Origin of the sequence: Saccharospirillum impatiens DSM 12546 (assembly GCF_000423605.1) — a bacterium.
In the GTDB taxonomy this organism is placed as follows: Bacteria; Pseudomonadota; Gammaproteobacteria; order Pseudomonadales; family Natronospirillaceae; genus Saccharospirillum; species Saccharospirillum impatiens.
This window is the reverse complement of sequence record NZ_AUIH01000007.1, coordinates 1-179,493: the sequence shown is the minus strand read 5'-3', so window position 1 is coordinate 179,493 and position 179,493 is coordinate 1. Positions and strand designations below refer to the sequence as shown.

At 56.3% G+C, this 179,493-nt stretch carries 163 protein-coding genes, 1 tRNA gene and 1 riboswitch; of the genes, 86 read left to right on the top strand and 78 right to left on the bottom strand.

Annotated elements, in window-relative coordinates; genetic code table 11:
- Nucleotides 1–254, top strand: a 254-nt coding sequence (locus tag G565_RS0107385) for an integrase core domain-containing protein (protein WP_028670356.1), incomplete at its 5' end; no start/stop codon positions are given.
- Between the two features lie 590 nt (nucleotides 255–844).
- Here G565_RS0107385 and G565_RS0107380 read toward each other — a convergent pair.
- Nucleotides 845–921 (bottom strand) — tRNA-Pro (locus tag G565_RS0107380).
- A 190-nt stretch (nucleotides 922–1,111) separates the two neighbouring features.
- Here G565_RS0107380 and G565_RS0107375 point away from each other — a divergent pair.
- The 4 genes from G565_RS0107375 to G565_RS0107360 all read left to right on the top strand — a co-directional run bounded on the left by G565_RS0107375 (nucleotide 1,112) and on the right by G565_RS0107360 (nucleotide 3,639).
- A complete protein-coding gene (locus tag G565_RS0107375) occupies nucleotides 1,112–1,642 on the top strand; it encodes a winged helix-turn-helix transcriptional regulator (protein WP_051207541.1) in 531 nt (176 codons plus the stop codon).
- 83 nt (nucleotides 1,643–1,725) lie between these two features.
- Nucleotides 1,726–2,400, top strand: a complete 675-nt coding sequence (locus tag G565_RS0107370) for a YiaD family glycine zipper/OmpA-like lipoprotein (RefSeq protein ID WP_051207539.1) — start codon at nucleotides 1,726–1,728, stop codon at nucleotides 2,398–2,400.
- Nucleotides 2,401–2,537: 137 nt separating this feature from the next.
- The gene (locus tag G565_RS0107365; RefSeq protein WP_037338097.1) at nucleotides 2,538–3,272 is read left to right on the top strand and encodes a glutamine amidotransferase-related protein; all 735 of its coding nucleotides are present in this window, start codon (nucleotides 2,538–2,540) and stop codon (nucleotides 3,270–3,272) included.
- 16 nt (nucleotides 3,273–3,288) lie between these two features.
- Nucleotides 3,289–3,639 carry a hypothetical protein gene (locus tag G565_RS0107360; protein WP_028670352.1) on the top strand — a complete coding sequence of 117 codons (351 nt, stop codon included), beginning with the start codon at nucleotides 3,289–3,291 and terminating at the stop codon, nucleotides 3,637–3,639.
- 10 nt (nucleotides 3,640–3,649) lie between these two features.
- On the opposite strand, the gene G565_RS25915 is transcribed toward G565_RS0107360, so the two are convergent.
- The 3 genes from G565_RS25915 to pip all read right to left on the bottom strand — a co-directional run bounded on the left by G565_RS25915 (nucleotide 3,650) and on the right by pip (nucleotide 7,452).
- Nucleotides 3,650–5,800, bottom strand: coding sequence for a diguanylate cyclase domain-containing protein (locus G565_RS25915; RefSeq protein ID WP_157600021.1), 2,151 nt, complete (start codon nucleotides 5,798–5,800; stop codon nucleotides 3,650–3,652).
- Nucleotides 5,801–5,955: 155 nt separating this feature from the next.
- The gene (gene dtd / locus G565_RS0107350; protein ID WP_028670350.1) at nucleotides 5,956–6,393 is read right to left on the bottom strand and encodes a D-aminoacyl-tRNA deacylase; all 438 of its coding nucleotides are present in this window, start codon (nucleotides 6,391–6,393) and stop codon (nucleotides 5,956–5,958) included.
- A gap of 87 nt (nucleotides 6,394–6,480) precedes the next feature.
- A complete protein-coding gene (pip, locus tag G565_RS0107345; RefSeq protein WP_028670349.1) occupies nucleotides 6,481–7,452 on the bottom strand; it encodes a prolyl aminopeptidase in 972 nt (323 codons plus the stop codon).
- A 162-nt stretch (nucleotides 7,453–7,614) separates the two neighbouring features.
- A riboswitch (cobalamin riboswitch) is annotated at nucleotides 7,615–7,795 on the top strand.
- A gap of 80 nt (nucleotides 7,796–7,875) precedes the next feature.
- Here pip and G565_RS0107340 point away from each other — a divergent pair.
- Complete coding sequence (locus G565_RS0107340) at nucleotides 7,876–8,739, top strand: cobalamin-binding protein (RefSeq protein ID WP_028670348.1); 864 nt, start codon at nucleotides 7,876–7,878, stop codon at nucleotides 8,737–8,739.
- Here the strand turns inward: G565_RS0107340 and G565_RS25910 are convergent.
- The 5 genes from G565_RS25910 to G565_RS0107315 form a co-directional block, all read right to left on the bottom strand.
- Nucleotides 8,736–9,395, bottom strand: coding sequence for an SCO family protein (locus G565_RS25910; RefSeq protein WP_051207537.1), 660 nt, complete (start codon nucleotides 9,393–9,395; stop codon nucleotides 8,736–8,738). The two genes, G565_RS0107340 and G565_RS25910, sit on opposite strands and share 4 nt — an antisense overlap.
- Nucleotides 9,392–10,294 (bottom strand): heme o synthase, encoded by a 903-nt coding sequence (gene cyoE / locus G565_RS0107330; RefSeq protein WP_028670347.1) that lies wholly within the window; start codon nucleotides 10,292–10,294, stop codon nucleotides 9,392–9,394. The genes G565_RS25910 and cyoE overlap by 4 nt, the downstream gene beginning before the upstream one ends.
- Nucleotides 10,287–11,303: a COX15/CtaA family protein gene (locus G565_RS0107325; RefSeq protein WP_028670346.1), complete on the bottom strand. Its 1,017-nt coding sequence runs from the start codon at nucleotides 11,301–11,303 to the stop codon at nucleotides 10,287–10,289. The genes cyoE and G565_RS0107325 overlap by 8 nt, the downstream gene beginning before the upstream one ends.
- 74 nt (nucleotides 11,304–11,377) lie before the next feature.
- The gene (locus G565_RS0107320; RefSeq protein WP_028670345.1) at nucleotides 11,378–11,956 is read right to left on the bottom strand and encodes a hypothetical protein; all 579 of its coding nucleotides are present in this window, start codon (nucleotides 11,954–11,956) and stop codon (nucleotides 11,378–11,380) included.
- A gap of 52 nt (nucleotides 11,957–12,008) precedes the next feature.
- Entirely contained in the window at nucleotides 12,009–12,707 is a 699-nt protein-coding gene (locus tag G565_RS0107315) for an SURF1 family protein (protein WP_028670344.1), read from the bottom strand.
- A gap of 54 nt (nucleotides 12,708–12,761) precedes the next feature.
- Between G565_RS0107315 and G565_RS0107310 the strand changes: the two genes are divergently transcribed.
- The gene (locus G565_RS0107310; RefSeq protein ID WP_051207535.1) at nucleotides 12,762–12,980 is read left to right on the top strand and encodes a DUF2909 domain-containing protein; all 219 of its coding nucleotides are present in this window, start codon (nucleotides 12,762–12,764) and stop codon (nucleotides 12,978–12,980) included.
- Nucleotides 12,981–13,035: 55 nt separating this feature from the next.
- Here G565_RS0107310 and G565_RS0107305 read toward each other — a convergent pair whose 3' ends face one another.
- From G565_RS0107305 to coxB, 4 genes are all read right to left on the bottom strand, one after another.
- Nucleotides 13,036–13,947 carry a cytochrome c oxidase subunit 3 gene (locus G565_RS0107305; protein WP_028670342.1) on the bottom strand — a complete coding sequence of 304 codons (912 nt, stop codon included), beginning with the start codon at nucleotides 13,945–13,947 and terminating at the stop codon, nucleotides 13,036–13,038.
- A 90-nt stretch (nucleotides 13,948–14,037) separates the two neighbouring features.
- The gene (locus tag G565_RS0107300) at nucleotides 14,038–14,604 is read right to left on the bottom strand and encodes a cytochrome c oxidase assembly protein (protein WP_028670341.1); all 567 of its coding nucleotides are present in this window, start codon (nucleotides 14,602–14,604) and stop codon (nucleotides 14,038–14,040) included.
- A 27-nt stretch (nucleotides 14,605–14,631) separates the two neighbouring features.
- Nucleotides 14,632–16,218 (bottom strand): cytochrome c oxidase subunit I, encoded by a 1,587-nt coding sequence (gene ctaD / locus G565_RS0107295; RefSeq protein WP_028670340.1) that lies wholly within the window; start codon nucleotides 16,216–16,218, stop codon nucleotides 14,632–14,634.
- Nucleotides 16,219–16,229: 11 nt separating this feature from the next.
- On the bottom strand, nucleotides 16,230–17,360 hold the full coding sequence (gene coxB / locus G565_RS0107290; protein ID WP_342662975.1) for a cytochrome c oxidase subunit II: 1,131 nt from the start codon (nucleotides 17,358–17,360) through the stop codon (nucleotides 16,230–16,232).
- A 340-nt stretch (nucleotides 17,361–17,700) separates the two neighbouring features.
- On the opposite strand from coxB, the gene G565_RS23345 reads away from it, so the two are divergent.
- The gene (locus tag G565_RS23345) at nucleotides 17,701–19,035 is read left to right on the top strand and encodes an MATE family efflux transporter (protein WP_051207533.1); all 1,335 of its coding nucleotides are present in this window, start codon (nucleotides 17,701–17,703) and stop codon (nucleotides 19,033–19,035) included.
- Between the two features lie 216 nt (nucleotides 19,036–19,251).
- Nucleotides 19,252–19,860, top strand: coding sequence for a hypothetical protein (locus G565_RS25905; RefSeq protein ID WP_028670338.1), 609 nt, complete (start codon nucleotides 19,252–19,254; stop codon nucleotides 19,858–19,860).
- A 3-nt stretch (nucleotides 19,861–19,863) separates the two neighbouring features.
- On the opposite strand, the gene G565_RS0107275 is transcribed toward G565_RS25905, so the two are convergent.
- From G565_RS0107275 to G565_RS0107265, 3 genes are read right to left on the bottom strand one after another with little or no spacing between them, the layout of a single operon-like run.
- Nucleotides 19,864–20,955, bottom strand: coding sequence for a 5-(carboxyamino)imidazole ribonucleotide synthase (locus tag G565_RS0107275; protein WP_028670337.1), 1,092 nt, complete (start codon nucleotides 20,953–20,955; stop codon nucleotides 19,864–19,866).
- A gap of 3 nt (nucleotides 20,956–20,958) precedes the next feature.
- Complete coding sequence (gene purE / locus G565_RS0107270; RefSeq protein ID WP_037338170.1) at nucleotides 20,959–21,423, bottom strand: 5-(carboxyamino)imidazole ribonucleotide mutase; 465 nt, start codon at nucleotides 21,421–21,423, stop codon at nucleotides 20,959–20,961.
- A 35-nt stretch (nucleotides 21,424–21,458) separates the two neighbouring features.
- Entirely contained in the window at nucleotides 21,459–21,722 is a 264-nt protein-coding gene (locus G565_RS0107265; protein WP_037338092.1) for a YheV family putative zinc ribbon protein, read from the bottom strand.
- Between the two features lie 217 nt (nucleotides 21,723–21,939).
- Between G565_RS0107265 and G565_RS0107260 the strand changes: the two genes are divergently transcribed.
- Nucleotides 21,940–22,851: a MaoC/PaaZ C-terminal domain-containing protein gene (locus tag G565_RS0107260; RefSeq protein ID WP_028670334.1), complete on the top strand. Its 912-nt coding sequence runs from the start codon at nucleotides 21,940–21,942 to the stop codon at nucleotides 22,849–22,851.
- An 84-nt stretch (nucleotides 22,852–22,935) separates the two neighbouring features.
- Here the strand turns inward: G565_RS0107260 and yihA are convergent, their stop codons facing one another.
- On the bottom strand, nucleotides 22,936–23,601 hold the full coding sequence (gene yihA / locus G565_RS0107255; protein ID WP_028670333.1) for a ribosome biogenesis GTP-binding protein YihA/YsxC: 666 nt from the start codon (nucleotides 23,599–23,601) through the stop codon (nucleotides 22,936–22,938).
- A gap of 229 nt (nucleotides 23,602–23,830) precedes the next feature.
- On the opposite strand from yihA, the gene G565_RS0107250 reads away from it, so the two are divergent.
- The 4 genes from G565_RS0107250 to G565_RS25900 all read left to right on the top strand — a co-directional run bounded on the left by G565_RS0107250 (nucleotide 23,831) and on the right by G565_RS25900 (nucleotide 27,711).
- Nucleotides 23,831–24,463, top strand: coding sequence for a c-type cytochrome (locus tag G565_RS0107250; protein WP_028670332.1), 633 nt, complete (start codon nucleotides 23,831–23,833; stop codon nucleotides 24,461–24,463).
- A 160-nt stretch (nucleotides 24,464–24,623) separates the two neighbouring features.
- On the top strand, nucleotides 24,624–25,256 hold the full coding sequence (locus G565_RS0107245; RefSeq protein WP_028670331.1) for a thiol:disulfide interchange protein DsbA/DsbL: 633 nt from the start codon (nucleotides 24,624–24,626) through the stop codon (nucleotides 25,254–25,256).
- A gap of 105 nt (nucleotides 25,257–25,361) precedes the next feature.
- On the top strand, nucleotides 25,362–26,177 hold the full coding sequence (locus G565_RS0107240; protein ID WP_028670330.1) for an endonuclease/exonuclease/phosphatase family protein: 816 nt from the start codon (nucleotides 25,362–25,364) through the stop codon (nucleotides 26,175–26,177).
- A 97-nt stretch (nucleotides 26,178–26,274) separates the two neighbouring features.
- Nucleotides 26,275–27,711: a GGDEF domain-containing protein gene (locus G565_RS25900; RefSeq protein ID WP_028670329.1), complete on the top strand. Its 1,437-nt coding sequence runs from the start codon at nucleotides 26,275–26,277 to the stop codon at nucleotides 27,709–27,711.
- A gap of 13 nt (nucleotides 27,712–27,724) precedes the next feature.
- Here G565_RS25900 and G565_RS0107230 read toward each other — a convergent pair whose 3' ends face one another.
- Both G565_RS0107230 and G565_RS0107225 read right to left on the bottom strand, forming a co-directional pair.
- On the bottom strand, nucleotides 27,725–30,049 hold the full coding sequence (locus G565_RS0107230; RefSeq protein WP_028670328.1) for a hybrid sensor histidine kinase/response regulator: 2,325 nt from the start codon (nucleotides 30,047–30,049) through the stop codon (nucleotides 27,725–27,727).
- Between the two features lie 154 nt (nucleotides 30,050–30,203).
- Complete coding sequence (locus G565_RS0107225) at nucleotides 30,204–30,734, bottom strand: GNAT family N-acetyltransferase (RefSeq protein ID WP_051207531.1); 531 nt, start codon at nucleotides 30,732–30,734, stop codon at nucleotides 30,204–30,206.
- Between the two features lie 217 nt (nucleotides 30,735–30,951).
- Here G565_RS0107225 and G565_RS0107220 point away from each other — a divergent pair, with 217 nt between their 5' ends.
- Together G565_RS0107220 and G565_RS26325 are read left to right on the top strand one after the other, a co-directional pair.
- Nucleotides 30,952–31,443, top strand: a complete 492-nt coding sequence (locus G565_RS0107220) for a peroxiredoxin (protein WP_028670326.1) — start codon at nucleotides 30,952–30,954, stop codon at nucleotides 31,441–31,443.
- A gap of 574 nt (nucleotides 31,444–32,017) precedes the next feature.
- Complete coding sequence (locus G565_RS26325; RefSeq protein WP_084649267.1) at nucleotides 32,018–32,356, top strand: MGMT family protein; 339 nt, start codon at nucleotides 32,018–32,020, stop codon at nucleotides 32,354–32,356.
- A gap of 620 nt (nucleotides 32,357–32,976) precedes the next feature.
- On the opposite strand, the gene gyrB is transcribed toward G565_RS26325, so the two are convergent.
- The 4 genes from gyrB to dnaA are packed head-to-tail and all read right to left on the bottom strand — an operon-like array spanning nucleotide 32,977 to nucleotide 39,164.
- A complete protein-coding gene (gene gyrB / locus G565_RS0107215) occupies nucleotides 32,977–35,388 on the bottom strand; it encodes a DNA topoisomerase (ATP-hydrolyzing) subunit B (protein WP_028670325.1) in 2,412 nt (803 codons plus the stop codon).
- Nucleotides 35,381–36,481, bottom strand: a complete 1,101-nt coding sequence (recF, locus tag G565_RS0107210) for a DNA replication/repair protein RecF (RefSeq protein WP_028670324.1) — start codon at nucleotides 36,479–36,481, stop codon at nucleotides 35,381–35,383. Before recF ends, gyrB begins: the two co-directional genes overlap by 8 nt.
- A 25-nt stretch (nucleotides 36,482–36,506) precedes the next feature.
- Nucleotides 36,507–37,613 (bottom strand): DNA polymerase III subunit beta, encoded by a 1,107-nt coding sequence (gene dnaN, locus G565_RS0107205; protein ID WP_028670323.1) that lies wholly within the window; start codon nucleotides 37,611–37,613, stop codon nucleotides 36,507–36,509.
- A 24-nt stretch (nucleotides 37,614–37,637) separates the two neighbouring features.
- The gene (gene dnaA, locus G565_RS0107200; RefSeq protein ID WP_051207529.1) at nucleotides 37,638–39,164 is read right to left on the bottom strand and encodes a chromosomal replication initiator protein DnaA; all 1,527 of its coding nucleotides are present in this window, start codon (nucleotides 39,162–39,164) and stop codon (nucleotides 37,638–37,640) included.
- A 632-nt stretch (nucleotides 39,165–39,796) separates the two neighbouring features.
- Here dnaA and rpmH point away from each other — a divergent pair.
- From rpmH to mnmE, 4 genes are all read left to right on the top strand, one after another.
- The gene (gene rpmH / locus G565_RS0107195; protein WP_028670321.1) at nucleotides 39,797–39,931 is read left to right on the top strand and encodes a 50S ribosomal protein L34; all 135 of its coding nucleotides are present in this window, start codon (nucleotides 39,797–39,799) and stop codon (nucleotides 39,929–39,931) included.
- Nucleotides 39,932–39,942: 11 nt separating this feature from the next.
- Nucleotides 39,943–40,353, top strand: coding sequence for a ribonuclease P protein component (gene rnpA, locus G565_RS0107190; protein ID WP_245584148.1), 411 nt, complete (start codon nucleotides 39,943–39,945; stop codon nucleotides 40,351–40,353).
- Nucleotides 40,354–40,597: 244 nt separating this feature from the next.
- Nucleotides 40,598–42,283 (top strand): membrane protein insertase YidC, encoded by a 1,686-nt coding sequence (yidC, locus tag G565_RS0107185; RefSeq protein ID WP_028670319.1) that lies wholly within the window; start codon nucleotides 40,598–40,600, stop codon nucleotides 42,281–42,283.
- Nucleotides 42,283–43,644, top strand: coding sequence for a tRNA uridine-5-carboxymethylaminomethyl(34) synthesis GTPase MnmE (gene mnmE / locus G565_RS0107180; protein WP_028670318.1), 1,362 nt, complete (start codon nucleotides 42,283–42,285; stop codon nucleotides 43,642–43,644). The genes yidC and mnmE overlap by 1 nt, the downstream gene beginning before the upstream one ends.
- A gap of 40 nt (nucleotides 43,645–43,684) precedes the next feature.
- Here mnmE and G565_RS0107175 read toward each other — a convergent pair whose 3' ends face one another.
- From G565_RS0107175 to ribA, 3 genes are all read right to left on the bottom strand, one after another.
- On the bottom strand, nucleotides 43,685–44,587 hold the full coding sequence (locus G565_RS0107175) for an alpha/beta fold hydrolase (RefSeq protein ID WP_028670317.1): 903 nt from the start codon (nucleotides 44,585–44,587) through the stop codon (nucleotides 43,685–43,687).
- Nucleotides 44,588–44,660: 73 nt separating this feature from the next.
- A complete protein-coding gene (locus G565_RS26320; RefSeq protein WP_084649266.1) occupies nucleotides 44,661–44,822 on the bottom strand; it encodes a DUF2256 domain-containing protein in 162 nt (53 codons plus the stop codon).
- Between the two features lie 235 nt (nucleotides 44,823–45,057).
- A complete protein-coding gene (gene ribA / locus G565_RS0107170; protein WP_028670316.1) occupies nucleotides 45,058–45,684 on the bottom strand; it encodes a GTP cyclohydrolase II in 627 nt (208 codons plus the stop codon).
- Nucleotides 45,685–46,052: 368 nt separating this feature from the next.
- On the opposite strand from ribA, the gene G565_RS0107165 reads away from it, so the two are divergent.
- The 6 genes from G565_RS0107165 to G565_RS0107140 all read left to right on the top strand — a co-directional run bounded on the left by G565_RS0107165 (nucleotide 46,053) and on the right by G565_RS0107140 (nucleotide 50,649).
- Nucleotides 46,053–47,039 carry an NAD(P)/FAD-dependent oxidoreductase gene (locus G565_RS0107165; protein WP_028670315.1) on the top strand — a complete coding sequence of 329 codons (987 nt, stop codon included), beginning with the start codon at nucleotides 46,053–46,055 and terminating at the stop codon, nucleotides 47,037–47,039.
- Between the two features lie 59 nt (nucleotides 47,040–47,098).
- On the top strand, nucleotides 47,099–47,755 hold the full coding sequence (locus tag G565_RS0107160) for a DsbA family oxidoreductase (protein WP_028670314.1): 657 nt from the start codon (nucleotides 47,099–47,101) through the stop codon (nucleotides 47,753–47,755).
- Between the two features lie 86 nt (nucleotides 47,756–47,841).
- Nucleotides 47,842–48,210, top strand: coding sequence for a translation initiation factor Sui1 (locus G565_RS0107155; protein ID WP_028670313.1), 369 nt, complete (start codon nucleotides 47,842–47,844; stop codon nucleotides 48,208–48,210).
- A gap of 35 nt (nucleotides 48,211–48,245) precedes the next feature.
- On the top strand, nucleotides 48,246–48,542 hold the full coding sequence (locus G565_RS0107150; protein ID WP_028670312.1) for a DUF1244 domain-containing protein: 297 nt from the start codon (nucleotides 48,246–48,248) through the stop codon (nucleotides 48,540–48,542).
- Nucleotides 48,535–49,236, top strand: coding sequence for an SEC-C metal-binding domain-containing protein (locus G565_RS0107145; protein WP_028670311.1), 702 nt, complete (start codon nucleotides 48,535–48,537; stop codon nucleotides 49,234–49,236). Before G565_RS0107150 ends, G565_RS0107145 begins: the two co-directional genes overlap by 8 nt.
- Nucleotides 49,237–49,302: 66 nt before the next feature.
- On the top strand, nucleotides 49,303–50,649 hold the full coding sequence (locus G565_RS0107140; protein WP_028670310.1) for an MATE family efflux transporter: 1,347 nt from the start codon (nucleotides 49,303–49,305) through the stop codon (nucleotides 50,647–50,649).
- An 18-nt stretch (nucleotides 50,650–50,667) separates the two neighbouring features.
- Here G565_RS0107140 and G565_RS0107135 read toward each other — a convergent pair whose 3' ends face one another.
- Both G565_RS0107135 and G565_RS0107130 read right to left on the bottom strand, forming a co-directional pair.
- Nucleotides 50,668–51,294 (bottom strand): hypothetical protein, encoded by a 627-nt coding sequence (locus tag G565_RS0107135; RefSeq protein WP_028670309.1) that lies wholly within the window; start codon nucleotides 51,292–51,294, stop codon nucleotides 50,668–50,670.
- 87 nt (nucleotides 51,295–51,381) lie between these two features.
- The gene (locus tag G565_RS0107130; protein WP_028670308.1) at nucleotides 51,382–52,275 is read right to left on the bottom strand and encodes a LysR family transcriptional regulator; all 894 of its coding nucleotides are present in this window, start codon (nucleotides 52,273–52,275) and stop codon (nucleotides 51,382–51,384) included.
- Between the two features lie 313 nt (nucleotides 52,276–52,588).
- Between G565_RS0107130 and G565_RS0107125 the strand changes: the two genes are divergently transcribed.
- The 5 genes from G565_RS0107125 to G565_RS0107105 all read left to right on the top strand — a co-directional run bounded on the left by G565_RS0107125 (nucleotide 52,589) and on the right by G565_RS0107105 (nucleotide 57,916).
- A complete protein-coding gene (locus G565_RS0107125) occupies nucleotides 52,589–53,584 on the top strand; it encodes an aldo/keto reductase (RefSeq protein ID WP_028670307.1) in 996 nt (331 codons plus the stop codon).
- Nucleotides 53,584–54,525 (top strand): aldo/keto reductase, encoded by a 942-nt coding sequence (locus G565_RS0107120; protein ID WP_028670306.1) that lies wholly within the window; start codon nucleotides 53,584–53,586, stop codon nucleotides 54,523–54,525. Before G565_RS0107125 ends, G565_RS0107120 begins: the two co-directional genes overlap by 1 nt.
- A gap of 261 nt (nucleotides 54,526–54,786) precedes the next feature.
- On the top strand, nucleotides 54,787–55,782 hold the full coding sequence (locus tag G565_RS0107115) for a potassium channel beta subunit family protein (RefSeq protein ID WP_028670305.1): 996 nt from the start codon (nucleotides 54,787–54,789) through the stop codon (nucleotides 55,780–55,782).
- Nucleotides 55,783–56,150: 368 nt separating this feature from the next.
- On the top strand, nucleotides 56,151–57,293 hold the full coding sequence (locus G565_RS0107110) for a sugar efflux transporter (protein WP_028670304.1): 1,143 nt from the start codon (nucleotides 56,151–56,153) through the stop codon (nucleotides 57,291–57,293).
- Complete coding sequence (locus G565_RS0107105; protein WP_028670303.1) at nucleotides 57,290–57,916, top strand: LysE family translocator; 627 nt, start codon at nucleotides 57,290–57,292, stop codon at nucleotides 57,914–57,916. The genes G565_RS0107110 and G565_RS0107105 overlap by 4 nt, the downstream gene beginning before the upstream one ends.
- A 30-nt stretch (nucleotides 57,917–57,946) precedes the next feature.
- On the opposite strand, the gene G565_RS0107100 is transcribed toward G565_RS0107105, so the two are convergent.
- From G565_RS0107100 to G565_RS0107090, 3 genes are all read right to left on the bottom strand, one after another.
- Nucleotides 57,947–60,571 carry a putative bifunctional diguanylate cyclase/phosphodiesterase gene (locus G565_RS0107100; protein ID WP_028670302.1) on the bottom strand — a complete coding sequence of 875 codons (2,625 nt, stop codon included), beginning with the start codon at nucleotides 60,569–60,571 and terminating at the stop codon, nucleotides 57,947–57,949.
- A 52-nt stretch (nucleotides 60,572–60,623) separates the two neighbouring features.
- Nucleotides 60,624–62,642, bottom strand: a complete 2,019-nt coding sequence (gene rep, locus G565_RS0107095; protein WP_028670301.1) for a DNA helicase Rep — start codon at nucleotides 62,640–62,642, stop codon at nucleotides 60,624–60,626.
- 193 nt (nucleotides 62,643–62,835) lie between these two features.
- Complete coding sequence (locus G565_RS0107090) at nucleotides 62,836–63,414, bottom strand: BLUF domain-containing protein (protein ID WP_028670300.1); 579 nt, start codon at nucleotides 63,412–63,414, stop codon at nucleotides 62,836–62,838.
- A 226-nt stretch (nucleotides 63,415–63,640) separates the two neighbouring features.
- Here G565_RS0107090 and G565_RS26735 point away from each other — a divergent pair, with 226 nt between their 5' ends.
- From G565_RS26735 to G565_RS0107060, 6 genes are all read left to right on the top strand, one after another.
- Nucleotides 63,641–63,811, top strand: a complete 171-nt coding sequence (locus G565_RS26735; protein WP_157600020.1) for a hypothetical protein — start codon at nucleotides 63,641–63,643, stop codon at nucleotides 63,809–63,811.
- 201 nt (nucleotides 63,812–64,012) lie between these two features.
- Complete coding sequence (gene aroE, locus G565_RS0107080; RefSeq protein ID WP_028670299.1) at nucleotides 64,013–64,822, top strand: shikimate dehydrogenase; 810 nt, start codon at nucleotides 64,013–64,015, stop codon at nucleotides 64,820–64,822.
- Nucleotides 64,822–65,964 (top strand): SPOR domain-containing protein, encoded by a 1,143-nt coding sequence (locus G565_RS26730; protein ID WP_028670298.1) that lies wholly within the window; start codon nucleotides 64,822–64,824, stop codon nucleotides 65,962–65,964. Before aroE ends, G565_RS26730 begins: the two co-directional genes overlap by 1 nt.
- A gap of 91 nt (nucleotides 65,965–66,055) precedes the next feature.
- The gene (locus G565_RS0107070; RefSeq protein WP_028670297.1) at nucleotides 66,056–67,294 is read left to right on the top strand and encodes an efflux RND transporter periplasmic adaptor subunit; all 1,239 of its coding nucleotides are present in this window, start codon (nucleotides 66,056–66,058) and stop codon (nucleotides 67,292–67,294) included.
- Nucleotides 67,291–70,380 carry an efflux RND transporter permease subunit gene (locus tag G565_RS23330; RefSeq protein WP_051207527.1) on the top strand — a complete coding sequence of 1,030 codons (3,090 nt, stop codon included), beginning with the start codon at nucleotides 67,291–67,293 and terminating at the stop codon, nucleotides 70,378–70,380. The genes G565_RS0107070 and G565_RS23330 overlap by 4 nt, the downstream gene beginning before the upstream one ends.
- Nucleotides 70,381–70,456: 76 nt before the next feature.
- On the top strand, nucleotides 70,457–70,825 hold the full coding sequence (locus G565_RS0107060; RefSeq protein ID WP_028670296.1) for a HopJ type III effector protein: 369 nt from the start codon (nucleotides 70,457–70,459) through the stop codon (nucleotides 70,823–70,825).
- A gap of 88 nt (nucleotides 70,826–70,913) precedes the next feature.
- Here G565_RS0107060 and G565_RS0107055 read toward each other — a convergent pair whose 3' ends face one another.
- Nucleotides 70,914–72,953 carry a M3 family metallopeptidase gene (locus G565_RS0107055; protein WP_028670295.1) on the bottom strand — a complete coding sequence of 680 codons (2,040 nt, stop codon included), beginning with the start codon at nucleotides 72,951–72,953 and terminating at the stop codon, nucleotides 70,914–70,916.
- Between the two features lie 116 nt (nucleotides 72,954–73,069).
- On the opposite strand from G565_RS0107055, the gene G565_RS0107050 reads away from it, so the two are divergent.
- The 4 genes from G565_RS0107050 to G565_RS0107035 all read left to right on the top strand — a co-directional run bounded on the left by G565_RS0107050 (nucleotide 73,070) and on the right by G565_RS0107035 (nucleotide 77,058).
- The gene (locus G565_RS0107050) at nucleotides 73,070–74,548 is read left to right on the top strand and encodes a hypothetical protein (RefSeq protein ID WP_028670294.1); all 1,479 of its coding nucleotides are present in this window, start codon (nucleotides 73,070–73,072) and stop codon (nucleotides 74,546–74,548) included.
- 72 nt (nucleotides 74,549–74,620) lie between these two features.
- On the top strand, nucleotides 74,621–75,343 hold the full coding sequence (gene rph, locus G565_RS0107045) for a ribonuclease PH (protein WP_028670293.1): 723 nt from the start codon (nucleotides 74,621–74,623) through the stop codon (nucleotides 75,341–75,343).
- Between the two features lie 3 nt (nucleotides 75,344–75,346).
- Nucleotides 75,347–76,210: a YicC/YloC family endoribonuclease gene (locus G565_RS0107040; RefSeq protein ID WP_028670292.1), complete on the top strand. Its 864-nt coding sequence runs from the start codon at nucleotides 75,347–75,349 to the stop codon at nucleotides 76,208–76,210.
- A gap of 56 nt (nucleotides 76,211–76,266) precedes the next feature.
- Nucleotides 76,267–77,058 (top strand): substrate-binding periplasmic protein, encoded by a 792-nt coding sequence (locus G565_RS0107035; RefSeq protein ID WP_157600018.1) that lies wholly within the window; start codon nucleotides 76,267–76,269, stop codon nucleotides 77,056–77,058.
- A 9-nt stretch (nucleotides 77,059–77,067) separates the two neighbouring features.
- On the opposite strand, the gene G565_RS0107030 is transcribed toward G565_RS0107035, so the two are convergent.
- A complete protein-coding gene (locus tag G565_RS0107030; RefSeq protein ID WP_028670290.1) occupies nucleotides 77,068–77,658 on the bottom strand; it encodes a uracil-DNA glycosylase family protein in 591 nt (196 codons plus the stop codon).
- Between the two features lie 108 nt (nucleotides 77,659–77,766).
- On the opposite strand from G565_RS0107030, the gene G565_RS0107025 reads away from it, so the two are divergent.
- The 7 genes from G565_RS0107025 (at nucleotide 77,767) to G565_RS0106995 (ending at nucleotide 85,594) form a co-directional block, all read left to right on the top strand.
- Complete coding sequence (locus G565_RS0107025; protein ID WP_028670289.1) at nucleotides 77,767–79,062, top strand: hypothetical protein; 1,296 nt, start codon at nucleotides 77,767–77,769, stop codon at nucleotides 79,060–79,062.
- Nucleotides 79,046–79,621, top strand: coding sequence for a condensin complex protein MksE (locus G565_RS0107020; protein WP_028670288.1), 576 nt, complete (start codon nucleotides 79,046–79,048; stop codon nucleotides 79,619–79,621). Before G565_RS0107025 ends, G565_RS0107020 begins: the two co-directional genes overlap by 17 nt.
- Entirely contained in the window at nucleotides 79,618–82,389 is a 2,772-nt protein-coding gene (locus tag G565_RS0107015) for a hypothetical protein (RefSeq protein ID WP_211227140.1), read from the top strand. Before G565_RS0107020 ends, G565_RS0107015 begins: the two co-directional genes overlap by 4 nt.
- A complete protein-coding gene (locus tag G565_RS0107010) occupies nucleotides 82,386–83,261 on the top strand; it encodes a DUF7281 domain-containing protein (RefSeq protein WP_028670286.1) in 876 nt (291 codons plus the stop codon). Before G565_RS0107015 ends, G565_RS0107010 begins: the two co-directional genes overlap by 4 nt.
- Nucleotides 83,262–83,336: 75 nt before the next feature.
- A complete protein-coding gene (locus G565_RS0107005; protein ID WP_028670285.1) occupies nucleotides 83,337–83,870 on the top strand; it encodes a lipocalin family protein in 534 nt (177 codons plus the stop codon).
- A gap of 289 nt (nucleotides 83,871–84,159) precedes the next feature.
- Nucleotides 84,160–84,513 carry a type II toxin-antitoxin system RelE/ParE family toxin gene (locus tag G565_RS0107000; protein ID WP_211227139.1) on the top strand — a complete coding sequence of 118 codons (354 nt, stop codon included), beginning with the start codon at nucleotides 84,160–84,162 and terminating at the stop codon, nucleotides 84,511–84,513.
- Nucleotides 84,422–85,594: a HigA family addiction module antitoxin gene (locus G565_RS0106995; protein ID WP_342662974.1), complete on the top strand. Its 1,173-nt coding sequence runs from the start codon at nucleotides 84,422–84,424 to the stop codon at nucleotides 85,592–85,594. Before G565_RS0107000 ends, G565_RS0106995 begins: the two co-directional genes overlap by 92 nt.
- Before the next feature lie 1,088 nt (nucleotides 85,595–86,682).
- Here the strand turns inward: G565_RS0106995 and G565_RS26725 are convergent.
- The 8 genes from G565_RS26725 to hsdR all read right to left on the bottom strand — a co-directional run bounded on the left by G565_RS26725 (nucleotide 86,683) and on the right by hsdR (nucleotide 97,107).
- On the bottom strand, nucleotides 86,683–86,856 hold the full coding sequence (locus G565_RS26725) for a YhfG family protein (protein ID WP_157600017.1): 174 nt from the start codon (nucleotides 86,854–86,856) through the stop codon (nucleotides 86,683–86,685).
- A 315-nt stretch (nucleotides 86,857–87,171) separates the two neighbouring features.
- A complete protein-coding gene (locus G565_RS0106970; protein ID WP_028670280.1) occupies nucleotides 87,172–87,576 on the bottom strand; it encodes a PIN-like domain-containing protein in 405 nt (134 codons plus the stop codon).
- Complete coding sequence (locus G565_RS0106965) at nucleotides 87,573–88,220, bottom strand: DUF433 domain-containing protein (protein WP_211227138.1); 648 nt, start codon at nucleotides 88,218–88,220, stop codon at nucleotides 87,573–87,575. Before G565_RS0106965 ends, G565_RS0106970 begins: the two co-directional genes overlap by 4 nt.
- 196 nt (nucleotides 88,221–88,416) lie before the next feature.
- Complete coding sequence (dinD, locus tag G565_RS0106960; RefSeq protein ID WP_028670278.1) at nucleotides 88,417–89,280, bottom strand: DNA damage-inducible protein D; 864 nt, start codon at nucleotides 89,278–89,280, stop codon at nucleotides 88,417–88,419.
- A gap of 31 nt (nucleotides 89,281–89,311) precedes the next feature.
- Complete coding sequence (locus tag G565_RS0106955; RefSeq protein ID WP_028670277.1) at nucleotides 89,312–90,682, bottom strand: restriction endonuclease subunit S; 1,371 nt, start codon at nucleotides 90,680–90,682, stop codon at nucleotides 89,312–89,314.
- Nucleotides 90,679–92,340 carry a class I SAM-dependent DNA methyltransferase gene (locus G565_RS0106950; RefSeq protein WP_028670276.1) on the bottom strand — a complete coding sequence of 554 codons (1,662 nt, stop codon included), beginning with the start codon at nucleotides 92,338–92,340 and terminating at the stop codon, nucleotides 90,679–90,681. The genes G565_RS0106955 and G565_RS0106950 overlap by 4 nt, the downstream gene beginning before the upstream one ends.
- Nucleotides 92,341–92,359: 19 nt before the next feature.
- Nucleotides 92,360–93,352 carry an Abi family protein gene (locus G565_RS0106945; protein WP_028670275.1) on the bottom strand — a complete coding sequence of 331 codons (993 nt, stop codon included), beginning with the start codon at nucleotides 93,350–93,352 and terminating at the stop codon, nucleotides 92,360–92,362.
- Nucleotides 93,353–93,582: 230 nt separating this feature from the next.
- The gene (hsdR, locus tag G565_RS0106935) at nucleotides 93,583–97,107 is read right to left on the bottom strand and encodes a type I restriction-modification system endonuclease (RefSeq protein WP_028670273.1); all 3,525 of its coding nucleotides are present in this window, start codon (nucleotides 97,105–97,107) and stop codon (nucleotides 93,583–93,585) included.
- 208 nt (nucleotides 97,108–97,315) lie between these two features.
- Here hsdR and gmk point away from each other — a divergent pair, with 208 nt between their 5' ends.
- The 8 genes from gmk (at nucleotide 97,316) to G565_RS0106895 (ending at nucleotide 104,975) form a co-directional block, all read left to right on the top strand.
- Complete coding sequence (gene gmk, locus G565_RS0106930) at nucleotides 97,316–97,987, top strand: guanylate kinase (RefSeq protein ID WP_084649263.1); 672 nt, start codon at nucleotides 97,316–97,318, stop codon at nucleotides 97,985–97,987.
- 97 nt (nucleotides 97,988–98,084) lie between these two features.
- Entirely contained in the window at nucleotides 98,085–98,294 is a 210-nt protein-coding gene (gene rpoZ, locus G565_RS0106925; protein ID WP_028670271.1) for a DNA-directed RNA polymerase subunit omega, read from the top strand.
- A gap of 164 nt (nucleotides 98,295–98,458) precedes the next feature.
- Nucleotides 98,459–100,573: a bifunctional GTP diphosphokinase/guanosine-3',5'-bis pyrophosphate 3'-pyrophosphohydrolase gene (gene spoT, locus G565_RS0106920; RefSeq protein WP_028670270.1), complete on the top strand. Its 2,115-nt coding sequence runs from the start codon at nucleotides 98,459–98,461 to the stop codon at nucleotides 100,571–100,573.
- A 300-nt stretch (nucleotides 100,574–100,873) separates the two neighbouring features.
- Nucleotides 100,874–101,737, top strand: coding sequence for a polyamine aminopropyltransferase (gene speE / locus G565_RS0106915; protein ID WP_211227137.1), 864 nt, complete (start codon nucleotides 100,874–100,876; stop codon nucleotides 101,735–101,737).
- A gap of 55 nt (nucleotides 101,738–101,792) precedes the next feature.
- Entirely contained in the window at nucleotides 101,793–102,641 is an 849-nt protein-coding gene (locus G565_RS23325; protein WP_169579621.1) for an endonuclease/exonuclease/phosphatase family protein, read from the top strand.
- A 94-nt stretch (nucleotides 102,642–102,735) separates the two neighbouring features.
- Nucleotides 102,736–103,245, top strand: coding sequence for a disulfide bond formation protein B (locus G565_RS0106905; RefSeq protein ID WP_028670268.1), 510 nt, complete (start codon nucleotides 102,736–102,738; stop codon nucleotides 103,243–103,245).
- A 202-nt stretch (nucleotides 103,246–103,447) separates the two neighbouring features.
- Nucleotides 103,448–104,116: a flagellar brake protein gene (locus G565_RS25895; RefSeq protein ID WP_051207525.1), complete on the top strand. Its 669-nt coding sequence runs from the start codon at nucleotides 103,448–103,450 to the stop codon at nucleotides 104,114–104,116.
- Complete coding sequence (locus G565_RS0106895) at nucleotides 104,100–104,975, top strand: pirin family protein (protein ID WP_028670267.1); 876 nt, start codon at nucleotides 104,100–104,102, stop codon at nucleotides 104,973–104,975. Before G565_RS25895 ends, G565_RS0106895 begins: the two co-directional genes overlap by 17 nt.
- 34 nt (nucleotides 104,976–105,009) lie before the next feature.
- On the opposite strand, the gene G565_RS25890 is transcribed toward G565_RS0106895, so the two are convergent.
- Nucleotides 105,010–106,134 (bottom strand): GGDEF domain-containing protein, encoded by a 1,125-nt coding sequence (locus tag G565_RS25890; RefSeq protein ID WP_051207521.1) that lies wholly within the window; start codon nucleotides 106,132–106,134, stop codon nucleotides 105,010–105,012.
- Between the two features lie 216 nt (nucleotides 106,135–106,350).
- Between G565_RS25890 and G565_RS0106885 the strand changes: the two genes are divergently transcribed.
- Together G565_RS0106885 and G565_RS23310 are read left to right on the top strand one after the other, a co-directional pair.
- Nucleotides 106,351–107,589, top strand: coding sequence for a hypothetical protein (locus tag G565_RS0106885; protein ID WP_028670266.1), 1,239 nt, complete (start codon nucleotides 106,351–106,353; stop codon nucleotides 107,587–107,589).
- Nucleotides 107,590–107,893: 304 nt separating this feature from the next.
- Entirely contained in the window at nucleotides 107,894–108,451 is a 558-nt protein-coding gene (locus tag G565_RS23310) for a GNAT family N-acetyltransferase (RefSeq protein WP_051207519.1), read from the top strand.
- A gap of 28 nt (nucleotides 108,452–108,479) precedes the next feature.
- Here G565_RS23310 and G565_RS0106875 read toward each other — a convergent pair whose 3' ends face one another.
- On the bottom strand, nucleotides 108,480–109,031 hold the full coding sequence (locus tag G565_RS0106875; RefSeq protein WP_245584146.1) for a MarR family winged helix-turn-helix transcriptional regulator: 552 nt from the start codon (nucleotides 109,029–109,031) through the stop codon (nucleotides 108,480–108,482).
- Between the two features lie 239 nt (nucleotides 109,032–109,270).
- Here G565_RS0106875 and ectA point away from each other — a divergent pair, with 239 nt between their 5' ends.
- The 4 genes from ectA to G565_RS0106855 all read left to right on the top strand — a co-directional run bounded on the left by ectA (nucleotide 109,271) and on the right by G565_RS0106855 (nucleotide 113,791).
- Nucleotides 109,271–109,756: a diaminobutyrate acetyltransferase gene (ectA, locus tag G565_RS0106870; RefSeq protein WP_037338077.1), complete on the top strand. Its 486-nt coding sequence runs from the start codon at nucleotides 109,271–109,273 to the stop codon at nucleotides 109,754–109,756.
- Nucleotides 109,757–109,842: 86 nt separating this feature from the next.
- On the top strand, nucleotides 109,843–111,120 hold the full coding sequence (ectB, locus tag G565_RS0106865; protein ID WP_028670263.1) for a diaminobutyrate--2-oxoglutarate transaminase: 1,278 nt from the start codon (nucleotides 109,843–109,845) through the stop codon (nucleotides 111,118–111,120).
- 338 nt (nucleotides 111,121–111,458) lie between these two features.
- The gene (locus tag G565_RS0106860) at nucleotides 111,459–112,895 is read left to right on the top strand and encodes an aspartate kinase (RefSeq protein ID WP_028670262.1); all 1,437 of its coding nucleotides are present in this window, start codon (nucleotides 111,459–111,461) and stop codon (nucleotides 112,893–112,895) included.
- Nucleotides 112,883–113,791 carry a tetratricopeptide repeat protein gene (locus G565_RS0106855; protein WP_037338066.1) on the top strand — a complete coding sequence of 303 codons (909 nt, stop codon included), beginning with the start codon at nucleotides 112,883–112,885 and terminating at the stop codon, nucleotides 113,789–113,791. The genes G565_RS0106860 and G565_RS0106855 overlap by 13 nt, the downstream gene beginning before the upstream one ends.
- A gap of 35 nt (nucleotides 113,792–113,826) precedes the next feature.
- Here the strand turns inward: G565_RS0106855 and G565_RS25885 are convergent, their stop codons facing one another.
- A complete protein-coding gene (locus G565_RS25885) occupies nucleotides 113,827–114,783 on the bottom strand; it encodes a sensor domain-containing diguanylate cyclase (RefSeq protein WP_051207517.1) in 957 nt (318 codons plus the stop codon).
- A 134-nt stretch (nucleotides 114,784–114,917) separates the two neighbouring features.
- Here G565_RS25885 and G565_RS0106845 point away from each other — a divergent pair, with 134 nt between their 5' ends.
- A complete protein-coding gene (locus G565_RS0106845; protein WP_028670260.1) occupies nucleotides 114,918–115,889 on the top strand; it encodes a porin family protein in 972 nt (323 codons plus the stop codon).
- Between the two features lie 100 nt (nucleotides 115,890–115,989).
- On the opposite strand, the gene slmA is transcribed toward G565_RS0106845, so the two are convergent.
- The 5 genes from slmA to coaBC form a co-directional block, all read right to left on the bottom strand.
- Nucleotides 115,990–116,589 carry a nucleoid occlusion factor SlmA gene (gene slmA, locus G565_RS0106840; protein ID WP_028670259.1) on the bottom strand — a complete coding sequence of 200 codons (600 nt, stop codon included), beginning with the start codon at nucleotides 116,587–116,589 and terminating at the stop codon, nucleotides 115,990–115,992.
- Complete coding sequence (gene argB / locus G565_RS0106835) at nucleotides 116,586–117,518, bottom strand: acetylglutamate kinase (protein ID WP_028670258.1); 933 nt, start codon at nucleotides 117,516–117,518, stop codon at nucleotides 116,586–116,588. The genes slmA and argB overlap by 4 nt, the downstream gene beginning before the upstream one ends.
- A 156-nt stretch (nucleotides 117,519–117,674) precedes the next feature.
- Nucleotides 117,675–120,254 (bottom strand): phosphomannomutase/phosphoglucomutase, encoded by a 2,580-nt coding sequence (locus G565_RS27585; protein WP_051207515.1) that lies wholly within the window; start codon nucleotides 120,252–120,254, stop codon nucleotides 117,675–117,677.
- A gap of 150 nt (nucleotides 120,255–120,404) precedes the next feature.
- Nucleotides 120,405–120,863, bottom strand: a complete 459-nt coding sequence (gene dut, locus G565_RS0106825) for a dUTP diphosphatase (RefSeq protein ID WP_028670257.1) — start codon at nucleotides 120,861–120,863, stop codon at nucleotides 120,405–120,407.
- Between the two features lie 28 nt (nucleotides 120,864–120,891).
- Nucleotides 120,892–122,103, bottom strand: coding sequence for a bifunctional phosphopantothenoylcysteine decarboxylase/phosphopantothenate--cysteine ligase CoaBC (gene coaBC, locus G565_RS0106820; RefSeq protein WP_028670256.1), 1,212 nt, complete (start codon nucleotides 122,101–122,103; stop codon nucleotides 120,892–120,894).
- 156 nt (nucleotides 122,104–122,259) lie between these two features.
- On the opposite strand from coaBC, the gene radC reads away from it, so the two are divergent.
- From radC to rpmG, 3 genes are all read left to right on the top strand, one after another.
- Nucleotides 122,260–122,934 carry a RadC family protein gene (gene radC / locus G565_RS0106815; RefSeq protein WP_028670255.1) on the top strand — a complete coding sequence of 225 codons (675 nt, stop codon included), beginning with the start codon at nucleotides 122,260–122,262 and terminating at the stop codon, nucleotides 122,932–122,934.
- Between the two features lie 394 nt (nucleotides 122,935–123,328).
- Nucleotides 123,329–123,565 carry a 50S ribosomal protein L28 gene (gene rpmB, locus G565_RS0106810; protein ID WP_028670254.1) on the top strand — a complete coding sequence of 79 codons (237 nt, stop codon included), beginning with the start codon at nucleotides 123,329–123,331 and terminating at the stop codon, nucleotides 123,563–123,565.
- An 11-nt stretch (nucleotides 123,566–123,576) separates the two neighbouring features.
- Nucleotides 123,577–123,732 carry a 50S ribosomal protein L33 gene (gene rpmG, locus G565_RS0106805; RefSeq protein WP_028670253.1) on the top strand — a complete coding sequence of 52 codons (156 nt, stop codon included), beginning with the start codon at nucleotides 123,577–123,579 and terminating at the stop codon, nucleotides 123,730–123,732.
- Nucleotides 123,733–123,832: 100 nt separating this feature from the next.
- Here rpmG and G565_RS0106800 read toward each other — a convergent pair whose 3' ends face one another.
- Nucleotides 123,833–124,399 (bottom strand): ATP-dependent Clp protease proteolytic subunit, encoded by a 567-nt coding sequence (locus G565_RS0106800; protein ID WP_028670252.1) that lies wholly within the window; start codon nucleotides 124,397–124,399, stop codon nucleotides 123,833–123,835.
- Nucleotides 124,400–124,679: 280 nt separating this feature from the next.
- The gene (locus G565_RS0106795; protein ID WP_028670251.1) at nucleotides 124,680–126,581 is read right to left on the bottom strand and encodes an ABC-F family ATP-binding cassette domain-containing protein; all 1,902 of its coding nucleotides are present in this window, start codon (nucleotides 126,579–126,581) and stop codon (nucleotides 124,680–124,682) included.
- A gap of 69 nt (nucleotides 126,582–126,650) precedes the next feature.
- Between G565_RS0106795 and G565_RS0106790 the strand changes: the two genes are divergently transcribed.
- The gene (locus tag G565_RS0106790) at nucleotides 126,651–127,133 is read left to right on the top strand and encodes a DUF2390 domain-containing protein (protein ID WP_169579620.1); all 483 of its coding nucleotides are present in this window, start codon (nucleotides 126,651–126,653) and stop codon (nucleotides 127,131–127,133) included.
- A 269-nt stretch (nucleotides 127,134–127,402) separates the two neighbouring features.
- Here the strand turns inward: G565_RS0106790 and G565_RS27185 are convergent, their stop codons facing one another.
- The 4 genes from G565_RS27185 to G565_RS0106765 form a co-directional block, all read right to left on the bottom strand.
- Entirely contained in the window at nucleotides 127,403–128,509 is a 1,107-nt protein-coding gene (locus G565_RS27185; protein ID WP_051207514.1) for a hypothetical protein, read from the bottom strand.
- A 344-nt stretch (nucleotides 128,510–128,853) separates the two neighbouring features.
- The gene (locus G565_RS0106775; RefSeq protein ID WP_051207512.1) at nucleotides 128,854–129,561 is read right to left on the bottom strand and encodes a ParA family protein; all 708 of its coding nucleotides are present in this window, start codon (nucleotides 129,559–129,561) and stop codon (nucleotides 128,854–128,856) included.
- A gap of 168 nt (nucleotides 129,562–129,729) precedes the next feature.
- The gene (locus tag G565_RS25875) at nucleotides 129,730–130,731 is read right to left on the bottom strand and encodes a WD40 repeat domain-containing protein (RefSeq protein WP_051207510.1); all 1,002 of its coding nucleotides are present in this window, start codon (nucleotides 130,729–130,731) and stop codon (nucleotides 129,730–129,732) included.
- Nucleotides 130,732–130,775: 44 nt separating this feature from the next.
- The gene (locus G565_RS0106765) at nucleotides 130,776–131,240 is read right to left on the bottom strand and encodes an Rsd/AlgQ family anti-sigma factor (RefSeq protein WP_028670248.1); all 465 of its coding nucleotides are present in this window, start codon (nucleotides 131,238–131,240) and stop codon (nucleotides 130,776–130,778) included.
- A gap of 422 nt (nucleotides 131,241–131,662) precedes the next feature.
- Here G565_RS0106765 and G565_RS27580 point away from each other — a divergent pair, with 422 nt between their 5' ends.
- Complete coding sequence (locus G565_RS27580; protein WP_051207508.1) at nucleotides 131,663–132,052, top strand: flagellar basal body-associated FliL family protein; 390 nt, start codon at nucleotides 131,663–131,665, stop codon at nucleotides 132,050–132,052.
- Between the two features lie 164 nt (nucleotides 132,053–132,216).
- Here G565_RS27580 and rmf read toward each other — a convergent pair whose 3' ends face one another.
- The 3 genes from rmf to G565_RS0106745 form a co-directional block, all read right to left on the bottom strand.
- The gene (rmf, locus tag G565_RS23280; RefSeq protein ID WP_051207506.1) at nucleotides 132,217–132,423 is read right to left on the bottom strand and encodes a ribosome modulation factor; all 207 of its coding nucleotides are present in this window, start codon (nucleotides 132,421–132,423) and stop codon (nucleotides 132,217–132,219) included.
- A 156-nt stretch (nucleotides 132,424–132,579) separates the two neighbouring features.
- The gene (gene gshA, locus G565_RS0106750; protein WP_245584144.1) at nucleotides 132,580–134,265 is read right to left on the bottom strand and encodes a glutamate--cysteine ligase; all 1,686 of its coding nucleotides are present in this window, start codon (nucleotides 134,263–134,265) and stop codon (nucleotides 132,580–132,582) included.
- A 305-nt stretch (nucleotides 134,266–134,570) separates the two neighbouring features.
- On the bottom strand, nucleotides 134,571–136,895 hold the full coding sequence (locus tag G565_RS0106745) for a Tex family protein (RefSeq protein WP_028670246.1): 2,325 nt from the start codon (nucleotides 136,893–136,895) through the stop codon (nucleotides 134,571–134,573).
- 608 nt (nucleotides 136,896–137,503) lie between these two features.
- Here G565_RS0106745 and mnmH point away from each other — a divergent pair.
- Together mnmH and selD are read left to right on the top strand one after the other, a co-directional pair.
- Entirely contained in the window at nucleotides 137,504–138,610 is a 1,107-nt protein-coding gene (mnmH, locus tag G565_RS0106735) for a tRNA 2-selenouridine(34) synthase MnmH (protein WP_245584143.1), read from the top strand.
- Nucleotides 138,603–140,768 (top strand): selenide, water dikinase SelD, encoded by a 2,166-nt coding sequence (gene selD, locus G565_RS0106730; RefSeq protein WP_028670244.1) that lies wholly within the window; start codon nucleotides 138,603–138,605, stop codon nucleotides 140,766–140,768. The genes mnmH and selD overlap by 8 nt, the downstream gene beginning before the upstream one ends.
- 235 nt (nucleotides 140,769–141,003) lie before the next feature.
- On the opposite strand, the gene pbpC is transcribed toward selD, so the two are convergent.
- The 3 genes from pbpC to G565_RS0106710 all read right to left on the bottom strand — a co-directional run bounded on the left by pbpC (nucleotide 141,004) and on the right by G565_RS0106710 (nucleotide 149,799).
- Nucleotides 141,004–143,325, bottom strand: a complete 2,322-nt coding sequence (gene pbpC / locus G565_RS23275; protein WP_037338061.1) for a penicillin-binding protein 1C — start codon at nucleotides 143,323–143,325, stop codon at nucleotides 141,004–141,006.
- Nucleotides 143,325–148,196 carry an alpha-2-macroglobulin family protein gene (locus G565_RS0106720; RefSeq protein ID WP_028670243.1) on the bottom strand — a complete coding sequence of 1,624 codons (4,872 nt, stop codon included), beginning with the start codon at nucleotides 148,194–148,196 and terminating at the stop codon, nucleotides 143,325–143,327. The genes pbpC and G565_RS0106720 overlap by 1 nt, the downstream gene beginning before the upstream one ends.
- A gap of 424 nt (nucleotides 148,197–148,620) precedes the next feature.
- Nucleotides 148,621–149,799: a GGDEF domain-containing protein gene (locus G565_RS0106710; protein WP_028670241.1), complete on the bottom strand. Its 1,179-nt coding sequence runs from the start codon at nucleotides 149,797–149,799 to the stop codon at nucleotides 148,621–148,623.
- 239 nt (nucleotides 149,800–150,038) lie between these two features.
- Between G565_RS0106710 and G565_RS23265 the strand changes: the two genes are divergently transcribed.
- On the top strand, nucleotides 150,039–150,458 hold the full coding sequence (locus tag G565_RS23265) for a DUF1294 domain-containing protein (RefSeq protein ID WP_051207504.1): 420 nt from the start codon (nucleotides 150,039–150,041) through the stop codon (nucleotides 150,456–150,458).
- A 27-nt stretch (nucleotides 150,459–150,485) separates the two neighbouring features.
- Here G565_RS23265 and G565_RS0106695 read toward each other — a convergent pair whose 3' ends face one another.
- From G565_RS0106695 to hemB, 6 genes are all read right to left on the bottom strand, one after another.
- Nucleotides 150,486–151,277 carry a tryptophan 2,3-dioxygenase gene (locus tag G565_RS0106695; RefSeq protein WP_037338059.1) on the bottom strand — a complete coding sequence of 264 codons (792 nt, stop codon included), beginning with the start codon at nucleotides 151,275–151,277 and terminating at the stop codon, nucleotides 150,486–150,488.
- Nucleotides 151,278–151,587: 310 nt separating this feature from the next.
- A complete protein-coding gene (gene pdxH / locus G565_RS0106690) occupies nucleotides 151,588–152,226 on the bottom strand; it encodes a pyridoxamine 5'-phosphate oxidase (RefSeq protein WP_028670239.1) in 639 nt (212 codons plus the stop codon).
- Between the two features lie 35 nt (nucleotides 152,227–152,261).
- The gene (mutM, locus tag G565_RS0106685) at nucleotides 152,262–153,080 is read right to left on the bottom strand and encodes a bifunctional DNA-formamidopyrimidine glycosylase/DNA-(apurinic or apyrimidinic site) lyase (RefSeq protein ID WP_028670238.1); all 819 of its coding nucleotides are present in this window, start codon (nucleotides 153,078–153,080) and stop codon (nucleotides 152,262–152,264) included.
- Nucleotides 153,081–153,405: 325 nt separating this feature from the next.
- The gene (gene rho / locus G565_RS0106680) at nucleotides 153,406–154,662 is read right to left on the bottom strand and encodes a transcription termination factor Rho (protein ID WP_028670237.1); all 1,257 of its coding nucleotides are present in this window, start codon (nucleotides 154,660–154,662) and stop codon (nucleotides 153,406–153,408) included.
- A 177-nt stretch (nucleotides 154,663–154,839) separates the two neighbouring features.
- Complete coding sequence (gene trxA, locus G565_RS0106675) at nucleotides 154,840–155,166, bottom strand: thioredoxin TrxA (protein WP_028670236.1); 327 nt, start codon at nucleotides 155,164–155,166, stop codon at nucleotides 154,840–154,842.
- A 201-nt stretch (nucleotides 155,167–155,367) separates the two neighbouring features.
- The gene (hemB, locus tag G565_RS0106670) at nucleotides 155,368–156,369 is read right to left on the bottom strand and encodes a porphobilinogen synthase (protein ID WP_028670235.1); all 1,002 of its coding nucleotides are present in this window, start codon (nucleotides 156,367–156,369) and stop codon (nucleotides 155,368–155,370) included.
- Nucleotides 156,370–156,755: 386 nt separating this feature from the next.
- Here hemB and ubiE point away from each other — a divergent pair, with 386 nt between their 5' ends.
- The 7 genes from ubiE (at nucleotide 156,756) to tatC (ending at nucleotide 162,031) form a co-directional block, all read left to right on the top strand.
- Complete coding sequence (gene ubiE / locus G565_RS0106665) at nucleotides 156,756–157,538, top strand: bifunctional demethylmenaquinone methyltransferase/2-methoxy-6-polyprenyl-1,4-benzoquinol methylase UbiE (RefSeq protein ID WP_028670234.1); 783 nt, start codon at nucleotides 156,756–156,758, stop codon at nucleotides 157,536–157,538.
- Nucleotides 157,535–158,182, top strand: a complete 648-nt coding sequence (locus G565_RS25865) for a ubiquinone biosynthesis accessory factor UbiJ (RefSeq protein ID WP_051207502.1) — start codon at nucleotides 157,535–157,537, stop codon at nucleotides 158,180–158,182. The genes ubiE and G565_RS25865 overlap by 4 nt, the downstream gene beginning before the upstream one ends.
- A complete protein-coding gene (gene ubiB / locus G565_RS0106655) occupies nucleotides 158,179–159,804 on the top strand; it encodes a ubiquinone biosynthesis regulatory protein kinase UbiB (protein WP_028670233.1) in 1,626 nt (541 codons plus the stop codon). The genes G565_RS25865 and ubiB overlap by 4 nt, the downstream gene beginning before the upstream one ends.
- Before the next feature lie 222 nt (nucleotides 159,805–160,026).
- A complete protein-coding gene (locus G565_RS0106650) occupies nucleotides 160,027–160,362 on the top strand; it encodes a phosphoribosyl-ATP diphosphatase (protein WP_028670232.1) in 336 nt (111 codons plus the stop codon).
- Between the two features lie 108 nt (nucleotides 160,363–160,470).
- Nucleotides 160,471–160,743, top strand: coding sequence for a twin-arginine translocase TatA/TatE family subunit (gene tatA / locus G565_RS0106645; protein ID WP_028670231.1), 273 nt, complete (start codon nucleotides 160,471–160,473; stop codon nucleotides 160,741–160,743).
- A 69-nt stretch (nucleotides 160,744–160,812) separates the two neighbouring features.
- On the top strand, nucleotides 160,813–161,292 hold the full coding sequence (gene tatB / locus G565_RS25860) for a Sec-independent protein translocase protein TatB (RefSeq protein WP_051207501.1): 480 nt from the start codon (nucleotides 160,813–160,815) through the stop codon (nucleotides 161,290–161,292).
- Nucleotides 161,273–162,031: a twin-arginine translocase subunit TatC gene (gene tatC, locus G565_RS0106635; protein ID WP_028670230.1), complete on the top strand. Its 759-nt coding sequence runs from the start codon at nucleotides 161,273–161,275 to the stop codon at nucleotides 162,029–162,031. The genes tatB and tatC overlap by 20 nt, the downstream gene beginning before the upstream one ends.
- On the opposite strand, the gene G565_RS0106630 is transcribed toward tatC, so the two are convergent.
- Nucleotides 162,032–162,343, bottom strand: coding sequence for a hypothetical protein (locus tag G565_RS0106630; protein WP_028670229.1), 312 nt, complete (start codon nucleotides 162,341–162,343; stop codon nucleotides 162,032–162,034).
- A 240-nt stretch (nucleotides 162,344–162,583) separates the two neighbouring features.
- On the opposite strand from G565_RS0106630, the gene G565_RS0106625 reads away from it, so the two are divergent.
- A complete protein-coding gene (locus G565_RS0106625; protein ID WP_028670228.1) occupies nucleotides 162,584–163,582 on the top strand; it encodes a Gfo/Idh/MocA family protein in 999 nt (332 codons plus the stop codon).
- A gap of 203 nt (nucleotides 163,583–163,785) precedes the next feature.
- Here the strand turns inward: G565_RS0106625 and G565_RS0106620 are convergent, their stop codons facing one another.
- The gene (locus G565_RS0106620) at nucleotides 163,786–164,667 is read right to left on the bottom strand and encodes an AEC family transporter (protein WP_028670227.1); all 882 of its coding nucleotides are present in this window, start codon (nucleotides 164,665–164,667) and stop codon (nucleotides 163,786–163,788) included.
- A gap of 152 nt (nucleotides 164,668–164,819) precedes the next feature.
- Between G565_RS0106620 and G565_RS23250 the strand changes: the two genes are divergently transcribed.
- The 5 genes from G565_RS23250 (at nucleotide 164,820) to G565_RS0106595 (ending at nucleotide 169,593) form a co-directional block, all read left to right on the top strand.
- The gene (locus G565_RS23250; protein ID WP_051207500.1) at nucleotides 164,820–165,506 is read left to right on the top strand and encodes a DUF2796 domain-containing protein; all 687 of its coding nucleotides are present in this window, start codon (nucleotides 164,820–164,822) and stop codon (nucleotides 165,504–165,506) included.
- 85 nt (nucleotides 165,507–165,591) lie between these two features.
- A complete protein-coding gene (locus tag G565_RS0106610) occupies nucleotides 165,592–166,299 on the top strand; it encodes an ABC transporter ATP-binding protein (RefSeq protein ID WP_028670226.1) in 708 nt (235 codons plus the stop codon).
- On the top strand, nucleotides 166,296–167,555 hold the full coding sequence (locus tag G565_RS0106605; RefSeq protein ID WP_028670225.1) for an ABC transporter permease: 1,260 nt from the start codon (nucleotides 166,296–166,298) through the stop codon (nucleotides 167,553–167,555). Before G565_RS0106610 ends, G565_RS0106605 begins: the two co-directional genes overlap by 4 nt.
- Nucleotides 167,556–167,578: 23 nt before the next feature.
- Complete coding sequence (locus G565_RS0106600; RefSeq protein WP_028670224.1) at nucleotides 167,579–168,130, top strand: DUF3299 domain-containing protein; 552 nt, start codon at nucleotides 167,579–167,581, stop codon at nucleotides 168,128–168,130.
- Nucleotides 168,131–168,324: 194 nt separating this feature from the next.
- Nucleotides 168,325–169,593, top strand: coding sequence for a hypothetical protein (locus tag G565_RS0106595; RefSeq protein ID WP_157600016.1), 1,269 nt, complete (start codon nucleotides 168,325–168,327; stop codon nucleotides 169,591–169,593).
- Nucleotides 169,594–169,617: 24 nt separating this feature from the next.
- Here G565_RS0106595 and G565_RS0106590 read toward each other — a convergent pair whose 3' ends face one another.
- The 5 genes from G565_RS0106590 to G565_RS0106570 all read right to left on the bottom strand — a co-directional run bounded on the left by G565_RS0106590 (nucleotide 169,618) and on the right by G565_RS0106570 (nucleotide 173,543).
- Nucleotides 169,618–169,845, bottom strand: coding sequence for a DUF2798 domain-containing protein (locus G565_RS0106590; RefSeq protein WP_028670222.1), 228 nt, complete (start codon nucleotides 169,843–169,845; stop codon nucleotides 169,618–169,620).
- 58 nt (nucleotides 169,846–169,903) lie between these two features.
- Nucleotides 169,904–171,295 (bottom strand): ATP-dependent RNA helicase DbpA, encoded by a 1,392-nt coding sequence (dbpA, locus tag G565_RS0106585; RefSeq protein ID WP_028670221.1) that lies wholly within the window; start codon nucleotides 171,293–171,295, stop codon nucleotides 169,904–169,906.
- 289 nt (nucleotides 171,296–171,584) lie between these two features.
- On the bottom strand, nucleotides 171,585–172,130 hold the full coding sequence (locus G565_RS0106580) for a YaeQ family protein (protein WP_028670220.1): 546 nt from the start codon (nucleotides 172,128–172,130) through the stop codon (nucleotides 171,585–171,587).
- 168 nt (nucleotides 172,131–172,298) lie between these two features.
- Nucleotides 172,299–172,559, bottom strand: a complete 261-nt coding sequence (locus tag G565_RS0106575) for a hypothetical protein (protein WP_028670219.1) — start codon at nucleotides 172,557–172,559, stop codon at nucleotides 172,299–172,301.
- 432 nt (nucleotides 172,560–172,991) lie between these two features.
- Nucleotides 172,992–173,543: a gamma carbonic anhydrase family protein gene (locus G565_RS0106570; RefSeq protein ID WP_028670218.1), complete on the bottom strand. Its 552-nt coding sequence runs from the start codon at nucleotides 173,541–173,543 to the stop codon at nucleotides 172,992–172,994.
- Between the two features lie 66 nt (nucleotides 173,544–173,609).
- Here G565_RS0106570 and G565_RS0106565 point away from each other — a divergent pair, with 66 nt between their 5' ends.
- Entirely contained in the window at nucleotides 173,610–175,139 is a 1,530-nt protein-coding gene (locus G565_RS0106565; RefSeq protein ID WP_028670217.1) for a Ppx/GppA phosphatase family protein, read from the top strand.
- Between the two features lie 66 nt (nucleotides 175,140–175,205).
- Here the strand turns inward: G565_RS0106565 and G565_RS0106560 are convergent, their stop codons facing one another.
- From G565_RS0106560 to G565_RS0106550, 3 genes are all read right to left on the bottom strand, one after another.
- A complete protein-coding gene (locus tag G565_RS0106560; RefSeq protein WP_028670216.1) occupies nucleotides 175,206–175,784 on the bottom strand; it encodes a PhnA domain-containing protein in 579 nt (192 codons plus the stop codon).
- Nucleotides 175,785–175,879: 95 nt separating this feature from the next.
- Nucleotides 175,880–176,275 (bottom strand): MAPEG family protein, encoded by a 396-nt coding sequence (locus G565_RS0106555; RefSeq protein ID WP_028670215.1) that lies wholly within the window; start codon nucleotides 176,273–176,275, stop codon nucleotides 175,880–175,882.
- Between the two features lie 140 nt (nucleotides 176,276–176,415).
- Nucleotides 176,416–177,348 carry a DUF3179 domain-containing protein gene (locus G565_RS0106550; protein WP_028670214.1) on the bottom strand — a complete coding sequence of 311 codons (933 nt, stop codon included), beginning with the start codon at nucleotides 177,346–177,348 and terminating at the stop codon, nucleotides 176,416–176,418.
- Nucleotides 177,349–177,772: 424 nt separating this feature from the next.
- Between G565_RS0106550 and G565_RS0106545 the strand changes: the two genes are divergently transcribed.
- Nucleotides 177,773–178,771 carry a hypothetical protein gene (locus tag G565_RS0106545; RefSeq protein ID WP_157600015.1) on the top strand — a complete coding sequence of 333 codons (999 nt, stop codon included), beginning with the start codon at nucleotides 177,773–177,775 and terminating at the stop codon, nucleotides 178,769–178,771.
- Nucleotides 178,772–179,160: 389 nt separating this feature from the next.
- Here the strand turns inward: G565_RS0106545 and G565_RS23245 are convergent.
- Nucleotides 179,161–179,493, bottom strand: a 333-nt coding sequence (locus G565_RS23245) for an IS66 family transposase (protein ID WP_037338051.1), incomplete at its 5' end; no start/stop codon positions are given.

Sequence of the window (179,493 nt, the reverse complement as noted above, 5' to 3'; positions counted from 1 at the left end):
TCAAGGCTAACGAAATAAAGATCAGCATGGATGGCAAGGGCCGGGCACTGGACAATATATTTGTCGAGCGGCTCTGGCGTTCCGTCAAGTACGAGGAAGTGTATCTAAAGCAATATCAGACGATGCAGGAAGCACGGGACGGCTTGAGTGCCTACTTCCGGTTTTACAACCATGAGCGGCCGCATCAATCGCTCAACAACAGGACACCGGCAGAAGTACATGGCACTGCTGTGCAATGGCTGCAAGCCGCGTAAGAATACAATTTAACCCATAGGGCATTTTACCTTAATTTAATGCATTAGTGGTCTTGACAGTGGGGTCCACAATACTTCAAGCGATCTTGCACGCTCAATATCCATATGTCGCTATGATAGAGTTTGTCATGTTGTAACTGCTTCCACTGCAGTTCATCTAACTTTTGACGTAAGCTCATAGCTTCCTCTAACTAATGACATGATTTTGATAGAATCCTCTATCCTTTCGCATGTATCTATACAAGTTGTAGCATGGTTTTGCAATCAAAACGGCGCGAAAGGATACCCTTTTGAGCGTAAATTGCAATATACGAGGTTTTCTGGGCAAATTTTCTGCTTCAACTTTATTGTGGTGCTCATGACCCGTCAAAAATAGTGCCAGAATGTTCATAATTGAACATAGCTAAAAAGGTGGAAGTTTTGAGTTATTCAGCTAAATATCGAACGCTGCATGTAGCCTGCTAACAAATTGTGACACCAAAGTTCCTAATTGACCCCAGAGACAGGAATAGAACGGGCAGGCCATCCTGCTGCGACCCACGGGTCGCCAATCTCGTGCCTGGGGGTTGGATGCTGCCTGAGGTGGTGATTGGTCGGAGAGACAGGATTCGAACCTGCGACCCCTACGTCCCGAACGTAGTGCTCTACCAAGCTGAGCTACTCTCCGATAAGGTCGGCGTTGCAAACCGTTGATTTCACTGGGCATTTACGGGAATGACCAGTGTGGCTATGCGAGCTGCGCAATAGTACGAAGTCGCCGGGTTGGCGTCAACTCCACCCGCGTCAGTCGTGGGGTATGCGGATTGCCTCGGCGCCAGGCGCTCAGGTATGCTGGACACACTTTCCGGGGAATATCGATGTCTGACACCACCCACCCTACCTCTGTTGATTCCGGCAAGAGCCGTAAGTTGGATCGAATCGATCTGAAGATCCTTCGCACGCTGCAGGATAACGCCCGAATCTCTTATGTCGACCTGGCGCAGGCGGTGGGGTTGTCGACGACGCCCTGTATGGATCGGGTAAAACGCCTGGAACAGTCAGGTCTGATTCAGGGTTATCAGGCGATACTGTCACCCGAGGCGCTGGGTCTTGGCCTGCTGGTGTTTATCGAGATCACCCTGTCGAATCAGTCGGCCGAGGCCTTTGATGCGTTTCGCAAGGCGGTCGATGGCCTCAGTTATGTGCAGGAGTGCCATCTGGTGTCGGGTCAGTCGGATTACCTGGTGAAAATTCGGCTCACCGATCTGACCAGCTACCGCAAGTACCTGGGTGATTTGTTGCTGGCGCTGCCGCATGTGCGGGAGTCGAAAAGTTACATTGTGATGGAAGAGGCAAAACAGACGTCAGCGTTGCCACTGGATCTGATCAGTCATCGCTTTAAGCGCTGATCCGTATTAGCCTTAAACCCTGTATTTATCGGTAGACCTCAGACAGGTTGACCGGTCCTGTCGTACGAAACGGAGAATCAATAATGAATACCTGGCATAAACTGGCTCTACCCCTGGCACTGTCTGGTGCGGTGTTAACCGGCTGCACCACCCTCGATGCCTACACCGGCGAATCGCAGGTCAGCGGTGCATCCAAGGGCGCCATCGCCGGCGGCCTGATCGGTGCAGTATTGGGCGCCGCCACCGCGCCGAAAGAAGACCGTGCTCGTCGGGCACTCATCGGTGCAGGCATCGGTGGCGTTGCCGGTGGCGGCGTGGGCTTGTATATGGACCGCCAGGAAGCTGAGCTGCGCGAAGAGCTGGTCAACAGCGGTGTTCAGGTAGAGCGCACCGAAGAAGGTCAAATCAACCTGATCATGCCTGGCAACATCACCTTCGCTACCGACAGTTCCGAGCTGCGGTCCGACTTCATGGACACCTTGAATTCAGTCGCCCGGGTGGTACAGGAGTACGAAGATACCCTGGTCACCATTGAAGGCCATACCGACAGCACCGGTGCTGAAAGCTATAACCAATTGTTGTCGGAACGCCGTGCGGCCAGTGTGGCTGAAGTGTTGCTGAGCCAGGGCATCGCCTTTGAGCGCGTGGCTGCTGTTGGCTATGGTGAGATGCGCCCCATTTCTGACAATGGTACCGCGTCTGGCCGGGCGTCCAATCGTCGGGTCGAAATCAGTCTGGAAGCGATCGTCGCCGACTGAACCTGCCTGAAGGCGGCTCCGCCCGGAGCCGCTTGAAATCCGCCTCGCGATAACCATAATGGCTCCACGACGGGTTTGGCCCTTCAGTGCCAACTGTACCCTGCCTTGCGACTCCAATTGCGGAATTCCCGATCTCTATGACAGCACCCCTGAAACTGGCCATCCTGGAAACCGATGTGCTGCGACCCACTCTGAAGCCGACTTACCACAGCTACGGCCGCATGTTTACGGCGTTGCTGGATAGCGTCGGGTTCGACGGAGACATTCAGGTTTTTCCGGTCATCGCCGGTGACTACCCCGAAAACATCGACGATTTCGATGCCTACCTGATCACCGGCAGCCAGCACGATGCCTTTGCCGACGATGACTGGATCGTTCGGTTGCGCGCGTTTTGCAAAGACCTTTATCTGGCTGAAAAGCCAATGATCGGTATTTGTTTTGGCCACCAGTTACTGGCTCATGCCCTGGGCGGGCAAGCCGGGCGGGCCGATCGTGGCTGGGGGTTGGGGGTCATGACCTATGAGTTTGATAAAACTGCCCTGGACGCCCTGCCCGACTTTGTCGACCAGGCGGAGCCGGTGTCGTTACTGATCAGCCATCGCGATCAGGTCCTGGCCCTGCCGCCGGGTGCCCAGACGCTGCTCAGCAACGATTTTTGTCACTATGCAGCCTTTCACATTCCCGGCCGGGTCCTCTGCTTCCAGGGCCACCCGGAGTTCACCAAGGACTATCAGCGGTCTCTGCTGGCTTACCGCGAAGGCGATATTACGGCTGAACAAATGCAGTCGGTCGTCGACAGCCTGGCCGACGAGCATCAGGGTGAACGCATCGGCCGCTGGATGCGTGACTTTCTGGACAGCCAGCACCGATAACAGGCAGGATGGCGCGATGAAACTGATGACCCTACAACACGCGACGCTGGTTCGGCTGCACCCGTTGCGACGGCTGGCCTGGCCTTTAATGGCCCTGGGCACCCTGGTTTTCCCGGCCATGATCGGGTGGGCAGTCGCACACCCGGAGCTCAGTGGTGATGAACTCTTTACCGGCTTTGTCGCCGGTCTTGGCCTGGTATTGCTGGGCGCGCTGCTGGCACTCACCCGCCCGGAGAAAGACCCACCCAAAGGCCTGCGTCAGCATGCCCGACATATTTGGGAAACACTGGTGTTCTGGAGTTGGCTGGTCAGCCTGGTGGTGTTTGCCAGCCTGGCCATTAAAATACTGAGTTTCTCAGGCGGCTGAGCCGGGCGCCTCAGAACAGCGTTCGCGGGTGCTGCTCTGCGTAGGCAATGCCTCCCTTTCCGGAACGCTTGATGCCATACATAGCCTGGTCGGCATGGTGCATCAGTGTGTCCAGGTCTCGGCCATGTGAGCCATAGCGGGCGACGCCAATGCTGGCCGACACGGCTATCTGTTCGTTGTAGATTATCAATGGCTTTTCGATCACGGAAAGCATCCGGGTGATGAAGGCGTGAATCGCCGGCTCATTGTCGAAATCATCAACAATGATGACAAACTCATCACCCCCGACGCGGGCGGCAAAGTCGGTTTTTCGCAACGCATCCGACAGCCGGCCGGCAAGCGCGGTTAGCACGGTATCACCAACGCGGTGACCATGACGGTCATTCACCGGTTTGAAACCGTCCAGATCGATATAGACCAGATAAAAAGCACGCCCGGTTTCACCGGCTAACGCGATCCGGTCATCGACAAAATCGACCAGCAGTCGCCGGTTTGGCAATCGCGTCAGGGTGTCATGGTTTGCCATGTATTCGATGCGTTGTTGGGCCGCTTCTATCTGGGTTTTCTCATGCGACAGCGCTGAATTCACTTCATAAAGCTGCTGATGGCTCAGCGCATTGCTGAGCGTAATAGCAATAAAAGGCGCCAGCGAGCTCAACAACTCCAGTTCATCGGGGCCAAAACGTTCAGCCACCGAGCTTTGCAGTGAGACCATGCCAATAACAGCCCGATTGTGAATGAGTGGCACAAACAGCTGAGACAGCGGCACCTTGCGGTAATCACCCACCCGCATCGACCCGGCCTGGAGTCTCTCGCCGCTGGCCAGTAACGGCTCGCCCGAGCGGATGGCCTGAACAGCGCGGCTTTGATCGAACGAATAGGGAATGGAAAACCCGGGAATGCGCTCTCCGTCGTCAATGATCATGACGTACTCAACGGCTTCGACATCCGGGCGATTGAGCGCCAGTGACACGAAATGCACATCGAGGCGCTCCCGTACAATGTCATAGAGCTTCTGACCGATGTCGTCCATTTGCAGTGATGAGGCAAGCTGACGCGCCAGTTCGTTGATCAGTTGCAGCCGTGACTGGGCCGTCTTGAGTTGGCGGTTTTCATGCTGAGCAATCTGTCGGGCGACGCGCTCATCTTCCATCTTGGCTTCATACTGGCGCAACTCGATCTGACGATGCACATCGCGCTGTTGAAGCTTACGTTCAAGATCCAGAGTCAGGCGCAGAACGATGTGCGCGGCGCGGTACTTTCGGGCGCGCTCCAGGCAGACCGCCAGGGTTTCCAGGGCTCTTTGTTGAATCAGGCTGAACTCAGGCAGGCCTTCTCGGCGCAAGCCCTGGCGCAAGGCGTGCACCGCCCGGGAGAAGTGACCGGTTGAGGCCAGAACCTTGGCCAGTTCGATGTAGGCGTAGAGGCCCGTCACCCCTTCTTTATCGAATTCGGGATGGTCAATGGTGACCAGCAGGGTCGTTTCAGCCTCGACCAGACGGTTTTGCAAACGCTGGCAACGAGCAACCGCAATCAGGGCCTGAATCTCAAGATGACCAAAATTCAGCTGCCGCGCATATTCCAGAGCAGACCGACAACCCAGCAACGCTTCCTGAAACCGGCTGTGTCGACCGTGCAGGTGCGCCTGCAACAGAGCCGCTTCGCCCAGGTTTTCAGACGTCACTTCTGTTGTATCGAGCCCCAGCATCTGGTTGAGCAGATCTTCAACGCTGACCAGGTCATCGATTTCATAATGCAGTAACGCCAGATTCAACTGAGAGGCAAAGAGGCCATTCATGTTGGCAACTGACCGGGAAATGTCCAATGACTGGCGGTAATGGTGCAGCGCTTCACCGTACTGCCCCATGCCCTGGTATGCCATGCCCATGCCATTGTGAATGCGCCAGATCTCTTCCGGATCTTTGCTATGGTCGGCCAGGGTCATGGCCTCGGAAAACCGCTTAAGCGCCTGAAGGTGATCACCCAGGAAGTTGAATGCCCAGCCTTCGTGGAAGCAAAGCTGGCAGTCTCTCTGTGCGCTGGGTTCTTTTAGCAGCCGCGCCTGATCAAGCAGACTGAAGGCGGATTCTGCATCCGACAGCATGACCCGCCACGCCTGTTCCAGATAGGCATCGAATGCGCCAGTTTGCTCTGCTGTCACGGTGCAATCACTGTCATAAAGGCTGTCTTTTAATTATTCGGAGGACATCCATTGTAAAGGCCTCTCAGTCAACAAGCGATTGCAGAGGTGTCGTTTGCGCCCCCCCCCTCGGTGTCCGTAATAAGAGGATGCCGCACCGGTCTGCCAGAGCGTCGTCAGTGGTCGAGCAGAAAGGTCACCGGTCCGTCATTGGTCAGACTCACCTGCATATTGGCACCGAACTGCCCGGTTTCGACCGGCGAGTATCGTTGCTGCAACACCTCAATCAGGGCAGTAAATACTTGTTGTCCCTGTTCCGGCGAAGCGGCTGATTTGAAGCTTGGGCGCAGGCCTTTGCGGGTGTGAGCGGACAACGTGAATTGCGGTACCAGCAATACGCCGCCTTCAACCTGCTGAACGTTCAGGTTCATACGTCCTTCGGTATCGGCAAACACCCGATAGTTAAGCAAGCGGTGGGCCATTTTGTCGATGTCAGACGCAGCATCATCAGGATCGATGCCCACAAGCACTAACAGCCCCTGATTAATCGCCCCGATCGTGACGTTATCGACCGTGACCCGTGCCTGGGTAACGCGTTGAATCAGGGCTTTCATGGCAAATCGTCCAGTACGGGGGGAACATTCACTGCCGGGGCAGCGGCAAAACGGGCGCTGTTTGTCAAAAAGACGACGTAGCGTCGCCTATTCTGCCCTTCCGGGATCATGGCGCAAATATCGACTCCATTTTTCCGTCGCCCGCACCAGTGCATCAACATTGGCCGGATCAAAGGCTGAATGGCCCCCCTCGCGAATAAAATCGAGTTCGGCATCCGGCCAGTGCTTAGACAGCGCCCAGGCTTGCTCGGGCGGGCAGATCATGTCGTACCGGCCATGCACAATGGTGCCGGGGATACCGGCCAATGCAGAGGCACCGGCCAGAAGTTGATTTTCAGACAGAAAACACCGTTCGCGGAAGAAATGCGCTGATATGCGCGCCAGGCTGAGTGCCACGTGCGTTTGGGTAAAGTAATCGAGTGACTGAGTACTGGGTCGCAGTGAGGCATTCACCGCCTCCCACCGCGCCCAGGCTTTGGCAGCGCCTACCCGGGCAAGGTCGTTACTGCCATGCAGCAACTGATAATAGTCTTCGACCAGTTCCAAGCCGGTTACACCTTCAACCGGCTCCAGAAAGCGTTCCCACTCCTCCGGAAAATAGCGCCCGGCGCCGCTGCGATAGAGCCAGTCAAGATCCTGCTGGCGGCCGAGAAAGATGCCGCGCAGTATCATCGCAGAGACATTCGCGGGGTAGGCTTGTGCGTATAGCAGCGCCAGTGTGCTGCCCCAGCTGCCGCCAAACAGCACCCAGCGGTCAACACTCAGGTGCCGACGCAGGTGTTCAAGATCATCGACCAGGTTAGCAGCGGTATTGTTGTTGGTCTCAGCATGGGGTTCGGAGCGCCCGGCGCCACGCTGATCATACAGTATGATGCGATAGTGTTCGGGATCAAAAAATCGCCGCATTTGCTCGGAACAACCGGCACCCGGACCACCGTGTATGACCACTACCGGCAGCCCTTCGGGCGTTCCCGACTCTTCATAGTAAAGTGTATGACCACCGTCTACCGCCAGATGGCTATCGTTATAGGGTCGAATCTCGGGATAGAGCGGCAGCATCCAGAATCCTCTTCGCGGGCTTATTGTCATAATGCTCACTGGCCTGACCGTGTCCGCAGGCTCGGTGACAGACCAGGGGCCAATAATGACACAGGCACCTCTGACTGCACAGCACCCGGTTAACCGCCATTGTGATGCGCTTGCGCATCACCTACTATCGCTGCACCTGGGCGTTACCCAGTCTGGCCCGAGGCGGGCAAAACAGACTCAGTAACGCGCAACACGGGGGAATCCGGTGACAATCCGGAGCTGTCGCGCAACGGTAAGATGGTCCAACACCAGGCAACGCCTGACCGGTTGGCATCGTCAAAGCCCGAATGCCCGTCCAGGACACGCCACAAACGTCTGCAAGGTTGCCGGAACGTCACTGTTTCGCACGCAGACGGCAGTGGTCATTATCCTCGCGTCAGGGAGAACTCCTTAATGAAACCGCTATTAACCGGCTTTTTGGCGTTGATGTGTGCCCCCGGGTTGTGGGCCGATATCCGTCTTATCGATGACGTCGGCGACACCCTGGAACTCGACCGGCCCGCACAACGCATCGTCAGCCTGGTCCCCCACGCTACCGAGCTCTTGTTCAACATCGGTGCCGGTGACCTCATACTGGCGACAGTCGCCTATGCCGATTACCCCGAAGCTGCTCAGGCATTACCCAGGGTAGGCGACTATAACGCCCTGAATACGGAAGCGATTCTGGCGCTGGATCCAGACTTACTCATCACCTTTACCAGCGGGGCCAACCAGAGCCAGATCAGCCGGCTAGCGGCGCTGGGCTACCCCGTGTTCAGGTCAGACCCGCAAACCTTTGCCGATATCGATCGCACCCTGCGCCAGTTTGGCGAAATTACCGGCCGTAAGACTCGCGCTGGGCAGGTTGCCGATGCTTTTACTGCTGACATCGAACGGTTAACACAACGCTATAGTGGGAATCGTCCCTTGCAGGTGTTTTATCAAGTCTGGAACGACCCCCTGATTACCCTCAACGGCGATACCTTCATCAGCCAGGTCATTGAGATGTGTGGCGGGGTCAATGTGTTTGCCGATCTGCCAATGCCATCGCCCCAGGTCAGTCTGGAGGCAGTGATCGACAAGAATCCGGATGTCATTGTGACCGGGCCTTCCGATTCGGGAGACACCTCAAGCTGGCATCAGTGGCCACAGTTGCAGGCCGTTGCCAGCGGTGCTTTGCTAGAAACGGATCCCGATACTCTGCACCGGCCAACACCCAGCCTTATCAGCGGGGCGACGGCGCTTTGCAGCGCCATGGACAAGGTTCGCCAGAACTAGTCGTATTCAACCAGTAAAGCCATGACATCGGCAATTTGGCGGGGGGTATGCGGGGGTCTTAGCAGGGCACGGTACTCACCCTGGGGGTTGATAATGGCAATGTTGTCACTGTGTGCAACGGTGTAAACCTCGCCCTCACCTTCGGGGTAGAACAGGGTATTCAGCTGTTGAGCCAGACTTTGCAAATCGGCTACATCGCCGGTAAGACCGGTGAATTCGGGATGGAAAAAAGGCACATAGTTGGCCAGTACGTCCGGTGTATCACGCGCCGGGTCGACCGTCACCATCCACATCCGAACCTGGTCCGAGTACCCTTGCTCGGTGAGCGTACGGTAGGCTTGCGCCATGTCGGTCATATTGGTTGGGCAGATATCCGGGCAAAACGTATAGCCAAAATTGATGACATGCCACTGACCAACAAAAGCCCCGGTTGAAAACGACTCGCCCTGATGCGAGATCAGTTCTACAACAGGGACTTCGCGCGCGCTGTCAAAATAGAGGGTGTCGCGTTGCTCAAGCTCGGCTTTCAAATCCGGTGATGCGTTGAGGGTACGGTAGATCGAACCGGCAAAGACCGTGATAACCAGCCCAAACAACGCCAAAGACGTCCATACAATTCGGCGATTGGGCGAAGTCGGCAAGGTCTCGGTGGTCATAGAAAGGTCCTGAGTGAATGATCCAGTAACAGAGCCACAAATAATAACAGCAAATAGGTGATCGAGAACTTGAACGATCCCCAGGCTGCATCAACTTTACGATCCATCAACAACCACCAGTTCCACTGCAAATAGCGCAACCCCAACGCCAGGGCACATACGGCATAGACCGGGCCCATGTTGAGAGTGGCGAAGGGCAGCAAACTGATCGCCAGCAACAACCAGCTGTATAGCCAGACGTGAATCTTGGTGTACTGAATGCCGTGCGTCACCGGCATCATTGGGATGTCGGCATTTTGATAGTCCTTGATGCGATGAATCGCCAGAGCCCAGAAGTGCGGCGGTGTCCAGGCGAAAATGATCAGCACCAACAGCAGCGGTAAAGCACCAATGCTGCCTGAAATAGCCGTCCAGCCAAGCAGTGGCGGCATGGCACCAGCCAGCCCGCCAATCACAATATTCTGGGGCGTGGCCCGCTTCAGAAACCCGGTATAGATAACGGCATAACCTACCATCGAAGCCAGCGTCAGCCAGGCGGTCAGAGCGTTGACAAAAACCATCAACACCGCAAAACCGGTCAGCGTTAGCCCGAAGGCGAAGACCAGTCCATTGCGCTGGCTTACCCGGCCCGTCGCAACCGGTCGCCGGTGTGTTCGCGCCATCAACTGATCGATTTTGTGATCGACCAGGTGGTTAAAGGCAGCCCCTGCAGCGGCCAGTGCAGCGATTCCCAGGGTACCGAACACCCAGTTGGTCAGGCCGGCAATTCCCTGCTGAGGAGCCAGTGCCATGCCAACCCAGGCGGTGATCAGCATTAACAAGACCACCTTGGGTTTGGTCATTTCATAATAGTCTTGCCAGGCACGGTGGCTGACAGGGGCCGTTATTGTTTTAGACATGCTTGGCCTCTCGGTACAATGTGAAATTGACGGTCGCGACGGTCGCCAGTAACAGCGCACCGCCCAAATTGTGTAACACCGCAACAGTCAGCGGCAAACCAAAATAAATGTTGCTCAGGCCCAGTGTGACCTGCGCCACCAGAATCAGCAAGAGGGCACTGGCCAGGCCTGCAAAGCGAATGCTTACCAGTCGCCAGATCAGCCACAAACTCATCACAGTGGTCACGATAGCGCCAATCCGGTGAGCCATATGGATGGCGGTGCGGGCAGGCACTTCCAGATGCCCCCCGAGGTAATTGGGACCAATCGGGTGAGCAAGATCGAAGCCGCCGATATAATCGGCTTCCGGCCACCATTGGGTCTGGCAGGTAAACAGGTCAGGGCAGGCGAGGGCAGCGTAGTTGGAGGTCGTCCATCCTCCCAGAAATACCTGGCCAATAACCACGGCCAGCGTTACCGCTGCCAACACCCGCGGCAATTGGCGCGGAGCACTTGAAAAGCGCAACCCTGAGGGGGAACCCCGCAATCTGAGGGTCAGCAACCAAAGCAGCGTAAACGTCGCAAACCCACCCATCAAATGAGCAGTGACGACCTGGGGCCAGAGTTTCAGCGTTACCGTCCAGGCGCCAAAGGCACCTTGCAAAATAACCAGCCCGAGCAGCAGCAAAGGCAGTTTGAACGGTTGCTCCGGCCGATGACGATAGCGAAACGACACCGCGGCAAGTATCAGGATCAGAAAACCGAGTAAGGAGGCGAGGTAACGGTGAACCATTTCCGGCCAGGTCTTTTCCAGATCGACCGGAATGTCCGGAAACGCTTCATTGGCTCGATTGATCTGTTCATCGGTTTGCGGTGCCCAGATATGACCATAGCATGTGGGCCAGTCGGGGCAGCCAAGACCGGCATCCACCAACCGGGTAAAGGACCCCAATACCACCACGGAGATGGCAAACAGAGTGGCGAAGGCTGCCAGCTTGAAGCCGGGTTTTACACCGTAACTAGACACCATTAATTCCTCATTCTTCTTGTTCGATCGGATCGGGGGAGCTGCCGTTCCGCTGCTTCGCTGGTTTTACCGGCTGATCAACCGATCGTCGACAATTTCAACAGCTTTTTCAAATCATCCAGCTGATCATTAAAGGTGTTCGAGGGTGTGAAATACAGGGGGATATTCCCCAGCGGGTCCACAATAAATACAAAGTGTTGCTGACTGAACTGGCCTGGTATTTGTTCGCGAAAGGCATCAGACACGGCGTTCAGCGAGTGAATCTCCAAACCCGGATATTGCTCCGTCAACGGTGCCAACCCGCTTGAATTGGACATCAGCAACCGCTTCATGCGCGGCTCGTTTTTACCCAGCGCCACATGCGTCTGACGCTGCAGATACACCTGCTGTTCGCAGTCGGCTGTGCACGTCGCTGACGTTTGCACCATCAACCACTGACGGTCCGGATTCACCGCGTTCAGATCCAGACCAAGGTCATCAATATGCAGAACCGGGGTGACCAGAATGCCCTTGTTGACCCGCTCATCCGGTGTCAGCCAGCCGGAAAAATACAGCAGGGTTGACGACGCCATCACCAGCAGCGGAGTGAGCAGTATTACCAGCATCTGCAGTTTGTTAAAGCCGTTGCTGCGTGGCATCTGAGTGGATTGCGTCATTACATTCTCCGCGCGGCGATCCTGAACGGCAGGAAGCCGGTGTTACAAAAGGTTAGAGTTCCGATTTGCGTCGCTTGCCAAAATGAACGCCGGCAAAGCCATACATCCCGGCCAGCGCAACAGCCATTGCAAACCATTGCAGGGCATATCCGGTGTGCATCTGCGCGGACATGACCGAAGGTGTCCAGATCACCTGACCAACACCGGGTTGGCCGGTCGTTAATTGTAATAAACCTGACGGCGGCTGACGTTGCATCTTTTCAGCCATCGCACCCGGCGCGATCGCCTGTATAACCTGAGGCCACTGATCTGTCAGTGGCGTATCAGCCAGGACGATGCTGTCACTCAATGGCCGCCATTGCCCAACCCAGTCCCGACTGCCCGGGGGCAGCCTCAATGCCGGCAGTTGGCTGCGATCCATTGAGCCGGGTACCCAACCAAGTGACGCCAGATACCAGCGTTGCCCGACATCCAGTGGCACCCAGACTTCGTATCCTACCTGTCCTTTCCAGGTTCGGTTATCCAGCAACCAGGGCGTGTTAACGTCCAACTCACCGGTTAACCGGTAGTGCTGGTAGTCGACAGGGCGGGTTCCGTCTGTGAGTGGTTCGATCACAGTGCGCGCCTGTAACTGCTCTTCCAACTGGGTTTTCTGTTCAGCTCTGTTAAGCTGCCACAAGCCAAGCACAGTAAACAGCGGCAAAAAGACCGCAACAAAAAGAGTGAGTGCCGTGCCAGGCTTGAATGTCATAACGTGCCATCAGTTCGGTATCCGAACCCAGCCGATTTACCAGGAGCCAGAAATATGTTGTTAAAAGTCATCATGGTGGTACTGATCATTGCCATGTTGCTGTCACTGAGTGGTGCCCTGGTGGCTCTGTTCAAAGACGAGCCGGATTCTAAGCGCATGGTCAAGTTGCTGACCATCAGGGTGAGCCTTGCCGTTCTGATTGTGATCGTGCTGGTGTATGGCTACATGACTGGCGAGCTGTCTCAGGGTGCACCCTGGAGCGGACGCTACTGAGACAGTGAATCAAGGGAGCCAGGAACGGGCTCCCTCTGCAAACCCAGATCTGCCGTTAAATCCAGTATACGAGTACGAAGAGACACAACCAGACCACATCAACAAAGTGCCAGTACCAGGCTGAAGCCTCAAACCCGAAGTGATCTTCCGCTTTAAAGTGACCGCGTATCGAACGCACCAGTTGCACCGCGAGCATAAAGGTACCAATGGTCACGTGGGCCCCGTGGAAACCGGTCAGCATAAAGAAGGTCGACCCATAGATACCGCTTTCAAGCGTGAGCCCCAGGTGCTGGTAAGCTTCAATGTATTCTTCCGCCTGAAAGAACAAAAAGATAACCCCCAGAGCGACTGTAATACCCAGCCAAATGTTCAGTTGCTTACGATGTCCGGCACGCAAGGCGTGATGGGCAACCGTCAGCGTGATGCTTGACGCAATGAGGATGATGGTATTGATCAGAGGCAAACCAAAGGCGTGAATCACCGCTTCCGGTGCTTGAAACAAAGCGTTGTCCGGATTGCTGAGCATTGGCCAGGTGAATTCAAACCCCGGGTACAAGTAGTTGGTTACGCCTTTGTCCCCCTCGCCGCCGAGCCATGGCCCAACGTAATTGCGAACATAAAACAGCGCACCGAAAAAGGCGGCGAAAAACATCACTTCCGAGAAAATGAACCAGCCCATGCCCCAGACATAGGACTTTTTCAATTGGGCACTGTTCAGGCCTGCATGGTTTTCTCGGATCACCTTGCTGAACCAGTTGTACAACACCACAGCGAACACCAGCGCACCGGCGAAAAACCACCAGTGTGAGCTGGAGTCCTGAGCGCCGGATGACATGTCGTTCATCATGTTTCCGGCACCGAATACGGTAAGGAACATGCCAAAGGCCATCCACACCGGTAAACGACTTTGTGCGGGCACATAGTAGTGCTCATGGGTTGTACTGCTTGTCGCGGCATTGCTGGACATCGCACTCTCCATCCTGTTCTTGTTCTTGTGGGGTTGGCCAGCCCTGCCACTGCAGGGGCCGACACTCCCGGTTATTTGGTGGGCTAACCGTTACTCCAGGGTAACGGCTGCCGATTGCTGCTCGCTACTGACATCGTACAGTGTGTAACTCAGGCTGATCGTCTGCACCCAGGCAGGCAGGTCCGGATCAATTTGGAATACCAGGGCCATTTCCACATCTTCACCGGCCGTCAGCGGCTGTTGGTTGAAACAGAAGCACTCGGTCTTGTGAAAATAAGGCGTCACTTCAAAAGGTGACAAACTCGGGATTGCCTGTGCTGTCATGTCGCGGCGTGTTGCGTTTTTGGCGAAGTAGCTGACTTCAACCACTTCACCGGGTTTTGCCGTGAGGGTCTTCACCATGGGCCTGAACTCCCACGGCATATCCGCGTTGTTGTTGGCCAGGAACTGCACCTTGATACTGCGGTTCTCATCGACGAGGTAATCTTGCACCAAAGACGCCTCATTGGTGCGACCGGTAATGCCGGTCCACTCGCATATGAGGTTGTACATGGGCACCAGGCCGACGAAAACAAACGCCAGCATGCCAAACACCACAGACACCATTTTCACGATAATCCGCGTATGGCTGGGTCGTGCGTTTTCAGCGTCGCTCATACTGGCTCTCTCCTGGTTCAACCTGCGTCAATCGATCCTGGGCGGTGTTGAAAAGGTATGGTAAGGAGCCGGTGAGTCGACCGTCCATTCCAGACCTTCAGCGCCTTCCCAGGGTTTGGCCGGGGCTGGTTTGCCCGCCACAATGGTGTGAACCACGATGTAGAGGAACAGCAACTGGCTGGCACCAAACAGGAAACCGCCGATGCTCGATACCATGTTGAAGTCGGCAAACTGCAGAGCGTAATCCGGAATACGGCGCGGCATACCGGCCAGGCCCAGGAAATGCTGCGGGAAGAACAGGACGTTAACCCCGACAAAACTCAGCCAGAAATGCACCTTGCCCAGAGTTTCGTTGTACATCTTGCCACTCCACTTGGGTAACCAGTAATAGACCCCCGCCATGATCGAGAACACGGCGCCCGGTACCAGCACATAGTGGAAGTGAGCCACAACAAAATAGGTGTCGTGGTACTGGAAGTCCGCAGGGGCAACCGCGAGCATCAGACCGGAGAAGCCACCAATGGTAAACAGCACCACAAAGCAGATGGCAAACAGCATTGGGGTCTCGAACGTCATCGATCCCCGGAACATGGTGGTCACCCAGTTGAATACTTTCACCCCGGTCGGCACCGCGATCAGCATGGTGGCCCACATGAAGAAGGCTTCGCCCAGGAAGGGGATGCCTACCGTGAACATATGGTGCGCCCAGACAATAAAGCTCAGAAAGGCAATGGAGGCGGTTGCGTACACCATGGAGCTGTAACCGAACAGCCGCTTGCGGGCAAAGGCCGGGATGATCGCCGAGACGATACCAAAGGCCGGCAGAATCATGATGTAAACTTCAGGGTGCCCGAAGAACCAGAAAATATGCTGGAACAGAACGGGCGAACCACCCCCGGCTGCGTTAAAAAACGCCGTGCCGAAGTGAATGTCCATCAGCATCATGGTGACCACACCGGCCAGTACCGGCATCACCGCAATCAGCAAATACGCGGTGATCAGCCATGTCCAGACGAACAGTGGCATCTTCATCAGGGTCATGCCCGGTGCACGCATGTTCAGAATGGTGGCAACAATGTTGATCGCGCCCATGATCGAACTGGCACCCATAATGTGGACCGCAAAAATAAAGAAAGTCACACTCGGCGGTGCATACGTCGTCGACAGCGGCGCATAGAACGTCCAGCCGAAGTTTGGCCCGCCACCTTCCATGAACAAAGTACTGGTCAGCATGGCGAAGGCAAATGGCAGAATCCAGAAACTGAGGTTGTTCATCCGTGGCAGAGCCATATCCGGCGCACCGACCATCATTGGAATCATCCAGTTAGCCAGCCCCACAAAGGCTGGCATCACCGCACCAAACACCATGATCAGGCCATGCATGGTGGTCATCTGGTTAAAGAATTCCGGTTGCACCAGCTGCAGGCCTGGCTGGAACAGTTCAGCCCGGATCACCATGGCGAAGGTACCGCCCAGCAAAAACATCGCGAAACTGAACCACAGGTACATGGTACCGATGTCTTTGTGGTTGGTTGTATAGAGCCAGCGAGTTAGGCCTTTGGCCGGCCCGTGGTGTTCGTGATCATGGTCATGATCATGGGTAGCAGTCGTCATGTCATGCCTCCTTATTCGCCGGCTTTAAAGTTGTAAACGTCAACGGGGGTGACCATATCGCCCACGTTGTTGCCCCAGGCATTACGCTCGTAGGTGATAACGGCCGCCATATCGGCATCGCTGAGCTGGTTGCCATAGGCCGCCATGGCGGTACCCCGCGAACCATTCACGACAATATCCAGATGACCGTCAGCAGGGCCCACCGCAATTGGGCTGTTTGCCAGCGCCGGGAAGGCGCCCGGAACACCGGAGCCATCGGCCTGGTGACAGGACGCGCAGGCAGAGCCATACACCTGTTCACCACGTTCCATCAGTTCATCGAAGGTCCACTCGCGATCATTCAGTTCAGCCAGTTCAATCGCTGCCTGTTCTTTCTCTGCGAGCCATTGTTCAAATTCCTCGGGAGACACCGCCTCTACAACGACCGGCATAAAGCCATGGTCCTTACCGCACAATTCGGTGCACTGGCCCCGGTAAGTACCTTCTTCGTTGATGATGGTCCAGGCTTCGTTGACGATGCCCGGTATCGCGTCTTTCTTGACCGCCAACGCCGGCACCCACCAGGAGTGAATCACGTCAGCAGAGGAGAGCAGAAAACGGACTTTGGTACCGGTTGGCAGCACCACGGGCTCATCGACTTCGAGAAGATAGTTCTCATTCTTTTCGAGCCGGTTGTTTATCTCGTCCCGCGGAGTAGACATGCTGGAGAAGAAGCTGACTTCCTGTTCGGCGTTTGCGTCGATGTAACGATAGCGCCAGCGCCATTGGTAACCCACCACTTCGAGGGTAACTTCAGACTCTTCAAAATTGTACATGTCGGCCAGGGTATAGGTTGCCTTCACGCCGATGGCGAAAATGACGGCTGCCGGTATCAGAGTCCAGGCCAATTCGACTTTGGTGCTTTCATGGAAATTGGACGATACCGCACCTTTGGACTTACGATGCTTGAACATGGAATAGAACATGACGCCAAACACCAGTACGCCAATCACCACGCACACCCACAAGGTAAGCATATGGAGACCGTACACTTCCTGGCTGATATCTGTCACACCCCGGGGCATATTGAGTGTCCAGTCCGCACGCGCGACTGAACTTATCAACAGCGCCGTCAGGGCAATAAATACCCTTTGCAGCTTCATCTGCATCCTTCACCTCTGCACTTGTTATTGTATTGGGATTCCAGGGTCGGGCCGGATCACCTAATTTACTGCGCTTGCTGGCGTCTGTTTAGCGACTTACTGAGTGAAGGGCTAATCAGCGGCCTAAGGCTGTTCTGTGCCGAATTGAGTCTTTCTTGTTTCCCGGATCACCCGATTTAGATTGAGTCGAGTTAGTATAAACACGGAACTTTTTAAAACCCAAGCATCAAGCGTTCCAAGGGTTGTTCAAATATCAGTCAGAAAAGACAAAATATTTCGTAAAAACAACATCTTAGGAAGATTATGACCGCTCAAAAATTTACCCGGGAGTGTCGCTGAATTGATCCGGGTCTCCAACAAAGCCTGGCGCCAAACCTGGGCACTGATGTGGCCTGTTATGCTGGCCAACCTGTCGCTGCCTTTATTGGGCCTGGTCGATACCGCCGTGCTTGGCCACCTGGACGACAGTGTTTACCTCGCCGGCGTGGCCCTGGGTGCCAGTCTGATCGCCTTTGTATTCCTCGGGTTTAACTTTTTGTCGATGGGTTTGTCAGGGTTTACCTCCCAGGCCAAAGGCGCGGGCGATGCGCGACTCATTCGAACTCAGCTTGCTCAGTACGCCCTGGTCGCGGGAGCGTTATCAGCCACGGTACTGATTGCGCAATCTGTACTGGTGCAACTGGGGCTGGGGTTCATGCAGGCGTCGGATGCGGCGACAGCAGAGGCCCGGACATATCTGAACATCCGGATCTGGGGCGTTCCCGCCCAAGTGTTTACCTCCATGCTGCTCGGGTTCTTTGTCGGCATGCAGAATACCCGCATTGCGCTGGTGACAGTGTCGGTGGCACAGCTGGTGAATCTGGTGCTGAACGTTACGCTGGTCTATGGCTTTGGCATGACCACCGCTGGCATTGCACTGGGCACGGTGATCAGCGAATACCTGGCACTCGTGCTGGTGCTATTGACCCTGTGGCGAACCCTGAAACACTTACCCGGCGGGCTCGATGCGCCAAAGCTCCGGTCGCTGAAAGCCTACGCCGGTATCTTCAGCGTCAGCCTCAGCCTGTTTATTCGCACCTTCCTGTTGCTGATGGGCTTTGCCTGGTTCAACCGGCTAAGCGCTGCCCTCGGGGATTCGGTACTGGCCAGCAACGCTATCCTGCTGGCGTTTCTGACCCTGATATCCAACAGCATGGATGCCAGTGCCGCTGCGGCTGAAGCCCAGGTCGGGCTGGCGATTGGGCAGCGTGACCCACAAGCATTGCGTGAAGCGCTATGGACCACCGGCTGGTGCGCTCTGGGACTGGCCTCGGTATTGACCCTGTTATTTGCACTGCTGGGCAAGCCCATGCTGGGTGTTATAACCAGCCAGACAGTCCTGCAACAACAAGCCGGTGACTATTTGCCATGGATTGTTGCCATGCCCATTCTGGCCGGCACCGCTTACTGGCTCGACGGTGTTTTCATCGGCGCCCGCCTCACCGCCCAGATGCGCAATGGGGTGGTATTCGGGTTTATCAGTTTTGTACTGGCCAGCCAATGGTTACCGTCGACCCAGCAAGCTTTGTGGGTTGGGTTCAGCCTGATGTTCATCGGCCGCTCCGTGTGGATGCTCTCGGTATATTGGCGAGCCCTGCTGCCGATGACCCGGGCGACCTCGACCTCTCCTTCCTAGTATCTGATTGACCCCTCCCGGAGCCGGTCAATTGCCCGGCAAACTGGACAGCCTGAGCTACACTAGAGGTTGGAAAGCATTGTGCTTAGCTACTGACAGCCATAGCTTGCGGGTAGCTTCCTGCAAGAGCGTTAGTCGCTCCGTTTTATGACTGTTGTGGGTACCCGGTCTGTTTGCATTGGGTGCTCACCGCTTCACTCGACAAGGCCCGCCGTCATGTCAACAGCCTCCATCGACAAAGCCCTGGACCAAGCGCTTGGCGCAACTGAAGGAGAGCAGAGCCTGCAACGGTTTATCGCCGTGTTCCACCGCAAACACCCGCATCTGCTGATCGTGGAGCACGGCTCACTGGAGCGGCGGCTGACCGCCATGCTGATCCAGTATTGCCGCTTGCTGCCAATACTGCTGGATGAAGCCAAAAGCGTGACCGGTCGCCACAGCAGCGCATCTGACTTTGATGCATTGCATGGGATCGTTGAGGCCTTTTTTTCAAGTCTGGAGCCCAAACGACTTACCTTCGGCGTTCTGGGGATACTCGACAAAGTCTATTTCGGACATCGCCTGCTTGAGGAATGGCACGACCGACACCGGCTCGACACTCACCGTACCGCCCTCAGTTGGGATACGTCACTGTCAAATATTCTGGTGCATACGCTGATTGGCGATGGCTATGCAAACGAGCTGGACGCCGCGGTGCGGGACGTTATCGACACTCAACCCCGCAAAGAAGGTGACACCATCGACGCTAAAAAAATCAGGCACCCGGCACCGCCTTTTCCTTGTCTGGCTTCGCGTCATGGTGTGAGTCTGGCATGGAGTCGCTGAACACTACCCCAGGTCATTAACCAGCAAGGCTTCTACTTGGCGACAACGGTCTTGCAATTGTTCGGCACTGGGCGCAGTGATCGTGATGTGACCAATTTTACGCCCGGGACGCGGGTCTTTGCCGTAGTCGTGCCAGTGCGCTCCGGGTATCTTCAGAACGGCGGCACATTCAGGCATGGCACCAATCAGGTTGTACAGCGCCACCGGCTGTGACGCCCGGCATCGGCCCAATGGCAGGTCAGCCACAGCCCGGATGTGATTCTCGAATTGACTGCAGGTGCTGCCTTCAATGGTCCAGTGACCGGAGTTATGCACCCGGGGAGCAATTTCATTGGCCAGCAATCGATCACCGACCACGAAGAACTCGAAAGCCAGCACTCCGACGTAATCGAGCGCAGCCATCACCTGCCCAACCGCTGCTTCGGCCTGAATTTGCAATGGGTGCTCGGACATCGGTTCAGACCGGTACAGCATGCCCTGGCGATGCTCGTTGCGAACCAGCGGATAAAAAGCCAGCTCGCCGGACGCAGACCGCACCCCTATGCAGGACACTTCGTAGTCAAACTCGACAAACCCTTCGAAAATCAGCGGTACCGAGCCTAGTTCGTCGAAAGCGTTGGCGGCATCGGCTTCAGTGCGCAGTACTTTCTGGCCTTTACCGTCGTAGCCCAGGGTGCGGGTTTTCAAAATAGCCGGAAGACCAAGCCGTTCCAGTGCGCGATCGAGGTCGGCCTGGTCAGTAATGTCAGCGATGGGCGCGGTGGGAATGTCCAGACGCTGGAACAGATTTTTCTCCAGCCAGCGATCCCGGGCTGTCTCCAGCGCGCGGGCGGATGGATAGACAGGAACCTGGTCAGCTATAAAGGCGACCGTGGCGGGCGGCACGCTTTCAAATTCAAAGGTCACCCGGTCCGACATTTTCAACAATTCACGAACGGCATAATGATCGTCGTATGCCCCTTCGACCAAAGGCCCGAGATCGCCGGCGCAAGCGCCTTTGGCCGGGTCAAGAAACGCCATGCGGATGCCCAGCGGCACCGCCGCCAGCGCCATCATGCGGCCCAACTGACCGCCACCTATGACACCAATACGCATGCGTCAGACTCCCGGAACCGGATTGGCCAGCACCCGGTCAGTCTGGGCACTGCGAAATTGCAGCAATGCAGAGCGCACAGCAGCATCGTCATTGGCGAGGATGCTCGCGGCCAGCAGAGCGGCATTAATAGCCCCCGCTTTACCAATGGCGAGCGTGCCCGTCGGTATTCCCGCCGGCATCTGCACGATGCTCAACAGAGAATCGACACCGCTGAGCATACTGCTCTGCACCGGCACACCCAGTACCGGCAGATGCGTCTTGGCGGCACACATACCGGGCAGGTGCGCGGCACCCCCTGCGCCGGCTATGATGACTTTCAGACCACGATCAAACGCCGATTCCGCGTAGTCAAACAGCAAATCGGGCGTACGGTGCGCCGATACGACCTTGCATTCGTGGCTGATCCCTAACTGGGTCAGAGTGTCTGCGGTGTGGCTCATCGTTGCCCAGTCGGACTGGGAACCCATAATGATGCCAACGGTTACAACCGGGGCGTTTTGCGTCACTGGGTGTCATCCTTAGCGGGTGAGGTTGGGTCGAGAATCTTTACCGGGGTCGCTTCGACGTCCGGCTCGGCTGGCGGCGGCGGCGATACCCGGGTTTGTATTTCCTTGAGACTTTGATGGGTCTGGCTGATGCGATCGATGTAACCGCAGTCGACGCACTCACGCACCATCACGGCTCCTTCGTGCTCATAGCCCGCCTTTAATGTATCCATAGTGCCGCATTTAGGGCACACCGCACCGGCGATGAATCGAACCGTCATAGTCAACTGCCTCTTAAAACCGGGATTATACGGAAGTGGCACAGCAGCGTCATTGTCGACCGCTCGGTCAAAACAGCTCGTTAGCCAGAGCCTTTCCTGTGCTAAACTAAAATGCTGTCGCCTGCGCCATCATGTGGGCGGCATCAATGAGTGACTGAAGCACAACTCACCCATCGCATTGCTGAACCCTGTCCGCCGACCCATGGATGGTGACACCATGTCCGACAAATTAAAAACTCGCTGGTTTCAGACGCCGACGTCCTCCTCGTCGTTAGGCTACGCGACCCGGTTCTACATGAAAGTATTCCAGAGCCTGAAAACGGACGAGTCGTTGAACCTGGACGCTCAACTCGCGCCGCTGAAAACCAACTGGTATCTGACCGAGAAAACCACTCAGCGCTGGCATAAGGTCTTTAACTACCAGAGTACAGCGCCCCAGGCCTTTACCTACAGTGCCCCCGCTGGGGTCTGGGCACTGATGCAGGTGCTGGAAGATCTGGGTATCAAGTTCAGTCGCATCATGCATCTTCGCAGCCACCTGTTGCTAACCTCGCCTTCCGGTTTTGAAGTGAATGCTCACTACACGACAAACGTCCGTTATATGGGAGCCCGGCCTCTCAAGAGCCGGTCAGTCGCTCTGATTTTCCGGTCTGAAGTCAGGGATGTCCGGGGCCGTGAAATCATGCAGCTGGAAGATGAACTCTACGTCGGTGGCCTGCCGGCAGACTTCGTCGCGCAGCTGTCTTCGAAACACGTGAAAGTGCCTCTGGCAGATCGCAGCGACATCGCTATCGACAACCCGGTAGCCGATCAGATTCCGGTCACCATTGGCCGGCGCCTGGGCAGTCAATACGGAAAATTGTCCGGCGATTTGAACCCCTTGCACATCTCCAGTATTGGGGCACGGCTGCTAGGGCACTCGGGTTCCTTTGTTCAGGGCTTGTGCACCGCCAATCTGTTACTGGCAACACTGGGCACGCACTGGCGACGCCCGGTGCGCAGCCTGACTATGGAGTTCAAGCGACCGGTACCGCAACCGGCCAAGCTGACGCTGATCTGCACACTCGACCAGTTCAGCCTGATTGATGCGAAGAAACGTGTATTGGTGACTGGCTCTTACATTTGTTGAATACGCGCATGACTCGTTGCTCGAATGCTCGAATGCTCACGCTTCGGAGTATGCACAATGCAAGTGGCGGATGCCGGCGGTGCATTAAACCTCAGAGCCGGAATCAGGGTTTTCTGGGCCCTCTTCCGGTGCGTTATCCGGTTCAGCCTCAGGCTCCATTTGCTCGCGCAACCAGCTTTCCAGTTCAGCGACGCCGTCTTTTTTCAGCGAGCTGAACAGCTGTACCGAGAGCCAGTTGGCTTGCGATTGCAATTGACTGCGTACTTTCATCAGGGTGGTCTTGGCTGGCCCCTTTTTCAGTTTGTCGCTTTTGGTCAGCAAAACCCGCAGCGGCATCTGCGTCTGAATTGCCCAGCGCACCATCATTTCATCGAACTCGGTCATCGGGTGGCGCACGTCCATTACCAGCACGATGCCTTTGAGACTGTGTCGATCGGCCAGGTATTCACCAATGTTCTTTTCCCAGTCTTCCTTCATGTCCCGGTTAACCTTGGCATAGCCGTACCCCGGCAAATCAACCAGGCGGCAGTCTTCGGTCGACAGGGAGAAATAATTGATTAGCTGGGTGCGCCCCGGTGTCTTTGACGTCCGGGCCAGTTTGGAATTTCGGGTCAGCGCATTCATGGCGCTACTTTTACCTGCATTGGAGCGGCCGGCAAAGGCCACTTCAGCGCCGCTGTCCGGTGGACTCTGTTGTAAATGCTGGGCACTGGTCTGAAAACGGGCCGAATCAAAACGCAAAACCGACATGGAGTGTCTCACCGGGGGTTAAAAACCGGCAGTGTACCTGAAATCGGGGCCGGACGGAGTCCTGTTGACCGATCCATGTTCAAATAATACCCACTCAAGGCGCGGGGTTTCTTCTCAACACCCTCCCGGGTCTATATAATGCCCGGTCATATTAAGTGGTCAGAATCCGGATCCGTGCACATCCGTTCTGATGACTGACCTTTTCCACCTCTGACGTGCGGGACGCGACATGAAAAAACTCATCGTAGGCCTTGCCATGCTGGCCGGCATTTCCGGCTTTGCAATGGCCGAAGGCAATGCTGAAGACGGCGAACAATACACTGAATCCTGTGCCGCTTGCCACGGCGCCGACGGGAACAGTGCTGCCGCCTCCTTCCCCAAGTTGGCCGGCCAGGGCGAAGCCTATTTGTTGAAACAAATGATCGATGTTCAAAATGGCGACCGCATCATCACGCAGATGTCCGGACAACTCGATGGTCTCAGTGAAGATCAACTCGCCGACATCGCCGCATACTATTCCAGCCAAAATAAGACCGTTGGCAATGCCGACCCGGATCTGGTCGCCCTGGGTGAACAGCTGTACCGTGGCGGCAACCCGGAAACCGGCGTGCCATCTTGTGCGGGCTGTCACTCGCCCACGGGCTCTGGCAATGCGCCGGCTGGCTATCCGATGCTCTCCGGACAACACGCCGACTACATTGAAAGCCAGCTCTACAAGTTTCAACGGGGTTATCGCGCTTCAGAACCGAGCGATGAAGCCCGTGTAAACGACGGCGAATCCCGTGTTATGCGCGCAACCGCTTTTCGTCTGAAAGACTTTGAAATTGAAGCTCTGGCAAGCTATATCAATGGTTTGCACTGATTCCTAGCCCGGTCAGTACCGGCTGTTCAGGCCCGGTTAACCCGAGGTAAAGACAATGAAAAGCGAAGGACCGGTTCACGGCCTTCGCTTTTTTTGTGGCGGGCTTTAGGGCAAAGTGACCGCCAATACCTACTCTGGTTCGCTTGTGGAGATCCAACCTATGTTTAAACGTGTGATGTTGTCCGCGCTGGCCCTGATGGTGCTGGTTTCCGGTTTCGCTACTGCAGAAGAATTCCGGGCAGGAACTCACTATCAGGTACTACCGGAAAAATTACCGACCAGCTACCGCGGTGAAGAAGTCGGCGAAATCATGGAAATCTTCAGCTATAGCTGCATTCACTGCTTCAACCTGGAGCCCTATGTCACGTCCTGGAAACAGGGCAAGCCTGACGACATTCGGTTCACGCCGGTACCTGTATTGTTCAACTCCCGCCAGATTCCGGAAGCCAAGGCTTACTATGCCGGCCAGTTTCTGAATGTGATCGCACAGAGCCACCCATCGATATACAACGAAATTCACATCAACCGGAATCGTTTGTCGACCGATGAAGACTTTGCCGAAATTTTCGAACGCTTTGGCATCAGCGAAAGCGAATACATGGACATGGCCAATTCCTTTGCAGTCAACACTCGTATCTCGCTGGCTCAAAAGATCACGCAGTTGAGCCAGATACAAGGGACGCCCAGCCTGGTTGTTAACGGCCAGTACCTGGTTTCCGGTCAAACAGCCGGTGGCAATGAGCGTATGTTTACCGTCGCCGAGTGGCTGATTCGCAACCAGGACCAGCTGTGACCGCTGACTGCACCGCCTTACCGGTTGCGCTACACTGAGTAGCCAACCGGCCCTTCATTATCGTGTTTTGACTGCCGACGGGTCACCATTGATAGGAGCCTGTCCATGAGATCAAGCCACCTGGATTATGAGTTCCCGGTTCACCTAAGTGACCCCCGGGAGTTCTACCGCAAGGCTGATCCAGACCATCTGACCCTGCTGAGTTTCAACATTCAGGTGGGCATACACACCCGGCATTTCCCTGACTATTTCCTGAAGTCCTGGCAGCACGTCTGGCCCAGCCGGTCGCGTCAGCACAATCTGGATCAGATCAGCAAACTGATACGCCACTTTGATATCGTGTCTCTGCAGGAAGTTGACGGTGGGAGTTTTCGCACCGGTTATGTCAATCAGGTTGAATACCTGGCCAGAAAATCAGGCCAACCCTACTGGCATCAGCAATTGAACCGGAATCTGGGTCGATTCGCTCAACACAGCAACGGATTGATTTCCCGGTTAAAACCTCACCGCATCGACACACATGCTCTGCCCGGTTTGCCCGGTAGGGGCGCTATGGTGGTTCAACTTGGCGATGAGCATCCTGTCGTCATTGTTATGTTGCATCTGGCGTTGAGCAAGAAAGCGCAGGACCAGCAACTGCGCTTCATTCGGAATCTGATCCAGCAATACCAGCACGTTATCGTTATGGGCGACATGAACACCCACAGTCTGCGATTGTTGAACGATTCGCCCTTAAGAGAGTGCGGCCTTAAATCGGCCCACGCCCGCGCTACGTTTCCCAGTTGGCAGCCTCATCGTTGCCTCGACCACATTCTGGTCAGTCGTCATTTACGGATCGTACGGATGGGCGTGCTCGATTTTCCGTTGTCCGATCATCTGCCCGTCGCACTCGAAATTGAATTGCCCGAACTGGCCCGATAAAAGCGGCTGCGTAGATCGGCGTGGCAGCAAAGCACTGCTATACTCGCATCAGCTTCGGTAATTTTCAGCAAAGTATCGGCAAGGACATATGGGAAGAATGAGCGACATTCAGGACTTATTGCGACGCGGCGTGTTGGATTTATCCATCATGATTCGGGGCATTGACCGAGAGCTCGACGAAACGTTGGATCAGCTCAAACTGGCGCTGCGACAACGCAACGATCTGGACGTTGACGCCTTTGGCAAAGCCCTGGAAGCCACCGATAAACGGTTTGATCTTATCGAAAACCGTACCGAGGAAGGCGTTACGCACCTGTATTCCTTGTATCAGTTGTTAATTGATACCGACGACGAGCGGGTACCTGACACGCTCATACGTCAAATAGGCGAACGCAGCCCCTATGTCCATGATGCGCTGACACTGGCGCAACAGATCCAGCCGCTGATCTCTTTGGGAGCGGACCCTGATGCTGACAGCAGCACCCTGATTCGGCTCAGACAGAAACTCTGCTCACGCTTTATCACCTTGTTGCGCACTCTGGCCATTCTGGGCGATGAAGACGGCGCTTTGCGCTCTCTGGCTGCCCGCCTGGAACCAATACCAGACTGGACGACTCTGGATGTCCTCGCGGCAGAAACGATTATGTTGATTCAAACTCGACTTAATCAGGAAAAAGGAAAGTTCGAGTATTACCTGAATGAACTTAATGCCAAACTGGTTGCCATCAACCGCCTGATTGGAGAAGACCAGCACGCCGTCACAAACCTGCAATCGCTGAATGACAGTCTGAACGCCAATGTTGACCACCAACTTGAGCGTGTACGCAGCGAACTGGAAACGGCCACCGACATGCAGAGCCTGAGGCTCGCCATGACCCACTCCATGGACGATTTGCTGGGCGTGTTAAGTGAATTTCAGGACCAGGTTAAGTCAAGTCTCTCCGGCATGCATCAGCGCCAGGCCGAGCTGACACAGCAACTGACCGAGTTACAGACAGATAACCGCAGGCTGATCGAACAGGTGCATCAGGAACGCGAGCTGTCACTTCGTGACCCGCTGACTCAACTGCCGAATCGGCAGGGTTTTGATGCCCGCCTGGCCGAAGAAATTGCCCGTAGTGAGCGCTATCAGCAACCGTGCTGCGTCGCGCTGATTGACATTGATTTGTTTAAAACCATCAACGACCAGTATGGCCATCTCGCTGGCGACAAAGTTCTTAAGGTGTTGGCGAAAGAAATGCGCAGCCAGGTTCGCCAGTCGGACTATCTGGCCCGATTCGGGGGGGAGGAATTCGTCCTGCTACTGCCGCAAACGCCAATTGATGCGGGAATGCAGGCGTTAGAAAAAATGCGATTGCACATCAGCCAGTGCCCGTTCAACTTTCAGGGAAAACCGGTGCAAATCACCTTTTCTGCCGGTGTATCGGCCTACCGCAATGGAGAATCGGCAGATCAATGGCTGCATCGTGCCGATGAAGCCCTGTACACGAGCAAGGGGGCCGGTCGTAACAGAACCACATCGGCTGACGGCTGACTAAGCCACAGTCTTAGCGGTCCTGGTTTTCACGCGTCAATTGACCCAATACTCGCTCCAGCTGGCGGGTATTGATTGGCTTGGTCAGAAATTCATCCATGCCGGATTCGATACATCGCCGACGAACATCCTCAAGCGCGTGAGCGGTCAACGCGACAATGGGTAATCGAGGCAAATTGTGACGCTTTTCATAGGCGCGGATGGCCTCTGTTGCTTCATAGCCATCCATGTGTGGCATTTCACAATCCATCAGCAACACATCACCGTCAAAAGCTTCTGCCTGTCTGACTTCCAGCGCTTCACCACCATGATTGACCAAGGTTGACTGGTGGCCTAACTTTTCCAGCAACCCCTGAATGACGTGCTGATTCACTAAATTGTCTTCCGCCACCAGCACCCTTAGGCCGTTCTGTGGCACAGGGTCCGCCAACCGGGCTTCCTCACGTCGCGGTCGAGCCTGCAAAAAGGGCAGTCTTACGGTAAAACACGACCCCTGGTTAGGCTCACTGGTCACCATTAGCGTGCCCCCCATTAGAGCCACCAACTCACGGCTGATTGCCAGGCCAAGGCCTGTTCCACCCGCTTGGCGCTGACGTCCGGGATCAACGTCTGAATAGAGGTTAAACAGATTTTGCTGATCAACCTCGGAAATGCCAATGCCCGTATCTTCTACTCTGAATTCCAGCAACCGGGGTGCGTTTGGGTCTATTCCAAGCGTAAGTTTAACCGCCCCCTTATCAGTGTACTTAATGGCGTTACTGACTAGGTTCGACAAGACCTGACGCACGTGCTGGGCATCCAGCATCACCCATGCAGGGACCACCGGCTCAATATCGCCGGTCAACAGCAGAGATTTATGTTCCGCCTGCGACAGAAACAGTTTCACCTGCTGTTGCACCAGTTGATGAACATCCACTGGCTCACGCCGAAACGCCATTTTACCTGCTTCGATTTTGGAGTAGTCCAGAATGTCGTTTATCAACGCCAGCAATGAACTGCCGGAGCCCTGAATGGTCTCAACATAGCCACGCTGTTCGTTATCCAACCGTGTACGGGATAACACTTCGGTCATTCCCAAAACGCCATTCAGGGGGGTTCGAATTTCGTGGCTGATCTGCGCTAGAAACTGGCTCTGTGCTTCTACTCGCATGCGTTGGCGCTCCTGTTCATCCCGGAGCAATCGAATCCGATAGGCCAGTGCAAAGCTCAACAGCATGGCTTCGGCGAAGGCCCCCAGTTTTGACGCCAAATTGGGGGGCAAGGGTGGTTCAACACCAAATAACCGACCCAACAGAAAAACGGAATTGCCCAAGGCAAACAAAACCCAGGCCAAAACAAAGAATTTGGCCGCCATAAAGCCCACACGCCAGGCCCGAACACCGGCTGAAATAGCCAGGGCCATGAACAACAGCAACGTCGGGGCATAGAGTTGGGCAAACCAGTCCAGTTCGATGGTGAGCAGCAATAGTGCAGATGTGAGCTGCAAGGCAACCATCGCGTAGAGGGCCCAGAGATGCGCACGCGATGTTTGCCTGAGGTTTAGAAAGTGAATCACAAAGAAGCAGGCGAAGATAACCGTGAATACTGTAATCCAGAAATTGTATTCGGATTGAAATACCTGCCCCGAAGGCCATAGATATTGCGCCACGTACCCATCCAGTGACAGTTGCAACAACCCGAAACTCGACATAAACAGCACGTAAAACAGATAACTGACATCGCGTACTGTGGTGAACAGAAACCCGTTGTACAGCACCATTGCCAGCAATACGCCATAAAACAGCCAATTGCCGATGTCGGCTTTCAGCAATGGCGACCAGAAATCATCACTGGGATAGGCGTGTAACGGAACCAGCGCCGCCGGTGACGTTTCTATACGCATTAAGTAGGTTGTAGGCCCATAGACTTCAACCGGGATAATAAAGTACCGGTGGTCTTCAATGCGACTCTGATTTGGACGTTGCAACCCGGATCGATAGATCAGTCTTGGCCCGCTGTTACCAAAAACCTGATACACATCCACATAGTCCAACAGCGGATTAGACAGAACCAGGTGCCACTCCTTATGGATCGACTGAGACGCGTCCAGTCTAAACTGCACCCAGAAAGGAGTGTCATCATAGCCGCGGCTGATGCTGTTAGCCCTGTGCTCAGTCCACTTGTTGGCGTATTCCGGTTGCAAGATATCAAAGGGTGATAAACGGCCGCTTTCATCCGCCAACAGCAAGACCTGTGGCCCAAGATTTTCAACATCAGACTGAGTCAATTCAACTAGCGGAGCCACCGGTTCCGCCCGGGGTGCTGACATGGCCAACAAACCAAACAGCAGTCCGAACATTACTAGCCACCGGGGGCGTGGTCCTTGTCTGATTCCGAGAATCCTTTTCAATCGGCTCAGCTCTGCTGTCGGACGAGTCTTTGATAACACACTCAACATCCATTTATTTGCCCCGGGCTTTGGCAGAGAGGTGCGTTCAGCGAAGAAGGGCGAGTCATCCCGTTATCTTATTATTGTTAAGCTCCTTAATATACCAGTGATCACACGCATTGTGACCGGTTTGACCTATCGGCTGTGGCAGACGGATAAATCCAGAGCGCCGATACAGCCTCGCTGCCCGGGTCATTCCACCCAGCGTTTCCAGGTAGCACCAATGATAGTGGTGGGCGGCAAAGTCAAGTGCCACATCCATGAGCCAGGCGCCAACACTCGCACCACGATGATCGGCCGAAATGTACATCTTTTGCAGCTCACAACAATCATCCAACCCCTGCAGACGGCCAATACCACAGCCACCAACCACCCTTCCACGGCTTCTAACGACCCAATAGGCCGTCCTGTCGCCGTGATAGGCACGACTCAGGTTGTCCAGTTCAGGATCCTCCCAGGCAAAACCGGGACGGTTAGCGCCAAATTCGGTAAGCCCCTGGCGAATTACAGTGGCCATATCCGAATTGTCAGCTGGCTGAATGAACGCCAGAGTGTAATTGTCCGTTACGGTTGCTTTGCTACCATTCGATGCCATTGCCGGGTGCTTCTCCAAATGCGCCTGTTGCAGGCGGTTGTAGACTGTTAATTTTATAAATGTCTCAATAATGCGGGGCCAAGTCCATCGACAGATGGCTTTCGTATATCATAGCCTTCTGACGGAACTCGGGTACCGCAGCACTGCTACACTGGGCAGGTGCGCCCACGAGTACGTACACTCATTCTGAATAGAAACCATGGAGAATCTTTCGACTATGACCATTCAAGTTGGAGAAACCCTGCCCAACGTCCTGCTGCACCGCATGGGCGAAGGCGGACCCGTCAGCGTGTCATCCGATGATTTGTTTGCTGATCAAACGGTGGTGCTGTTTGCTGTGCCAGGGGCTTTCACCCCGACCTGCAGCCAGTCTCACTTGCCAGGATTTGTGGTTAATGCCGACACACTCAAAGCCAAGGGTGTTGATCGTATCGTTTGTCTCAGCGTTAACGATGCCTTCGTTATGGCAGCCTGGGGCAAGCAACAGAACGCTGATGCGCTGGACATGGTCGCCGACGGCAACGCGGATTTCGTCGAAGCCCTGGGTCTGGAAATGGATGCAACCGGTCGTGGTATGGGCGTAAGGTCACGCCGTTTTGCGCTGATTGCAAAGAATGGCACGGTAGAATGGATAGCAATCGAAGAACCTGGCCAGTTTGAAGTCAGCTCTTCAGAGAAAGTACTAGAAGCGCTCGATGCTCTGGATTAGGTGTTTAATGGCTGTCAGGCCCGGTCAGCGAACAAATATCTGAGAGCCTCTGTACAACACCGCTACACCAGAGTTCTGGCTGAGCGGGCTATACGGGCCACAATAGCCAGCCTGACCCAAGAGAGAGGCGCCACACTTCGCTCCGGGCGCGCCTTTGGCGCACTTCAAGTGCGCAATGACCATCATCTGTTCAAGAAGTCCAACGCTGGGCAGAGCGTTTTAGCCCCTCCCTGCCTCGCTGGTGTTCGTCTTTGCGACTTTTCGGGGACACTTGCCCATTCGTTGGACTCATTTAAAAGTAAAGACCTATTCCGGTGTGATGTCCGTCAGAAGTACCGCACCACACTCGCAAGTCACTCAGACAAACCAGAGCTCGGCGTGGATTACTCAGAGCCTCTCGCCTAGACATCCTAGCCTAAGTAGATGTACGCCCGGAATAGCGCTCGCCTACGAGCTGTAACCAAATAGATCATCAAGCTTTAAGATGTGTTCCACGTGGAACACATCTTAAAGCTGCCCTGCCACTGCCACCTACCCTTTGATATCCTAGAATAAGTAACAAAGGAGGTTAGTAATGGCCGATAAAGACCCGGACAACCACACAAGTCCGAAAGCTGCGTTCTATCAGACGTTAAACTCAATTCCTGAGGGCTACTTTACAAGCTATGGCCGACTAGCCTGTTTGTGCGGTGTTCACGTCCGTCAGGTTCAGGCATGGCTTAGAACTTTGCCAAGAGAATCGGGCCTGCCCTGGTACCGGATCATCAACAGCCAGCGAAAAATCACCGAACACCCTGGCTCACCAATGCAATATGAATTACTGAAAGCAGAAGGATTGCTTGCTGACAAAAAGGGACGTTTTCCAACAGACCGGTATTGGCCCGATTGCTTGATAGGCACCCCACCCGTCTAGACCACACATAATCAGAACCAGTTTGACGTCTATTGAACTGTGTTCCACGTGGAACCATTCAATCTACTCACCTCCCTGAATCCGCATCCTCCCCTCGTCCATCGTTATACCGATGCCAAGCACACATAGACAGAGGCCCGACGAAAGATGGGGGCGACGGTAAGCCCAGATTCACGCCATAGCTCGTCAATTCATAAAGTCAGGTCACCAGGCGCCGTACAACCCAGGTGCATCACCGGAATGCTCTCCCTGCTTTACGATATATCCACATTTGAATACTGTGCAGGCTGGGGATTAGGAAAAGTAAACGAACTTTGCGCATACCTCTCGATGGTACATTACCTCTGTACCAGGGTGTTTACTGATCACCTTCGCCCATTACTTTCTATTTTTAGCTGCGAGACTGCGGATTAGGGGCTAGCTCCCGAGAGTCATATGCACCAACCTTTCAGGCACAAAAAAGGGCCTTACAGGCCCCTTTTCAAACAATCAGACAATGTCCCATCTAAAACAACAGGCTGTTAAAAAATCCCGCAACACTCAAAGCTGCGGGGCACTGGCACGTTTACCAGGGCCTCTGGCCTTTGCAACGGCTCACCAGGTAGGCTTCAGGCGACTGATTAGTAATCCAGGTTACTTACCAGCAATGCATTGGTCTCAATAAAGGCCCGCCGCGGCTCTACATCATCACCCATCAGGGTGCTGAAAATCTGGTCTGCACCAATAGCGTCTTCGATGGTGACCTGCAACATGCGCCGTTGTTCGGGGTCCATGGTGGTTTCCCACAACTGATCGGGGTTCATTTCACCCAGACCTTTATAGCGCTGAATGTTATAACCCCGTTTGGCCTCGCCCATCATCCATTCAATCACTTCTTCGAACTCGGCGATTGGCTGAGACTTTTCACCACGCTTGAGATAGGCACCCTCTTCTATCAAGCCGTCGAGCACGTTTCGCAAAGCCACAATCGCCTGGTACTCTTTGCTCTCGAAGAAGGTATGAGAAAACTGGTAATCAGTTCCCAGCCCATGTGCAATGGCCTGTACCTTCGGTACGAAGATATGGCGTTCCGTATCTTCGGTGATCGACATTTGATAGGTGGTGCTGCCCGCATTGGTGTCCAGCAAACGGTCACTGAGGTGGTCTACCCAGTTAGCAACTTCATCCTGGCTCGACAGCATCTCGGGAGTCAGATCTGGCATATAAATCAGCTCTTGCAGGACGGCCTTTGGATAAACCCGGCTCATTCTGTCAATCCGGCTGATCACGTCTTTATATTGATTCACCAGGTTCTCAAGCTGTGCATCACGAATCGGTGGCGCTGTTTCATTAACAAACAACTCAGTACCATCGAGCGCCTGGGAGATCAGATACTGTTCCAGCGTCTTCTCATCCTTGATGTACTGCTCTTGCTTGCCTTTCTTGAGCTTGAACAATGGCGGTTGTGCAATATAGATGTGACCATTCTCAATCAGTTCCGGCATTTGCCGGAAAAAGAACGTCAGTAACAGGGTTCGAATGTGAGACCCATCAACGTCGGCGTCGGTCATGATGATGATTTGGTGGTAGCGCAGCTTGGCCAGGTTAAATTCCTCCCGACCGATACCGCAGCCCAACGCCGTAATCAGCGTGCCAACTTCAGCCGACTGAAGCATTTTGTCGAAGCGGGCCTTTTCAACGTTCAGAATCTTACCCTTCAGCGGCAAAATGGCCTGAGTCCGACGGTCGCGACCCTGTTTGGCAGAGCCGCCGGCGGAATCACCCTCCACCAGGTAGAGTTCAGAGAGTGCCGGATCCTTCTCCTGGCAATCGGCCAGCTTACCGGGCAGTCCGGCGATATCCAGTGCACCCTTGCGTCGAGTCATATCACGGGCTTTGCGCGCAGCTTCACGGGCACGGGCCGCATCGATCATCTTACCAACCAGAATTTTGGCTTCATTCGGGTTTTCCAGCAGGAAATCACCGAATTGTTTGCCCATTTCCTGTTCAACGGCCGGTTTGACTTCGCTCGACACCAACTTGTCTTTGGTCTGGGAGCTGAACTTGGGGTCCGGCACCTTAACCGAAATAATCGCGGTCAGGCCTTCCCGGGCATCGTCTCCGGTGGTCTGAACCTTGTGTTTCTTCTGCAGGTTTTCGTTCTGAATGTAGGTGTTGAGCGTCCGCGTCAGTGCTGCACGGAACCCGGCCAGGTGGCTACCCCCATCCCGCTGCGGGATGTTATTGGTGTAGCAGAGAATGTTCTCCTGGTAGGTATCGTTCCACTGCATGGCCACTTCCACGCCGATGCCGTCTTCTTCGCGTTGAAACGAGAAGTGAAATACCTGATTCAGTGTCTGCTTGTTCTTGTTCAAATAGTCCACAAAGGCCTTAAGTCCGCCTTCGTATTTGAAATACTCTTCCTTGCCACTGCGCTCATCCTTCAGATGAATGGCAACCCCAGAGTTCAGAAAGCTCAGCTCGCGCAAGCGCTTGGCCAGAATATCGAATGAATACTCAATAGAGGTGAATGTTTCGGCTGAGGGTTTGAAATGGATAGTCGTACCTGTGTAATCCGCTTCGCCAACGATTTTTAGGGGTTCCTGCGGAACACCATGAACATACCGTTGTTCGTGAATCTTACCATCGCGCCGGATGGTGAGTTTCACCTCGGAAGACAGGGCGTTAACCACTGAAATACCAACGCCGTGCAGACCACCCGAGACTTTATAACTGTTGTCATCAAATTTACCGCCCGCATGCAGCACAGTCATGATTACTTCAGCAGCCGATTGCCCTTCCTCGTGCATGTCGGTCGGGATGCCACGACCGTCATCACTGACGCTGATCGATTCATCCGGATGAATCACTACCCTGATGTCTTTACAGTGCCCGGCCAGGGCTTCATCGATGGAGTTGTCCACCACTTCAAACACCATGTGGTGCAAACCGGTGCCATCGTCTGTATCCCCAATGTACATGCCGGGACGCTTGCGAACAGCGTCCAGTCCCTTGAGTACTTTAATACTGGAGGAATCGTAACTGTTACTCATCTGGTAGCTCCAAATCATTCGCCGGACGTATCTGGCCCTGTTCCACATGGAACATTCGAACCTGCTCCGGCGCTTGCCAAAAATCCTTGAGGAGTGACGGGTCGACACTGGTCATAAAGACCTGACCGGTCAGTCCTTCCATCAGGGCGCCTAACTTCTGAATATGATGCCGATCCAACTCCGCTGGCAGATCATCTACCAGGAATGTCGTCGGCCGGTGATGAACGTCCTGCAGATGCAGGCTCTGAGCCACCTTGAGCGCGCACACCACCAGTTTTTGCTGACCACGAGACAGGATGTCGCTTGCGGACTGGTTACCCACTTTAATGCGCATATCAGCTCGCTGCGGGCCGCTCTGCGTATACCCCAGCTTCAGATCCCGTTCCCATTGCTGCTCGAGTACATCCGCCAATGGGCGGGCTTTATCCCAACCCCTATAGTAGTGAATACGAACGTCGGGTAAATCAATCAGTGCTGCCAGTACCTGATGGAACCGGGGTACAAAGCCCTCCAGATACTGCTTTCTCAGGTCATCCAATTGCTCGGCAGCGGTGATAAATTCGCGCTGCCAAACGGCTAACTGCGAACGTTCTATTCTACCAGATCGGAGCAGAGAGTTGCGGTTTTTCAGGCTTTTTTGCGCGTTTTGCCACTGGCTGTGAAAGCCATCTTCCTGGTGAAAAACGCCCCAATCAAGAAATTGACGGCGGTGGCCCGGAGATCCTTCCAGTAAGAGGAAGCTGTCGCTGTGTATCAGTTGCAGCGGCAGTCTCTGCGCGAGTTCAGAAACAGCAGTTACAGCCTCTCCGTTGATACGAATGCTGTGATGGCCGTTACGAGAACGCTGCACCCCAACTCGAGTTTTATTGGTGAACTCTGCGAACACTGTCGCATCGTCAACGCCCTGTTGAATCAGCGTGCGGGTACGAGATACTTTGAAGGAACGGGCCAGCGCCAGCAGGTGAATCGCTTCCAGCACGGAAGACTTTCCGGCGCCGTTAGCCCCGGCCAATACATTCACACCGGGACCCGGGTCGAAACGGGTCTCCGCCAGATTACGGACACCCTGAATGGTTAAACGGCGAATAGACATGCCGGGCCTGGGACTCTGCGCCCGATTACAGACGCATCGGCATCACGACATAGACCGATGAGTCATCGTCGAAATCGCTCAACAGGGCACTGCTATTGGCGTCAGAGAGCACCAGTTTCACCTGATCTCCCTGGGTGACGTTCATGACATCGAGCAGATAAGTGACGTTGAACCCAACTTCGAGTTCCGGTCCCTGGTAATCAATCTCCTGATTAACCTCGGCTTCTTCCTGCTCGGGGTTGTTGGCTCTGACTTGCAAGTTATTCTCGCTGAGCAGCAAACGAACGCCCCGGTATTTCTCATTGGACAGAATGGCAGCGCGGCTGAAGATCGAACGCAGTGACTGACGATCGCCCACAACCTCCTTGTCACCGCCCCGGGGGACCACTCGCTCGTAGTCAGGAAATTTACCGTCAACCAATTTCGAACTGAACGTGAAGGCCGCGGTTTTCGCGCGCAGGTGATTGGTACCCAGCGAAATCTCAACGGAATCGTCAGAATCGTTCATGAGCCGGTTCAATTCGAGAATACCCTTGCGCGGTACAATGACCTGACGCCGTTCATCAACGCCAAGGGCATCAACACCCTGGCTACTCATTGCCAGACGATGGCCGTCAGTCGCTACTGTACGCACCCTGTTCTGCGACAGTTCCAGCAGCATTCCGTTCAGATAGTAACGTACATCCTGCTGAGCCATCGCAAAAGAAGTTGCATCGACAAGCTTCTTTAACGTCTTCTGTGGCATGTCAAAATTCAGGGTATTCTCATCTTCCTCGACATTCGGAAAATCCGATGCAGGCAAGGTAGAAAGCGTGAACCGACTGCGCCCACTGGTGACCACAACGCGGTCGTCGTTCTGCACCAGGCTGATCAGACTGTCATCCGGCAAAGACTTCACAATGTCGAGCAGCTTACGAGCTGGCACGGTAACCGCACCTTCCGTGGAAGGTTCTGACAGCTCAACCCGGCCCTGAATTTCGACTTCCAGGTCAGTGCCGGTAAGCGACAGCTGGTTACCTTCGATTTCCAGCAGGACGTTAGACAAAACCGGTAATGTCTGACGTTTTTCAACGACACCCCCCACCAGTTGCAGCGGCTTTAACAGGGTGTCTCGTGGCAGTGAGAATTGAATCATGTGTCCGTTTCCATCCATTAATCAGGTGGTCAGCGTTCGTAACAGGTTGTTGTAATCTTCGTTGATGTCCAGGGTGGTTTCGCGCAATTCCTTGACCTTGCGACAAGCGTGCAACACCGTTGTATGGTCACGCCCGCCAAAAGCTTCCCCGATTTCCGGCAAGCTGTGCTGGGTCAGTTCCTTGGCCAGGGCCATCGCCACCTGACGCGGACGTGCAATACTGCGACTGCGCCGCTTACTGTGCAAATCCGATATTTTAATTTTGTAGTACTCAGCCACGGTGCGCTGAATGTTATCAATACTGACTTGTTTATCCTGCAGCGCCAAGAGGTCTTTCAACGACTCTTTCACAAAAGCGGTGTTAATCGCCGCGCCGGTAAACTGGGAATTGGCGACGACTCGTTTTAGCGCGCCTTCCAGCTCACGAACATTCGAGCGTATTCTCTGAGCAATGAAAAAAGCGGCGTCTGCGGGTAACTTGACGCGTTGTTTCTCCGCTTTTTTCATCAGAATCGCCACCCGGGTTTCCAGATCCGGTGGCTCGACCGCAACGGTCAGGCCCCAGCCAAAACGACTTTTCAGCCGGTCTTCAAGCCCTTCAATTTCCTTCGGGTAGCGGTCACAGGTGAGAATCACCTGTTGATTCCCTTCCAGCAACGCATTGAAGGTATGGAAGAACTCCTCCTGAGAGCGGTCTTTTTTGGCAAAGAATTGGATATCATCAATCAACAATGCATCGAGGCTGCGATAGAAGCGCTTGAATTCTGCCATCGCATTAAGCTGCAAGGCTTTAACCATGTCAGCGACAAATCGTTCGGAATGAAGGTAGACCACCTTGGCACCCGGGTTTTGATCCACAATGTGATTACCAATCGCTTGCATCAGGTGCGTTTTACCCAGGCCAACGCCACCGTATATAAAGAGTGGGTTGTAAGCGCCACCTGCATTATCGGCAACTTGCTGACTGGCAGCCAGGGCCAACTGATTAGACTTGCCTTCAACAAAGGAGGCAAAACTGAATCCTGGATTCAGGTAGCTTTGAAACTTCCCTTTGCCGCGCTGCGAACCGGTGGTCTGTACCGGCATTGGATCGTTATTCAGCCGTTCGGCCACAACAGAAGCCGGTTCCGGACTAGGCTGGAGGCTTTCGTTCTGAGCGGAAGTCGGTTCAGCCAATGCTTCGGCGGCTGTCTGCCGGCTGCGGTCATCAGGTGCTGAAGCCAAACTCTGCATGTCTGGCGTTCGCCTCGCCGGGCGTGCCGGGCGACCGGCACGCGCACTGACTTCAACCAGAACCTGCGCTTCAGCGGATCCGAATTGATTCATAAGCTCCTGAATGCGATGCAAATACTTGTCACGGACCCAGTTACCCACAAACCGGTTAGGTGCCAGCAATACAAGAGCCTCACCATCCTGACGGTGACTCAAGGGGCGAATCCAGGTATTGAACTGATGCGAGGGAACCTCTCCACGCAGCAGGTCAAGACACTGTTGCCAGGCTGAATCAGGCACAAACTCTCCGGATAACGACGAAAATAGAAGCCGCATTCTAACTTGCCCACACGCCACACGCCAGTCGCAGTCACCCCAAAAACAACGGGCCAGGGCCACAGCGGGAACCCCGATCCAAAACCCGTCTAAAGCGCATCACACGGGCATTACAAGAGTAATCTGCGACTTTATACTCAGTCGGCAAAGGCTGTGTATAACCGGGCGCATAAGACTGTGTGTAACCATAGGGACCGTTTTGTGTATAAGTTAATGTGTATAAGTAGGCATGTTACACACAGCTTGTTGACCGGCCGTACCCAGATGGTACCCAGGTAAGCCCAGAGTTGTTTATTCTTTAACTCATTGTTTTATAAAGGTTTTTTTTGGTTTTAAACAGATATTGCTCTGCTTAATAAGTAACAACAATGAACTAACCTAAAACCCTATAAACATAAATTCATTCTTTAAGTAATACATCAAAAACAGAGTGACCCATTCCAAACCATTCGATCTCAAAAAAAATGAAACATCGGACACAGACTGATTAAAAAATCGGCATTGAAATACGTTGCCAAAGTGATTAGAATCCGCCGTCCAAATTTAGAGGTTCGATTTCTTCGGTCATTCGATGAAACGGGCCGAATGCCTAACGGAAGCCCAGCTTCCCCTGACTCGGTGTGAGACCAACCATGAAACGTACTTTTCAACCCAGCGTCCTGAAGCGTAAGCGCACCCACGGTTTCCGTGCCCGTATGGCCACAGCCAATGGCCGCAAGGTTCTGGCCCGTCGCCGTGCTCGCGGTCGTGCTGCCCTGACGGTCTAACCGGCATTTCTTTGGCAAGCGCTTTGATACCCGGTACTGCATCAGCACCGGGCTATGGACATCCCCGCAGTCATCGCTTACTGACCCCGGGAGATTTTCGTGCCGTTTTCGACCAGGTAGCTGTCAAATCGGCCTGTCCCGAGTTGTTGCTACTGTCTCGCCCGGCACAATCGGGTACGGCCCGTCTTGGTTTTATTCTCGCCAAAAAAAATATTCGTACTGCCGTCGCGCGAAACCGCGTCAAGCGGTGTGCTCGCGAAGTGTTTCGATTGCATTATGCCGACTGGCCACCGCTCGACATCATCTTAATGGGCCGGAAAGAGCTGGGCTTACTGACGCATGAGCAGTTGCATGATCTGATCGAAAAACAGCTCAGGCGTCTTACGCGTCGCTGGCACAAGGCCTTGGCAGACTCCGCCTGAGGCAGATTCATCGTTTTTGTCCGGCGGCCGGTATTTGGCTGGCAATAAACACCCTGTGCAGGTACCATTTCGGCGCTTTTTACACAGGAAGCTGGCGGATATTGTCTGTCGGGTAGCTTCCTCAGCCTGAACCGGGCAACCACAGACTGCTCCCATTCTCATCCGACCCATGCTGCGTTGGATATTGCGTGTATTTGACAGTCAGGATTCGGTTCAGGGTTAATGATCTGACTGGAAATTGATTATGGATGTGCGCCGTATTGTTCTGATCGCGGGTTTGGCCGTGGTCTCTTACATCTTGGTTCTGCAATGGTCGTCTGATTACGCCAGTGCACCGCCTGACCAGCAGACAGCCAGTTCATCTGAAGTGGCTCCCCTGGAAGTACCCCAGTCCGACGTCCCGGATGAGACCGCCAGTGCAGCGCCCGCTGGTGAAGTGCCTCAGGCAGCGGGCGTTAGCAGCTCCCCTGCATCAGCGACCACTGGTGATGTGGTCAGCATACGGTCCGATGTACTTAATCTCACCGTCGATCTGACCGGCGGCGATGTTATAAACGCGGCGTTACCCGAATACCCCTTCCGCGCCGACACCCCGGATATCCCATTCAGCATTCTCGAGAACCGCCAGCGGACCTACACAGCCATGAGTGGACTGGTCGGGCCTGATGGCATCGACAGTGCTCAGCGTGCCCGCTATCAGGTTGAGCAGAGCGAATACCAACTGACAGATGGCAGCGACCAGATTGAAGTCTCCCTGGAGCACACGACTGACAGCGGCGTCACTGTTAACAAGATTTTCACGCTGACGCGTGGCAGCTATCTGATCGATATTCGTTACGAGATTCTTAACGAATCCGGTCAGGCAATCACCACCAATTTGTTTGCCCAGCTTAAACGTGACCGCTCCGATGACCCGAGCGCCGGTGGCCAGATTGGCATGGCATCCTATCTGGGTGCTGCAATTACGACACCGGATGATCGCTATCGCAAAATCTCTTTCGGCGATATGGAAGACGAAACTTTCCGCATTACCCAGAACGGTGGCTGGATCGCCATTCTGCAGCATTACTTTCTGTCAGCCTGGGTTCCTGCGACGGATCAGTCACACAGCTACTATGCGCGTCAGTTGGCAAACGGCCTCTACTACGCCGGCTTTCAGTCACCGGCGTTGACGGTTGCGCCGGGAGACACGGCAACGACGGCCACACAGCTCTATGTCGGCCCGAAAGACCAGGACGATTTAGCCACCATCGCCGAGCACCTGGAATTGACCGTCGATTACGGCTGGTTGTGGTGGGCGGCTCAACCGCTGTTTAAATTGCTTCAGTTCATGCACAGTCTGGTGGGTAACTGGGGCTGGGCCATTGTACTGATGACGTTGACCGTCAAAATGGTGCTCTACCCTCTGACCGCTTCCAGCTACCGTTCCATGGCCAAGATGCGCAAGTTTGCGCCGAAGATGACTCAACTGCGTGAGCAGTTTGGCGACGATCGCCAGCGTCTGGGCCAGGAAATGATGAAGATGTACAAGAAAGAGAAGCTGAACCCCATGGGCGGTTGTTTGCCGATCCTGGTGCAGATGCCCATCTTCATTGCTTTGTACTGGGTATTGATGGAAGCCGTTGAGCTGCGTCAGTCACCGTTTATCTTCTGGATCGAAGACTTGTCGATCAAGGACCCTTACTTTGTGTTGCCGCTGCTGATGGGCGCTTCCATGTTTGTGCAAATGCAGATGCAACAGCAACCGAGTATGGACCCGATGCAAGCGCGCATGATGAAATTCATGCCGGTTATCTTTACCTTCATGTTCCTGTGGTTCCCGGCTGGTCTGACGCTGTACTGGTTTGTTAACAACGTCACCACCATCGTTCAACAGTACATTGTTAACCGTCAGTTCGAGAAAGCCGACAAAGCCAAATCGGAGAGCTGATGTCCGACCGCGATACGATCTGTGCGCTGGCAACGCCACCTGGACGAGGTGGCGTTGGTATCATCCGGGTTTCCGGGTTACGCGCAGCTGATATCGCGATCGCCATTCTGGGGCACCGCCCTCAGGTGCGTAACGCCCATTACGGTCCCTTTCTGGATGCCGACCAGCAACCGCTGGATGAAGGCATTGCCCTGTTTTTTGCCAACCCCCACTCCTTTACCGGCGAAGACGTGCTTGAGCTCCAGGGGCATGGCGGACCGGTCATTCTCGATTTGTTGTTGCAGCGGGTGATGGCGCTTGGTGCCCGTCTGGCACGACCGGGCGAGTTCTCCGAGCGCGCCTTTCTGAATGACAAACTGGACCTGGCCCAGGCTGAAGCCATTGCTGACTTGATCGATGCCTCTTCCAGCGAAGCGGCACGGTCGGCCGTTCGATCCTTACAAGGTGCCTTTTCCAAAGAAATTCACAGTCTGGTTGAGCAACTGACGCGGTTGCGTATTTACGTAGAGGCCTCAATTGACTTTCCCGAAGAAGAAATCGATTTTCTCTCTGATGGTAAGGTTCAGTCCGATCTGGCCGCCATCATCGCGCAGTTGAATAGAGTCACCGAGACCGCCAATCAGGGCAGTCTGATGCGTGATGGCATGACGGTGGTGATCGCGGGTCGGCCCAATGCGGGCAAAAGCAGCTTGTTAAACGCCCTGGCCGGAAACGACAGGGCCATCGTAACCGATATTGCCGGCACCACCCGGGATGTTCTGCGCGAACATATCCACATTGATGGCATGCCACTGCACATCATCGATACTGCTGGTCTGAGGGATACTCCGGATGCGGTTGAACGTATTGGTGTCGAGCGCGCCTGGCAAGAGATCGAACAGGCCGACCGGGTCCTGCTCATGGTCGATGCCAGCGAAACCGACGCGACGGAACCGGCGTTGTTGTGGCCCGATTTTGTGCATCGGCTGCCTGACAGTGCAGCGATTACGGTGGTACGCAACAAAATCGATATTACGGAAGAATCCCCAGGTTTATCCACAGACAATTCACAATCGGTCGTTAGGCTTTCGGCACGCGACCAGATCGGGCTTGATGCCCTGCGGGCGCACCTGAAACAGTTAATGGGGTATGAAAGCGCGCGCGAAGGCGGCTTTATTGCACGGCGTCGGCATCTGGAGGCGTTGTATCAGGCTCAGGCGTTTCTTCACGCCGGTGAAGATCAGTTACTGGGCGCTGCTGCGGGTGAATTACTGGCTGAAGACCTACGACAGGCACAGAATGCGCTTAGTGAGATTACCGGCGAATTCACCTCTGATGACCTGCTCGGGCGGATTTTCTCAAGTTTCTGCATCGGTAAGTAAAGGGCCAGGCAGTCAAACACTGTCGGCCCTCTCTTACCGGTCAGCGAGTCGTCACACACCCTGCCAGATGCTCCCAAACCTCAGCCGCATTGGTTTCATTCACCAGTTCATGGCGGGCACCGTCGAACAGGCGTGTGCTCGCCAGGTTTACCCCGGCCGCTTTGATCGCCCCGATGTGCTTGCCAATGCCCTTGCCGAATTCACCGACCGGATCCATGGTGCCGGACAAAACGTGCACTGGCAGGTCTTTTGGCCACTGGCTTGGGTCGATGGTGAGCAGTCCGCCGATGAAATCACTCCACAGCTGAACCGTGCAGTCGAAGCCGCAGTAAGCATCGTCCAGATAGGCATCAACCTGGTCGTTATCGCGGCTCAGCCAGTCATGACTGGTGCGGTTGGGTTGGAAGGCTTTGTTGAATGCGCCGAAGGTCATACGGGTAACCAGCGGACTTAGGTGGCGTGGGCCCTTTACTGCCTTGATCGCATCGACCAGCAGTTTAGAGACCACGAGCTGCGGCCTGTTAATGCGGTTGGTGGCACAGAGGACGAGTCCGTGCAGTTTGTCGCCAAAGCGCTGAGCGTATACCTGGGCGATGAATGAGCCCATGCTATGACCAAAAAGTGTCAGCGGCGAGTCGGGTTCCAGCGAGCGGGCGTAGTCAACCACCTGATCCAGATCGGTAATAACCTTGTTCCAGCCATCCTGATCGGCGTAGTGGCCGAGATCGGCCTCGGGGCAGTCATCGCTGTGGCCACGATGCTCAACCGCCACCACGGCAATGTCACGGTCGTTCAGCCAGTCAGCCAGAGGAGCATAACGGCTGGCGTGTTCGGCCATACCATGGGCTATGACCAGCACTGCACTGGGTACCCGGGGGCGCCAGACTTTGACCGGGATGACGTGACCATCGCTTGCGGTTAACCATTCTTCGAGATATTGCATGCCCTAATCCTGACTCGTTCCAAACGCCGTCAGGGTGGCATGCAGCGGGTGCAAGGTCCAGAAATAGCAGCGCCTAGTCTGTATTAGCTCTGGTTTTTCGGGATCTTCGGCAACGTTCACTGCAATATTTGACGGAATTCCAACAATCGGCCCACTTTTTACGCCATCTAAATGGTCGCTGGCACACCTGACAGGTTTTCTCGGGAAGGTTCTGTTTATCCGGTGACCGTGGCATGGCGTTGTACCCTCACTAAAGGAGTCCCAGGGGGTACGGTAATGGCGTGAAATAAGTTCAACAGGAAAAACGGTCAGGCACCAAGGTGTTATACACAAAGGTAACACACAGAGATATCCCCAGGGTTTTGTCGACTAAACGCTACTATTAAAGGGTCTTTAGTAAGTTCCGAATTTATCATCCACAATCAATACCCAGTTCATTCAACCGTTATACCAGGGTTATGCACAACTTGTTACTGGTCGCTGGACGCCGGTTTTCTGGCCTGGTCGAGAAGAATGCTGTGAGCCTGCTGATCAACCTTGGCTTTGAGATAGGCTGCATTGTGCTGATTTACATAGACACCGGTGTCTTGTCGGTCGACGACTTCAATACCGAAGTCTTGTAGCTGACTGGCTTTGTGCGGATTGTTCGACAACAACCGAATGCGCTTGATACCGAGTGCCAGCAACATTTCTGCAGCCGGTTTAAAATCGCGCATATCGTGCGCGAAACCCAGCATTTCATTGGCCGTGTAGGTATCGATTCCCTGATCCTGAAGGGCGTAGGCATCGAGTTTATTGTAAAGGCCGATGCCACGCCCTTCCTGTCTCAAGTACAGTAAAACGCCACCCTGATCGGCGAGCAGACGCTGGGCTTCGTGCAGTTGTTCTCCGCAGTCGCAACGCTGCGATCCAAACACATCACCGGTCAGGCACTCGCTGTGCAGGCGCACGAGCGGAGTGTCATGCTGTTCCGGGTTACCATACAGAATGGCCAGGTGTTCCTTGTTGTCACTGAGGTCATTGAAACTGACGAAGCGGGTGGGCACCGAGGCTTCGCCCAGGGGAATAGTGACAGTGGCTCGTTGATCGATACTCATGGCGGTCTCTGATACTCGGTAAAGGTCTATCGCTTTGACCCGTCGGTTAGGCAGTAAGTGGCGTAAAGGTTGGGTCAAAGGGTTCAATTAAAAGGTGATCCGGCGACAGCATTGCCGTGTAGGATACAGTGTAACGCATTTGACCAGGTCACAGTGCCCTGTGCATGACGATGGGAAACGACCATTTTCTTTTGTTAACCGGTTTGCGGTTGGTCCGGGTGGCCCCCATAGTGAGTATTCAAAGTTCAGTGGAAGGTTGGAAATTCGGATATCTGTGACCCTTAACAGTCGCCGGATTGTCCGGAACCGTTTACCAGCCAATTCCCGTACGTTTCTAACACAACAGTAATTTAGTCAGGAGTCTCATCATGGCAGTGTTTGCAGTCGTGGGTGCCGGATTGTCGGGCATGACGTTGGCACGTGAGCTCGAGCAAGCCGGACACCGGTGCCAGGTCTTTGAGAAAAGTCGCGGCCGGGGTGGCCGGTTGGCAACACGCCGCCGCGATGGCTGGCAAGCAGACCATGGCGCCCAGTATTTCACGGTGCGTGATCCTGAATTTCAGCAGGAAGTTGACCAGTGGCTTGCCAGCGGTTGGGCTGCCCCCTGGTCCGTTACGCCGGCGGTTCTGGATCAGGACGGTGTGCAATCGTCACCGGATGAGCAACTGCGTTACGTCGGTGTGCCAACCATGAATGCCATGGTTCAAGGCATGAGCGAGGGGCTAGACCTGTTTGTAAAGACCCGGGTCGATCGGTTGGAGCGAGTGGGCAAACAGTGGCGCCTGTGGGATGACCAGGGCGAGCAGTATGGCCAGTTCGACGCGGTCTTGTTGACAGCACCACTGGCACAATCGCTGGCGTTATTGCCGCCGGGTTCGAGCCTTGAAGTGCCGCTGCGCGGCACGTCAGCCATGGTGCCCTGTTGGGCTCTGGCCATTACTTTCAGCGAACCCACCGGGATTGAAACCGACGCCGCCTTTGTTAAAACCGGCGTTGTTAACTGGCTGGCACGGGACAGCAGCAAGCCCGGTCGCGTTGCAGACCCTGAAACCTGGGTCGCGCATTTCACCGCTCAGTGGTCGGCCAATCATCTGGATGCCTCGGATAGCTTGCTCGAACAGCAATGCCTGGCGGCTTTGCGCCGGTTGGGTCAGTCGGAGTTGCCGCCAGTCAGTGACCGTTTCAAGCACCGCTGGCTATATGCCCGGTCAGGGGCGGAAACCGTTATAGAGCAGGCGTTTGATGCCAATCTGGCGATCGGATTGGCCGGTGACTGGACCCAGGGTGATCGCCTTGAAGGTGCCTGGCGCAGTGGTCACCGACTGGCTAAAACCCTGATTGAACACTGGGCCTGATCCCCGGCATGGTAAATGGTAAACGGCGTTGAACTGAAAGCAGAACGTAAGAGGTGGTTATGAAAAGCGTGAGTATTGATGTGGTCTCCGATGTGGCCTGCCCCTGGTGTGTCATTGGTTACAAGAATCTGGAGCAGGCACTGGCATCACTGGAAGGTGAGATTGAAGCGGATTTGGCCTGGCATGCCTTTGAACTGCGACCGGACGCGCCAGCCGAGGGCGAAAACTGGCGCGAGCACATCATGACCAAATATGGCATGAGTTATGAGCAGAGTGAAGAGAACCGCAAGCGCATAACCGACGCCGGCAGCCAGGTGGGTTTTACCTTTAATTTCACCGATGACATGCGTACCCAGAATACCTTTAACTGCCACCGTCTGTTGCACTGGGCGAAAGAAACTGAGCAGCAAACGGCGTTGAAACTCGCCTTGTTCGAAGCCTATTTTACCGATCGAACCGATGTAAACGACACCGAGGTGTTGTTACAGGCCGTCGACAAGGCCGGACTGGACCGGGACAGTGCAGCCACTGTGCTCGCATCAGATCAGTTTGAGCAGGCGGTGCGATCAGAAGAAGGGCATTATCAGCAGATGGGTGTGAGCTCGGTGCCGACCTTTATCGTCAATGGCAAATACGCCATTACCGGCGGTCAGCCGGCCGAGGTGTTTGTTCAGGCACTGCGTCAGATAGCCGATGAGAGCTCAACGACCGCCTGAGTTTACCGCGGTAGCTATGGTAAACTGGGTCGTGATTTGAACCGCTTGTCGCCCGGCAAAGAGCAAACTGAATTGGGCAGACAGCCATCACCGACCCAAGTAAAGAGGCAACAATGGCTCTGGTATACAGCACAGAATCGGGGCGGACCTGCCCGGATTGCCAGCAACCCCGCGACCACTGTCAGTGTAGCAACGCCAACGCGATTCCCGATGGCGATGGCATTGTACGTATAAGTCGTGAGACCAAGGGTCGCAAGGGTAAAGGGGTAACTCTGATTCGAGGTATCCCGTTGGCGGAAAAAGAGTTAAAAGCACTGGCCAAAAAGTTGAAGGCAAAGTGCGGCACGGGCGGCACCGTTAAAGACGGTGTCATTGAGATTCAGGGTGACCAGCGTGATCTGCTGGTCACCGAGTTAAGCCAGCAAGGCTATACCGTAAAACGGGCCGGTGGATAGCAGCCTGTCGCACCGGTTTTTCAGGAGTATTCACCATGAAAGAGTCAACCAGGACTGAGCTGGAAGCGGCCGCGTTTCGTCGCTTAGTGCAGCATTTGCAAGAACGCACCGACGTGCAGAACATCGATCTGATGAACCTGGCGGGTTTTTGCCGTAATTGCCTGTCGCGCTGGTATCAGGAAGCGGCCAGTGAACAGGGTGTCGATATCGATAAAGACAGTGCCCGTGACATTGTTTACGGCATGCCTTACGAGCAGTGGAAAGCCACCTACCAGACCGAAGCCAGCGACGCTCAACAAACCGCTTTTTCCAAACAGGCGAAGCATGACTGAATCACTCAATGTTAAAAGCCTGAGTTACCAGGATGCCCGTGACTGGGTGGTGGCTAACTTGCCTACGGAAAATGCCGAAGGGCCAGTACCGCCGAGTCTCGATGGCTTGAACGGCTTTTTCTTTGCCATCAGCCAGGCACCTGTGCCGGTCTCAGCCAGTGACTGGCTGGGGGATGTGTTGCCCTTATTCGGACACATCGAACCGGCATCGAACGCCCTGAACGCGGTATTGTCATTACAGCGCCACATAGAGCAGGCCTGCGAAAACCAGGATTACCCGATACCGGATACCGCAGGCATGGATGCGGTTAATCAGATCAAACCCGGCCACCGAATGAACGACTGGAGTCTCGGCTTTGAAGCTGGCTTTGTTCATGCCCGGCCTTTATGGCTAACGCTGGTTCCGGCAGAATTGCGCTCGGAACTCGATAGCCTGTATTTTGCCCTCAGTTTTTTTGCCTCACCGGACAAAGCCCGGGAGTTCATTGCACAGCGGTCTTCCCCACTCAGACCCGAGCAACTGGCCGATCAAATACTGGGGCAGTTCCCCAAGGCGGCCGATCTGTTCTCACGCCTGGCGATGTCGGTAGGGTCCGTCGCCCAGGCAGCGGCTGAGCCGAACCCCCGAGTCGGTCGTAACGACCCCTGTCCCTGCGGCAGCGGTAAAAAATACAAGCACTGTTGCCTGCAATAACACGGACGAGCACGCACCTGCGGTATGCATTAGCCTGATATCAGCCAGGCAAGAAAGGAGTGTTGGATGCTGGCGCTGTCCTATCGTCGCATTGTGAGCCTGGCCTTGCCCATCAGCCTGCAGGCACTGCTAACGTCGTCACTGAGTGTGGTCGACATCTATATGGTCAGTTCCCTGGGCGCCGCTGCGGTGGCTGCAGTAGGGCTGATCAGCAAGGTTTACTTCGTTGCTCTGTTGATTGCCATTGGGTTAAGTGGCGGTGTCTCGATGCTGGTGGCGCAGTATTGGGGTGCGTCGGATCGAATCGCCGTTCTGGGTTATCTGTGGGCGGGCCTTGCCTGGTGTGGCCTGGCGATGTTGCCACTCACGTTGATGGCACTGTTGTTTACCCAGCCAATGGCCAGTCTGTTGTCGCCTGATGCCGATGTGGTGAGCCGCGCAGCGAACTACTGGTTCTGGACCTTTCCCTTTGCCGCCCTCTCCGGGTTCAGTTTTTTACTCGCCAGTGTGCAACGTGCCACCGGAGATACGCTCTGGCCGATGCTAGCCAGTGGCCTGGCATTGCTGACCAATACGGGGTTGAATTACCTGGTGCTGTTCGGTCCTTTTCCACTTTTTAACCTGGGTTTGGCGGGTGTTGCTTACGCCTCCGTTCTGTCGCGATTGCTGGAATTGACCTTGCTTGTGTTTTTGTTGCGCCGTCACTTGCAAGTGATCTGGGTCTGGTCAGGTGAGCGTTTCTGGGAAGTCTGGCGCTATGGCCGGGTACTGATGCTGAACGAAGGCCTGTGGAGCGCGGGTATTTTTGCGTTCTTTCTGGTGTATGCCTATATGGGCGCAACGCCCCTGGCGGCGATGAGTCTGATGTCGCCGCTGGAGAATGTGATCGTCGACCTGTTCATCGGTTTTGGCATAGCGGCATCCATTCTGATTGGTCAGCACCTGGGTCGGCATGAGTTCGACGAAGCCTACGCACTGTGCTATTTCTTCCTGAATAAAATCACCCTGGTCTCGGCTCTGTTGGCTGCCGTGCTGGCACTGATGACGCCCTGGGTGGTTGCTGCATTTGCCTTTGTAGAGGAACCGGTTCGCAACCTGCTAGTCGGGGTCTGGCTGGTTTATTGTATTGGCTTGCCGGTCCGAACCCACAACATGCTGGCGGTTATTGGTATTCTTCGAGCCGGTGGCGACAATCGTTTCGTCTTGCTGACTGAAACCATTTCACTCTGGTTATTGGCCGTTCCGGTCTCGGCGCTGGTGGCTTTGTCGTTGGCGTGGCCGCTGTGGGCTGTGGTGGGCGTTACCGTGTTGGAAGAGTTGGGTAAGGTGGCGGTGTTCCGGTGGCGGATTGGTCGGCGCTATTGGCTGAGAAATCTGACGTCGAAGCCTGACTCCGACGCCTTTGGTCAGTGATCGATCACTTTTGACGGTTCAGAAGCGATAGCTTAGAACGGTGCGAATCGACACGGTTTGGACATCGACTGACCCGTTGAAAAACTCCTCGTAGTTATCGCCAAAATGCCAGTCGGCCTGAACATCCAGGCCGAATTCATCCCAGTTGTAACCGCCACCGCCACCAACATAAAAACCACTGATGCGGGTATCTTCAAAGCCGTCCTGTTGCACGCTTTCCGCGTAATAACCGAGGCTGCCATAATATTTGGTGCCGTAACGGGCAACACCACGACCCAGTTTCGCGCCAACATCCCAGCCAACCAGATAGACATCGGAATCACCGGTCACGATCTGCTTATAGTGGTAGCTGCCTTGTAAGGCAAAGGCACCTATGCCAGCTTCAATATCAATGGAAGGGCCGATAAAGGCGTCATATTCGCCTTCTTCGGGGTAAACCCAAACTGAGGATCGCACCCCAGCACCAATGGCAAAGCCACCGAGATCGGCCAGTGCTTCGTCGCCGTGGCAATGGTATTCGCCGGTAACGGCGTCGTTGTGACATTCGAATCGATCCAGTGCACCGGGGTCGGCCCAGGCCATGGGATGGATAACCAGTGCGGCCAGAGTGGCCAGTGGCAAGCTGAAACGAAGCGGCAGGTGCATGTGTAAACTCCTCGTGTTTATCCTGATCAGTGTATCACAGCCGCGCCATGCGGCCAGCGATGCGCTTGGCGGATGAGAACCGGGTCATCAAATTGCGCCCAGATCGAAGCTGTGAAAGCGACGAATCAGGTGATCACGCACGACCATGACCCGTTTGGGCAATTCACTGCGCTGCGCCCAGACCAGCCAGAGCGAGGTATTTTCGATCTCCCAGTCTGGCAGAACCTGGACCAGTCGGCCCTGTTGCAGGGGTTCTCTTAAAACAAGGTTCGATAGCCGGGCAATACCGAGGCCCTGCTCGGCGGCCAGCAACTGCGCCTGACTGCTGGGTGCATGCCAACTGCCGTGGGGGTGATGTACTTCATGGTCATTCCCCCGCCGGAATTGCCAGGATTTGGGTGTGCCGGTGATGCAGTTGAAATCTCCCAGATCACTGGGGTGACGCGGGAATCCATATTGGTTCAAGTAGCGGGGGCTGGCGCAGAGCATGAAGCGCAGTCGTCCAACCCGCTCGGCGGCAATCCCGCTACCCGGGTCATCGCCGCCACGCAGGACCAGATCGACCGGGTCCTGGTTCGGGTCTACCCGGGCGCTGCTGAAGTCGATCTGAAACTCGAGCTTTGGATGTTGAGCAGCCACTTCGGTCAGCATGCGCGCCAGATAGTGCTCACCCAGAATACCGCCGACCGAGTTGATGCGTACCGGTCCCGACAGTCGATCGGCCATCATCTTCAGGCTGTGCTCGGCGGCATCGATCTGATTCAGGCTCGACTGAGTGCGCAGTCGAAAATGGTCGCCTTCCGGCGTCAGCGAGACACTGCGCGTAGTGCGATGCAGCAAGGTTACCCCAAGCCGCGCTTCCAGCTCGGCAACGCGCTGACTGATGCGCCCGCGCGATATCGACAGTTTTTCCGCCGCCCGGGTAAAACTCCCGGCATCACAGACAGCAAGAAAGGCCTCAATCTCGGCAAAACGATCCATTGGTTAGTCTCATTAACGAATAGGGTTAATTTTTGCAGGATTATCATCGGAATGATAGCAACTATACTCAGCACCAAATTAACATAAGTCCGGAGTTTGGGTTGGCCGATGTGCCGTGCGTCCGTGTCAGCTGCCGGGTAGGCCTGTCCGGGGCCGGCGTTAACCCGTCCATGGGGCCTAGACTTCGGCATCCATGCCTCAGACTTCCCCGGACAGGCCTACCCGGCAGCTGACACTTATCGCTGCGGTAGCGTTAGCCTTGTCATGCCAGAGTCTCTGTAACTCAAGTACAAGTGATCTCAAGGAGTTTCTTATGAGCCAGATTGTTCAACACAGACCACTCGGTAAAACCGGGTATTCCGTCTCTGAAATCGGCCTGGGTTGCTGGCAACTGGGTGGCGACTGGGGCGCTCTGCCCGCAGGCCAGGCCGAGTCGGTCTTGCAGGCGGCCAGTGACAATGGCGTTACCTTTTGGGATACCGCTGATGTTTATGGCGGTGGCGAAAGTGAACGGATCATCGGGGAATTCAATCAAAAGCACCCCGAGACCGACCGCATCATTGTCACCAAGGCGGGTCGCACACCGGAACTGTATCCGGATGGCTACAGCCGCGACCGGTTGAAAGCGGCCATTGAGGCATCGCGTGAGCGGCTGCAAGTCGAGCAGCTTGATATGGTGCAACTGCATTGCATTCCGATCAGTGAAATAAGGCGCGGTGAGGTGTTTGAATGGCTCGCTGAGTTTAAACAGGCCGGGCTGATCCGGCAGTTCGGGGCCAGTGTTGAAACCTGTGACGACGCCCGTTATTGCCTCGACAATACCGAAGTCGCCTCGCTGCAATTAATAGTGAATCTGCTGCGCCAGGACATGGCCGAATCCATTCTGCCACTGGCGCATCAGAAAGAGGTTGGTGTGATCGTTCGGCTTGGACTGGCCAGTGGGTTGTTGTCGGGCAAAATGACGGCCGATCATGAGTTTGCCAAAGAGGATCATCGCAATTTCAATCAGAACGGCGATGCCTTTTTTGTCGGAGAGACTTTTGCCGGTTTGCCCTACGCAACAGGCGTGGCACTGGCCAATGAATTGAAAAGCCTGGTGCCTGAAGGCATGACGTTGGCGCAGATGTCGTTGCGCTGGTTACTCGATCAGCAAGGCGTCAGCAGCGTGATCACAGGCGCCAGCCGACCCGAGCAGATTGCCGACAATGCTGCCGTCTCGGCGCTGCCATCACTCGATAACGAGTTACACACCTATCTGTCGCATTTCTATCACGATCGGGTGCGCCAGCACATACGGGGAGAAATCTGATGCAGTATCGCCGACTGGGTAAAACCGAACTGACGGTATCCGATATTGGCTTCGGTGCCTGGCAACTGGGCAACAATGACCAGTGGGGAGGAATGGACGACACCACCGCCCACACGCTGGTTGCTGAAGCCCTCGACCGGGGCTGCAATCTGTTCGATACCGCGCCGAATTACGCACAAACCAACAGCGAACGTTTGCTGGGTGAGACGCTTCGGGGTGTGCGCCAGGATGTGGTGCTGGTCAGTAAATTTGGACACAAACCGGAAGGCGGCACCGATTACAGTGCGGAGGCGTTTCAGGAGAGTCTGCACGGGTCGCTGGAACGGTTGAAAACGGATTATCTGGATGTGGTGCTGGTGCACAGCCCACCGCTGGAAGTGCTGAACGGTCAGCACCCGATCTGGGAAGCGATGAAAAAAGCGCAGACCGAAGGCAAGGTACGGTTTTATGGGGCCAGCACCGACTACGCCTTTGAAGTACGCGAAACACTGGAAACCACCGATGCCCAGGTACTGGAGCTGTTGTTCAACGTATTGCATCAGGATGTGCGCCTGGCGTTTGATCAGGTACGCGCCAACGACGTTGGTGTTATCACCAAGGTACCGCTCGACAGCGGCTGGCTCGGTGGCAAATACAATGCCCAAACTGTATTCGATGGCGTGCGCAAACGCTGGAGCCAGGCGGATGTCGAGCAGCGCGCCTCCCTGGTTGAACAACTGGCCTGGTTACCGACAGCAGAACGCAATTTGGCGCAACAATCCCTGGCCTACTTGCTCAGCTACGATGAAGTCTCCAGCGTAATTCCGGGCATTCGTTCCCCGTCACAACTGGACGCCAACCTGGGCGCTACCGGTCAGCGACTGTCAGCAGAGGATCGCGCCCGCCTGGAAACCTTCTGGGATGGTTTCACCGACAAGGGTACGCATTTGCTGCCGTGGTAGGGCGGTACCTGGTGCCATGGGTCCGACGTTCGGCGTTGTTGTTTTGCCTGTCGTTCGGGCTGAGGGTGAGCTTCATTCCGCCCCTGTCAGAGACACATCCCTGTGTCGCTGACAGGGGCGCGGGCGTCCTGCCCGCTGCTCCATGAAACTCCTCCACCGCCCTTCGTGCTGGAGCGAACGTCTTGTTTGGAAGTCACAATTTTTTGCAAAAAGAGCAATCAATCACTTTTTAAAACGACCTTGAGTCGTATAGGAGTCACCATGGAATATCGTCGTCTTGGCCGTTCCGGCCTGAAAGTATCGGCCCTGTCGTTAGGGTCCTGGGTTACCTTTGGCAAGCAAGTTGATTTGAACGATGCCAAAACCCTGTTGAAAACTGCCTACGATGGTGGTGTGAATTTTTTCGATAACGCGGAAGGGTATGAAGCCGGCGAATCGGAAAAAATCATGGGTGATGCCATCGATGCACTGGGCTTGCCACGCGATACCTTTGCGGTGTCATCGAAGGTATTTTGGGGCGGCGACAAACCGACTCAACTCGGTTTGTCGGCTAAGCACGTTCGGGATGCCTGTGATGCGGCACTGCGCCGTCTGAAAGTTGATTACCTCGATCTGTTCTTCTGCCACCGCCCTGACGTGGATACCCCCATTGAAGAAACGGTGCGTGCCATGCATCAATTGGTCATGCAGGGTAAGATTGTCTATTGGGGTACGTCGGAGTGGAGTGCGCAGCAGATTACTGAAGCCCACGCCATTGCCCGTCAGGAACATCTGACACCGCCGATCATGGAACAGCCGCAGTACAACATGTTCAATCGCGACAAGGTCGAAGGTGACTACCAGCCGATTTACGAGCAGTACGGTCTTGGCACCACCATCTGGTCACCACTGGCGTCTGGCATTCTGACTGGCAAGTATCTGGATGGTATCCCCGACGACAGCCGCATCAACCTGCCCGGCTATGAATGGCTGAAAGACAGTTTTCTCAGCGACGCGGGCAAAGCGCGACTGGAAAAAGTGCGCCACCTCAAGCCTATTGCCGATGAACTGGGTGTGAGCCTGACCCATTTGTCGCTGGCCTGGTGCCTGAAAAACCCGAACGTCAGCACGGTTATTCTGGGTGCTTCCCGGTTGAGTCAGTTGGAAGACAATCTGAAAGCTCTGGATGCGACCGATAAACTGGACGCAGCCGTTATGGAACGGATTGACGCTGTACTGGATAATAAGCCTGCGGGTCCCGAGCGTTTCGGTCAGTAAGATGTGTTTCGAACAAGTAAACGGGTCTGGTGGAATGCCAGGCCCGTTTTTTGTCGTAAAGAACGAGCTAAAAGAATTGCAGTTCGATAGTAGCCATTGATCCAGTGGAGGGTGCCGGGTGTCACTATTGAGGGTAGTGCGCAACATGGACAAAAACGCCAGGAGCGTTTTTGCATGAGCGCAGCGAGCCCGAAGGGTGAATCCCAAGGATGGGATTCATATCATGCGGTCTAGCCCCCATGGATGGGTTTACGGCGACCCTCAATAGTGACATCCAGTGCCCTCCACGACTCATGGCAGCTACAGAGCAACCACAGTACTTTGAGAGAACGAGAGTTAAATTGAATAGAGCGTTTTGGTTACAACCAATGGTCTTGCGGCTGCTGGCCTTGTGTCTTTTGTTAGGCACGGCAGGTGCCTCTGTGTTTCCGGTATTGAGTACGCATCTGGCGATTAATCTGGGCATTGAGCCGCTGTGGATTGGGGTTTTCTTTGCGGCTAATACGATGGCAGGCATTGGTGTCAGCCAATGGTTGGCGAAACGATCCGATGCCGGGATGAGCCGGATGAAAATACTCTACGTGTCGATCTTCGTCTCGATGCTTGGATCGGTGGGTCTGGGTGTGGTTGACTGGTACCCGCTGTTGCTGGTTGTCGGTATGATCTGGTTTGGCTTGTCGTCGACCGCTCAGCCGCAACTGTTTGCACTGGCGCGCGAGCAAGTGAACGATGAGCAAGCTGCGCTGTTTCAGTCGGTGTTGCGTGCGACCATATCGATGAGTTGGATTGCCGGTCCGCCGCTGGCCTATTTGTTATTTGACCGGCTTGGCTTTCGCATGCTGATGATGATCACGGCCTCGGTATTTCTTCTGTCGTTGCTGATGCTGCCCGGTATGAAAGATACCCGATTGTCGGGATCGACCAGCAAGGGGTCGGTAACCGATCCTCGCGTAGTGGGGCTAATGCTGGTAACCATTGCCATTTTCGCTGCCAACTCCATGTATATCGTGTACATGCCATTGTATGTTCGGGATGTACTGGATTTGATGACCGTTGCACCGGGTTTGCTAATGGGCCTGGCGGCGGGTCTGGAAATTCCCATCATGATTTTTGGTGGAGCCCAGGCCTGGCGCTGGCATTTGTTCGCACCGCTGAAAGTTGCGGCTGTTTGCGGGGTCATTTTTTATGCAGGCGTGTGGTGGTTCGACAGCTTCAATATGTTGCTGGTCATGCAGGTGTTCAACGCAGGGCTGATCGGACTGTCGGCGGGTATTGGTATCAGTATTTTCCAAACCCTGATGAAAGACCGGTTGGGCATGGCATCGACGCTGTATTCCAACTCGATTAAGATTGGCAGCCTTGCTGGCGCTGGCCTCGGTGGCGTTATTGCTCAGTGGGGAGGCTATGATGGCGTTTTTATTGGCTGCGCAGTGCTGGCTGTTATCGCGACCGGACTGGTTTTCTGGATCAGTTCCAAACCCGGGTTGTCTGAGGAGTCACCCACATCATGATCAACACGGCTTTACTGGCTGCTTTCATCCCGACCTTCGCACTGGTGTCACTGACCCCGGGTATGTGCATGACCTTGTCGATGAGCCTGGGTATCACCATCGGCATCAAACGCACCTTGTGGATGATGATCGGCGAGCTGATCGGCGTGGGCCTGGTCAGTGTGCTCGCAGTGATTGGCGTGGCGGCGATTATGCTCAGCGCCCCGCTGGTGTTTACCCTGTTCAAGTGGGCCGGTGGTCTCTACCTTATGTGGCTGGGCCTGCAGATGTGGCAGTCGCGCGGCAAGCTCGCGATACCGGAAACCGGCGATTCTGCCCACACCGGTGCCAGCCGCACTCAACTGGCGTTGCAGGGCTTTGTCACTGCGGTTGCCAACCCCAAGGGGTGGGCATTTACCATGGTCTTGTTGCCCCCGTTTCTTGATGACAGCAAACCCCTGGCGCCACAACTGGCTGCGCTGGTGGCCATAATGTTGCTGATCGAATGGGTGGCTTTACTGATGTACGCCGGTGGCGGTAAGTCATTGAGCGTGGTGCTGTCGCGGGGTCAGAACGTTCGGCTGATCAATCGGATTGCCGGAACCCTGATGCTGGTTGTTGGGGTTTGGCTCGCATTGGGGTAAAACGCAGACCAGTATGGTTACCGCCGGTAGCTACGAATCCAGCAAAGTTAAAAAGTCTGCAAACGGCATCGGTCTGGCAAGCAGGAAACCCTGCACTTCATCGATGCCCAGTTGCTGTACCACGGTGAATTGTTCTTCGGTTTCAACGCCTTCGGCGTTGACGACCAGCTGCAGCGTCTTGCCGATCTGCGCTGCAGCCTGAACGACCGCACGCGCGGTCGTGTTGCTGTGCATGGTTTTGATGAAGCTCTGGTCGATCTTGATTTTGTCGATTGGAAACTGCGTCAGATAGCTCAGCGATGAAAAGCCGGTACCGAAATCGTCCAGCGAAATATGAACCCCGAAATGACGCAACGATTGCAGCGAGGCGATGACGCCTTCTGTGCGTTCAAACATCACGCGTTCGGTCAGTTCCAAAGCCAGTTGTGGCCCGACTCGTTTGATGCGGGGTAACAGCGGCTGAATAACGTCGGTAAAGGTGTGATTGTTAAAGTGGTGTGCCGAGAGGTTAAAACTCAACACCAGATCGGGATGTTGTTGAGTGAGCTGGTCGCAATGATCGAGAATCTGTTTGAGTACCCAGACATCAATATCGGCGATCAGACCGGACCGTTCCGCCAGCGGAATAAACTGAGCCGGACTGATGTAACCGTCTTTCGTTGGCCAGCGAATCAGAGCCTCGGCGCCGATGATGCGTCGAGTGCTGGCATCGAAAACGGGCTGAAAATGGAGCGTTAACTGGTTGGCTCTCAGTGCCAGGGCCAACTCATGTTCCATGGATTTCTCGGCTTGCAAATCGACGCGCATCCGGTGTTCATACATCCGGTACCCGGCGCGACCGGTTCGCTTGCAGCGATACAGGGCCAGATCGGCCGCACTCATCACATCTTCAACCACGGCGTGTGAACGGTCGGCATCCAGTTGATGGCAAAGAACAACGCCCATGCTGGCGGTGACTTTCAGGGTGGTATCCCGATTTCGAAATTCCCGGCTGACCCGATCACCGATTTGCACGCAGAGAATGTCGAGTTCGGTTTCCGACAGAGCGCCGTCCACGAGCACGGCAAACTCGTCTCCACCCAGCCGAAACGTTTTACAAGGTGCGTTCAGTGGTTGCTGCAAGCGTTGCGCCAGCTCAACCAGCAGCGCATCGCCGACCAAATGTCCCAGGGTGTCGTTGATGTCTTTGAAATGGTCGAGGTCGAGGAAGATGACCGTAAACTCATGGTGATGGTGCACTTGCCAGTGTTCGTAGGTTTGTTGCAGCTGTCTTTGAAATTGGCTGCGGTTGGGCAACTGAGTCAGGGTATCGTGTTCGGCCAGGTAGCGGATTTCGGTTTCGGCATCCACCTGCTCGGTGATGTCGATGATAGACCCCTGAATGATTTCCCGGCCGCTGTGACGCTCTGTGACGTACTGGGCGTTCATCAATACCCAGATGGGTTTGCCATCGCGACGAACCATGCGTGCGCGTTCGTTTACCACCGTCCTGTCGCGTTGCAACATCGATAACAGTCTTAACCGTTGGCGCGGGGTGTCGTACAGTTTTTGCGTGATGTCATCGTAATAAGCCAGGCACTCTTCGCGCGAGGCGCAGCCCAGGGTGCGGGCGAACAAATGGTTAACCCGAATAAAGGTGCCGCCAATGGTCGACTGGTACAACCCGGCCTGGGCGGTGTTGAACAGATCTTCGTAATCGCTTTCGGCGTTTCGGCGCGCTTCTTCCGAGCGCTTCAGTTCGGAAATGTCAGCGATGGTGCCGATAATATGGACCAGTTCACCCTCTTCATTGGCGACGCGCCGTGCGTTCTGGCGCACCCAGACTCGCTCACCATTCTTGCGCTTCATCTGGCATTCAAAACCGGATACCTCGCTTTTTCTGGCCAGGGTTTCCAGAAAGCGTACCCGGTCTTGCGGATGCACATAAATATCGTGTGCGGCACGACGGACCTGCTCTTTCATGTCATCGGGCGATTCGTAAAGAAACAGTTGGGCCAGGGAGTGGTTGGCGTAAATGACAGCGCCCTGAGCGTCAGTCTGGTAGATGCCGTCTACAGAGTACTCCAGAATGCGACGGTAATTTTCACGCTCCTCCATCGGGTGGCACACCATCACCAAGAACTGTTGATTTGGGTCGCTGGTGATCTCCCAGCGAAGACACATGCCCTGTATTTCACGCTCCAGATTGAAGGCGGTATGCTGTGTCAGCCAGTCCGAAAAGTCCCGTTGCCAGCGCTCCGGCAGTAGGGTTTCCCAATCGTGAAGGCCGAGCGATGTGAGGAACGTCTGGGCAGCGGTGTTGGCATACACCAGTGTCTTGTCTGCATCGAACACCAGAGCATTGAACTGCAGCAGCGACAGGCTGCTTTGCAGGACATCGAGGTGTTTCCAGATATGCAGCAGTTGATGCTCCCCCATCGGCGTCAGACTGGCCATGGCGCCGGGAATGCAGGTCTGGAAGTTATTGCGATCCGGATCGACCGCCTGGTACAGCGTCAGCCAGGTATCAAAATCGTCCCAGTAGTCAGATAACGGTTGATTGCATTGGGGCGGTGGTGTCAGCAACCCCTGGGCATCACCGATGGATACCAGGCGATACTCGCTGTCCAGCAGCAATTTGGCGGAGGTTATGGGCGGGTTGCTCGATGTCGGCACGATATTATTGTCTGTATTGGCCTGATGTACACCAGAGCGTACCCGATTTCGATTAATTGTTCAGCATGGCCCGCAAGTTGTCGAAGGTTGCTTTACCGTTTACCCGATCGGCCGTGTTGCCGGCATCGCGACCTTCCCAACTGACGTCGTCGGCGGGCAGTTCATCCAGAAAGCGGCTTGGCGTGCAATCGATGATTTCGCCAAACTGCTTGCGTCGGGCGGCGAAGGTGAGCGCCAGCGTGCGCTGGGCGCGGGTAATGCCCACATACATCAGACGACGCTCTTCTTCGATGTCGCCATTTTCGATGCTGTTGCGATGGGGCAGCAGTTCTTCTTCCAGCCCCATGATAAAGACATGTGGAAATTCGAGCCCTTTAGAAGCGTGCAGAGTCATCAGTTGCACCGCATCGGTTTCGTCTTCCTGCTCTTGTCGGTCGAGGATGTCACGCAGCACCAGTTTGCCAATGGCATCCTGGATTTGCAGATCGGACTCTTCGTCTTCATCGCCGCGTTCGAGCATGGATTTCAGGCTGTCGATCAGGATGTAGACGTTGGCCAGGCGTTTTTCGGCCTGAAGATCCGACACGCTGTCCTGGCGTAACCAGGCCTCGTAATTGATGTCAGTCACCACTTCACGGATCACCATCACCGGGTCGGCTTCGGTATGCAATTTGTGGATGATGCGGCCCAGCCAGTCGGAAAACCGATGCAAGCGCTCGGCGGCTTTGGCCGGCAGTAACTGTTGCAGACCAAGCTCCTGGCAGGCGGCACTCAAACTGACCTTGCGATGCCCGGCGTATTCGGTGAGTTTTTCCAGGGTGGCCGGGCCGATTTCACGACGCGGCGTGTTGATGATGCGCAGAAAGGCGGCATCGTCGTCCGGGTTCACCAGCAAGCGCAGGTAACTCATGATGTCCTTGATCTCGGCTTTGGCAAAGAAGGAGGTGCCGCCGTTGATCTTGTACGGTATGCGGTTTTGCTGCAGCTTTATTTCCAGAATACGAGCCTGGTGGTTGCCGCGATAGAGCACTGCAAAATCACGGTATTCACCGCGCCGGATCAAATGCTGGTGCAAAATCTCATTGGCGATGCGCTCAGCCTCGGCTTCGTCGTTGGGCGTGCGAATGATGCGAATCGGGTCACCAAACCCCATCTCGCTCCACAGCGTCTTTTTGAACGCGTGCGGGTTATTGTCGATGACGGTGTTGGCGGCTTTGAGAATCAGGCCTGTAGAGCGGTAATTCTGCTCAAGTTTGACAATTTTCAGGTGCGGATAGTCAGTCTGCAGTTGCACCAGGTTTTCCGGTCTTGCACCGCGCCAGCTGTAAATCGACTGGTCGTCGTCGCCAACCACGGTAAATCGTGGCTGATCGCCTACCAGCAGCTTGACCAGCAGGTACTGGGAGGAGTTGGTGTCCTGATATTCATCGACCAGCAGGTAGCGAATCTTGCGTTGCCATTTGGCCAGTACCTCGGCGTTGTTCATGAACAACAAGGCGGGCAGGCGGATCAGATCGTCGAAATCGACTGCGTTGTAGGCGCTGAGCATGCGGTTGTATTGCTCATAGATTTCGACGGCCAGTGAATCGCGTGCGTCATCCAGTTTGCCACGAAGGTCGGCGGGCTCGGTCAGGTCATTCTTCCAGCGGCTGATCAGGTTGCGAAAATGGTCGATCTCATCCACGGCGTTGGGCACTTCCCGCAGCAGAATATCCTTGATCAGGGCTTTGGAGTCGTGGTCATCAAACAGGGTGAAGCCGTTTTTCAGATTAATGTGGCTGGCTTCTTTGCGCAGGATGTTCAAACCCAGGTTGTGAAAGGTCGACACGATCAGTCCACGCGCCGCCTTACCCCTGATCAGCTTGCTCACGCGTTCTTTCATCTCGCGCGCTGCTTTGTTGGTAAACGTAACGGCTGCAATGGTATGTGCCTTGTAGCCACACTCGTTGACCAGATACGCTATTTTCCGGGTAATGACCGAGGTTTTACCACTGCCCGCCCCGGCCAGCACCAGCATTGGACCGCTGATGTATTTGACCGACTCTTCTTGTCTGGGATTGAGCTGTGCCATGGGGCCGGGTGTCCTGTCGGAGGGCGAAGTCGAGCCGGCGCAGTGTACCAGCACGCCGGTATTGACCCAAGCAGGGAACAGTGGTCAGACCGGGAGCGTCTTGCTAGTGATAGGCGGCCAGCCGGGTGCCATGGGCCCGCACTGGCATCCGATGGCCCGCCAGAATGCGAACCTTTTCATCCGGCCGGGCAGGTTACAGCAGTTGGGTTACCAGAATCACGCCAGCGATCAGAATCAGGGCGACAATCCCCATGGTGATCAACCCTGAGCGTTCTTTGTCGGCCCGTGACGATGACTTTTTTGACGACTGCTTCGGGTTATTGCCATCAATGACGTCATCCGGCTGGTTCATCTTCTCCAGAGCGTCGATCAGCGCCTCGAAGTGCTGGGCGTCAAACTGGAACGGATCAAAGCTTTTAAAGCCGAATTTGCCCATCAGTGTTTTGATCGAGTCGTTGATGGCGGTGTACTTCATCGACCAGTCGTCAAAGCGGCGGACATGCACTGGTTTTTCAGAAACAACTTTCACATCGGTGTGGCGATCATCACGATGCAGGCGCTCAAGCAGTGTGTGTACGGCTGCCTTGTCTCCTTCCAGGCATTGGAAAAAGTGGCCATTGCCGTAAAAAAGAACACCACCGACATCAACCTTGGCGTTGTTGATGCGCGATGACTGCAAAATACGCGCGACATTGGGTTCAATGCCCTGCACAGCCGGCGTGGGCTTAAAGGTGGCTCGGCTGATGTACATCAGTTGGATCAGGTTGCTCATAAAATTACTCTTGAATTCAGCGGTTAATGGGTGCAAAAACAGACACCGGAGTGCCAATGTCACCGTCGTAGGGTAACCCGTCTGCGTTCCGGACCATGTTTACGACAATGGCTAAGTTTTGTATCACTTTGAGCTGTCTCACATACCGGTATATACAGTCTTGACGCCGGACAAGCAGACAGGTCAGGCTTAACAGATCCATTACCTGCTGTTACTGGCCCACCTGATGAAATCGACCGAACCCGACACCAGCCCGCGTTCCGACAAAGCGGCAACGTACCCGCCACCAGGCGTTGGGCGCAAAACGCTTATTGGTGGATTGTGGCTGGTGTCGGTCGGGTTCTGGCTATGGGCCGGGGTACAGTTGGGTCAGTTGATCGGGGAACTCTGGTTGTAGCGAACAGGCATAGACATTCCGGGTCACCCTGACTATGGTTTTTTAGCCTGATTCTGACTTTGGCAAGACAGCGATTGTGTTTTCCCCGTGTGGTGCCAGACTGACTGTACAAGCGCTTGTTTTTTGATGGGATAATCGTTTCAATCAGCGCGGCATTGGTTTGTCAGACGTTTGAATTTCACCCATTTCTAAGGATCATCTATGGACCGTTATGCGGTATTGGGCCATCCGATCAAACACAGCCTGTCTCCGGTCATTCATGCCGCCTTCGCCCGGCAAACCGGTGAAGCGCTGGAGTACGAGGCGATTGAGTTGCCGGTAACGAGTTTTGAAACCCGTGTCTGGCAGATGTTTCGTGACGGGTACCGGGGGTTCAATATCACGGCGCCCTTCAAGCAGGATGCCCATGACTTTGCGGATGACCTGACGGAGCGCGCCAAGCGGGCCAGGGCAGTCAACACCCTGGCCAAACAGGCCGATGGGCGCATTCTGGGTGATACCACCGATGGAGAAGGCCTCGTTTTCGATCTCGAAACCCTGCTCAAGTGGCGCATTGCTGATCGTAACGTACTCATTCTGGGGGCCGGTGGTGCCGTGCGGGGCGTTCTGGAAACCCTGTTATCGCGCAACCCGGCCAATGTAGTGCTGGCTAACCGAACCCTGGCCAAAGCCGAAGAACTGACCGACGATTTTCCGGAAATCTCCCCCAGTGCGTTCGATGAACTCAGTGGTCGTTTTGACCTGGTGATCAACGGCACCTCCGCCGGATTGTCCGGCAACCTGCCGCCATTACCGGATGATCTGTTCACACCCGATACGCACTGTTACGACATGATATACAGCAAGAATGAGACGGCGTTCAACCGCTGGGCACGCGAACAGGGTGCTGGCCAATGTTCCGATGGTCTCGGCATGCTCGTCGGTCAGGCTGCCATCAGCTTTGAGTTGTGGCGCGGGGTTCGCCCGGACACGTTACCGGTACTGAAGCAGCTGCGGGCAGACCTGGCCTGATGCCTCTGAAGCCAGGGCTGGCAGCGCTGTGCGTGCTGCTGGCAACCCCGGCAATGGCACGCGATGGCGCCCTGACTCTTGGGCTGACGGCTCCACCCACTGCCCTGCTTGAGCCTGGCATGTCGCTCGGCTGGCAGGAAACTCTGGGGCGTCGTCTGGTTCTGGGCGCTGGGGTTGGGGTGTCCGAGCCACGGCCCGACGATCGTGATCTGGGTCTGGTCGGGCGACTGTCGCTGCCGACCGATGCCGGGTTCAACCAGCGCTGGTACCCCTGGTTGGGTATCGAACAGCCCCTGTCAGTCAGCCGCGATGACATTGACGAGGCACAATGGCAGGCGGGTATTGGCCTGGAACGTTTTTTTTTGCCGGAAGTCGCCGGCTTTGCTGAATTAAGCTGGCAACCGGCCCAGACGGAGACTTTGCACGCTCAAATTGGGCTGCGGTTCTGGCCGGGCCGGCTCAACCGGTTGGATGCTCGAATGCGCGACAGCACACCGGTTCAACCGCAGCGAGATGCCGGGGCTTTTTCCGGCCCCATCGTGCTCGATGCCGCCCCGTCCTCTGGCTCATTACCCAATGCCCCAGCTACCGATCCGGCGACGGCCAACACAGAGACGGCCACGGTGGCCCCTGGCGTAACAGACACTCAAGCCCCCGCGAGGCAGGTGCCATTGCTGGTAATGCAGGCAGCACCGGTGGGTGACCCCATTGACGTGACTGCGCTTGGGGAAGCCGAGGTTAGTGAGTCTTCACCCACACCCACACCCACACCCACACCTACACCTACACCTACACCTACACCTACACCTACACCTACACCTACACCTACACCTACACCTACACCTACACCTACACCTACACCTACACCTACACCGAGAAATGATGCTGCTACAGAAGCCAATGTGAATAGTCTGGCAACCGGCACCTATGTTCATCTGGGCCTGTTTCGGGCCGAAGCCTCGGTGCAACGTTTGCGAAGCCAGCTTGAGCCTGAGGTCCGGTCACAAACCCGGGTCGCTTTTGATCCGGAGGCCGGTGGCTATCGCGTGCTACTTGGGCCATACAGCGAAACGGAGGCCTCCGGGCGTCGGACACGACTGGCTGAGCAAGGCATCGACTCCTTTCTATACCGGCGCAACTGAGCGCAATACAGAGCAGCGGTCACGATATGAACCGATGTCTGCAAGCCATCGTACTTCTGGTTGATTCCTGTCTAAAGAGTGTCTAACCATTATGAGCAGCCGCTGGATCCGATTAAGCTTGCCCCTGGTCGTGTTGGGAGCCGGCGTTGCGGTTGCCTTCTGGATGAACAGTCAACCCGACTCCTCAGTCGCGGATGCCGAACAGGTCGAGGCCGACCCTCTCGCTAACGCGGCGACGGTCGCTACAGCCGCACCTGATTTCAATCGCTGGTCTCCCCAGTTACAGCTCTATTCCCAATACCAGAGTCGACAATCGGTGCTGCTGACCAGCCCGACGGCCGCCGATGTTCTGTCTGTGTCGGTCGAGGCCGGTCAGCGAGTCGAGGCCGGGGCACTGCTGGTGCAACTGGATGCCCGCCATTTGCAGCGACAGGTCACGCAATTGCAGGCGCGGCGTAACGATCTGCTGGCGCGCATCCGGCTGGAACAGACGCAGCACGCCAGTAACCAGGCCGCGCTGTCGATAGAGCGGGATCTGGTCAGCATCGCCCAGCGCACCGTCGAACGGTTGCAGAACCTGGCCCGACAGAATTTGAGTTCAGCGACGGATCTGGAAGCGGCCGAGCGCACCCTCCAAAACCAGCGGCTGGCGTTGCAACAGCGCGAGCTGGCCATAAGCCGCTACAGTGATGTTCAACAGCAACTGGAAGCACAACTGGCCGAGCTGGATAGCCAGTTGGACCAGGCACTCAATAACCTGGCCGATGCTGAGATCAGAGCCCCCTTTTCAGGGCGAGTTTCTGCCATTGATGTTGATCCTGGCGCTACGGTTGGCGCTGGCAGTGTCTTGCTGCGGCTAACGAACGATCGGCAAACCCAGTGGGTCGCCCGGGCGGCATCATCAACGGTCGCGTCGTTGGGCAACCTTCAAGGGCTTAGCGGTTGGGTTGAAACCGACGGCCAACGGCAAGCGGTTGACGTCAGGCAGCAAGATCCCGGGTCCGAAGGCGGCAGCATCGGTGTGTACTTCCAGCGACAGGGAGACGCCACCGAGCCTGCGACGCTGAACCGCTATTACCGGCTCTGGCTGGACTTGCCCGCGATAGACGCCTTCCGCGTGCCTGATGCCAGTGTGTATTCCAACGGCTTCGTCTATCGCGTAGCCGACAACCGATTGCAGCGCGTCGCCGTGACGGTGCTGGGAGAGCAGTTTACCGAAGGCGAGATCTGGCGCCTGATCGACGCGGATCTCGACGCCTCAGACCGAATACTGACAACCCGACTGCGGCAAGCGGCCCAGGGGTTGGCGGTTAAGGTTGCCGACCAATGAGGGCCTTGTTGAGTGCTTTTGCCCACCATCGGATTGCCCCCAATGCGCTGATGTTCGTGGTGATTTTTATCGGCCTGATCGCGCTGGATCGGCTCAATACCCAGTTTTTACCCGACTTTGACCTTAAAGTGGCGACCGTGAACACCGAGTGGGCCGGTGCCAGCGCAGAAGACGTTCAGGAAGGGGTGACTATCCCGCTGGAACAGGCCATTTTGCAATTGACCGAGGTCGACAGGCTGACCACGACCACGATCGAAGGCGGTTCATTCATGACCATCACCTTCAAAGAATCGGTCACCAACGTTGAGCAGGCGGTCTCGGATGTGGAAAAAGCGCTGTCGACGGTCAATCTGCCGGACGGCGCTGATGAACCCACCGTCACCCAGCAGGTGTTTTACGAGCCGGTGGCGGAAGTATTGCTGTATGGCGACCTGACGCTGGATGAACTGCAGTACTGGGGAGAAGCGGCCGAGCAGAGCTTGCAGGCAGCAGGCATTGCCAAGGTGGATCTGACCGGCTTGCCGGAGCGGGAACTGAACCTGCGCATGACCGTTGCCGACTACCTGTCCGGTGATGCCTCGCTCAGTGAGCTTTCGCAGCAACTGGCCGGGCAAAACCTCAATGTACCGGCCGGCATCACCGGCGAAGGTCAGATTCAGGCGCAACTGAGGGTGCGCAACCAGGCGACAGACCCCTCAACGCTAGGGCGCCAGGCGCTTTCGTCGGGTAATAGTCTGCTGAGTGTGGATCAGCGCGTTAACGTTGGTGAAGACCGCAATGCCGATGAAACCCAGGTTTACTATCAGGGACAGCCCGCCATCAAACTGGCTCTGAGCCGCACCAGTGGCGAAGACACGCTTCGTATGGCGGAGATCCTCAACACCTGGGTAGGCGATTTTGAGACGCAATTGCCAGCCGGTATGAAATTGCATGTCTACAACGAAGCCTATGAATTTGTGCGCACTCGCATTGGCATCATTCTCGACAACGGCATTGGCGGCATGGTCGTTGTACTGATTGTGTTGTTTGTGTTCCTCAGGCCCAGACTGGCCTGGTGGGTGGCCGCAGGTATCCCGATTTCGTTTCTCGGTACCTTCGTGTTTCTGGAACTGACCGGTAACTCGATCAATCTGATCAGCCTGTTCGGGTTCCTCGTGGCACTGGGTGTGATCGTCGACGATGCCATCGTAGTGGGCGAAAATGCCTACAGCCGAATGGAAAAAGGCGAAGACCCCAAGCAGGCGTCACTGAACGCGGCACACCAGATGCTGCCCGCCGTCATGGCCTCGTCGATCACCACGATCGCCGCGTTTCTGCCGTTATTGCTGGTCGGGGGGCAGGCTGGTGTCTTTACCAAGAGCGTGCCGCTGGTCGTCATCATGGCCATTGCGGCGTCGCTGATCGAGTGTTTTCTGATTCTGCCGGGCCACCTGGCGCACAGCTTTGGCAAAGGCAAACTCAAACCCGCAGGCAGGCTGCGCGGGGGGTTTGAACGCCGGTTCGAGCAGTTTCGCCAGGGGCCCTTCCGGCGCACGGTTGCATTGGCGGTCGACTATCGCGGCGTGACATTTACCGTGGCCATAGTGGCGCTGGTTCTCGCCATTTCGCTGGTCACCAGCGGGCGCGTTAAATTCGTCTTTTTTCCCGCTATTCAGCAACCGGCATTGCAGCTGAATGCCGACTTTGCCGAGGGCACCGACCCGGCGGTCACCCGTCAGTTTCTCAGTGATATGGAAACCGCCCTGCTCGACATTGAACGCGAGGTGGGTGTGAATCTGGTCGAAACCGTGGTGATGGAAACCCACCGCAATGCCCGCGAAGACGGTGCGTTATTTGTGCAACTGGACGACAGCACCGAACGCCCGATATCGAACAGCGAGATCACCCGGCTGTGGCGGGAGCGCGTTGCAGAACCGGCCGGTCTGGTAGCGGTCACCTTTGTCGAGAGTCAGCAAGGGCCATCGACCGATGGCATTAGCGTGCGTCTGATCGGTGATGACCTGGCACAACTGCAGCGCGCCTCCGACTGGACCAAACGCCGCCTCGGTCAGATTTCAGGCCTGGTCGATATTACCGATAACCTGCCCCTGGGCGCCGAGCAGTTGGATCTGTCGCTGACGCCTGATGCACTGGCACTGGGGCTGACCCCACAGCAATTAGCTCAGACGTTGCGCAACTGGACCGACGGCTATCGGGTGCAAACACTCCAGGTCAATGGCGATGAGCGTGTGGTGCGGATGCGTCTGATCGAAGCGCAGGTTGATGCCTGGCCGCAACTGGCTCAACTGCCCTTGCTGCTGGCAAACGGCGAACGCCGACCGCTGGCGTCGCTTGCGGTGCCGTCTTCAGGCCGCGCCGTTGAACAATTGAACCGGGTCGATGGCGATTTGTCAGTAGACGTATCGGCCAACCGCAACAGCCCTGACGTCAATCTAACTGAGGTCAATCAGCTGATCGGTACTGAGGTGCGTGCCGAGCTGCGTGACCAGTTCAACGACATTCAGATCGTGGTTGAAGGCGATCAGGAGTCTCAGTCGGAGTTTTTCCGGGATGTGCAAATCGGGGCTGTACTTGGGCTGATGCTCATCTTTATTGCTCTCGCCTGGGTGTTTGAAAGCTGGAGCTGGCCACTGGCTGTCATGTCGACGATACCCTTTGGCCTGACCGGTGCCATCGCCGGCCACTGGATAATGGGGCTGGAGCTCAGTGTGCTCAGTATCTATGGGCTATTCGGTCTGTCCGGTATCGTCATTAACAACGCCATCGTGCTGGTGACCTTTTACCGGCAACTGCGTGACGAGGGCATGCCGAAGGAGCAGGCCATTGTTGAAGCCAGTGTGCGCCGCTTGCGTGCGGTGATCATCACCACCCTGACGACAGTGGGCGGACTTGGCTTTTTGCTGTTTGAAACCTCGTTTGATGCCCAGTTCCTGATTCCGATGGCGGCTGGCATCGCCTTCGGGTTGTTGTTTGCCACCTTGCTGATTCTGTTTTACGTACCAGCGATGCTGATGACCGTTGAGAAGAGCAAGGAGCGAGTCGGGCGCTGGAAGGACTGGCTGTTTGGCCGGGAAGTGCAGCTCTGAACCCGGTGTTTGCCTTGTGACAACCCCGTTCGGGTGCCGTTATACTCTGGCGCTTTCTCACTGAAAGAGTCGGATTATGACGGCCGCAACCCCAACAGATCTACCCGCCTTTGTGGCGCGCATCTACACCCAACCGGAGCAAATCCTGTTTGAAGACACGATGGCGGTGATCGATGCGAACTTCGAGTTCACACCGGTCGCGTTTGCCACCGGTGTTCAGAATAATGCAGCAGGCACCAACCTGGGGTCCTGCAAACTGCTCAGTTTTGCACATGCCATGAATCTGCCTGCCGAGACGACCTTGCAGCTGTTTGGCGACTACTATCGGGTGGATGTGTTAGCGAACCCGGACGGGACCGATCATGCCAATATCCGGGAGTTCATGCGGTTGGGCTGGCGCGGGGTGAACTTTGCGGCACCGGCCCTTAAGCGCACAGGCCGGTGACTGTATCGGGTGGCGTTAACACGGCTACCCAACAGAGGCTGGCGTTGACAGGCCCGGGGCGAGCCTGTCGAATGGTCTCGAAGCCAGCTTAGGCTGCGATACCACTGTGACGCAGCAGGGCGTCGACTTGCGGCTCCCGCCCACGGAACTGCTTGAACAGTTCTCCGGCCGGTACGCTGCCGCCATTGGCCAGAATCACATCGCGAAACGCCTTGCCGGTTTTGGCGTTGAAAATACCCTCTTCCTCAAACCGGCTGTAGGCGTCGGCGCTGAGTACTTCCGCCCACTTGTAGCTGTAGTAGCCCGCTGAATAACCGCCGGCAAAAATGTGGCCAAAACTGTGCTGGAAGCGGTTCTCCGGCAAGGTTTTGATGACCGACACTTCAGACCGCACCTGGTCAAGCACCGCTTGCACATCGTTCACCATGAAGCCTTCGGTCTTGCTGTGCAGCTTCATGTCGAACAGGGAGAACTGCAACTGACGGGCGGCAGCCATGGCTGACTGGAAGTTCTTCGCGGCCAGCATTTTCTCCAGCAGGTCGGCTGGCAGCGGCTCACCCGTGTCAACGTGACCGGAAATAAAAGCCAGTGCTTCGGGCTCCCAGCACCAGTTCTCCATAAACTGACTGGGCAATTCTACCGCGTCCCAGGCCACACCGCTGATGCCACTGACATCACCCACGTCTACCCGGGTGAGCATGTGGTGCAGGCTGTGGCCGAACTCGTGAAACAGCGTGGTCACTTCATCGTGCGTCAGCAGCGAGGGCTTGCCATCTAAAGGCGGCGTGAAGTTGCAGGTCAGGTAGGCGACCGGTTTCTGCAAGGTGCCACCGATGCGCACCCGTTTGCGGCACTCATCCATCCAGGCCCCGCCACGTTTGCCTTCACGGGCATAAAGGTCCATGTAAAAACGGGCCACCACCGCGCCATTTTCCAGCACGTTGTAGAGCTGAACATCCGGGTGGTAGGTCTCGAACTCGGTCACTTGCTCAAAGGAGACGTCAAACAGGCGATGCGCGGTCTCAAACAAGCCCTCAATGACCCGGGGTGCCGGGAAATAGGGTTTGAGCTCCTCCTGGGAGACTGCGTAGCGCTGTTCCTTGAGTTTTTCACTGGCGTAGCTGATGTCCCAGGGCTCCAGTTCGTCGGTCATGCCCAGTTCATCCCGGGCGAAGGCGACCAGCTCTTGATACTCCCGTTTGGCCTGTGGAATGGCCTTGCCAGCTAGCTGATTCAGAAAATCGAGTACCGCGGCTGGTGAATCTGCCATCTTGGTGGCCAGTGATACGTCGGCGTGGCTGGCGAACCCCAGTAACTCGGCCGCTGCCTGGCGCTTGGTCAGAATGTCGGTCATTTCCGGGCCATTGTCGTAAACGCCGCCATTCGGGCCGACATCAGAAGCCCGGGTAACGTGGGCCAGGTAGGTCTCGCGACGCAAATCGCGGTCGTCGGCATAGGTCAGCACCGGGATCACTGAAGGCATTTCCAGCGTTACCAGCCAACCGCTTTTGTCTTTTTGGCGGGCGTATTGGGCCAGCGTGGCCCTGGCTGATTCGGGTAAGCCGGCCAGGCGGGTCTCATCGGTTACGTGCAGTGACCAGGCCTGGGTCGCATCGAGCAGGTGCTCGCTGAACCGTTGCTGTAATTGAGCCAGTTCAGACTGCAGCGTGGCGAAGGCTTTTTTATCGTTCTCGTTCAGGTCGATACCAGACAGGCGGAAATCACGCAGTGCCTGTTCGATGGCGGCCTTTTGAGCCGTCGACAGGGAGGCGAAGTCATCGCGCTGTGCGATCTGCTGATACGCCTTGAATAAACCGTCATGCTGACCGAGCCAGCTTTGGTAATCGGTCAGTAACCCCAGGGCCTGGCTGTAGGCTTCGCGCAATTCCGGTGAATCCTTAACACCCGACAGATGGCCAAAAACGGCCCAGGCGTTGTCGAGCCGTTCGTCCAGCGCACTGATCGGTTCGATCAGGGTGTCCCAGGTGGGCTCGGGGGTGTTCTCAACCAGTTCATCGATGCGGGTTTTGCTGGTGTCGATGATCTCCGTCATGGCCGGTACGATCTGATCAGCCTTGAATTGCTCAAAGGGAGGCAATTCATGCGGTTCGAGCAATGGGTTGGTCATGGTGGTGTCCTTTTGTTGAGTCTTGAAGGATCAGTACGATGCGGTGGCCAGAAGTGTTCACCGGGCAGTCATTGAGGTGTCGTCAAACGGTCACAAAAACGTCGTATAACGGATGCATGACTGCACTGCTCCGCGCCCTGTGGCGCCACCCCCGATGGCTTTCCGTCGCGCTGGTACTGATCCTGATCGGGTTAGTATGGGCCCCTGCCAGGACCCCGACCACTATTTACCTGAGTTTGGGGTTCGAGCGCGGCGAAACAAGTGCGGATTTCGTTGGTGTTGCGATTGATGCAGCCATGCTGACCGGCGGTGACTGGTGGACCGACCACGATGGCCCGCCGCGCCCGCTTGATCTGGACGATGAAGGCCTGCGCTACTGGAGCCGGATTCTGGCCCCGGCCTGGGTGCGGCTTGGCGGAACCGAAGCCGACAAACTCTGGTGGCAGTCACCGGACGACCCGTCACCGGCTCAACCCTGGCTTGACCAGAGTGACCTGGACGGGTTTCTGAGGTTTACCCGAGCCGTTGACGCTCGCCCGATGATCACCACCAGCACCGGCCCACGGGTGCGGCAACAGGGGGACTGGCAGCCGGATCAATTGCAACGGTTACTCGGCTGGTTGCCAGACGACTACAACGGCGTGCTCGAATTCGGCAATGAACCCGGCGCTCACTGGCTGATGTTTGGCCTGCGCCACCAGTATGGCTTTGATCAATACACCCGGGAATTCGCACGGGCACGTGCCCAGACCGTCGATATCCCGCTGGCGGGCCCTGCCAACGCATTTTGGCCGGAAATCGGAGAGCCACTGCGGCCTCTGGTCGGCAGTTCCCGGACTTTTCTGGAAAATGGAGCCAACCCGGCCATTTTCAGCTGGCACTATTACCCGACCCAGTCTTCACGCTGCCGGGTGCGCACGGAAGGCACCGAATGGGAATCGCTGATCGATATTGAGGCGGTCGCCGAGTTCACCCGCCAGGCCAGGCGCGTCCGCGGCTGGGTCGACCGTTATTCGCCGGATTCCGAACTCTGGCTGGGGGAGACCGGTCCGGCCCAGTGCGGCGGTGTTGACCAGTTGACCAACCGTTTTGGTTCCAGCCTCTGGTGGCTGACGCAGTTGGGAACGGCGGCCCGTACCGGGCAGGATACAATCATTCGTCAGTCACTGGTGGGCGGTGACTACGCGCTACTGGCCTACCGAACGCGTTACAGCCCAAACCCGGACTATTGGGCCCAGGTGCTGTGGAACCGGCTCATGGGCCCGCGCTGGTTTGAGGTGCGTGGCAGCGGCCGGGTGATTCAGGCTTACGCGCATTGTGACCCGACAACACCTGGAATTATGACGTTATTAACCGTCAACCTGCAGCCGGTACCGGTTACCCTGATCCTGCCGGATAACGCACCCCGCCCGATGCTGACGGTGACCAGCCCCGCGCTCGACAGCCGTTATGTACAGGTCGAGAACCAGTGGCCGGAGACCTTCGACTGGGAGACGGCCGACCCCCTGCCCTGGGTGCTGCGCGACAGCAATGAAGCCCAGCCCGGTTACAGTTACCGCTTCACCCGTCTGGATGCGCCCGAAGACTGTGGCTAAACCGCGGTGTGCACAGGCAGGCCCGGACCTCTATACTGTCGGGTTCATCTATTAATGAAAGGCTTTACCCCTATGCGCCCAAGTGGACGTACACCGGATCAACTTCGCCCCGTCAGCATTCAACGCAACTTCACCAAACACGCGGAAGGCTCCGTCCTGGTCTGCTTTGGTGATACTCAGGTCATCGTGACTGCCAGTGTTGAAGCCAGTGTCCCGCGTTTTTTGAAGGGCAAAGGCCAGGGGTGGGTGACCGCGGAATACGGCATGTTGCCGCGCGCTACCGGCTCCCGGAACCAACGCGAAGCCGCGCGTGGCAAACAGGGCGGGCGCACGGTAGAGATTGGCCGTCTGATTGGCCGTTCGTTGCGGGCCGCCATTGATATGACCGCGCTTGGCGAACACAGCATCACCCTCGACTGCGACGTGATTCAAGCCGATGGCGGTACTCGCACCGCGGCCATTACCGGTGCCTTTGTTGCCCTGACCGACGCCGTTAACCACATGCTGGAAAAAGGCATGATCAAAACCAGCCCGATCAAACACCCCATTGCCGCCGTGTCGGTTGGTATCTGGCAGAACACCCCGGTGCTGGATCTCGACTACGCTGAAGACAGCACCTGCGATACCGACCTGAACGTGATCATGACCGGCGACGGTGGTTTTATTGAGATTCAGGGCACAGCCGAAGGCGAACCCTTCCAGCCGGAAGAACTGAACGCCATGCTGGCCCTTGCAGGCAAGGGCGTGGCTGAGCTGTGCGAACTGCAACGTGCCGCCCTGAACGCGGAGGCCTGAGCCATGACCGACAGCATGACCGCCTTTGCGCGGCGTGAAGAAGACACCGCCTTCGGTACCCTGTCGGTCGAGATTCGTTCGGTGAACCACCGCTACCTGGAGCCGACGTTTCGCCAGCCCGATACCCTGAAACCGGTGGAAATGCCGCTGCGAGAGGCACTGAAAAAACAGGTCAAACGAGGCAAAGTCGACGTTCAATTGCGGTTCTATCCAAACCAGGCCAGTGCCGGTTTGGACGTGAATACGGAACGATTGCAAGCTTTGAACGCGGCCCTGCACAAGGTGCGAGACAATGTCGCCGACAGCCCCATGCCAGATGCCCTGGCACTGCTGCAATACCCGGGCATTCTCGCCGAGGAAGCCGTGGATATGGAGGCGGTATTCACCGCCATGCGGGGCTTGTTCGACACTGCCCTTACCGACTTCATGGCACACCGCCAGCGTGAAGGTCAGGAGCTGGGCAAGATGATCAGCGACCGGCTCGATGACATTGATGCGATCGTGGACGTACTGCGCGAGGAAATGCCCGGCTGGGTCGCCAGCTTCCGCGACACCCTGAATGCCAAAGCGGCGCAATTCCAGGTGGACCTCGACCCGGAGCGGCTGGAGCAGGAAGTAGTCATGCTCGCCCAGAAAGCCGACGTGGCAGAAGAACTGGACCGGTTGGTGACCCATACCAGAGAGGTTCGGCACATTCTCAACCAGAAAGGCGCTATTGGTCGACGGCTGGACTTTCTGATGCAGGAATTTAACCGTGAAGCCAATACGCTGGGGTCCAAAGCCACCAACAGCCGGGTAACCCAAGCGTCGGTAGATCTGAAGGTGCTGATCGAACAGATGCGTGAGCAGGTGCAAAATATCGAATGACACTCAGCCTATGGTCCCGATCAAACCGCGCCCTTAATGGGCCGGTTTTACGGCGAATGAATCGTTGTCGGAAAGCCTTGGTCTGGCCATTGGTGGTGTTGTGTTTGGGGGCGACGGGCCTGCAAGCATGGGCTCAGGGCTGGACGATGGGGTTTGCCGAAGGCGAAGCCCCCATCAGTGACGTAGGAGCAGAGGGAGCGCAGGGCATTATCCCGGAGCTGACTGCTGAGCTGTTCCACCGCGTGCCTGACACCTCGTTAACGATGACTGCCGGTCCCTGGGTGCGGATGCAACGCTCTGTGGAAACCGGCCAGATCGACGGCTTTGTGACCTACCCGTCCGATGACCGCCGCCGTTATGCGCTGTTCAGCCAGACACCGCTGTTTCATATCGACATTGGCTACCTGATTTATCGTCGCGACCACCCTCAGCGTGAGCGCCTTGAGCAAGCCCGCAGCTTTGAAGACTTGCAAGGCCTGACCTTCATCGGCCAACAGGGAGCTGAATGGGAGCGGGACAATATACCGGCTAGCCTGGATACCCTGTTATTGGGTCATACCAATACCATGATGCACATGCTGGTGCGACGGCAAGCCGGTGATTTTATGGTGATGCCCGCCGAGCAGGCGGTACACATCGCCAAACAGCTGGGTTATGACGATCAAATTGCCTTTGAACCGGTCAGGTTCATACCCAACGCCAGCATTCCATTTCACGTCGGCATTCATTCTGCTCATCCCGATGCTCTAGAGATGCTAACGCGCATAGACAGCGTGCTCCAATCTCCAGAATACAGGCAGGTCGCTGCACAGATATTGGCCCGGTACCGCGAAGCGCCGGCCGATTAGGCCAGCATGTCAGTCACCACTCGGCACCAGTGTCGAGATCTGCGCCTGAAGCCTGGGCAGAACCTGTTCCTCAAACCACGGGTTGCGCTTGAACCAGGCCTGATTTCTAGGGCTGGGGTGCGGCAGTGGCAGGTATTCCGGCCAGACATCCTCCCACTGCTCGACAGCCCCGGTTACCGTGGCGCCCAATTGCGGCAAGTGATACGCCAAGGCATAGCGGCCGAGCACCAGCGTGAGTTGAATATTGGGCAACGCTTTTAGCAGAGGTTCGCGCCAGTTTGGCGCACATTCCGGGCGTGGCGGCGCGTCACCGCTGCGTACCTTTCCCGGAAAACAAAAGCCCATGGGTACAATGGCAAAATGGGCCGGATCGTAGAAAGTCTCGCGGTCGACACCCAGCCAGCGGCGCAGCCGATCACCACTGGGATCGTCAAACGGCAAACCGCTGTCATGGGCACGCTGCCCGGGCGCCTGCCCGGCAATCAGAATGCGAGCGCGGGGATCTGCCTGCAGGATGGGTTTGGGCGCCAGTGGCAAGTGGTGGGCGCACTCCTGACAGCGGTGAATGCGGTCCATCAAGGCGTTAAACGTTGAAGACATTGTCACCAAGCTCCTGAGCGGTTCACAGTCTGTGACTTCAACATACAGCACGCACCCAACTCTGGCATAATCGCTCAACGTTTATCGTATTCACAGGACTGACGTCGCATGGCTTCGCCCAAAAGCCTGATATTCCAGCTGCACCGCCATTGGGACATCATCGAAACTCTGTGTCGGCAATCGCGTGAGTTACCGGCGTTTGAGCCGCCTCACTTGCTGGCCGTGATCGAGCGTTTTACCGGCAGTGACGATCCCACCGAACCGGCGGCCATTCTGCGCTCACTGTGCACCGCTGATCTGCTGCAGCCGTTAAGCCGAACTGACGACTGGCAAATTAACCCGCTGGTGCTGGATTTTGTGCGCGGTCTGACCCGAGAGCATGAACTGGGTTTATCGGCGGTGCTCAAAGCCCGGGTCGAGGCTGTCCGAGAGGCGACGGCGCTGCTGGCCGAGGGCGTCGACCAGCAGGATATGGACAGTGTGCGAACCGGCGCCGCGCGTCTGTCGGACCTGTTCCGGCAGATCACCCGCCAGTTGGATGCCGACCGGCATGCCATTCTGGAATTGGCCGAAAAAGCCAAGGCAAGCGATGCCTCCATGCCCATCGCGCGACGTTACCGTGACGTTCTGGATGCCTACGATCACTACGTAGAACCGATGAACGAAATGATGGAAAGCGGTCTCGGCGGTACCTTCTACCCTCACCTCAAACTGGCGGTGCAAACACTGGATCGGGCTGAAGAATCACTGGCCATTCGCGGGGCGCTCTACACCCAGCGGTTACAGTTGCGACAGGTTGCCCAGCAAGCGAAGGAGCTGCGTCGTCTCGGGCGAATCGTGGCCCATCAATGTTCGGACACGCTGTTACCACTGCGCGAAGAAGCCCGGCAGCATAATGTGCTCTCCAGTGCCATCGGCACGCTGTTGGGCCGGGTACGCAAGCGCGGCCTCAAAGCGGCACTGCGATCGACCGGTAATTCGCAGCCGCTGCCCAGCTGGCAACGCGAACGTCGTACCCTGGTGCATCTGGGTGACGAGATTCGCACCCTGATGGCCGATGCACTGCAATTTGAACCCAAGGTACAAACCTTTCCCGAAGCCCTGGCCGGCAACCCGGCTGATCTCAGCGACTGGGTCGATGAACCGCGCCTGAAGCAGGCGCTGGCGCGAGCCTTGCCGGTGGAGAACCTGCTGCTCTGGCTGCAGCAACATTACCCGCAACTCAAAGACGCCACCCTGTTGCGTCTCTACCATGAGCTGGTGCGCGAACCCGATTGGCAGGCGCGTCTGCAAGCCGATGAAACCCGCACCCCATTGCAGTCAGTCCGGGTGCTGTATTATCCGCACCGGCTGGAAGCTCGAACGCCGTCGCAAAACGAGGTACCGAATGACTCAAGCCATTGACCTGACTCGTCTGGTGCACCTGGCCGACCTGTTCAAACACTTTAACAGTGGCAAACACCTGAACCGGCTGTCTGATGCGGCTTTGTGGGCTGAACTGGAACAGGAGCAAGAGGCGTACGCGGCACTGTTTCAGGCGCTGGGCTATGAACTGCGCATCGACGGACGCGGTTTCGCCTGGTTTCATACCGACGAAAAAAGCACCACCCTCAGCCAGCAGTCACGTCAGTTCGCCTTGCTGTTTATGGTGATTTTCGACACCCAGGCCGACGCAGGCAAAGCGCTGAATCGTTTCAGCGACTGGGTCATCGACCGCGCCCTGTTCACAACCGCCAGTGAACACCACCAGGAGCTGCTTCAGGCCGAAGGGCTGGATGTCGACGCCTTGCTGGCCCTGATGGAACGCGCCGAAACCTTTGGCTTTGCCCGGCGTGAGGCCGGTCACTGGCAACTGTTGCCAGCCGTCTGTCGGTATCTCGACCATTTCGAAGCACTAGCTGAACAGTTAACGGACGAGACGACTGTGCCGGACGTGGATGAGCCAGAAGAGGACACCCCATGATTCGCTACGGATTTCAGCGCCTGGTGCTGCTTGGCAGTGCCGGTTATCAGCGTGCCGAACTGCCATTGGACGACGCCGTTTCCCTGATCGCCCCGAACAACACCGGCAAGACAAGCCTGATCAACGCCCTGCAGTTCCTGCTCATCATCGACCGCAGGCGCATGGATTTCGGCTCGCACGACTGGGCTAAGACGCGCTCCTTTTACTTTCCCAACAACAGCGCCTACGTTCTACTGGAGGTGGTGTTGCCGCAAACGGGTACCGTTGTCTTCGGGTGTGTTGGCAAGGGTGCCAGCAACGACTATGTCTATTTTGCCTACAAAGGCGAACTGAAACTGGATGATTTTCGCCAGGAGCAGGGCACTCTGGTTCAACAACCGGACTTGAATACCCACCTGGCGAGTAAGGGCCGAACGGTTTTTCAATACGACGCCGCCGATTTCGCCCGGCTAATCTACGGCGGCAATCAGAAGCGGCGCAGTGTTGAGCCCGATTTCACGGTATTCAAGCTGGAAAACGCCTCCGACTCAAAAGTGTTTCAGCAAGTACTCACCCGTACTCTGCGCCTCGACAAGCTGTCATCAACCGAGGTTAAAACGTATCTGTTGCAGATATTCCGGCGCGACCTGCCGGATGCCGACATCGACTTCAAGCAGGAATGGGACAAAGCCTTTTACGACGTCAATGCCGACCGGGCCCAGTATCTGGCCGCGAAAGATCAGGTAAAGCGCATTGAAGCGATGGAGCAAGACTACGAGGCACGCCTGACACTGCGCGGCAAACTCATCGACTGGCGCCCGCGCATCGATGAAGGGCTGTCTCTCTGGCAGGCGCACTATGAAGAGGAAGCCGCGCGGCTACTAGCCGAAGTTGAAGCACTAGGCCAGGAGAAGCAGGCACTGACCGACCGGGACCGCCAGTTGACCCGGCGACAACTTGAGCTGGAAACGCAACTGAATGAACTGGAAAAACAAGGAACTCAACAGGATGCATTGCAACAGCGTTTTGCGCTGATTGATGAACGCTCCGTACTGGAACAGGAGTACCGGCAAGTCCAGGCTGAACTGGAACAGATCACCACCATACTGACCCAGGCAGACGGGCGTTCACCGGCGGTGATTGAACGCGCCCGCAAAGAGCAGGAGCAACGCCTGCTCACCCTGAAACAACAGCAACGGCACCTGAACGACAACCTCTATTTGACGCTCAGCCAGCAGTTGCCAGCCGACGATCTTGAGCGACTCAACCGGGTGCTTAATGGTCAGGCCCAGGTGTTGCCCCCCGAAGCTTATAAGCTGGATGTGCAAGCCCTGCGCACCGCGTTAACAGGGACGTCGCCGGACCGCCTAAACCTCGCCGGGCTCGATCTCAGCCTGAATGAACTCAGCCCGCAACATCAGCAACTGACGCCAGCTGAACTCGACGAACAGATCGCCGATACGGAGCGCCAGCTCAGCGATCTGGCGCAACAACTCGACGCCGCCCGATCGTTACAGCAATCACAGGATCGAAAAGCAGCCCTGGCCCGGGAAAGCCGACAACACGAGCAGGATCTGGCCGATTTCGATCAGTTACAGACTCTGAAGCAGAACGAACCGGAGCGACAGGTACAGCAAGAGGACGCCACCGGTGAATTGGAAGAAGTGACCCACAAGTTGGAGACGGCCAGGGAGCACAGCGACCAGCTACAAGGCAGGTTAAACGACGTCCACCGCAAACAGGACGATCTGCAGCAGGACCATCGCAGCATTGCTCAACTGCGTGATAACCGCGCCGATACCGCCGAAGAGTACAGCTATCTCAGTGAGTTGCCCCACCACCGGTGGCTGGGTGAAGCGGACTGGACGCTGGGGCAGCTGGCGGACCATTTGAAGCACTACCAGAGTGATTGTCACACCCTGCAACGGCTAAACAGCGGTCTGAATGCGGGCCTGAGCGAACTCCATGCTGGCGGGCTGACCAAATACCAGTACAGCGATTCCAGAGATCAGGAACTGAAGCGCATCATCGACTTCAGCCATCAGTTGCCACAGGAACACGAAGCACTCGAAAAGAAAGCCCGAAGCGCCGTGGTCAACGTAACCGCGAGCTTGCGTGAGTTGCGCGATGGCCTGCTAAGTTTTCAGAGCAAAATGAACAGCTTCAATCGGCTGATCGGTCACCGTCAACTGTCTGACCTCAACATCTTCAAGATTGAGGCCGAGGATGAACCGCATCTGGTCGAAGCCATCGACGTACTTATCGACAAAGCGAATCAGGTGAACACCGGCGACAGCTTCGAACTGTTCAACCAGCAAAGCGTGCTCGACGACGCCAAACTCGACCGCGCCAAACAAATTCTGATTGATGAGGGCAACGCCCGTCAGGGCCTGAAAGTGTCTGACCTGTTTCGGCTGGTGTTTGTGGTGGGCAAGAAAGACCAGAAACCCGAATCCTTCGAAGACATAGACAGCGCCGCCTCCAACGGCACCGTGTTGATGGCCAAACTGATTACCGGTCTCGCCATGCTGCACCTGATGCAAGACAAACGTCATGCCGTGCACGCCATATGCTATCTTGACGAAGCCCTGGCACTGGACAGCCGCAACCAGACCAGCCTGATCGCCACCGCGCAGGACTTTGGTTTCGCGCTGATCTTTGCCTCACCAGCGCCGTTAACCACGGTGCGCTATTGCGTGCCGATCCACCATCACCAGGGCCAGAACCACATCAGTCGGGACAGCTGGCAAATTCTTGAGCCGTTGTCCGAAGATGAGCTAACACCATGAACACAGCGCTCAGAGCCGCCCTGCTCAAACTGGTCAACGCCGAGGGCGGCCTCGTCTCTGCCTCGGCTTTAACGGTGTCACAACAAAGCGCACTGGACGCATTCAGCCAGCGAACCGGCGCGGTTCAACAGCAACGCAGCGGCCGTGGCCGCGTGTATCGAATAGTGCGCCCGGGCATCGTCGAACAGCACCTGGCTGAACTCTCACCACTGGCCGGAACAACGCCGGATGACACCCTGCCCGCACGTGCCGCCAACATGGGCCACACACGTTCCAGTAAAGGTCGTGCACACGGGCACGACCAGTATTACCTGCTGCTAAAAGCTCGCCGCCAGCCACAGTGGCAACACGACCAGGGCCACACCCTTGATTTGAATGCGCAGACCCAAACCCAGGGTGCCGGCGTGCTCGCCATTAGCCCCACGGCCGAGGCGATCTGGCGCACCCAAAGCCCGATCTGGCTGGTTGAAAACCAGGCCTTGTTCGACCGGACCGACTGGCTGCCAGGCAGCGAAGCCATAAGCCTGGCCTGGTACAGTGGTCACCTTCGCAACCACCTGATTGACTGGCTGGCCCAACAGAAGAACAGCACCATCACCTTGTTTCCGGATTACGATGGTGTCGGCCTGCAAAACTACCTGAGGTTGAAACAGCAGCTTGGCCCGCGCGCCCGCTTCTGGCTGATGCCCGACTGGCACCAAAAACTGCAACGCTTCGGCAGTAACTCCCTCTGGCAGGATACGCAACGGGAGTTTCGAGCCGCTGTACAGGGGCTTGAAGGCCTGTTGGATGAAGAGCCTGAATTGAAGCACCTGATAGAGACCATGCAAAGCCTCGGGTTGGCCTTGGAGCAGGAAGCCATATGGCTGTAACGCATGCCATGAGCTATACCAGATCAACGTCAGCATGATCCGTGAAACAGACACAATCTAATAAGGACAACCGCCATGACATCATCAGGAAGGCTCGCCCTAATACTGCTCTTTTTGTTCCTGGCCGGTTGCACCGGCCTACCCAAAGGAATCGAACCGGTCGCCGGGTTTGAGCCCGACCGCTACCTTGGCACCTGGTACGAAATAGCCCGGCTCGATCATCGGTTTGAACGCGGCCTGAGCAATGTAACCGCAGAATACAGCCTGAACGAAGACGGCAGCATTCGTGTGCTGAACCGCGGTTATAAAGAAGCGGAAGGCGAATGGCAGCAAGCCGAAGGCCGGGCTGTGTTTGTCGGTGACCGAGATGTTGGGCACTTAAAAGTGTCGTTCTTCGGGCCTTTTTACGCCTCTTATGTGGTGTTTGAATTGGATAAGGAAGCCTACAGCCAGGCGTACCTGACAGGTTCGGACCGGGGCACGCTGTGGTTTTTGTCGCGAACGCCTCAGGTGAGTGAGACGGCGATGGCGCAGTTCAGAGCGCGGGCTGAAGCGGAAGGGTTTGAGTTGGATGAGTTGATTGTGGTGGATCAGTCACAAAACCAATAAGCCATATTGTCTGGCTGACGGGTAGTTGGCTATAGTCATCGGCAAGTGGATTGGGATTTCCCGGTCGGCGCCATAGCCGTTGTGCATTTCATCGAGGCTTCCACTGCTCCCTCGAATCGGTGCCCCCTCCTGAACCCGACACACTCCTGGAAAATTTTTCAGTCAACTGTAAATCTCTGTGCCCATGAGGTGTGGGTAGCCGATCAGAGCATGGCAAGAAGCGGTTTTCTATCGGGCAGCGGCTTTTACTTTATCTAGGTATATGATATTTTATTAACCAGATAGGTTAATGTTTTTTATGGATATTGCTTTTTCTTCCAAAAAGCTCATGAAACAGCTCAGTGAAGCAAAGACCATGGAGAAGGCATTTGGTGATCGTCGCACGAAAAAGCTGAAGATACTCATGACCCAATTGAGGGCGGCGCCCAGCCTTGCTGCCTTTGCACCGCCGTACAGTCCGCCTCACCGCTGTCATGAGCTGACAGGTAACCGGAAAGGCCAATTATCACTCGACCTTGATCACCCATACCGGCTGACCTTTATTCCTAACCATGACCCTCTCCCAATGCGACCAGAGGGAGGGTTGGATTGGACTCAGGTGTCAGCCATCAAGATCAAAGGCGTGGAGGATACCCATGGGTAACCACTTGAACGAATACAGTCCCGACTACGCGGTAACCCCAGGCGAAGTCCTTGAACATGAGCTCGAAATCCGGGGCATGACCCAGCAAGAGCTGGCCAATCGAACCGGTCTGACCCCTAAGCATCTCATTGCTATCTCGAAGGCTAAAGCGTCAATCACTCCAGATACGGCCATCAAATTCGAACGAGCGCTGGGCATGCCCTGTGACTATTGGCTTAATCTGGAAGCCAACTACCGGGAGGTTTTGGCAAGGTTGGCCGAAGAAGAGCAGTTAGCCAATGACCTGGACTGGCTGAAGCGTATTCCCGTCAATGACATGGTCAAGTTAGGTTGGATCAACAAATCTACCGACAAAAAAGCGCAGTTGGTGGAATTGCTCAATTTCTTTGGCATTGCGCAAGTGAAGCAATGGCAGCAAATGTGGCCTAATTTGAACATTGCTTATCGTCAGCACAACACACACGAAATTTTCCCGGAGGCAGTGTCAGCCTGGCTGCGCCAGGGTGAGCTGCAGGCTTCCGCGATTGTTTGTGAACCTTATGATAAAAGCCACTTTCGAACCGTGTTGGAGCAGGCTCGGTCGTTGACCACGGTAGACCCGGATCATTTTGTGCCCGAACTGCAGCGCTTATGTGCCGAGGCAGGTGTAGCCGTCGTATTTGTTCCCGCCTTGCCCAAAACGAGCGTCAGTGGTGCAACCCGATGGCTCAATAAAGACAAAGCGGTCATTCATCTCAGCCTGCGATACAAGAGCGATGACCACCTTTGGTTTACGTTTTTTCATGAAGCCGGGCACATTTTACTGCATGGAAAGAAGGAGATGTTTCTGGAAGGAGCCAATGGTCTGGATGCGGAGAAAGAGCAGGAAGCTAACCGCTTTGCCGAGACTCAGCTGATACCGCCCAAGGCATTTATGGCATTTATCGCAGAAGGTGTGTTCAGTAAGCAGCGGATCTGTGAATTTGCGGCTGATATGAATATTTCACCGGGCATTTTAGTGGGACAACTGCAACACCGTGAGCTTTTAGACATGAAGTTTTGTAATGACCTCAAGCGACGCTTTAAGTGGGCTCATGAGTAGAAAGCCAACCGTTAGTGAGCCTCCAGCCGTGGTCCGGTTCAGTTAACAGGCAGAGGCTCCCTATGTCAGTACCTGCAATCACTCATGTTATTTGTTCAATTCGCCCTTAAACTGCATAGCCCCCTGGTGTTTGGAGTGCGGCTACCCAGTGAACATTTGTTAGTGATCAACCAGGCTCGAATGGCGCCTGACAATATTTCAGATTTTTGTGATCAGAACTAAAGGGAAGTTAGGATATGAAAAATGGTACACCAAAAAGGACGTCTACTCTGGACCGCACCTATCTGATTGTTGGCAAGCCGCTTACCATTGGGTATTACTTCAAGTGGTGGTTACTACAAATTGTGGTTGGGATAGCAGGTAACGCTATCTTAAGTCAACTCTCTGCGTTTGCGGCTCTAAATTATGGATGGATTGTTTTATTGGCTAGCATGCTGCTGTTCGGTCAGTTTTGCAGAGACTTCAATTGGAGGCGCAGGGAGCAACTTAGGGGGGAGCCTGACTAATGAGGAGCAAAGTGCAAAAAAGCATCAGACGGCAATTTAAAAGGCGCCGATTTTGGGGTAGGTCTTTAACAGCTGGCTACTATCTTCGCCTGGGCATGTTCATTTTTTGCATCCATCTGTTGACTCAAGTGGCGCTTGGCTTCCGGGGGCACATCGATGGACTCTGGCTCGATACTACTGATTTCGTTTCTGCTATATGGTTCGTACCTGCTTTCGTGGGATGGTTGTACTATCAAGATCAGCGACTTTGGAGAAAATATCAGAGAGAGCGCTCACTCGCCTCCGAGTAAGCCTGGTCGACTCTACTGATAGTGCAAAACCGTGTTATTCCTTTGGATACATCGACAGTCCGAATATCCCCCGCCCACGGTTAGACGCCTTCGAACAGCTTTCGATGCAGCTGCTTCAGAAAATCAAAATCATAAGGCGGGGGAGTGAATTCAATCTGCGCCGCAGCAATCTCAGTAAGATCGCGTTCTGCGTTTTCGAGAATGGCTGCATCCGGGATATTCAGGTTGTTGATCAGAACATCGGTACCAGCTTAGCAGGATGGGTCTTGCCCGGTACCGTATTTGTCCAACGTCAGGCCATTGCTTTGCGTTTGTACGTTGCCAATGTCGCTGCTTTTGAGGGGAGTTCGTCACCGGCGGTATGCCCTGTGACATCAAAGCCTTCAATCCGCAGACTGGCAATGTAGTTCTTGCGACGCACCTTGGCAAAATAGGCTTTTTTAGCTTTCACAGTTCCGGTGGGCACGGCTCTTACCTGCAAACTTTAGGTTTATACAACAGTTTAGCGCTGCCAGAGGCCGAGTCAAATGCTACCCTGACGTGATGAAGTGCCGGACTGGAGGGCTGCCCTAACTCTCCTGATACGCACGGTCAAACAAGCCCCTGGCTTTAACCCAGTCTTCAGCGACATGGACATTGCCCTCGAGGTTTCCAGTTCCCTATATTGGTATCAACCCGGCTGCACAGGTTTTCTTAACCCAGTGACCCTGGCAATTTCAGGTAAGTTGATTGCGGTGGATCAAAATCGTAATCAGTAGTGAGATTCTTGCCATTCAATCGATCATTTTATCTGTTCAAATCGTCCCTTTGCCGCATACCTCCATGGTACTCGGAACGCGGCTCCGCCGACTAAAAGTTCAGATTGAGCCATGATTGATGGCCACCAACGGACGATCTGATGCGCCTTTTCCCAATACGAAACGCTGCTCCAGTGTTTAGCCAAGCAAAACACGGTTAATCCTGACCGACGAAATGCCTGTTTTTCCAGATCGCTTTTTTTAAATTGATCCTGAGAGATTATAACCCAATCACCTTCGGTCTTTAGGGTACCGATCCATTCGATATCGGGTGTGTCACGGGAAAACTTTTCAGTCAAATGAACGACGGTGTGGCCTTCGCTTGAAGACAGTTCATTGAGGGCTCTCGCGAGGGAAGGTGGTAAGTTGTTGTCCAGTAAAAACTTCAAGCAGCGGTCCTTTGCTCGAACTGAATGGCTGCCTCCACTTCAGCTAAGGGCACTTCGTAAATCGCGGCAACACGTCGCGCCTCCTGTCCTTCAGCGTGCCAGGCCGTGACGATGGCATCGACTGTCATTCCGCTTCCTGTGAGAATCGGCTTGCCGAAATTACGACTAGGGTCAAGAACCACATGCTGGTTGCGGCTTAGCGGGTACCAGCGTAGGGCTTTGCCGTTGTCGTATTCGATACCCCGGTAGAGCGAGGGTTTGATCACTTGTTTAAAGGTATATTGTCTTTTGACAAGATCCAGCAAGGACTCATCGCCGGTTTCCTCCAAGACAGTAGCAAAAATACTGCGCCCGTCTGTTTGAAAGCGCTTACAGGTAAAGGGGTATGGCTGGTTGAACGTTTCCCGGGCGTGTGCGGAAGCCCTGCGGATGGCCTGCAAGCTGACACCGTGATGCCGGAATGCATGCACAAAGCGAATTTCTAACAAGTCATGGAAACTCAGGGCTTGTTCAAGGTCACCTTCCAATTGAGGGTGCCAAAGGCCCTCATGGTGCTTTCCGCCAGACGCATAGCCAAACAGCCAGCGGCGCACCTGCGCTGCATCAATGCCAGTGTAAGCCGCCGCCTCGGCAGGAGTGTACAACCCAACTCCCAGAAGGCTCGACTCTACCTCTTTGATGTTTATATGTTTTCCCACGAGCCACCTGTCAATGATGGTGTAACTGAACTAAGCCTGTAAATACTAGCACACTGTGTCTTATGACTCAGTGTTAACGCTTTTTGGCCTGGAAAAGGAATAAAGCGCTGACCAGTTGTACCCCACATAACTCGCATGAGGCTTAGGAGGTCTCATCCCCCTTGGGCAAGCCCGGCGTTTGTTTGCTTAGCTTCTTTTCCTCTGCCTTGACCCTTCGTTCCAGCTTTTTAAGGTCTTCCTCTGCAGGCAGTTGTTCTGGCTGAATGCCACGCTGATCAAGCATGCCTCTGACGCTGGTGTTATTCTGCACATGTTCACGGGTGATGGCCTGCTCGCCCTGAAGGTCATCTTGATTCACATTATGGTTAGTCATCTCAGTAGCCAGATTCTTGGCCGCTATGGTCAGGGTTGGCAAAAAGTCGGCTAACGGTCTGGCTTTCACGATGCCATAGCGCTCCTTCATGGCTTGCGTGGTACGGCCACCGAATAACGCTTTGTCGCCCATTGATCGAATTCGGCCAAACCCGGTATCGTCGACACCTCGCTCATAAATACTCTGTGATAATGCCTTTTCCGATTCACGCAGGCGGTCTCGGGCTTCCATTCGGGCCTGCAGCTTCATACGGTCTTCAATGATCTCCTGCTTACGGGTCTGGACGGCGAAATAGCTTTGAGCAAAGGCGATTTCAGACTTCCTTGCATCGCCGTTCTGGGCGATCAGATAGCAGGCGTAACGGGTGAGCATGAAATCGTCTACCGGGCGCTCCGCACCCTTGCCGAGCGCGATCATTTTCGTGACGCCACGAAAATGATGCTCAACCGCTATTCCCGTGCCGGTGCAAGCCGCTATGGCCTTATTGATCACCGTGAGAAAATTCTCCCAGCGCGCGTAGCCAAGTGGCTGCTGCAAGTCCCGGGCAAACCAGAACTCGATATCCGATTGCTCGTCTGGCCGTTGCAGCCGCTGGTTCAAGCTGTGATGCAGTTGCTGTAATTGTTGGTCCATTGTTGAAACTCCCTGTTAGTGATTGCGGTGGTTATGCACTTGCTTTCCTTGAGCGTTTGGCGGGCTTCGCCTCAGCTCGCTCTGCTTTGATGCGTTCCAGTAAAGCCTCGGCGCTGTTCTCGCCACTGATCAGGTCTGGGTTGTCTTTGCGCCACTGTTCGGTGAGTTCACCCCGGAAGGCTTTGGCGAGGATGGACTGGGCTAGGTTGTTGACTCGGGCAAGGGCGTTATTGACTTGTTGTTCGATGCGGTCGGCTTGGGTGAAGAGTTGGTCTACTTGGCGGACGATTTCTTTCTGCTCTGAAATGGGAGGGACTAGAAACTCTAATGACTTTAAGATCTTTAAGTTAACTCTAGGGCGTGTAACCCCCTGAACATGTTCCTTTATTTGCGTGTAAGCAAATTGTGATGTGATCACATACAGGAAGAACTTAGGTACGGCCATCTCAGTGTCAATTCGAAGACAAAAACAATCGGCCTTATTGATAAATCGCTGATTATCAAATGGAAATAGACAAGCGCGGATCTCCTCATCTACAAAGGATGAAAACAGCACATCGTCTTTTTCAAGCTTATTTTTCTCCAGTGAGTGGTACTTCTCTTCGCTAACGAAAGTTTTCTTGGTTCTGTCAAAATATAGGTGCTTGATATTCTCAAGCCGAACGACACCAATGCCGGTACTTGTGTAGTCTGATGATTTGAGTTTAGAACCAAACGGTCCATCAAACGCACTGATACAGAGTTTCGCCAAATTTAATGACGGCCAGTTTAACTTATATGCCTCGCCCTCGCCTAGTAACCGCCCACTAACCGCCGCAGCCAGCACGGACTGGCGAAAGCGTTTGAGGATTTGCGGGATGCGTTCGAGGCGGGCTTTGGTGTTTTCGACCTGGGCCAGCAGGGTGTCGAGTTTGTCGGCGATGACTTTTTGTTCGGCGAGGGGTGGGAGGGCAATCGAATGCTCTTTAATCAGAGTTTGAGAAATATTCGGTTGCGCACCTCCTTTTCCTTTGGCAATGAAAGCATCCTTTTCGTTTCGCAGTAAGTAATACAGGAATTTACTATCGGTTATCTCCGGTATTGGCAGACCGACCCCACATGCCTGATTTGTCGTTGCATCAAAGCCAAGGATCGAGGTCTTTCCTATAGTTGCGCCATACATGGCTATCGCTACCGACCCTTTTGGAAAGTACTTGGCACTGGACTTCTTAACGCCGAGTTCTGTGATGTACTCACTCGCAGTAGACAGGACCTTTGGGCCGAGATCACCTGTTTTAACCCAAGGGACATCTCCACCGTAATATTCAGGGTTCTTCCGTGAAGGGGTACCGCCGGAGCCCCATGTGGCAATACTACCCAATGTCGTAGAGTACCACCCAGCGGGGTTGAAGCTGTTAGTCATTGAGTCTCACCCAGAACTTCTTTCAAAAGTATTCGCTGCCCATCAGCCTCCTCCTCAGCCCCCAACTCCCGCATCAACCCATCCAATTCGCCCAATGCCTGCACCAACTCAGTCATCGCCTCACCGGCCAGCACACTCGGCTCTGGCAAGTTAGCGGCATCCACACTGTCACTGTCTTTCAACCAGGCAATATCGAGCGAGTCGCCTTTGTTGTCGGCTATCCATTCACGCGAGAAACACCGCCAGCGGCTGTGAATCATCCGTTCATCAACGCCCTGGTTTTCGTCGGTGGCTTTGGCGGCTTCCGGAAGGTCGATTTTGTCGGAATGGAAGCTCCATTCGCCTTCGGTGCGGCCTTTTGGATGGGCGGCTTGCGCTGCCTCCCCCTCTCCCCCGGAAGCGGCGAGGGGAGCAAAGACGGCTTCAAAAGGTTTGAGGTGCGGTTCGCCGAAGGGGGTGCGTTTGCCAAAGCTGGGCATGTTAGTGCGCAGGTCGTAGACCCAGACGTTCTCGGTGCTGTTTTCTTCCTGATGCTTGTCTTTAGCGCTGCCTTTGGTGAAGAACAGCACGTTGGTTTTCACGCCCTGGGCGTAAAAGATGCCGGTGGGCAGGCGCAGAATGGTGTGCAGGTTGCACTTGTGCATCAGGTCCCGTCGCACGTCGGTGCCGACACCGGCTTCAAACAGCACGTTGTCTGGCAACACTACGGCGGCGCGGCCACCGGGTTTGAGGTTGCGGTAGATGTGCTGCAGGAAGGCCAGTTGTTTGTTGCTGGTCTTGTAGGTGAGGTCGTCGCGGGTGATGCTGGCATCGCCGCCCTTGCTGGTGCCGAACGGTGGGTTGGCGAGAATGATGTCGGCTTTGCTCAGGTTCGCGCCCTGTTGGCCGAGGGCGTTGCCGAGGTGAATCACGCCTTCTTCGTCGCCTTCCATGCCGTGCAACAGGCAGTTCATCAGTGCCAGTCGACGGGTGCCGGGCACCAGTTCAATGCCGGTGTAGGCTTGGGTGGTCTGGAAGGTTTTGTCTTTGGCGGTCAGTTCATAGAGATCGTCGGTCTGGCTTTTGATGTATTCGTGCGCGGCGATTAAGAAGCCGCCGGTGCCAGCGGCCGGGTCTTGTATGCGCTCGCCGGGTTGGGGCTTCAGGCACTGCACCATGGTGTTGATCAGCGCACGCGGGGTGAAGTACTGGCCAGCACCGGATTTGGTTTCGTTGGCGTTCTTTTCCAGCAGGCCTTCGTACAGATCCCCCAGGCCGTCTTTCTGGGCGCTGAACCAGTCGATCTGGTCGAGTGTTTTGATCATCTGTTCCAGGTGGCGGGGTTCGCGCAGCCGGGTTTGGGCATCGGCGTAAATGGCGCTGATCAGCGGGTCGTTGTGCACTTCGGTGCCGTCGCCGTCTCGGCCGGTAGAGAGGCTGAGCAGTATGCGCTTGTAGTCGTTCAGCAGGTTGATGCCACCTTTATTGTTCAGGTCGGCCCAGCGGCAGCCTTCGGGGAGGGGGTGTTTTTTCAGGGTGCCGGCTTCGGTGTTTTCGTGCACCATTTTAATGAACAGCAACAGGACCAGTTCGGTCACATAGTCCGAGTAGTTGATGCCGTCGTCCCGCAGGACGTCGCAGAGGTTCCAGAGCTTTTGGACGATGTCGTTGTTGGTCATGGGTTTCTCAGTAATTGGGTTATTGCTGCCAAAAGGCATCGTTTTGCCAGGTTATAGGCAGGCCCATAGCTTGCAGGGGAATGTCAGGGAATTCCGCACACAGCTCGAATAGTCGCTGTTTCCAGCTGGCGTGTGGTGCACAGTGCAACATAAAGTGCTGCAGTATGGGCAATATCACCGCTATTCGAGTGTGCAGTGATCGGGTGTCGTCTTTAAGGTACGAGGGCCATAAAACTCTTGGGCTTTTGGGTGTTGCGGGTTTGATGCCCAGCTCCCGGTTCCACAGGCGGCTGTGGTGCGCGCAGATGTTGCGAACAACCGTTAGCGTGTGCAGCCAGGATTCTAACAGGGGCGCTTCGAGCGCCAGCGCTCTGGCAATGGCTTTCTTGTCACTGTCGCGGCTCAGGTTTTTGTAAAGGTGCGAGAGCGTGCCCAGCGTGATTTCCTCCAGCATAGCCCAGTTAGGCATCAGCTCTGGCTCTGTATAGGTAAGGACGTAGTGTCGAGCATAGCTTTCTTTCTGGCGTCGTTGCTTGAGAGCCTGTTTGCGGGCGGGAGAGGCTCTGAGCTGGTCAATCCGTGTGCATTCCCGTTGGAAGTCGCGCAACTGATGTTGCTGTTTTTCACGGATATCATCCAAGAGGCGGGTCTGTGGGTGTTGATTTTTGAAATGGTCTGAATGCAAATACCAATGGCTGCCATAGTTGGCCCCCATGTGGTTACTGATTTGTGCTCGGGTTGCCACCTCAGCGCGTTCAATAGCGTCCATAACCAACAGCCGCAAACGCCGGTCAAAGTCATAAAGCTCTGCCAGTTGGCGAAAGCCCGTTCCGGGTACGAATTGGTGGTTGCTGTCTAGCTGAAAAGGGCGCATGTAAGGCGTAAGGCGAAAGAAACTGACCGATCGCAGAAATGCCTGCGCCCCGGTACGATCGTTTATGGTAAGACCCCGGTCTTCCAACAGGGCGACTTGTTCGTCTGGGGAAATGGCGGGTTTATTAAAGGTTATCATCGCCTTATCTCACTGACGCACTGGCGAATGGCAGGCATAAAAAAACCCGCGCGATTTGAGCGTAGTTGCAAGCAACCATAGGCTTGGCGGGTGTGTTACCGGAAACTATAGCGACCCTAAGGGCGTTAATCAAGCCAATGCTGCGAAGGAAACCTGTATAGAAAATCACGATTTTCAGGTATGTGTACATCAACATGTATAGATTTTCGCATTTTCTATACATGTCATGATTACCCTGCATTTGGCCACAGTGCCTCATTCACTTCCTCCAGCACGGTATCCAACTGCTCACCCAGCACCTTATCCATTTGTTTCGCGCCGCCGTCGTCGGCAAAGCGGTGGTTGACGAAAGCCCGGTCGATGATGACTTCGTGCACCAGTTGCTGGGCCAGCCGTTGCAGCCATTTGAGCTGGTTGGGGGTCCAGCTGTGCTGGGTGTAAATGCGGTCCATTGCTTCGGCTACACGCTGTTCGAAGGGTTTCAGGGCTTCACCCAGGGCGGCGCGGCGAATGTGGCCGACAATGCTGGCGGCGATGTCTTTGTTGGTCTGGTTGCGCACGGCGCTTTGCAGGTTCGCTTCCGAATAGCCGTTGTTGTCGAGCAGGAGCCGAATTTCCTTCAGCTGCTCCCGCGTGAGGTCACGGGGCTTGTTGACGACGACTGACAAGGCAGCGGATTGGTTGAGCTGGTCCCGGATGAACTGGTTAAAGCTGTCGAGGTAGTCTTCCGGGCGTTGGTGTTCGCCGTAGCTCTGGGTTCGATCCCGTATTTCGTCGTCGTGCTGGGAGATCAGCGGCATGTAGTCGCTGCCAGCCAGGGCTTTAACGTCTTCCAACTGGTTCAGCAGGCCACTGTGCTCGCGAATGAACTCGGAAGCCTGGCGCGGACCCAGTTGGTGAAGGTGCTGGTGCAGCGACTTGGGTTCAACGCCCCAGAGCTCGTGCAGGTCGTCGAGCTTTTGCCGGAGCGCGGGTTTCGATTCGGCTTTGTTGTCGGCCTTGCGCAGTACGCGCATGAGTTTCTGGCTGAGCTGGCTGAGCACGACATCGGCCTGGCTTTCGTCGCCTTGTTCGCCCGGGCTGTTTAGGGCTGCTTCAAGCTGGGCGTCGTCAGTGAGTTCGTTCACCAGTTGTTCCAGGGTGATGTTCGGGTCTTTCACCAGGGGTTTCATGGTGTTCACGTCTTGTAGGGCGGCATAGATGTCGACCGGGTCGTAGATGCGGAAGACGGTCTTGCCGATTTTATCGCAGCGGCGGGTGGCGCGGCCGATCATTTGCTCGTACAGAATGCGCGAACGGATGCGGCGCATGAACACCAGGTGGCAGATGGGCGGCACGTCGATGCCGGTGGTGAGCAGGTCGACCGTGATGGCGATGCTGGGGTAACGCTCGTTCTTGTAGCGGCGAATCAGCTGGTTCACCTTGTCGCTCTGGCCGGTGATCTTGGCGACAGCGGCTTGGTTATAGCTGCCGTTGTAGAGGGCTTTGAAGGCGGTATCAAGCTCGGTTTTGACCATGTCGGCGTGCAGGTCGGTGGCGCAGAAGATCAGGGTCTTTTCGTCGCCGAACGGGTCCAGTTCCTGCACCAGTTGTTCGCAAATCACCCGGTTGAAATTCGCGTTGATGACTTTGCGGTTGAAGGTATCGACCTCGAAGGTCAGTTCGTCTTCGAGCTCGGTGGTATCGATCTCGCGTGTTTGGGTGTTGATTACCTCAACGGGCTTGCCCTTCTCGAACTGAATGCCGTTCTGAGTGAGCAGGGTTTCATAGCGGATCGGTGGTTCGTGGTCGATCAGCCAGTCGTCGGCCACGGCTTCGCGGTAGGAGTAGGTGTACACCGGTTTGCCGAAGATATCGCTGGTGTGTTTGGCCGGGGTGGCGGTCAGGCCGATTTTGACGGCGTCGAAATAATCGAGCACGCGCCGGTAGCTGGAGATGTACTGGCTGGTATCGCGCGTGGCGAGCTCGCCCTCGGTCATGTCCTGGTCGAGGGTGTAGCCCCGGTGGGCTTCGTCGATGATGATGCAGTCGAACTGGTCGATCGGCGGCGGTGCATCGCTCATGAAGATGCGTTTTACCATGGCCTGAACCGTGGCGACCTGCACCCGGGTTTCCGCTTCGGCGGCCATGTCGCCAAGCTCAGCAACGTTGTAAATGGTGCTCAGGGTGTGGCTCTGTTCAAGTGGGGCCTCGTTAAATGCATCGATGGCTTGCTGACCAAGGGCCGTGCGGTCGACCAGAAACAGAATGCGTCGAAAGCGCTCGGCTTTCAGAAAGCGATACATCAGGCCGATGATGGTGTGGGTTTTACCGGTCCCGGTGGCCATAGCCAGCAGGGCGGACCGACTGCCGTGAGACAGCGCGTTTTCGGTGGCGATAATGGCATTTTGCTGGTAATCGCGCAGTTTCAGGTAGCCGAAAGGCTCCTGTTTGAGCAGTTTTTCGGCATTTTCCTTGTCGCGTTCCAGCAAATCGAGTAATCCGCCGGGCGTATGGAAGTGGTGCAATGCGCGGCGGGTATTGCTGGGGTTCCGCACATCCCGGAACCAGGTGCCGGATTGCTCTTTAAGCTGAGGAACAAAAGGCCGACCGTTACAGGAATACACAAAGGGTACGGTGAAATGGCCCTCTTCTTCGGCAGGCCAGGCGATGGTTCGGCCCGTCAATTCCCAGGCACCCAGCAGTGGCGGCGTTACCTTCATGCCTTTGCTGTACCGCTCCGCCTGGTCGATTTTACCGGCAACATTGGCGTTTTCTTTCTTGGCTTCGACTACGGCGATGGGCACGAGCCCGGCGAACAGCATGTAATCGGCGCGGCCTTTTTTACCCTGGCTTTCGGTAGGCCATTCGGCGATGGCCCGGTAGGTGCCTTTTTCGGGGCGTGCACCCTTTTGGTAAGTGAGTTCCTGGCTGTCGGCCTCCCAGCCGGCTTCGACGAGTTGCTGGTCGATCAGTAAGCGGGTGAGTTCTTCGTTCAATACCAGGGTATCGCTGGCCGCTTTGGTTTGCTGGGCGACCTTTTGCTGGTGTTCTTTTACCGTTGATTCGCCCTGGCTGTTCAGTTGCGTTTGTAACGCTTTGATCTTTTGCTCATACAGGCTTTGCTGTTGTGAGAGGGCCTGCTCATGGGTGCGGGCTTGTTCCGCCAGCGCCCGGGACTCTTCATCCATGGCGTGCGCCAGGGCTTCGAATTCGTCCTTTTCCCGCGCGACCAGTTCGCTCAGTTGCTGGCTGCTGTCCAGCTCGGTGTTGGCCTGCTGCAGTTCGTGGCGCAACTTCTCGATATCGTTGTGGAGTTGTCTCAGCTCGGTGCTGGGATCGGCCGGTGCGACAAAAGGACCTGGCTTGAAATTGGTGCCCGCTTTGCCAAAGGAACGATGAAACCAGATGGCCAGCTCCCGCCCGAGTTTCAACCCGTCCATTGCCTCTTTGTGCCGGGTGCGAAACTGGTGGGTCGCTTTATTGCCCTCGATGCGCAGCGTGTGGAACAGCTCTTTGACCTGAGGTTCAAGCCGCAGCTCGCGATTCAAGCGGTAGAGTAGGTCGGATTGGGAGGTCTGTTCGTCAAATTCGAGGCCGGACTGAGCGGCCAGGTGCTGGGCCAGGGCTTCGCCAAGCTGTCGCAGCTTGATGAGAGAGGTGTTCGGGTCACTGGAGAAGGCATTTTCCGCCGCCTGTCCAAGTTCGGCGAATAGAGGGTCATGTTCCTTGAGAAAGCCAAAATTGGGTGACTCTGGCGTTGTTACTGCACTCACATACCTCTCCTTTATGCACCCTGCCCGTCTCTGACATGTCAGGGGAAGCTTTGCACCACAGCTTACCGGCTTGCTTTCAATGGGTCGTGCTGTTTAACAGCCTACCACGGTCTACTTCTTATGCCAGAGAACCGGGTTCGCCCCGCTTACTAAAACGGCTTATAATCCACGGCCTGAAGTCGGCCCCCACCTATAAGGCATGTCATAGATGAACGTTCCCAGCTCCTCTCAGGCCTCTGAAGCCTCCAAAGGCAAACGCACCGTCGCTCCTGGCACTCTGTACATGATTTCGGCGCCTTCCGGTGCCGGCAAGAGCAGCCTGGTGAATGCGCTGATCAAACGTCTACCATTTGTCTACCTGTCGATTTCCCACACAACACGGCCGATGCGGCCGGGTGAGGAAGACGGGCAGCATTATCATTTCGTGTCGGCGGAGACGTTTTTGGCGAGCGTTGAGCGCAGTGAATTCCTGGAACATGCCCAGGTGTTCGACAACTATTACGGCACCAGCCAGGTCTGGGTGCAGAGCCAGTTGGATCTGGGCCACGATGTGATTCTGGAAATCGACTGGCAGGGCGCCCAGCAGATTCGCCGGCAGATGCCCGATACCAAGGGCATTTTCATTCTGCCACCGTCGCGTGATGCCTTGCAGGAACGGTTGGAAAAGCGTGCCCAGGACAGCGCCGATGTGATCGCCCGGCGCATGCGCGATGCCACCAGCGAGATGTCGCACTATCACGAATACGACTTTGTGGTGGTCAATGATGACTTCTACAAATCGCTCGATGAACTCTGCGCCATCTTCATTGCCAACCGAATGGCGCTGTCGAAACAGCAACTGACGCACGGTGCGTTGTTTATTGAGTTGCTCAATCCCTGAGTGATCAGTGGTTAACCGGTTGCCGCCCCTTGAGCTTTTGCTTAATCGGCGTACAATCCCGCGTCCGTAATGGCTATATCACCCGTAGGAGACCTTGATGGCTCGAGTCACTGTTGAAGATTGCCTGGAAAACGTGGCAAATCGTTTTGAACTGATCATGGTCGCCAGCAAGCGTGCCCGCCAGATTGCCAACGATGGCGCTGAGCCTCTGGTACCGATCGAAAATGACAAACCAACGGTCATTGCCCTGCGTGAAATCGCCGGGAAAAAGATTACACCGTCGATCCTGGACGAACTGGAAGAGTAAGTTCGACCCCTGATCGATGAAAAAACAGTCGGCTTTTCAAGTCGACCCAAAAAAACCGGGCTCTGACCCGGTTTTTTATTGCTGTGTTTCGTGCTTTCATTACACTCAATGAAGCGGAGGCCGCTAAAACTGTGCCTCTATCACTGTTATTGGACGATCCTGCCTTGCCCACCGTCGATGCGCTGACCAAGCGGCTCGAATCTTACCTCGCACCGGAAAAGGTGCGCCGGGTGAAACGTGCTTATTATTACGCCGAGCAAGCCCATGAGGGGCAGATGCGGCGCAGTGGTGAGCGCTACATTACCCACCCGCTGGCGGTAGCCAACATCCTCTCTGAAATGCACATGGATCATCAAAGCCTGATGGCCGCCATGCTGCACGATGTGATCGAGGATACGGCGGTGACCAAAGATGCGCTCAGCGAGCAGTTCGGCCCTGGCGTCGCCGAGCTGGTGGACGGTGTGTCCAAGCTGACCCACCTGGAGTTCGAGACCAAGAAGGAAGAGCAGGCCGAAAACTTCCAGAAAATGGTGCTGGCGATGTCCAAGGACATCCGCGTCATCCTGGTCAAACTGGCCGACCGGCTGCACAACATGCGCACTCTGGGGGCCATGCCGCCAGAAAAGAAACGCCGCAAGGCCCGCGAAACGCTCGATATCTACGCCCCTATTGCCTTGCGCCTGGGCATTAACGACCTGCGCATCGAGTTGGAGAACCTGGCGTTTGAATCCCTGTACCCGCTGCGTTCGAAACGCATCGCCAAAGCCATCAAGCAATCCCGCGGGCATCGCAAGGAACTGCTGGTTCAGATCCGACAAGCCCTGCAGGAACGGATTGAGCATGAAAGTCTGTCAGTGCAGGTGGTCGGCCGGGAAAAACACCTGTTTTCCATTTACAGCAAGATGCGTGACCAGAGGAAGACGCTGCAGGAAATTCTCGATGTGTACGGGTTTCGCATCGTTACCAACTCAGTTGATGCCTGCTACCGGGTGCTCGGCATTGTGCATAACTTCTACAAGCCTGTGCCGAATCGCTTTAAAGACTACATCGCCATTCCCAAAGCCAACGGCTATCAGAGCCTGCACACCACCCTGATTGGCATGAACGGCGTGCCCATTGAGATTCAGATCCGCACCCAGGAAATGGAAGACATGGCCAACCACGGCATCGCCGCACATTGGCTGTACAAGAACGACGATTCGTCTGAATCGAGCCCGACGCATGCCCGGGCCCGGCGCTGGGTGAAGGGCTTGCTGGAAATGCAGGAGCGGGCGGGGAACCCGGTCGAGTTCATCGAAAACGTTAAAATCGACCTGTTTCCGGACGAGATTTATGTCTTTACCCCCAAGGGCAAAATTCTGGAAATGCCCAAGGGTGCGACGGCGGTCGATTTTGCCTATGCCGTTCACACCGACATCGGCAACAGCTGTGTGGGTTGTCTGATCAACCGTCAGATCGCCCCATTGAGCCAGCCGCTTGAAAGCGGCGACACCATTAAGGTGATTACTGCCCCCGGTGCCCGGCCCAACCCGGCCTGGGTCAACTTTGTGATCACCGCCAAAGCTCGCTCCAACATCCGGCATTTCCTGAAGAACCTGAAGCAGGTGGACTCCATTGCACTGGGGCGCAAGTTGCTGAACAACGCCTTGAAGAATTTCGAGACCGAACTTGAGGCATTATCCGAGGAGACTCAGTCGACGCTGTTGCATGAATACGGCCTCGACAAAATGGACAGCCTGCTCGAGGACATCGGGTTGGGCAATCGGGTAGCTTATGTGGTCGCGCGACGGATGCTGAGTCGTGAGGCTCCTCCAGAAGGCAGCGTAACGCACGACAAGGCAATGACCGTTAAAGGCACCGAAGGCCTGATGATCAGCTACGGCAAATGTTGCCGGCCGATTCCCGGCGACCCGATTGTGGGCGTGATCAGCAAGGGCAAGGGCATGGTGATTCATGTCGACAGTTGCCGCAATATCGTAGAGATACGCAAAGATCCGGATCGTTGTGTGCACTTGCGCTGGGAAAAATCGATGGAAGGTGAATTCGTGGTCGACCTGCGAGTCGAGATGCGCAACGCCCGCGGCGTTCTGGCCAGTGTCGCCAACGCAGTCTCCCAGGCGGATGCCAACATCGAGAGCATCGAAATGCAGGAGCGGGACGCCACCATCAGTCGCCTCAACCTGACCGTTTCGGTAGCCAGCCGCCAGCATCTGGCCCGGGTGATTCGTCGTTTGCACAGTCTTAAACCGGTGGGTCGAATCGAGCGAGTACAAAGCTAATTAGGTATACCCGGCACTTGACACTTAATTGGCCGCAAACTCTGAACTCAGGGTTTTTCGTAGGCTAGCGACGGTTGCCAGCGGTGCTCATGAGGGGGTATCTGAGGCATGGATGCTGAAGTTAAGCTTACATGGATGTATTCATGGCGCCCCCTCATGAGCACCGCTGGTAACCGGCGTGGGTTCAATGCACTGTAGCCCACTCGAACACCGAAGCTTGAATAATTTGCCTCGGCACAGCCAGGAAATATCATCTATTCTCACCAACCCTAGGGTTGCCCATAATCATCAGGAACACTCATGTCAGTAATGCCCGAAAACGAAAGCTGGTTCACCGAAGTCTGGTCACCGGAAGGCTCGGCCTTTTCGCTGGAAGTGACCGCCAAACTGCATGAAGAGCAAAGCGCCTTTCAGCACATAGAAATCTATCAAACCCGACACTGGGGCAAGCTGATGGTGCTTGACGGCTGCTATATGGTGACCGACAAGGACAACTTCCTGTATCACGAGATGATGACGCACCCGGCGTTGTTTACCCACCCGAATCCGAAGAAAGTGCTGATTATTGGCGGTGGCGATTGCGGGACGCTGCGTGAAGTTTTGCGTCACCCGGGGGTTGAGCAAGCCTGGCAGGTGGAAATTGATGAACGGGTGACGCGATTGTCGGAACTTCATTTCCCGGAGCTTTGTGAAGCCAATAATGACCCGCGCGCGTCGTTGCTGTTTGAAGACGGCATCGCCTGGATCAAGAACTGCCAGCCCGGCGACCTGGACCTGATCATCGTCGATTCGACCGACCCGGTTGGCCCGGCCGCGGGCTTGTTCAACCGGGAATTTTTCAGCCACTGCTTACGTGCTTTGGGCGATGGCGGTCTGCTGGTGCAACAGAGTGAAAGCCCGCTGTTTCATACCGATAATCTGATTGCGGAAATGATTGGTGAGCTTCGCGCCGCCGGTTTTCAGTCGCACCATACACTGCCGTTTCCCCAGCCTGTTTATCCCTCCGGCTGGTGGAGTTGCACCATGGCGAGCAAAGGCCTGACTGTCACTGATTTCCGCGAACAGGATGCCGCCGACAAGCCATTCGCGACCCGCTACTATAATGCAGACATCCATCGCGCAGCGCTGGCCGTTCCTGAGTTTATGAAACCCCTGTATCGATAGGTGATGCTTGACCCGGATGTTTCAGGCTAAAGAGAACCGGTGGGCGCTAGCATTATTGAAGCCCACCCTTGCCCTGGTTCTGTTATTGGCTTATGCCCTGCTGGTACAGGCCGAAACCGTGAGGGTGGCCTCTTTTAACATCCATTACACCACGCCGAATCAGGAAGACATTGTCTGGGAAGACCGGCGCGATGCCGTGCGTCAGGTGGTCGGCGAGATGCAGGCCGACATCATCGCTTTCCAGGAAATGGAAACCTTTGTTGGTGGGAACTACAACCCGGAAAACATCCAACTCGACTGGGTGCTCGAGCACTACCCGCAATACAGCGCGGGTGCTTACGGAGATGCCGCCGACTTTCCGATCACCCAGCCGATCATCTTCCGGACCGATCAGTTTGCACTGCGCGACCAGGGCTGGTTTTTCTATTCGAACACCCCCGATGACATCTACAGCCGTACGTTCAATGATTCTTACCCGGCTTATACCACCTGGGTAGATCTGGAGCATCGCGGCAGCGGTAAGCGGTTGGTGGTGGTCAACAATCATTTTGACTATGGCAGTGGCAGCAATCGGCGCAAATCAGCGCGACTGGTCGCCGAGCGCATTGAGCCCTGGCTACAGGCCGGCGTTCCAACCACGGTACTGGGAGATTTCAACGCCCCCTCGTTCTGGTCGCCGATGGGGTTTTTGAAAAAACAGGGGTTGGATCTGCTAAAACCGGACGGAAGTACGTTTCATCACAACCGCGGCTGGAACCTGATTCCTGCCATTGATCATATCCTGATCAATGCGGCGCTGACACCGGTTGCGCCACTTGAGCGGTTTGATGAGGCTTATCAAGGTATTTATCCCAGCGATCATTACCCTATTCAGGTTGAACTGTCATGGACCGGTAAACCGTAACCCCGCAGACTCCCGCTTGCGCCTGATTTGTCGGTAGAATGTAACCATGTTGAATCGAATTGAAACAAATGCGCTCGATGAATAAGGATCTGAGATGTTGAATCAATTGCACCGCTTGCTGCTCACCCCCTGGTATTGGCTGGCCATCGTGCTGGTGGGCCTGGGCCTGGAAGGCGTTGCGTTGTTTTATCAGCATGTGCTCGACGAGCCGCCCTGTGTTTTATGCATTCATGCCCGGGTGTGGACGCTGGGTGGCATCATCGCAGGCAGCCTGGGGCTGATTTTGCATCGGTTTTACTGGGCACGTCTGCTGGCCCAGTTGGGCGTAGTGATCAGCATTGCCGGCCTGATGGAACGCAGTTATCGGGCCATGCAGGTCGAGCGAGGTACTTATGAGGGCTTATGTGGGTTCGATCCGGGCTTTCCAGGCTGGTTGCCGCTCGATGTCTGGTTTCCGAACGTCTTTGAAGTCTGGGCAATGTGCGGCTACTCCCCTGACTTTATTCTCGGGCTGACCATGGTCGAAGGCCTGACTTATGGCAGTGGCATGTTGCTGGTCATTGCCCTGGCCGCGATGCTGTTGTTGGTGCGCCGGCCTGGTTAGTCGTTGCTCAGTGCATCGTTTCACCGGCACGGGGCTGCCTTTTGTGAGATGCCGGGCACTGGGTCTATGCCGTAAAGCACACGCCATGAGCGTCGCTCAGGTTCAACAGGGGGGCGCGAATGCGCCTTTGGGGTTGTTCGGCTATAGAGGTTGAAGCCAATAGTGTCTATTCTGTGGCAAGGCATATGGACTCTGAACCCTCATGGCAGATAAACCCGAAACAAAGACCGCGACGTTTGAATCTCTGCAATTGTTGCCCGGCCAACCGCTGCAACTGGAAATCGACGGTTACACGACAGAACGCGACCGCAGCATCCTGGTTGGTTACCGGCCCGGTAAATCCGTAATCGTGACAACGCCGCTGGCCCACGGTCACCCGATCTCGGTCAAACTCGACACCAACCTGAATGTCCGGCTGTTTGCCAATAAAATTAACGGTGCGTGCGCCTTTCGAACCCACGTCATTCATGTGTCGGTAGCGCCTTTTGCGCATTTGCATCTGGCCATGCCGAATCAGCTGTTCCTTGGTGAAGTGCGCAAAGCGGTGCGCGCAAAAGTCAGTGTCCATGCGACTCTGGTGTTCCAGGGCGAGCGCAACAACGCTGAAATCATCGACCTCAGTACCGATGGTGGTCGCTTGCGCGCCCGGGTGCAGGCGATTGACCCGGGTGAAGTAATCACCCTGATCACCAAGCTTGACCTGGGGGCCGTCGAAAAAGTCATTCGGCTGCAAGGCATTGTCCGCTCTTTCGTCCTTGATGGAGAAAAGGGCACCAGCACCATTGGTCTTCAGTGGCAAAAACTGGATGAAAACGACGCCATTGCCTTGCAGGCTTTTGTTTTAATGAGGCTTCATGACAACCCCCACTGATCCGACCATTATACGCCCGCGCGAACAGGATCTGATGGGCCTGCCCATTCGCCGGGTGTTGCCCCAGTCAGCTGCGCGTCAGTGCGGCCCTTTTGTGTTTCTCGACCATATGGGCCCCCATACGCTGCCTGCAGGCCAGGGTGTCGACGTACCACCCCACCCACACATTGGTCTGGCCACGGTAACCTGGTTGTTTTCCGGCAAGCTGGTGCACAAAGACTCACTGGGCAGTCACCAGACCATTGCACCCGGTGACCTGAACTGGATGACGGCTGGCAATGGTATTGCTCATTCTGAACGCAGCCCGGAATCCGAACGGCAGATCGATAGCCCGATAGAGGGGTTGCAGTTCTGGGTTGCTCAGCCCGAATCCACAGAATCAGGAACCCCTCGCTTCGAACATGTTGCGGCCAAGGATCTGCCCCACTGGCAGCAAGCCGGCGCTGACTGGACGCTGGTGGCGGGTGAATGGCAAACACACCGGGCACCGGCTGAAGTGGACTCCCCGCTGGTATTGCTTGACGCGCGCGGCCAGAAGGCTGGCCAGATCGAGATGGAACAGCCATCGAAAACCTGGCAGTGGGGCCTGTACGTGCTGAAAGGTGAGCTCAGTGTCGGTCAACAACGGCTGGACACACACCATTTGCTGGTCACCGGCGGTACACTGCTGATCCGTTGGGAGCCCGGGGCTCACTTTGTGGTGTTCGGTGGCGAACCTCTGGGCCCGCGCCGCATGGACTGGAATTTTGTGGCAACCGACTCCGCTTTGATTGATGACGCCCGCCAACGCTGGCAGAACCATAAGTTCGATCCGGTTCCCGGCGACGATGGCTATGTACCCTACCCGTCAAAAAAATAAGGGCCCTGAAGCCCACCCCTATCTGGCTACCACTCTAATTCGAACGTACACAGTTCCGCCCTGCCTGCTTGGCTTTGTATAGGGCCTTGTCCGCGCGTTGCAGGGCAGCGTCGGGTGAGGCGTCGCCTTTGGTGGCATCGGTCACGCCGAACGATAAGGTGATGTTGACTTGTTTGGCCGGGCTGGGTTGTCCGCGCTGACGTTTCCCCTTGCGTCCGGAGGCAGGGCGCCCCGGTTTGCGTACCGTCAGCGGATAGCCTGCGACGCGCTCGCGCAAGGTCTCCAGTACCGGGGTGGCCTGCTCGGCAGTCATGCCTCTGAACACCAGAGTGAATTCCTCCCCGCCGTAACGAAACACCTTGACCGGCAGGCGATGCTGCGACAAGACCCGCGCTACCAGTTTCAGTACCTGATCGCCCGTCTCGTGGCCCCAGGTGTCGTTAAATGACTTGAAGTGGTCGACATCGCCCATCGCGATTGCGTAGTGGCGCCCCAGGGTTCGCTGCATCTGGGTTAGTGCTCGCCGATTGGGAATGCCGGTCAACGCATCGCGATAGGCGACTGAGTAGGCGTCGGTTACTAACAAAGCACCCAGGGCAGCCACCCAGCCCGCCCATACCAGGGGAGCACCCGTTGGCTGCAGGCTGAGCCATACGGTAAGAGCCCAGCCAACCAGTTGCCAGGGCCAGCTCGCACCGGGTGCCAGAAAATAACGAAACAGGATGGACAACAAGGCCAGAAATGACAGGCACAGCGTTATGCCCGGTAAGCCAACGCCCGCCAGCGGGGTCAGCCCGGGAAGGCCGTGCATGAACACGGCCGACGGCAGAGGCAGGCTGTGAGCCGCGGCGGCGATGATCAGAGCAAGGCCCGGTAACCAGATAGCCGGTTGTCGCAGCGCATGGTCGGGTCGCCACTGGGCGCTGAGCCAGCCCAGCCAGAGTATCGCAGAACTCCAGGCCGGTACCTGTGAGGTCGCTCCCGGAGCCAGTCCAAACAACACCCAACCGATGACTAACAGCAAAAACCAATGCACCCGATGAAACAGGAAGGCCAGCGCCGTCACGGCCAGAAACAGGGCATGGATGCCCAGATCCAGGCCCTGGGGCAGGTGGTTGATCAATAACTGGGAATAATGGAAAAGCGGACTGTCGGTCACGGTGAACCAGGTGCTCGTTCGAAAACACCCGCTAAGGTAAACACAACGGTGTCGCGCTGTCAGGTGGTAACGCAGTCTTTTGGCGCTGGCGTATGATCCCTGTAAGGAAGAAGACAATCCCGAAAGTGCGCTTTACACTGACGCCAGAGAGGCGCCCGGTTACCGGCAGCGCCTGTGATCGATCACCGGCCATGCCGGACTGCAGGGAGAATCATCATGGATCCGTTACACATTTGTCGAACCGGGCTGCTCAGTGCCGCCGTGCTCAGTGCCGCTCCCTGGGCGGCTGCACTTGAGCCAGTAACGGCCGATTGGCTTTATCTGACCGGCAATGGCAGTTGGGTGGCCCGCTCGGCAACTCTGCGCCAGGTCGAGACGCCTCTGGCGTTGCCGGTTGACCAGTTATCATCCGGTACCTTTTGGTGGTCGGCGACCGATCCGGATCTGCAAGTGTCCTGGCAATCGACGGATTCGGTTTCCTGGGTCAGCGAGGGTTCGCTGGTTCAGGTCACCAACTGGCCAGGCTCCTGGACGGTAGTCAGTAGTGGCCCGGAGTTACTGGTGCTGGCGCAAGCCGGTGTTCGTCGTTCCTTGCCACAGTCGGCCTGGGACAGGCTGAGCTGGGTAGTGGGTCAGAATCAGGAAGAAAGCCTGTCATTGCGCGTGCGCCAGCCAGAAGATCACCTGAACGAGCTGGACTATGCCTGGTTTGATGGTCGAGTCTCTGCTGAAGTTCGCTATAGCCTTGATTATCAGGCCGAGAACCCGGTGCTGTTGCAACAATTGGTGGTCCACAATGACACGGATTACGATCTCGATGCACCGGGCTACAGCTATGCTCAAAGCAGTCAGCAACCGGTCATGATGATGGCCCGTGATGCTATGGCAGCATCGTCCGAGCGTACCGAGGTGGGGCGGCCGCAGGCCGGAGACAGCAGTGGTCAGGCCACTCTGAGCTCAGCTCAGCCCATCCGTATGCCTGCCAACAGCCATGCCTGGATTCCGGTCGACCAGGTCGCTCTTGATCGCATTGATCATCAGTATCGCTTCAACTGGTCAACACGCCAGCAAGGCAGCCAGTCCGGTCAGTGGCAAATGACAGTTACCTCAGACGACGCACTGCCAACCATTGCCGGACCGCTTCAAATAGCGATCTGGGATCAGCAGGTAGCGCTGCTGGAAACCCAGTATCAGCCGGAGCAGGAAACCCAGACAACGCTGTCGCTGGGATCGTCCGATATGGTCACGCTGGGAACAGAATCGCTGAGTGGTCAGCAATGGGAGTTGGTGGTGACCAATCGCAACAGTCACGACGTTGAAGCTGTGCTGGACCTTTCCCACTGGGAACAGGACCGTAGCGATCAGGCCGGCATCAGCCTGCCGGTACCCGCTAACGAGAGTGTGCGGTTGCAGGTCAGGCTAAGCAGCAACCAGTTAACGGTTCGTCCCCTCTAAACCTGGCCAGAGCGTCTCGCTGGCCATGGTCGGCGGTATTGGTTGGGGCAATGGGTGTGGAATCCGATGTGAAAAGTGGGGCGGTGGGTACCACCGGCTTGGAACCCGGCAGTAGCCAGCCCAACCGCCCTCATACAGGGGATATTCCCCCATCACAGGTGAAGCCCGGTTCAGTTCCGAAGCCTCATTGTTGAAAGTAGTTCAGCGCTGCGCAATTGGTAGCCTACCTTACAAAAATGCACAGGATGGAACGCAGCGTCACGGCTATGGCACGATGGCGCTGTGTCGCGCATAGGACACTATTATGACACTGGAAACTGAACGCTTTCGGTTAAACCTTTACAACCCTGAAACGGATTTGCTGGAACATCAGGCGATGTATCAGTCAGCAGCTGTTCGCGAGCCACTCGGCTGGAAGGAACCACCGGGTCTGGATTTGTTAACCCAGCTGTATGTCGATCGTGCCAAGCGCTGGGAAGTCCATACGCCTGGCTCGGGGGCGTTTGCCTTTCGCTGGAAAGACAACGGCCGACTGGCAGGCATTATCCTGCTCAAGGCGCTGCCGTTCGGAGACGACACATTTTCAGAGCACATTGAGATTGGCTGGCACCTGGCGGAACCGGACTGGGGTAAGGGCGCCGCGACAGAGGCGGCCAGCAGGGTTTTGCAGTACGGTTTTCAGCAGTTGCGGCTGCCGGCTATCCTGGCCATTGCGACGCCAGATAACACGCCGTCTCTGCGGGTGATGGCACGACTGGGGCTGGGCTTTATCGAGGAGACAGACCGGTATTACGGTGAGCAAGGCTTACTGTATGGCCTGCGACGGGAAGAATTTACGAGTACCGCTACTGATCCGGAGTAACCATCCGGATCAGTAGCGGTACGGCGCATTAGCGCCCATGCGACCCTGACAGGTGATGCGTTACATCGCCGACATACAACACCGGTGACGCATCCAGATCGGATGCCTGCATCAGTTCAGCCAGCTTTTGCACGCTTGACAGCAGCATCGTCTGCTCCCATTCCGGTAGCTGATCGAATTTCTCAACGAAACTCTCCTGCAACGGGCTGGGTGCGTCTTCGACCACTTTTTTGCCTTCCTCGGTCAACTGCGCGTGCACGCGGCGACGGTCTACCTCGCTGCGCACCCGCCGCACCAGATCCCGCTTTTCAAGCCGGTCGAGTATGGTGGTCACCGTGGCCTGGCTGAGGTTGACGTCCTTGGCGACAGTGCCAATGGTTACGTCGCCCAGCTTACTGATCGCCATCAGTATCAGTAACTGCGGCGAGGTCAGCCCGCTGTGTTTGCTCAGCTGCTTCGAATGAATGTCTGTTGCGCGGATTATCCGGCGCAGTGACACCAGTACTTCATCCACTCGTTTCATTGTCTGGTCCTTTACCCACGGTGTTTGGTCGCCCATCAGGGCCAGATTATATCGCATGATAAAAGGTTCGTCCTCTAATGAAACAATTTCGAGACGCTATATAGATTAGCCTTTTTACCCATTACATCACAAGTTAAATTTTAGAAAGCGAAAGGTTTCACAATTCCATGTCGCCATCATACTTGATCTTTAGGGGAGTACTTGTGTTAAAATGATTCGCATACTAAAGATTAGATACATAATTAACGTTGAGCCCGACCCGCCAACGGGTCGCCAAACGAGGTGAACAACTGACGATGAGTATCACATTGAGAACGCCCCGGTCAGACGAAGGTCTGGCGGTTCATCGGCTGGTAGAGCAAAGCCCGCCACTGGACACCAACTCGCTGTACTGCAACCTGTTGCAGACAACCCATTTTGGCGATACCGCCGTGGCAGCTGAGTTGGATGGGGAACTGGTAGGGTTTGTTTCGGGCTATATAAAGCCGGGCAGCCCGGATACCTACTTTTTGTGGCAGGTTGTTGTCGGCGAAGCCGCACGGGGCAAGGGGCTGGCGAAGAAAATGATCCAGAGCCTGATGTCGCGGGATTCGATGAAGACCGTCGCCTGGCTGGAAACCACCATTACGCCGGATAACGAGCCATCCCAGCGGCTGTTCAAATCCCTGGCCCGGGAGTGGGAAGCCGAACTGGAGGTCAGCGTGTTGTTTGATAAAGCACAGCACTTCGGTGGCAAGCACGAATCTGAGGAGCTATACCGTATCGGGCCCATCCGTCGCTGAGACACGTGGCCCGCCCCGACTCCCGAACACTATTGAAACGTATTAACAAATAACCCTTTTTGAATTCACAGCATTGGAGACACAACATGGATATTTTTAACCAGGTTGAATCACAAGTACGTTCGTATTGCCGTTCATTTCCGACCGTGTTCACTACGGCCAAGAACGCACGCCTGACCAACCGTGACGGCCAGTCTTACATCGATTTTCTGGCCGGTGCCGGTACGTTGAACTACGGCCACAACAACGATCTGCTGAAAAAGCCGCTGATCGACTACATTGCCAGCGACGGGGTTACCCACGGTCTGGATATGTACACCGATGCCAAAGAGCGTTTCCTGCAAGCGTTTAAAGACATCATCATGGAACCGCGTGGCATGAACTATAAAGTTCAGTTCACCGGCCCGACCGGCACCAACGCGGTTGAGGTTGCATTGAAAATTGCCCGTAAGGCTAAAGGCCGTGCCGGTATTGTGTCGTTCACCAACGGGTATCATGGTTGCACTCTGGGTGCCCAGGCTGTGACTGGCAACAAGGGCCAGCGCGGCGGTGCCGGTGTATCTCTGGGTGACGTAACCCGTATCCCTTACGACAACTACGGCCATGAAGGCGATGATTTCATGGGCCTGAAACTGCTCGACCAGATGCTGACTGATCCGGGCAGCGGTGTTGAAGTGCCTGCGGCCGTGATCGTTGAAACGGTTCAGGGCGAAGGTGGTCTGAACGCGGCACGTATGGATTGGTTGCAAGAGCTGGAAAGCCTGTGTCGCAAACACGACATGTTGTTCATCATCGATGATATTCAGGCTGGCTGTGGCCGTACCGGTACTTTCTTCAGCTTTGAGCCGGCTGGTGTGAAGCCAGACATCGTTACGCTGTCGAAGTCACTCTCGGGCTATGGTCTGCCATTCGCAGTGACCCTGATGCGCCCCGAGCTCGACCAGTGGGAACCCGGTGAGCATAACGGTACCTTCCGTGGTAACAACCTGGCGTTTGTAACCGCCCGGGTTGCGCTGGAAGAATACTGGAAAGACAACGCCTTTGAAGGCGAGATCGCCAAGCGTGCTGACATTCTTGAAAAGCGCTTTACCGACATCATCAAACGGTTTGGTGAGTCTGAGATGCATTTGAAAGGCCGGGGCATGATGCGCGGTATCGCCGTTGCCGATGGCGACATCGCCGGCGCGATCTGCAAAGAAGCCTTTGCCAATGGTCTGATCGTCGAAACCAGTGGCCCCTGGGATGAAGTCGTTAAATGCCTGTGCCCACTGACCATTCCTCTGGATGATCTGAACAAGGGTATCGACATTCTCGAGTCAGCTTTCGCCAAGGTGTTGCCGGAAGCCAAGGCAAAAGCGAGCTGATCTGACCTTGTTGTTATCGGCCATGTGACCGATGCGCTAACCCGTCCCAGGACGGGTTGGCAAACAGGCACCCATGAGGGTGCTTGTTCCGGATACTGGCGCGATAACCCACCAGGGGTCTTATAATCGAGGAGTCTGCCAATGAGTTGGCTCCCCAAGACCGTTTTCGAGCGCTGGGTGTGAGCAATCAACGCCCGAAGTCGGTTTTACGTTCGACATTGCGCCGCCGCCGGCGCGCAATCAATACAGTGTAATAAGGATCAGCCAGACTGGCTGCGGCAGAAAGTGGAAGCCGCACATCCAACCAGTCGGGTGAGATCTCAGGAGGTTTTAGGTTAATGGCACAGCATACTGTCGAGAAAATCGGTGGGACATCGATGAACGACTACGTCGCCGTGCGCGATAACATCGTGCAAATTCACCGCAGCCCGGAGACGCTCTATCAGCGCATCTTCGTGGTGTCGGCCTACGCAGGTATCACCAATCTCCTGTTGGAGCACAAGAAGAGCAAGGAGCCGGGTGTCTATGCTTTGTTTGCGAATGACGATTCCGACTGGGAATGGAGCGAGCGTCTGACGGATGCCGCCAAAGCCATGCGTGAAGTGAATGCCAAAATGTTTGAAATGCCGCACACACGCAAGCAGGCAGACCAGTTCATTACGGAACGGATGGAAGGCATTCGCAGCTGCTTGCTCGATTTGCAGCGAGTGTGTTCTTTCGGTCACTTTCAGATTGAAGAGCATCTGGCAACGGTTCGCGAGATGCTGGCGGGTGTCGGTGAAGCGCACAGTGCTTTCAATACCGCTTTGCTGCTGCAGGCCGAAGGCATCAATGCCCGTTTTGTCGACCTGACCGGGTGGCGCGAGCCGGATAACCTGATGATGGATGAAAAAATCCACAAGACGTTCAGCCGTTTCGACCTGAGCCAGGAAATGCCGATTGTCACTGGCTACACCCAGTGCAAAGAAGGCCTGATGAAGACCTTTGACCGCGGTTACAGCGAGATCACCTTCAGCAAGGTGGCTGAGCTGACCGATGCCCGTGAAGCCGTGATTCACAAGGAATACCACCTGTCGACCGCCGATCCGAAAGTCGTGGGTGCCGACAACGTGATGCCTATTGGCCGTACCAACTACGATGTGGCCGATCAGTTGTCCTTGATCGGTATGGAGGCGATACACCCCAAGGCTGCCAAGGGTCTGCGCCAGAAAGGCATCGCGCTGCGGGTCAAAAACACCTTTGAGCCGGACCACGACGGTACGCTGATCACCAACGATTATCGCAGTGAAAAGCCGTGCGTCGAAATTGTGGCCGGCAAGCCGCATATTTTTGCACTGGATGTGTTTGATCAGGACATGGTCGGCGAGCCGAATCAGTTCCTGGAGATTCAGAAGCTGGTGCAGGACTTCGAAGTACCGATGTTGGCCAAAGAACACAACGCCAACACCGTTACCATGTACCTGGATACGGGTCTTAAGGTGATCAAGCGCATCAAGTCGCGTCTTGAGCGTTATTATCCGGGGGCTGATATTTCCAGCCGCAAGATCTCCATGGTCTCGGTGATCGGCAGTGACATGAACGTGCCGGGCATTCTGGCTCGCATCAGTCAGGCACTGGCTGACAACAACATCAGTGTCTTGGCGATCCATCAGGGCATGCGACAGGTAGACATTCGTCTTGTAGTCGAGGACGATCAGTATGAGGCGGCATTGAAGCTGCTGCACGAAACGCTGATCGAACCGACGAAACAGGACAAAAGCCAATGCGTAGCCTGACCAGGCTAGTTTCCCTGATCTTCATCTCAGTGCTGGCGTTGCCAGCCTGGGGTGAGCCCGCCGACCGGCTGCCCTCGGCCGCCGATACTTACACCGAAGACGACGTCGTTGAAGCCTTTGAAGAGCTCGACGAAGCCATGTACAACCCCTTTATTGAACGCTACCTGCTGGATGAAGTGCGCCAGTTGCGGCTCGATATGGCCAATTTTCGGGTGGAATATTCCGATAAACTCAATGCCAGGCAACTGGAGCTGGCCACCCAGTCTGTCACCTACTCCGTTAATACCGTCACCTACTTCTTCTACCTGATCGCCGGTGTAACGTCTCTGTTAGTGGTGGTTGGCTACGCCAACATCCGTGATATCAAGGAGAAGGCCCACACTTATGCCGACCGCGAAGTGTCCAAGCTGGTGGCGTCTTATGAGAAACGGCTGAAGGCACTGGAGCGTAACCTGAAGCAAAAGTCGCAGGTTATCGAGGAAAACCGGGAAGAGATTGAAAAAACCAACGAAACGCATTCGTTGTGGCTGCGGGCCAGCCAGGAAACCAACCCGCACAGCAAGATCCAGATGTACGATCAGATTCTGACACTGCGACCTTTCGACACCGAGGCGCTGACCTACAAAGCGGACGCTGCGCTGGAAATCGACGAGACCAAGTGGGCGATCAACCTCAGTCAGCAAGCTCTGGATATCGATCCGGACCATGCTCACGCTTACTATCAAATGGCCTGCGCCTATGCGCAGAGCGATGAACCGACCGTGGCCATGGAATACCTGGAGAAGGCGATCAATCTGACCCCGTCGTATCGCGATGAAGCGAAAACCGACGATTCGTTCAAGGGTTTGCGTCGCAATGCCGAGTTCAAGTCGCTGACAACCGATTCAGCGAGCTAACAGGCTGTTGAAATTCGCAGAATTTTATTCGCCTGCTAAAGATCCCCGCACACCTGGTTGCGGCCAGCGTACTTGGCCATGGCCAGGCGCTGGTCGGTCTTGAACACCAGTTGCTCAAGCGATAGTCCCGGCTGCCACTCAATCACTCCGGCGCTCAGGGTCAGCGACCGTTTAATGCCCGGCACCCGGGTTTCGCTGAAGCGTTGACGCAAGCGGTCGAGGGTGCTGATGCCGGCATCAATACCGGTTTCGGGCATCAGCACCATGAATTCCTCCTCGCCATAGCGGGCGGTGATATCCGCGTCTCGCAGCTCTTCTTGAATCAGATTACCCAGGGTGCGCAATACCGTGTCGGCAACGGCATGGCCGTAGGTGTCATTGACGCCTTTGAAGTGATCGAGATCAATCAGGGCAATGCAGAAACGGGACCGGTAACGTTTGGCCAGGGCATTTAATTGCCCGAGTTCATCGAGAATGTAACGCCGGTTGAACAAACCGGTCAGGGAGTCGCGCGTGCGGGCTTGCTCCAACGCCTGCTCGTGATTCAGGACATCCTGTTGCAGCCGCTGTTCAGCGCTGACGTCCTGAACCACCACCAACACTTGGGATTCAGCCATCAGGGTAACGGGAATGGCCGTCAGGCGCAGCCAGTGCCGCTCGCCATTGCGGCGCACAGTCTGCACATGTGACAGGGGCCGATCTTCCAGCAAGGCGCGTTGCAGTATGCAGTCGTGTTGCTCTCCGGTGCCGGATTCATCTGGCTCAAACAGGTCTCCCGGTTGGGGCATTGGCCGGCCGGGCTCGGGTACAAAGCCAAACAGGGTCTCAGCCAGTTGGTTGTGAGACAAGATGTTCAACTGGCCATCCAGCAGCAGAAAGCCGCTTTGGGTGGCGTCGAACACTTCCGTATAGTGATGCACCAGGGTACTGAGGAACTGCGCGCGCTGGTCGGCATGGGGGAGTTGTTGGTAGTGACTGATCCAGTTATCCATAGCTGCAGTTCAAAGTTGGAAACGTGTCTATAGTATAGTCAAATCGACAGGTTTCGCTGCTTTGACCTGGCTCTCAGAATCGGAGACTCTGAGTGGGTATGCTGGGCAAAATAAACAACAGATAAGGAGTTTTTATGAAAGCTTTGTGGACAGTCCCGGTTTTGGCGTTGGGTGTTGCCTCTGCCTCTCAGGCAGCAACCACGATATACGGCGCGGCGAATGCCAATACCTTCGTCAACAATAACGATGCCGGTACCAGTCTGGGCATTGACAGCAGCTTGTCCCATTTTGGGTTTCGCGGCGACAGCGAGATAGATTCATCCATCAGCGCGATTTTTGACGCCCGTTTCTATGCCAATATCGTAGAGGGGGGGACGCCAGCTGTCTGGAAGGGTCATGCAGGTCTTGAAGGTGATTTTGGTACCCTTCGCATATTCGGTGGGCCAACGCCGCTGACAAAAACCCAGTCTTACCTGAACTTGATGGAAGAGGACCCTCTCGATTTTTCGCTGATTTTGGGTGATGGGATGTTAACCCCCGGAGCCTCCCTGCCTACCGGTGCGAAATTCGAGGGTTACAATGCGGGCATTAATTTTACCAGCAATGATCTTGGTAACGGCCTGAGTTTCGATGGTGCTGTCTTGCCAGCCCAGAACCCCAATGGTGAAACCGGCATTTCACTGGCTGCCACCATGGCTCAAAATGCGTTCAGTGTATCGGGTGCGTTTGAAGTGAACGGATCCAATGGCAGTACCCAGTTATTCCGTCTGGTGGGTGAGTATTATTTGAATGAAATCACCGTGGGTGGCCTGTTACAGTTTGCCGGCAATGCCGACCAGGACTTGAACGGCACCAGTTTTCTGGGTTTTGCCGAGATGCCTCTGGATATATCCCGTTGGAATACCCGGCTTCGGTTGACCGGTGGTTACGCCGCTCAGGAGAACGACGCGGACACCATTGATGAAACTCAGCTGATGTTTGCAGCTATGCATGAGATTCGTTTCACCAATCAGGTCAGTGCCTATAACTTTGGCGAGGTCTTTCTGCCGGAGGAAAGCGCGGGCAACAACACGCGGATTGGTACCGGTCTGAAAATCCGGTTTTGATCCGGCTAGTCGGTCATGCACAAAACTTGGTTGCAGTGCGCGGCATGAATTGAACCACCGGCACACTGGTGCCGGTGCAAACTCCTGTTAGCGCGAACGTTTACTTGAACACCGCCACCGTCAATACCCGCCACTGGGCTTCCCAGTCCTGGGTGGGTTTGCGTTTGAACTCGCTGCGTACGAATTGATTGATCCGCCCTTCCGCAACGCTCAATAACAGGTTGGCCGTTTGGGTGGCGGTCATTTCAGTACGCAGGCCTTCACGCAGCTCGGCTTCCCGAATGATTTGCTTGATCTGGGTTTCCAGGCGATCGAACACCTGGGCCACGCGGGAGCGCAGGCGCTCTACTTCCCCTGCCAGGGCATCGCCGATCAGGATGCGGCACATACCCGGGTTACGTTCGGCGAAATGCAGCAACAGGGTTAGCACGGCCTCGCACTGGGCCATCGCCCGGGTTTCTTCTTGCAGAATTCGACTGACGCGGGAAAACAGGGTTTCCTCGATAAACTCGATCAGCCCTTCGAACATTTTTGCCTTGCTCGGGAAGTGCCGGTACAGCGCCGCTTCCGAGACACCAACGGCCTTGGCCAGGCGCGCGGTGGTGATGGTTTTGCCCGGGCTGATTTCCAGCATGTGGGCCAGCGCTTGCAGGATCTGATCGCGGCGCGACAAGCCTTCCTGGGTATTACTTTCGGTCATGAGGGTTCCATCTGCGTCTGGTCGAGAATGTCGGCGTCGTTAGTGATCAGTGTGCCAACGCCCTCGTTCGAGAATATTTCCAGCAGTGTTGCGTGCGCGACTCGTCCGTCGATGATGTGGGCGCTGGTGACGCCGTTGTGAATTGCCTCAAGGGCGCATTGAATTTTGGGCAACATGCCGCCGTAAATGGTGCCATCGGCGATCAGTGAATCCACTTGTTCTGTACTCAGGCCGGTCAGTACCTGGCCTTCTTTGTTCTGCAGACCGCTGATGTTGGTCAGCAGAATCAGTTTTTCGGCGCCCAGCACTTCGGCCAGTTTGCCCGCAACGAGGTCGGCGTTGATGTTGTAGGAAGCGCCATCTTTGCCAACGCCTATGGGGGCTACAACGGGAATGTAACCCCCTTCGGTCATCAGTTCGATCAGGCGGGTATCGACTTTGTCGACCTCACCGACGTGTCCGATGTCGATGATTTCGGAAGTATCCAGATCCGGCGTCTTTCGGGTGACCTTGAGCTTGCGCGCCTGAATGGTATGACCATCCTTGCCGGTTATGCCAAAGGCCTTGCCGCCGGCCTGATTGATCAGGTTGACGATGTCTTTGTTGACCAGGCCGCCGAGCACCATTTCCACGACATCCATGGTTTCGCTGGTGGTCACGCGCATGCCGTTAACGAACTTGCTTTCAATGTTCAGCTTGGCCAGTAATTCACCGATCTGAGGTCCGCCGCCGTGCACGACCACCGGGTTAATACCCACGGTTTTAAGCAACACAATGTCGCGCGCAAAGCTGGCTTTGAGGACGTCGTCGACCATGGCGTTGCCGCCGTACTTGATGACCACGGTGGCACCCTGAAACTTCTGCAGGTACGGCAGGGCTTCGTGCAGGACGTTCACAAAGTTCAAAGCGGTTTTACGATCGAGCGGCATGATATGACCTACTGATAACTGTCTGGGCGGTGATGACAGGAAAGTGGAGCCCGTCCGGTAGTGGGTGTCCCGGCGTGGTCGGTGTTACCAGTCCGGGGCAGGATGGCCAGGCGTCGGGTTACTCGACCTGCCCGGCCCTTTCCAGAAAACGGCGCATTAAAAGGGAATCTGTAACTGGCTGTCAACGGCTTCCAGTTGCGAGCGGAAGGCATCCTGAATGCGCGACAGCGCCTGATCGGTATCGGCCTCGAACCGGCAGACTAGCTTGGGCGAGGTATTGGAGGCGCGTACCAGGCCCCAGCCGTCCGGGAAGTCGACGCGTAACCCGTCGATGTCGGTGATGCGACCGCCGGGAAAGGCGGCGTTGCGCTGCAGTTGCTCGACAATGCGGAATTTGCGGTCGTCCGGAGCTGAAATGTTCATTTCCGGGGTGTTGATGTCTTCCGGGAAACTGCCGAAGAGCGCATCCAGGTTGTCGCTGCGTGTGGATATGATTTCCAGCAGACGACAAGCCGTGTAGAGCGCGTCGTCAAAACCATACCAGCGCTCCTTGTAGAAGATGTGTCCGCTCATTTCACCGGCCAGCAACGCATTGACTTCTTTCATCTTGCGTTTGATGTGCGAGTGACCGGTTTTCCACATCAACGGCTTGCCGCCGTATCCGACAATCAGCCCCTGCAGACGACGACTGCATTTGACGTCGTAGATCACGGTCGCACCCGGGTTGCGGGTAATGATGTCCTTGGCCAGAAGCATCAACAGACGGTCAGCGGGAATGATCTTGCCCGAGTTGGTGACCAGCCCGATGCGGTCGCCGTCGCCGTCGAATGCCAGGCCGATGTCGGCGCGGGTTTCAATAACAGTACGGGCCAGGTCTTGCAGGTTCTTGGGGTCGCTCGGGTCTGGATGGTGATTCGGGAAATTGCCGTCGACGTCGCAATACAGGGGCAGAACGTGGCAACCGAGTGATTTGATCAGCTTGGGCGCGATGTTGCCGGCGACACCGTTACCGCAATCGATGACTACCTTGAGGGGGCGAGAGACCTTAACGTCTTCAGTGACCCGATTGATGTAGCTGGGTGTGATTTCGTTGCTGGTGATGGTGCCATTGCCGCTGTGAAAGCGTTCTTCTTCTATGCGCCGGTGCAAGCCCATGATTTCGTCGGTTGTCAGGGTGTTGCTGGCCAGTACGACTTTGAAGCCATTATAGTTGCTGGGGTTGTGGCTGCCGGTGACCATCACACAGGACGGGGTACCCAGGGTGTGGGTAGCGAAGTAAGCCAGTGGTGTCGGCACCACGCCAATGTCGATGACATCGCGTCCGCTGGCGGTCAGTCCGGCAATCAGTGCTTTGCTCAGCTCCGGGCTCGACAGTCGGCCATCGCGCGCCACAACCACGGTTTGTTCGCCCCGGTCCAACGCTTCGCTGCCAATGCCCAGCCCGATCTTGCGGGCGATGTCACTGTCGAGGGTTTCACCCATTATGCCGCGAATGTCGTACGCCCGGAATATCTCGGCCGACACGGGAGAGCTGTGGCCCATTTGCATGGGAGCGGGGGAATCCATACCCAGCAGGTCGTCGTCGCTTTCGAGCATGCTGACGTCGAAATCACTGTCGACTTCTTCGGCCTGGGGCAACGGTGGTGGCGTCTGAGCAAACGGTTGGCCACCCTGCGAGACCATGGCGGGCGCGCTGGGGCGAGCCCCCTTGCCCATGCGCAACCGATTAACGCTTTTCGCCAGGGAGTTAAACAGACCCAGGCGGTAGGGTTGGTTGTCAACCGACTGATTACTCAGTACACGCTGAATAAAGCGGGCGAACAGGTTCGCGTCGTGTCGCATGGCTGATTGCAACCGGTTTGCAGCAACCAACAGTGAGGCCAGTGCAATGGCGAAAATCAGACCGAAGGTTGCCCACAGGTTGGTCGCGGCAAACACGGTCGATTGCGCCAGTTCATCCGAGGGCTGGAAGGTCAGCGACCAGTTCGGGTTATCCGAGCGCAGGGTGCGCACCGGGTTCGAGGTTTTCACCCCGTAGGTCAGCAGGGTTTGTTGGCCACCGCCCTGAAACTGTTGCACCACCACAACGTTACCCTGGTTGCTGTTGATACCGTTCAGAGACTCTTCCAGGTAGGCCATGTCCTGACTGACGCTGAGTGTGCCGATCAGAGTGCCCGTTCCGTTGCGGATCGCGATGACTGAATGCAGGTAGGGTTCACCGTTTACCTGATGGGCCTCCCAGGGCAGGTTTTGTCCCTGCTCCGTGCGCTGGATCATGTCCATGCCGGCAAAGGCGAGCGGCGGCATAGCTTCCGGTTGTTGTGACGCCTGGCCAAGCGGGAAAAGATGCACTGCTAGCCCATAAGGCAGGTTATTGACCAGGCGAGCCTCGGCGTTATCGAGCTCGGCCCGGCTGGCGCTTTGCACCAGCTCGATCAACGGGTCACCGCTGGCCAGACGTTGCATCAGTGAACGGTGCTGACTCAGTACGTTGTTGAAATAGGCTTCGTACTGCTCTCCAACCTGGCTGATCAGTTGCTGCTGGTGAGTTTCGTTGACCGGGCCAATGGCCTGGTTGATGACCCACCAGGCCGACGCTCCGATCGACAGGGCAATGGCCAGCATGGGCACCAGCAGGTAGGTGAAAACGCTGCGATTGGCCGCATTGCCTGAGGTGCTCGGAGTCGCCTTCTCACTGGCTTTGGGTTTGTTCTTCTTATTGCCGAGTAACGCCACAGACAATTCCTTAAAAGAGGATGGTTGAATACATCGTGAATTCGAGCGACCTTGCGCCCCGGCGCATTACCGGGTGCAGTGATCGCTCACTTCCTTCAGCTACTTTAGCCCAAGCTCAGTGACAGGTTAAGCCTTGTTGAACAATTCCGACTAATGTCGACCGGTGTGACCGAAACCACCAGCCCCCCGTTCGGTTTCCTCGAAGCTTTCTACCCACTGGAAATCGGCCTGTACTACCGGTACCAGTACCAGTTGGGCGATGCGCTCACCGGGCTCAACGGTGAACTCGGTGGCACTGCGGTTCCAGCATGAGACCATCAGTTGCCCCTGATAGTCGCTGTCGATCAGGCCCACCAGGTTACCCAGCACGATGCCATGTTTGTGACCGAGCCCGGAGCGCGGCAATATCATTGCGGCGTAGGCCGGGTCTTCGACGTAAATGGCAAGGCCGGTGCCGATCAGTTCGGTCTGACCGGGTTTCAGTGTCAGCGGCTCATCCAGGCAGGCGCGCAGATCAAGTCCGGCGGAGCCCTCGGTCCCGTATTGAGGCAATGGCAGGGTATCGCCCAGGCGGGCATCGAGTTTTTTGATTTTCAGCGGTTTTTTCATCAGGGTTCGGGTTCCAGCGGTTTGGTTGTCAGGTCGGGTGTTGTCCGGCAATGGCCGCGATAATAAAGCGTGCGACGGCGCTTTTCGAGGCGGGCCCAAAGGCTTCTTCACGCTCCCGCCCAACCAACAGGATTTCGTTCTGGTCGCTGCCAAAGGCAATGTCCGTTCGGGAAACGTCGTTGGCGACGACCCAGTCGACCTGTTTACGGGTCAGTTTGGCACGGGCGTAGGCTTCAACCTCATGGGTCTCGGCGGCGAATGCGATCACGCAAGCCGGGCGCTCCGGGTGGCTGGCTACGGTCGCTATGATGTCCGGGTTTTGAACCAGCTGCAGCGTCAGGTGTTCGGAGCCGGGTACCTTCTTCAGCTTCTGGTTTGCCGCTTCAGCGGGCCTGTAGTCAGCCACGGCTGCCGTGCCGATGAATACATCGACATCCCCCAGCTCACCGAGAGCGGCGTCATACATTTGTTGAGCACTGATCACGTCTATACGGCTGACCCGGTCGGGTGTCGGCAGGTGCACCGGCCCGGCGATGAGCGTGACACGGGCGCCGGCCTCAGCAGCGGCCTGCGCCAGGGCAAAGCCCATTTTGCCGCTGCTGTGGTTGCTCAGATACCGCACCGGGTCCAGGGCCTCACGGGTCGGGCCGGCGGTAATCACCACCCGTTTGCCGGTTAAACTGCCGCTGTGGAACAAACCGCCTGCCAGTTCGGCCAGGTTATGGGGTTCGAGCATGCGGCCCGGACCTACATCTCCGCAGGCTTGCTGACCGGCGTCGGGTCCGAACCAGGCGAGCGTGGGGTACAGTTGCTGCAACCGGGCAACATTGGCCTGGGTGGCCGCGTTCAGCCACATTTTTTCGTTCATGGCCGGCGCCAGAGCACGCTGCGCCGTAGTGGCCAGCCAGAGGGTGCTGAGCAAATCGTGACCGGAGCCTGCCGCCAGGTGGGCAATAAAGTCCGCAGTGGCGGGCGCGATCAATAGCAGGTCGGCCCAGCGGGCCAGTTCGATGTGGCCCATGCCCATCTCCGCGGCTTCGTCGAGCAATGAGTGATGCACGGGGTTTCCGCTGAGCGCCTGCATCGTCAGCGGGGTGATGAATTCGCGGGCCGCGTCGGTCATCACCACCCGAACTTCGGCATCAGCCCGTACCAGCTCGCGCACCAGCTCAGCCGATTTGTACGCGGCAATACCACCAGTGATGCCGACAATGATCCGCTTGCCGGCCAGGGTCTCCAGATTCGGGGTTTGCATGCTCGCGCTCTGCCACTCAAAATAGAGGGCAAGAATACCATAAGGGATTGGTATTCATCACAGCGAGGCGCTTGGTTGCTCAGTTTGAGTGCCCGCTTCGCACCTGGCAGACGGGAGTGTCTGTCTGAAAAGGACGTTACTATGTCAATCAAGGACTGGCCGGCTTCAGACCGGCCTCGAGAGAAACTGCTGCAACGCGGGGCCAGCGCCCTGACCGATGCAGAATTGCTGGCCATCTTTCTTCGCACCGGCCTGCCCGGCGTCACCGCGGTTGATCTGGCGCGCCAGCTACTGACCGATTACGGCAGCCTGGGAACGCTGTTGGCGGCCGACCAGGCCCGCTTCTGTCAGGGCAAGGGGTTGGGCTCAGCCAAGTTCGTGCAGCTGCAGGCCGTACTCGAAATGAGCCGGCGCTATTTGCTGGATGAACTGAAAACCTCGCCGTCGCTGACATCGCCGGGTGACACCCGCCAATACTTGCTGGCGCAGATGCGCGGTCTGCCACACGAGGTATTCGCCTGCATCTGGCTCGATAATCAGCATCGGGTGCTGCAATACGAGCCTTTGTTCAGCGGCACCATAGACGGCGCGGCGGTGTACCCTCGCGAAGTGGTGCGTACCGCCCTCAAACACAATGCAGCGGCGGTCATACTGGCTCACAACCACCCCAGCGGCGTGGCCGAGCCCAGCCAGGCCGACCGGCAGATTACGGACCGGCTGGTGGAGTCACTGCGGGCCATCGATGTGCGGGTGCTGGATCATATGGTGGTGGGTGCCGGTGTGGTGGTGAGTTTTGCAGAGCGTGGCTGGATATAGGGTCAAGTACTCCGGTTTCGGAGTTTGCACGTAACGAGCGCCAGCTGCCGGTGGACCCTCTGCGGGGGAGTCCGCAGCAGGGATGCTGCGGTCTAGGCTCCAGGGATGGATTTACGCCGACCCCGCAGAGGGCCCACCGGGAGCTGGCGCGGGCCAATGCCACCCAACCAAACCGAACTCCGAAACTTGTGTATCAATACCTGTTTAGATCATTTATTCGCCGCTTTCTCTTGAGCTTGGGGGCGTGTTCTGGTATAAATCGCGCCTCATTTTATCCGGGCCCCGGATCAAAAGTGCGGATCGGGGGTTAGAAACGACCGAACCAATACATTTCGGGGGGTCGATCGGTTTATGTTTAACCTCGGTGGCACCGAAGAATCGGAGGCGATTAATAATGTCCAGAGTTTGCCAAGTTACGGGAAAGCGTCCTGTAACCGGGAATAATGTTTCCCACTCACATGTCAAAACCAAGCGTCGGTTCCTGCCGAACCTGCACACTCACCGTTTTTGGGTAGAGGGTGAGAAGCGTTTTGTAAAACTGCGTGTCTCTTCAAAAGGCATGCGCATCATCGACAAGAAGGGCATCGAGGCCGTACTGGCTGACGTTCGTGCCCGTGGCGACAAGATTTAAGGAGCCAAACCATGCGTGACAAGATCAAGTTGGTATCCAGCGCTGGCACTGGCTACTTCTACACTACAGACAAGAACAAGCGTAACTCACCCGACAAACTGGAATTCAAAAAGTTTGATCCGGTGGTTCGCAAGCACGTTATGTTCAAAGAAGCCAAAATCAAGTAACTTTTGCGCTATTGAACAAAAAAAGCCCGGCACTGTCCGGGCTTTTTTGTGGCTGTAAAATGGCAGTCCAACGTTATTTCGCTGGCCTGCCCGGCTGGTGTTAGCTGATCTCTTTCGATGACCGAATAACTTTGCTGACAATGCCGTACTCAATGGCTTCAGTGGTAGTCATCCAGCGGTCGCGTTCAATGTCTGTGCGCACACGCTCAATGGGCTGACCGGTCGCGTTGGCGATGATCTGTGCCAGACGTTCACGCATGCGAATAATCTGTTCGGCCTGAATCGCGATGTCGCTCGCCTGGCCGCCTACGCCGCCTGAGGGTTGGTGAATCAGAAAGCGTGTGTTGGGCAGGCAATACCGGTCTTCCTTGTCCGCCGCGAGGAAGATGTGCGTGCCGGCGCTGGCCACGTAGCCGGTACCGATCACTTTTACGCGCGCATCGACATACTGAATGATGTCGTGAATGCTGTCTCCGGCTTCGACGTGACCGCCCTGGCTGTTGATGAACAGATGGATGTCTTCGTTGGACTCATCGGCCATCGCCAACAACTGTCCTATGACTTTTTTGGCCATCGACTGGTTGATTTCTTCACAAATGAGCACCTTGCGTGACTGCACCAGACGATCAGCAACCGGATCGAAACTGCGTTCTTCTTCTTTCTTCATGACATTCTCCTAAATAGGCCTCCTGGTCATCGGGGATAGCCAGGTCGTAAAATAGCCCGGTTCTGACGGTGAACCGGCGTGTCCATGCGTTTTATTCACATTGGGCCAGATACTCATGCCGTCTGACTTCACGGCGAATGCTGACTGGATGCTGCGCCCTAACGTTCTGATTTTAAAAGCATTTGCGGTGTTGATTCATTTTCCACCCGGTGCGCGCAATGGCCGCTTACCGGGCGCTTGCGCCAACTACCCAAGGCTTGTCCAGAGACTTATCCACAGATTATGTGGATAGCTCTGCCGCTTCCACTTGCTCTGATAAGGTCAGCCATTGCTGTTCCAGTTCATCGACGTTCTGGCGACCTTCGGCTTGTGCCTGCAGCGTCTTCTGTAAGGTGGCTTTTTGATCGTCCTGATATAAGGTGGTGTCGGCGAGCCGGGCTTCAAGCTCTGCCAGTTTTGCCTGGGCCAATTCGAGGTCGTTTTCGACCTTTTTCAGTTGTCGCAGCAGCGGTTTCAGCCGCTCGCGCTCTGCTGCTTTTTGCTGGCGCAGGGCTTTCTTATCGGCAACCGATGATTCTTTGTCGCTGACTGCCGAGTGCCCCTGGAGTTTATCGGGCTGCTTCAGCAGGGTCTGAAAGTAGTCTTCAAGATCGCCGCTGTATTCCGTGACCTGGCCGCCATTGACCCACCAAAAGGTATCAGCGGTGTTGTTCAGCAGGTAGCGATCGTGTGACACCAGCACCACGGCACCATCGTATTGCTGTAATGCAAAGTTCAATGAATCACGCACTTCAAGGTCAAGGTGGTTGGTGGGTTCATCGAGCAAGAGTACGTTCGGTTTCTGCCAGGCGATCAGTGCCAGGGCGACCCGGGCCTTTTCACCACCGGAAAACTGGCCGACCGGTTCGTCGGCTCGCTCACCGGTGAAACCAAAGCGGCCGACAAAATTGCGGAAGATCTGCTCCCGCACGGTCGGATCGAGCCGACGCAGGTGCTCCATGGGGCTCGCCCGGCTGTCGAGAGACTCCAGCTGATGCTGGGCAAAGTAGCCAATGCGCAAGTGCTGACCCCGCACCATATCGCCTGCTTGGGGTTCCAGGGTGCCCGCCAGCGCCTTAACCAGGGTTGATTTGCCCGCGCCGTTCAAGCCAAGCAAACCCACCCTCATGCCCGGATGCAGCGTGAGCTCGACATTGCTAATGACCGTATGCTCGCCGTAACCGAGGCTGACTTCACTGAGGCTGAGCAGAGGGTCGGAGAATTTGTCGTAACACGGGATCGACAGGTCATAGCCATTGTCGACATGCGCCGGTGCGGTCAGCGTCATCCGCTCGAGCATCTTTACCCGGCTCTGTGCCTGCTTGGCTTTGGTGGCCTTGGCCTTGAACCGGTCGACAAAGGACTGAATTTCAGCAACCCGGGCCTGTTGCTTTTCATACTGGGCTTGCTGCAGGCGCAATCGTTCGCTGCGCTGACGCTCAAACTGGCTGTAGTTGCCTCGATACAGTGTGAGCTGCTGTTGTTCCAGGCTGAGTACCTGAGTTGCTACACCGTCCATAAAATCCCGGTCGTGCGAAATGAGCAGCAGGGTACCGGGGTAACGTTGTAACCAGCGTTCGAGCCAGTAGCAGGTATGCAGATCAAGGTGGTTGGTTGGTTCGTCGAGCAGCAACAGATCGGCGGGTGACATCAGGGCGCGAGCCAGGTTGAGCCGAACACGCCAGCCACCCGAGAAATCCGACACGGGTCGGGCGAAATCGGTGACGACAAAGCCGAGCCCCATCAGCAGCTGTTCCGCTTCAGATTGCTTTTCAAACGCCTTGTAGGTATCGAGCGCGCCCAGAGCATGAGCGACCCGGTCGTCATCGTGGGCTGCCTGGGCGGTGGCCAGTTCAGTTTCCAGTTCGCGCAGATGCCCATCGCCGTCTAGCACGAAATCGAGCGCCAGACGTTCAACGGCATCGACCTCCTGCGCCATGTGAGCGACGCGCCAGTTCGCCGGCACTCGGGCGGTGCCACCATCAAGACTCTGTTCGCCCTGAAGCACCTGAAACAAAGTGGACTTGCCGCTGCCATTGGCCCCGATGACGGCAATGCGTTCGCCGGGGTACAGGGTTGCGGAGGCGTTGTCGAGCAACGGCTTTCCGCCGCGCTGCAATTGAACATTCGATAAGGTAATCATGGCGCGCAGTTTACCAATGCGCTGTGGTACTGTCTCTGATTACCGATGTCGCCCCAGATATTCATTACCATGACCCAAACGCCCAACAACGCGAACACGGACGCCGATCGCCCGGCAGACCTGTGGTCTTTTGCACTGCGTTGCTATGCCATAGAACAAGCTCACTTGTTGTCGTTGCAACACAATGCTGGTTTGCACATCAATGATGCCCTGGTTGCTGCCTATGCCGCTGCCAGCGCGTCGCTGTTGGATGGGGTGCGGTGGGAGTACGTCCGTTCCGGTCGGCCGCGCCAGATCCTGCTGCGGGTCCGCCGGGTACGACAGAGTATGAAGCGGTCTGATCCGAATCGGCCCCGGGCATTGGATTTCGAACTGGAGCTGGAGCGATGGGATCTGTTTCGACTGGCAGGGTGCGTCAGCGGGAAGGGTTCAGCAAGCGACGAAGATCGGTCGGCTGAGGTGCTCAGTGAGCAATGCGACCTGTCTGTCGATGAAGTAAAGGCACTGATACATAGATTGCGGTGCAGTGCGGGGCCAAGTCATGGCGAGTGAAGGTTAACCGGGAGTTGAAAAAGACTTCCGCCTTTTTAAGAGTGATATCCGTGTAACTCACCCTGCGGGGTTAAAACACGATAACCCCAAAATGTGATTTTTACCTGTCTCATAAAATCAACGATGTCGCGGTCATTGCTTGCGCGGGAACCTCCGTGTTCTGGTCGCAGGCAACTGACATTCTGCGAACCTCCACAGCCTGCCAGTACAAAACGGTCATGAAAAGGGGTTGGGCAGCACCGTTGCCCGCCCCGTTCACTCTGCCGGAATCAGGCGTCCTTTTTCGGGTCGAACAGGCTGCGGCCTTCATCGGATGGTACGGTATTGACCAGCGGCTGTTTGGGGGTCGCAGGGCTTTGAGGTGCCGGTTCAGGCGTGTTGCTGCTGGTCGGGCTGCTCACCGCCGGAGCGCTGGGGGCAGACGGAGCCGCCGACGGTGCGGGTGACGCTTTCGGAGCTGCTGGTGGCTTGGGAGCGGCGGCTTTAGCGGGTGCGGACTTTTTGGCCGCTGCTTTTTTAGCTGGCGCTTTTTTGGCTGTAGTCTTTTTTGGGGCTGCTTTTTTCACCGCGGCTTTTTTGACAGTGGCCTTTTTGGTGGCTGCTTTCTTGGCAACGGTTTTCTTAGCCGGTGCTTTGGTTACCGTTTTTTTCTTGGCGGCTGCTTTCTTTGGTGCGGCTTTTTTGGCAACGGTCTTCTTCGCGGTTGCCTTCTTTGCCGCGGCTTTTTTCACCGGTGTCTTTTTAGGGGCTGCGCTAGCGACGGTTTTCTTGGCAGTGGTCTTTTTAGCAGCCGCTTTTTTGGGTTTGGCTTTGGCTTTTTTGGCCTTGGTCGCTTTTGCTGCCTTGGCGGCTGCCTTTTTGGCGACGGCATCCGCTTTCTTTTCTTCAGCCTTGCGCACTTTGTCCAGTGCCTTGTTCAGTGCATCGGCCGCCTTTTTCTCGTTGACTGCAGCCAGGTAGGTGTCCTTGGCGGCATCCAGTTCCAGTTTCAGGTCGTCAGCAGCAGCTTTGGCGGCCTGGTACGTTGCCTTTGCTTTGGTCAACTGTACTTTGGCAGCCTGGGTAGCACTGGTTTTTGCACGCAGCGTCGCAGCCTGCTGTTTGGCCTGGGCTGCAGCGACTTTCTTGCGAGCGGCATCGAATTTTTTCTTGAGCTGATCCCGGGTTTTGGTGCTGTCGGCAACAGCTTTATCGCGCATTTTTTCGAGTTCAACTTGCAGTTTGCCAATTTCGGTCTTCAGCACATCAACCGGTGAGGTTTTGGCGGCAGGCGACGTCGTGCGCTTCGCGGCGGTTTTGCGCGCTGGTGTTTTGCGAGCGGCTGTTTTTTTTGCGGTGCGGGTTTTCGGTGTCGCTTTCTTCTTGGCGGCGGCCATGAGTCTATCCCCTCAGTTGTTCTGTGTGTTCCCGATTTCTGACAGAAGTGATGTCGGTTTCAACACCGGTTAACCGACTCTGGACAGGGTTTGTCGCGGAGTCAGGCAGGTGTCGAATAACCCGACGAGGCACTTCAATGTTGACTGGAAACGAACACCTGAAGCAGGCGCGTATCCGTCATTATTTTCTGCACTGTACTATTGTCAGCCATGAATGAAAATTCAAGCGCTGAAAGCGTTAAATATCGGGTTTTCACGAAAAAAACACGATAAAGATGACGATATTGAAGGATTCATGGATTAACCGGGTGGCGCAGCACAATTTCAAGTCGTCAATGCCAGCGTCAACTGTCGATCCAGTCGATGAGCATTTGCCAGTCGAGCAGATCATTATTCTGTGCATTGTCGAGATCGAAAAGACCCAGACCGTACTCAGATGCCCGCACATAAAACTGAGTGTCGCGAAAGGTGGTAATGAAAGGGATTTTGAGGCTGCGCAGGAACAATTCCAGCTTGGAATACACCAGGGTGTTTTTGCGCGCCCGGTTGGCGACAACAGCCACTCGTTTGGGCGACGTGCGAAAGACCGGACAAAGCAGCAGATCTTTAATAAACAGTGTCGTCGCGCGAATGTCGATCGGTGAGGGCGTGACCGGAATGATGATGATGTCGCACTCCCGCACCAGTTCATTGAGCAGAGTGCCGGTCAGGCCGGAGGGTGTATCGATAATGACCTTGGACGTATCCGGTGGAATGTTGCGCAAATGAAAAGAGCGTGTGACCTGGGCATTGGCATTGCGGTAAGCAGCAACACCATGAATGCGCACTCGATCCGGCTGGCGCGACTGTAACCACTGTGTAGCTGAGCCCTGGGGGTCGTAGTCGATCAAAACGGCGGTTTCATTGCGGTTGGCAAAGAGGCTCGACAAATTAGTTGCAATAGTTGTCTTGCCACTGCCACCTTTGGCATTGGCTATCAACAGGCGGGTTGGCTGAGGGGCTGAAATCACCCGCGCTGTGTTTTTGTTTTCATCCGAGGGATAAAACGACATCCTGTTACGCTACCCTACTGCTGATTAAACCATGCTCTGGTGTATGAGTGGCCGGAGCCATATCAATGGCATGCAAGTCATTGATTTCGGGAAAAAAGCTTACAACCCATAGTTTGTCAATTGGGGCTGGATTTCGACAGCAGGCCCTGGTCGGACAACCTGCCGGTTTCAGAACGCGTAGAGGTAGCCGTCTGATCCCAGCGCCCATAGTCGTTCATTACGCCATCTCATATCAAGTATCGTCGCACTTTGGTAGGTGCTGCGCCAAAAACCGCCGATTTGCCATAGGCCCGTACGCTCTCCGGTCGCTACATTGAACTGCAGTATGCGACGGTGGGTGGTACCGATCAATAACCGACCGCCTGACTCAAACCGGGCGCTGTATATACGCACGTCTCCGGTGGCCAGCTCAGCTGTTTGTTCGCCGGTTGCGAGATTCCACAACTGAGCCGGTTCATCGGCCGGGGCCAGCAGCGCCAGTCGGGCATCACCGGTCAATTTCACCAGCTTGACCTGGTTGGGCAGCGTAAAGGTTTGCAAGCGCCGGTTATCGGTCACGCTCCACAGCCGGGCGGTCAGATCTTCCGAGCCGGTCAGAGCAATGCGAGCGTCATCTGACAGGGAGACACTGATGACCGGGCCATCGTGATTGAAGGTTCGCAAAACGCCGCCGTTGATCGCATCAAACAGCACTGCCCGGTTATTACTAAGCCCCAGTAGCGCAAGACTGCCGTCGGCAGAGAGGTCGATTGCCTGAATGCGCGCGGGAGCAGTCCAATACCAGACCGGCTCTCCGCTGCGAGTATTCCACAGCGCGAGGTTGCTGTAATCGGCCGTCAGAGCACGCTGGCCATCGGCGGAGACATCGGTGTACAGCAGTTCGGTGTAACCGTCGGGGTTGTGGTTCCAGTTAAACTGGCGAGCAGGCGGGTGCAATGTCCAGAAGCTGCCACCATGATGAATAGAGCCAATAACAGCGCCGTTGGCGTTAGGGGTCAGGGTGCCGTGATAAGCGCCTCCTGTCGCCACCTCGAATTGACTGTCGGGAGATTGCGCAAAACAACCGGTCAGGGCCAGCGCAGTCAGTAAAAGGATGGCCAGCGACTTCCCGGGTACAGGCAGCTTTGACCGGACGCGCCAGACAGCGTGTTGTAAGGCAGAACGAGCCATGGCGGTCGCCCGGCCTAGCGAGGGTTGGCAGGTGCAGAGGTCACTCAGGCGACCTGCTCTTTATGAATGTTGTGCAGCCGTTCGATCATCTGATCTTCCATCTCGAACCGCTCGGTCATGGCTTCACCCAGCTTCGACAGGTCGGTCGGCAAATCGCTGACATGTTGCTGAGTGTGATCCCGCGTATCGTATTTATCGTTGAAATCAACTATGACCCGGGTGGTGGCTTCTACTTTGGGGTAGAGTTTTCTCGCAAGCTCGAGGCCGCCATCATCGAATTCCCTGGCTTCTCGAACCAGTTGCTCATAGACCTCAAAGTGGCCAGCCGAGACGTAATCCATCAGCGATTCGCAGAAAGACTGTAGCAGGGTACTTTGCTGGTCGGCTGCTGTATCCGATGAGATATCGAAGTAGCGCACCAGGGTTTCCTGGCGCTGACCGAGCCAACGGTCGATCATTTTGTGGGTACCGCCCCACCGCTCCCGGGCTGTTTTGCAATGTTCGAGCATGCGTAACTCCATTCAACTGTTAGTCGTATTAGCGGCAACAGCTCATCATAATGCTCTGATAAACGAATGTCGGTGCCGGGGCTCCCGACATCTGGCCACTTGTGTCAGGCCTCAAACTATAGGCCAGCCGTGGATTTGGGACAACAACAGCCTGAGTAAAGCTCATCTATACGCGTCGTCAGGGTGGCTTTGTTTGCACCCGGGCAATCTGATTCGCACCAGGGGAGATCCGACAAGGTCCTTAATGTTCACCGGTTGCGGTCGATAGAGATGTCAGCGCAAGTTGTTTGAATGCAGGCATTGGCCGATCAATGGCATGTTGTTGTCTAAGCTGGCTATACTGAGCCTTGGGGTTTACCTGACATCAGAAGGGGTGTTGTTTGTTGTCGATACACAGCGTTTTCAATCGGTATTGCGGACCGGTGGGCATCTTCGTTCTGTTGTCCTCATTATGGTTATTACCGGCTTCCGCAGAGGATGCTACGAGCACGGGACCAACATACGTCGAGCTTGAGCCGAGCTTTACCATTAACTACGGTCAAGGCTCCCGGCTGCGCTACTTGCAAGCGAGCATCAGCCTGCTGGTGCCCGATGGTGGGGCGGCGCTGGAGGTAAGCAGTCACTCGGATGCGATTCGGCATGAAATTATTATGCTGATCAGCGCACAAGACCGGGAGACGCTGACGTCGACAACCGGTCGTTCAGCGCTGCAGGTTGATCTGCTGGAGCGTATACAGGCGTATCTGGAGCAGGAAACCGGCGCCCCTCAGGTAGACCAGGTACTATTTACCGCTTTTGTGATTCAGGGTTAGGATTAATGCCGGTAGACGGGATGCAGCGAGAGTCTCTGTCGGTGCCATTCGGATGCGACTGACCTTGCCAGAGGTTGTCGATCGTTAGCGCGCATTCACGGGCAAGGCTGATGGAAAGCTGGGTAGGCAGGTATCGTGAGCGGTAACGGCCCTGCTTTCGATGATCAGGCTCGTTTGTTACTGGCCAGGAAAGCCGCATCAGCGCTGGGTTTTACGCCTTTGTGACGCTGAAATCCGTCATCCCAGCCGGCTTCCCAGGCAGCGATCAGAACGTCGTTTTCATAGGGGGATGAGTCGGCTCCCTGGCCCGTCAGGCCAGTCATGTAGCCTTGTTGGTAGGCCTTGTTGAGCGTTTCCAGCGTCCAGTGCATGGTTTCCAAAGACCCTGTCTCCCTGTGATCGATCCGAACATCATACGACGATTCAGCATCTTAACCGGAAGTTGGTTCACAGTTTCAGCAATAAAGATTGATAGTGTGAACCACGTCACATTATTGAGGTCGATTGGTTAACATTAATTGCTTGAACTACTGCCGTAAATACGACGCCAGAAAATTGTCAAAACTGCCCTGATCGGCTTTTTCTATCTCTGCTTGTTCAGTCAGGCTGCGTTGAGCCTCAGCGTTACGGGCTGACTGTTCTTCACTGGTTAAGGTCTCAACCGCGAGGCTTTGCCGGTGTTGTTCTGCCAGAGTTTGTGAAGCCTGGCGGAAAGAGCCTTGTTGCTTGATCAGCTCCAGAAAGCGGGCGGAGGGGGTCAGCGAGACATCATCGACCTTGGCCAGTTGTTTCGCCACGGCTTGCTGGTAGCGCTCACCACCGAGCAAGGCATCCATTTCGACCGCAAGCTCCGACAGTGAGCGCAGCACTTTGTAACCCTGGTCTTGTAACCGGACGGATTCACCCTGAATGCTCAGCATTAACTCCGGGTCCCGACCAAAGGCCGCGACGTTGAGGTTGTTCTCACGAAGCTTGAAGCACTCGTCTTTGGGAACCAGGCCATTGTCCTGAACCAGACACCAGAACAGGAATAAATCAACAAACACCATGCGTTCAGTGTCGACGCCCAGCGGGGTGAAGGGATCTATGTCGAGGCAGCGCACTTCAATGTATTCAACGCCCCGGTCATTCAGTGCGCGAATGGGCTTTTCACCGCTTCGAGCCACGCGTTTGGGGCGCAAGTCACTGTAATATTCGTTTTCGATCTGCAATACGTTTGCGCTGATCTGACGGTAGTCGTCCCCGACTTTGGTACCCAGCGCCTGATACGCCGGATAAGGCGTGTGAATGGCGTCGGTTAGGGTTTCGGAATAGGTTTGCAGGCTGTTGAAGCACACGTAGAGGCTGCTCTGGGCGTTGTTGGAGTAACCCATATCACTCATGCGCAAGGTAGTGGCGAATGGCGAGTACAGCGTGTCTTCTCCCAGCTCGAGCAGTTCGGTGTGGCCTTTGTGGCCAAAGCTGCGATCAATCGCCGGTGATGCGCCAAATAAATAGAGCAGTAACCAGGAATGGCGACGAAACCCGCGAATCAGACTAAAGTATTCTTCATTGATGAAACGTTGCAGGCTCCCTTCCCAGCCAGAGCGCTGTGCCCAGTCCTGCCAAAAGTCGGCGGGCATCGACCAGTTGTAGTGAACGCCGGCAATGGTCTGCATGACACGGCCGTAGCGATGCCAGAGACCATGTCGATACACCGTTTTCAACTTGCCTACGTGGCTGGTGCCGTATTGGGCAATGGGGATGTCGGTTTCTTGCGGCAGTGCCGCTGGCATGCTCGATGGCCAGAGCCGTTCATCGGGCATCTGTGTATAGGTAAAGCGATGCAAGCGCGTCAGTTCATCAAGCGCCGCTTCCGGTTGGCTGTGAACCGAGGTGATGAACTCAAGCAATGATTCAGAATAGTCGGTGGTGATCGACGGATGGGTCAGAGCAGACCCGAGCCCCCTGGGGTGCGACGTCAGCGCCAGGTGCCCTTCACCATCGACGCGCAGGGTTTCCCGTTCGATACCGCGATTAAAGCGTAACCAGGCGGGGTTGAGATCGGCCATATGGCCCAGGCGAGTCAGCGTTGGCAAAGAAACATCCTCAAAAACGATCACGGTGGCGCAAGCACCCAAGGCACTGTGGGTTGGGGCAGGCCAGTAAAGTTCAAGCAGTGGTTGGTTGTACTGGCTGCCTTTCGGACCATAGGGTACGCCTGCTGTGGGCACGCCGTAAATCTATCCATGGAGGCTCGGAGACCGCATTCATGCGGTCTAACGGCCCACACCAGGCGCACCCTATGATCCTTGGTTGAATCTGTGGCAAGGAGTCTGTCGGACTTAGGCTGAATCGGCTGCGCAGGCGGGACAACGGCCAAAATATCCGCAAATTTCGAGCATATTGGCCTACTGTACGCACGAAATTTGTGACCATTTGGACTCGCCGTCCCACTCCCTTGAGTCAATCCCCTAAGTCCGGCAGATTCCTTGGGAGCCACTTCAAATCACTTTAGCAGGCTATATCGCTGCGTCGACTACAAGCGGCCGCCTTTTTTCTTCATGGCTTCCTGCAGCAGCGACGCCATCGCGGTCTGGCCACCGGGCGCTGCTGAACTTTGGGATTTGTCCCGACGCGGGGCGGAGTTGCGGCGGTTGTTGCTGCCGGTGTTTTGATCCCGGTCTACAGGCTGAGCCTCATCGTCCAGGCGCATGGACAATGCGATCCGGTTGCGGGCGACATCGACATCCATGACTTTGACCTTAACGATTTCACCGGCCTTGACCAGCTTGGACGGGTCGTCGATGAACTGATGGCTCATCGCCGAAATGTGCACCAGCCCATCCTGATGCACCCCCACGTCAACGAAAGCCCCGAAGTGAGTGACGTTGGTCACCACACCTTCCAGTACCATGTTCTGGCGCAGGTCTTTGATGGTTTCAACGCCGTCCTGGAACTCCGCCGTCTTGAATTCAGGGCGCGGGTCGCGACCGGGCTTTTCCAGTTCCTGCAGAATGTCGGTGATGGTCGGCAAGCCGAAGGTATCATCAACGTATTGCTCGGCTTTGAGCGACCGGACAAAACGGCTGTCTCCAATCAGCGCCGATACGTTGCGACCGGTATCGGCGACGATGCGCTCAACCACCGAATAGGATTCCGGGTGCACGGCTGAACCGTCAAGCGGGTTATCGCCGTTCATGACTTTCAAAAACCCGGCTGCTTGTTCAAAGGCTTTCGGGCCCAAACGGCTGACGTCTTTCAGCTGCTTGCGATTTTTGAACGCGCCGGCCGCATCCCGGTGCGCCACAATGTTATTGGCAATGGTGCTGTTCAAGCCGGACACCCGGCTCAGCAAGGGGGCTGAGGCTGTGTTCAGGTCAACACCAACACCGTTTACGCAATCTTCCACCACGGCATCCAGCTGACGCGCCAGCGCTAGCTGGGATACGTCGTGCTGATATTGGCCGACACCGATGGATTTGGGTTCAATTTTCACCAGTTCCGCCAGCGGGTCCTGCAAACGACGGGCAATCGAAATGGCGCCACGTATGGTGACGTCCAGGTCCGGAAACTCGCGGGCTGCGAATTCAGACGCTGAATAGATCGAGGCACCGGATTCGTTTACCAGCAAGGCCTGGGCCTTAATGTCCGGGTGGGACTTGAGCACGGCTTTCACAAAGCGCTCGGTTTCCCGGCTGGCGGTTCCGTTACCAATGGCAATCAGTTCGACGTCGTGCTTTTTGCACAGCGCCACCAGCATCTGTTCTGATTCGCGGATTTTATTTTGCGGTGGTGTCGGGAACATGGCTCCGTGGTCCAGCACTTTGCCGGTGGCATCGACCACCGCAACTTTGACACCGGTACGCAGACCCGGGTCGAGACCGATGGTGGCCTTAGGCCCGGCCGGTGCCGCGAGCAGCAGGTCTTTCAGGTTCTTGGCGAAGACATCAATGGCGGCTTTCTCGGCCGATTCCCTAACCCGGTTGAACAGGTCGGTCTCAATGTGTGTCAGCAGTTTGACCCGCCAGGTCCAGCGGATCACCTCGCCCAGCCAGGCATCGGCGGCACGCCCGTTGTCTTTGACGTTGAAGTGCTCGGCGACGATGATTTCACCCTGGCTGGTGCTGCGCGGCTCTTCACCGGCAATAACCAGAGACAGTTGTAGAAAACCTTCGTTGCGACCCCGGAACATGGCCAGCGCGCGGTGACTCGGCACTTTTTTGATGCCTTCGTTGTGCTCAAAATAGTCCTGAAACTTGGCGGCCTCATGCTCTTTGCCTGCAATGACGCGTGCTTGCATCTCGCCATGCTGCCAGAGGTATTCGCGCAACTTCCCGATCAGGCCCGCGTCTTCGGCGAAGCGTTCCATCAGAATATAGCGTGCGCCGTCGAGCACGGCCTTGGTATCGGCAAAGCCGGCATCAGCGTTCAGGTAGCCTTCGGCTTCTTTGGCCGGGTCCAGTGACGGGTCGTTGAACAGGGCATCGGCCAGCGGTTCCAGCCCGGCTTCAATCGCGATCTGGCCTTTGGTGCGGCGCTTCTGTTTATAAGGCAGATACAGGTCTTCAAGCTCGGTCTTGGTGGTCGCCGCTTTGATATCCCGGCTCAGGCTGTCGGTCAGCTTGCCCTGCTCTTCGATGCTCGACAGGATAGCGGCGCGACGGTCTTCCAGTTCGCGCAGGTAGCGCAACCGGTCCTCGAGATTACGTAATTGGGTGTCGTCGAGGCCGCCGGTCACTTCTTTACGGTAGCGACTGATAAAGGGCACGGTAGCACCCTCGTCCAACAGGGCCACGGCCGCCTTAACCTGGGCGTCGGCGACATTGAGTTCCTGGGCAATACGATGTTCGATGCTGCTCATAAGACGATGACTCGGTGAAGCGTAACGGGAAGCACGCATCATTAGCCAAAGCCGCACGCATTTCAAGGGCCGTTACAACTCGCTAACATCTTGATTTATAAATAAAACAACCACAGGGATGGCCGGCCCGGTTGTTGACAGTTGCTTTCGCTGTTGTACCGGGAATCCGTAACGGCAGCCGGGTAGGTCTGGTCGGGGTCGTGCGGGATGCCGCCCACTTAATCCGTCCATGGAGCCTAGACCGCAGCATCCCTGCTGCGGACTACCCCGGCCAGACCTACCCGGCCACCGTTACTTGACTGGTTGCCTGCATTGGTCTCAAAAATAACTCATTACTGGGTAAGTCATGGTTTGCTCACAAGCTGAACCTCTCGGAAATCTGGAAGATGGCAACCAACCGAGTGCTGGCTGCCGGGTATACCTGTTCGGGGAAGTCCACAGCATGGATGCTGTGGTCTAGGCCCCACGGACGGGTTCACGCCGACCCCGAACAGGTATACCCGGTGGCCTGCACGGACTCATGACTCAAAAGACAACCGAACCACAGGTTGCCTGAGGGGATACCGAACCGCATAATCGCCCGAGCCATTCTTGCCCAGAGGTCCGCCGTGCGCGACCACCACCGCGACGATATTGACGCCAGCCTTGATCTGTTGCTTGACCAGACTCCGTTTATGGACGTTCGTGCTCCTGTTGAATTTGAACACGGGGCCATTCCCGGCGCCGTTAATGTGCCGATTCTGGATGATGACCAGCGCGCTGCCATCGGTACACGTTACAAGGAAGCAGGCCAGGAAGCCGCGATTGAACTGGGACTGGAACTGGCGACGCCTGATATCCGGACCGACCGGCTGGAGGCCTGGTCGCGCTTTGCCAGCCAGAATTCGAATGGGTACCTCTATTGTTTTCGCGGCGGTCTGCGCTCCAACACCACTCAAGCCTGGTTGCGCGAAGCGGGCATTCACTACCCGCTGGTGCGGGGTGGTTACAAAGCGCTTCGGCGCGTCTTGATCGATGCCTTCAGTGAGCGGCTTGCATCGAGCAGGCTTCAGCTTTTGGCGGGGCCGACCGGCAGTGGCAAGACTGAGGTCATTCAGGCCTGGCCGGTTAGCCTGGACCTCGAAGGTCGGGCGAATCACCGGGGCAGTGCCTTTGGCGCCACCTTCACGCCACAACCCGCTCAGATTGACTGGGAAAACCAGATCTCACTCGACTGGGCGCGTCTCGATGGGTTGGGTAATACGCCGGTGCTGCTGGAAGACGAAGCCCATTTGATCGGGCGTATTCATCTCGTCCCTGAGTTGCACGAACGCATGCAGACCTCGCCCGTCATCGTATTGGAAGCATTGATGCAAGAGCGGGTTGAGCGGTTGCTGGACGATTATGTGAACCATGCGTTGCAGCATTTTCGCCAGCAGAATCCGCAGAACCCCTGGCCGTTACTCGGTGACTATGTGAGCCAGAACCTGCATCGCATCCGTAAACGGCTGGGCGGTCTGCGCCATGATCAATTGCAACAGGCGGTGCCAGAGGCCGTTGAGGCGCTGGCCCGGCAAAGCGATCCGGGCGGATTTCACCGCATCATTGAAACGTTGCTGACCGACTACTACGACCCCATGTATCGCTATCAATTGAACAGCCGGGATGGCCAGATCCTGTTTCGCGGCGATCATTCAGCTATATTGAGCTGGCTGGATCAACAATCGCATGTTTGAACGCGACCTGGTTCTCGTCGGCGGTGGCCACACCCATGCCCTGCTGATCCGCCAATTGGCCATGAAGCCGATTCCCGGGGTACGGGTCACCTTGGTGTCCGACGCTACGCTGACGCCCTATTCCGGCATGTTGCCAGGCCTGGTGGCCGGGCATTATAAGTCGGATGAGGTCCATATTGATCTCAACCGGCTGTGTCGATGGGCCGGAGTTCGGTTTATACAAGGCCGAATAACCGGGGTGGACGCCGCTGCCAAAACGCTGTCTGTTCACGACCAGCCTGACCTGGCTTATGACAAGGTGTCTTTTGATACCGGCTCTACCCCCGACCTGAGCTTGCCCGGTGCGCGCAGTTTTGCCATCGGTGTCAAACCGGTCAGCCGTTTTTATGCCAAGTGGCAACAACTGCTCGATACCCATGATTCGCACCGCAACGAACCCGACCGGCATTGGGGCGTGGTGGGCGCCGGGGCCGGTGGCGTCGAACTGGTGCTGGCGATGGCGCACCGGCTGGGGCCAGACAGCGGCATTCAACTGCACCTGGTCTACCCCGGCGACACTATTCTGAACGGTTACCCCCGGCGCTCCATCCGGGCCGCTGAAAACGCACTGCAACGCCAGGGCGTGCGGTGCCATTCCAACTTTCAGGTCAGCGCCGTCAAAAAAGACGGCCTGGTTGCGGCCAATGGCAACGCCCTGTCGCTCGATCAGACTGTCTGGTGCACCCGCGCTGCCGGGCCCGACTTTCTCGCCAGGAGCCGGTTGGATACCAGCCATAGTGGTTTTCTCTCGGTTAACCGCTTTCTGCAGAGTACCTCCGACCCGGATGTTTTTGCGGCCGGTGACGTCGCCGACATGGTGTTTGACCCACGGCCCAAAGCCGGGGTCTACGCCGTGCGTCAGGCGCCGTTTTTGTACGATAATCTGCAGCGGGCCTTTGCCGGACAGGCGATGAAACCCGTGCGACTGCAACGGCAGTTCCTGTCGCTGCTGTCGTTGGGCGATTGCCAGGCGGTCGGGCACAGAGGCTGGTTTGTTGCCAGTGGCGCCTGGGTCTGGCGCTGGAAAGACCGCATCGACCGCGTTTTTATGGACAAGTTTCAGACGCTTGGCTCTCAGGCCATGAAGGCGGCTCAGCCCGAGGAGGCGGCCGGGATGCATTGTGCCGGCTGCGGCAGCAAACTCGGCCCGGCCATTCTGCACGAAACACTCAGCACCCTGGCGCGCACCGACCGGCCCGGGCTCACCCCGGCGCTCGACACTGCCGAAGACGCTAGCCTGTGGCAACCCACACCGGGCCTGGCACAGGTACAAAGCCTCGACGGCTTTCGCAGCTTCAGTGAGGATCTCTATCGATTTGGCCAGGTCTGCGTCAACCATGCCCTGAGTGATTTGTACGCCATGGGCGCGCAACCGGTCTCGGCGCAAGTCTGGATCAATCTGGCGCATGCGCACCCGCGCTTGCACAAAGCCGATTTCCGTCGGCTGATGCAGGGCATCCATCGTGCCCTGACCGACCAGCAGGTGGCGCTCGCCGGCGGCCACAGTACTGAAGGTGCTGAAACCCACGTCGCCGTGGTCGCCAATGGAGAAGTCGACCCGGCCCGGGCCTGGCGCAAATCCGGAGCCCAACCCGGCGACGTGCTGATCCTCACCAAACCCCTCGGCACCGGCGTGATCTGGGCGGCCGATGCCGAAGCCCGCGCCCCGGCCAGGGCCATCACCGCCGCCTGGGACAGCATGCTGATCAGCCAGCAAACGGCCTGGGAGGCACTGTGCACCCTGACCCCGCACGCCGTTACCGATGTGACCGGCTTTGGTTTGCTCGGTCACCTGCTGGAAATGGTCGGCACTGACGACATAGCCGCGCATGTGAACCTGAGCGCCATTCCCGCCCTGCCGGGTGCTCGTGACTTGCTGCAACTTGGCTTGCGCTCCAGTCTGCACCCGCAATTGCTGCCCTACACCCTGGAGTGCAGTGGCCTCGAATCCGTCAGCGAGGCCGACATCGCTCTGCTAATCGACCCCCAAACTTCGGGTGGTCTTCTGGTCGCATTGACGCCTGATCAGGCCGAAACCTTGTTGAACCAGGTGCCTGGCGCTCGAACGATAGGTCACATTGCCCGGCTCTCCGGGGATAAGAAGGTGGTGCTGGGTTAGCTTCCCGGGTTAACCATTCGCCTCGATTAAACCTGCCAGTCGATCAAGGACCGCCGGATACGCCTACTGGAGACCGTGAGACCGCAGGGATGCGGTCTGCGAGCCCCCATGGAAGGGTTTACGGCGTGCCTCCGGTAGGCGTATCCGGCGGTCCGACCACCACCTCATCTGGAAAAGGTGCCGATTTCAATTCAGTCTGCGAATTGTTAACTCGGGACAACTCGTGGCACAACCACTAACGGACCCGTGTCTGCAACTGGATCCGGTCACTCTGACCACTGTGGTCGACCAGTACGATCTGGTAGCGGTGCAGTGGTGTCAGCGCGAGTTCCAGCTCTGCATCCTGAGTGGTCAGTTGCTCGCCGTTCAGGTACCAGTGAAACGGGGGCTGGCCGCCCTCGGCCCAGAGCGCCAGGTTGATGCCCTGCTCAGGGTCGACCATTAGCCGGGTGCCGTCTGACGCACCTTTCAGGGCCAGTGGTTGCAGCGCGACAGACACCAGTTCTGGCGGGCAACGCGGGTCGACACCGGGCAGTCTTGCCTGGCTGCGCCACTCTCCCCTTAACCAGCCTTGCACCGGTGTCGGCCACAGGGCAACTCGCGTTCGGGTCGCTGGCAGGTCACAGCCAAGCGGGACCTGGAGGTTGGTGTCGGCGTTTAAGTTGACCGATGTGATTGGCCGGTTAAAGCTCAGGCTGGCCTCGCGGCTGTGCATCCAGGTAGGCGGCAGGGTGCCGTCCAGTACCCAGGCCGGGTGAGTCTGATCGCACAATGCCTCAGGCTCGGGTTGACCGCTGGGCCAGCACACCGTCTCACGGGTCACACTGGCAGGCCGGGCTGGCAGCGCCGGGTTGTCACCGACCATGGCCGCGACTTGCGCCAATAAAGGCACGGCGGTCTGGCGGCCAAAGTGGCTGGGCAACGCTGACCCATCCGGCTGCCCGACCCAGACACCCAGGGTGTGATGCTGGCTGACCGCCAGTGCCCAACTGTCCCGGTTGCCATAGCTGGTGCCGGTTTTCACCGCCAGTCCAGGCAGGGCGTTGTCGGCATCCAGCAGGGATCGGCGGATGATCCAGGCAGCGCCGTCTGACATCAGCGGGCTTTCGACGCGCGGGTCAGAGGGCGACAAGCGCGGCTTGATTGTCTTGCCATCGCGACCCAGTGCTGAATACAGCCGAACCAGGCTTTCCAGCGAAGCGCCCACCCCACCCAGGGCAACGGCGAGGTTGGGGCGGGCATTGGCGGGTAATTCAAGCGCGCCACCGGCCTGCTGCAGCGCCAGGTAAAACCGCGCCGGGCCGATCTGCTCCAGCACCTGCACTGCGGGCAGGTTCAGGCTCTGTTGCAGGGCACTGGCCAGCGTGACCGGGCCGCTGAACCCACCGGTAAAGTTCACCGGCCGGTAGTCGCCAAACCGCAGCGGTACATCCAACAGCAGACTGGCGCTGTGCACCAGCCCCAGATCCAGCGCCTGAGCGTAGATAAAGGGTTTGAGGGTCGAACCGGGTGAGCGAATCGCTGAGACCATATCAACGTGAGCGGCCCGGGCCGGGTCGGTGAAATCGGCAGAGCCCAGGTAGGTTCTGACCAGGCCGGTGCGGTTGTCCATGATCATCACGGCCGCCGAGACCTGGCGGTCGATCGACTGCACATAGGCGGGCACCAGTGCCTCAACCTGGCGTTGCCAGTCGAGGTTCAGGGCGGTGAGCCGGGTCAGCTCCGGTGCCGATTCTGTTGCCGCTGAGTCGACCAGCCGCCGTGCCAGCAACGGGGCGGTCTGGTAGCGCTGAATCGGCACGGCGACGACGCGCTCCTGGCGCGCATCGGCGACGCTCTGTGCCGACCAGACGCCGTAATCGGCCAGGCGTTGCATCAGCTTGTTCCGGGCCGCCTCTGCTCGCTCCGGGTGGCGATCCGGCCGGTACCGGCTGGGGGCCTGGGGCAAGACGGCCAGCAAGGCTGCCTGAGCCCGGGTCAGGTCTTGTGCCGGGTACCCGAGATACGACAACGAAGCCGCCTGAACGCCTTCAAGCGTGCCGCCAAAGGGCGCGTGGTTCAGGTAATAGGTGAGAATCTCGGCTTTGCTGTAATGCCAGTCGAGCTGCAGCGCACGCACTAGCTCCTTGAACTTGCCCGCCAGCGTTCGGGGTTCCGGGTACCGCATCCGGGCGACCTGCATGGTTAAGGTCGAACCGCCGGAGACCACTTCCCCGTGCCAGAGCGCCTGACCAGCCGCGCGGATCAGGGCGAGCGGGTTTACCCCGGGGTGGCGGTAGAAGAACCGGTCTTCATAGCCGATCAGCGCTTCCAGGTAATAGGGCGAGACATCGGCCAGGGACACCGGGTAACGCCAGACACCCTCTGCATCGGCGAAGGCCCGTAACAACTCCCCCTCAGTGGTGGTGACTACCTGACTGCCCGGTCGTGGCGTCAGATCAACCGGAGCGATCCGGTCGATCACCATCATGGCAGCAGCGGCCAACACCATCAGCCCGCCGGGGATCCCCAAAGCGACGATCCACCGGCGCTGCCTGAAGCGGGCCAGGCTGAACATCAGCGTGGCAACACGACCAGACGGCCGGGCGAGCGACCCAGGCTCTGGATATCCGGCCGGTACATATCTTCCACATAAGCGCCGGGTATGGCGTACTCGCCGGGCGTCACCGCACGAGCCAGGTAGTACAGCACCTGGCCCTGCCATTCGGAGACATCCAGAGCCGCGACATAACGGTCGTCGCGAACTTCTTCATAGGCCACCCGGTTGCGGAAATAGTCGCCGACCGAATCGCCGTCGATGCGCACGTCATCGAGGTTCACACTGGCGTTGGCCAGGTTCTGGTTTTCGATCTCCAGTCCCGCCGGCAGCAGATCGACCAGCAAGGCTTCGGGCACCCGGGCCTCACTGGTGACCGACAGGCGTACGATGACCAGATCCCCGGTGGTCAGCGGCTCGGTGATGTCGAGCGGCTCACCCTGAATATCATAGGTGTCGCGCTCCACTCGCAACGTTTGGGCATAGGGCTCGGGCGCTTCAAGCGGTGCTCCGCTGTAGACCAGGCTGGCGTAGATGGGCTGATCGCCGGCTTCAATACCCCGCAAGCTGGCCAGTTGATCGCCATCGATCAGCGTATTGAAGGCCCCTTTCCGGTCCAGACGCTGATCGAGCGAGTCGAGTTTGAGCGTCGCTTGCCAGGGTTCGGCTCGGGCTGAGAACTGGAGCGCCAGTTTGGCCAGTGCGACGCGCTCCTGGGTGCTGAACCACTGTTTTTCACGCATCAGATCGGGCACACGTTGCCACAAAGGCCCGGCTTCGAAGCCGTGTTCAAGGGCCAGTGCCAGCGTCAGTGCCGCATCGCGCAACGGGCTGCCGTAATCGCTGTAATAGCGATGACGCTCACGTTGCACGGTCATGCCCTTGTCGGCGGCAACGGCGGCCCGCTGAGTATCGCCCTCGGTTTCAAGGGCGACGGCCAGCTGCATCCAGCCCAGGCCCGACTGATCGTAGTCACGTTCAAGCGCCTGATCGTAGAGCCGGCGCACGTCACTGAGAGACCCCTGTCCCGCTTTAGCCAATACGGAAGCGGCATAGGCGCGCACGGCGAACTGCTGATACGCGGCGTCATCGCTCCAACCGGTAACACCGAGTGAGCCGCGCAGCAGGCCCTGCAGCGTAGTCAGCGTGCGGTCGAGCCGGTCGGCATCGACGGGCATGCCGAGGCGGCGGGCGTCGACCAGCAAATCGGCTGCATAGACGGTGCCCCAGTGCGCATCGACTGAACCCGAATCCCAATAACCAAAGAGCCCGGAATCCTTCTGCTTGGCCAGTGTGCGGGCCAGGCCGGTTTCAATTTGAGTGCGTCGGAACGCCTCGGTGTAGGGTTCCTCGAACCGGCTTTCCAGAGCCTGCACCAAGCCAAGATCCCGGGCCAGTTGCGGGTTTATCAGCAGCCAGGGGTAGGTCGAACTGATGGTTTGCTCCAGGCAACCGTAAGGGTAATGCAGCAGGGCTCGCAAATGCTCGGCGAAATCGATGGCGGGCCGGTTCGACAGGGTCAGTTGCGCCTGAACGGTATCGGCGATCAGGTCGTCGGTGCGCGGTTCGGGTTGCCACAGCGTTTGTGCGTCGATGCGGGTGCGCTCATACCGGGTCTGCCAGGGGTGGGCGCTGCGCACGCCGAGCGACCAGGTTCGGTTGATGTCGAGATCATCGCCATTGCTCAGGCGCACGGCGATGTCGCCAGTGCCGGTCTCGTGCCCGGCATTGAGCGCAATGCGCAGCGTGGTTTTCTCGCCGTCTTTCAAAGTTAGCCGGTCAGCCGGCTCGCTAGCGCTGATCGCACCACCGATGGCGATGTCGACCGACAGATCCTGATCGGCTCCGGAGAGGTTGTGAACATCCAGAGCCAGGGTGCTTTGGTCGCCAAACCCCATAAAACGCGGCAGTGCGGCCTCGACTACTAGTCGGTCGGCGACCTGGGTTTCGGCTTCGGTGCTGCCAAAGCTGCGTTCACCCCAGGCAACGACCATCCACTTCAACCGGCCATTGAAGTCGGGCAGATCAAAGCTGACCTCAGCCTGACCATCGATAAACTCGACCGGTTCCGACAGGTACGACAGGATGCGCACATCGCTCTTCGGTTCCTCGCCGCCGCGCGACAGCGCATCGTCACTTTCTGCAAAACCGCCGCCGAACCGCTGGCGCACCATGTCGAGCCCGAGGTTATTGATGATGCGGTGATACACATCCTGGTACTGGGCCTCGAACCGGCGCGGTGAAAAGAAGAACTGTTCCGGTTGGGGCCGCTGATAGCGGGTAATGTTAAGCACGCCCATATCGACCAGCGCCACGGTGGCATACAGTCTCTGGCCGGCGAAGTCATCGGCATTCTCAACCGTTATTTCGGCCTTGATAGGTTGGTTTGGCTCCATCCGGTCAGGCGCGCTAACGGTCACCTCGAATTCACGGTCTGGTCGCTGCATGGGCAGGTGAATCAGCCCCAGGGTGCGTTTCGGGGCGACCTCAGTGACCTGATTGGCCGGGGTCAGCAACATCAGCGACACATACAGGTCGTGGCGATTCCAGTGGGTATCCGTCGGCAAGGTAATTTCCGATTCACCCGCTTCGAGGTCCTGGTGTGTCGAGTACAGGACTCCGGCCTGGCTTTCAACGTTGATCAGCGCACGCCCTGCCGCTGGAGCAATCACGCGCAATGTGGCGGTTTCACCGGGTTCGTAGGCATCCTGATCCAGCGTCAGCGGAATCTGATCGGGTCGTACCACTGACGAGTCCGCATCGCTGTAACCACTGTACTGGGTTCGGAAGTAGTAGACCGAGCGCGCACCGCCTTCGTGGGTCACGCGCAGTTCGTAATCGCCCCATTGCACTGGTAGCTGAACCTCAACGCCGTCTTCGGTTGTTGTCAGGGTGCGGGACTCGGTGACATAGCGGTTCGCGTCATATCGCCAGCTCCAGCCGTTATCCTCGTCGAACCACCAGTAATATTCACGATGATCGCGAAACAGCTGAACGCTTACCTCGCCATCAATGGCTGCGCCGTCTTTTGACAGTGCGAAGACTTTAAAGCCGACGTCAGCGTTCGCGGCTGGCCGGTCCTGAAACAGGGGCTCAATGCCCACCAGCGTTTCGACGGGTGGCATCAGGATCAGTTGCTGGTTCCGCGTGACCGGTCGGCCGCCACTTTCATACAAGCTGCCAGCGACATTAAACGCCAGTGGCACATCCGTATTGCTCCAGGCGTCGGGCAGGGTCAGTTGCCCGGCCCCGGTGCCATCGAGGGTAATGGCGGTCAGGCTCAGGGTGTCGGTATCCAGCGGCTGGCGGGCGTCACCGACGGTGAGGTTGGGCCATTGCTCAAACACCCGGGTGATCGGGCGTACGGTCGCCAGGGCGTCAACCTCATTACCGGCTGCCGGTGCGCCATACAAGTAGTCGCCCTGAACAGGAATGTCAGCGGGCAGGGTGCTCAGGCGCGGCATGCGGTCGGTACCGCCGGGGAAAAACGACAGCGTCATCCTTTCAGGCAAAAACGTCTCGACCTGAAAGTTGTAGGTCTCGCGCTGTACCGCACGGTCGGGTTCGACGATCCATTGCCAGGTGCCGGTGGCGGCATCGTCGGGCAAGGTCAGGCTGTGCTGGTACAGGCCAGAGGGGCCCGCGCGCCAGGCAATGTCTTCAATCTTGCGGCCACGGGGATCGTACAGGTGGGCTTCCAGGGTCGGGTTGGCGATCGGCTGGCCATCGTAATCGCGACGCAGCATATTGATTTGCACCTGTTCGCCAGGCCGATACAGGTCTCGCGGACCGTAGAGAAAGCTCTGCTGATCGCGGTGGCGTTCGGTAACGTTGCTGTAGGCTGACAGGTCCAGTGCCGCCCGGTCGAGCCGGACATAGCTGGTCTGGTTGCCCTGGCGTGCAACGATCAGCCGGGGCTGGTCGTTGGTTTCCAGGCGGTGTTGCCCTTGCTCATCGGTGCGCGCTACTCGGGTGTAGCCAGACCGGTTTTGTTCGTGCCAGTAATAGGTCAGTTCAACGCCTTCCAGCGGCTCGCCGCTGCTAATGGCGTTCAGTTGCACCTGAATTTCACGGCCGTAAACGCGTGCATGCAGACCGAGGTCCGACAGGGTAAAAAAGCGGGTATCAAACTGGTAGTCATAGTCGCCCGGCTGACGCAACACGGCTACAAAGAAGCCGCTGTCATGCTCGTCCAGTACCGGGTCGAGGTTCAGGTTGACGCTGGTGCGTGTGTTGCTTCGCGGGTCTACCTGGTAGCGAGCACTGTGCGCCAGATCGGCGTAGTCATCGAGCTCATTGAGCGTAGAGTAATAGGTTCGGCCCGAATAAAACGTATAGGCCAGAAAGGCTTCAAGCCGGTCGTCTCGTACCCGAAACACGTCGAGCTCGACCTCACTCTGGTTCACCACTGTAACCGGCAAACCGTTTTGAATATCGCCCACCAGCAACTCCCCCTGGCTGGCAAAGCTGGCCGAGGCCACCATCGGCCGGGTGGTGATCTGCCACTGGTCTGACTGTCCGTTCATCGCATTGTCGGCCACGACCGACTCTGTGGTCAGGCGCTGGTTGTCGACCGACCGGGGTTTGCCGGAAATGCGGATCTGATACGTGGTACTGGGCTCCACAAACGGAAGTGTCCAACTGACTCCGCCGTCATTGCTGATCCAGTAGCTGCCATCGGCCGGCGCGGGCTGTATCGTCACGAAGGCGTCGAGGTCAGTCTGAGGGTCCAGTGCTTCGGTGAACCTCAACGTCAGAGCAGGCGCACCTTCGTACTGGGATTCGAACACCGTGGACACATAAAACTCAGCCAGGGCGGGCTGGGCAAACGCCAGCGTCAATAGCCACAACAACCCAGCGCCAAACCAGCGCGGCAGAACAGATCCTTTCATCTCAATAATCCTTGAGTGTGAGTCAGTTGGGCGAGTATACCCAAAGTCGTGCTAAAACACGGCCCGTCAAAGCGCGGTTGCCTGTTATGTCACGGGTATTGCCTCTGCCTTCCAACCCGGCGACAAACAGTGCTACTTTTCCCCTGCCAGACTGACACTTCGGCCTGTGGACGCAAGCACAAAGATGACTCTCAACCAACAACTTGATCACATTTTCCAGCAAGAGTTCGCCGGCTTCTGGCCACGCCCATTTCTGGCAGAACGAGCTTTGCACCCGATCGACACGTCCACAACAGCGGTGCGGAACAAACGAATGGCTCAGGTAATGGCAGAACCACAGTTAAGCCCAGGTGTGAACCCCATGCCTTTCGGCGGAAAGCGGCTTATTTACGGAGGTTTTGAACGCGTGGTTGACTACTGACTTCTAGGCAGGCGCACCCTGCCCGGGCGAGCTCGACTGAGCGGGGGTGTGAAAGATAACCTTGTTACGTCCGTTTGACTTGGCGCTGTACAGAGCGTGATCAGCCTGCAACAGCATGTCCTGAACGTTAGCGTGTTCTTTCTTGCGCTGGACGCCGCCCACGCTGACGGTAATCTGAATGGCCTGGCCATCGACCATCACCGGTTTCTGGGCCAGGCACCGGCAAAGGCGCTGGGCGATGTCGCGCGCCTCGTCGGCGTCGATCCCGGGTAACGTGACCGCAAATTCCTCTCCACCCAACCGGGCCAGAATGTCCTGCTCTCGTAATTGAGCTTGCAGTGTCTGAGCCGTCTGTTGCAAGCAATGGTCGCCAATGGCGTGTCCCCATTGATCGTTGACCTGTTTAAAATGATCGAGGTCGATCATCAGAACGCTGAAGTCGGAAACGGCTCGAACCGACTCGTCGAACAAGTCGTCAGAAATGTTGAAGAAGGCGCGTCGATTGAACAGTTGGGTGAGTTCGTCCTGGTTGGCCAGACGTTTCAGGCGTTGTTCGGTGGCGACGTAGACCAGCAAGGGGAACAGCATTGAGGTGCCCGTCGTCAGCAGAACGTGACTGGACAGCACCAGCTCATAGATCCAGCCTTGAGGCGCTGCAGTCGAGCCCAGTAACAAACCGGCCAGCACCAGTAAGACGACAGCGTGGGCAATATAGAGTGACAGAAGCAGTAGGCGCGGTGCGGTGTTGCGCAGTGAAAGCTGACGAATCCACAGGGCGCCAGTGGCAAAACACCCGGCCATCAGCATTGCCGTTACCGCGTTGAAGAACGCTTTATTCGAGTAGCTCGCAGCCAGCACGGCGACGGCCAGCACAGCGGCAGTCAGCAGTGTTTTACGGGTCACTCGCGGCGACAACTCGGCCCCAATAAAATCGAGGATGCCCAGTATGGCGAGAACAGGCGCTGCCAATAGCATTAGATTGGCCAGGCCATAAGTCACCACCGGCAATTCAATCGAGGTCCGGGCACTGGCCAGTGCAATGCCCAGCGAGAATACCAGGCAGGACAGCGCCCAATGCAGAAAGCAGGGTTTGCGTTTGCTTAGATCGTAAATGACCACCATCAACAAACCGAGCAGGGCATTCAGGATCAGAGTGATGGCGATTAGAGTTGGCAGGTGCAACAGCTACCTCTTGGTGACGCGATTGGCTAAATAGAATAGCCTATGGCGTCTTGGAATTCACACTCACCTCAACAGCTCTGTTTTCATTGACCAGCCTGCCACTGGCACCGAGTGGTCACTGAACCAGCATATTCAAGCTTTTACCAAGATAGGCGGTTGCATGCAGACCGTAACTTTTACAGTGAAGCCAACGTTCGATGACAGAAACTGCCAAAAAACTGACCGGGAAACGAAGATCCATGACCGATACGTCAACACATCGGCGCACTACCCCACTGACGGTTTATGCGTCGTCTGTCTTCATGGTCGCGCTTGCGATCGCCTATGTGAATGGAATGGTGCCCAGAACGCTGGTGTCGCTGTATTTGGTCATGAGTCTGTTGTGCTATGCCGCCTATGCCCTGGATAAAGAGGCCGCACAGAAGGGCCGTTGGCGCATTGCCGAAAACAGCCTGCATTTGCTGGCTCTGTTCGGTGGCTGGCCAGGTGCGCGACTTGCTCAGCACCGCTTCCGGCATAAAACGCAAAAAGCGGCGTTTCGCCGCTTGTTTTGGGTAACCGTAGCGCTGAACCTCGCCGGTCTCGCCTGGCTGATGACACCCGCGGGTTCGGCTGCCCTTCGTGCGTTTTTGACTCAGCTTTACCAGGCCGTACCTTAATTCAGAGGCTTGATGTAAGTGCCTGACTCAAGCAGGCGCACCAATGCGGGCGCGTATTTCCCACAAATCGGGGAAGACAGGCTTGAACAAGGTGTTGATCAGGTACTCGGCACCGCTTGAGCCGCCGCTGCCCATCCGGGTGCCAATGGTACGTTGCACCATTTTGACATGCCGGTAGCGCCACTCTTGCAAACCTTCATCCAGATCGACCAGCAGTTCACACAACGATGCCAACTGGTGGTCGGATTGGTAGATGGCCAATAACGCTTCCTGCACATCGGCATGGGCTTCGGTAGCCGCCGTCGGCTCAGGCTGAGTGACCGATGCCGGAATCGCGTAGCCCCGGCGCGCCAGCAATTGCATAAACACCTGCCACAAAGACCGGTCGTGATAGGCGGCTTCCAGCATCTGACGACCAACACTGCCCTCCGGTTGAAACGTCAGTGGCTGCGGCCGTTTGTGGCCCAATGCAAATTCGATGGCCCGGAACTGATAGCTTTGAAAGCCACTGGCAGTGTCGAGCCGACTGCGGAAGCTTTCGAACTCAAGCGGCGTCATGGTCTCCAGAATATCGATCTGTGACACCAGGGTTTTAAAGATTTTCAGGATGCGCTTCAGGGTGTGATCTGCACGGGGCAGTGCATCGGCATCCAGCAATTCAACCAAAAACTCCAGCTCATGCCGAACCTGTTTGAACCACAGCTCGTAAGTCTGATGAATAATAATGAACAGCAGTTCGTCGTGCTCTTCCGGGTCGGACTTGGGGTGTTGCAGGTTGATGAGGTCATCGACTTCAAGATAGGTGGCGTAGGTCAGCATAGAGGCTCTTGGTCCGGGTTATTCAAGCCCCGGATGCTAACCGGATTTCGGCCAGGGCGCACGGCGAAGACCAATCAGACAGAGTGTTACCGGGTGGAAGCTGAATTATACGGCGGTGTTACTGTGGCGTCACAGGCCCCGGTTAGGCCGCTGTAAAAGTAGGAGGTCAGTCCCCTGAGCGGCAGGGAGCATAAGTAACCGCTGACAATGAATACTGGCAATAACAGTATTCACCGGCCCGGATACTTCCTGTCGCCCACGAAGTGGCCTCCTACAAAAACACGTCAAGCCATCGCCATCGCTGAATGATTTACGGCTGCAATCGCTGCACCATCCACACCTGGCCTTTGCGTTCGTACATAAAGCGATCGTGCAGGCGACCGCTGCGGCCTTGCCAGAATTCAACGCGCTCGGGCACAACGCGGTAGCCGCCCCAAAATGGGGGCAGTGGTATCTCCTCGTTGCCAAACCGGTTGGTCATTTCCTCAAAGGCGCCATCCAGCGCCTCGCGGGAGTTGATGTTCTGGCTCTGGTGGCTGGTCCAGGCGCCGATCTGGCTGGCCCGTGGCCGGGAGTGAAAATAGGCTTCCGACTCAGCTTGGGAGAGTTTCTCCGTTTCACCGTATACGATCACCTGGCGCTCCAGCGCCAGCCAGGGAAAATGCAGGCTGGCTTTGGGGTTGGCGGCCAGGTCTCGGCCCTTGTGGCTGTCGTAATTGGTGTAGAACACGAAGCCTTGTTCAGTCAGGCCTTTAAGCAACACGACACGCTGGCTGGGCTGGCCGCTGGCATCCACAGTGGCCAGCACCATGGCGGTAGGGTCGGCGTTCAGGTCGGCTTCGACCGCCTGGCTCATCCAGTGTTCGAACTGGGCCAGCGGGTTCGCGTCGAGATCGTCCCGGTTCAGGCCACCCTGTAAATAGTCGCGTCGTATGTCTTCGAGTTTCATTTGGTTCTCCTGAAAAAGGCGGGCGTTCCAAGGCGTCAGCGGGTCTGGCATTGGGGGCAGAAAAAGGTGCCTCTATTGCTGGTTCGAAATTCGCGAATCAGCGTCTGACACCGGTGGCAAGGCAAGCCGGTGCGCCCATAGACATTCAGTGACTGGGCAAAATAACCTGGCTTGCCATCCCCTCCTACGAAATCACGGAGGGTCGTGCCCCCCTGACTGATCGCCAACGCCAGCACCTGCTTGATATGGCTGACCAACAGCTCGCACTCTTTACGAGTAATTCGCCCTGTTGGTTTATGCGGATAGATACCGCTGAGGAAGAGCGCCTCATTGGCGTAAATGTTCCCCACGCCAACAACAATACGCGCGTCCATGATGAAGGTTTTGATCTTCGTCGTGCGTTTGCGACTTTTTATGAACAAATACTCTGCGTCAAACGCATCGGTCAGTGGTTCAGGCCCGAGGTGTGCGATCAGTTCATGCTCGGCAATCGGTGCTTCGGTATAAAGCCAGGCGCCAAAGCGGCGCGGATCGTTGTAGCGCAGGCGCACACCGTTATCGAGCTCAACGTCGATGTGATCGTGCTTGCCGGGCGTCGGATCATCAAGCAACACCCGCACACTGCCCGACATGCCCAGATGCACGATCAGCATGCCGCGCTCCAGCTCGATCAGCAGGTATTTGGACCGCCGGTGGGTGGCGATAATGCGCTGATCCTGAACTTGCCCGGACAGTTCCGGTGGTACCGGCCAGCGCAGGCGAGCATCGCGAACCGTAACCCGACTGATACGGCGGTTCAGAATGTGCGGTTCAATACCACGGCGGGTGGTTTCGACTTCGGGTAGTTCAGGCATGGTCTACTTATTAAAAAATTGAGAAAGGATTATACACTCAAGGTTTGGAGCTCGCTGTGAACAGAGTGTTGGCTACCGGGTCTGCCTATCCGGGGAAGTCCGCAACATGGATGTTGCGGTCTAGGCCCCATGGATGGGTTGAGTGGGCGGCATCCCGCCCGACCCCGGATAGGCAGGCCCGGTGGCTGACACGGAATTATGGCGCTATATCCAAATCGGGCTCCAAATCTTGAGTCCACTAATGTTCAGGTGGATAGATCAATAAACCGCAGGCACAAAAAAGCCGGAGACGTTTACCGGCTCCGGCTTTTTTAGACTCAGACGATCAACCCTTCATGGATTTGAAGAACTCGTCGTTGGTCTTGGTCTGCTTCAGTTTGCTGGTCAGGAAGTCGATCGCGGCGACGTCTTCCATCTCGGCGAGCAACTTGCGCAGAATCCACATACGCTGCAGTTCTTCCGGGCTGGTCAGCAACTCTTCGCGACGGGTGCCGGAACGGCGCACGTTGATCGCCGGGAAGATGCGTTTCTCAGCGATCTTGCGGTCCAGGTGCACTTCCATGTTACCGGTGCCCTTGAACTCTTCGTAGATCACTTCGTCCATCTTCGAGCCGGTGTCGACCAGGGCGGTAGCCATAATGGTCAGTGAACCGCCTTCCTCGACGTTACGAGCCGCACCGAAGAAGCGCTTGGGGCGCTCCAGGGCATGGGCGTCGACACCACCGGTCAGTACTTTGCCAGAGCTCGGTACAATAGTGTTGTAAGCACGCGCCAGACGGGTAATGGAGTCGAGCAGAATGACCACATCCTGCTTGTGCTCGACCAGGCGCTTGGCCTTCTCGATCACCATTTCCGCGACCTGAACGTGACGCGCCGGTGGCTCGTCGAAGGTCGAGGCGATGACTTCACCGCGCACAGAGCGCTGCATGTCAGTCACTTCTTCCGGGCGTTCATCGATCAGCAGAACGATCAGGTGCGTTTCCGGGTTGTTGCGGGTAATCGCCTGGGCAACGTGCTGCAGCATCAGGGTTTTACCGGCTTTTGGTGGCGATACAATCAGGCCACGCTGACCTTTGCCGATGGGCGAGACCAGATCGAGAATGCGGTTCGCCAGATCTTCGGTTGAGCCATTGCCGGATTCAAGAATCAGGCGCTCTTCCGGGAACAGTGGCGTCAGGTTCTCGAACAGGATTTTGTTGCGCGTACTTTCCAGCGGCTCATAGTTGATCTTGTCGACCTTGAGCAGTGCAAAGTAGCGCTCGCCTTCCTTCGGCGGCCGGATCTTGCCCGAGACGGTGTCACCGGTGCGCAGATTGAAACGTCGAATCTGGCTGGGTGAGACATAAATGTCATCGGGGCCCGCCAGGTAAGAGGCAGTGGCCGACCGCAGGAAGCCGAACCCGTCCTGTAAAATCTCCAACACACCATCGCCCCAGATGTCTTCGCCGCTTTTGGCGTGACGTTTGAGAACAGTGAAAATCAGATCTTGTTTACGAGACCGGTTCAGGTTGTCTAGTCCCATTCCCTTGGCAATTTCCAAGAGCTCGGGCACTGGTTTGGTTTTTAAGTCACTCAGGTTCATAGGGTTTGCGGTTTAATTAGTCTTGGGAAGATGATCGGGCAGGCCGCCCGGAGACGTGGTTGGAAGCGTAGATAAAACAGGTTTAAGGCACTATAGGCCGAGTCGGCAGGGGTGTCCAGAAAAGTTTCGGCCACCCCGGTCGTATTCAGGGCCAGACTAACCGGCCCGGGCACTCGATCACAGATTGCCTTGAATAAACTCGATCAATTGGGTCTTGGACAGAGCGCCGACCTTGGTCGCCACTACTTCACCACCGCGAAACATCATCAGCGTTGGGATACCGCGAATGCCGTATTTTGGTGGCGTGTTCGGGTTGTCATCAATGTTCAGTTTGGCCACGACCATGTTGTCGGCGTATTCGGTGGCCACTTCTTCCAGAACCGGAGCAATCATTTTGCAGGGGCCACACCATTCGGCCCAGTAGTCGACCAGTACCGGTTTGTCGTTGCCCAGTACGTCGGTTTCGAAGCTGTCATCAGAGACGTTTTTAATGTGTTCGCTCATTAGGTTCTGTACCGTTCTCTTGGCTGATAGGAAATTGGGGTGATGCGAAAATCGCAATTCGACAGGCAGCCTAACTCAGGAATCCGGCTGCTGTCCATTGGACTGTGGTCGATGCCGACCGGTACAGTCCGTTTCCATCAAAGTGACTGCGGTTTGCTCACAATTCAAGGTCCAATCACTGAAATTAAGGTCTAATCGACGTTATCCGCCATTTTTGGCCAGGTTTTGTGCGGCGGCAACCGCAAAATACGTCAGAATGCCATCGGCACCAGCTCGTTTAAACGCCATCAGGCTTTCCATCATCACCGCATCCAGGTCCAGCCAGCCGTTCTGCGCCGCCGCCTGATGCATGGCGTACTCTCCGCTGACCTGGTAGGCAAAAGTCGGTACCTGCAGTTCAGTTTTGACCCGGTGAACGATGTCGAGGTAAGGCATGCCGGGCTTAACCATCACCATATCGGCACCTTCCTGCAGGTCCAGCGCCACCTCATGCAAGGCTTCATCGCTGTTGCCCGGGTCCATCTGGTAGCTGGCCTTGTTGCTTTTGCCCAGGTTACCGGCAGAACCGACGGCATCGCGGAATGGGCCATAATAGCTGGAGGCGTATTTGGCCGAGTAGGCCATGATTTGGGTATTCACCTGCCCGGCGCCTTCCAGCGCCTGGCGAATGGCACCTATTCGGCCATCCATCATGTCGCTCGGGGCGACCACATCGGCCCCGGCTTCCGCCTGGGACACGGCCTGCAGCACCAGGGCTTTTACGGTGATGTCATTCAGTACATAACCGCTGTCATCGATGATGCCGTCCTGCCCGTGAGTGGTGAACGGGTCAAGCGCGACGTCGCACATGATGCCCAATTCCGGATAAGCCGCTTTGAGCGCCCGGGTCGCGCGCTGCGCCAGGCCGTCGGTATTATAGGCTTCTTCAGCCAGCAGTGATTTTTTGTCAGCAGGCACCACCGGAAACAACGCCAGCATGGGAATCCCCAGCGCAACCCAGTCAGCCGCCGCTTCAACCAGCAGATCGACCGACAATCGCTCGACGCCCGGCATGGAAGGCACGGCCTCACGCTGTTGCTCGCCTTCGAGCACAAACACCGGGTAAATCAGGTCGTCGACACTGAGGCGGTGTTCGCGCACCAGGCGGCGCGAGAAGTCGTGCGCGCGCAGGCGGCGCAGGCGAGTCTGGGGAAAATTCCGCAAGGTAAGGCTCCAGCAGGATCAGTAAGGGAGGTCGAGTTTAGCAAAGGTCGACCAGTGACAGGAACACCAGTCGCCCCGGGCAGTCTAACTCGCTACAATAGCCGCATTGTCTTATTAGTTGCGTTCCTGATAACTCGAGTTTAAAAGTTCGCACTGCATTGAGTGCCAGGTGTCCGGCATGTCTATCCGGGGAAGTCCGCAACATGGATGTTGCGGTCTAGGCCCCATGGACGGGTTCACGCCGACCCCGGATAGACATGCCGGGCGACTGGCACGGATTCCCGCACCGTAGAAAACTGAACTTTCAAACTCGAGTTATCAGGAACGAGTCCATTTACAGTGGTCTGGCCGACATCTGTTTTGTCTGACCGGCCCGCGGAGATTCCATGTCAGAGAAAGACACAGCCTCATCCGGCAACGATGCCCCGAACGATACCACGCATTTCGGCTATCAGACGGTCGCCACCGGCGAAAAACAAAAGCGTGTGGCCGACGTATTTCACTCCGTTGCCGCCAAATACGACCTGATGAACGACCTGATGTCGTTTGGTGTGCACCGGCTCTGGAAGAAATACACCATTGAGCTGTCGGGCGTGCGTCGTGGCAACCGGGTGCTGGATATCGCCGGCGGCACCGGGGATCTGAGCTACGACTTTGCCCGCAAGGTCGGGCCCGATGGTCTGGTGGTGTTGGCCGATATTAACGACTCCATGTTGAAAGTGGGCCGCGACCGGCTGGCCGATAGGGGCATAGCCGGAAACCTGGAAACGGTGCAGGCCAATGCCGAGTCCCTGCCGTTTCCGGACAACCATTTTGACGTCATCACCATGGCCTTCGGGTTGCGTAATGTGACTCATAAAGACAGGGCGCTGTCTGAGTTCAACCGGGTACTTAAGCCGGGTGGCCGGCTGCTGGTGCTGGAATTTTCCAAGCCACGCAACGACATGCTGAGCAAGGCCTACGACGTGTATTCGTTTAAGGCGCTGCCACTGATTGGCCGCGCCGTTACCGGCGATCCGGATAGCTACCAATACCTGGCCGAATCGATTCGCATGCATCCGGATCAGGATACGCTGAAGTCCATGATGGAAGACGCGGGCCTGGTGCAGGTACGCTACCACAACCTGACCGGCGGCATTGTTGCGCTGCACCGGGGTGTGAAGGCATGAGTTTGTGGCTCTGGCCGCTGCAGCGGCTGATCAACGATGCACTGCACTACGACGCCCAGGCGCAAACTCGCCTGCTGAAACTGGCTGGGCACAGCATCGTTCTGGCCACACGAGAACCGGATCTGACACTGGCCCTGTTTATCGATGCAGGAACCGGGTCGGAGGCCGTGCAAGTGACGTTATCGACCGAGATTCCGGTCAACCCGGACGCCCGCGTCAGCGGTAAGGCCCGCGATTTGTTCAGCGTTCTGCGCGCCGACGATCGGGCCCAGGCGATGATGGTGCACCAAATTGACATTCAGGGTGACACCCGCACCTTCTTTACCCTTCAAGAGGTCATGTCGACGCTCGACATCGACTGGGAAATGGCGCTCGGCGATCGGCTGGGCGACCTGCCGGCCCATTTTGTGGCTGACGGGCTCCGACTGTTCGGCGGCATGGCCAAAGCCCAGGGGCAGTCGTTTGACCGGACAGTGCGTAATTTTCTGCGTGAAGAAAGCGACTGGCTGGTGCCTAACTCCCTGTGGCGCGAGCATGCCCAGACAGTGCATCAGACCCGAATGGCGGTGGATCGTCTCGGCGCCCGCATTGCCCGCCTGCGCCAGCAAGTGGATACAAACGCTGACCGCCGGGGCCAATCGTGACGCTGATACGCCTGATACGCATTGCCTGGATACTGAGCCGCTACCGGCTGGACACACTGCTGCAGCACCAGCAGGTGCCCTGGCTGCTGCGCTTCGGCCAGTACTTCTTCCCGCCGCGCTGGATCATCCCGGCCAAAGGCAGTGAGGGTCGCCGCCTGCGCCTGGCGCTTGAAAGCCTGGGGCCGGTGTTTGTTAAATTCGGTCAGATCCTGTCGACGCGCCGGGATTTGTTGCCCGCCGAAATGGCAACAGAACTCGCCTACTTGCAAGACAGAGTGCCGTCTTTTCCCGGCGTTCGTGCCAAACGCCTGATCGAAGAGGCCCTGGGCGAGAGCGTCGACACCCTCTTTGCCGAGTTCTCTGAGGAGCCCATGGCGTCTGCCTCCATTGCTCAGGTGCATGCGGCCACACTGCCTAATGGGAAGTCGGTGGTGATCAAGGTGATTCGGCCCGGTATTCGCCGGGTAATCTCGAAAGATTTGCGGCTGATGGATCTGATGGCCCGGCTGGTGATGACCATTCCCGACGGTCGCCGCCTGCGCCCGGCTGAAGTGGTCGAAGACTTCCGTCGCACCATTCTCGACGAACTGGACCTGTTGCGCGAAGGCGCCAACATGGCCGCGTTGCGGCGCAACTTTGATGGTTCCGATTCCCTGTACATCCCATGGGTACACTGGGACTACACGCGCAAGAATGTGTTGGTGATGGAGCGAATCAGCGGCATTCCAGTATCGGACATCGATGCGCTGAACGCCGCTGGCATCAACATGAAGGTGCTGGCCGAGCGCGGTGTCGAGATCTTCTTTACCCAGGTGTTTCGCGATTCGTTCTTTCATGCCGACATGCACCCCGGCAATATTTTTGTCAGTCGCGACAACCCTGATTCACCCCAGTACATTGGCATCGATTGCGGCATCGTCGGCTCGCTGTCGCGCGAGGACCAGAGCTATCTTGCCCAAAACCTGCTGGCATTCTTTAACCGCGATTATTATCGGGTAGCCGAACTGCACGTCGAATCCGGTTGGGTACCCGCCCATACCCGGGTTAATGAATTCGAGTCGGCGATTCGCAGCGTTTGCGAACCCATTTTCGAGAAGCCGCTGGCTGAAATATCCTTCGGCTTGCTGCTGGTGCGGTTGTTCCAGACCGCACAACGCTTCGACATGACGGTGCAGCCGCAACTGGTGCTGCTGCAGAAAACCCTGCTCAACATCGAAGGCCTGGGCCGCCAGCTCTACCCCCAGCTGGATCTGTGGGCGACGGCCAAACCGTTCCTGGAAAACTGGGTGCGCGAGCAAGTGGGCCCCAAACGGTTCATCAACACCCTGCGCCAGCATGGCCCGAGTTGGCTGGCAAAAGCCCCGCAAATGCCGGACCTGGTGCACGATACGCTGATGAATCTGCGTAAGATCGGGGGTGTCGAACAACGCATCAATGCTCAGTTGGAGGCCGGTCGCAAGGAACGCAAGCAAGGACAGCGTCGCTTTGTACGCCGTCTCGGCGCGGCGATCCTGCTGGCCGGCGTGATTCTGATCCCCTCCCCCGCGGTCTGGCTGCAGAGCTTGTCGACGGGTCAGTGGGTCGGGTTGGCTGTTGGGGCTGTTTTATTACTGTGGCCATAATTAGGTATTAAGTTTCGGCGTTTTGCGCGATGCAAGTGGCGGATGCCGGTGATGCTTCTGCGGGGAAGTCCGCAACATGGATGTTGCGGTCTAGGCCCCATGGACGGGTTCACGCCGACCCCGCAGAAGCATCACCGGCAGCCGACGCGGACCATAGCCACTCATTGAACACTGAAACTTGGTTAAACGAACGCTGCAACAAAACGTTAAAGGTTGTGTCATATGATGGACGTTCTGCAACAATTGGCCGACACTCTGGAGGCCCGCAAGGGAGTCAGTGCGGATGATTCCTACGTTGCTTCCCTGTATGCCAAGGGGTTGGATAAAATACTGGAAAAAGTCGGGGAAGAGTCGGTAGAGACGATTTTGGCGGCGAAAAACGCGGCGGCTGACCCCTCGTTGAACGACAAGGTCATCTCAGAGACGGCCGATTTGTGGTTTCATACGCTGGTGATGCTGGCACAGCTGGATTTGTCGCCTGCGGATGTCACCGACGAGCTGGCGCGGCGCTTCGGATTGTCCGGACTCGACGAAAAAGCATCGCGCTCAACCGATTGAGCACTTGACCTGACCCCCCGGTCTGAGCGCAAATAGAGAAATTGAGTTGCACATTATCAGATAGCCACCGGCACTCGGGGGCTGAAGACATCTTAAGAGGGTAGCATCATGGGTTTTGGCGGCATTTCTATCTGGCAACTGTTGATTGTTCTGGCCATCGTACTGCTTATTTTCGGCACCAAGCGCCTGAAAGGCCTGGGCGGTGATATGGGCAGTGCCATTAAGAGCTTCAAGAAAGCGGTAAACGAAAACGACGAAGAAACCGTCGCGTCTGAGAAAAAATCCGAAGACGAGAAAAAAGCATCTTTGGAAAAGAAAGACGCTCAGTTTGCCGAAACCGAACAGGAAACCACCAAGAAGACCGATACCAGCGCCCACTAACCGGGGCGCCCATCTGTTTTATGGCCCGCTCATGCCGGGCGGCCGCTACTGATCTGTTGAGAGCTCACTATGTTCGACATCGGTTTTACCGAATTGATGCTGCTGGCCGTTATCGGCATGGTAGTGATCGGGCCCGAGCGATTGCCGGGCGTGGCGCGCACAGTGGGGCGCACCGTGGGCAAGGCACGGCGCTTTATGACCGGGCTGCAAAATCAGCTCGAACAGGAAGTGCGGCTGGATGAACTGAATAAGAAGATCATCGCCGAGACCAAAGGTCAAACCTTCAAGAACAACGATGAAACGGGGGCGGGTGACGTCCGTCACGAAAATGAAGACGCGGAAGTGCCGTCCATTGCTCCCCGGTCCGCGCTGGATGAAACCGCCCAGGCCGAACTGGAAGGCGACATTCAGGCCGAAGCAGCGCTGAGACGTAAGGTGAATAACGACGCGGCCGCCCGAGCCCGTGTCCCTCAGGATACTGACACCACTGCCGACGCCCCCACCACCCACTCCGATACCAGGCCCGACGATGAAGTCCGAAAACCCTGAAGATTCCACCATGCCCCTGGTCGCGCACCTGAAAGAACTGCGCGACCGCATGATGCGCTCCATAGTTGTCGTTTTTGTGGTTTTTCTGGGTCTGTACTTTTTGGCCGGTGACCTCTACATGATTCTGGTCAAACCGCTGGAAGTGTTACTGCCCGAAAGCGGCCAACTGATCGCCACCGGGGTGACCTCGCCGTTCTTCGTACCGCTGAAGCTGACCATCGTACTGGCCGTGTTTATCTCGGTGCCCTACCTGTTGCACCAGATCTGGGGCTTCATTGCGCCGGCGTTGTATAAACATGAGCGCCGGGTCGCGGTGCCGTTGTTTATCTCCAGCGTGCTGCTGTTTTATGCGGGGGTGAGCTTTGTGTACTTCGTGGTGCTACCGCTGGTGTTTGGCTTTTTCACCTCGGTGGGGCCGGAAAACATCAACTTAATGCCCGACATCGGCAACGTGCTCGATTTCTGTCTGAAACTTTTCTTTGCGTTCGGGATCGCCTTTGAAATTCCGATCGCAACTTTCCTGCTGGTGCGCGCAGGCATTGTCTCGGTCGACTCACTGGCGGCCAAGCGGCCTTACATTTTTGTCAGTTGTTTTGTTTTTGGCATGCTGGTGACACCGCCGGACATGATCTCGCAAACCATACTGGCGGTGCCGATGTGGCTGTTGTTTGAACTCGGCCTGGCGTTCAGCCGGTTGATTCCGAAAGCCAAAATCGAAGAGGCGGCAGAGCTGGACTGATCAGCGCTGCTGGTCGGACGCGTCTTTATTCTGTTCGTCGACCACTTCTCCTTCGATAACCTGGTGGCCCCGGTTAGCCCCGGGCCCCTGTCCATTCGCCTGGCCCTGTCGGCGCTGAGCTTCTTCGTAGGCTTTTTTGAAACGCGACGCAAACAGCGGCCGGCCGGTGATTTTCATCTTGACGGCGTTGATGATCGCCAGGCCAATGCCGACAGCGGCCAGCGCCAACACCAGAAACAGACCAATCCAGAAAAAGAACACCAGCAAGGCGAGGCCAATGATGGCGGCGAGAATGCGCATAAAGGGTGACATAGAGCTTATCCTAAACGATGTATGAACCGACCTTGCCATAACCGACCTCACTGTGGGTTTACAGAACCAGAGTCTTTCAGAGCCAGTGGCAGTGTAGTTACTATTAAAGTAGTGACTATTAATGCGGTTAGCCTTTCACAAAACAACAATGGTTTCAGGGCCAAAGGTCATAATTTGCCCGCAGTTTACGCCCTGAAGACACCGAACTCACGCAGAATGGACGAAACAGGGGCTTAGCCAATGCCAGATACACCAATTCGCTGGGGCATTCTCGGCGCCGGGAACATTGCCCACAAATTTGCCGACGCCGTCGCACAGGACCCGGACAGCATGCTGGTTTCGGTCGCGTCCAATACACCGGGCAAGGCCGCTGCGTTCGCCGAAGCGGTCGGTATCAGCGCCGATGAAAGCTACCAGAGCCTGGTCGGAAGAGACGACATAGATGTCGTGTACATTGCCACCACGCATAATTTTCACACCGACAACGCCGCGCTGGCGCTGAATCACGGAAAGTCGGTGTTGATCGAAAAGCCCTTCACCGTAAACGCCCCTCAGGCTCAGTTTTTGGTCGACCTGGCCAGAGACAAGGGGCTGTTTCTGATGGAAGCGATCTGGACGCGGTTTCTACCCACGATGATCGAGCTTAAGAAACGGCTCAATGAGCAGGTGATCGGCGAGGTTCAGCACATGAACCTGACGTTTGGCGGCTTTGCACCCGATAAATATCGCCCGCGACTGATCGATCCGGCACTGGCTGGCGGCGTGACGCTCGATATGGGCATCTACCCAATCAGTTTTGTCTGTTATCTCGCCGGTGAACTGCCGGTGCAGGTGCAGTCGCTGTGTCAGTTCAGTGATACCGGTGTCGACGAGCGCGCTACCTATCAGTTTCGCTTTGCCAGTGGCATGACGGCGTCTATTGCCACCAGCTATAACCTGAAAATGAAGCAGGAAGCCGTGCTTTACGGCACCACCGGCTATATCGATTACCCCGACTTTCAATCCGGCAGTGCCTTTGCGATACACCATCACGGTGGCACCAACGACGTCGATGACAGTGCGGCGGTGCAGCTGGATCAGGCTGACAATGGCTTTGTGTATCAGGTGGCGGAAGTCGTGCGCTGCCTGCGCGCGGGCGAGCGCGAAAGCCCACTGATTCCGCACACTGAAACGGTCGCGATCATGGCGCTGATGGATGACATGCGTCAGCAGTGGGGTCTGCGTTATCCATTTGAATAGGGTGAGTCCTGAGTTGGATAGTCAGGTTTCGGGGGTCGTTGAGTAGCCATAACCCGCGTCGGTGACCGGTTGCGCCTCTGCAGGGTCGGCGTAAATCCATCCATGGAGCCTAGGCCGCAGCACCCATGCTGCGAACTCCCCTGCAGAGACACAACCGGCAACCGCCGCTCACACAGTGCAATCCTGAAACCTAACTATCCAACTCAAGACAATAGTTGAATGCCAAGCACAGCCAGGAGAGAGATTGGCAGGCTGACCAGAATGATGGCGGCGATGTCGTCCTTGGGGCCATTGTAATGGCTGGCGAGCAGATAGCTGATCACCGCGACCGGCATGCTTGCTTGCAGCAACAGAGTTTGTTGCACCAGGGGTGACAGCGGCAGCGCCAGGCAAACCAGAAGGGCGGCGGTCAGGCCGATGGTTACCCGGGCGAAGGACAAACCAACGATGCGGCCGAGCCGGTCTAGCCGGCGCACGTCGATGCTTGCCAGTGATTTACCGAGCAGCAACAGCATGATCGGTAGCGTCATGCCGGACAGCAGCGATAGGGTCGACATGACAGCTTCCGGTCGAGGGGCGTCGACCAGCCGCCAGATGACGCCTGCGATCAACGCCAGAATAGAGCCGTTTCGCAAAATTGACGTGATACTAAAACGGCCTGACAGCAAGCCGACCCCCAGCGTGAAATGGCTGATTTGCACCACCGTTGAAATGACCACGGCGTGAATCAGTGCCTCGGGGCCAAGTAGCGCAAAAACCAGGGGAATGCCCAGGTTCCCGGTGTTGGGATTGACCAGCATGGGTAAGTAGCCGCGAATCGGCAGACCGCTGAGATGCAGCACGACCGCGCCAAACAAGGCGCTGATGACCAGAACGGCGACGATGGCCCACAGTGTTCCGGACAGGCTCAGCAGGTCGGCATCCATCGTCAGTAGAGCGTTCAGGATCAGGGTTGGCAGGCCGATGTGAGTGACAAGGGTCGCCAGCGAAGGTGAGTTCAGCAAGCCGGTTTTGCGCGCCAGTCCGTATCCGAGTGCGGCACAAAACAGGACGGGAATCAGCGCATTAACGTAAGCAAGTAGCACGGGCGTTCCGAATTGGCATTGTGCGCAACAGTATATCGGGACTGAGGCCTGTTCGAACAGAATGGCAATTGGCAACTTATTTTGATACGTTGTAACATATCTAGATTGTTCTGCTCCCTGCAAACCCAGCAGCTATTAAGGAAAATTACGACATGAACCGAAAATCGACCCCGGCGCTCTGTGTTATTGGGTTAGCGACCCTGGCTACCGCCGTCCAGGCTGAAACCGAACGCCAGCATGGCGCGCACGAACATGGCGCGGCGCAATTGACTCTGGCCGCCGAGAATCAAACCCTTGTCGTCGGGCTCGACTCACCGGCCTACAACCTGGTGGGTTTTGAACAGGCGCCTTCAAACGATGCTCAGCGGGCTCAGGTTGAATCTGCACTGGCGACTCTGGCCCGGGCTGATGCGGTTCTGGATTTACCGGCGGCGGCTCAGTGTGCGCTAACGGGACAGACCGTGGATGCGGACCATTGGCAAGGCTCGAGCGCTGGCGAAGACCATCACGACGAGCACGATGAAGACCACCACGACGATCATGACGACGAGCACGACGAGCATGAAGAAGACCATCACAACGATCATGACCAGGAGCACGATGATCATAGCCGTGTGCACGATGACCATGAAGGTCATGATGATGGCGAAAGCGCTCACTCGGACGTACTGGTTGAGTGGACCTATCGCTGCGATAATCTCGATGCGTTACGCACGGTGACGGTGTCGGCGTTTGAGCATTTTCCCAATTTGACCGACTTACAGGTACAGTACATCGGTGACGACTGGCAAGGGGCAACGCAACTGACACCATCCAGCCCAAGCCTGAGGCTTAACTGATTCGCAGTCGATGTGTCGCAGAGGCGCTACCGGCGCCGCTGCAGAACCGCGCCATCCGTTTCCCGTATCATCAATAGAGGCCCCCATGGCGGACGCTCTGAGTATTGAGTCCCTGGCTTTTCGCTGGCCCGGCCAGCAACACAACACCCTGAGCATCGACCGGCTGCAATTGCCCGCCGGTTCCAGTTTGTTTGTGCGCGGCCCCAGTGGCAGCGGCAAGAGTACCCTGCTGAATTTGCTGGCCGGTGTGCTGGTGCCCACCGAAGGGGTGATTCAGGTGCTTGATCAGCCGCTGTCGCAGCAGCCCGGCAAGCAGCGTGACCGGTTTCGGGCCGATCACATCGGCTACATTTTCCAGCAATTCAATTTATTGCCTTATCTATCGGTGATCGACAATGTGATGCTACCGTGTCGACTGTCGCGTCGTCGTCACCAGAAAGCCTTGTCCGAAGCCGAGAGCCTGACTGCGGCGGCGGGCGATCGCCTGACCCGTTTGAACATACCCGAATCGCTCTGGTTGAAGCGGGTGTCTGCGCTCAGTGTCGGGCAGCAGCAACGGGTTGCCGCTGCCCGGGCATTAATGGGCCTGCCGGAGCTGGTTATTGCCGATGAACCCACCTCGGCACTCGATCAGGACAATGTGGATAACTTTATGGACGTGCTCACCGGGCAGTGCCAGGCGCTTGGAAGCGCTCTGGTGTTTGTCAGTCACGACCGGCACCTGGCGCGCTGGTTCGATCAGGAACTTGAACTGGACGCGCCGGCACCCTCCCGCAACGAGGCCGTATCATGAACTGGATCCGCCTTGCGCTCGCCAGTCTCTGGAACCGTCGCACTACAGCGCTGCTGACGCTGGGCATGGTGGCGCTCAGCCTGAGCCTGCTGCTTACGGTTGATCGGGTGCGAGAAGACACTCGTGCAAGCTTCTCCAACACGCTGTCCGGCACCGACCTGATTGTCGGTGGGCGAACGGGAGCGCTGAACCTGTTGCTGTACTCGGTGTTTCGCATTGGCAATGCGACTAATAACATCAGTTGGGAAAGCTATTCAGACCTGAGCCGCAACTCCGCCGTTGCCTGGACGGTGCCGCTGTCGCTCGGCGATTCTCACCGGGGTTATCGGGTCATCGGCACCACCACCGACTATTTTGAGCACTATCAGTACGGGCGAAATCAGGCACTCAGCTTCAACAGCGGTGAGCCGTTCGACGATGTCTACGATGTCGTGCTCGGTGCCGAAGTCGCTGCCGTACTGGACTACAGACCCGGCGATGAGCTGGTGGTGGCCCATGGCCTAGGATCGACCAGTTTCGCAAACCACGACGACAAACCGTTTACCGTGGTCGGTATTCTCAACGCGACGGGCACACCAGTCGACCGCAGTGTTCACGTACCGCTCGAAGGCATCACTGCCATGCATGTCGACTGGCAACAGGGCATTAAGCTGCCGGGCTTGTCCATTTCGGCCGACGAGGCCCGAACCATGGATCTGACGCCCGAGAGCGTCACGGCGGTGCTGGTCGGGATGAAATCCCGGGTTCAGACCTTCTCATTTCAGCGGCTGATTAATCAGTATCGGGCTGAGCCGCTGTCGGCGATCATCCCCGGCGCTACACTGCAGGAATTGTGGCAGTTAATTGGTATTGCCGAAAACGCCTTAATTGCCGTGTCATTTATGGTCGTGGTAACAGGCTTACTGGGCATGGTGACTGTCATACTGGCGGGGCTGAATGAGCGCCGGCGTGAAATGGCTATTTTGCGTGCACTGGGTGCCCGGCCCGGCCACATTCTGGGGTTGCTGATGCTGGAGTCCGGCTTGTACGGTGTCGCCGGTCTGCTGGCCGGTTTGCTGTTGCACTGGGGTGTCATCGCCCTTGCCAGCATTTGGGTTCAAGGCACCTACGGCATACAATTGACGCTGGCACTGCCATCGCCCAGCCTGTTGATGGTATTGGCAGGTTTTATCGGTCTGGCATTTTTGGCTGGGTTGCTGCCGGGTTGGAAGGCCTATCGGCAATCGCTGTCCGATGGCCTGACTGCTTCCACTTAATTGACGCTGCTGCGGACGCAACCATGAACCTTATCGTTAGACACGCCAAACCCTGGCTGATACTCAGCGCGCTGTTATTGGCGGGAGTAGCCTTCACCGCCCAGGCGCGTGAAGCCGTGGATATTCAATGGGATGATCTGATGCCCGCCGACTTCACCTACAAAAGTCTGCGCGACCAGATCGATTACAGCCAATACGACCTGAGCAGCCTCAGCGACGACGACCCGGAGGCGCAGCGGCTCTACAGCGACATGACGCAACTGCTGGCCAATGCGCCCGTGGTTGATGCGTTGGCGGGCGCTAATGTCCGGCTGGCCGGGTTTGTGGTGCCGCTGGAGATGGACGGTGATTCGGTTTACAGCTTTCTGTTAGTGCCCTACTACGGCGCTTGTATTCACACGCCTCCCCCGCCGTCGAACCAGATCGTCTTTGTGCAAACCCAGGGCGGGTACGAGATGGGGCCGATGGACGAGCCGGTCTACGTCAGTGGTACCCTGATGGTAGAGGCGCAGCAGTCTGAGCTGGGCAGTTCCGGTTACACCCTCTATGCCGGGCGTATCGATCCCTATCTCTAAAATGATCGTCCATATTCCGGTGGCAGGCCGCCGAAATGTTACGAAGTTCAACAGCCTGCTAAATAGCCCCGCTTTCGTGAATCCCCTTTGAATGATGAGTCAGAGCCCTTTATGCTGCGCTAAAGGGCGGTGGCGATCATTCGTTGATGCGACCGCCCAAAGACCCTACCCGTTTCAACCCGATAAGGAACACCATGAAAAGGATTCTACTTATATTGCTGATCATCGTGGTCGGTGGCTATGGCGCCGCCCACTGGCAGGTTAATCGCACGGTAAAAAGCCAGCTGGATCAGGCCGCGCAAATGGCCGCTGGCGTCGGCCGCCTTACCTATGGACAGATCTGGGTCATACCCACGGGTGAAGTGCGTGTGCATAATCTGAATTTTGCCGCTAACGGTCAGAATGGTGACGTTCGCATTCAGAGCGCCTCGCTGGAAACCGATAATTTGCTGGCCCTGGTGCAGTTGGGTCAGACGCTGAGCAACAATGAAGTCCCGCAACGGTTGGCATTTAGGTTGAATGGGATTGAGCTGGACCTCAACACCATGCGGTCACTGGTGGATAACAGCGCCCAGCAGCATATGCTCGCCGCTGGTTGCGGCGAAGAGCGCACCTATTTCAACTTTACCGATCTCGACAGCATGGGGTATCGCCAGACGCGCTCTGACATGACCATGGAATACCGTCTGTCGCCAGCGCGCGACACCTTGCAGGTAGAAGGTGAATTCACGACCGAGACCATGTATCGGATGAGCGCTCGCCTCGAAGTCGCGCTGGCAGAAGGCCAGGGCGCGGCGGCGATGATGGGCGCAACCCTGAACCAGGTGCAGTTGCAGGTTGAGGATTTAGGCTACGTGCCGGAGGTAATGTCCTACTGCGCCCGGGAGACCGGCCTGAGCATCGAGGCGTACAAAACCCGCCACGTCAGTGCCTGGGAACAGCTGTGGCAACAGCAGGGCGTGGTGCTTGGCGACGGCGTTGTGGAGGCTTACGCCACCTACATCGAACGGCCAGAGAGCCTGAGCCTGGAAAGTTTCGCCCGGCTGAACGCAATGCAACTGATGATGACCTCCGACCCGCAAGCACTGCTGGACCTGATCGCTCCGCAAATTGTGGTAAACGGCGGCGTACCGAGCCCGGTGCAGTTAACCCTGGCCAGGCCAGAACGCCCGGCGCCCAGTGTTGCTGAACCTGAAGCACCCCAGCCCGAGGCCCGCCAACTGGAGACTGAGCCTGCGCAGGCATCACAAGCCCCCCGCGTGGTTGAAGTGCCGGTTGCTGATCTGGCCAGGTGGCTGAATACGGAGATGGTCATCAATCTGTCTGACGGACGGGAGTTTCGCGGGGAAATAGAAAGCCTGAATGATGACGAAGTGCAGTTCAAGCAATCGGTCTTCGGTGGCACCATGGTGATGCCAGTGGCACGCGACACCATACGCCGGGTTCGGGTGGTGAATCCGTAACCGATGCCGCGCTAAAACGGGCTTTCAATCACGCTGACACAAGGCGATTGAAAGCCGCATGACGCGTTTTCCCGCGATCAGAATCACTGTAAAAGCGATGGGCCAGGCAGCCACCATGGCCCCGGCCCAGCGCCCTGTAAATCCACGATCGAAGCCCGTATTCAAGGCGGTAATCACGGCGGTCATGATGGTGACCATGACGACCGACATCAGAAAAGCCTGAACCAGTGGCTGATGGCGTTTTGAAAACATTCGGTGCATTCCTGACTATTAGGTTTATCTAATATTATAACCCATTGGGCCGCCGTCGTTAACTCGCCTGCACCACGCGAACCCGAAACGACCGCCCTTTGATTCGACCGCGGCCTAGCTTGTCCAGCGCGCGCTTTTTCGCACCTCGGGCCACGGCGACATAGGTGCATTGGTCGAATACGGATATTTTGCCCACTTCCGAGCCGTCGATACCCTGTTCACCCGTCAGCGCGCCGAGCACATCACCGGGGCGTACTTTCTGCTTTTTGCCACCGTCGATCTGCACCGTAATCATCGGCGCCGGCTGAGGCCGGAAATGAGCATGAACCGCCGCAGGCAGGGCTTCCGGTTCAAGCGTTGTGTTCAAATACCCTTCAAGGGCGGCCAACCGATGGCCTTCCCGGTCACTGAACAACGTACAGGCAATCCCCTGGCTACCAGCACGACCGGTGCGACCAATGCGATGCACGTGCACTTCCGGGTCGAGCGACATGCGGAAGTTGATCACCGCATCCAACGCATCGATGTCGAGCCCGCGAGCGGCAACGTCCGTCGCGACCAGCACCGAGACACTCTTATTGGCAAAGGTCACCAGCGATTCGTCACGCTGGCGCTGATCCAGATCCCCGTTCAGGGCGATGGCACTGTGACCGGCCTTTGTCAGGGCGTCGGCGACGTCGAGTGTCTCTGCTCGGGTGTTGCAGAATACAACCGCGCTGGTCGGCTGATGATGCGCCAGCAAACGCAACAGAGCATCGAGCCGGTCGTCGTCATTGCCGACCCGGAACAAACTTTGGGCGATGCTCTCACTGTCGTGCCGGGCTTCGACTTTCACGACAGACGGGTTGATCAGAATGTGGTCAGCCAGTTGTTTGATCTGGTCCGGGAAGGTCGCGCTGAACAGCAGGGTTTGGCGTTTTGTCGGAACCGACTGAAGAATTGACTCCAGCACCGGTTGAAACCCCATGTCCAGCATCCGGTCGGCTTCATCCAATACCAGGGTATCGACATGGTCGAGCACCAGGGTGCCCTTGCGCACATGCTCTTCAATACGGCCGGGCGTACCCACGATGATATGAGCGCCGTGTTCGAGCGACCCGATTTGCGGACCAAAGGGCATGCCGCCGCACAACGTCAGAATCTTGATGTTGTGAATGCCGCGCGCCAGTTTGCGCAACTCTTTCGCCACCTGGTCGGCCAACTCCCGGGTCGGGCACAGCACCAGTGTCTGAATGCGAAAGCGCTTAACATCGAGCTTGTTCAGTACACCCAAACCAAAGGCCGCTGTCTTGCCAGACCCGGTTTTACCCTGCCCAATCACATCCCGCCCGGCCAGAATATCGGGCAGGCTGCTGGCTTGAATCGGTGTCATCTGATGGTAATCGAGCGACGCCAGGTTGCTCAGCAGATCGGGGTTTAACGGCAGGGAGGAAAAATCGGTTTGGCTCACAATCGGGTCTCTTGGTCGGCTACCTTGGGTAGCCTGGGGCAAATGGGCGCGCATTGTACGCTTTGTGACCAGTGACCCCAAGAGTTATTGAATAAGGTATTTAATCCGAATGCCATCCGGGCAAAGTGCTGGCTGCCGGGTAAGCTCATCCGGGGTAGTCCGCAGCAGGGATGCTGCGGCCTAGGCTCTATGGATGGATTGAGTGGGCGGCATTCCGCCCGACCCCGGAGGAGCTTACCCGGTAGCTGGCACGAACTCATGGCACTGAGTAAACCCGGCCACTATTTCTTTAGGTTTTGTCTTTAATCCGTATCGGCGTAATCGTCAAAGCATCATCGTCTTTGGATAAATAGAGCACACCCTCGGTAATGCTGCACTGGAACGTCATCGAACGCTCGAACCAGTCGGTCAGTGTATCCAGGTCTTCCTCTGAGAATTCCCAGATCTCCAGCTCGGGCAGGCGTGCCAGCGCGGCTTTGTTTTGCGCCAGCCACAATGGCACGCTGCGCCCACCGTAGGTGTAGAGCTTCACCGCTTTGGCCTGGGCACTCGCTTTACGCAACCATTTCTCGTCGGGCTGGCCGAACGCGACCCAGAGGGTGATGTCACCGGTCAGGTCGCGTTCCGACAGCTCCGGTTCGCCTTCATCGCTCAGGCCTTTGGAGAACGCCAGCGTTTCCGACGCGTTAAGCATGAACGCCAGTAGCCGAACCATAATACGGTTCGGGGTTTCTGAAGGGTGCTGTGCCAGACTGAAGGCGTGTTCCTGATAATAGCCTCGGTCCATATCGGAGATGCTCAGGCGCGCTTTCAGCACGGTGGCTTTGAGTGCCATGGTGGTGTGCTCTTGAAGGGTAAGGCGACGGAGTGTACTGCAGTGGGCGGGGTGAACAAAGCGGTTGCATCGGATGAGATGCAAGTCCGGCGGCAATCTCTGCCGCCGGGTCTTACCGGGAGAGCGCTGTGTCAGGCCGCCTGCCTGACTTGATCAGCGCTCTCCATCTTAGGCGCTAGGAGGCCCGACGCTCTTTCCGCCGGGACTTCGCGCTTGTTGCTCCGGCCTTTGTTGCTGTTTTTCCTGACGGCTCTTTTCTTGCGGTTCTCTCCAGGTGAGCGGGGCTTCCGGCGCCTGTTGGCCAAGGCCGATGTCTTTCTGCAAGTGGCTGTTCAGGTGCTCGGCAACGTAACGCTCAGCACGTTTTTCCTGCAACCAGCGGTTCAGTTCGCGGCGCTGGTTAATACGGTTCATCAGTTTGGTGATCATGGTCACTCTCCAGGTCTTTGATCGCATTGTTAACATGCAAGCACTGGGAGCTGTGGCAGAAAGCGCGGGAGTGTTGGCGTCAGGAGAGGGCTTTTTCAAACACACTCCTTGTGGTGCAACGAGCCGCGGGTTTCATCCACGGCTCGCAAGGCTTGTGTCCTTAGTCGAATCGCGGGTGCAACAGCACAGTACCGGTGAACGCTGGGTTCACAGTACGGGAGGTGCACAGTTGGCGCATGGTTAGAATGCTTTTCATGGCGTGCCTCCGTGGTTAGTGCCGTTTGGGCAAGTTCGAATTAAGGGTTTGCTAATGAAACGCTGTGTTTCATTAACGGGAAGATTACTCGAACGGTGCCGTTCGCTCAACCCTAAACTTTCAAGGTCTAAAGAATTCATAAGTCTTATGATAAAAAGCGGTTAATCGCTGGTGAATCAGGCGCTGTCGTCGCCCAGGCCATCGGCCAGATAATCGTCTTTCAGTTTGGTGTAATTGCCGGCGCTGTACTTGAAAAAACGACGTTCTTTTTCCGACAGTGGTCGTACCTGACGTGCCGGTGAACCCATGTAAACGTAGCCAGAGGCAAGTGTTTTGCCCGGTGGCACCAGGGTCCCCGCGCCGATCACCACCTGGTCTTCGACCACGGCGCCATCGAGCACCGTGGCGCCAATGCCGATCAGCACTTCGTTGCCAATGGTGCAGCCGTGCAAGCAGGCCTGGTGGCCAATGGTTACATCGTTACCGATGGTCAGAGGCCAGCCATCCGGGTTGAAATCGCTGGCGTGGGTGATGTGCAATACCGCGCCGTCCTGAACAGACGTGCGTTCCCCGATTCGGATGCGATGCATGTCGCCGCGCACCACCGCCCCGGGCCAGACCGAGGTGTCATCACCCAGTGCTACATCGCCCAGAACCATGGCGCGGGTGTCGATAAAGACGCGCTGCCCGAAGTGCGGGGTGTGCCCGCGAAAACTGTGAATGGCCATAGTACTTGCTCCCAGGGGTTTCTTTAGTCAGCATTGTGGCAAGAATTCACGCAGGTTGCATCGCACATGCTCAAGCTCTCAGATTTTTGGCGGAACCGGGTGGAAGAAATGGCAGCCATCGACCTGGGCTCCAACTCCTTCCACATGATTGTTGCGCGCCTTGAAAAGGGAGAGCTGAAGGTGCTTGACCGAATTAAAGAGCCGGTGAGGCTGGGGTTCGGGCTCGATGCCAACGGCAAGCTCGATGATTTGTCCCAGCGTCGCGCCCTGGAATGCCTGGCTCGTTTTGGCCAGCGCATCAACCACCTGCCACCTCACGCGGTGCGCGCCGTTGGAACCCGAACCCTGCGCAAAGCGTCCAATGCCGGTCCGTTTCTGGCAAAAGCGGAAACCGCGCTCGGGCACTCGATTGATGTCGTTTCCGGCGCAGAAGAAGCCCGGCTGATTTACCAGGGCGTTGCCCAGGGGCTGGACGACGAACTGGACAGACGCCTGGTGGTCGACATTGGCGGCGGCAGTACCGAGGTTATTGTCGGCGAGCAGTTTCAGCCGCTGCATCTCGACAGCCTGGGCATGGGGTGTGTGGCACTGATGCGCGATTTCTTTGAAGACGGACAACTGAGCAAAAAGTCCGTTAAAAAGGCCATCACCTTTTGCCTGCAGAAAATTGAACCGGTGCACGATGGGTTTCAGAGCATTGGCTGGCAACGGGCGATAGGCTGCTCGGGCAGCATCAAGTCTATTTCCAAAGTGGCCGAAGCCATCACGGGCAGCCCAATCATCACCCGCCAACTGTTGAACGATTTGTGCGATCAGGCCGGGCAAAGCAAGAAAGTCGACGACTTCAATCCCAATGGCCTTACCTCAGACCGAAAACCGGTGTTTTTGGGCGGGTTGATCGTATTGCGGGCCGTTTTCGAAGGCCTGGGGCTTGAGACCATGGAGGCCTCTCCCTGGGCGCTGCGTGAAGGCTTGCTGTACGACCTGATCGGTCGCTACGACCATGAAGATGTTCGTAGCCGGGGTGTGCAACATCTTGCCCAGCGGTTTCACACCGATGATCAGCAGGCGAAGCGGGTGGCCGATACCGCCCTGCGCTTTTTCAACGACAATCTCGCCGCCCTCGGGCTAACCCAGCCCGAGCCCTGGTCGAATTATTTGCGCTGGGCGGCTCAGGTTGCGGAAGTTGGGCTCGACATCTCACACAACCAATTCCATAAGCACAGTGGCTACATCGTCGCCAACTGCGACCTGGCCGGCTTCAGCCACGAAGAACAGCAACGACTCACCTTTCTGGTGCGTCATCACCGCAAGAAACCGGACCTCAACAAACTGACTGAACTGGGCGAAGACGATCAAACGCTGATGCCCATATTGCTGGTCATATTCCGGCTCGCCACAGTGCTCCACCGGGCTCGAACCGGCAGCACCTCCGAGGGCGTTACACTGCGTATTGAAGGCGAGCAAATTATGCTGACCGCTCAGCGGGATTGGTGGGAAAACCACGGTTTGACCCAGGCCGACCTGGAGCAGGAAGCTCAGTATTTGAGTAAGCTGGGGTTTGCGTTGTTGCTGCAACAGTCGTTGACGGATTGAATGATGAGCTGAGAGCTAAGTGAGCCTGGTGTCATGATGAATACCAGGCATTAAAACCGCCTGCATTCAGGACTTCTTGACGAACTGCGTCAGAATGACAATCTGCTGGCCATTGACCCGGCCTTCAATGTGTTCGGCGTTGTCGGCCACCAGTGAAATGCCTCGCACTGCCGTGCCTCGCTTGGCGGTGAAGTTTGCGCCTTTTACGGTCAAATCTTTGATCAACGTCACCGTATCGCCTGCACTTAACACCACGCCATTGCTATCACGGTGAATGACTTTGTCGTCGTTACTGACGTGGTCTCCCGTGGCTTGTGCCCAGGCCAGGGTGTCGTCGTCCAGATACAGCATATCGAGCAGATCTTTCGGCCAGCCTTCGGCGATCAGCCGGTGCAATAAGCGCCAGGCCATAACCTGCACGGGGGCTTCCTGACTCCACATGCTGTCGTTCAGGCAACGCCAGTGGTTGGCGTCCATACGCTCCGGGTGTTCAATCTGATCCAGGCAGGTTGCGCAAACCAGTATCGCTGTATCCGGCGTTTCTGTGGGGTTGGGTGGTACCGCGTAGACACCGGGTTGATTCGTTGATTTGCACAGTTCGCACTGGCTGCCACTGCGTTCCTGAAGAACAGAGATGAGGGTCATGAAGGGAGCGCCGGGAAAAATGAGCGCGTAGTTTACCGCATCGTTTGCGTGATACCGAATGCGGAGCGTGTTTTTTCAGGCGCCGGGTTGCGGTTTTAAGCGCCGTACACCGGAGCCAGCAATAAGCCGAGACTGGCCAGGTAACCCACCGCCCAGACAATGCTGCGCAACGACGCCACGTTACCCACATAAAGCCCAATATAAACCACCCTCGACACGATGAATGCCATGGCCAGTAGGCTCGCAACCATTGACCCTGCGGCAAACACTTCCGCCACAATCACCCCGGCCGCAAACATCGGAAAGGCCTCAATGGTGTTCTGGTGCGCCGCAATCCCCCGAGCGCCAGCGCCGGTCAGGTTGGCTTGTTGGGCTCGGGGGTGGTTGTTGTCGTACCCGCCTTTCATGGCGGCCATGACTTTCATCGCCGGCCACTTAGACATAATGACCAGTAACGCGGCAATGAACAGGCACCACAGTGGTAAAGACATATCAAACTCCAGAAAGACCCAGTAGCAACACAGTACGCGAACACAGGGCATAGGGATGAGTGACAGACGTCATAAACTCTCATCAAATTGTGGTTCGCCAGTGCAAGGGTCGGGGTTTCAGGAGTGCCCGCTGTTGCCGTTCAGGGGGCCGTGAACACCTCTGTACCCGGATAAAAGGCATACCAGGCAAACCAGAAAGCTGTCAGGCTGGGCAACGACTCCTCTTGCCATTCAATACTGGCGCTTCGGTGATCGGCATCCCACAGAACCGTAAACGGCTGGCCGCCGACGGTGTCGTTAAAACGAGCTTGTGCATTCTTATCCAACTCTTCAAAGGGGTAACCCTTGTGTTGACCATTGAAACTTACCCCCAGCACCCATTCCTTCGCGTGCCAGGGCCCGGGTGCCTGATTCGACACCGGAAACAATGTGGTGGGTGACTGTTCATACCCCGCATAGGGGTCGCGCAGATAGTCCCGGCGAAAACCGGTATCCCGACTCAGAACCTGAGTAGTGGGGTGAGCTTCCCGCCAAGCTTGCCAGGTCGTGTGTTTGACCGGCAAGGCGGTGAGCTGCGTGTCCATTAGTGGCCCTGCAACGCCCTCGGACCAGATTTGTGACCAGAGGGTTTCGGTTTCCCGGTCGTATAACAGCACATCGCTTTGATACAGCAAACCTGACACGCCGAAAGTCAGGGCCTGCTCCTCGACTCGCGAATCAAACACCATGCCGGTATTGCACAAGGGACAAAAAGTGACGGCTATAGGCTGGCCAGCAATCTCATCGTTCACAATCTCATGCCAATTGAGAATGGCGACCGGGTAAGCCCGGGCGTCACCACCAATGACCAGCCCAAGCACCCGATCATCCGGTTGCAGCCAATTGGCTTTATCGGCGGTCTCAAACCGGGGGTCATCAATGGCGGGAATACCATCACGCGGCGGGCCACCCCGGCGAATGTCTTCAGCCGGAATAGACGCGCCGGAAATATCAAATCCATTCAGGACTTCAGCCCAGGCAACAGTAAACAATAACGACAGGGCAATAGCGCAACTCAGGGCGATGGCTTTCATTGTCGGGTCTCTTCGGCCGGTGTGTAGCAGAACAGTCGGTTAAGGCTGGAAATGCTTACGGTAAGACGGCGGATAGACAGATGGTGAGGATTCGTGCCTGTCATTTTATTGACAAAACTCAGGGTTTCAAAAAATATAACCCTTTGTCTTTAATGTATTGTCTTAAGGGTTTACACGAGAGATTCAACAGCTAAATGAACTTAAAATACTAATAATTCATCTAAATTCTGCAAAATAATAGAAATCAACCCAGTTTCTATCCTTAGATAAAGGTCAAGTATTCGACTTTTATGCTCACAAGTTATTATAAAAACCGGGCTTTAATGGAACGCTCCGTTGCGATGTTGGGAAAATTTACATAAGCTGCTTTACATATGTCAGCAAACTGTAAGCTACAAACCGATGATTTAAGGAGTGCCGGTTGATGGATTGCAAGAAATTGATAGCACTTTCAATAGCAGTTTCGCTGCTTGTTCTAGTTGGATGTAACCCGGGCAGTTCCAACCCAGACAGCTCAAATTCAAGCACGGGATCACTGGTTGGGATTGAGTGTGAATATGGAACTTTCTCACAAGTTACGGCTATGAATAATCATCGCTTCAGGGTTTCAATCCCTAGAGGCGAGTGTATTGGAACGCAAAATAGTAACGCCTATCGTAAAGCCCTGCCCGTGGAAATTGGCATCCTTGATTCGAGACTCAGTGTCAGCGCAACCGCAAAGGTTTATGGAGGATATCAACCCACCTATTCCATCACTGTTGAAAATAATTCAGATGATGATTTGTGCTTTATCAAATTTAGCAACCTATCTGCTCAGAACTTGGAAGGAGAATCGTTGGTGTCAGTTCCCATGGAGTTCTTGCATGGAGACATGATGGAAAATAAATATGTCAGGACTATTAGTTGCCTGATGGCAAACAGTACAGGAATCGTTGCTGACTATCTGGATTTTGATCCAGTAGATTTAACCACCGCCGCTCAGATCCATATTGGTGAAATATCTGCGCAAGTATTGAGCGATAGTGTGCCAGTCACTGGTATTAGCCTGAATAGTTTTACTTGGGGCGAAGACATGGAAGTTGCAGAGTATATGAATGGCACCGGAGAAACAGTTGATCTTAGTCAGACTTATCGAACCATTGAGTATTTTGATGAACAAGGCTATTTGATTGCGAGCTTGTTTCTGGAAAACAATGAGAACTCGAATCTTGTTCAAGCAGGCGAAACGTTCGATTCTTATAGGCGCTCATTTCGCAGCGAAAAAATATCTGAACTGCAATTAGGGGTGGATTGGGATGCCTATGATTTAAGCGCAAAAAGTACAATTGTTCGATCGCAAAACTATTTTAGCTTACAAGAACTGAAAAGAATGAGGCGTGATTCGGAGCTTCAAAAAGAAAGCCTTTTTTTGAGCTACCGTTAACCACTAGTAAGGCTGTGTACATAGCAAAATCGTTGATTTTTTATGGGCCGTTATAGCTACTCCAGAAAAGTCATAATTCAGCGTACGCTTATTGAGACACCCACCGTTACAAATTGTAAATACAATGTGTATCCAGATAAGCATTTGGAACATTCGGGCGCTAAATACTTGCTCCCTCTTTCGTGTAAACAGGTTAAAAGGAATCTGATGTGAGTTCCCATTCAAGAAGGTATGCCGTAAGAACAGCCCTCATGACTCTATGTCTCCTTTTGACCAGCTGTGCTACGACATCAAGTGCAATAAACGCGCTAAGTTCGTATAAAGCTGACACAAGTCCGAATGCTTTTGTTGAGCGCGATTGGAGTAAGCGATCCATTAACCCCACACTTTCACTGAGCAGGTAACTCGATATTCCACGGTAGCAAGGCATCAACATCATCGTCAGATGTTGCCAGCGGCAACTGCTCAAAGACCCGCTTCAGATAGTGATAGGGTTCCAGTCCATTAGCCTTCGCCGTTTCCATGATCGAGTACCACACAGCACTGGCTTTTGCTCCGTTAACCGTATCACTGAACAGCCAGTTTTTCCGGCCCACTACGAACGGTCTGATCGCATTTTCAGCACCGTTGTTATCGATCGGCATGGCGCCGTTGTCGAGATAACGCATTAGCCCTTGCCGCTGGTTCAGCGCATAGTTGATCGCCTTACCCAGTTTGCTCTT

What these genes read in the sequence shown, in the direction of transcription:
- G565_RS0107375 (WP_051207541.1), top strand. Translation starts at nt 1,112, where the DNA reads ATGTCTGACACCACCCACCCTACCTCTGTTGATTCCGGCAAGAGCCGT.
- G565_RS0107370 (WP_051207539.1), top strand. Translation starts at nt 1,726, where the DNA reads ATGAATACCTGGCATAAACTGGCTCTACCCCTGGCACTGTCTGGTGCG.
- G565_RS0107365 (WP_037338097.1), top strand. Translation starts at nt 2,538, where the DNA reads ATGACAGCACCCCTGAAACTGGCCATCCTGGAAACCGATGTGCTGCGA.
- G565_RS0107360 (WP_028670352.1), top strand. Translation starts at nt 3,289, where the DNA reads ATGAAACTGATGACCCTACAACACGCGACGCTGGTTCGGCTGCACCCG.
- dtd (WP_028670350.1), bottom strand. Translation starts at nt 6,393, where the DNA reads ATGAAAGCCCTGATTCAACGCGTTACCCAGGCACGGGTCACGGTCGAT.
- pip (WP_028670349.1), bottom strand. Translation starts at nt 7,452, where the DNA reads ATGCTGCCGCTCTATCCCGAGATTCGACCCTATAACGATAGCCATCTG.
- G565_RS0107340 (WP_028670348.1), top strand. Translation starts at nt 7,876, where the DNA reads ATGAAACCGCTATTAACCGGCTTTTTGGCGTTGATGTGTGCCCCCGGG.
- G565_RS25910 (WP_051207537.1), bottom strand. Translation starts at nt 9,395, where the DNA reads ATGACCACCGAGACCTTGCCGACTTCGCCCAATCGCCGAATTGTATGG.
- cyoE (WP_028670347.1), bottom strand. Translation starts at nt 10,294, where the DNA reads ATGTCTAAAACAATAACGGCCCCTGTCAGCCACCGTGCCTGGCAAGAC.
- G565_RS0107325 (WP_028670346.1), bottom strand. Translation starts at nt 11,303, where the DNA reads ATGGTGTCTAGTTACGGTGTAAAACCCGGCTTCAAGCTGGCAGCCTTC.
- G565_RS0107320 (WP_028670345.1), bottom strand. Translation starts at nt 11,956, where the DNA reads ATGACGCAATCCACTCAGATGCCACGCAGCAACGGCTTTAACAAACTG.
- G565_RS0107315 (WP_028670344.1), bottom strand. Translation starts at nt 12,707, where the DNA reads ATGACATTCAAGCCTGGCACGGCACTCACTCTTTTTGTTGCGGTCTTT.
- G565_RS0107310 (WP_051207535.1), top strand. Translation starts at nt 12,762, where the DNA reads ATGTTGTTAAAAGTCATCATGGTGGTACTGATCATTGCCATGTTGCTG.
- G565_RS0107305 (WP_028670342.1), bottom strand. Translation starts at nt 13,947, where the DNA reads ATGTCCAGCAATGCCGCGACAAGCAGTACAACCCATGAGCACTACTAT.
- G565_RS0107300 (WP_028670341.1), bottom strand. Translation starts at nt 14,604, where the DNA reads ATGAGCGACGCTGAAAACGCACGACCCAGCCATACGCGGATTATCGTG.
- ctaD (WP_028670340.1), bottom strand. Translation starts at nt 16,218, where the DNA reads ATGACGACTGCTACCCATGATCATGACCATGATCACGAACACCACGGG.
- coxB (WP_342662975.1), bottom strand. Translation starts at nt 17,360, where the DNA reads ATGAAGCTGCAAAGGGTATTTATTGCCCTGACGGCGCTGTTGATAAGT.
- G565_RS25905 (WP_028670338.1), top strand. Translation starts at nt 19,252, where the DNA reads ATGTCAACAGCCTCCATCGACAAAGCCCTGGACCAAGCGCTTGGCGCA.
- G565_RS0107275 (WP_028670337.1), bottom strand. Translation starts at nt 20,955, where the DNA reads ATGCGTATTGGTGTCATAGGTGGCGGTCAGTTGGGCCGCATGATGGCG.
- purE (WP_037338170.1), bottom strand. Translation starts at nt 21,423, where the DNA reads ATGGGTTCCCAGTCCGACTGGGCAACGATGAGCCACACCGCAGACACT.
- G565_RS0107265 (WP_037338092.1), bottom strand. Translation starts at nt 21,722, where the DNA reads ATGACGGTTCGATTCATCGCCGGTGCGGTGTGCCCTAAATGCGGCACT.
- G565_RS0107260 (WP_028670334.1), top strand. Translation starts at nt 21,940, where the DNA reads ATGTCCGACAAATTAAAAACTCGCTGGTTTCAGACGCCGACGTCCTCC.
- yihA (WP_028670333.1), bottom strand. Translation starts at nt 23,601, where the DNA reads ATGTCGGTTTTGCGTTTTGATTCGGCCCGTTTTCAGACCAGTGCCCAG.
- G565_RS0107250 (WP_028670332.1), top strand. Translation starts at nt 23,831, where the DNA reads ATGAAAAAACTCATCGTAGGCCTTGCCATGCTGGCCGGCATTTCCGGC.
- G565_RS0107245 (WP_028670331.1), top strand. Translation starts at nt 24,624, where the DNA reads ATGTTTAAACGTGTGATGTTGTCCGCGCTGGCCCTGATGGTGCTGGTT.
- G565_RS0107240 (WP_028670330.1), top strand. Translation starts at nt 25,362, where the DNA reads ATGAGATCAAGCCACCTGGATTATGAGTTCCCGGTTCACCTAAGTGAC.
- G565_RS25900 (WP_028670329.1), top strand. Translation starts at nt 26,275, where the DNA reads ATGAGCGACATTCAGGACTTATTGCGACGCGGCGTGTTGGATTTATCC.
- G565_RS0107230 (WP_028670328.1), bottom strand. Translation starts at nt 30,049, where the DNA reads ATGTTCGGACTGCTGTTTGGTTTGTTGGCCATGTCAGCACCCCGGGCG.
- G565_RS0107225 (WP_051207531.1), bottom strand. Translation starts at nt 30,734, where the DNA reads ATGGCATCGAATGGTAGCAAAGCAACCGTAACGGACAATTACACTCTG.
- G565_RS0107220 (WP_028670326.1), top strand. Translation starts at nt 30,952, where the DNA reads ATGACCATTCAAGTTGGAGAAACCCTGCCCAACGTCCTGCTGCACCGC.
- G565_RS26325 (WP_084649267.1), top strand. Translation starts at nt 32,018, where the DNA reads ATGGCCGATAAAGACCCGGACAACCACACAAGTCCGAAAGCTGCGTTC.
- gyrB (WP_028670325.1), bottom strand. Translation starts at nt 35,388, where the DNA reads ATGAGTAACAGTTACGATTCCTCCAGTATTAAAGTACTCAAGGGACTG.
- recF (WP_028670324.1), bottom strand. Translation starts at nt 36,481, where the DNA reads ATGTCTATTCGCCGTTTAACCATTCAGGGTGTCCGTAATCTGGCGGAG.
- dnaA (WP_051207529.1), bottom strand. Translation starts at nt 39,164, where the DNA reads ATGCGGCTTCTATTTTCGTCGTTATCCGGAGAGTTTGTGCCTGATTCA.
- rpmH (WP_028670321.1), top strand. Translation starts at nt 39,797, where the DNA reads ATGAAACGTACTTTTCAACCCAGCGTCCTGAAGCGTAAGCGCACCCAC.
- yidC (WP_028670319.1), top strand. Translation starts at nt 40,598, where the DNA reads ATGGATGTGCGCCGTATTGTTCTGATCGCGGGTTTGGCCGTGGTCTCT.
- mnmE (WP_028670318.1), top strand. Translation starts at nt 42,283, where the DNA reads ATGTCCGACCGCGATACGATCTGTGCGCTGGCAACGCCACCTGGACGA.
- G565_RS0107175 (WP_028670317.1), bottom strand. Translation starts at nt 44,587, where the DNA reads ATGCAATATCTCGAAGAATGGTTAACCGCAAGCGATGGTCACGTCATC.
- G565_RS26320 (WP_084649266.1), bottom strand. Translation starts at nt 44,822, where the DNA reads ATGCCACGGTCACCGGATAAACAGAACCTTCCCGAGAAAACCTGTCAG.
- ribA (WP_028670316.1), bottom strand. Translation starts at nt 45,684, where the DNA reads ATGAGTATCGATCAACGAGCCACTGTCACTATTCCCCTGGGCGAAGCC.
- G565_RS0107165 (WP_028670315.1), top strand. Translation starts at nt 46,053, where the DNA reads ATGGCAGTGTTTGCAGTCGTGGGTGCCGGATTGTCGGGCATGACGTTG.
- G565_RS0107160 (WP_028670314.1), top strand. Translation starts at nt 47,099, where the DNA reads ATGAAAAGCGTGAGTATTGATGTGGTCTCCGATGTGGCCTGCCCCTGG.
- G565_RS0107150 (WP_028670312.1), top strand. Translation starts at nt 48,246, where the DNA reads ATGAAAGAGTCAACCAGGACTGAGCTGGAAGCGGCCGCGTTTCGTCGC.
- G565_RS0107145 (WP_028670311.1), top strand. Translation starts at nt 48,535, where the DNA reads ATGACTGAATCACTCAATGTTAAAAGCCTGAGTTACCAGGATGCCCGT.
- G565_RS0107140 (WP_028670310.1), top strand. Translation starts at nt 49,303, where the DNA reads ATGCTGGCGCTGTCCTATCGTCGCATTGTGAGCCTGGCCTTGCCCATC.
- G565_RS0107135 (WP_028670309.1), bottom strand. Translation starts at nt 51,294, where the DNA reads ATGCACCTGCCGCTTCGTTTCAGCTTGCCACTGGCCACTCTGGCCGCA.
- G565_RS0107130 (WP_028670308.1), bottom strand. Translation starts at nt 52,275, where the DNA reads ATGGATCGTTTTGCCGAGATTGAGGCCTTTCTTGCTGTCTGTGATGCC.
- G565_RS0107125 (WP_028670307.1), top strand. Translation starts at nt 52,589, where the DNA reads ATGAGCCAGATTGTTCAACACAGACCACTCGGTAAAACCGGGTATTCC.
- G565_RS0107120 (WP_028670306.1), top strand. Translation starts at nt 53,584, where the DNA reads ATGCAGTATCGCCGACTGGGTAAAACCGAACTGACGGTATCCGATATT.
- G565_RS0107115 (WP_028670305.1), top strand. Translation starts at nt 54,787, where the DNA reads ATGGAATATCGTCGTCTTGGCCGTTCCGGCCTGAAAGTATCGGCCCTG.
- G565_RS0107110 (WP_028670304.1), top strand. Translation starts at nt 56,151, where the DNA reads ATGGTCTTGCGGCTGCTGGCCTTGTGTCTTTTGTTAGGCACGGCAGGT.
- G565_RS0107105 (WP_028670303.1), top strand. Translation starts at nt 57,290, where the DNA reads ATGATCAACACGGCTTTACTGGCTGCTTTCATCCCGACCTTCGCACTG.
- rep (WP_028670301.1), bottom strand. Translation starts at nt 62,642, where the DNA reads ATGGCACAGCTCAATCCCAGACAAGAAGAGTCGGTCAAATACATCAGC.
- G565_RS0107090 (WP_028670300.1), bottom strand. Translation starts at nt 63,414, where the DNA reads ATGAGCAACCTGATCCAACTGATGTACATCAGCCGAGCCACCTTTAAG.
- G565_RS26735 (WP_157600020.1), top strand. Translation starts at nt 63,641, where the DNA reads ATGAAATCGACCGAACCCGACACCAGCCCGCGTTCCGACAAAGCGGCA.
- aroE (WP_028670299.1), top strand. Translation starts at nt 64,013, where the DNA reads ATGGACCGTTATGCGGTATTGGGCCATCCGATCAAACACAGCCTGTCT.
- G565_RS26730 (WP_028670298.1), top strand. Translation starts at nt 64,822, where the DNA reads ATGCCTCTGAAGCCAGGGCTGGCAGCGCTGTGCGTGCTGCTGGCAACC.
- G565_RS0107070 (WP_028670297.1), top strand. Translation starts at nt 66,056, where the DNA reads ATGAGCAGCCGCTGGATCCGATTAAGCTTGCCCCTGGTCGTGTTGGGA.
- G565_RS23330 (WP_051207527.1), top strand. Translation starts at nt 67,291, where the DNA reads ATGAGGGCCTTGTTGAGTGCTTTTGCCCACCATCGGATTGCCCCCAAT.
- G565_RS0107060 (WP_028670296.1), top strand. Translation starts at nt 70,457, where the DNA reads ATGACGGCCGCAACCCCAACAGATCTACCCGCCTTTGTGGCGCGCATC.
- G565_RS0107055 (WP_028670295.1), bottom strand. Translation starts at nt 72,953, where the DNA reads ATGACCAACCCATTGCTCGAACCGCATGAATTGCCTCCCTTTGAGCAA.
- G565_RS0107050 (WP_028670294.1), top strand. Translation starts at nt 73,070, where the DNA reads ATGACTGCACTGCTCCGCGCCCTGTGGCGCCACCCCCGATGGCTTTCC.
- rph (WP_028670293.1), top strand. Translation starts at nt 74,621, where the DNA reads ATGCGCCCAAGTGGACGTACACCGGATCAACTTCGCCCCGTCAGCATT.
- G565_RS0107040 (WP_028670292.1), top strand. Translation starts at nt 75,347, where the DNA reads ATGACCGACAGCATGACCGCCTTTGCGCGGCGTGAAGAAGACACCGCC.
- G565_RS0107035 (WP_157600018.1), top strand. Translation starts at nt 76,267, where the DNA reads ATGAATCGTTGTCGGAAAGCCTTGGTCTGGCCATTGGTGGTGTTGTGT.
- G565_RS0107030 (WP_028670290.1), bottom strand. Translation starts at nt 77,658, where the DNA reads ATGTCTTCAACGTTTAACGCCTTGATGGACCGCATTCACCGCTGTCAG.
- G565_RS0107025 (WP_028670289.1), top strand. Translation starts at nt 77,767, where the DNA reads ATGGCTTCGCCCAAAAGCCTGATATTCCAGCTGCACCGCCATTGGGAC.
- G565_RS0107020 (WP_028670288.1), top strand. Translation starts at nt 79,046, where the DNA reads ATGACTCAAGCCATTGACCTGACTCGTCTGGTGCACCTGGCCGACCTG.
- G565_RS0107015 (WP_211227140.1), top strand. Translation starts at nt 79,618, where the DNA reads ATGATTCGCTACGGATTTCAGCGCCTGGTGCTGCTTGGCAGTGCCGGT.
- G565_RS0107010 (WP_028670286.1), top strand. Translation starts at nt 82,386, where the DNA reads ATGAACACAGCGCTCAGAGCCGCCCTGCTCAAACTGGTCAACGCCGAG.
- G565_RS0107005 (WP_028670285.1), top strand. Translation starts at nt 83,337, where the DNA reads ATGACATCATCAGGAAGGCTCGCCCTAATACTGCTCTTTTTGTTCCTG.
- G565_RS0107000 (WP_211227139.1), top strand. Translation starts at nt 84,160, where the DNA reads ATGTTTTTTATGGATATTGCTTTTTCTTCCAAAAAGCTCATGAAACAG.
- G565_RS0106995 (WP_342662974.1), top strand. Translation starts at nt 84,422, where the DNA reads ATGACCCTCTCCCAATGCGACCAGAGGGAGGGTTGGATTGGACTCAGG.
- dinD (WP_028670278.1), bottom strand. Translation starts at nt 89,280, where the DNA reads ATGGACCAACAATTACAGCAACTGCATCACAGCTTGAACCAGCGGCTG.
- G565_RS0106955 (WP_028670277.1), bottom strand. Translation starts at nt 90,682, where the DNA reads ATGACTAACAGCTTCAACCCCGCTGGGTGGTACTCTACGACATTGGGT.
- G565_RS0106950 (WP_028670276.1), bottom strand. Translation starts at nt 92,340, where the DNA reads ATGACCAACAACGACATCGTCCAAAAGCTCTGGAACCTCTGCGACGTC.
- G565_RS0106945 (WP_028670275.1), bottom strand. Translation starts at nt 93,352, where the DNA reads ATGATAACCTTTAATAAACCCGCCATTTCCCCAGACGAACAAGTCGCC.
- gmk (WP_084649263.1), top strand. Translation starts at nt 97,316, where the DNA reads ATGAACGTTCCCAGCTCCTCTCAGGCCTCTGAAGCCTCCAAAGGCAAA.
- rpoZ (WP_028670271.1), top strand. Translation starts at nt 98,085, where the DNA reads ATGGCTCGAGTCACTGTTGAAGATTGCCTGGAAAACGTGGCAAATCGT.
- speE (WP_211227137.1), top strand. Translation starts at nt 100,874, where the DNA reads ATGTCAGTAATGCCCGAAAACGAAAGCTGGTTCACCGAAGTCTGGTCA.
- G565_RS0106905 (WP_028670268.1), top strand. Translation starts at nt 102,736, where the DNA reads ATGTTGAATCAATTGCACCGCTTGCTGCTCACCCCCTGGTATTGGCTG.
- G565_RS25895 (WP_051207525.1), top strand. Translation starts at nt 103,448, where the DNA reads ATGGCAGATAAACCCGAAACAAAGACCGCGACGTTTGAATCTCTGCAA.
- G565_RS0106895 (WP_028670267.1), top strand. Translation starts at nt 104,100, where the DNA reads ATGACAACCCCCACTGATCCGACCATTATACGCCCGCGCGAACAGGAT.
- G565_RS0106885 (WP_028670266.1), top strand. Translation starts at nt 106,351, where the DNA reads ATGGATCCGTTACACATTTGTCGAACCGGGCTGCTCAGTGCCGCCGTG.
- G565_RS23310 (WP_051207519.1), top strand. Translation starts at nt 107,894, where the DNA reads ATGACACTGGAAACTGAACGCTTTCGGTTAAACCTTTACAACCCTGAA.
- G565_RS0106875 (WP_245584146.1), bottom strand. Translation starts at nt 109,031, where the DNA reads ATGCGATATAATCTGGCCCTGATGGGCGACCAAACACCGTGGGTAAAG.
- ectA (WP_037338077.1), top strand. Translation starts at nt 109,271, where the DNA reads ATGAGTATCACATTGAGAACGCCCCGGTCAGACGAAGGTCTGGCGGTT.
- ectB (WP_028670263.1), top strand. Translation starts at nt 109,843, where the DNA reads ATGGATATTTTTAACCAGGTTGAATCACAAGTACGTTCGTATTGCCGT.
- G565_RS0106860 (WP_028670262.1), top strand. Translation starts at nt 111,459, where the DNA reads ATGGCACAGCATACTGTCGAGAAAATCGGTGGGACATCGATGAACGAC.
- G565_RS0106855 (WP_037338066.1), top strand. Translation starts at nt 112,883, where the DNA reads ATGCGTAGCCTGACCAGGCTAGTTTCCCTGATCTTCATCTCAGTGCTG.
- G565_RS25885 (WP_051207517.1), bottom strand. Translation starts at nt 114,783, where the DNA reads ATGGATAACTGGATCAGTCACTACCAACAACTCCCCCATGCCGACCAG.
- G565_RS0106845 (WP_028670260.1), top strand. Translation starts at nt 114,918, where the DNA reads ATGAAAGCTTTGTGGACAGTCCCGGTTTTGGCGTTGGGTGTTGCCTCT.
- slmA (WP_028670259.1), bottom strand. Translation starts at nt 116,589, where the DNA reads ATGACCGAAAGTAATACCCAGGAAGGCTTGTCGCGCCGCGATCAGATC.
- argB (WP_028670258.1), bottom strand. Translation starts at nt 117,518, where the DNA reads ATGCCGCTCGATCGTAAAACCGCTTTGAACTTTGTGAACGTCCTGCAC.
- dut (WP_028670257.1), bottom strand. Translation starts at nt 120,863, where the DNA reads ATGAAAAAACCGCTGAAAATCAAAAAACTCGATGCCCGCCTGGGCGAT.
- radC (WP_028670255.1), top strand. Translation starts at nt 122,260, where the DNA reads ATGTCAATCAAGGACTGGCCGGCTTCAGACCGGCCTCGAGAGAAACTG.
- rpmB (WP_028670254.1), top strand. Translation starts at nt 123,329, where the DNA reads ATGTCCAGAGTTTGCCAAGTTACGGGAAAGCGTCCTGTAACCGGGAAT.
- rpmG (WP_028670253.1), top strand. Translation starts at nt 123,577, where the DNA reads ATGCGTGACAAGATCAAGTTGGTATCCAGCGCTGGCACTGGCTACTTC.
- G565_RS0106800 (WP_028670252.1), bottom strand. Translation starts at nt 124,399, where the DNA reads ATGAAGAAAGAAGAAGAACGCAGTTTCGATCCGGTTGCTGATCGTCTG.
- G565_RS0106795 (WP_028670251.1), bottom strand. Translation starts at nt 126,581, where the DNA reads ATGATTACCTTATCGAATGTTCAATTGCAGCGCGGCGGAAAGCCGTTG.
- G565_RS0106790 (WP_169579620.1), top strand. Translation starts at nt 126,651, where the DNA reads ATGACCCAAACGCCCAACAACGCGAACACGGACGCCGATCGCCCGGCA.
- G565_RS27185 (WP_051207514.1), bottom strand. Translation starts at nt 128,509, where the DNA reads ATGGCCGCCGCCAAGAAGAAAGCGACACCGAAAACCCGCACCGCAAAA.
- G565_RS0106775 (WP_051207512.1), bottom strand. Translation starts at nt 129,561, where the DNA reads ATGTCGTTTTATCCCTCGGATGAAAACAAAAACACAGCGCGGGTGATT.
- G565_RS25875 (WP_051207510.1), bottom strand. Translation starts at nt 130,731, where the DNA reads ATGGCTCGTTCTGCCTTACAACACGCTGTCTGGCGCGTCCGGTCAAAG.
- G565_RS0106765 (WP_028670248.1), bottom strand. Translation starts at nt 131,240, where the DNA reads ATGCTCGAACATTGCAAAACAGCCCGGGAGCGGTGGGGCGGTACCCAC.
- rmf (WP_051207506.1), bottom strand. Translation starts at nt 132,423, where the DNA reads ATGCACTGGACGCTGGAAACGCTCAACAAGGCCTACCAACAAGGCTAC.
- G565_RS0106745 (WP_028670246.1), bottom strand. Translation starts at nt 136,895, where the DNA reads ATGAGCAGCATCGAACATCGTATTGCCCAGGAACTCAATGTCGCCGAC.
- selD (WP_028670244.1), top strand. Translation starts at nt 138,603, where the DNA reads ATGTTTGAACGCGACCTGGTTCTCGTCGGCGGTGGCCACACCCATGCC.
- pbpC (WP_037338061.1), bottom strand. Translation starts at nt 143,325, where the DNA reads ATGTTCAGCCTGGCCCGCTTCAGGCAGCGCCGGTGGATCGTCGCTTTG.
- G565_RS0106720 (WP_028670243.1), bottom strand. Translation starts at nt 148,196, where the DNA reads ATGAAAGGATCTGTTCTGCCGCGCTGGTTTGGCGCTGGGTTGTTGTGG.
- G565_RS23265 (WP_051207504.1), top strand. Translation starts at nt 150,039, where the DNA reads ATGACCGATACGTCAACACATCGGCGCACTACCCCACTGACGGTTTAT.
- G565_RS0106695 (WP_037338059.1), bottom strand. Translation starts at nt 151,277, where the DNA reads ATGCTGACCTACGCCACCTATCTTGAAGTCGATGACCTCATCAACCTG.
- pdxH (WP_028670239.1), bottom strand. Translation starts at nt 152,226, where the DNA reads ATGAAACTCGAAGACATACGACGCGACTATTTACAGGGTGGCCTGAAC.
- mutM (WP_028670238.1), bottom strand. Translation starts at nt 153,080, where the DNA reads ATGCCTGAACTACCCGAAGTCGAAACCACCCGCCGTGGTATTGAACCG.
- rho (WP_028670237.1), bottom strand. Translation starts at nt 154,662, where the DNA reads ATGAACCTGAGTGACTTAAAAACCAAACCAGTGCCCGAGCTCTTGGAA.
- trxA (WP_028670236.1), bottom strand. Translation starts at nt 155,166, where the DNA reads ATGAGCGAACACATTAAAAACGTCTCTGATGACAGCTTCGAAACCGAC.
- ubiE (WP_028670234.1), top strand. Translation starts at nt 156,756, where the DNA reads ATGTCAGAGAAAGACACAGCCTCATCCGGCAACGATGCCCCGAACGAT.
- G565_RS25865 (WP_051207502.1), top strand. Translation starts at nt 157,535, where the DNA reads ATGAGTTTGTGGCTCTGGCCGCTGCAGCGGCTGATCAACGATGCACTG.
- G565_RS0106650 (WP_028670232.1), top strand. Translation starts at nt 160,027, where the DNA reads ATGATGGACGTTCTGCAACAATTGGCCGACACTCTGGAGGCCCGCAAG.
- tatA (WP_028670231.1), top strand. Translation starts at nt 160,471, where the DNA reads ATGGGTTTTGGCGGCATTTCTATCTGGCAACTGTTGATTGTTCTGGCC.
- tatB (WP_051207501.1), top strand. Translation starts at nt 160,813, where the DNA reads ATGTTCGACATCGGTTTTACCGAATTGATGCTGCTGGCCGTTATCGGC.
- tatC (WP_028670230.1), top strand. Translation starts at nt 161,273, where the DNA reads ATGAAGTCCGAAAACCCTGAAGATTCCACCATGCCCCTGGTCGCGCAC.
- G565_RS0106630 (WP_028670229.1), bottom strand. Translation starts at nt 162,343, where the DNA reads ATGTCACCCTTTATGCGCATTCTCGCCGCCATCATTGGCCTCGCCTTG.
- G565_RS0106625 (WP_028670228.1), top strand. Translation starts at nt 162,584, where the DNA reads ATGCCAGATACACCAATTCGCTGGGGCATTCTCGGCGCCGGGAACATT.
- G565_RS23250 (WP_051207500.1), top strand. Translation starts at nt 164,820, where the DNA reads ATGAACCGAAAATCGACCCCGGCGCTCTGTGTTATTGGGTTAGCGACC.
- G565_RS0106610 (WP_028670226.1), top strand. Translation starts at nt 165,592, where the DNA reads ATGGCGGACGCTCTGAGTATTGAGTCCCTGGCTTTTCGCTGGCCCGGC.
- G565_RS0106605 (WP_028670225.1), top strand. Translation starts at nt 166,296, where the DNA reads ATGAACTGGATCCGCCTTGCGCTCGCCAGTCTCTGGAACCGTCGCACT.
- G565_RS0106600 (WP_028670224.1), top strand. Translation starts at nt 167,579, where the DNA reads ATGAACCTTATCGTTAGACACGCCAAACCCTGGCTGATACTCAGCGCG.
- G565_RS0106595 (WP_157600016.1), top strand. Translation starts at nt 168,325, where the DNA reads ATGAAAAGGATTCTACTTATATTGCTGATCATCGTGGTCGGTGGCTAT.
- G565_RS0106590 (WP_028670222.1), bottom strand. Translation starts at nt 169,845, where the DNA reads ATGTTTTCAAAACGCCATCAGCCACTGGTTCAGGCTTTTCTGATGTCG.
- G565_RS0106580 (WP_028670220.1), bottom strand. Translation starts at nt 172,130, where the DNA reads ATGGCACTCAAAGCCACCGTGCTGAAAGCGCGCCTGAGCATCTCCGAT.
- G565_RS0106575 (WP_028670219.1), bottom strand. Translation starts at nt 172,559, where the DNA reads ATGATCACCAAACTGATGAACCGTATTAACCAGCGCCGCGAACTGAAC.
- G565_RS0106570 (WP_028670218.1), bottom strand. Translation starts at nt 173,543, where the DNA reads ATGGCCATTCACAGTTTTCGCGGGCACACCCCGCACTTCGGGCAGCGC.
- G565_RS0106565 (WP_028670217.1), top strand. Translation starts at nt 173,610, where the DNA reads ATGCTCAAGCTCTCAGATTTTTGGCGGAACCGGGTGGAAGAAATGGCA.
- G565_RS0106560 (WP_028670216.1), bottom strand. Translation starts at nt 175,784, where the DNA reads ATGACCCTCATCTCTGTTCTTCAGGAACGCAGTGGCAGCCAGTGCGAA.
- G565_RS0106555 (WP_028670215.1), bottom strand. Translation starts at nt 176,275, where the DNA reads ATGTCTTTACCACTGTGGTGCCTGTTCATTGCCGCGTTACTGGTCATT.
- G565_RS0106550 (WP_028670214.1), bottom strand. Translation starts at nt 177,348, where the DNA reads ATGAAAGCCATCGCCCTGAGTTGCGCTATTGCCCTGTCGTTATTGTTT.
- G565_RS0106545 (WP_157600015.1), top strand. Translation starts at nt 177,773, where the DNA reads ATGGATTGCAAGAAATTGATAGCACTTTCAATAGCAGTTTCGCTGCTT.